Source organism: Paenibacillus pabuli (assembly GCF_039831995.1).
Classification (GTDB): domain Bacteria; phylum Bacillota; class Bacilli; order Paenibacillales; family Paenibacillaceae; genus Paenibacillus; species Paenibacillus pabuli_C.
The window spans coordinates 230,166-460,851 of record NZ_JBDOIO010000004.1 but is presented as its reverse complement, the minus strand read 5'-3'; the positions used below and the strand labels follow the sequence as shown (position 1 = coordinate 460,851).

General features: G+C 48.7%; 201 protein-coding genes, 1 pseudogene, 1 riboswitch and 1 other annotated feature (1 of these 204 running past the window's edge). Of the genes and pseudogenes, 42 read left to right on the top strand and 160 right to left on the bottom strand.

Translation table 11 applies throughout. The annotated features are described in order from the left end of the window. The 7 genes from ABGV42_RS21670 to ABGV42_RS21640 form a co-directional block, all read right to left on the bottom strand. Positions 1-118, bottom strand: the 5' portion of a protein-coding gene (locus tag ABGV42_RS21670; protein ID WP_347383640.1) for an STM4012 family radical SAM protein. 1,277 nt of this gene lie to the left of the window's left edge; only the first 118 of its 1,395 coding nucleotides appear in the window; the start codon lies at positions 116-118; its stop codon lies off the left edge, out of view. Positions 119-180: 62 nt separating this feature from the next. Continuing rightward, on the bottom strand, positions 181-966 hold the full coding sequence (locus ABGV42_RS21665) for an STM4013/SEN3800 family hydrolase (protein WP_347383639.1): 786 nt from the start codon (positions 964-966) through the stop codon (positions 181-183). Beyond that, positions 959-2,242: an STM4014 family protein gene (locus ABGV42_RS21660; RefSeq protein WP_347383638.1), complete on the bottom strand. Its 1,284-nt coding sequence runs from the start codon at positions 2,240-2,242 to the stop codon at positions 959-961. Before ABGV42_RS21660 ends, ABGV42_RS21665 begins: the two co-directional genes overlap by 8 nt. Before the next feature lie 3 nt (positions 2,243-2,245). Beyond that, positions 2,246-3,088 (bottom strand): STM4015 family protein, encoded by an 843-nt coding sequence (locus ABGV42_RS21655; RefSeq protein ID WP_347383637.1) that lies wholly within the window; start codon positions 3,086-3,088, stop codon positions 2,246-2,248. 382 nt (positions 3,089-3,470) lie between these two features. Then, complete coding sequence (locus tag ABGV42_RS21650) at positions 3,471-4,094, bottom strand: XTP/dITP diphosphatase (RefSeq protein ID WP_347383636.1); 624 nt, start codon at positions 4,092-4,094, stop codon at positions 3,471-3,473. Between the two features lies 1 nt (position 4,095). Beyond that, positions 4,096-4,854 carry a ribonuclease PH gene (gene rph / locus ABGV42_RS21645; protein ID WP_095293274.1) on the bottom strand — a complete coding sequence of 253 codons (759 nt, stop codon included), beginning with the start codon at positions 4,852-4,854 and terminating at the stop codon, positions 4,096-4,098. Between the two features lie 141 nt (positions 4,855-4,995). Further along, positions 4,996-6,051, bottom strand: a complete 1,056-nt coding sequence (locus ABGV42_RS21640) for a GerMN domain-containing protein (protein ID WP_347383635.1) — start codon at positions 6,049-6,051, stop codon at positions 4,996-4,998. Between the two features lie 196 nt (positions 6,052-6,247). Here ABGV42_RS21640 and ABGV42_RS21635 point away from each other — a divergent pair, with 196 nt between their 5' ends. Then, complete coding sequence (locus ABGV42_RS21635; protein WP_347383634.1) at positions 6,248-6,814, top strand: phosphatidylglycerophosphatase A family protein; 567 nt, start codon at positions 6,248-6,250, stop codon at positions 6,812-6,814. Positions 6,815-6,921: 107 nt separating this feature from the next. Here the strand turns inward: ABGV42_RS21635 and ABGV42_RS21630 are convergent, their stop codons facing one another. From ABGV42_RS21630 to ABGV42_RS21610, 5 genes are all read right to left on the bottom strand, one after another. Continuing rightward, positions 6,922-7,575, bottom strand: coding sequence for a ferric reductase-like transmembrane domain-containing protein (locus ABGV42_RS21630; RefSeq protein ID WP_347383633.1), 654 nt, complete (start codon positions 7,573-7,575; stop codon positions 6,922-6,924). A 71-nt stretch (positions 7,576-7,646) separates the two neighbouring features. After that, positions 7,647-8,636 (bottom strand): FAD:protein FMN transferase, encoded by a 990-nt coding sequence (locus ABGV42_RS21625; protein WP_347383632.1) that lies wholly within the window; start codon positions 8,634-8,636, stop codon positions 7,647-7,649. 47 nt (positions 8,637-8,683) lie between these two features. Further along, complete coding sequence (locus ABGV42_RS21620; protein WP_347383631.1) at positions 8,684-9,019, bottom strand: hypothetical protein; 336 nt, start codon at positions 9,017-9,019, stop codon at positions 8,684-8,686. A gap of 203 nt (positions 9,020-9,222) precedes the next feature. After that, on the bottom strand, positions 9,223-10,212 hold the full coding sequence (locus ABGV42_RS21615) for an MBL fold metallo-hydrolase (protein WP_347383630.1): 990 nt from the start codon (positions 10,210-10,212) through the stop codon (positions 9,223-9,225). Positions 10,213-10,234: 22 nt separating this feature from the next. Continuing rightward, complete coding sequence (locus ABGV42_RS21610; protein ID WP_347383629.1) at positions 10,235-10,978, bottom strand: class I SAM-dependent methyltransferase; 744 nt, start codon at positions 10,976-10,978, stop codon at positions 10,235-10,237. Between the two features lie 320 nt (positions 10,979-11,298). Here ABGV42_RS21610 and ABGV42_RS21605 point away from each other — a divergent pair, with 320 nt between their 5' ends. After that, positions 11,299-12,174 (top strand): DUF72 domain-containing protein, encoded by an 876-nt coding sequence (locus ABGV42_RS21605; protein ID WP_347383628.1) that lies wholly within the window; start codon positions 11,299-11,301, stop codon positions 12,172-12,174. A 123-nt stretch (positions 12,175-12,297) separates the two neighbouring features. On the opposite strand, the gene ABGV42_RS21600 is transcribed toward ABGV42_RS21605, so the two are convergent. The 9 genes from ABGV42_RS21600 to ABGV42_RS21560 all read right to left on the bottom strand — a co-directional run bounded on the left by ABGV42_RS21600 (position 12,298) and on the right by ABGV42_RS21560 (position 27,891). Further along, a complete protein-coding gene (locus tag ABGV42_RS21600) occupies positions 12,298-12,555 on the bottom strand; it encodes a hypothetical protein (RefSeq protein ID WP_347383627.1) in 258 nt (85 codons plus the stop codon). 879 nt (positions 12,556-13,434) lie between these two features. Further along, complete coding sequence (locus ABGV42_RS21595; protein ID WP_347383626.1) at positions 13,435-15,660, bottom strand: glycoside hydrolase family 88/105 protein; 2,226 nt, start codon at positions 15,658-15,660, stop codon at positions 13,435-13,437. Between the two features lie 10 nt (positions 15,661-15,670). After that, on the bottom strand, positions 15,671-16,492 hold the full coding sequence (locus ABGV42_RS21590; RefSeq protein ID WP_347383625.1) for a polysaccharide deacetylase family protein: 822 nt from the start codon (positions 16,490-16,492) through the stop codon (positions 15,671-15,673). Positions 16,493-16,576: 84 nt separating this feature from the next. Continuing rightward, entirely contained in the window at positions 16,577-18,190 is a 1,614-nt protein-coding gene (locus ABGV42_RS21585) for a glycoside hydrolase family 43 protein (protein ID WP_347383624.1), read from the bottom strand. A gap of 32 nt (positions 18,191-18,222) precedes the next feature. Next, positions 18,223-21,558, bottom strand: a complete 3,336-nt coding sequence (locus tag ABGV42_RS21580) for a glycosyl hydrolase (protein ID WP_347383623.1) — start codon at positions 21,556-21,558, stop codon at positions 18,223-18,225. Positions 21,559-21,766: 208 nt separating this feature from the next. Beyond that, positions 21,767-23,278, bottom strand: coding sequence for an extracellular solute-binding protein (locus ABGV42_RS21575; protein WP_347383622.1), 1,512 nt, complete (start codon positions 23,276-23,278; stop codon positions 21,767-21,769). A gap of 19 nt (positions 23,279-23,297) precedes the next feature. Beyond that, the gene (locus tag ABGV42_RS21570; RefSeq protein ID WP_095293262.1) at positions 23,298-24,185 is read right to left on the bottom strand and encodes a carbohydrate ABC transporter permease; all 888 of its coding nucleotides are present in this window, start codon (positions 24,183-24,185) and stop codon (positions 23,298-23,300) included. Positions 24,186-24,221: 36 nt separating this feature from the next. Further along, entirely contained in the window at positions 24,222-25,151 is a 930-nt protein-coding gene (locus ABGV42_RS21565; RefSeq protein WP_347384454.1) for an ABC transporter permease, read from the bottom strand. A 334-nt stretch (positions 25,152-25,485) separates the two neighbouring features. Beyond that, positions 25,486-27,891, bottom strand: coding sequence for an AraC family transcriptional regulator (locus ABGV42_RS21560; protein WP_347383621.1), 2,406 nt, complete (start codon positions 27,889-27,891; stop codon positions 25,486-25,488). 228 nt (positions 27,892-28,119) lie between these two features. On the opposite strand from ABGV42_RS21560, the gene ABGV42_RS21555 reads away from it, so the two are divergent. After that, positions 28,120-29,475 (top strand): dipeptidase, encoded by a 1,356-nt coding sequence (locus ABGV42_RS21555; RefSeq protein WP_347383620.1) that lies wholly within the window; start codon positions 28,120-28,122, stop codon positions 29,473-29,475. A gap of 574 nt (positions 29,476-30,049) precedes the next feature. Here ABGV42_RS21555 and ABGV42_RS21550 read toward each other — a convergent pair. From ABGV42_RS21550 to ABGV42_RS21535, 4 genes are all read right to left on the bottom strand, one after another. Further along, the gene (locus ABGV42_RS21550) at positions 30,050-30,421 is read right to left on the bottom strand and encodes a hypothetical protein (RefSeq protein WP_347383619.1); all 372 of its coding nucleotides are present in this window, start codon (positions 30,419-30,421) and stop codon (positions 30,050-30,052) included. Positions 30,422-30,530: 109 nt separating this feature from the next. After that, on the bottom strand, positions 30,531-31,745 hold the full coding sequence (nagA, locus tag ABGV42_RS21545; RefSeq protein WP_347383618.1) for an N-acetylglucosamine-6-phosphate deacetylase: 1,215 nt from the start codon (positions 31,743-31,745) through the stop codon (positions 30,531-30,533). Next, positions 31,742-32,470, bottom strand: coding sequence for a glucosamine-6-phosphate deaminase (gene nagB, locus ABGV42_RS21540; protein WP_347383617.1), 729 nt, complete (start codon positions 32,468-32,470; stop codon positions 31,742-31,744). The genes nagA and nagB overlap by 4 nt, the downstream gene beginning before the upstream one ends. A 1-nt stretch (position 32,471) precedes the next feature. Next, entirely contained in the window at positions 32,472-33,335 is an 864-nt protein-coding gene (locus ABGV42_RS21535; protein WP_347383616.1) for a MurR/RpiR family transcriptional regulator, read from the bottom strand. 216 nt (positions 33,336-33,551) lie between these two features. Between ABGV42_RS21535 and ABGV42_RS21530 the strand changes: the two genes are divergently transcribed. After that, on the top strand, positions 33,552-33,899 hold the full coding sequence (locus ABGV42_RS21530) for a hypothetical protein (RefSeq protein ID WP_347383615.1): 348 nt from the start codon (positions 33,552-33,554) through the stop codon (positions 33,897-33,899). A 153-nt stretch (positions 33,900-34,052) separates the two neighbouring features. On the opposite strand, the gene ABGV42_RS21525 is transcribed toward ABGV42_RS21530, so the two are convergent. From ABGV42_RS21525 to ABGV42_RS21495, 7 genes are all read right to left on the bottom strand, one after another. Then, positions 34,053-34,592: a DUF4303 domain-containing protein gene (locus ABGV42_RS21525; RefSeq protein ID WP_347383614.1), complete on the bottom strand. Its 540-nt coding sequence runs from the start codon at positions 34,590-34,592 to the stop codon at positions 34,053-34,055. A 213-nt stretch (positions 34,593-34,805) separates the two neighbouring features. Continuing rightward, the gene (locus ABGV42_RS21520; protein WP_017692532.1) at positions 34,806-35,030 is read right to left on the bottom strand and encodes a helix-turn-helix domain-containing protein; all 225 of its coding nucleotides are present in this window, start codon (positions 35,028-35,030) and stop codon (positions 34,806-34,808) included. Positions 35,031-35,295: 265 nt separating this feature from the next. Then, on the bottom strand, positions 35,296-36,318 hold the full coding sequence (locus ABGV42_RS21515) for a YhcN/YlaJ family sporulation lipoprotein (RefSeq protein WP_347383613.1): 1,023 nt from the start codon (positions 36,316-36,318) through the stop codon (positions 35,296-35,298). Positions 36,319-36,519: 201 nt separating this feature from the next. Beyond that, a complete protein-coding gene (locus tag ABGV42_RS21510; protein ID WP_347383612.1) occupies positions 36,520-37,530 on the bottom strand; it encodes a DUF4340 domain-containing protein in 1,011 nt (336 codons plus the stop codon). Then, positions 37,527-38,921, bottom strand: a complete 1,395-nt coding sequence (locus ABGV42_RS21505; RefSeq protein ID WP_347383611.1) for a GldG family protein — start codon at positions 38,919-38,921, stop codon at positions 37,527-37,529. Before ABGV42_RS21505 ends, ABGV42_RS21510 begins: the two co-directional genes overlap by 4 nt. Positions 38,922-38,925: 4 nt before the next feature. After that, complete coding sequence (locus ABGV42_RS21500; protein ID WP_347383610.1) at positions 38,926-39,642, bottom strand: ABC transporter permease subunit; 717 nt, start codon at positions 39,640-39,642, stop codon at positions 38,926-38,928. Next, entirely contained in the window at positions 39,639-40,670 is a 1,032-nt protein-coding gene (locus ABGV42_RS21495; protein ID WP_347383609.1) for an ABC transporter ATP-binding protein, read from the bottom strand. Before ABGV42_RS21495 ends, ABGV42_RS21500 begins: the two co-directional genes overlap by 4 nt. Before the next feature lie 244 nt (positions 40,671-40,914). Between ABGV42_RS21495 and ABGV42_RS21490 the strand changes: the two genes are divergently transcribed. Next, on the top strand, positions 40,915-41,988 hold the full coding sequence (locus tag ABGV42_RS21490) for a glycosyltransferase family 4 protein (RefSeq protein WP_347383608.1): 1,074 nt from the start codon (positions 40,915-40,917) through the stop codon (positions 41,986-41,988). Between the two features lie 83 nt (positions 41,989-42,071). Here the strand turns inward: ABGV42_RS21490 and ABGV42_RS21485 are convergent, their stop codons facing one another. Together ABGV42_RS21485 and ABGV42_RS21480 are read right to left on the bottom strand one after the other, a co-directional pair. Continuing rightward, positions 42,072-43,556 (bottom strand): DHA2 family efflux MFS transporter permease subunit, encoded by a 1,485-nt coding sequence (locus ABGV42_RS21485; RefSeq protein ID WP_347383607.1) that lies wholly within the window; start codon positions 43,554-43,556, stop codon positions 42,072-42,074. Between the two features lie 254 nt (positions 43,557-43,810). Then, positions 43,811-44,170 (bottom strand): hypothetical protein, encoded by a 360-nt coding sequence (locus ABGV42_RS21480; protein WP_347383606.1) that lies wholly within the window; start codon positions 44,168-44,170, stop codon positions 43,811-43,813. A gap of 180 nt (positions 44,171-44,350) precedes the next feature. Between ABGV42_RS21480 and ABGV42_RS21475 the strand changes: the two genes are divergently transcribed. Both ABGV42_RS21475 and ABGV42_RS21470 read left to right on the top strand, forming a co-directional pair. Next, positions 44,351-45,589, top strand: a complete 1,239-nt coding sequence (locus tag ABGV42_RS21475) for a glycosyltransferase family 4 protein (RefSeq protein WP_347383605.1) — start codon at positions 44,351-44,353, stop codon at positions 45,587-45,589. Continuing rightward, the gene (locus ABGV42_RS21470) at positions 45,586-45,756 is read left to right on the top strand and encodes a hypothetical protein (protein WP_347383604.1); all 171 of its coding nucleotides are present in this window, start codon (positions 45,586-45,588) and stop codon (positions 45,754-45,756) included. Before ABGV42_RS21475 ends, ABGV42_RS21470 begins: the two co-directional genes overlap by 4 nt. 173 nt (positions 45,757-45,929) lie before the next feature. Here the strand turns inward: ABGV42_RS21470 and ABGV42_RS21465 are convergent, their stop codons facing one another. From ABGV42_RS21465 to modA, 20 genes are all read right to left on the bottom strand, one after another. Further along, a complete protein-coding gene (locus ABGV42_RS21465) occupies positions 45,930-46,646 on the bottom strand; it encodes a glycosyltransferase (RefSeq protein ID WP_347383603.1) in 717 nt (238 codons plus the stop codon). 180 nt (positions 46,647-46,826) lie between these two features. Continuing rightward, positions 46,827-47,543, bottom strand: coding sequence for a glycosyltransferase (locus tag ABGV42_RS21460; protein ID WP_347383602.1), 717 nt, complete (start codon positions 47,541-47,543; stop codon positions 46,827-46,829). Beyond that, complete coding sequence (locus tag ABGV42_RS21455; RefSeq protein WP_347383601.1) at positions 47,540-48,481, bottom strand: NAD-dependent epimerase/dehydratase family protein; 942 nt, start codon at positions 48,479-48,481, stop codon at positions 47,540-47,542. The genes ABGV42_RS21460 and ABGV42_RS21455 overlap by 4 nt, the downstream gene beginning before the upstream one ends. Beyond that, a complete protein-coding gene (locus ABGV42_RS21450; RefSeq protein ID WP_347383600.1) occupies positions 48,463-49,290 on the bottom strand; it encodes a dTDP-4-dehydrorhamnose reductase family protein in 828 nt (275 codons plus the stop codon). The genes ABGV42_RS21455 and ABGV42_RS21450 overlap by 19 nt, the downstream gene beginning before the upstream one ends. After that, entirely contained in the window at positions 49,287-50,273 is a 987-nt protein-coding gene (locus ABGV42_RS21445; RefSeq protein WP_347383599.1) for a polysaccharide biosynthesis protein, read from the bottom strand. The genes ABGV42_RS21450 and ABGV42_RS21445 overlap by 4 nt, the downstream gene beginning before the upstream one ends. Then, positions 50,266-51,357 carry a non-hydrolyzing UDP-N-acetylglucosamine 2-epimerase gene (wecB, locus tag ABGV42_RS21440; RefSeq protein WP_347383598.1) on the bottom strand — a complete coding sequence of 364 codons (1,092 nt, stop codon included), beginning with the start codon at positions 51,355-51,357 and terminating at the stop codon, positions 50,266-50,268. Before wecB ends, ABGV42_RS21445 begins: the two co-directional genes overlap by 8 nt. A gap of 13 nt (positions 51,358-51,370) precedes the next feature. Continuing rightward, on the bottom strand, positions 51,371-52,951 hold the full coding sequence (locus tag ABGV42_RS21435; protein WP_347383597.1) for a glycosyltransferase family 4 protein: 1,581 nt from the start codon (positions 52,949-52,951) through the stop codon (positions 51,371-51,373). A gap of 33 nt (positions 52,952-52,984) precedes the next feature. Further along, a complete protein-coding gene (locus tag ABGV42_RS21430) occupies positions 52,985-54,124 on the bottom strand; it encodes a CgeB family protein (protein WP_347383596.1) in 1,140 nt (379 codons plus the stop codon). Between the two features lie 53 nt (positions 54,125-54,177). Then, entirely contained in the window at positions 54,178-55,272 is a 1,095-nt protein-coding gene (locus ABGV42_RS21425; protein ID WP_347383595.1) for a CgeB family protein, read from the bottom strand. Positions 55,273-55,529: 257 nt separating this feature from the next. Further along, a complete protein-coding gene (locus ABGV42_RS21420) occupies positions 55,530-55,871 on the bottom strand; it encodes a hypothetical protein (protein WP_347383594.1) in 342 nt (113 codons plus the stop codon). Position 55,872: 1 nt separating this feature from the next. After that, positions 55,873-56,172, bottom strand: coding sequence for a hypothetical protein (locus ABGV42_RS21415; protein ID WP_347383593.1), 300 nt, complete (start codon positions 56,170-56,172; stop codon positions 55,873-55,875). Continuing rightward, entirely contained in the window at positions 56,169-56,507 is a 339-nt protein-coding gene (locus ABGV42_RS21410; RefSeq protein WP_347383592.1) for a restriction endonuclease subunit S, read from the bottom strand. The genes ABGV42_RS21415 and ABGV42_RS21410 overlap by 4 nt, the downstream gene beginning before the upstream one ends. A gap of 23 nt (positions 56,508-56,530) precedes the next feature. After that, positions 56,531-56,818, bottom strand: a complete 288-nt coding sequence (locus tag ABGV42_RS21405; RefSeq protein WP_095291953.1) for a nucleoside-diphosphate sugar epimerase — start codon at positions 56,816-56,818, stop codon at positions 56,531-56,533. A 121-nt stretch (positions 56,819-56,939) separates the two neighbouring features. Further along, positions 56,940-57,692: an amino acid ABC transporter ATP-binding protein gene (locus ABGV42_RS21400; protein ID WP_347383591.1), complete on the bottom strand. Its 753-nt coding sequence runs from the start codon at positions 57,690-57,692 to the stop codon at positions 56,940-56,942. Beyond that, on the bottom strand, positions 57,689-58,399 hold the full coding sequence (locus ABGV42_RS21395) for an amino acid ABC transporter permease (protein ID WP_347383590.1): 711 nt from the start codon (positions 58,397-58,399) through the stop codon (positions 57,689-57,691). Before ABGV42_RS21395 ends, ABGV42_RS21400 begins: the two co-directional genes overlap by 4 nt. 4 nt (positions 58,400-58,403) lie before the next feature. Beyond that, positions 58,404-59,147 carry an amino acid ABC transporter permease gene (locus tag ABGV42_RS21390; RefSeq protein ID WP_347383589.1) on the bottom strand — a complete coding sequence of 248 codons (744 nt, stop codon included), beginning with the start codon at positions 59,145-59,147 and terminating at the stop codon, positions 58,404-58,406. 23 nt (positions 59,148-59,170) lie between these two features. Then, positions 59,171-60,010, bottom strand: coding sequence for a transporter substrate-binding domain-containing protein (locus ABGV42_RS21385; RefSeq protein WP_347383588.1), 840 nt, complete (start codon positions 60,008-60,010; stop codon positions 59,171-59,173). 273 nt (positions 60,011-60,283) lie between these two features. Next, positions 60,284-60,616: a hypothetical protein gene (locus ABGV42_RS21380; protein ID WP_347383587.1), complete on the bottom strand. Its 333-nt coding sequence runs from the start codon at positions 60,614-60,616 to the stop codon at positions 60,284-60,286. Positions 60,617-60,947: 331 nt separating this feature from the next. Then, positions 60,948-61,631 carry a molybdate ABC transporter permease subunit gene (gene modB, locus ABGV42_RS21375; RefSeq protein WP_347383586.1) on the bottom strand — a complete coding sequence of 228 codons (684 nt, stop codon included), beginning with the start codon at positions 61,629-61,631 and terminating at the stop codon, positions 60,948-60,950. Beyond that, positions 61,628-62,500 carry a molybdate ABC transporter substrate-binding protein gene (gene modA, locus ABGV42_RS21370; protein WP_347383585.1) on the bottom strand — a complete coding sequence of 291 codons (873 nt, stop codon included), beginning with the start codon at positions 62,498-62,500 and terminating at the stop codon, positions 61,628-61,630. Before modA ends, modB begins: the two co-directional genes overlap by 4 nt. 226 nt (positions 62,501-62,726) lie before the next feature. Between modA and ABGV42_RS21365 the strand changes: the two genes are divergently transcribed. Next, the gene (locus ABGV42_RS21365; protein ID WP_347383584.1) at positions 62,727-63,788 is read left to right on the top strand and encodes a helix-turn-helix transcriptional regulator; all 1,062 of its coding nucleotides are present in this window, start codon (positions 62,727-62,729) and stop codon (positions 63,786-63,788) included. Between the two features lie 239 nt (positions 63,789-64,027). On the opposite strand, the gene ABGV42_RS21360 is transcribed toward ABGV42_RS21365, so the two are convergent. Continuing rightward, positions 64,028-64,984, bottom strand: a complete 957-nt coding sequence (locus tag ABGV42_RS21360; RefSeq protein WP_431523666.1) for a hypothetical protein — start codon at positions 64,982-64,984, stop codon at positions 64,028-64,030. A 727-nt stretch (positions 64,985-65,711) separates the two neighbouring features. Continuing rightward, positions 65,712-66,224, bottom strand: a complete 513-nt coding sequence (locus ABGV42_RS21355) for an AAA family ATPase (protein ID WP_347383583.1) — start codon at positions 66,222-66,224, stop codon at positions 65,712-65,714. Positions 66,225-66,656: 432 nt separating this feature from the next. On the opposite strand from ABGV42_RS21355, the gene ABGV42_RS21350 reads away from it, so the two are divergent. Beyond that, positions 66,657-68,303, top strand: coding sequence for an RNA polymerase sigma factor (locus ABGV42_RS21350; RefSeq protein ID WP_347383582.1), 1,647 nt, complete (start codon positions 66,657-66,659; stop codon positions 68,301-68,303). Between the two features lie 590 nt (positions 68,304-68,893). Here the strand turns inward: ABGV42_RS21350 and ABGV42_RS21345 are convergent. From ABGV42_RS21345 to ABGV42_RS21335, 3 genes are all read right to left on the bottom strand, one after another. Further along, entirely contained in the window at positions 68,894-69,322 is a 429-nt protein-coding gene (locus tag ABGV42_RS21345; protein ID WP_347383581.1) for a hypothetical protein, read from the bottom strand. 391 nt (positions 69,323-69,713) lie between these two features. Further along, on the bottom strand, positions 69,714-70,676 hold the full coding sequence (locus ABGV42_RS21340) for a DMT family transporter (protein WP_347383580.1): 963 nt from the start codon (positions 70,674-70,676) through the stop codon (positions 69,714-69,716). Beyond that, complete coding sequence (locus ABGV42_RS21335; protein WP_347383579.1) at positions 70,669-71,283, bottom strand: non-canonical purine NTP pyrophosphatase; 615 nt, start codon at positions 71,281-71,283, stop codon at positions 70,669-70,671. Before ABGV42_RS21335 ends, ABGV42_RS21340 begins: the two co-directional genes overlap by 8 nt. Positions 71,284-71,406: 123 nt before the next feature. Here ABGV42_RS21335 and ABGV42_RS21330 point away from each other — a divergent pair, with 123 nt between their 5' ends. After that, on the top strand, positions 71,407-73,263 hold the full coding sequence (locus tag ABGV42_RS21330) for an ABC transporter substrate-binding protein (protein WP_347383578.1): 1,857 nt from the start codon (positions 71,407-71,409) through the stop codon (positions 73,261-73,263). 1,191 nt (positions 73,264-74,454) lie between these two features. Here the strand turns inward: ABGV42_RS21330 and ABGV42_RS21325 are convergent. After that, complete coding sequence (locus tag ABGV42_RS21325; RefSeq protein ID WP_347383577.1) at positions 74,455-74,766, bottom strand: hypothetical protein; 312 nt, start codon at positions 74,764-74,766, stop codon at positions 74,455-74,457. Between the two features lie 159 nt (positions 74,767-74,925). Here ABGV42_RS21325 and ABGV42_RS21320 point away from each other — a divergent pair, with 159 nt between their 5' ends. Continuing rightward, positions 74,926-75,555, top strand: a complete 630-nt coding sequence (locus ABGV42_RS21320) for a hypothetical protein (protein ID WP_347383576.1) — start codon at positions 74,926-74,928, stop codon at positions 75,553-75,555. A 426-nt stretch (positions 75,556-75,981) separates the two neighbouring features. Here the strand turns inward: ABGV42_RS21320 and ABGV42_RS21315 are convergent. The 34 genes and pseudogenes from ABGV42_RS21315 to ABGV42_RS21150 all read right to left on the bottom strand — a co-directional run. After that, positions 75,982-76,441: pseudogene (locus tag ABGV42_RS21315) on the bottom strand (MFS transporter); the annotation flags it as partial. Positions 76,442-76,823: 382 nt separating this feature from the next. Beyond that, a complete protein-coding gene (locus ABGV42_RS21310; RefSeq protein WP_347383575.1) occupies positions 76,824-77,240 on the bottom strand; it encodes a YjdF family protein in 417 nt (138 codons plus the stop codon). Positions 77,241-77,595: 355 nt separating this feature from the next. Beyond that, positions 77,596-78,357 (bottom strand): kanamycin nucleotidyltransferase C-terminal domain-containing protein, encoded by a 762-nt coding sequence (locus ABGV42_RS21305; RefSeq protein ID WP_347383574.1) that lies wholly within the window; start codon positions 78,355-78,357, stop codon positions 77,596-77,598. A 150-nt stretch (positions 78,358-78,507) separates the two neighbouring features. Beyond that, positions 78,508-79,311 (bottom strand): undecaprenyl-diphosphate phosphatase, encoded by an 804-nt coding sequence (locus ABGV42_RS21300; RefSeq protein WP_347383573.1) that lies wholly within the window; start codon positions 79,309-79,311, stop codon positions 78,508-78,510. 344 nt (positions 79,312-79,655) lie between these two features. Continuing rightward, entirely contained in the window at positions 79,656-79,988 is a 333-nt protein-coding gene (locus ABGV42_RS21295) for a DUF3024 domain-containing protein (protein ID WP_347383572.1), read from the bottom strand. A gap of 42 nt (positions 79,989-80,030) precedes the next feature. After that, positions 80,031-80,300 carry a 30S ribosomal protein S14 gene (gene rpsN, locus ABGV42_RS21290; protein ID WP_347383571.1) on the bottom strand — a complete coding sequence of 90 codons (270 nt, stop codon included), beginning with the start codon at positions 80,298-80,300 and terminating at the stop codon, positions 80,031-80,033. Between the two features lie 72 nt (positions 80,301-80,372). After that, positions 80,373-81,569 carry a GTP-binding protein gene (locus ABGV42_RS21285; protein ID WP_347383570.1) on the bottom strand — a complete coding sequence of 399 codons (1,197 nt, stop codon included), beginning with the start codon at positions 81,567-81,569 and terminating at the stop codon, positions 80,373-80,375. Positions 81,570-81,851: 282 nt separating this feature from the next. Beyond that, positions 81,852-83,078, bottom strand: coding sequence for a staphylopine family metallophore export MFS transporter CntE (gene cntE / locus ABGV42_RS21280; protein ID WP_347383569.1), 1,227 nt, complete (start codon positions 83,076-83,078; stop codon positions 81,852-81,854). 157 nt (positions 83,079-83,235) lie between these two features. Next, entirely contained in the window at positions 83,236-84,444 is a 1,209-nt protein-coding gene (cntE, locus tag ABGV42_RS21275; RefSeq protein ID WP_347383568.1) for a staphylopine family metallophore export MFS transporter CntE, read from the bottom strand. A gap of 13 nt (positions 84,445-84,457) precedes the next feature. After that, a complete protein-coding gene (locus ABGV42_RS21270; RefSeq protein WP_347383567.1) occupies positions 84,458-85,210 on the bottom strand; it encodes an ABC transporter ATP-binding protein in 753 nt (250 codons plus the stop codon). After that, the gene (gene cntD, locus ABGV42_RS21265) at positions 85,197-86,021 is read right to left on the bottom strand and encodes a staphylopine uptake ABC transporter ATP-binding protein CntD (protein ID WP_347383566.1); all 825 of its coding nucleotides are present in this window, start codon (positions 86,019-86,021) and stop codon (positions 85,197-85,199) included. Before cntD ends, ABGV42_RS21270 begins: the two co-directional genes overlap by 14 nt. Then, entirely contained in the window at positions 86,002-86,898 is an 897-nt protein-coding gene (gene cntC, locus ABGV42_RS21260) for a staphylopine uptake ABC transporter permease subunit CntC (protein WP_347383565.1), read from the bottom strand. The genes cntD and cntC overlap by 20 nt, the downstream gene beginning before the upstream one ends. After that, on the bottom strand, positions 86,895-87,830 hold the full coding sequence (gene opp1B / locus ABGV42_RS21255) for a nickel/cobalt ABC transporter permease (RefSeq protein WP_347383564.1): 936 nt from the start codon (positions 87,828-87,830) through the stop codon (positions 86,895-86,897). Before opp1B ends, cntC begins: the two co-directional genes overlap by 4 nt. Before the next feature lie 35 nt (positions 87,831-87,865). After that, positions 87,866-89,464 carry a staphylopine-dependent metal ABC transporter substrate-binding lipoprotein gene (cntA, locus tag ABGV42_RS21250; protein ID WP_347384452.1) on the bottom strand — a complete coding sequence of 533 codons (1,599 nt, stop codon included), beginning with the start codon at positions 89,462-89,464 and terminating at the stop codon, positions 87,866-87,868. A 17-nt stretch (positions 89,465-89,481) separates the two neighbouring features. Further along, positions 89,482-90,795: an opine metallophore biosynthesis dehydrogenase gene (locus ABGV42_RS21245; RefSeq protein ID WP_347383563.1), complete on the bottom strand. Its 1,314-nt coding sequence runs from the start codon at positions 90,793-90,795 to the stop codon at positions 89,482-89,484. Positions 90,796-90,811: 16 nt separating this feature from the next. Next, positions 90,812-91,618 (bottom strand): nicotianamine synthase family protein, encoded by an 807-nt coding sequence (locus ABGV42_RS21240; RefSeq protein ID WP_347383562.1) that lies wholly within the window; start codon positions 91,616-91,618, stop codon positions 90,812-90,814. After that, positions 91,581-92,480: a diaminopimelate epimerase gene (locus tag ABGV42_RS21235; RefSeq protein WP_347383561.1), complete on the bottom strand. Its 900-nt coding sequence runs from the start codon at positions 92,478-92,480 to the stop codon at positions 91,581-91,583. The genes ABGV42_RS21240 and ABGV42_RS21235 overlap by 38 nt, the downstream gene beginning before the upstream one ends. A gap of 334 nt (positions 92,481-92,814) precedes the next feature. Beyond that, a complete protein-coding gene (locus ABGV42_RS21230; protein ID WP_431523665.1) occupies positions 92,815-94,041 on the bottom strand; it encodes an amidohydrolase in 1,227 nt (408 codons plus the stop codon). Between the two features lie 58 nt (positions 94,042-94,099). Beyond that, entirely contained in the window at positions 94,100-95,161 is a 1,062-nt protein-coding gene (locus ABGV42_RS21225) for an LLM class flavin-dependent oxidoreductase (RefSeq protein ID WP_347383560.1), read from the bottom strand. 57 nt (positions 95,162-95,218) lie between these two features. Continuing rightward, positions 95,219-96,091, bottom strand: coding sequence for a LysR family transcriptional regulator (locus tag ABGV42_RS21220; protein WP_347383559.1), 873 nt, complete (start codon positions 96,089-96,091; stop codon positions 95,219-95,221). Between the two features lie 69 nt (positions 96,092-96,160). Continuing rightward, entirely contained in the window at positions 96,161-96,709 is a 549-nt protein-coding gene (gene ssuE, locus ABGV42_RS21215) for an NADPH-dependent FMN reductase (RefSeq protein WP_347384450.1), read from the bottom strand. Positions 96,710-96,735: 26 nt separating this feature from the next. Continuing rightward, positions 96,736-97,653, bottom strand: coding sequence for an ABC transporter permease (locus tag ABGV42_RS21210; RefSeq protein ID WP_347383558.1), 918 nt, complete (start codon positions 97,651-97,653; stop codon positions 96,736-96,738). Positions 97,654-97,699: 46 nt separating this feature from the next. Continuing rightward, entirely contained in the window at positions 97,700-98,632 is a 933-nt protein-coding gene (locus ABGV42_RS21205; protein WP_347383557.1) for an ABC transporter permease, read from the bottom strand. A 42-nt stretch (positions 98,633-98,674) separates the two neighbouring features. Further along, positions 98,675-100,315 carry an ABC transporter substrate-binding protein gene (locus ABGV42_RS21200; protein ID WP_347383556.1) on the bottom strand — a complete coding sequence of 547 codons (1,641 nt, stop codon included), beginning with the start codon at positions 100,313-100,315 and terminating at the stop codon, positions 98,675-98,677. 134 nt (positions 100,316-100,449) lie between these two features. Continuing rightward, on the bottom strand, positions 100,450-101,787 hold the full coding sequence (locus tag ABGV42_RS21195) for an LLM class flavin-dependent oxidoreductase (RefSeq protein WP_347383555.1): 1,338 nt from the start codon (positions 101,785-101,787) through the stop codon (positions 100,450-100,452). 299 nt (positions 101,788-102,086) lie between these two features. Further along, positions 102,087-102,365: a glutaredoxin family protein gene (locus tag ABGV42_RS21190; RefSeq protein ID WP_347383554.1), complete on the bottom strand. Its 279-nt coding sequence runs from the start codon at positions 102,363-102,365 to the stop codon at positions 102,087-102,089. 187 nt (positions 102,366-102,552) lie between these two features. Next, entirely contained in the window at positions 102,553-103,506 is a 954-nt protein-coding gene (locus ABGV42_RS21185; RefSeq protein ID WP_347383553.1) for a phosphotransferase family protein, read from the bottom strand. 212 nt (positions 103,507-103,718) lie between these two features. Next, positions 103,719-105,272, bottom strand: coding sequence for a glycosyltransferase family 2 protein (locus ABGV42_RS21180; RefSeq protein WP_347383552.1), 1,554 nt, complete (start codon positions 105,270-105,272; stop codon positions 103,719-103,721). 59 nt (positions 105,273-105,331) lie between these two features. Next, positions 105,332-105,979, bottom strand: a complete 648-nt coding sequence (locus ABGV42_RS21175; RefSeq protein WP_347383551.1) for a GT-D fold domain-containing glycosyltransferase — start codon at positions 105,977-105,979, stop codon at positions 105,332-105,334. An 808-nt stretch (positions 105,980-106,787) separates the two neighbouring features. Then, positions 106,788-107,519 (bottom strand): sugar phosphate nucleotidyltransferase, encoded by a 732-nt coding sequence (locus tag ABGV42_RS21170; protein WP_347383550.1) that lies wholly within the window; start codon positions 107,517-107,519, stop codon positions 106,788-106,790. Further along, positions 107,516-108,289 (bottom strand): glycosyltransferase family 2 protein, encoded by a 774-nt coding sequence (locus ABGV42_RS21165; RefSeq protein WP_347383549.1) that lies wholly within the window; start codon positions 108,287-108,289, stop codon positions 107,516-107,518. The genes ABGV42_RS21170 and ABGV42_RS21165 overlap by 4 nt, the downstream gene beginning before the upstream one ends. Next, on the bottom strand, positions 108,286-109,374 hold the full coding sequence (locus tag ABGV42_RS21160) for a glycosyltransferase family A protein (RefSeq protein WP_347383548.1): 1,089 nt from the start codon (positions 109,372-109,374) through the stop codon (positions 108,286-108,288). The genes ABGV42_RS21165 and ABGV42_RS21160 overlap by 4 nt, the downstream gene beginning before the upstream one ends. Before the next feature lie 4 nt (positions 109,375-109,378). Continuing rightward, positions 109,379-110,275 carry a glycosyltransferase family 2 protein gene (locus tag ABGV42_RS21155; RefSeq protein ID WP_431523664.1) on the bottom strand — a complete coding sequence of 299 codons (897 nt, stop codon included), beginning with the start codon at positions 110,273-110,275 and terminating at the stop codon, positions 109,379-109,381. A gap of 286 nt (positions 110,276-110,561) precedes the next feature. Beyond that, the gene (locus tag ABGV42_RS21150; RefSeq protein ID WP_347383546.1) at positions 110,562-115,802 is read right to left on the bottom strand and encodes a WIAG-tail domain; all 5,241 of its coding nucleotides are present in this window, start codon (positions 115,800-115,802) and stop codon (positions 110,562-110,564) included. 434 nt (positions 115,803-116,236) lie between these two features. Here ABGV42_RS21150 and ABGV42_RS21145 point away from each other — a divergent pair, with 434 nt between their 5' ends. Then, on the top strand, positions 116,237-117,367 hold the full coding sequence (locus ABGV42_RS21145; protein WP_347383545.1) for a YheC/YheD family protein: 1,131 nt from the start codon (positions 116,237-116,239) through the stop codon (positions 117,365-117,367). Positions 117,368-117,452: 85 nt separating this feature from the next. After that, positions 117,453-118,244: an archaetidylserine decarboxylase gene (gene asd, locus ABGV42_RS21140; protein ID WP_347383544.1), complete on the top strand. Its 792-nt coding sequence runs from the start codon at positions 117,453-117,455 to the stop codon at positions 118,242-118,244. 372 nt (positions 118,245-118,616) lie between these two features. Here asd and ABGV42_RS21135 read toward each other — a convergent pair whose 3' ends face one another. Together ABGV42_RS21135 and ABGV42_RS21130 are read right to left on the bottom strand one after the other, a co-directional pair. Then, positions 118,617-119,402 carry an AraC family transcriptional regulator gene (locus ABGV42_RS21135; RefSeq protein WP_347383543.1) on the bottom strand — a complete coding sequence of 262 codons (786 nt, stop codon included), beginning with the start codon at positions 119,400-119,402 and terminating at the stop codon, positions 118,617-118,619. A gap of 221 nt (positions 119,403-119,623) precedes the next feature. After that, complete coding sequence (locus tag ABGV42_RS21130; RefSeq protein ID WP_347383542.1) at positions 119,624-121,075, bottom strand: PLP-dependent aminotransferase family protein; 1,452 nt, start codon at positions 121,073-121,075, stop codon at positions 119,624-119,626. A gap of 206 nt (positions 121,076-121,281) precedes the next feature. On the opposite strand from ABGV42_RS21130, the gene ABGV42_RS21125 reads away from it, so the two are divergent. From ABGV42_RS21125 to ABGV42_RS21115, 3 genes are all read left to right on the top strand, one after another. Further along, positions 121,282-121,899 carry a pyridoxamine 5'-phosphate oxidase family protein gene (locus tag ABGV42_RS21125; RefSeq protein ID WP_347383541.1) on the top strand — a complete coding sequence of 206 codons (618 nt, stop codon included), beginning with the start codon at positions 121,282-121,284 and terminating at the stop codon, positions 121,897-121,899. A gap of 177 nt (positions 121,900-122,076) precedes the next feature. Beyond that, positions 122,077-123,375, top strand: a complete 1,299-nt coding sequence (locus ABGV42_RS21120; RefSeq protein WP_347383540.1) for an aminotransferase class I/II-fold pyridoxal phosphate-dependent enzyme — start codon at positions 122,077-122,079, stop codon at positions 123,373-123,375. Positions 123,376-123,657: 282 nt separating this feature from the next. Then, positions 123,658-123,783, top strand: coding sequence for a YjcZ family sporulation protein (locus ABGV42_RS21115; RefSeq protein ID WP_212677025.1), 126 nt, complete (start codon positions 123,658-123,660; stop codon positions 123,781-123,783). Positions 123,784-123,954: 171 nt separating this feature from the next. Here ABGV42_RS21115 and ABGV42_RS21110 read toward each other — a convergent pair whose 3' ends face one another. The 5 genes from ABGV42_RS21110 to ABGV42_RS21090 form a co-directional block, all read right to left on the bottom strand. Further along, positions 123,955-125,172: an ABC transporter permease gene (locus tag ABGV42_RS21110; protein ID WP_347383539.1), complete on the bottom strand. Its 1,218-nt coding sequence runs from the start codon at positions 125,170-125,172 to the stop codon at positions 123,955-123,957. Positions 125,173-125,174: 2 nt separating this feature from the next. Beyond that, a complete protein-coding gene (locus ABGV42_RS21105) occupies positions 125,175-125,927 on the bottom strand; it encodes an ABC transporter ATP-binding protein (protein ID WP_347383538.1) in 753 nt (250 codons plus the stop codon). A gap of 27 nt (positions 125,928-125,954) precedes the next feature. Next, positions 125,955-127,328: a DEAD/DEAH box helicase gene (locus ABGV42_RS21100; RefSeq protein ID WP_347383537.1), complete on the bottom strand. Its 1,374-nt coding sequence runs from the start codon at positions 127,326-127,328 to the stop codon at positions 125,955-125,957. 212 nt (positions 127,329-127,540) lie between these two features. Next, the gene (locus ABGV42_RS21095; protein ID WP_347383536.1) at positions 127,541-128,314 is read right to left on the bottom strand and encodes an SDR family NAD(P)-dependent oxidoreductase; all 774 of its coding nucleotides are present in this window, start codon (positions 128,312-128,314) and stop codon (positions 127,541-127,543) included. Between the two features lie 55 nt (positions 128,315-128,369). Beyond that, positions 128,370-128,828, bottom strand: coding sequence for a chemotaxis protein CheX (locus tag ABGV42_RS21090; RefSeq protein WP_347383535.1), 459 nt, complete (start codon positions 128,826-128,828; stop codon positions 128,370-128,372). A gap of 460 nt (positions 128,829-129,288) precedes the next feature. On the opposite strand from ABGV42_RS21090, the gene ABGV42_RS21085 reads away from it, so the two are divergent. Beyond that, entirely contained in the window at positions 129,289-130,191 is a 903-nt protein-coding gene (locus tag ABGV42_RS21085) for a LysR family transcriptional regulator (protein ID WP_127538953.1), read from the top strand. A gap of 31 nt (positions 130,192-130,222) precedes the next feature. After that, positions 130,223-131,032, top strand: a complete 810-nt coding sequence (locus tag ABGV42_RS21080) for a histidinol-phosphatase (RefSeq protein ID WP_347383534.1) — start codon at positions 130,223-130,225, stop codon at positions 131,030-131,032. A gap of 262 nt (positions 131,033-131,294) precedes the next feature. Here the strand turns inward: ABGV42_RS21080 and ABGV42_RS21075 are convergent, their stop codons facing one another. The 6 genes from ABGV42_RS21075 to ABGV42_RS21050 all read right to left on the bottom strand — a co-directional run bounded on the left by ABGV42_RS21075 (position 131,295) and on the right by ABGV42_RS21050 (position 137,583). Further along, positions 131,295-131,906, bottom strand: a complete 612-nt coding sequence (locus ABGV42_RS21075) for a GNAT family N-acetyltransferase (RefSeq protein ID WP_347383533.1) — start codon at positions 131,904-131,906, stop codon at positions 131,295-131,297. A gap of 156 nt (positions 131,907-132,062) precedes the next feature. Beyond that, on the bottom strand, positions 132,063-132,794 hold the full coding sequence (locus ABGV42_RS21070) for a metallophosphoesterase family protein (protein ID WP_347383532.1): 732 nt from the start codon (positions 132,792-132,794) through the stop codon (positions 132,063-132,065). 54 nt (positions 132,795-132,848) lie between these two features. Continuing rightward, positions 132,849-133,796, bottom strand: coding sequence for a metallophosphoesterase (locus tag ABGV42_RS21065; protein ID WP_347383531.1), 948 nt, complete (start codon positions 133,794-133,796; stop codon positions 132,849-132,851). Between the two features lie 176 nt (positions 133,797-133,972). Further along, positions 133,973-134,737, bottom strand: a complete 765-nt coding sequence (gene sdhB, locus ABGV42_RS21060) for a succinate dehydrogenase iron-sulfur subunit (RefSeq protein WP_347383530.1) — start codon at positions 134,735-134,737, stop codon at positions 133,973-133,975. A 393-nt stretch (positions 134,738-135,130) separates the two neighbouring features. Beyond that, on the bottom strand, positions 135,131-136,873 hold the full coding sequence (gene sdhA / locus ABGV42_RS21055) for a succinate dehydrogenase flavoprotein subunit (RefSeq protein WP_127538948.1): 1,743 nt from the start codon (positions 136,871-136,873) through the stop codon (positions 135,131-135,133). Positions 136,874-136,914: 41 nt separating this feature from the next. Further along, positions 136,915-137,583: a succinate dehydrogenase cytochrome b558 subunit gene (locus tag ABGV42_RS21050; RefSeq protein WP_347383529.1), complete on the bottom strand. Its 669-nt coding sequence runs from the start codon at positions 137,581-137,583 to the stop codon at positions 136,915-136,917. A 294-nt stretch (positions 137,584-137,877) separates the two neighbouring features. Here ABGV42_RS21050 and ABGV42_RS21045 point away from each other — a divergent pair, with 294 nt between their 5' ends. Then, complete coding sequence (locus ABGV42_RS21045) at positions 137,878-138,801, top strand: LysR family transcriptional regulator (protein ID WP_347383528.1); 924 nt, start codon at positions 137,878-137,880, stop codon at positions 138,799-138,801. Between the two features lie 54 nt (positions 138,802-138,855). Here the strand turns inward: ABGV42_RS21045 and ABGV42_RS21040 are convergent, their stop codons facing one another. Together ABGV42_RS21040 and ABGV42_RS21035 are read right to left on the bottom strand one after the other, a co-directional pair. Next, entirely contained in the window at positions 138,856-139,527 is a 672-nt protein-coding gene (locus ABGV42_RS21040; RefSeq protein ID WP_347383527.1) for a potassium channel family protein, read from the bottom strand. Positions 139,528-139,543: 16 nt separating this feature from the next. After that, positions 139,544-140,884 (bottom strand): TrkH family potassium uptake protein, encoded by a 1,341-nt coding sequence (locus ABGV42_RS21035; protein ID WP_347384449.1) that lies wholly within the window; start codon positions 140,882-140,884, stop codon positions 139,544-139,546. Positions 140,885-141,347: 463 nt separating this feature from the next. Here ABGV42_RS21035 and ABGV42_RS21030 point away from each other — a divergent pair, with 463 nt between their 5' ends. Further along, a complete protein-coding gene (locus ABGV42_RS21030; RefSeq protein WP_347383526.1) occupies positions 141,348-143,045 on the top strand; it encodes a CPBP family intramembrane glutamic endopeptidase in 1,698 nt (565 codons plus the stop codon). Here ABGV42_RS21030 and uvrC read toward each other — a convergent pair. Together uvrC and trxA are read right to left on the bottom strand one after the other, a co-directional pair. Continuing rightward, entirely contained in the window at positions 143,014-145,107 is a 2,094-nt protein-coding gene (uvrC, locus tag ABGV42_RS21025) for an excinuclease ABC subunit UvrC (protein ID WP_347383525.1), read from the bottom strand. The two genes, ABGV42_RS21030 and uvrC, sit on opposite strands and share 32 nt — an antisense overlap. 316 nt (positions 145,108-145,423) lie before the next feature. After that, complete coding sequence (trxA, locus tag ABGV42_RS21020) at positions 145,424-145,741, bottom strand: thioredoxin (RefSeq protein WP_095292059.1); 318 nt, start codon at positions 145,739-145,741, stop codon at positions 145,424-145,426. A 264-nt stretch (positions 145,742-146,005) separates the two neighbouring features. Here trxA and ABGV42_RS21015 point away from each other — a divergent pair, with 264 nt between their 5' ends. After that, positions 146,006-146,161, top strand: coding sequence for a YqzM family protein (locus ABGV42_RS21015; RefSeq protein ID WP_175399258.1), 156 nt, complete (start codon positions 146,006-146,008; stop codon positions 146,159-146,161). 95 nt (positions 146,162-146,256) lie between these two features. Here ABGV42_RS21015 and dnaI read toward each other — a convergent pair whose 3' ends face one another. The 11 genes from dnaI to ABGV42_RS20960 all read right to left on the bottom strand — a co-directional run bounded on the left by dnaI (position 146,257) and on the right by ABGV42_RS20960 (position 167,505). Then, complete coding sequence (gene dnaI / locus ABGV42_RS21010) at positions 146,257-147,207, bottom strand: primosomal protein DnaI (protein ID WP_347383524.1); 951 nt, start codon at positions 147,205-147,207, stop codon at positions 146,257-146,259. A 228-nt stretch (positions 147,208-147,435) separates the two neighbouring features. After that, a complete protein-coding gene (locus tag ABGV42_RS21005; RefSeq protein WP_347383523.1) occupies positions 147,436-150,219 on the bottom strand; it encodes an alpha-mannosidase in 2,784 nt (927 codons plus the stop codon). 3 nt (positions 150,220-150,222) lie between these two features. Beyond that, positions 150,223-153,393 carry a beta-galactosidase gene (locus ABGV42_RS21000; protein WP_347383522.1) on the bottom strand — a complete coding sequence of 1,057 codons (3,171 nt, stop codon included), beginning with the start codon at positions 153,391-153,393 and terminating at the stop codon, positions 150,223-150,225. Then, the gene (locus ABGV42_RS20995; protein ID WP_347383521.1) at positions 153,390-154,709 is read right to left on the bottom strand and encodes a glycoside hydrolase family 125 protein; all 1,320 of its coding nucleotides are present in this window, start codon (positions 154,707-154,709) and stop codon (positions 153,390-153,392) included. The genes ABGV42_RS21000 and ABGV42_RS20995 overlap by 4 nt, the downstream gene beginning before the upstream one ends. Before the next feature lie 250 nt (positions 154,710-154,959). After that, a complete protein-coding gene (locus tag ABGV42_RS20990; RefSeq protein ID WP_347383520.1) occupies positions 154,960-158,067 on the bottom strand; it encodes an alpha-mannosidase in 3,108 nt (1,035 codons plus the stop codon). Positions 158,068-158,071: 4 nt separating this feature from the next. After that, positions 158,072-160,423: a glycoside hydrolase family 3 N-terminal domain-containing protein gene (locus tag ABGV42_RS20985; RefSeq protein WP_347383519.1), complete on the bottom strand. Its 2,352-nt coding sequence runs from the start codon at positions 160,421-160,423 to the stop codon at positions 158,072-158,074. 33 nt (positions 160,424-160,456) lie between these two features. Then, positions 160,457-161,311: a carbohydrate ABC transporter permease gene (locus tag ABGV42_RS20980; protein ID WP_217506623.1), complete on the bottom strand. Its 855-nt coding sequence runs from the start codon at positions 161,309-161,311 to the stop codon at positions 160,457-160,459. A gap of 84 nt (positions 161,312-161,395) precedes the next feature. After that, a complete protein-coding gene (locus ABGV42_RS20975; protein ID WP_347383518.1) occupies positions 161,396-162,325 on the bottom strand; it encodes an ABC transporter permease in 930 nt (309 codons plus the stop codon). 79 nt (positions 162,326-162,404) lie between these two features. Then, positions 162,405-163,877 (bottom strand): ABC transporter substrate-binding protein, encoded by a 1,473-nt coding sequence (locus ABGV42_RS20970; RefSeq protein ID WP_347383517.1) that lies wholly within the window; start codon positions 163,875-163,877, stop codon positions 162,405-162,407. Positions 163,878-164,159: 282 nt separating this feature from the next. Further along, positions 164,160-165,674: a response regulator transcription factor gene (locus ABGV42_RS20965; protein WP_347383516.1), complete on the bottom strand. Its 1,515-nt coding sequence runs from the start codon at positions 165,672-165,674 to the stop codon at positions 164,160-164,162. A 1-nt stretch (position 165,675) separates the two neighbouring features. Further along, complete coding sequence (locus ABGV42_RS20960) at positions 165,676-167,505, bottom strand: sensor histidine kinase (RefSeq protein ID WP_431523663.1); 1,830 nt, start codon at positions 167,503-167,505, stop codon at positions 165,676-165,678. Between the two features lie 211 nt (positions 167,506-167,716). Here ABGV42_RS20960 and ABGV42_RS20955 point away from each other — a divergent pair, with 211 nt between their 5' ends. Further along, entirely contained in the window at positions 167,717-170,473 is a 2,757-nt protein-coding gene (locus tag ABGV42_RS20955) for an endo-beta-N-acetylglucosaminidase (RefSeq protein ID WP_347383515.1), read from the top strand. Between the two features lie 100 nt (positions 170,474-170,573). On the opposite strand, the gene ABGV42_RS20950 is transcribed toward ABGV42_RS20955, so the two are convergent. Beyond that, the gene (locus ABGV42_RS20950; protein ID WP_347383514.1) at positions 170,574-172,109 is read right to left on the bottom strand and encodes a helicase DnaB; all 1,536 of its coding nucleotides are present in this window, start codon (positions 172,107-172,109) and stop codon (positions 170,574-170,576) included. A 359-nt stretch (positions 172,110-172,468) separates the two neighbouring features. Then, a complete protein-coding gene (locus ABGV42_RS20945) occupies positions 172,469-172,762 on the bottom strand; it encodes a YuiB family protein (protein WP_347383513.1) in 294 nt (97 codons plus the stop codon). 253 nt (positions 172,763-173,015) lie between these two features. Here ABGV42_RS20945 and hemQ point away from each other — a divergent pair, with 253 nt between their 5' ends. Beyond that, entirely contained in the window at positions 173,016-173,762 is a 747-nt protein-coding gene (gene hemQ / locus ABGV42_RS20940) for a hydrogen peroxide-dependent heme synthase (protein WP_347383512.1), read from the top strand. A 93-nt stretch (positions 173,763-173,855) separates the two neighbouring features. Here the strand turns inward: hemQ and ABGV42_RS20935 are convergent, their stop codons facing one another. Further along, positions 173,856-174,113, bottom strand: a complete 258-nt coding sequence (locus tag ABGV42_RS20935; protein WP_095361278.1) for a hypothetical protein — start codon at positions 174,111-174,113, stop codon at positions 173,856-173,858. Beyond that, a complete protein-coding gene (locus ABGV42_RS20930) occupies positions 174,110-175,303 on the bottom strand; it encodes an NAD(P)/FAD-dependent oxidoreductase (RefSeq protein ID WP_095361277.1) in 1,194 nt (397 codons plus the stop codon). The genes ABGV42_RS20935 and ABGV42_RS20930 overlap by 4 nt, the downstream gene beginning before the upstream one ends. A 558-nt stretch (positions 175,304-175,861) precedes the next feature. Between ABGV42_RS20930 and ABGV42_RS20925 the strand changes: the two genes are divergently transcribed. Continuing rightward, entirely contained in the window at positions 175,862-176,836 is a 975-nt protein-coding gene (locus ABGV42_RS20925) for an NAD(P)/FAD-dependent oxidoreductase (protein ID WP_431523685.1), read from the top strand. 74 nt (positions 176,837-176,910) lie between these two features. Continuing rightward, positions 176,911-177,162: a hypothetical protein gene (locus ABGV42_RS20920; RefSeq protein WP_347383510.1), complete on the top strand. Its 252-nt coding sequence runs from the start codon at positions 176,911-176,913 to the stop codon at positions 177,160-177,162. Between the two features lie 21 nt (positions 177,163-177,183). On the opposite strand, the gene ABGV42_RS20915 is transcribed toward ABGV42_RS20920, so the two are convergent. Next, entirely contained in the window at positions 177,184-177,327 is a 144-nt protein-coding gene (locus tag ABGV42_RS20915; protein WP_017692430.1) for a sporulation histidine kinase inhibitor Sda, read from the bottom strand. Between the two features lie 353 nt (positions 177,328-177,680). Beyond that, positions 177,681-178,340 (bottom strand): YheC/YheD family protein, encoded by a 660-nt coding sequence (locus tag ABGV42_RS20910; protein WP_347383509.1) that lies wholly within the window; start codon positions 178,338-178,340, stop codon positions 177,681-177,683. Between the two features lie 236 nt (positions 178,341-178,576). Between ABGV42_RS20910 and ABGV42_RS20905 the strand changes: the two genes are divergently transcribed. Beyond that, entirely contained in the window at positions 178,577-178,831 is a 255-nt protein-coding gene (locus ABGV42_RS20905) for a hypothetical protein (protein WP_347383508.1), read from the top strand. A gap of 25 nt (positions 178,832-178,856) precedes the next feature. Further along, positions 178,857-180,383 (top strand): Ppx/GppA phosphatase family protein, encoded by a 1,527-nt coding sequence (locus ABGV42_RS20900; protein ID WP_347383507.1) that lies wholly within the window; start codon positions 178,857-178,859, stop codon positions 180,381-180,383. On the opposite strand, the gene ppk1 is transcribed toward ABGV42_RS20900, so the two are convergent. Then, positions 180,343-182,424 (bottom strand): polyphosphate kinase 1, encoded by a 2,082-nt coding sequence (gene ppk1 / locus ABGV42_RS20895; protein WP_347383506.1) that lies wholly within the window; start codon positions 182,422-182,424, stop codon positions 180,343-180,345. The two genes, ABGV42_RS20900 and ppk1, sit on opposite strands and share 41 nt — an antisense overlap. Positions 182,425-182,672: 248 nt before the next feature. Between ppk1 and ABGV42_RS20890 the strand changes: the two genes are divergently transcribed. The 4 genes from ABGV42_RS20890 (at position 182,673) to ABGV42_RS20875 (ending at position 186,560) form a co-directional block, all read left to right on the top strand. Next, positions 182,673-182,900, top strand: coding sequence for a hypothetical protein (locus ABGV42_RS20890; protein WP_347383505.1), 228 nt, complete (start codon positions 182,673-182,675; stop codon positions 182,898-182,900). A gap of 483 nt (positions 182,901-183,383) precedes the next feature. Next, positions 183,384-184,421 (top strand): acyltransferase family protein, encoded by a 1,038-nt coding sequence (locus tag ABGV42_RS20885; RefSeq protein WP_347383504.1) that lies wholly within the window; start codon positions 183,384-183,386, stop codon positions 184,419-184,421. Between the two features lie 224 nt (positions 184,422-184,645). After that, positions 184,646-185,695 carry a glycoside hydrolase family 53 protein gene (locus ABGV42_RS20880; RefSeq protein ID WP_431523662.1) on the top strand — a complete coding sequence of 350 codons (1,050 nt, stop codon included), beginning with the start codon at positions 184,646-184,648 and terminating at the stop codon, positions 185,693-185,695. Positions 185,696-186,074: 379 nt separating this feature from the next. Next, positions 186,075-186,560, top strand: a complete 486-nt coding sequence (locus ABGV42_RS20875) for a hypothetical protein (RefSeq protein ID WP_347383503.1) — start codon at positions 186,075-186,077, stop codon at positions 186,558-186,560. A 175-nt stretch (positions 186,561-186,735) separates the two neighbouring features. On the opposite strand, the gene ABGV42_RS20870 is transcribed toward ABGV42_RS20875, so the two are convergent. The 6 genes from ABGV42_RS20870 to ABGV42_RS20845 all read right to left on the bottom strand — a co-directional run bounded on the left by ABGV42_RS20870 (position 186,736) and on the right by ABGV42_RS20845 (position 193,156). Beyond that, positions 186,736-187,377 (bottom strand): NAD(P)-dependent oxidoreductase, encoded by a 642-nt coding sequence (locus ABGV42_RS20870; protein WP_347383502.1) that lies wholly within the window; start codon positions 187,375-187,377, stop codon positions 186,736-186,738. A gap of 225 nt (positions 187,378-187,602) precedes the next feature. Further along, complete coding sequence (locus ABGV42_RS20865; RefSeq protein WP_347383501.1) at positions 187,603-188,592, bottom strand: Gfo/Idh/MocA family protein; 990 nt, start codon at positions 188,590-188,592, stop codon at positions 187,603-187,605. Positions 188,593-188,596: 4 nt separating this feature from the next. Continuing rightward, positions 188,597-189,631: a Gfo/Idh/MocA family protein gene (locus ABGV42_RS20860; RefSeq protein ID WP_347383500.1), complete on the bottom strand. Its 1,035-nt coding sequence runs from the start codon at positions 189,629-189,631 to the stop codon at positions 188,597-188,599. Between the two features lie 48 nt (positions 189,632-189,679). Beyond that, on the bottom strand, positions 189,680-191,293 hold the full coding sequence (locus ABGV42_RS20855) for an extracellular solute-binding protein (RefSeq protein WP_347383499.1): 1,614 nt from the start codon (positions 191,291-191,293) through the stop codon (positions 189,680-189,682). A 44-nt stretch (positions 191,294-191,337) separates the two neighbouring features. Next, positions 191,338-192,219, bottom strand: coding sequence for a carbohydrate ABC transporter permease (locus ABGV42_RS20850; protein WP_347383498.1), 882 nt, complete (start codon positions 192,217-192,219; stop codon positions 191,338-191,340). Positions 192,220-192,232: 13 nt separating this feature from the next. Then, positions 192,233-193,156, bottom strand: a complete 924-nt coding sequence (locus tag ABGV42_RS20845) for an ABC transporter permease (protein WP_347384446.1) — start codon at positions 193,154-193,156, stop codon at positions 192,233-192,235. 335 nt (positions 193,157-193,491) lie between these two features. Here ABGV42_RS20845 and ABGV42_RS20840 point away from each other — a divergent pair, with 335 nt between their 5' ends. Further along, positions 193,492-195,789: a helix-turn-helix domain-containing protein gene (locus ABGV42_RS20840; protein WP_347383497.1), complete on the top strand. Its 2,298-nt coding sequence runs from the start codon at positions 193,492-193,494 to the stop codon at positions 195,787-195,789. Between the two features lie 139 nt (positions 195,790-195,928). On the opposite strand, the gene ABGV42_RS20835 is transcribed toward ABGV42_RS20840, so the two are convergent. Continuing rightward, complete coding sequence (locus tag ABGV42_RS20835; protein WP_095361260.1) at positions 195,929-196,285, bottom strand: HesB/IscA family protein; 357 nt, start codon at positions 196,283-196,285, stop codon at positions 195,929-195,931. Between the two features lie 477 nt (positions 196,286-196,762). Here ABGV42_RS20835 and mqnE point away from each other — a divergent pair, with 477 nt between their 5' ends. Together mqnE and ABGV42_RS20825 are read left to right on the top strand one after the other, a co-directional pair. After that, complete coding sequence (gene mqnE / locus ABGV42_RS20830; RefSeq protein ID WP_347383496.1) at positions 196,763-197,869, top strand: aminofutalosine synthase MqnE; 1,107 nt, start codon at positions 196,763-196,765, stop codon at positions 197,867-197,869. Between the two features lie 222 nt (positions 197,870-198,091). Beyond that, on the top strand, positions 198,092-199,153 hold the full coding sequence (locus tag ABGV42_RS20825; RefSeq protein WP_347383495.1) for an NAD(P)/FAD-dependent oxidoreductase: 1,062 nt from the start codon (positions 198,092-198,094) through the stop codon (positions 199,151-199,153). Here the strand turns inward: ABGV42_RS20825 and ABGV42_RS20820 are convergent. Beyond that, positions 199,150-199,404, bottom strand: coding sequence for a YuzB family protein (locus ABGV42_RS20820; RefSeq protein WP_347383494.1), 255 nt, complete (start codon positions 199,402-199,404; stop codon positions 199,150-199,152). The genes ABGV42_RS20825 and ABGV42_RS20820 overlap by 4 nt on opposite strands. 80 nt (positions 199,405-199,484) lie before the next feature. On the opposite strand from ABGV42_RS20820, the gene ABGV42_RS20815 reads away from it, so the two are divergent. Further along, complete coding sequence (locus ABGV42_RS20815) at positions 199,485-199,730, top strand: NifU family protein (RefSeq protein WP_062324083.1); 246 nt, start codon at positions 199,485-199,487, stop codon at positions 199,728-199,730. A gap of 76 nt (positions 199,731-199,806) precedes the next feature. Here the strand turns inward: ABGV42_RS20815 and ABGV42_RS20810 are convergent, their stop codons facing one another. The 7 genes from ABGV42_RS20810 to ABGV42_RS20780 all read right to left on the bottom strand — a co-directional run bounded on the left by ABGV42_RS20810 (position 199,807) and on the right by ABGV42_RS20780 (position 206,468). Continuing rightward, on the bottom strand, positions 199,807-200,589 hold the full coding sequence (locus tag ABGV42_RS20810) for an SDR family oxidoreductase (RefSeq protein ID WP_347383493.1): 783 nt from the start codon (positions 200,587-200,589) through the stop codon (positions 199,807-199,809). A gap of 360 nt (positions 200,590-200,949) precedes the next feature. Then, positions 200,950-201,786, bottom strand: a complete 837-nt coding sequence (locus tag ABGV42_RS20805; protein ID WP_347383492.1) for a MetQ/NlpA family ABC transporter substrate-binding protein — start codon at positions 201,784-201,786, stop codon at positions 200,950-200,952. Between the two features lie 82 nt (positions 201,787-201,868). Further along, positions 201,869-202,528 (bottom strand): methionine ABC transporter permease, encoded by a 660-nt coding sequence (locus ABGV42_RS20800; protein ID WP_347383491.1) that lies wholly within the window; start codon positions 202,526-202,528, stop codon positions 201,869-201,871. 1 nt (position 202,529) lies between these two features. Beyond that, complete coding sequence (locus ABGV42_RS20795) at positions 202,530-203,564, bottom strand: methionine ABC transporter ATP-binding protein (RefSeq protein ID WP_347383490.1); 1,035 nt, start codon at positions 203,562-203,564, stop codon at positions 202,530-202,532. 125 nt (positions 203,565-203,689) lie between these two features. Further along, positions 203,690-203,830, bottom strand: a riboswitch (SAM riboswitch). 124 nt (positions 203,831-203,954) lie between these two features. Next, positions 203,955-204,683 carry a Cthe_2314 family HEPN domain-containing protein gene (locus ABGV42_RS20790; RefSeq protein WP_347383489.1) on the bottom strand — a complete coding sequence of 243 codons (729 nt, stop codon included), beginning with the start codon at positions 204,681-204,683 and terminating at the stop codon, positions 203,955-203,957. A 213-nt stretch (positions 204,684-204,896) separates the two neighbouring features. After that, a complete protein-coding gene (locus ABGV42_RS20785) occupies positions 204,897-205,835 on the bottom strand; it encodes a COX15/CtaA family protein (RefSeq protein ID WP_347383488.1) in 939 nt (312 codons plus the stop codon). A gap of 288 nt (positions 205,836-206,123) precedes the next feature. Further along, positions 206,124-206,468, bottom strand: a complete 345-nt coding sequence (locus ABGV42_RS20780) for a thioredoxin family protein (protein WP_347383487.1) — start codon at positions 206,466-206,468, stop codon at positions 206,124-206,126. 119 nt (positions 206,469-206,587) lie between these two features. On the opposite strand from ABGV42_RS20780, the gene ABGV42_RS20775 reads away from it, so the two are divergent. Next, positions 206,588-207,859 carry a DUF2515 family protein gene (locus tag ABGV42_RS20775; protein ID WP_347383486.1) on the top strand — a complete coding sequence of 424 codons (1,272 nt, stop codon included), beginning with the start codon at positions 206,588-206,590 and terminating at the stop codon, positions 207,857-207,859. A 121-nt stretch (positions 207,860-207,980) separates the two neighbouring features. Here the strand turns inward: ABGV42_RS20775 and ABGV42_RS20770 are convergent, their stop codons facing one another. The 11 genes from ABGV42_RS20770 to ABGV42_RS20720 all read right to left on the bottom strand — a co-directional run bounded on the left by ABGV42_RS20770 (position 207,981) and on the right by ABGV42_RS20720 (position 221,176). Further along, a complete protein-coding gene (locus ABGV42_RS20770) occupies positions 207,981-209,609 on the bottom strand; it encodes a putative polysaccharide biosynthesis protein (RefSeq protein WP_347383485.1) in 1,629 nt (542 codons plus the stop codon). A gap of 60 nt (positions 209,610-209,669) precedes the next feature. Then, a complete protein-coding gene (locus tag ABGV42_RS20765) occupies positions 209,670-210,110 on the bottom strand; it encodes a DUF456 domain-containing protein (protein WP_347384445.1) in 441 nt (146 codons plus the stop codon). A gap of 54 nt (positions 210,111-210,164) precedes the next feature. After that, positions 210,165-210,914 (bottom strand): Cof-type HAD-IIB family hydrolase, encoded by a 750-nt coding sequence (locus ABGV42_RS20760; protein ID WP_347383484.1) that lies wholly within the window; start codon positions 210,912-210,914, stop codon positions 210,165-210,167. Positions 210,915-211,223: 309 nt separating this feature from the next. Then, a complete protein-coding gene (locus ABGV42_RS20755) occupies positions 211,224-212,096 on the bottom strand; it encodes a metal ABC transporter permease (RefSeq protein ID WP_347383483.1) in 873 nt (290 codons plus the stop codon). After that, a complete protein-coding gene (locus ABGV42_RS20750; RefSeq protein WP_347383482.1) occupies positions 212,096-213,055 on the bottom strand; it encodes a metal ABC transporter permease in 960 nt (319 codons plus the stop codon). Before ABGV42_RS20750 ends, ABGV42_RS20755 begins: the two co-directional genes overlap by 1 nt. Before the next feature lie 2 nt (positions 213,056-213,057). After that, a complete protein-coding gene (locus ABGV42_RS20745; protein WP_347384444.1) occupies positions 213,058-213,825 on the bottom strand; it encodes a metal ABC transporter ATP-binding protein in 768 nt (255 codons plus the stop codon). 84 nt (positions 213,826-213,909) lie between these two features. After that, positions 213,910-214,857 (bottom strand): metal ABC transporter solute-binding protein, Zn/Mn family, encoded by a 948-nt coding sequence (locus tag ABGV42_RS20740; RefSeq protein WP_347384443.1) that lies wholly within the window; start codon positions 214,855-214,857, stop codon positions 213,910-213,912. 270 nt (positions 214,858-215,127) lie between these two features. Then, the gene (locus ABGV42_RS20735) at positions 215,128-217,104 is read right to left on the bottom strand and encodes a peptidoglycan D,D-transpeptidase FtsI family protein (protein ID WP_347383481.1); all 1,977 of its coding nucleotides are present in this window, start codon (positions 217,102-217,104) and stop codon (positions 215,128-215,130) included. Between the two features lie 309 nt (positions 217,105-217,413). Next, a complete protein-coding gene (locus ABGV42_RS20730) occupies positions 217,414-219,447 on the bottom strand; it encodes a peptidoglycan D,D-transpeptidase FtsI family protein (protein ID WP_347383480.1) in 2,034 nt (677 codons plus the stop codon). A gap of 106 nt (positions 219,448-219,553) precedes the next feature. Next, positions 219,554-220,702: a transglutaminase domain-containing protein gene (locus tag ABGV42_RS20725; RefSeq protein ID WP_347383479.1), complete on the bottom strand. Its 1,149-nt coding sequence runs from the start codon at positions 220,700-220,702 to the stop codon at positions 219,554-219,556. An 18-nt stretch (positions 220,703-220,720) separates the two neighbouring features. Then, on the bottom strand, positions 220,721-221,176 hold the full coding sequence (locus tag ABGV42_RS20720) for an ATPase (protein ID WP_347383478.1): 456 nt from the start codon (positions 221,174-221,176) through the stop codon (positions 220,721-220,723). A 216-nt stretch (positions 221,177-221,392) separates the two neighbouring features. Between ABGV42_RS20720 and ABGV42_RS20715 the strand changes: the two genes are divergently transcribed. Together ABGV42_RS20715 and ABGV42_RS20710 are read left to right on the top strand one after the other, a co-directional pair. After that, the gene (locus ABGV42_RS20715; RefSeq protein WP_347383477.1) at positions 221,393-222,574 is read left to right on the top strand and encodes an MFS transporter; all 1,182 of its coding nucleotides are present in this window, start codon (positions 221,393-221,395) and stop codon (positions 222,572-222,574) included. A gap of 168 nt (positions 222,575-222,742) precedes the next feature. Beyond that, the gene (locus ABGV42_RS20710) at positions 222,743-223,090 is read left to right on the top strand and encodes a toprim domain-containing protein (RefSeq protein WP_095292165.1); all 348 of its coding nucleotides are present in this window, start codon (positions 222,743-222,745) and stop codon (positions 223,088-223,090) included. Between the two features lie 91 nt (positions 223,091-223,181). On the opposite strand, the gene ABGV42_RS20705 is transcribed toward ABGV42_RS20710, so the two are convergent. Both ABGV42_RS20705 and cyoE read right to left on the bottom strand, forming a co-directional pair. Further along, a complete protein-coding gene (locus ABGV42_RS20705; protein WP_347383476.1) occupies positions 223,182-223,793 on the bottom strand; it encodes an SCO family protein in 612 nt (203 codons plus the stop codon). Between the two features lie 238 nt (positions 223,794-224,031). Then, the gene (gene cyoE, locus ABGV42_RS20700) at positions 224,032-224,961 is read right to left on the bottom strand and encodes a heme o synthase (protein WP_347383475.1); all 930 of its coding nucleotides are present in this window, start codon (positions 224,959-224,961) and stop codon (positions 224,032-224,034) included. 257 nt (positions 224,962-225,218) lie between these two features. On the opposite strand from cyoE, the gene ABGV42_RS20695 reads away from it, so the two are divergent. Beyond that, positions 225,219-226,199: a metal-dependent hydrolase gene (locus tag ABGV42_RS20695; RefSeq protein ID WP_347383474.1), complete on the top strand. Its 981-nt coding sequence runs from the start codon at positions 225,219-225,221 to the stop codon at positions 226,197-226,199. 107 nt (positions 226,200-226,306) lie between these two features. On the opposite strand, the gene ABGV42_RS20690 is transcribed toward ABGV42_RS20695, so the two are convergent. Continuing rightward, the gene (locus ABGV42_RS20690) at positions 226,307-226,525 is read right to left on the bottom strand and encodes an alpha/beta-type small acid-soluble spore protein (RefSeq protein ID WP_347383473.1); all 219 of its coding nucleotides are present in this window, start codon (positions 226,523-226,525) and stop codon (positions 226,307-226,309) included. A 118-nt stretch (positions 226,526-226,643) separates the two neighbouring features. Between ABGV42_RS20690 and ABGV42_RS20685 the strand changes: the two genes are divergently transcribed. Continuing rightward, positions 226,644-226,841, top strand: a complete 198-nt coding sequence (locus ABGV42_RS20685) for a hypothetical protein (protein WP_175399206.1) — start codon at positions 226,644-226,646, stop codon at positions 226,839-226,841. 115 nt (positions 226,842-226,956) lie between these two features. Here the strand turns inward: ABGV42_RS20685 and trpS are convergent, their stop codons facing one another. Next, positions 226,957-227,949 (bottom strand): tryptophan--tRNA ligase, encoded by a 993-nt coding sequence (gene trpS, locus ABGV42_RS20680; protein ID WP_347383472.1) that lies wholly within the window; start codon positions 227,947-227,949, stop codon positions 226,957-226,959. A gap of 80 nt (positions 227,950-228,029) precedes the next feature. Then, positions 228,030-228,275 (bottom strand) — a binding site (T-box leader). Positions 228,276-228,515: 240 nt separating this feature from the next. Between trpS and ABGV42_RS20675 the strand changes: the two genes are divergently transcribed. Beyond that, complete coding sequence (locus ABGV42_RS20675; RefSeq protein WP_347383471.1) at positions 228,516-229,493, top strand: aldose 1-epimerase; 978 nt, start codon at positions 228,516-228,518, stop codon at positions 229,491-229,493. A 199-nt stretch (positions 229,494-229,692) separates the two neighbouring features. Further along, positions 229,693-229,926, top strand: coding sequence for an alpha/beta-type small acid-soluble spore protein (locus ABGV42_RS20670; RefSeq protein ID WP_095292177.1), 234 nt, complete (start codon positions 229,693-229,695; stop codon positions 229,924-229,926). A gap of 75 nt (positions 229,927-230,001) precedes the next feature. Here the strand turns inward: ABGV42_RS20670 and ABGV42_RS20665 are convergent, their stop codons facing one another. After that, positions 230,002-230,415, bottom strand: a complete 414-nt coding sequence (locus tag ABGV42_RS20665) for an O-methyltransferase (protein WP_347383470.1) — start codon at positions 230,413-230,415, stop codon at positions 230,002-230,004. Positions 230,416-230,686 lie beyond the last annotated feature (271 nt).

The window sequence follows — 230,686 nt, the reverse complement described above, 5'->3', positions numbered from 1 at the left end:
GATAAGAGTATAAATAAGAGCGATAAGGTAAGGTCAGTACTTCCTTAAGACCTGTTGTTGTATGGGATCCGGACGCTGCGGAATGACCTGTTGCTGTGATCTCAGACTGATTATCCATCGGTTTCCTCCCTGTCTCCGGTTGTTTTCGTTAATGAACAATTAAAATGGCTGCACTTCTCTCTATAAAACAAATTCACGATAAGGCACATTCCAGACGACATCATGCGCCAGTCTGTGTCCCTGATACCCATCTTCGCCATACGCCGTTCCATGATCGGAAAATGCAAGGCAGAACGTTGGCCGCGAGCGCTGCCGCATGGCTTCAAACAATGGCCCCAGAGCCTGATCCACATACCGAAGGGCAGCCCGTTGCGTCTGGACAGAGTCCTCCCTTGCCCCTTCCACAAAATAGCGATTGGGGCCATGAATAGCGGACACATTCATAAACAGAAATACCTTTTCATCCTGTGGTATCTGATCAAGCACTTTCAATGCATGCTGGACCTGATGCTCTGTTGAGCGAGGATTCGTTACCCCGAAATTCATTCGCCAATAACTCTGCTGAAAGTAACCAGGCAGCACTTTGGCCAGCGGATTTTTTTTCGTAAAAAAAATGACTCCGCCAATACAGATTGTGCGATAGCCTTCTGCCGCAAAACCGGATACGATATCCGGTGTATCAAACAGCCAGGTATGGGGATGAGTCTTCAATCCGGTATTTCGCGAATGAAACAGCCGAACATGCGAGGCTTTGTCCGTATTCGCAGGCGTAGGCATGAAGCCGCCAAAAAAAGCGTGATGTGCTGCATATGTAAAACTTCCCGGCGTATGGCGTTTCTCCCAGGAACCCGATCCACACAGATGGGGACAATTCGGTTCCTCCAGCTTCGCTACGTCATACCTTAACGTATCCAGGGTAATCATTAACAGATCATGGGAGCCAACAATGGTGTTCATATCAGGCATGTTCGTAGGGCTCCTTTCGCAACATATCCATCTCCCATTCATAGGTTCCAAGTCCGTTGTGCTGTACGTGGTACAACAAATCACCGAACGGATTCACATCCAGAACGTAGGCACGCGGTTGGTCTCCTCCACTGAGCATGACATCAATGCCGGCAGACCATGAATTCGAAAATGCATCCATGGCTCTTTGAGCAGCGGTATGGACCAAACCCAGCCTGTAGTCGTCCACTCCTGCTTCCTCAGGCAGCATCCGCTCGTTGCGTAAATGCAAATTGGTTATGGGAGTCTGGCTCAACCTCACAATCGCATGGCCTGCATGACCGCCAGCTACGAGTTGACGAATATCAAATACGCGTGAGCCATAGGCAGCTTTGGCCATCCAGCGCTCGACTTGAGCCCCTTCAGCACATAACCAGTCCAGCAGAATCTCAATCTCCTCTCTGCGGGTGTACCTCTGCATGCGGCCTTCGTTGTAAAAAATCGGCCTGCCCTCAACCACTGCCATCCCCACGGTGGTAACAGCAATCTCTGCACCCGTTCGCGGGTTGATCTGATAGGCAACAACACCTGATGCCGCTGAGCCACAGGCAAGCTTGACAAATACCCGGTACATGCCGGCATCCTGCATGGCAGCGCGCAGATCCGAATAACTCATAATCCGCCCCGAAGATTGGAGAGCGGGAGGAACATCAATTCCGTGAGCGGATAAATGCTGTTGGCACTTTCTTTTGTCAAACATGGTAGCGATATCTTCCGGATCATTCAGGAATCTGGCAGAAGGCCAGAAATCAGTAACTTCCCTTTTGATTCGCTCCAGACAGCATTTCCAGCCATTAAACCACTGTGCAGGTGCATAGATGCGGCCCCAATCCTGCTGCAGCTTAAGCGCCTCCTCTGCCGCAAACCACTCTCTGCTACATGGTTCAGCGTGGGAATCGCTATCTTTTGCACCAAGCGATAACAGTTCGCGCTCCACATCCCATTGCTCTCCAGGTGCATCGATTCGAATCAAGGGTGCCGCTTCCGCTGTAACCTTACGTTGTAAACTTTGATTGACTACTTCTGCCAAGGATCCGCCCTGTCTCCAAATCTTGAGCAAGTCAGCATATGGCAGTACCTCAGCAGGCTTCAAGCCACATTGCAGCCTTGCCTGCTGCAGGCCTTTGGTTCTGCGGTTATCCGGGTTTCCGATTAACCAAAACGGCCGTTCCTTGTGCCTCTCATTGATCTGGGATTGTAATCCGTGATCTGTCTTGTTCGTTGTAATGCCTGACACCCCTTATTCCGTTAATGACGGATAACGCCAGTCATCTTCATCACTCTGCTGCTGATCGCTGACATCTACAGATACGCCCGAACGTTTCCAGCGAATGAGCATTTCGTCCGTCATGTAATGGTAGCTGAGATCGAGATGCTTCAACTTCTTGATTTTGTCGCTGGCAAGCAGCGCCTCTGCCCCTTCATCCGACAATGTGCCTTGAGACAGGTCCAGCACTTCCAGCTGATCCACAATGGGAGCCTGTGCTACGGCTTTGGCAATTTCATCTTGAATATCGCTGTCTTTCAGGCCAAGGTATACAAGCTTGGGGAATCGTCCCTGTTCCAGCAAGGGAAGCACATCTTCAAGTGAACCGTCGAAGCCATAATCATCTACACCCAGGTACAGTTCAAGTTTGCGCAGTTCAGGCAATTGGGCATTGGTTATAGAAGCAAGCACTTCCTGCGGCAGTCCTCCGCAGATAATGACCAGTTCTTCAAGGTTGGCATGCTGCAAAGGTTCCAGGCTCAATCCACTGCTGCCTTTTACCGCAAAGGACTTCAGTTTTGGAAAAGCCTTCAAAAGCGGAGTCAGATCTGTCTGAATAATCCAGGAGACCTCACATTCCTCGAAGCCCATGTCTCCAATGAACAGCTTTTTCAATGATGGGAAACTCGGCGCTCCCTCAATAAGAGCATTCATGAATTCGTCCGGAGAATTCTCGTAAGCTTGTCCCCAGTCTCCAATGATCAGACTTTCCAGTGAACCCGCTTCGGGTTTGGCAGCCAATTCCTTGATCAAATTCTCCATACGGATATCGTTCTCATAGTCATCATAAGATACCGTAAGCTTCACTTCCTGCATCTGTTAATCCCTCCGATTGAGTTCATTCTTGATTTGTTAACTTGAATGTTACCCCATACCGTACAAGGCTTGCAACTTCTTCCAACTTCAGTCCCAAGTTGATTCTCAAACGCGAAATTGCAATACATTTCCAACTAGGAATAAGAACGCATGTTCTCAATTCATTTGTTTTGAAACGGAGATTCCCTTAGGTATATTGATCGATATAAATACAGCTCACCAATGTGCACCTTGGTCCTGTACACTTCTTGGTGATATGAAAAAAAGCGTTAATAGCGGGAGACCATTCCACAATCCACAGGAATGATGCATCCTTCCATTAACGCCTTCTTCTTTACATATGGTGCTATACCTGATTTATAAGGCTCCTGTTAACCAGGATTCAGCCCTCAAGCCGGGATACAAGCGCTCGAAGTGCATGACCCCGATGACTAATAGCCTGCTTTTGTTCCAGCGTAAGCTCAGCCATCGTCATCTCATATTCAGGTACATAGAACAGAGGATCATATCCAAAGCCACCACCACCGGCAGCCTCACTCGTAATCCAGCCTTCTGCTGTACCTTCCGCTTCAAACTTGTCCCCCGTTGCCGGATCATACAGAACCAGGGCACACACAAAGCGTGCCGGACTGAGCAATGGCTGTTGCGTATCCTCACCGGATTTGATGGATTCCAGCGCTGCAAGCAGCTTGGCATTATTCAGGGCATCCGTTGCTCCTTCGCCAGCATATCTTGCCGAATACACACCCGGCTCCCCATCCAGCAGATCCACACAAAGTCCGGAATCATCAGCCAATACCGGGAGACCAAGCGCATCACCTACGGTCTTTGCTTTCTTCCAGGCATTCTCGGCAAAGGTTACCCCGTCCTCCACGACATCCGGAAGTTCGGGGTAGTCGAACATACTTTTGACCTCTTTGCCAAGCGGCGCAAATGCATGGGCAAACTCTCTTACTTTACCCTGATTCCGGGTTGCAACAATGATAATTGGGCTGTCCAGACGCATCTTAGGCTTCCCCTAATCCACTAGCGCCGATCTTGAGCGCAATCGGTCCAAGCACTTCTTTTTGCCGCTCAATCATCTCCAGGATTCCCTGCTCACCCAGTTCCAGCATGGCATTCAGCTCACGGCGGTCAAATGGGGCTTCTTCACCTGTTCCTTGCAGTTCTACATATTTTCCACCACCTGTCATCACCAGGTTCATATCTACTTTTGCTTTGGAATCCTCATCATAGTTCAGATCCAGAACAGGCTGTTCTCCAACTACACCTACACTTACAGCGGCAATGAAATCCGTGATCGGGAATGTTTGCAGGCGATGCTGCTGGGCAATTTTGTTCACAGCCAGTGCCAGCGCCACAAACGATCCGGTAATGGACGTTGTACGAGTGCCTCCGTCCGCTTGGATGACATCACAGTCCAGGGTGATGGTCCGCTCGCCAAGCGCCTGCAAGTTTACAACAGAGCGAAGTGCACGGCCGATCAGACGCTGGATTTCCATCGTACGTCCAGTCAACTTCCCGCGATTCGCTTCACGCTGATTCCGCGTATGTGTTGCACGAGGAAGCATGGAATATTCTGCGGTAACCCATCCCTTGCCCTGACCTTTCATGAACGGAGGAACGCGTTCCTCCACCGTTGCTGTACAAATAACCTTGGTATCCCCGACTTCAATCAGTACAGAACCTTCGGCGTATTTATTTGTGTTAATTGTTAAATTCATCGGCCGCAGCTGTTCGCTGGTTCGTCCGTTAGATCTCATCATTTCTGCCTCCTACGACTTAAGCATCCTGTAATTGTTGAACTGAGTCACACTTTACTAATCCTTTTTATTTTACCAAAGAGTTCTGTTAAAAGCATCTATCCGCCAAAGACTCTGTTAACTTCCCCAGGTTTTGTCCAAATCCTAGATCGGAATTTCGTTGATATACTCAGGCTTGGAGACCGGCGAACTATAATCCCGATTATCGTCACCCATAACTGTTTTTTGGCCGTTCCACTCAATTTGAACTTTGGCGTCCTTGCTAGCTGTATTTTCGGTAGTGGTCAATACGACTGATTGCAGCAGCTCGCTTGGCACGACATCTCCTTCTACGAACATATCGTCTTTGAGCGCGACCGTAACGGTTCCATCCTCTGACGTTTTGACGGATTGCAGTTCCGTGCCGCCTGTCATAACCTCTTCGAGCTCACCACCCTTGGCCGGCCCTTTAATAAGCTCATTCAGCGCGGCTTGCACCCGATCCGTACCTGGTGTGACCAGGCGTGTAACCGGAACATAATATTGAATGCCTGCCGGCGAAGCAGCCGAGAAATACACCGTGACTGGACTGCTGTTGGTCGTGAACGTGTCTCCCAAATCAAGATTGATACCTACCGCCCGATTTAGCGGTTCAGGAAGCGGTGTGCTGTTTACCGGCATTTGAGTCAGCTTTTTGCCATCCACCCAGATCTGCACGTTCTCCACATCCGGTGTACCTGTCAACGTCCACGTTACGGCTTCCAGCATTTTTCGCTCATCCTTGGCATCGTATTTGGCAAAGTTACCTGAGAACTCTACGACTGCAAGCTTATCTTCCGGATGAACAGTCACATTCTGCACCACCGTGCCTTGTGGAAGGACACCTTGAAATCCTTCAGGCAGCATACCTGCATACGCACCACCTGTTATCAGTGTATCCAGAGCGGTCTTCGGACTGCTAATGTCCGATCCTGCCGGAAGCGTCAGTGATACCGGAGCAAGCAATCCTTGCTGATCCTGTAAATAAACCGTCGTGAGCGGAAGGGTTGCGAGTGTCCCATTGCCCTCGGCTGCCTGAATCATAGCTGCCTCCTGGATGGGCGGTGGTGGATCGATAGCCTCGGATGACTGTGCATTAAACATGCCGCAGCCGGACAACACCATCGGAATGCTCAGCAGCGCTGCTGCTGATGCCGTACGCATATATCGGATCTTACTCATGATCACGTTCCCCCTCATCATTTTTACAGTTTGTACTACCATGTATACGAGCCTTCGTCCAAAAAATAACTACTTTTTAAACAAGCCCTTGATACACCAAGCAAAAATGATATTGAAAGAAAGAAACACAAAACGGGTTAATACGTATTAGGAATCAAGAGTAAGGACATTGCTAACTTCAGAGGAGGAATCGCCCATGGAACATCCAGAACAGGAAAAAATCCCTTACAGCCTAAACAGCCGCAAAGTAGCGGATGCAACAAGGGAATGGCTGCAAAAGCGGGGCGTAACGATCCCTGAGATCGCAGAATTGGTCATGTTATTGCAGAAAAAGTACTATCCGGATCTTACGATGGAAGAATGTATCGATAACGTGGAGAAGGTTCTCCGCAAGCGCGAAGTGCAGAACGCTGTTCTAACAGGCATTCAGCTGGATCTGCTGGCAGAGCAGGGTCAGCTCATTTCGCCTTTGCAGGAGATGATCGAGAATGATGAAGGGCTGTACGGCGTGGATGAGATTCTCGCATTCTCCATCGTCAATGTATACGGCAGCATCGGATTCACGAATTACGGTTATGTAGATAAGCTTAAACCCGGTGTACTTGAACGGCTGAATGATAAAAGCCTGGGACCTGTACATACGTTTCTGGATGATATCGTCGGGGCCATTGCATCGGCAGCAAGCAGCCGAATCGCGCACCGCAAACAGTCGGAGCTTGAAGAAGCATTAGGCCAGAAGCCGGTCAGTGATGATGTCGTATAAGGAACATTTGTTATATGGAAATGAGACATGTCTATAAAGGACGAGCTCATGAAAAAAAGCGGCCCTTGGGCCGCTCTTTTTCGTATATACATCAGGTGTTATTACGCCTATTTCAACCGTTCCGGTCTCCCCGCTCCCGCGAGTCCGTAAGCTTCGCCCCATGCTCGTTCCATGGCAGGCTGTGACTGCGAACGGTTGGATCCAATTGTGATTTGCGGTCCTTTGCGTTCACGCAGAAGCCCCCGCAGCACCGTAATGCCAAGGATGGACAAACCGGTAAAAACGTACATTAAACGCATCAGTACATTCCCTGAATCGGTACCTGTAACCATGCCATGCACCAGTAAACCGATGAACGCAGGATAAGATAGCATGTGGAATATAAACCACCATTTGCGGCCCAGTTTATTACGCAGATCACTGGAGAGCAGCACAATCAGCAAGGCATAAAAGGATAACGTCCCAAGCCCGCTGCCAACCGGATGTACTGAGGCACTAAACGGAATAAGCAGTTCACTCCAGGTAAATGGACTGTAATGGTCGATATACAGGGTTAGTGCATGCACGATACCAAGTCCAAAGGCAAGCCAGGTCGTCCGGGTATGCCACTGGTACATGGCCGCTTTGGGTTTGCCTTTGGCGGCAGGCATCCCTTGGGCGATTCCCAGAAAGACACCAGCAAAGAGCAGCAGATAAGCAGCTACCCCGCTAATACGAATGATATTCCACGTGGGTACATTATCGACAATCCATTGTGCCATAACCAGCTCCCCCATATCTGATAAACTTATCGTTTCAGCATGTTGCATTAAAGTTTTAGCAACATGCTGATTTAAATAAAGCTGAAGCAGTGGTCCGGCTCAAAGCCTGGCCACCGTTCTTCCAGTGCATCCATATCCCCTCTGAACCAGAACTTACCTTCCCGGGTTATCCATAAGACATCATGCCGGTCATAATGCCTGTTTAACCAGCCAATCGCTTCAGCACTCCCCAGGATACAGACGGTCTTCGCGATAATCTCGCATTGCGAGACATGCTGGCCTACAGCGGTACATTGCACCACATCCGTATCAGCAGGCTCCATTGTCCGCGGGTCAATCAAGTGGTGGCAGAGACTGCCGTCGGCCCGCTGCCACTGTCTACGTGCGATCCCTGAAGTCGCCACCGCACCAGTACCTAACTGAATGTTTCCTATCAGATTGCGTTTATCCAGCAAAGGGTCCTTTATATAGACAGTCCATGCAGTAGACGCAGGAGTACCCCACACCTGAATATCTCCTCCCGCATTAATCATGCCTGCAGGAATGTGAAGCGTGCTCTTCAGCCAATCGGCAATGCGTTCCGTTGCCCAGCCTTTCACAATGCCGCCCAGGTCCAGTTCAAGTCCGGGATCCAGATGGACCATCCGACTGCCCTCTCTATGCATCCATCCAGGACAGGTATAATCGCGTTCCTCTACCGGGATTAGTGAGGCAATTGAGGTTGAGGTATGCTGCGAGGACTGCGTCTTGCCTCGCTCATACTGCCCGATCTGTTCGAAGCTGACATCATATCCCTGTTCCCGAAGAGCCCTTGAAATGCCCGGTTGAAAAATCCCTTCTGTCTGACCTATATATCCGTAAGCCAAACTTAATACCTCGTCCATGGCAGCGGAAACGGACATCCATCCCACCGAACGATTCAGACGATTTAATTCGCTATTGGTTATAAACCGACTGAAGCGCTGCTCTTGTGTTTCAAACCAGTTTTTCACGAGTACAGCTGCATGCTCAGCTTCCTCACGTCGGGCGGTTACCAGCTGAACCTCCACATCCGTATTCATTGCACGAAATCTGAACTTAAGCGGACGCGTAGTCTTTGCAGCTAGGCTCATGATGTACCTGTGCGCGACTGGTAACTGCCACTGCCAGTTCCGGAGTCAGATTCCTGATCAGACTGACTGAAATCCCGGCCATAGGATCTGCTCCGATCACGCTGTTCCTCTTCTTGGTTCGGAACAAAGCCACCCGCCCATTCATCCATTACATCGTCACGGGTATTCGACTGACTTACAGATAAGCTATCGGTATCTGTTCCATTTGCTGCTGCATATGCGGCATCAAAGGCATCAGAGGATCTTACATATTGAAAGAGTGCCGCCACCGTTAATGTTGCAATTGCTGAGGCTTGCCATTTTCTCCATTGATTTCGTTTCTTTCTGTTCATCGCTCTCCCTACTTTCTCTGGCGAAGTTCATGCTCCTATCTTAGGGTTCCTGGATTAAAAGCAGATGAATGAACCGTTAAGAACGGCTAAAGCTTTCCATTTCCTATGATTCCGTATACACAAAATAGGCCCTGAACCGGAGATGTTCTCCCATTTCAGAGCCTTTGCCTTATGAATGATTGCTTTCCTATTTTCGTACGAACTCAGTTATACTTTTTGAAAAAAAATGATCCATCTGTTTCCTGTTCCTGCACAATAAGCCCCCGCCGGATCAACTCCTGAAGATGAGCGAGCGTTTCGCTCATGGCAAAGCGCAGCTGATGTGTGCCCAATCGATCACCGAACAAGGAAACACAAACGTCATACCCGTTCGATGGGCGCTGAGCAATATGCTCAGCCATCTTCTGAAGCCGCTCCTCATGGTGAGCCAGCAGATGAGTGGTTCGGTCCGTAAAATGGCTGAACGGATTTCGATGCCCCGGATATGCCTTCTCGACATCCAAACTCCCTAGACGATGCAGCCCCTGAAGATAAGATAACAATGGCTGGGCATCACTTTCCGGCTGCAAGCTGATATTGGGTGAAATCTGTGGCAGTACGGCATCGCCGCACAACATCTCTCTGGATTCTGGTGCATAAAAGGATAGATGCCCTGGGGCATGTCCACCTGTCTCGACGGCTACCCACCTTTTGCCGCCCATAAACAGTTCTTCCCCATCCTCAATGAACGTTACTTCCGGCAAAGGAGTGATCTGAGAGACAAATCCCTTCATATGCTCACGGATCTGTATGGTCTTGTCCTCCGGCATTCCATGTTGACGATAAAATTCAGGCAGTACAGCATTAATGGTTGCACTCGGGCCCCACATGTATTCTGCCTCCTGACGCGACCTGGCAGACATTCGTACAGGTACACCCGACTTCTGCTGCATCCAGCCTGATAAGCCGAGATGATCGGGATGATGGTGGGTCAACACAATTTGGCCAATGTCCTGAAAAGACAATCCCAGACCGGTTAGAGCTTCCTGCCATTCCTGCTCCGTTCCCGGGTTGCGCGGGCCTGGATCAATCACGGTTATTCTTCCATCCGGTTCATAGAGCACATAACTGTTTACCCAGCGCAGCGGGAAAGACATCGTGATCTGGAGCCGATGCATGCCCTCCGGCATGGTGATCGCTTCCGTACGTTTCATTTTCTTCTCCTCCATGCTCTTCTCACTCTACAGGCCGATGACCAACAAAAATCATGCGCGGGGAAGCCTGCTCTTCATATTCCTCTTCATCATAGCCTCCATGAACCTGATCCACCACAAGCCCCGCCTCCTGCAGCAGCTCACTCAGTTGTTCACGGGTGTACAGCTTGACACGCTCCTTATGAATCCGGGGTTTATCACTGGAACCGGAGTCGGTAATGTGAATTTCCTTCTGCACAAATCCGTCCTTGATCTGGCGAAACTCTTCAATACGCTGACCTTCCGTCTCTCGTTTGGAATGCGGAACCAAATGACGGGTTACGTAAGCCGTGTTCATAAAATCAATAATGTAGCTGCCGCCAGGCTTCAGCATGTGACGGATGACACGCAGCACCTTGAGCTGTTCACCGTCCTCACGAAAATAACCAAACGATGTAAACAGGTTGACTACTGCGTCAAATCCACCTTCGAGCGGCAGATTACGCATGTCGGCATGAACCCATTCCACTCGATTCTCGGTGTCCATCTGACGTGCTTCACGCAAAAGCACATCGGACAGGTCAATCCCGGTTACCCGGAAGCCTGCGTCTGCCAGAGCCAAGGAATGCCGTCCCATACCGCAGCATAGATCCAAAACCCGTGCCTGTGGCTCAAGTTTTAACCAATTGATCATTTTATGTACTTCTTCATATGCACCCTGCACATCCCTGTGCTTGTATACGAGAAGGTAGTCTTCTCCAAAACTCTCTTCATACCATTCCGTCATTCGTATCGCCCTCCACTTGGTCAATGGCCCCGTTTTCTCTGTCACGTACTTTTTATAGGGCTGATCATACCTAAGCTTGTAGTAATTGTATCTTCTTTATTCTTCAAACTCAAAGATTTCCAGTGGCTCCCGTTCATTGAACGGCCTGGATTCGCCCTATATAATGTTAAACATAGTCACGTGCGCGCAAACCGGTTAACTATATATAAGCTTTTCAAATGGTTCACCTGACGACGGCTGTACAGTCCTGCTATACGGACAGGTGCACACTTCGATCGTAATAGGACTACCTAGAGACAGAACAGTAGGAGGTGTTATTTATGATTCACATTGGACTCACGGGATGGGGAGATCACGATGATCTGTATCCCGATCGTACCAAAGCCAAGGACAAGCTGTGTTTATATGGACAGTACTTCTCAACCGTAGAGGTCGACAGTTCCTTCTATGCCGTTCAGCCCCGGGACCGGATGGCACGTTGGGCAGCTGAAACGCCGGATGACTTTTCGTTTATCGTCAAAGCGTATCAGGGGATGACTGGGCATCTTCGGGGCAAACCCTATTTCACCAGCATCACAGACATGTACAAGGCTTTTCGGGAGTCACTGGAGCCGGTGATGGAAGCCGGTAAAATGCGAGCTGCCCTGTTTCAATATCCACCATGGTTTGACTGCAATCGTGATAATGTCAACGAGCTGCGTGAGGTGAGACTGCGTATGGAAGGTATTCCGTGTGTGCTTGAATTTCGCCATCGCAGCTGGTACGAGGATGGTATGCGAGAGCGGACGCTTGCCTTTCTGCGGGAACAAGGCTGGATTCACAGTGTCTGTGACGAGCCGCAGGCAGGCTCAGGCTCCATTCCGATTGTGCCGCAGGCGACGGATTCGGAGATGACGCTCGTACGGCTGCACGGACGCAATGTGTCAGGCTGGCACCAGAACGGTGCACCCAATTGGCGGGAGACTCGGTACTTGTATCGATACAACAAGGAAGAATTGATGGAATGGAAAGGTTATCTGGAACAGCTGCACGAGCAAAGTAAGGATGTCTATGTGATTTTCAATAACAACTCGGGTGGCGACGCTGCAGCCAATGCGCAGATGATGATGGAGCTGCTGGAGATGCCTGTCCGGCCATTCCCCGATCGAACAACAGACGAGGATGAGGATGGGCCTGAGCAGCTGGAGCTATTTTAAGAATCTAGGCACGAACATTATTTACATGATATATACGATTGGAGGTGAAGTTTTTAACCTGGATTCAATGATGCAGCATAGTACGTAGTCTAACTATAGGTTTATGCCATACACTTACCCTAGTTAATTAAGAGTACTAAGATCGCCCTTCTCTAAAATATAGGTTCTAACTACTGTATTCCCATCAAAAACATAGATCCTTTCACAACTATTACATCGCCAAACATCATACCGAGGGAATGGTATAGATATAGGATCAATGAAGTCACCTTGATTAATAATGTCGTCCCATTCCTTATCTGTGTATACCGTCAACTCAACATCATTTGGGGCTTTTGAATTGGATAGCGTTACACCACATTTACACTGAAATCTAGCCATATACTATTCCTCCTGAACTTTACACATGTTCTTCGTAAGAAATGGATTCAAGTGATGGGCCAAATACAGGTACTAGTTTAGTCATATACCAGTTTATATCCGTTATTTTGTTGAAACTCTCTACATCTAGGATTCTTCGATTGATATCGGGACTCATTATTATGGTACCGCTCTCTCTAATTAAAATGATCGTTATATGACCAACCGAATGCTTCAAGTTTTTGGAGAATAGTCATTCTCAAGATTGGCTTTGATAAAGCTATCTCAATAGAAGATGAAATAGACATGCGAATCCCTCCAGATGATTGATATGTGCTCCCTAGAACCATTCTCTTTATATTGAGCCCTGGCCTCTTTAGAACTTTCACAAAAATATAAATACGCAGTAAACTACATGTTTATATAGTATTTTAATAGATCATGACGCAATTCATTAACTAGTTGATCTTCACCTAATGAAATAGGATATACTTCACCATCCTCAAACATATTCTTTACTGCGTCATCGTAACTAGTTGCAAATTCCAAGACATAAGAGTTCAGTCCTTTAACAAAGGTTATTTTGTAATAGATACCAGAGTGAAATAACAATGTGTTGCCATTTACCATAGCCTTTTCAAAGTTCAACTCTTGAATTAAAGCCCTGATTTTCTTCTGTAGTTCTATAAATATCCCTCCTTCTAAATTATTTTAATGATTCAAGCTCCTAAGTCCAGGATACTCTGAGTATTTCTGGATATATTCTATAGCTTAAAATCAAATCCCCTTTATTCGTTTCAGAAATTCACATAGCTGAATGTTTAATAAATGTGAAAGAAAAAGACTATTTCAGGCAATCCCTAAAATAGCCTCTATCACTCTGAAGCTTCTGTTAACTCTTCAAGCTTTCTGCATCGTATCTTCTTCTTCAGTAACGTTCATCTGGCTGAGCTGCTGGTTCATTTTATGCGCTTCGATACCTGCCAGGAGTACTATGCCGATCCCATGAGTGTCGTTCAGGATCCAGCCCAGATCGTCCCGATAATAGAGTGCAGTAAAGGAGTAACCTGATCCGCGGCATACGCCATATACATTGCCTTTATGGTCGATGGACAGTCTGGTCATACCTTCCCATCCTTTGCGGACAGCTTCCAGATATGGTGCAGGCTCCTCGAGCCAGCCCTCGCGAATTCCGCGGGCATAGGCGTAGATGAACATTGACGTGCACGAGGTTTCCTCATACGAATCCGAGCGGTTCAGCACCTGATGCCACAGGCCATTTTCTCCTTGCAGCGCCAGATACCCCTGACACAGATCCCGGTAGAAACCCAGCAGTTCCGAACGCCTTGCATGATCCTGAGGCAGAATGCTTAATAGTTCCGTCAGGGATAAGAGGACCCAACCGTTACCGCGCCCCCACGGGATGCCTGTTGCCCGTCCACGCACAAAATCATACACATGCGACATGATCTGCTGCTCAGGAATATAGAGATATTGACGGAACAACAGAAACTGGTTGACTGCATCATCCCAATACGCCGTATTGCCCGTTAGTTGACCATAGCGCATCAGGAATGGCGTGCTCATGTACAGATCATCGCACCACATTGTTTCGTGACGCATCTCTCCGCTTCCGCGAACACGATAAAATGCTCCGTCCTCCAGCCGTTCCTGCTCATCGGTAATGTAACGGGCAATGCGATCTGCCGTATCTCGGCCCCCGCGAATGTCCCCGAGTTCCATCGTTGCCAGCAGCGTTGATCCGAACGAACCGCAATCGTCCAGGCTGTCGATCGCTGACAACTGGTTGTTAATTCCCGCTGCACCATAGGTTTCCCGATCCCATAGACCGTAACGGTCAAACGAAGTACTCAGCTCGATATGATCCCGGACATACTGGATTATATCGTCACGATTCAGCTCCTGTCCGATCCGCAGAAGTCCAAGCAGGGTAACCCCTAGTGGGTAATTCCATTTTCCGTAATGTGTATTCTCCAGATAAGGACGAACGCTTGTATCCGGCTGATCTACATGCCAGTATACACCTTTCGAGCCATCATCAAAAACAGTATCGGTCACGACAATATCCGTAGGTATTGGTTCGGAACCCGGTGCAAATCTTCCGGTATACAGCCATACGTCCGGACTGCCTGCAACAGGATGCGGAGAGCTCAATCTCCAGCCATCTGATCCGGAAATCTCTGCTGAATCCAGCGTAAATCCCCAGCCCTTCTCCCCAGCTTGGGTTTCCCCTCGTGCGACCAGATCGGATAATCCATAGCGGCGCGGCAGCTCCACACGATAATGCCCACTTCTGTCAGCGGAGTATACTTCCTTATCATCGACATACAACTGAAGAGCACCTTCATGCTGACCTTGTAAAACAACAGGAGATGATCCTGGCAATGTGACATCCAACTTCGTCCACGCGTAGGCCACGGCCGGTTGCTCTGTACCAAAGATCCTTGCGAAAGAACCAGCTTCCCGCTCTTCTTCCGTCCATTCTCTTCGTGGATACCAGAAGAGCCCTGTTTCTTCTTCCGTCATCCCGTCACGGGGAATTGAAGTTACAGGTTCATCAAGAGGCTCTGAATATAGCCAGCCTTCCTGACCTTGCCGGTCCACTCCCGGAGTCAGGAAATGAAGTGGGAAATTCTTGAAGGAAGCGGTACCATAAATGCTGCCGAACCCGACCTCTGTTTTGACAAAACAAAGCAAGACGTCATTCCAGCCAACCTTTACGGAGATCGGAATCTGGGTTCTTCGCTCGGGAAATAACTCCTGCAGCAGTTCGGATTTGAAGGCCTCTTCCCCGTTGACATAGATCGTTACCGGACTGTAGCAGTTCAGGCCTGTGTTCAGCGTAGCCTCCTGCTGGCTCCATAACTTGCCCCATACGTATACGTACTGTCCTGCACGCGCTTCTGGCCACTTGTCGTCCAGGTTCAGATCATAACGGTAATCCCCATGTCTGCGGAACCCTCCCCGGTGGTAGGCTCTAAACAGAAACGAATGTTTGGGATGATCACCGATATAACGCTGGGCCACCGTCGTCAAAATATCCGGAATTGAATGATGCACCTTGCCTGCAATCGCCTCGTTTTCATGAAAATAACGAATGATCAACAGCCCCTTCCTATACCTTGATTTCTTCGGTTAAACGCAAGGTCTCCCCTGCACGCACCTCAACCACCTGCTGATCTGCCGTGAACCAGACAGATATGGCTGACGGATTATGGATGATGGATCGGTCTGCTGAACATTCCAGACGTTTGACCGCTTTCCAATAGGAAATGATCTCTATATTCGTCGCATACCATATATCGTCCCTGCCGCCGATCTGCTCGCCAAACTGTTCGATGATCTCCCAATTGTCGTTATCATTAAATTCATAACTGTGTCCCCAAACATAGAGCAGGAGCGGTGTACCTGTTTTGGAATGCTGGATAAAACGCTCGGCATGCGCTGCCAGGTCATTATTGTGATGACAGGTCGGATGCCATTCAAGCGGACGCTCAGGCAGCGTATATCTGCCGTGGGATTCAACCGTTCGGGCATAGTCCAGACCCAGCCACGCCAGTTTGGTGCTAAGAGAACGATCGTACCCTCCATTAGGGTAAGCCATTCCCCTCACCGGATACCCGACAAGCTGTTCCAGCGCTCGCCGATCTTCCATAATTTCTTCGTTCAACAGTTCATCCGGTACATAAGGCAAAGTAGGATGAGTAACCGTGTGTACAGCCACCTCATGCCCAGCGTACAGTTCGGCCACTTCCTCCGGCTCAATTCGCCCCGGTTTCCCGAGCGTGCCAGAGTTCAGATTGAATGTACCTCGTAGTCCATAGCGATTAAAAAGCTCCACCAGCCTGCGGTCGTGGACCACACCGTCGTCATAACTGAGCGTCAGTGCCTTCATCACACCACCAGGATATCGATCAAACTGAATACGCTGTCCCATCTTGGACCTCCTCCTCACCCTGTTCCTCTACCATTTTTCTGTCACAGCCATGTTGATTTTCACACGGTTCAATCCGAGAACAGATTAGACCGTTTCTTTCACCTCAAAATATCGAAAAACGCCTTGGCCTCCACGATTCGCAGATAGAGTGTTTACAGCAAACACCCCCATCTTCGCACCAACCCAGAGTGCGGTTGTCGCTGTAAACGGTGCCCCCATGGGCTGGAAGTCCTCTCCGTCTTTACTCCAGCTAAACTGGCAGCGGGCAGGCTCCTCCAGTGCTAAGCGTAAATGAATGGTCCAACCGGTTTCCGGTGAACCATACTCGCTCCAATCCAGTCCGGTTTCTTCCCATTCATCCGCATGCAAATGATTGTCTGGCTGTTTGGCTCCGCGGAGCAGGGACAACCTGACTGCTCCAGCGTCAGTCTGAGACAGACTCAGGCAAGCATAGTCATCACCAAACACAATGAGCCCCGCTCGGTCACCCTCCTGTTTAGGCAAGAAGTTCAGCTTGGTTGTTGCTTCAAAGGCGGAGGCAGGTAGTTTCTGCATAAGCAGCTGCGGTACGCCGAACAAGGATTGGATGTCTTTCGGGTAAGGATGCATATGTAACACAAGTCCCTTGTCCGGAACAATATCTGCCCATTCGGAACGGGAGTTGGCCTGCCATTGCCATTGAACTCCTAGACGCTCATTTTGGAAATCATCCGAAACATCAGGCACGGTGATCGGGTAGGCAGCGCCCACATCCGGTTTCGTGTACACATCCACGGGCTCACCTGTCCCATTTCCTTCACGGTCTACGCCAATGACAGGCCATCCGTCTTCGTTCCATTTCATCGGCTGGAGATGAACAATTCGCCCGTAAGCATCCCGATCCTGAAAATGAATGAACCATGACTCTCCTGATTCCAGTTCCACGTATCCCCCCTGGTGAGGACCATTAACGTTGGAAACTCCCTGATGCATAACGATCCGGTCCTCATAAGGGCCAAATACCTGCTTGGAACGCAAAACGGTCTGCCATCCCGGCTTCACCCCTCCGGCGGGGGCGAAAATGTAGTAGTACCCGTCCCGCTTATAGAACTTAGGCCCCTCAATCGTAGGATGATGGGCTGTGCCGTCAAAAACAATCTGCCCTTCATCCAGGAGCCTGCTTCCATCCGGAGCCATGCGGCACACCTTAATCTTGCTTTTTATGCCAGCGCGGCTATGGGCAAAGGCATGAACCAAATAGGCTTGACCATCATCATCCCAGAACGGGCAAGGGTCAATCCAGCCCTTCACCTCATGGACCAGATGAAGTGGCGACCATTCACTTTCGGGATGATCTGCTGTTGTCATGAAGATGCCTTCATCCGGCGTGCTGAAGAAAATCCAGTACTTCCCGTCATGATACCGGATGCTTGGTGCCCATACCCCCTTGCCATGAAGCGGTACATCATACCCTGCCAGATCCAGCCGCTGAATGGCGTACTGCACCAGTTTCCAGTTCACCAGATCCTTCGAATGCAGAATGGGCAGTCCGGGGATATGCGAGAAACTCGAAGCGGTCATATAAAAATCTTCGCCGACACGAATGACGTCAGGATCTGAGTAATCGGCATGCAATATGGGGTTACGATATGTCCCGTCCCCCTGATCCGCGACCCAGACGGGAGCCATTTTTTTCTGTCCTGATTGAGTTGTACTCATATTCTCCTCCTCCACATTTCCAAATTTATTCTTCAACCGATCCAATTACCGGTCTCATGCAAGCTATGGCTATCCGAATCAAAATAGGTGCCTTCCAGCAGACCGATTAACGTATTGGTGATGCGCACTTCAATCTCGTTGTCACCTGAACGGAGCCAGGACGTTTCTCCACTCCAGCGATACGGAGACCAGCATCGCACCCCAAGGCTATGACCGTTGACCAAAACCTCGGCCACATCCTGCACCAGCCAATCGCTGAATTCGAGTTCAAAGGAATTGGCATCCGCGCTAGGCGGATCCAGCCAGAAGCTGCGTTTATAACTCATGTCTCCTGCGTAATGCGGGTACAGCGGCTGAGGCTCAGGTGTGATCCGAATGGCCGTATCTGGCTCACGAACCAAGGAGACCATCCCTTCGTGATGAAACGCAACGCCAAACCGTCCCTGCAAATACAGCGGATCGAGGATTCCTTCCTCATCCTTCGTGACCTGTACCGTAATCGTTATTTCGTTCAAGCCTGTGCGGAGCCACTCTGTGATATCGCAGCCAATGTTGGTATAATCCGTGATCTCAATGGGCTCGAATTGATCTGGCCCAATCGTTTTGCCGTTGATCTCCATGATCCACGCCCCTGCAATGGCTGCCCGATCCATAAATATTCTGCACTCCTGCAAAGCCGTTCCCAGCTCAAAAGCAGTAGTGTATTGGCATTGAATCGGATAGGCAATAGACGCTTTCTTCGGCGTGCCAAATACCTGATTAAACTGAACAGGCAAGTGTTGCTGCTCCGACAATTCAGCCGCTTGATCGATAAAAGGCTTAACACCCGCATGCTTGTTTTCCAAAATCACACCATTATCATTCGTTGCTGTAAGACGGAACTGTCCAATCCGGAGGGTGTTGGGCTGAATGGTTTCCAGTCGCCACGGCCCTTCCACAGGTAAAATAATGGGTTCAGATGGCTTATCCGCAGCAGCCGGCGTCAATGGTGCGGTTACTCCCGGCTTACCCATGGCATCGGAAATGCTTTCAGAAGCCTCTACCATCTGTAAAGTAAGCCGTACAGCATGGGCTTCATACCCGGCAAACCTGAGTGAAATACACCATTCCCCACCACTGCTGGTCAGCGGCAAAACTTCCCGCTCTCCTGTCTCCAGATTAAGCCGCTCTGCCAGCAGACGTGTATTTGTTGAGAGATCCACACCGATCCATAACCGCTTGGCAACGACTTTTAATTGTCCCTCCAATTCGCGTTTCTCCTGGTTGGATAGGAACACCATAAACTCTCCATCCGACAATTGACGAGTCTGCATCAGCAAGGAAGCGCTCTCTTCTTCCATGATCCAGCAGATGGGCTCGGGCAGCACCTGATCCAGCAGCAGTGAGATCAGTTCAAGAGTTGAATCATCCCCGCGACCTGTACCAACCGGAAGGAAGTAGGCTTCTCCCTCCCCTTGCTGCCACATTAACTCATTGCTGCCGTGTCTTGTTTCCACGGCATGGCCCCAGTACTCTTCCTCTGGTTTTTCCCCTGCACCGAAGAAGTTTGCTGCTTCATTGCCTACTGGACTTCCTTCCTGGATTGCGATGTATGGAGGAAGCCCGATCGATATGACGGTCCCTCCTTGTTCAGCAAACCGCCTAACCTGCTTCCAGGCATCAGCCTCCAGATTCAGCATTGGTGGAAGGATGAGTACTTCGTACCTGGCAACACCAATCTGAATGGTTCCACCCGCAAGTTCCGCTTCAGCCAGCAGCTCAGGGTCCAGATGATCATAGTCACGTCTGTTCTCCAGTAAATGCACACCGATTCGCATCCAATCATTCGTAAGCCGCTCCAGTCTCGCCCGTTCTGCTTCATCCTCACCGCTGTATTCAAACCCATGCAGCGGATTGCCCATCAGGCTCCAGAAAGTCGTCGTCGGATCAAGAACGGCAATCCGGATATCGGCTGTCCCCGTGCTCATCAGATAACTTATACGTCCCGTATAATCTCCAAGCTGACGGAAATGTGGCCAGTATGGATTCTGCAGAAACTGGGATGGTGGGGCATCATGCTTCGTTAACCCGCCAATCGTATAGAAAAATGCATGAAAATTATAAAAGTTCGTGCCCATGGCCGCCATCCGGTCAATCATCCATTTGGCATCCTGCAGCGTCATCGACCAGCCCACACTATGAAAACACTCGATCAGATTGCGGGTGCGTCCCAGCTGTCTGGCCAGTGAGCTGACCATCTTCGGATTGTCACGCATTCTTTTGCCATACCGTTCCAAAATCCAGGATAAGGGTCGCCCGATCTTCTCATGCGCGGAGTCTCCGCCAGGCATATGACTGAATAACTGAGTCGTCATCCGTACGCCAGGAACTTCTGCTGCATACTGGATCCCAGCAGCCTCGCACCAGTCATGAACCTGTTGGTGATATGACTCCCTGAGAAGCAGATGCAGCGATTGATAATAGTCATACCGGATACGGGCCGAGTCCGGAACATCGCCATATAACAGGGCAGGAAGCGAATCAATAAGACTATATCCGCAGCGTTCGCGAAAATATGCAGGCAGCTGAGGAGACCAGGGAATACGTCCGAGCGGGGCAATTTCATCGGAAAACATGCCTTTGATAACGCTGTCAAAATGAGTTCCAACAGCTGCCGCATATCGGTCATGTGTCAGTTCAATAAAACGGCTCATCGCTTCCCGGTGGCACGGGTCCACGAAATTGCCGTAATATTTGAAATCGCCAATCTCCTCTTCCTGGAACAATAGGACGTCCCAATCTCCTGCTGGTACATCCCACACCAGGCGGAAAGCCGTCCGATATGTAAAAAATCGCTTGCGATTATACGACGTCAGGCCTGTCTCCTGATATACCTGATCGGTCTGGATATTACCGATGTGATGCCGCAATTCGATAGACTCATCCCATAACCGGTTACCCTCTGCGTCTCTCGGAATGGCTTTGGCGACCAAAATTCGTCCCCACGGCAGCTCGTGATTGACAGTCTCTCCGCCCTGCACATGCATCTGGTGGTGCACGAGCTTACGCTGCTTGGCTTCAGGGAAATCAAGAGTGACCTCGCCGCCTGCCATACCGCTAGGATATGGGTATTCGTCATACAGCCATACTTGCATGCCACAGGTCTCGGCAGCTTCCACCGCAATCCGGACCTTGTCAAACCAAGCGTCAGACAGATAGGGAATCTGCAGCCCCTGACGCGGACAGATGAAAAAGCCGCCCACACCCTGTGCTGACATTTCATTCACTTGCCGTTTGATCTGCTCTTCCTCCATATCCCCATTCCAAAACCAGAAGGGATGAATCCGGTACTGCGCGGCGGGATTCGCAAATGCCTCCCCGTTCCACATGTCGCTTTCCTCCCTGTTAAAAAGAGTCTTTTTTTCTTTCCATTATGGTTCATTTGTGTTCAAATACGTTTGTTTGGCTATGATTATACCTCAAAAAGTGGTGCTAGGGAGGCTCTAATTACAAAATGTTTTATAAAATTGATATAGATGGAAATGCCCGGCAGCATCTGTTGTACTCATGTACGGCTGCCGGGCTCTGGAATTCATTCTACTTCAATGCAGCGTACAGTTCGTTGACCTCTTTCACGTAATCATTACCACCGCTGCTCTTCCACAGTGCGACGGCATCCTGGAACCCCTTCTCATCGATCTGTCCCACGATGAATTTGATACGGGCATCGTTAATGATGTTGTCCAGCTGGGGTCCTTTCTGTGCATATACGTCTGAAATCAGCGGTTCACCCGGATTGGGAACAACGATTTCCTCGTTGGCCTTCTGAACTTCGGCTACCTTTTCACGAACCGGCGTCGGTTCAACCCGGAAGGCTCGGTCTTCCGGAAGGAACATCAATATTTGGTTCAGACCCTGTAGATCTCGCAGTGCAAGCTTGTCGGTGGTCGGAACAACATATTCTCCTTTTTTCTCATATTGCTTGCCTTCCAGGCCATTGGACAGCAAAGCCTGGAGCTCCGGCTCGTTCAATTGATCCAGGAATGCCAACACCTTTTTCAGGTCTTCTTCCGTTTTCACACCACTTTTGGAGACGGCGATCATACCGGAGTAACCTGAGGTTGGCATGTCACGCAGCCCTTTGGGTCCTTCCACCGCCTGAAGCACATCCACCCGCCCTGTGGCCGATGGGTCCTTCTCCAGAATTTTCTGCTCCATCCGCTGTGCGTTATCCGCTACATCAATCATGACACCCGCCTGTCCGTTGACAAACGGATCAGGCAGCTTGGTCGCATCCATCACGGCAAAGTCCTTGTTCACCAAACCTTCGCTGTAAATCTGACGGAAAAACTTCAGTGCCTCCATATACTCAGGTGTTTCATGTGCTGGAATCAAATTACCGCTGCCATCATCGCCCCATTTGTTGGGTGCACCAAACCAGATTTGCATGTTGTCCCACGGCCCGTTAAATTTGCTCGCTACCAAACCGTACGTATCATCCTTGCCGTTGCCGTCCGGATCATCTGTAGTGAATGCTTTCAGCACATTATAAAGATCGTCCAGATTTTTGGGTGCTTCCAGACCCAGATTTTCCAGCCAATCCTTCCGGATCGTTATCCCGTTACGTCCCAGCGGCCTTCCCCGGTAGATGCCGTAGGTTTTGCCGTCAATAGAGGCATTGTTCGTAATAATTTCGTTCATCTGGCTCAAGTTCGGGTAGTCTTTCAGATAAGGCCCCAGCTCCCAGAAAGCCCCGGTACGTGCAGCGTTAATGAAGCTCGGGGATTTGCCGAGCACGACCATCACGTCAGGCAGTTTGCCCGAGGCCAGAGTGATGTTGAATTTGTCCTCGTAGGAGCTGCTCGGCACCCACTGCAGATTCACATCCACTTTGGTTAATTCCTCAAGCTTCTGGATGACTGGACTGTTTTCTGGCGGATTCTCGGCTTCAAAGTTCGGCAGCATGATGGTAATTTGATCGGTTCCACCTGCAGCCGCTTCGCCCGTATCGTTGGTTTTGTCCGTGGAGCATGCCCCCAGAACCGTGCTCAATAACAATGTTGCAGAAAGTATAAGTGCTGTTTTTTTGATTCCCGCTTTTTGTCCCATACGTTCTCCCCCTTGGCTTCTAGCCTTTGATTGAGCCTAACATGACACCTTTGGCAAAATGCTTTTGCAAAAACGGATACACCAGCAAAATCGGAATGGTACCTACAACGATGACTGCCATTTTAATGGACTGTTCCGGCGGCTGCACAAAATTGGGGTCCATATTGGCCATATCACCAACGCTTGCCTGCGAGAGCAGAACGATCTGTCTCAGCATGACCTGCAGTGGCCATTTGTCACTGTCCGAAATGTACAGGAGTGCCGAGAAGAAGTTATTCCAATGCCCTACGGCATAAAATAACGCAAACGTAGCGATCACCGGTTTGGATAATGGCAGGACAATTCGCCAGAGTACCCCGAGATCCGAGCATCCGTCGATGCGGGCCGCTTCCTCCAGCCCGGGCGGCATTTGCTGAAAAAAGTTTTTGACAACTATTAAATTAAAAGCGCTAATTGCGCCAGGAAGCATAAGGGCCCAGTATGAATCGAGCAATCCAAGTCCACGAATGACGAGATACGTCGGGATCATTCCTCCGCCAAACAGCATGGAGAAGATCACCATGTTCATCATGACGTTGCGTCCCCAGAAGTCGCTTCTCGATAGCGGATAGGCCATCGTCAGTGTGAAGAACAGATTGACCAGCGTCCCTGCTACCGTCACAAATACGGAGACGCCGATGCTGCGAAAGATGGTGGACGAAGAAAAAATATACTCATACGCGCTGAAGGAGAACACTTTCGGGATAAGAAAGAAACTGCGTTCCGTAATCTCGGCTTCGGTCGCGAACGAATTCCCTATAATATACAGGAAAGGAAGGACAGTCAGTATGCCCAGAATGCCGAGCATGACGTAATTGAAAATATCAAATACTTTGCCGGCAGGGCTGTTGTATAAGCGGCTGTTCATGGGCTTTCCTCCTTATGAATTCATGCAGCATGCTGCTTAATAAATCCCCGGGTGGCCAAATTTTTTGGCAAGTTTATTGCTGCCGAGCACCAGAATGATACCCACGATCGATTTGAATAATCCTACCGCGGTACTGTAGCTGAATGCCCCTTGCGTAATCCCCACCGTATAAACATACGTATCAAATACATCGGCCACGTCCCGGTTGAGTGAGTTGGTCATCAGATAGATCTGTTCAAATCCCGTATCCAAAAAGTTCCCCAGTCGGAGAATGAGCAGAATAACAATGGTTGTGCGTATCGCCGGCAGCGTAATGTGCCACATGCGTCGTAATCGTCCCGCCCCATCCACAATGGAAGCTTCATATTGCTCGGTATCCACGCCTGCAAGTGCTGCCAGAAAAATAATCGTTCCCCAGCCCATTTCCTTCCACATCATCTGAATAATAATGAGCGGACGGAACGAACCCGGACTGGATAATACATCGATGGGCTTTCCCGTTATCCAGGCAATCAGGTCGTACAGTACCCCGCCTTGAGGGGTCAGGAATACGTAAGTGATACTGGCGATAATCACCATGGATACAAAATGGGGTACATACACCAGCGTCTGAATCGTTCTTTTGAAGAATGCTACCCTGATTTCATTTAATAACAGAGCGATAATGATCGGTGCCGGGAAAAAGAATATGAGATCATATATGGCAAGGACCAGCGTGTTGCGCAGTAGCCGGAAAAAGTCCGGATTGGAGAAAAAGGTCGTAAAGTTCTCCATGCCCACCCATTCACTGTTCTTAATACCGAGAAAAGGCTGATAGTCCTGAAAGGCAATGACAATCCCCCACATTGGCAAATATTTAAAGATAACAAAGTACAGAAACCCGGGAAGCACAAGCACGTACAGCCATTTGTTCCGCTTGATCTGCCTCTTCCAGTTGGATTCCCGCTTCAGCGGCATGGTGGCCATTTCCGCCTGGGCTGCCGCTGCGGTATTTCCATTCCATTTGGTCTTCCCGTTCATAATCTCTCCCCTCCCTATTCATGTAAGCGTTATCAATTAAGCTTGTAATTCAGACTATACAGAGCCTCCTTTTCCGGCAACCTTCATTTTTTGCTTACATACTGGACGAGGTCAATAAGCCCGCTATGACGCCATTTTTTCTTCGATTTGGACATTTTGTACAGCACTCCATTGCACATTTTTGCAGCCTTATCCTTCTTTGTTTTTTGTTATTCCCAACAAGAAAAAACCGGAATCCGATGGTGCGGATCCCGGTGAGACAGCAAGGTGGTAAACAGGTTCATTTGCCAAACCACTGATCCCGATACTGGCTTGGCGTTACACCCTCCTGTTTTTTGAAGATGCGATTAAAGTAGCTGTGCTGATAGCCAACCGCAGCGGCGATGTCATTAATTTTCATCGTTGTCTCACGCAGCAGCTGTTTGGCCGCCTCCATTCGGACCTTTGTCAAATAATCAATAAAGTTCATGCCCGATACTTGCTTGAAGGCTTTGCTGAGGGCATAGGGTGTCATCTGTTCTGCATCTGCACAGCTTTCCAGGGAAATTTCGTTACTATAGTGCTCATCCATATACAGCATCGTGCGTTCCACCACCTGCTTCAATGGCTCCTGCGATCGCATCTCAATTTCCTGTACATAGGGCGCCAGTACCTTACTCATCATCCACTGCTTCATCTGAGCAGGTTCCCGGATTGCAGACAATCGTTCGTACATATTGCAGCCTCCGAACAGCTTATAGGGTGTTACACCCGTCTGCAGCATCATATGCTGAACACTTCCCAGCAGCTGCAGCATCATCTGCTGCACCTGGAACTCGGTACTGCCCGTCCGGGCGATTTCGCTCATAAACTGGTCCAACACCCGATCGGCTTCCTCCTGCTTGCCGAGCCTGATCGCCTGAATCATCTCGCGTTCCAAGCCCAGCGGATAGGCTGCTTCTTCCGCTCTGCGAAAACACTGCTCATCTTCCAGATCAAGTATCTGACTTCCTTCCTCTATGCTGCGGTAAGCCACCGCCTGTTCCATCTCAACAAAGATGCCGGGCAGCTCATGCAAGGAATCGGCTGAACGACTAATGATAACCGTGACATTCATTTTAAGTGTCCGCCCAATAACCTCTACCAACTCCTGTCCCCAGAGCAACGTCTGCGGCTTGAGCTGCTCATCCTTCGGTGCAATGACAAGCATGGCTGAAGAGAGGTCATGAAAGTTCATAACGCTAATTTGGCCAAAATAGCTTTTGGCAACCTCTTCAATGATGTTTACGGCTGCAAAGGTCACCAGGCCGGTATCCTGGCTTCCAAATCGTCCCTGCAGCCGGGCATATCCCGTAAAATACATTTGCAGCAACAAAAATTGCTGGCCTTCCACTTCGAATCCAAGATTCTTCATCCGCTTCTGGAGGTCTTCCTCGTTGTAGGCATACAAGTGTCCTTGAATCAGCTGCAAAACAAAACTGTCACGCAAATGCGGAAGCTGCTCCTGCAATTGACGGTGGGCGGTAAGACTCCGGGAAGTCAGCTCATTCCACTGCTGCTCCAGCAGCTGGAATTCATCCAGCTTCGGATTGGCCTGTGTCTCTTGTTTGCCTGGTGTCAGAAGATGGAGCATTCTTGCAACAGGAGAGTAAATCCGGTGTGAAGCAAGCCACGATAACAGGAGCCCCAGCAGCAGGCTGCCTGCGCTCGCTATAACGATAATTTTGGATACCAGCTTCACTGGTGAGGTCACAGATGTCAGCGGTGCAGCCGAGACATAGGTCCAATCCGAATCAATTCGGCTCAAGGAACCGTAGGATACGGAGTAGGTCTGATCTTCATATTTGAACAAAAAGGACGTGCTGTCAGCATGAAGTGCAACCGCTTCCTTAAGCTGCTGTTCAAAAGCCGAATTCTGCTGGCCTCCTCCCGGATTACCAGTAACCAGCGTATTGCCTTCCTGATCCATAAGAAAGGTTAAGCCTTCATCATATGGAGTAAGCGTTTTCAGTAGACTGGCGACTTTCTCGTTATCCAGGGTAATAATGAGTGCACCAAACGGGTTATTATTTTCACCCGGGATTTTATGTACCAGAACCAGCGCGCTGCCTGCATCGGTATGCAGAAGGCTGCTCTTCATGGAAGCTGCTGGTTCACTACTTGCGCTGGATACCCAGTCTGTCCAGTACACTTGATTGCCCATGGATAAGTAACGGTCATAGGCTTGTATTTTCGCATCATCTTTTAATTCGTTATATTCCCGGTTAAACAGGATCGGCTTCGGTTCCTGCAAATACAGCTGTGCAGATTTAATCAGGGGGTGCGACCCTTCCAGCACATAAAGTGTCGTGACGATCTCTTGCGTTTCATTAAAATAATATACAAAGTCCAGTGTTCGCAGTGCATTGCCAAACCGCGGTTCAAAGGCCCAATGTGACAGGGTCAACTCCAGGTAGGCCAGCTGGTCGTCCACATTGCGTGCCCGATTCTCGATCTGGTTTTGATGCATGCGATTGAATTCATTTTCCATTCTGCCAACAACCAGCTGGTACAACACGATACCTGTAATCAATCCGGGAATGCTGGCAATGAGCAAAATAATCATCAGACTGTTCCGGTAAAAACGTCCTTTATGACGTCCAGGAGTAAACCCGGGCAAACGCACCAATCGACCTGGCGGCTTCTCTCTCTTAGTCGTTTCCATCATCACTCACCTGCCTGCTTGCATGTGGTCTGACTGTCATGGGAACTTCCTCAACTCCCCTGCTGAATGGTTTTCATGAGAAAATATGGATGAAATCCGTTTCCTGTATTATACGCTCAATTTCCGGTGGAATGAAACGGTACGCAGCCGATCATTTTTTAACCAATGTTTTATTAAGACGACAAAATGGATTACAATAGGATAAAGCAAAACATGAAGGAGGCTTTTTTAATGAAAGAACAGAATTATTTCCAGGAAAATAGAGAAAAACATCTGGCAGAACTGAACGAATGGTTGTCCATTCCCAGTATCTCGGCCATTTCCGCTCATAAAGAGGATATCAACCGTGCGGCACAGTGGGCGGCAGATGCACTGACCCGTGCAGGCATGGAAAATGTAGAGGTTATTCAAACGGCTGGACATCCCATTGTCTATGCAGACCACCTGCATGCCCCTGGCAAACCAACAGCACTGATCTATGGACACTATGACGTACAACCTGTCGATCCGCTTAACCTGTGGGAAACGCCTCCATTCGAACCTACCGTTCGGGATGGAAAACTGTTCGCACGTGGGGCGACAGATGACAAAGGTCAGATCTTCTTACATATCAAAGCAGTAGAAGCGCTTCTCGCAGAAAACAAAGAGCTTCCGGTTAACGTGAAGTTCTGTATCGAAGGCGAAGAGGAAATCTCCAGCCCGAACCTGCCCATCTATCTGAATGACAATACGGACAAGCTTCGTGCAGACATGGTATTGATCTCTGATACTTCCCTGCTCGAAAAAGGAAAACCGGCAATCTCCACCGGTCTGCGCGGCCTTTGCTCGCTCGAGGTGGATCTGAACACGGCCAACACCGACCTGCACTCCGGCTCCTTCGGCGGTGGTGTACCAAACGCACTGCATGCGCTTGTATCCCTGCTCGCTTCGCTGCATGATGAGCAAGGCCGCGTGAGCGTGGACGGTTTCTATGATGGTGTTCTCCCCCTCTCTCCGGAAATGAGAGAAGAGTTCGTGAAGCAAGGCTTCAATGAAGAGCAGCTTCGCCAGGATCTTGGACTGGAGCAATTGTATGGTGAGGAAGGCTACTCGTTCGTGGAACGTGTTGGCGCACGTCCAACGCTGGAGCTGAACGGTGTGTGGGGCGGCTTCCAGGGTGAAGGTACCAAAACCGTCATTCCAAAAGAGGCTCATGCCAAAATTACATGCCGCCTTGTTGCCGACCAAGACCCACAACAAGTGTTGGACCGCATTGAAGCACACCTGCGTGCACACGTACAGCCAGGTGCCTCGCTGCATGTGAAACAAATCGAGAAAGCCTTTGCGTTCAATACCGATCCGACTGATCCGATCCTGCAAAAAGCGGCTGACGCTTACGAGCAAGTGTATGGCGTTCGCGCCCTGTTTACCAAAGATGGAGGTTCCATTCCGATCGTTGAGAAGCTGTCTCGCGTTCTTGGCATCCCTGCTGTCATGATGGGCTTTGGTTTGCCGGATGAGAACCTGCATGCACCGAATGAACACTTCAACCTGGAGAACTTTGATAAAGGGTTGTTGACGATCGTTCAGTTTTTAAAAAGTTTGTAAAATTGAAGAACTCGTTACACGAAGACACTGCGCAGGGAGAACAAGCTTCCGATCGCTGTTATCCCCGGATTTCTTTGATTCCCTCATAGGGAGAAATCGCGGTGATAAACGCGAACGCTCCGCTTCTTCAGCTTTTTTCTCCCCGCTCCGTTAATCGTGTAAATAGTTATCCAACTTAAATATAGGTAGCGGAATAATAAATAAAAGCGATGGCCCTAACGGCTGTCGCTTTTATTATGGTCGATTTCGTTCCCTTCACTACTGTGCAGCATTTCCCAAACTGATTTTAAGATTGAGCTATCTTTACATGTGGATAGTGGTTAAGTGAAATCCAAAAAGAGTGTCCCATTTTGTTATGACGGGACACTCTTTTTGGCGTAATGAATCAGAGATGCGTTATTCCTGGCTGTGGAGAGATTTTGAATACGTAAACAGTGCGATAACGTGAATGGAGTTCGTTAACTTTTGCATTCTGCGTGCATCCTCGCCATAAGTTGGCTTGGATTCGTTAGGATAGGACTCGTGGAATACAAAAGAAAGACTCCCCTTTGGGAAGTCTCTCCTGTTAAATCACCTATGTTCTAAACGTCGTAAATCTCAGCATGTGCACCATCTGCGTCAGATGGGTGATTTCCTGCTGAACATTGGAGGTATCCGTACCCGCCATCGCCTGATTGGCCCGCAGCGTTCTGCGGGTATTCAGCATGCCATCGATCAATTTAATGACGGTGTTGCGTCCACGATGATCGACAATCATATACTTTTTGCGTGCATCCAGCTCTACCCATACGATATTGCTGAATGAGGTGAACAGGTGTCTGCGGTACTGCTCCATATCGGTTTCATTGTAATGCTCACCATAAAAGGCATAATATCCGTGCACGTGCAGTTTTTCCGCCAGCTCTGTGAGGAATGGATCGAAGTCGAGCATAGCGTTACGTTCCATGTTTCACGCCTCCGTTATGCGTGATCCGCAGATCCCGTCTTTTTTTGAGACTATTTTAACACATTACAAACGCAATTGCCTCTCAGGGGAGCCTTTCCCATCCGCTGGCTTAACGTCCGATCAGTCTGCCCTTCACCCATACACCCTCAATACCCAATTCCTGGTTAAGCAAAACGATATCTGCCTGTTTCCCTGGAACCAGGGAACCTGTGCGATGGTCGATTCCCAGCAGGCGTGCTGGTGTGAGACTGGCTGCGCGAGATGCATTGTTCAGACACATGCCTACTTCCTGTACCAAATAGCGGAAGCCACGAATCATCGTCAGTGTGCTTCCCGCTAGTGCGCCGCCGTCCTTTAATCTGGCTACGCCGTCCTTCACGATTACGGGCAGGTCGCCGATTTTGTATTCTCCGTCTTCCAACCCGGCAGCTGACATGGCATCTGTGATCAGAACGAGCTGATCGTCAGACTGCTTGAGCTGGGCAAGGATAGAGATTGCCGCTGGGTGTACGTGAATGCCATCAGCAATGATTTCGGCGCTGATCCTCGGATCACTCAGCACAGCTCCTGCAGCTCCGGGATTACGATGATGCAGCGGGGTCATTGCATTGAACGTATGTACCGCGTGATGCAGTCCGGCTTCAACTGCCTGCTCCACCTCTTCGTAAGTCGCATCCGTGTGACCGAGCGCGGCCGTAATTCGCTGCTGACGCAGCCATGCAATGACTTCAAGCGCTCCTTCCCGTTCCGGTGCCAGCGTAACTTGGCGAATCAGGCCGGGGTACTCTTTTTCCCACGCTTCCAGCCACGATACATTGGGCAGTACAATATGCTCCGGATTCTGCGCACCAGGCCATTTCGGACTGAAAAATGGTCCTTCCAGATGCACACCCTCAAGCTGGGCGTATGGCATGGGCTCGGAACGATAACGGTTCACTTCAGCGAGCACCTGATCCAGTCTGTCCTTCGGAGCAGTCATGGACGTTGCAAGCATGGCGGTTGTACCCTGCGTGCTGTGAAATGAAGTAATCTTGTCCAGCACTTCTTGGTTCGCATCCATGAAATCCTCTCCATAACCACCGTGGACATGGATATCAATGAACCCGGGGACAATAACGCCCCCATCTGGTACAGGCAAGGATACCGCCTCACCACGAATAGATGCCGGCAGACCTTCCGGTGATCCGGCGTATATGATTTTACCTTCGTTCCAGGCGAGGAGCCCATCCTGCGCCAGACCTTCAGGCAGCACCATTTTACCGCGAAGAAGGTAAATGGGGCTGCCGCTCTCTTTTCCCAAATGGGCTATGCCTGTATTGTTCATTTTACCAACCTCCCGGCGGCGCGATCCAGCAGTACAACTACGTTTGGATGGCATTGCAGCAAGGACGCAGGACACTGGGTTGTGATCGGCCCCATGAAGGCTTCGCGAATGATTTCTGCCTTTTCCTCACCTCGGGCGATCAGCAAAATTTGTTTGGCTTTCAGAATCGTACCTACGCCCATCGTTATGGCCTGAGCAGGCACTTCATCAATACTTGCAAAAAAACGGGCATTGGCCTTGCGGGTCTCTTCTTTCAAATCCACCACATGCGTGCGTCCGGTCAATTCATTCCCCGGTTCGTTGAAGCCAATGTGACCATTGTGTCCGATACCCAGCAGTTGAAGGTCTACAGGCCCGCGATCATCCAGCCACTGTTCATACATGGCACATTCCTCACCCAGATCGGATGCTTTCCCATTCGGTACATGGGTTTTGGCCAGGTCGATATCAATATGATGAAACAGCTGCTCATTCATGAAGCTGCGATAACTCTCCTGATGCTCCACCGGAAGCCCGACGTACTCATCCAGATTGAAGGATGAAGCCTGCGCGAAGCTCACCAGACCCTTCTGATACAAGCTTATGAGCTGTTTATATATGCCCACCGGAGAACTTCCCGTCGCAAGTCCGAGCACAGCCCGTGGTTTCGTTTGCAGCAAGCTGGCAATCAGGCCAGCACCTGTAGCATTCAGATCTTCTTCATTTTCAAAAATACGAATATTCATCTCAGGCACCTCCATGTTGTTGAACTCGGTAGGACTGTACATTGTGATACGATTGCTCCAGTTTGGGGATAAATCGGTCGAAATCGGCACTCATCATGCCTGTGAACAAAATATCTATGACATGCAGCAGTGCAATCCGGGAAGCCATATCTCCCCGTCTCATGCCTTCTTCCAGTGAAGACGTAAATAGCGGAATATCCGATACTGCGGCGAGCTTGTTGTTACCGTAAGACGTTAGCGAGATCGTTGCAGCTCCGGCCTGTTTGGCGCAATGCAGGGCATCGATGGTCTCGGGCGTTTCCCCCGAGTAGGACACGGCCATGGCTACATCCCCTTCACCCAGTGAGGAGGCTGACGTAATCTGCATATGTGAATCCGAGAAAGCGGTACAGCTTTTGCCGATTCGCACAATTTTCTGATAGAAATCCTGCGTCACAATAGACGAAGTGGCAACACCGTACAGGTCGATGCGGCGGGCATGGCATAATAACTGAACCGCATGCTCCAATCTGCCCAAATCCAGTAACCTGGTGGTATCCGCAATGGAGGCAATGTGATTGGCCTCTATGGCCTCCACTATCTTGGACAGCGGATTGCCTGCCACGATATCCTGATAAGCCGTTTTGTCGGTCGAATGAGACAGCTCTGCAGCAAGCTTCATTTTGAAATCCGGGAAGCCCTTGAAGTGAAACGACTTGCAGAAACGGGTGACCGTTGCCGGACTGGTACCACTTTGTTCTGCAAGATGATTAATCGTCCAGCCGGGGATATCTGACGGAGATTGCAAAATGACCTCTGCAATTCGTCGTTCCTGCGATGGAAGTCCATCCAGCTCTTGCTGTAACGCATGTATGATGGCTGCCATGTGCATGCTCCTCTGAAAATAATTTTTATATTTTTATATGAATTAAAGAAAATAATTTTTATAATTTCATTTTAATCAAGCTTCATCTGCAAATCAAGGGGAATTACACCCTTATTGTAATCAAAATTTTACTGCAGCACTCCTTGAAGCAGACAAGACGTAAGGCATATAGTTAAGATGAATGCAGATTATAGATCAACGAAGGAGTACCTCCAAGTGAATCAACGACAACGTCAAAAGATCATTCCTTCCACATGGATTATTGCTGTGAAGCAAAGCGAAGGTCGGGACTATTATGCCCTGTATGCGATCGACTGTAAGCGTGGCCGAAGACTCGGCTGGGAAGGCTGGGACCGTCTTGAGGATTTGTTACAGTTTCACATCCCAACCAGGCGAAAAGCGGGAAGTCAGAAATCCGTTTCTCAACCGGCCGCGAAAATTGCCAAAAAAGCACTCTACCTGCATCTGGATGAAACCCGGTATGAGGCGTTGGAGCAGCTCTTTTATCAACCTTTTTCGAAGAGAAAATGGAGATCATTTATTCGAGAAAGTAACTCTATGTAGGAGGTTCATTTCTTTTCAAAATATAAAAAAAAGCCTTTCCCTGATTCTTGTTCAAGAACAGAGAAAGACTTTGATGAACTCAAATATATAAATTTTCATTTCTATAACTTAATCAAATAAATTCCAGCTCAACTCGTCTAAATCAATCACACTTCACTCCAGACCATCATATCGCTTCAAAAATTCGCTGGCCAGGCTGCTTTCCGTCATCCATACAACCGATCGATTTTCCAGCTCTTCGGCCTCATCATCGTCTGTCATGGATATGAAGAATGTAATGTCTGCCTTGGATTGCCCGTACCGGGCAAAAACTTCATCGGATGTTTCATTCACGACCTTAGCAATAATCTGAATCATCTCATCCTTATAATTCTGAACCTCTTCTGTTGCATACAGCAACCGGCTGATATGGTTAAAATGCGTATCTTCGCCATACTGATATTCAGAGCAGCCCCATCGATAGTAGATTTCGTCCTGCTCGCTTTCACACAGGCCTTCTTCTTCCATTCTGGCAATATGCCTGGCAAGTGACTCCTCCGTATTTGCCGCCATAAACAGCGTAATCCAGTCACTGTCTGTTCCAAACGCACAAGCATATACTTTCTCATGCTGCATCTCTTGCAGCGTGTGCTCCAGATCGGGTAGAAAGCCTGCTCTGAACTGGTCTTCAAATTCCTTTAAAAAGCGGTCCATTCTCCTGTCCTCTCATTTCTTATGTAATGATGTTCTATAAATTCATTATGGTTTATCTTAACATCGGAGACAAGCCAATCCGTTCGGGTTCTCCCTTGTCACTTAGGATTTTTCCCTCGGGTAAAAAAGCAGAAAAGCCTTGCCCCATTCTTCATCATTTAAAGAATAGAGAAAGGCTTTCATGCTGCTTCAACATTCTAACTGTTATTCGCGTCAGATCTTCAGTTCTCCGAGCTTAATCAGCTCTACAACTGCTTGCGAACGACCCTTAACATTGAGTTTCTGCATCACATTCGAAATATGGTTACGCACCGTTTTCTCGCTGATGAATAACTGCCCTGCGATGTCACGCGTCGTTTTGTCCTGAACCAGCAATTCGAATACTTCGCGTTCACGGTGGGTCAACAAAAATTTGCTTTTATGATCGATACCCTTCAATGTTCACCCCTCCTTGCTCGGGTTGTGTTGGTGTAACAAGGTTAAGGGGATACAGTCAACTCATCTTATGTCAGGTCAAGGGCGATGGTTCAGTTTTATGAAAAAAATGGGCAGTCATTTGTTGATGATTCGTAATGGAAGAGAAACACCGTTACGTAAGTTGAGCTTATGTAGTTGAGCATTTCTTTAGGTTTGGCAACAAACCAAACATGCCTTTGCCACGGATGTTACCATCTGCGCAAAGGCATATTGGTTTAGCTGTCTTTTACCGATGATTATTAGGATTCATTATGCCATCATTGTTATTATTGTTGCGGTTCATCAGGCCATCACCGAGAATACCATCACGGCGCTGATCCATGGCATTGGTCGGGAAGATCCGTTCAACCATCGACTGGAACGTATCAATCATGCCGCTAACCGGCTTTCCGTTACGAATATCGTCGGCATACGTCTGCACATGATCAACGAAATCCGGATTGGCCGATACATAGACATTCTCCACGTTTGGAGCAAATTGCTTGATTTTTGCAGCAACTTTGCCTTTGATCTCTTCGGACGTGTTGTCATCCGAGCTATCCTGGCGCTGCCCCGCGTTTTGCCCCTCACTCTGCATACCATAGTGACCATCACTCATGGAGCGCTCTCTGCCCGTGTTCGTCAACCCACGCATCATGCCGAATGATCCGGTACCCATGGTGCCGTAAATGCTGCGGTCGTTACCCATATGGCTGCGATCCGTTGCCGAACCGGTGTTAAGCCCTGGGGCAATGCCACTTGTGGTATATGGAGACATGGTTCCATCTCCAGCATGTACACGCATACCGCCCAGATCTTGGTTCATGCTCTCGGTGCGCATGGTTCCGCTCGCACGATTACGCATGGTACCGTTCATGGTGGTGTTACGACCAGCGTTATCGTTGTGATTCGCTTGGCTATCCATCTTACCGTTGTGGCCGTCTGTCAAACGAACAGCAACATAAGCGTTGCGGTCGGTTAACAGCACATTGGCCGACTTGATCTCTTTCATTTCGGTAATGCGTTTTGCCAGTTCGTCACTGGATTTCAGGTCAGTAACATTGTGCATGCGATAACTCTTGGCACGAATGCCATCCATTCCATTGGTCTCCACACCATAACGGTTCAGTCCTCGAACTTCCTGACCCGCATTATTGGTTTGCATATTGTTGTTATCCCGGCCATCACCACACCCTGTCAGTCCGGCCATTACAAAAATTGCAGTAGACAATGATAAGCTGATTGCTTTCGCCTTTTTGGCTGCTGGCATGTCTCATCCTCCAATGTGTATGGTTTAGGTCACAACGATAGGATGCGCTTCTGGTGTACCCGATATGCTGAAAGGATATGGAACCTGTCCCTAGTCAAAACAAACAAAAAAGCGGCGCTAACACATTATGTGCAGCACCGCTTCTTTCCGGATTAACATAGGGGTTTGGTTTACCTAACTCGTATATCCACATTTCCAATACTACTCAGTGGATGAGGTTGAATCTTCTTCATTTGTGGCTTCCGTTGATGTATCAGACGCCTTCAATGTATCTGGAAAATTCTCCGCATCCTGCAAAGCATCTGCCTGAAGGGAATATGCCCACTGACCATCGGGTGTAATCACATAGATGATATCGGGTTCCGATGCAAGGGTAAGTCCCCGGTACACGTCTGTTATGTTCTCTCCATTTACATTCTGCTCCACAGACAAGGTGAAGCGCGGCACAGCATCCTTAAGCTCGGAAGCTTTGCGGACATCTTCCGCAGTGGAGAGATTTTTAATTTTGCCAATAAGGGAACCGGCATCTGTGGATTCAACCGCTTCACCATTCATCGTCCATGTCCGCTCAGCCGCACCGTCCTCCGAAGCCGACTTCAACATCCAGGTTGCTGCTTCACCTTCCCAGTCCAGAGAAACCACATTTGTTTCATCGAGATTAAACGGTGTCGTATCGAGCAGATCACGCCTTGTCAGCTCCATATTGCCAATCGTCTCCGACTGCACAGCAACGACGGGACCCGAATTCACCTGTACATAACGGGCGTCATCTGCAGGCAGCTGTCCGCCGATCGTCAATGTGATGTCACGGCTGTCCTTGGTTTTGATATCCAGACGGGCAGCACTCGCACCCAATCCATACTTCTCCAGATCGGTCGGCGTCTCTTCCACAATCAATTCCTGTTCTGCTCCGCTTAGTGCTTCCAGCCAGCTGCTGATTGTATAACCGTTGAGCGGGTACGCCTTGGGTTCCACCATGCTCCATACGCCATCTTTCAGCTCCAATTGTGCAGATGAAGAGGAGGAAGCTGGAGCATCCGTCTTGTCTTCACTTGGGTCATGAATGGTAATGGACTGGATATCCTCTGACTGAATGCCCAGCAACTTGGCCTTCACCGCTTCTTCTTCGCGAAAATAATTCTGATTGGCCGCATAAATCCAGCCCACAATCAGTACCAATACGACCAGAATCGTCGGAATCCATTTCTTCATACGCGTCTGCGCCTCCACCATAAGAATACACCTATGATAACAAAGATAAGCGGGAAACCCACAATGGCAACGAAGAAAATCGTTCTGGCCTGCTCACCATTCAGGTAAGCCACTTCATAACCAGCCTGCACACGCGGACGAATGGTTAATCCGTCTTCTTTTTCACTTAAATAATTGACGATATTCAAAATGAAATCACGGTTTCCGCCATTTCCGATCTCCGAATCCTGCATGAAAATGGATGACCCCAGGATCACGGCTTTCGGTTTGCCTTCGGTCGTATCTGCTGCATATCCTAGCTCCACAGGTCCCTGTATATCCTGATCCGGATCATTCGCTGTTTCGTTCTGCAGCAAACCTTCAATATTCGTCTCGCCATAACTGTCATCCGAAGATTGAATCAGAGGTGACAGTGTATATTTCTCCTGTTCCTTGCTCGTCAGGGCAATCGACAGGGATAACATCGGGTACAACTGGCTTGCGGACAGTTTATCTGTAATTGCATGCGTACCGTACTCCGGTACAACCCATAACGGCCCCATCGTACTTGCCTGCTGGTTGTCCACCATTACGGCATGTTCATCGACAACACCATAATCCGCCATGAGTGTGTCAATGTTTTTCCAGCTGGATTTCATATCCTCTACAAAACCGAGGGACAACATCAACTTCCCACCATTGCTCAGATAGGTTCGAATAGCTTTTAATTCAGCATCACTGAGATCACGCTGCGGGCCAATGATCGCGAGTAGATCCGCATCTTCGGGAACCACTCCCGCCTGATTGAGCTGCAGTTCTTCTGTTGTAATATTGTTTTGCTCCAGGGAGGAACGAAGTGTGGTCAACTGATCCAGACCAAGTTCCTCATGTCCTGTCAGGAATACCATTTTCTTCGTTTTGGTGGAAGACAGATTCATCAGAGCCTGTGTTAGTTTTTCCTCCCCCGTAAACTGGTATGACCCATCACTGCCATCCCCGACCGCTGTAAACAGGCTTGCGATATCAATGACTTTATACTGATCTCCCTGCTCCAGTACGATGGAACTGCCTGTGATGCCGTACTTCGAAGCAAGCGTTGGTTCTTGTGTCAGATTATATTGTTCCATCTTCAGCTTGCTGTTTCGTTTGGTATACTCCTGAACCATGTCTGTCACTTCACGATTTAAGACAGTATTATTGGCGTTCTCCACCGTTAATACCTTAATACTCACGTCATCCTTTACATCTTTGATCGCCGTCAGAGACTGATCTGATAACGTGTATTGTTTGTTTGCCGTCAGATCCAGCTGAAATCCGCTAAGTGAATTCAGAAACAGCGTAAGCAAAATAAAAATACCGATGACCGCTACAGACAATACCGTACTATTGGTATGACTTAACCATTTTTTCATCTTCTCACCTCCACCGCTTCCGTTCCACGATTTGAATGCTCAGCAGCAGGAATACGCCCGATAGCGTCACATAATACAAGATATCCGGACCACTGAGTACACCTTTCGTGAAGCTGTCAAAACGGTTCGTCAGTGCAAATGGATCAAGCCATTGCTGCAACGCAGACCCGGTATTGCCTGCGAATGAATCAAGCATCCACAATACGAGCAAAATAATAAAACCGGCCACCGCAGACACCATCTGATGCTGGGATAAGGTTGAAGCAAACAATCCAATCGCCATCATGCTGCCACCCAAGAAGAAGAGCCCCAGCGCTGACAGCCAAACTGAAGTCAGATCCAACGTTCCAAAGAACGACATAAAGAACGGATAGACCAGACTGCACAGAATAAGCACGATCAGAATGACCAGAGAGGCCAGATACTTACCAAATATCACTTCCGTCACCCGAGCCGGAGAGGTCAGCAGCAGCTCATCTGTTCCCTGCCTGAATTCCTCAGCAACCAGTCTCATGGTTAATAAAGGCACCACAAACAGCAGCATGGATAACGTATCACCCAGGACAAGGCGATAATCCACAATACTTGGCTGGTAATAAACGAAACTGGAGTAAAACAATAAACTTGTCATCAGCACATAGACCGCGAAGGCGAAATAGGATGTGGGTGACAAAAAATAGGCCTGAAGTTCCTTATTGCAAATAGCCATCATTCGTCTCATTTGGATTCCTCCTCTGTAGGAGAATCCGCAGATTCTTCCATCACCAGGTCATTCGTACCGGATGACTCAGCGTCTGATTCCGTTGTAGTCAGCTTCAGGAATATCTGCTCCAGGCTGAGATTTTCCTTCTTCATTTCCAGGATGGGCAGTCCCGCTCCAGATAATAGATAGAACAGCTCTTCCCGGAAATCGTCGGGTGACTCTCCGGTAAGCAGCATTTTGACCGTTTCCTGCTGCTCTGTGCCGCCGTTTCCGTCGGAAGGTTGAATGACTTCACTCCTCACCTTCTCCCAAGGTGTCAGCAAGTTTTGTAGTTGCTGCTCCGTTGCCTTAACTTCAATGGATACCTTAAACTGATCCCCCATCGAAGAACCGAAGTGTTGTGGTGAGCCGTCGAGTACAAGCTGTCCCTGATTAATAATCAGCATCCGGTTACATAACGTGCTTACTTCAGGCAAAATATGCGTACTGAGCAGCACGGTATGATTTTCGCCGAGTTCCCGAATCAGATCACGAATCTCAATAATCTGATTCGGGTCCAGGCCCGATGTAGGTTCATCAAGTACGAGCAGATCAGGTTTGTGGATAATGGCTCCTGCCAGTCCCAGGCGCTGTTTATAACCTTTGGATAATCCGCGCACCAGTTGTTTTTCCCGTTCCTGAAGACCCAGCCTGCTGACCATCTCACTGACCCGCAGTTTAATCTCGCGTGCTGGAACATCTCTCAGTTTCGCGACAAATTTCAGATAGGACTGGACCGTCATGTCCGGATATAGCGGCGGAGTTTCCGGAAGATAACCAATCTTGGAACGAACAGCCCTGCCCTGATCATGCACAGATTGGCCATCCACCACAATCGAACCGGCAGTGGGCTGCAGGTAACCGGTAATCATGCGCATCGTTGTGGTTTTGCCGGCACCATTGGGTCCCAGAAAACCAACAATCTCACCGCGCTCCATTGTGAAATCCAGTTGATGCACGCCGCGCCGTCCATCATACTCTTTGCTGACCTGTTTCACTTCGAGCACATTATTCATCCTTTCCCGTTAAAATACCCGTGTTCCATCAAGCATCCAGATGGTCTACACGGGAAGTTCCTTGTATCTTACGGGTTCTATCCTAAACCCAGCTTAATGACACTTAAAAGAAAGATTAAAAAAATGTGTCTAAAGTGTGAACAACTTAGGTTTCACCCACACCCTGTGCATTGGGGCAACGTACCATAGAGTACAGGAGGTTGAGTTCCTGCACAAAAGTCAGAGGGTGAACCGTGTGAAAGTATTATTCACGTTTTTTGTACCAAGCGGTGGCGTGGATACCTTGAACCGATTGCGGACAGCCGTTCTGCAACGTCATGGCATTGAAGCGCATGTATTGTATCTCTACACAGGCTCGGGATTGCAGAACACCAGCGGCACTCCGGTCTTCACCGCGTCCAATGATGAAGAAATCCGTTTTTTGATACACAGTCAGCGTTATGACGCCATTATTGTGACTTCGGATATTTCCATGCCTGGAAGACTGAGAGGGCTCGGATATACGGGACGAATTATATTTGAAGCCCAGGGTCTCGGAACGCGAGATCAGGCACTGGAAACGGTTCAGATGGCGATTCCTTACCTCCAGGCACATTGTAATGCTGCTGTTCTGCCTCCTACCGATCATTTGCTGGATATGTTTATTCATATTTGTCCTTGGCTGCACCGGTTTGTTATCCCCAATATGCTCGACACCGATACGTTTGCTCCCGTTCCCGTAGACTCTCCACCCTACCCCGTTCTGGCTTGGGTCGGGCGGCTGGAACACAACAAAAATTGGCGCGAATACTTGAGCATATCCAGTAAAATCATCAAAAAAATCCCGGAAGCCAGACTATGGCTGTTTCATGATCCCAGCTTGGCCAATCCTGAAGACGAAGCGATGTTTCGTCATATGCTGGCTGAATATGGTTTAGAGGATCGCATCGGCATATTTGTTAATGTTCCTCACTCCCAGATGCCCACATTTTACTCCATGATTGCGGCTTCTGGAGGAATTATGCTCTCAACTTCCCTTCTTGAAGGCTTTGGTTATGCCGTTGCAGAAGCGATCAGCTGCGGCTGCCCGGTACTCAGCACCGATTCGGACGGGGTACGTTCCTTTATCACCCATAACAAAACGGGAAAATTCTATCCTCTGGGCAACGTAAATGCCGCAGTAGATGAAGCGGTCGAACTCATGCATAATCACAAGTTACGTGAATATATCCGTGCACAGGGCAGAGAACACATGGCCGCCTCATTCTCACCGGATCGGTACGCTACCTCCTTCCGGGAAATGATGACAGCCTTGAGCATCTTCTCATGAACCGCAAAAAGGCAGTTCAGAACAGGTTCTGAACTGCCTCCAACACAGAGACTGGAATTAAGTTTATGAAATCAGATGCTCCATTAGTGCCCCATCATCATGGCCGGATCCGGATCATCCCCAGTCTGAAGCGTTTCTTGCTGCATGCGTTTTGGTTTGCGCAGAATAAGACTGAGCAAACAACCAAACAATGCAATGCACGCAGCCAGGAAGAACGTGTCGTTGAATCCAGACACGAGACCCTTAATGACCGATGCACCATCCGTAGCCGTTGTATTGGTCGCAATTCGTGAGGTCAGGAATCCGGTCAAGCCAGCGACTGCAAAAGACACAACCACTTGTTGCGCAGCAGCGGTAAGTGGTGTGACCCGACCAACCAATTTGCGCGGAGCAGCGTTTAGCACATGCGTATTTAGCGGCATCATGGACAGACCCATACCGAGTCCCATCATCACGAGACTAAGAATAATCAGACCCAGGCCCGTCTCAGAAGTAATGGAAGACAAAATGAACAGTGCCCCCGAGATGATACCCAGACCCACGAAAGCGAGTGGTCTCGCCCCGATTTTATCAAACAAACGGCCACCAAGCGGCATGCCTACACCAGATGCCAAAGCTTGTGGCAGTAGGATTAATCCTGTTTCCAAAGCGGTGTAGCCTTTGATCTGTTGCAGATAAAGAGGAATCAAAATCATGGCCCCAAACAAAGCAATTTGTGACACCCATGCCAAAATAATGCCTCGTGTGAAATCGGATGATTTGAATACCCTGAGTTCCAGTAGTGGATTTTGGTGACGCATCTCAACAATGATGAATAGAATCAACGCCACTCCTCCAACGATAACACCTGTCAGTGTTGAAGTGGAGGTCCAACTTGTGCCTCCCTCACTCACACCATAGGCGAGCATAGAGAATGCAATCGGGGCAAGAATCATGCCAAGCAGGTCCAGCGCAGGAGTTCTTCCACGGTCCGTATCAGGCAGAAATTTGATACATAGAATAAAAGCAGCAATTCCAATTGGCAGGTTGATCAGAAAGATCCAATGCCAGCTGAGGGATTGAATAAACCAGCCGGACAATACCGGTCCCAGTGCAGGAGCCAGCAGCATTGGAATTCCGAGCATGCCCATGATCGAGCCTCTTCTTTCGGGCGGAGCCAGACGAAAAACCATAGCCATCCCAATGGGAGCCACCATTCCTCCGCCAAGACCCTGAATAATCCGATACACAATCAATTGTTCGGGGGACTGTGCAATCGAGCATAGTACCGATCCCAGTGTAAACATGGCTATTGTGAACAAAAAGACTCTTTTGGCACCGAAACGGTCCGTGAGCCATCCAGCTAATGGGATAACTGCCGACAGCGCCAAGGTATAGCCCGTTACAGTCCACTGAATTGTCTTCAGATCCGTCTCAAAATACTGCACGAGATTCGGAATGGCGACGTTCACGACAGTACTGTCCAGAATGACCATGATCATACCTACAATAATGGCCAAGAGCGGAAGGATAATCGCTTTGATCGAAAACTCCTCCGGATTCTGGTTGACTGCTGTTTGTTGTTTCATTTGTCCACTCTCTTTTCCGGCTTGGAGGCAACTTTCCCTCGCGAGCAGCCTTATAATCACGACTGATTCAAACATATGTTTTAAACCATCGTTTTAAACTTTTGTTTTAATCATGGTTTTATTTTAATGAAAATACCTTTACTGTCAAGCTATTTTATTATGTAAAATTCAGTATAAAAGAACACCAAAAAAGGGAACAGGCTTATTTCCTGCTCCTTCGATTTGGTTCGTTTTCCAAATTGGGAATCGCTTAACTAGTCCGCCAGCTTAATCATCTGGTGCTCGGAGAGCACACCCAGCGTCTGCCCACAAGCGCTTCTGCAATACACCCGCACCGCCAGATGATAAGGCCTGCTCTTGTTGCTGACAATTCGCAGTTCCCACAAGGAGGATGAAACGTCAAGGTCATGAATAATGTGGTTATGGCTGCTGCCGGTCGACTCTGCTCCAATATGAAAGATATGCCGATACAGTTCTCCACTGGTTGGGCTGATCCCCCCGACATATACATCTGCCCCATCATCCCCTACGAATGCAACCTCCACATCTACGTACTTAACTGGAACAGCCGTTTGAAGCATGCCCTCATGAACTTCCATTACATATGCGCCCACACTTGTGCCTCCTTCTGCTTTGTACGACCTATAAATAGTTTATGCTGCCCTACATCCTATGCCAGTTGTATTCACCCATTTTTGACAGATGTACCGCCTTGCCCGGCCTTTGGCACAGATTATTTCATAGAATACAAGGATAGCAGAACCGCCTGTGCAGGCCGTGATAAGGAGGTACTTATGAAAGTTCTGCTCGTGACCTACTGGGAGCTTACACATATGGGAGGTATCTGGACCTATGTAAAACAGCTCGCTGACAGGTTGATGGCACTTGGCGTCGAAGTCGATATTATGGGAACAAACGGCGCGAAAAATGAGGTTTACATCCGTAACCTGAATCGGACCTTTTCCAAGGATAACGTTTGGCCCATGCTGCAAGCCAAGCTCAATCCAACCGCTCTGCCGCAATTCACAGCCGACTCTCTTTTGGCGTACTACGAACTGAACCGATATGCATTTGAAATGGCTGCTGCCTATCTGGGTGTAGATCAGTACGATATCATTCACGCACAGGATCCCGTTGCAGCGGTGGCGATGAAACGGATTCTGAAGAATAACACCCCCCTGGTTACCAGCTATCACGGTGCACTTGCACGAGAAGCCTTTTATGATGAGCAGAATTCCAATCCGCAGCTCACTCTTCCAGCGTATTTGCAGTCCAGACGCGGACGCTATTTCCTCTCATTGGAGCAGCGCAGCGCCGCACAGTCCGAGCTGATTCTGGTCTCCAGCCGCTGGATCAAGAGTACACTGACATCACTGCAGGTTCCTGAAGAGAAGTTCCGCCTTATTCCTTATGCAGTCGACCTTCCTGCCTACCGTGCCCAGGCCGCGGTCAAGTTCCGTCAGCGCCCACCGTCAGGCAAAAAAGTCATTGCTTTCACAGGCAGACTGGAGTTTATCAAAGGCGTTCATGTGCTGATCAGGGCTTTGGCCAGTCTGAAGCAAGCGCGCTCCGATTGGGTCTGCTGGATTGCGGGAGAAGGAAATTTAATGGAAGACCTGCGTTCCCAAGCCAATGATCTTGGCATCGGAGGAGACATCGTATTTTGGGGCAAATTGGACAACATCCCTTCGTTCCTGCGCCGCGCCGATATTTATGTTCAGCCCAGCCTGCAGGATACGCAGCCCTTCTCGGTTACGGAGGCCCAGCTTGCCGGACTTCCTGTCATCGTAAGCGGCACGGCAGGCATGCCAGAGATGGTTGAGCCTGCTCATACCGGTTGGGTCGTTCCGCCGCAGGATGTGGACTCCCTGAGTGCACTATTGAACGCCCTTTTGCAGGATGATGCCACCCGTCAGCGGGTTGGTGAACAGGCTAAGGCTTGGGCAGAGAAATACCGCTCCCTGGAAGAAATGGGCATGCGTACGCTACAGGTATATCAAGAAGCGATCCAAAAAGGAGGGCATCCGCTATGACCCTGCTCGTACCGAGTGATTTATATAATGGCTGGTTTTCCGTCCCTGTCTCTACGCCGCACATTGAAGTGAACTACGAGATCATGAATGCCTTGGTAGAAAGGCTTCCCAAGGAGTACACTTTGCCTGACCCGGAAGCCATGGCTATTATGTCTTCTAATGATTGATGATATCGGGGATGCTGACCCTCTTGGTACAAGAGGGTTATTTCCGTTGAAGAACAATCTGAATAATGCAAAAAGAGAGCATCCCCACTGGCCCCACAACTGGGGAGATCCAGATGAAATGCTCTCTCTTTTACGTGCTTTTTCACCCTTAAATCGTCGAATCCCCTCCATAATTACTGCCAATAACCGCCGATCTGCAGCAGGTTGAGCAGAATCGGCCGATGTTTGGCCTGAACCAATTCCATCTCGGCTTTTAATGCTTCAAAGTGTTTTTTGGTTCCCATCGAATCATGAACCCGGTAACACATCAAGGGCTCGTTGAAATAGAACAGCTCGTAGACCGGAAATAATCTCAGCCACATCTCATAGTCATGCGTATAGCGGAACTCCGTGTCAAACATGCCGAACTTCCGAAATGCATCCATCTCCAGCATCACGGTGCAGCCGTTAATAGGACAGCCTTCGAGCAGCACCTGCAGCATCTCCAGACGGCTGCCTACCTCTGGCTGTACCGTATCCATCCATTCACTGTTTGCATTGACATAGTGGTAGGCTCCGTGACAAAAAGAGGCTTTTACCTTAAGCATAAATTTTAATTGCTTCTCCACACGGTCCAGCAGCATTACGTCATCCGAGCTGAGCCAGACGAAATAGTCTCCCGACGCCCGTTCAATACCTGCATTCAGGGCTGTTGCGGTCCCACCATTCTTTTTCCGAACATACGTAATGCGATCCATAATTGGTTCCAGCTTCTCCACATGCTGCGTAGATCCGTCATCCACCACAATAACTTCGATATGAGGATATGTCTGGTTCAGAGCACTGTGAACAGCCTGCTCAATATAAGCACAGTTGTAAAACGGGATGACAATTGAAACTTTGGGTTCCATCCGGGCCTCCCCTTTCCTCGCCTGTCTCTGTAAAACATCTACCCTTATCATATGATGGAGCTGTCTTCAGTTCGCGGGCATCTGTGATAGAAAGATCAAGAATTACGCTTGAGCGGATACATAGAAAAGAGGGTATTATGGCACCTCACTCCCATAACCCCTCAATCTCTTACAGACGATTTAGCCACCCATGGCTGCAATTCGCTGAAGCAAAGGTTCACGATATCTGGACCAGACCATGGCGGCCTCCTTGCCAATCGTCTCCGCATGACGTACCGATCCCATCCCCCCGTGCCAACGATATGCCGTAAGGGGTTCATTCAGGTATGGAAAACGATATCCATTCAGCAGGATTCGCAGCCAGAGATCCAGATCATGTGTATAAGGCAGCAGCTCATTGAAGAGACCTACCGCACCGAACAGATCCTTGCGGATCATGACGGTGCAACCATTCACCGGATTGCCGTCCACGAAGCGGCGCAGCCAGTCAATATCGGCCATCGGTTCTGCTCCGCCATGCAGCTTGGTAACCGCGGAATGTTCATTAATATAATGAAAGTTGGTATGGGAGGCCAGCACATTTTCCCGTTGCATGAACTCTACCTGATAACGTATTTTATCCGGATAGAGAACATCATCTGAGCTAAGCCAGACCACATAATCACCCGAAGCATGACGAATGCCGTGATTGAGAGCCGAGGCTGTGCCGCCGTTGCTTTTGCCAAGAATATAGATATGGGGCAGGTAGGGCTGGAGAAGCTCCGCATGTCTTGTGGAGCCATCGTCCACCACAATGATCTCTACGTTGGTATACGTCTGGTTTATCGCGCTTTGGATCGCCTGCGGCACGTAAGGGCAGTTGTAGAATGGAATGACAACCGACACTTTTGGACTCATTTAGCCTCTCCCCCTTGCTGCCTTCGAACATCGCTCAGAATATCCTGAAGGGATTGGGCAAACGGAATCAGAGGCTGCCATCCCAGTTTGCACAGCAAGGATAACTCCTCCTCCTTGCCGGCCCCATCCGGTCCTGAAGAGGCTCCGTCCCAGCGGACAGGCACTTCTGCCTCCGTCATGGAAAGCAATGTATCCGCGATTTCGCCCAGACTGCGCTCCGTCCCGGAAACCACCGGATAGACGGTCCCCGTAGTTCCATGCACAAGAAGTGTGGCATAGGCTCTGACCGCATCCCGTACATCCAGGAAATCCCGTGTATTATCCCGTCCGGATAGACGGAAAGCTTCACGCTTGCCCTCCTGCTCACAGGCAACCACATGCCGCGCAAGCAGTGAACAGATCCCTGTAGAGGGGCCAGCACCGATCAAATTCCCGGGCTCAGCTAGCATGATCTGCTGCCCAAACAGGGACATCCATGACAAAGACACCATTTCTTCCAGCGCTTTGCTGAGACTGTAAGGATGAGGAGGCTCCGGTTTTCGGCCTGGTTCGACCGTATATTTCAACCGGGATCCCACGATGACCGTCCGTGCTGATGGACAGCTTCGAAGAGCATCCAGTAAATACAGGACGGCCATTACATTCGTTTCCAGTACAAGCAGCGGGTCCGACCAGGAGTCGGGCACCGAATTTTTCCCCGCGAGATGCAGCGCGTAATCCGGCTGAACCTCATCAATCAGTTGACGCACTTGCTGTTTATCGTTAAGGTCACAGACGTGTACAGCTACGCCTTCGCCAAATGCATGCACGCCTGCTCGCCGCACCACGGCGGCAACCTTGGCACCGACACTCTTGAAATAGGCCACAGCATGCCGTCCGGTAAAACCGGAGGCACCCGTAATCAGCACGTTTTTGCCCGTTAGTTCTGCTCCATCCATAATGCCAGCTCCTTCAGCATCGTAGAATAATCCGGAAGGTCTGTCTTCACATCCTCGCGTGTGGATACGAGGGTACGATCCTGCACAAGGCTGTCATCAGGCACAATATTCACATCTTGCTTGTTCCAGGTCTGCTGGAAAAGAAGCAGCAGATCGTGCTTGCTAACAGGTGCAGGATGCGCCAGATGAATCAGGCCACTGACGGGTGACGCCAGATAATGATCCACCCATTTTGCCAGCTCCAGTGTAGTTACACCATTCCAGAATACACGCGTATATCCGCCTACTTCACCCGTGCGGGACATAAACCAATGCATCAGGCCAATGCCGCCCTGGCGGATCTCAGGTCCAATTATGGAGGTGCGGATCGTCAGGTGTCCTGGATCATGAACCTCACCCAGTGCTTTGGTAATCGCGTATGCTGATGTCCCATCCGTGACATCATTCTCCGTATATGAGCCACGGTCTCCGCTGAAGACACAGTCCGTGCTGATATGAATCAAACGGGCACCAATGGTATCAGCCACCCTCCGCAAACGATGCGGAAGGAAGCCGTTAATGTGATAAGCGGTAATTTTATCTTCATCTGCGAAGCTGTTCAGCACACCTACAGCGTTAACGATAACATCCGGGTGCACAGCCTCCACCAGACGATCCACCATATAGCTGTCATTCACATCCAGCAGCAGACCGTTCGGGTCGGACACGTCCCGGGTGGTGTAGAAGACACTGTGCACACCTTGACGGCGGAAATAGTCGACCATAACATGGCCCGCCATTCCGTTCCCCCCAAGTATCAGGAGCTTCATGACAGGAATCCTCCGCGTTTCAGAATGTCGCGAATCTCCTCTTTCGTCATCAACTGATGTTCCGAACTAAAGCTGCTGAAGGAAACAGGAGGGCAGTGCGTGTAATGTTCACGCAGTCCCGGTATGCCAAGTGTTGGGAGAATGACTAGGTACTGTTCGTCGTAAACGACGGTTGTCATGCTTTCGAATTCACTCATCAGAATTTCATGAATTTTCTCACCAGGCCGGGTACCGCGCTCCACGATAGCCACGTTCTCCACGCCGGAATCTTCAATCAGCACTTCCGCAAGATCCACAATTTTGCACGTAGGCATCGTCATGACGAAAATCTCACCGCCTACACTCTCGACGGAGGCCTTGAACAGCAGCGTGATGGCATCCTTCAGTGTGAGGAAGAAACGGGTCATGTTCATGTCCGTGATGGACACTTGACCTTTCTGGCGAATCTGATTCTTGAAGAGATGCACAACGCTGCCGTTAGTGCCAAGCACATTGCCGCCACGTACAGTCACAAATCGAGTATTGCTGTGCAGCAGATTCGCATATACGATTAATTTCTCACCGATCGCCTTGGTCATGCCATAGAAGTTGGATGGGTTGGCCGCCTTGTCAGTCGAGATATAAATGACTTTTTCAACATGGTTCTCGATGGCAGCCTCAATTACGTTCTGGGTACCAATTACATTGGTTTTGAGCGCTTCATAAGGCTGATCTTCACATACCGGGACATGTTTGAGCGCCGCCAGATGGAATACATAGTCCACTTGCTGGCAAGCAGCCGTTAATGCTTCCTTGTCACGAATATCCCCAATTCGGAAGTGAAGACGGGGATCCTCGAACTCGCGGCTCATCGCCACCTGGCTTGATTCATTACGGGAGTAAACGATAATTTCCTTAGGCTGCTGGGGCAGCAGTTGGGCCACGAGTTCATACCCCCATGATCCAGTACCGCCTGTCACGAGTATACGTTTATTTTCAAACATGTATTTTCCCTCCAAGCAGAAATTTGACCACTTTACCGGATACATCTGTTGCTTTGTAACCCTGCGGGCACTCCCAGTCACTTGCCATCTCCGTCATGACCTTCACACATCCCGCAATGCGGGCTGCATCCAGACCGGAGACTACGTTGCTGCCGCAGTCCACCGTCTCCGGACGTTCGGTTGTCCGCCGCATGGTCACTGTGGGCACACCCATGATGCAGCATTCTTCCTGAACGGTACCGCTGTCCGTCAGTGCACAGCGCGCATGGCGTTCCAGCATGACGAAGTCAAAAAATCCGAACGGCTCGTGAAATTCCACGAGCGGATTCATCACCAGCTGCAAATGTTCTGCAATTCGGATGGCCGTTCGGGGATGGATGCTGCAGATCACGCGCAGGCCGTGTTCTTCCGCAACCTGGTTCAGACCTTTCATAATCTCCAGCAGATGAGGCGGATGATCTACATTTTCTGCCCGGTGGGCGGTTACCAAAAAGTACTGCCCCGACTTCAGCTTTAGCTTTTTCAGTATTTTGCTGGCGTTCACCTGTGCGTCATAATGACGCATGACTTCATAAATCGGATTGCCCGTGAGCACAATTCGCCGGCTGGGCACACCTTCATTAACCAAGTGCTTCTTGCTCTGTTCGGTATAAGGCATATTAATGGTCGATATGGCATCGATGACCTTTCGATTTTTCTCTTCAGGCACATCCAGATCGAAGCAGCGATTGCCTGCCTCCATGTGAACGACCGGAATCCCCATGCGTTCAGCCAGCACGGCACAGAGTGCGCTGTTGGTATCACCGAGCAGCAGCACTTTATCCGGCCTTTCCTGAAGCAAGAGATCTTCCATTTGAGAGAACATGGAGGATAGCTGGCGGCCCAGCGAGGCCGCTTCGTCCTGAAGGACGTAGTCTGGCGCACGCAGGCCCATTTCCTTGAAAAACTGACCGCTGAGACTTTCCGTGAAGTTCTGTCCTGTGTGCACAAGAATATGCTTGGACGCGTACTGGTCCAGCTTGGAAATGATCAGGCTGAGTCGAATAATCTCCGGTCTCGTGCCCAGCACCGTCATGATCTTCATCGTTATCCCGCCTTCATCGTGTATTGGAACCTTTCCGACGCGCCCGGCGCCTTGACCTGGCAGTCGTACGCTTGCGAGCCGTTGGTTTTGCCCTGTACAGATGCTTTCTCTTTTGCCGAGTTACCTTCCGGTTTCGCTTTTTTGCTCCCGTTTTCCGTTTGTTAATCTTGCTCGCCGGACGCTTCTCAACCACTTCAGCGGAAACAGGATGACCTACGGCAATCGGAGGAAGTGGAGAGAGTGGTAATGCCTGGATAACCGACAGCGGGAACAGAAGTGCTCTAACTGCCCCGGGATCCAGAGCAAGTACTGTACGCAATCCGCCTTCTCCCCAGGTGTACACCGGGCCATTCGGCGCCTGAATGTAAGGGAACCAGCCGGGGTACTGCAGCAACCACTGTGTCACCATCGTATGCATGCCGGCTCTGTAGGTTTCAATTCCATATAATCGTTCCGCTTCTGCCCGGCCCCGCCAGGCGGTATCGGACGCCAGCTCCGAGTCGTCCAGCAGGGTCGTCGCCAAGACGGCAAGCGCATTGCTGTCTCCCGGAGGAGCAAGAAATTGGCCGCTGCCTACCCCTTCCAGCAGCTCCGACAAACCACCCTGGGCAAAAGCGATAACCGGTTTGGCAAAATAAACGCCCTCCAGCGCAGTCATGCCAAAGCCTTCCTTGACCATGCTCGGAATAACCACCATATCCATCGCCGTATAGGCAAGGGAAACATTCTCTTCAAATGTCGTAAAGGTAAATCTGCGGGCATATCCTGACTTCTTCACCCGTGCGACGCATTCGTCATAGTACTTTTTGTCTGCTGGCGCACCAATGATCCAGTACCTGGCTTTCGAGTGGGTTTCACAGAGCTGCAGGGCCATGTCAATAAAAGGTCTCAGCCCTTTGGCATCATATATAAATGAAGAGATATAGCCGATACAGACATGCGAGTTCCTGAAGCCGAGCTCCTTGCGCTTGCGCTCACGCAAGTGAAGCCAGCGGTCCGGTGCAGGCAGCGCCGGGTCCCAGGTTGGGGGAAGGACCGACAGCTTCCCGCTCATGCCCGCATGTTTGAACGGAGCTGCAGCCGTCTCGGATATACCGATAATCCAGTCCGAGTACCGGTCTATCATCTGTACAGCCTCGTCTGTATGATCATTGATCTGAATAATCTCCGTAATCTTCCAGATCACCGGGATCTGCAGAGACTTTGCTGCAACAGCAGGCATCACATTCACACAGGTATTGGTCAACACCAGCGCAGGAGAAGTTTCCCTGATGAGGGAAACCACGTCCTGGTAAGCAGGTGTGTGGCGAAGCTGTTCTGCATCATTTGCTATGCCCTGGTAGGGTGTGTACACACCGTGAAGCATCGGCAGAGAGCATATTTTGACCTGAATGCCGAATCTCCGCGCAAGCCCGGCCAGCTTACCTTCCTGGGGAGCAACAAGCACGCAGTCGAAGATAGAGCCCATTTCCCTCATAAAATGGAGCAGAAGTTTCTCCGCCCCCGTAATACTCCGGGTATTGCATACATGGGAAAATAACATGAGTTTCGGTTTAGTCGCCATGGCTGCACGGACCACTGCATGAACTTGCATGCAGGTCTGTGCACACCTCCTCCCGACCGGAAATTAAGGGAATATGATTGTCAGCATTTCATTAATTCTTCTGCCATACGTGTGTTCCTTGAGCGTCCGTTCCAATCCGCGAAGCGCGATTTCACGGCGCTCTTTCTCGTGAGTAAGATAGTATTCAACCTTGTCGAGCAGCTCTTGGGGCGAAGAATACGTTTCAATCTCCACGCCCGGCTTATAGAATCGCGCCAGGTCATCACGCGCATCCGTCAGCTGCAGTGTAGCGGAAGCCGAGATTTCAAATGTTCTTGGATTCGGCGAAGCTGGTGGTATTTTGAGATGGTTGTTATTGACGGAATCATCTTCGTGGGAACGGTGAAGGTTGATGACAATTTTGGTCCCGTTATATACATCATTGGTTTCCTGTGGACTCATCCAGCGTCCATGCTCAATCTTCTCGCCATAGGCTTCATAGCCAGGCAGACGGTCCCACCAGATGCCATTAAACACGGTATTGTGCGACATGATCTGTGCCATGATTGGATTGAAGAAGTAGACCCGGTTCCAGTAGGCAGATCCGATAAAACTGACGTCCCGGTGCAGAGGGGATGGCGTTGTGATCGGGAAGTAATGATTGGTGAATGCAGCAAATGGCAAGTAATGTACAGATGCACAGCCGCTCTGACGGTACAGTTCTACGCAGTTCAATTCCAGTGTGAAAATATGATCGAAATGATGCACACGCTCCATCGTCATATCCGTGTAGTACGGATCATCCGTCAGCCAGATTGCTGTTGGAATGCCTGCCTGGCGAATCGCATCAATATGCTCAAGTGGAATATCCATGCCATCCAGTACTAGAACCAAATCGGGGCGATTTTGCAGCGCAATCTCGGAAACCGGCTGCCGCGGATCGGTCAGCGTCACCTGAGCAACCATGCCTTGCAGGGTGGCCATAATCGCCTCATCCAGCGGAGAATAGGGAAATCCTTTACCTGATGAGACGTACAGGATGTGGATCTGCCGGAAAGGCAGCGGCTCCTGTGCGCAATTGACAATATAGTTGGCACGCCCGCGCAGGTATCCTTCTTCCTTACCTGCATCATAACCGGCATGCTGCCCGTTTTTGCGGGCCTGCTCAGCCAGGCTGAGCACAGGCGTATGAAAATTCCTCTTTTTACGGTGTTTGATAGACATACCGCCACTCCTTCTGTTTGGGATAACGTTCGCCGTATTGCGGGTTTGCTGTTCTACACATGCTCCAGCAGCTGGGCGATTCGCCGGGCAAACGTATGCTGGTTCAGCGTGGTCAACAGCCCCCGCCAAGCCATTGCCTGCCGTTCTTGCTCATGCTTCAGGTAATATTTGATTTTGCTCTCCAGTTCGGCTGCTGTTGTAAACGTCTCAATGTCGTAACCCGGCTGGTAAAAGCGGGGCAGGTCACCACGCGCATCCGTAATCTGCATCGTGCCGCAGGCACTGATCTCATACGTTCTTGGATTAATGGATCGCCCTTCCAGATGATGCGTATTGCGATTGTCCTCGCCATTCTCGCAAGTCCGGTGAACATTAATGACAATCTTGGCGCCGTTGTAATAATTAACAGTTGAGCTTGGATCGATCCATCCCTCATGGATAAAAGGGCCGAGTAGATCCGACCGTGTCAGCCGGTGCCACTGGCCGCCGGCAATAAATACTTTTTTGTTCGCCAGAAAAGGGGCCAGCTCGTCGAACAAGGCGATCCGGTTCCAGAAGCCTGTGCCGATAAAACAAATATCATATTGGTGCTGAGGCTCGATGCGACGAGGCTGGAACATGCCGGGATTAACCGCGAGTGGCATATAAATGACTCTGCTCGCTCCGTTCCCTCCATAAAACGGAACCGCCGCTTCTTCATGCGTGAACACCAGATCGTAATGCCTGCAGATATTCGCCGTATCTTCGGTAAAATACGGATCATCCACAAACCACACCGCTGTCCGAATACCGAGGGCCCGTATCCCGTCTACCTGCTCCAGGTGATCCGCAGGAAACACGTGCAATCCGTTCATGACCAACACGACATCCGGCCTGTGCTGACTTGCATCCTGCAGCATGGTTGCCGGCGATCCGACAACACATTCACGCACAGATTGCTGCAGTGCTAAGATGACACCTTCATCAATGGCATCAAACCCTTGCGGAATGTACAGTACTTTTATGTCCCGCATGGTCGGCTCAAACATCTGCACTCGCTCCATCATGGCCTGACAGCCGCCAAATCTGCGGCCTTCAGCATATCCGCTGCGGTAAGCTATCTTCGCTTCCGGGAGCGGTCGATGTCGTTTTTTTGCCACATCCTTCACCCTGTCTTCCTTTCAGGAGATTCCATTTTAGTCTCTCCCCGAGATTGGTCTTCCCTCTAAAGGATATGCCCCGGGGTCAGATGCATCATGGACGGGTGTCCTGCAAGGCGCAAAATTGGCGTCTGCCCTCCACATCGGCCTGTACGGGCATGTCCGCTTCTGCGGCCATGCAAATCACCCGGAGGGAAATATCCCCCCGGGTGATCATATGTGCTGGACCTGCAGCGATCCGTTTGCCGCTAACCCGGTCTATTCGGTTATTGTGCTTTGTACGCCAGCTGATGTCCGTCCTCGAAACCCTTGGCGAAACCCGCGTTGAATCCCTCGTTGTACGCCTCGTTGTACCCTTGACTGTATGCAGTGTCCGGGTTCGGATCGGTAGGGGTAGCCGGGACGACTGGATGTACGGGCTTCGGACTCCGGTGCCGCCGTACCGAGCGTTTCTTTTTTTTGAGCCACGCACTACGTCCTTTAAGCGTGCGTTTATGCAGTACACGTTTGCCTTTTATGGCACGCAGCTTGCGGATTTTGCGCAGACGGGCACCCCGAGCAAGCAAAGCTCTTTTCGTTCTAAGCTTCAACTTCTTCTTTCTCAACATATCAACATTCCTCCTGTAAGTCCCGAACGATACGTACCGCATATTCGGGGTCTTTGAGCCACGGCAAGCCAGGCTCCCCTTGCTGGATTCGAGCCAGCCTGATCCCCGTAACCATACGAGACATTTCTTCCTGATACCTGCTCAGCAGACGAATGTTCTCGGCCAGATTGCGGGCAGATACTTCTGAATGAGCGGTTACACTGGCTACACTGTCCAGGATGCGAGCCAGGGCATGCTGGCTGTGTGCAATGGATTCAATGAGAGCCAGTTTAACTTCCTGCTCACGCTGCAGCAGACTCATTTTCCCAAATCTCCAAGATCCATGCCGCCAAACATGCCTCCGTCCATACCGCCTTCTTCAGCACTGTTATCAACCATGACAGCTTTCAAGTTGTTGCAGAGCCCTGTTTCCATCCGGGTTAACCCTTCCAGCATTTCGACCAGTTGATCATGCATTTTCAGTGGTTCTGCCACCTGATCACCGTGGGTTAGAAATGTTTCACCGTTCAGGTGATTCAGCGCCCAATTCCGAACTTTCTCGGCTTCAATCGCCTTGGCCTCCAAGATCAGTGCAATGTTCCATTGCATCTTGGCTGCAGCATCCAGCATCAGTATAAGACTTTGTTCTCTGCTCATGTCCTCTCACCCGCCTTCCGGGCTTATTCTTCCTCTTGACCAGCCATCTCCCGCATCACCTGGGTCAGTGTTTCGGCAACAGCTTCCTCCAGATCCGCTAGGCCCCCCAAATAGGAGATGATGCTTTTGTTGATTTGCCCAGAGCTATCCAGCAGACCCTCAACGCCATCCAGCTCCGGTTCGATATCCGGCAAATGATTAATAATTTCAGACATCCGCACAGCGACTTGGCGTTTGGCATCCAATACTCGTGCAAGCTGCTGGTGTGAGTGTGCAATATGTGTGAGTATTTCATCAACTTTGCTCTGCATGGTCCTCCTCCTTACGGTCACGGCCTGCTTCACCCATAGAAAAACCCGGCCTATCAGCATTTGCCTGCTACAGCATATGCCGGGCCGGGATCGTCAGTTACTCCAGCTTGCGCCTATATCGTCAAATGACATAACTCCAGTCCGAGGAGTATCGGCTTAGGAATTGGCGGGTTCGCTCCTGTTTGGGCCGCAAAAAGATCTCCTCGGGTGTTCCTTGCTCCACCACATTTCCACCATCCATGAACACAACCCGATTCGCCACTTCACGGGCAAAGCCCATTTCATGGGTAACAACGATCATCGTGATGCCCTCCTGGGCAATCGAACGAATGACGGATAATACCTCTCCGACCAGCTCTGGATCCAGAGCTGAGGTCGGTTCATCGAACAGAATGACCTCTGGATTCAGAGCTAGTGCACGTGCAATGCCGACCCGCTGCTGCTGTCCACCAGACAGCATGCTCGGATAGTCATTGATTTTGTCAGAAAGCCCTACTTGTTCAAGTACACGCAGGGCACGTGCACGGGCATCCGCCTTGGACATCTTCTGCGCCACGATTAGCCCTTCGGTGACATTATCCAGCACCGTTTTGTGTTTGAACAAATTATAATGCTGAAAAACCATGGCCGTTTTCCGTCTGATCTGCACGATATCGTGTTTGCGCGCATGTTTGCAGTCTACGCCCAATCCACTGATCTGGACCTTGCCTTCATCCGCACGTTCCAGAAAGTTTACACAGCGCAGCAATGTCGTTTTGCCCGACCCGCTGGGTCCAAGAATGGCGACGACATCCCCCTGCTCTACGGTGAGATCAATGCCTTTCAGCACTTCCTGCTTGCCAAAAGACTTGTGTATATTGCTTAGTGTAATCATGAAACCCCTCCTTTGCGATACAAGGCAACCCGTCGTTCCAGCAGAGCAGTGATCCGTTCGGCGATAACTGTCAGTCCCCAATAGATGACTGCCGCAGCAATGAAGGCCTCCAGAAATTTCAAACTGACGGATGCAACGACATCTGCCTTTCCGAGGATATCCATCTGCGAAACCGTGAAGGCAAGCGTCGAACCATGCAGAAATCCGACAAACATGCTGCACAGATTGGGCAATACAGCACCGATGGCCTGAGGGAGAACGATGCGCCGCAAGGCCTGTGAGGTGCTCATGCCTACGGCATGCGCAGCCTCCATCTGTCCACGGTCCACAGCCAGAATACCCGAACGGATAATCTCAGACATATATGCTCCGGCTGTCAGCGAGAAGGCAATCAATACAAACACCAGAATGGGTATGGAAGCCGATTGAAAGGCCCATCCGTACCTTTCAGAGAGTTTGTCAATAATCATCGGTATACCGTAATAGATCAGAAACAGATGCATTAACATCGGCGTACCACGCAAGAAAGAGACGTAGAAGGCTGCGACCCGGTGAATCCATGGCACCTGATAGATTCGAATCAGCGCAGTGACAAGACCGATCCCGAAGCCTACAATCAGCGGCACAATCGTAATCACGAGTGTCAGTGGCAATGCCGTCAGAATTTTAAAAAAGGACGTATAAATAAACTGGAGATCAATGGACATATGCTCACCCCGCTATTCGTTTCAGTCGTTCGGCTCTGACCGCTGGCTTAGGCACCGTGCTTTTGCGTTCATGACGCTGCAGTCTGCGTTCAGCAAGAGTAAACCCTTTTTCAAGGACAATAACAATGACATAATAAACAACCGACAGGCTGATATACACCTCAAGCGCATGTGACGTAGCCGAGATCAGCGTCTGTCCTCTGCCCACCATATCCATGACACCGATGGAGAAAGCAAGGGACGTGTCCTTGAGCGAACCGATCAGCGTGTTCGCCATATTGGGGAACGCCAAAATAAGTGCTTGGGGAACAACGATCCGCCGAAAAGACTGAAACGTAGTCATCCCTGCTGCATAAGCCGCTTCGGTCTGGCCCTTGTCAACACTGCGAACGGCTCCGCGGAAGATCTCCGCAAAGGATGCAGCATCGCTAAGTGCATAGGTCACGATGACAAATACCAGCGGATCGGTTCTGGACAGGTCAATGCCAATCGGCTTCAGCAATTCGGGCAGGCCGTAATAGACCAGAAACAGCTTGATGAGAATCGGTGTGCCCCGCATGAAAGAGACATACAGGGTGGCGAGCTGACTCAGTACCGGAATCTGGTAGAGTCTTGGAACCGCCAGCAGCAAACCGCCTACCAGACCAAGCACAATGGATCCGCCCAGCACGATCAGAGTTATATGCAGATACCGTAGCAGTTCCGGGATAAAATCCAGAACCAAGGTTATATCGAATGCTTTTCCCATACCGCCTGCACACCTTTCTCCCGCTACTCTTCAACCGTATAATCCGCTCCAAGCCATTCTGTGCTCAGTTTGCTTAATGTCCCGTCTTCCTTGATTGATTTGAGGGCTTCATCCACTTTGGCTTTGAGTTCCTGCTCGTCCTTGTTGAGGATGAAATAGACTTTGGAGTTGGATAGGGCATCTCCCACCGTTTTTAATTGGGCATCCACGGCCTTATTCTGATAGTCGATAGCGAACGGCGTACTGATCGTTGCATCCACCCGGCCGGATTTGATCTGAGTGATCGTGTCTTCACCGGCTCCCGAGTATACAATATCGATGCTGTTGCCATTGTCCGCATTCCACTTCTCAGCCAGCACAGCCGCATTGCTCGTTGCACCTACAATAAGCTTTTTCCCTTTCAGATCGTCGATGGAATTCACATCCTGGTTTTTTTGACTCACGACCACTTTATTCGGGAAAATATTATAAGCTTCATCATTAAACAGGAATTTTGCCTGTCTCTCTTCATTCACTTCCATCTGGTGAGCAATCAGATCGATTTTTTTCGTCTCCAGGCTGAGCAGCAGGTTTTTGAACTCCATGGTACTGAATTCAAACTCATATTCGGGCAGCCGTTTATCAATTTCGCGAATCAATTCCACATCGTATCCTGTCAATTTGCCATTCTCATCAATAAAGCATACATTCGGAAATTGCGTACCTGTGCCTACAATAATCTTCTTCACTGTATCTTGACCGGACGCGGATGTGGTCTCCGCTTCATTTGAAGCATTGCCTGTGCTGCATCCTGCCAGCACCGCGAGCATGGTTACGAACAAGAGCGCTGTCCGAAATTGATGAATCCCCCATTTTTTAGCCATTCCCGATCTCCTCCACGAGGCTGTACCCAGCCGATATGATGTGTGCTCCCTTTCACCGATACTTAACTAACCATTCTTACTTGTATAGTCGGAATTAGGTTGATCAAAGAATATCACCCTGGGTCATCCTGAGGCAATATGAAGCCTAATAGGACATCCTGATAATGTTATAGAACTTCTCTATGTGGACATTCACTTGCAATCCTTAACCCAAAAAAAGCCTCTCCCCAACCGATCTGGCGGAGAAAAGGCTTCTTTGATTCATGATGTTATCTATCTGCGACTGGCCCACTTAATTTTACGTGCGACTTCCAGCCGCTGGGACTGCAGGAGGCCAATTCGTTCTTCAAATTTGTCGCGTTCATCCTGGGTGTGTGCTGCATGCAGCTGGTTGCACAGCCCCGTCAGCTTACTGTTGATATAATCCAGCCGTGTCCACAATTCCTCTTCTGGGGACCGCTGCTGCTCCACTGCCGGCTGAAATATCTTGAGCTGGTGGATAAGGGACTGCTGCCATTCCTGATCCTGAATTTGGATGGCAAAATGCAAAAGATCCAGATAATCGTCGATTTGCAACGATACGCCGCAATCAGGTTTAGTATTCATTGTCGTCTCTCTCCTTATTTCAGTGCTTGGCTGGAATCAGTTACTTCTATTTTACAGGAAAAGGGCTGCTTTAGGCGAGGGTTGAAAGAACGAAATTTGGAAATTTTTTTGGTTTTTTTGTGCATAAAAGTTTTCAGTTATCGTATAGACCGTTTGGATTGGAGCATTCTTTTCCTAAAGTCTGATTTACGATAAAATGACTCCAAAATGAGTTGCTTCAAAGAAGGTTCACTTACACGGCAATATCCACCTATACAGCATAAAACCCGCTTCAAGGCATATTCCTTGGCGGGTCTTCGTCATTTAAACTTCTGCATTAGCTTGCATCTGTTCAAGCCTTCTCATGGGTAGGCTGCCTCGTTAGAAGCAACATGACAAATGAGATAATAATGATGGAACCTGTCCATGCCCATGCCATGGTCTGATTGCCCGAATCCACTGCAACGTAGATTGCGGTAGGTACGGTTTGGGTTTTGCCAGGAATATTTCCAGCGATCATCAGTGTGGCCCCGAATTCCCCCAGTGCCCGAGCAAAACCCAATATGAAGGCTGTCATAAGCGCACGTCCGGCCAGCGGCAGCGAAATGTAACGGAATACCTGCCACTCATTCGCCCCGATCGATCTGCCCGCATCCTCCAGATCCCTATCAATACCACTGAAACCGGATTTCATGGTCTGATAAACCAAGGGGAAGGCCACGACCACTGAAGCAATTACCGCAGCCCACCAGGAGAAGATGACCGGCGCCGAGAAGATCGCTTCAATCCATTGTCCGAGCAGACTTTTGCGTCCCAGCAAAACGAGTAACAGAAAGCCAACCACGGTTGGCGGGAGCACCAGCGGCAGCATAAACACGGTTTCCAGCACAATTTTGCCCCGAAAAGAGCGGCGTGACATCCACCAGGCTACAGCAATGCCGAGCACGGCTGCGATTACGCTGGACAACAGAGCAACCTGAAGTGACAGGCGAACAGGTGACCAGAATGCGGTCCAGTCTATCTCATTACCACTCATTCTGGAACAGAGAATCCGTACTTCGCAAATACATCCAGCACTTCAGGGGTTTGCAAATACGCATAAAATTGTTCTGCTTCTGTCCGGTGTTTCGTGGCTTCAATAATGCCTACCGGATAATTGGCCGGCGTATAGCTGTTCTTGTCCACCTCAAACGCAATTTTTACCTGATCCGAGGTCAGTGCATCCGTTTTGTACACAAATCCCGCGTCTGCATTCCCAGTCTCCACATATTGCAGAACCTGTCTGACATCCTTACCCTGCACAAGCTTGCTTTTAAGCTGATCCCACAGACTTGCATTGGTCAGCGCTTCCTTCGCATAGGTTCCTGCCGGCACACTTTCCGGAATCCCGATGGCTACGGTTTTAACGGAATCCGCTGTCAGATCCTGCTCGTTTGATACCGCATTTTCACTACCTGCTGGAATGATTGCGACAAGTGAGTTCTGCAGCAAATTCTTCTGGTCAGCAGATGCAATCAGGTTCTCGTCTACCAGAGCATTCATATTTTTCGTTGCCGCCGATACAAAAATATCAGCAGGTGCACCCTGTTCAATCTGCTGCTGAAGTGCTCCCGATGCCCCGAAGTTAAAGTTAAGTTCGATATAAGGGTGGGCAAGCTCATAATTGGTTTCGATTTCTTTCATTGCATCGGTCAGACTGGCTGCTGCGGAGATCGTTAATTCTACGGTTTCCTGCGGCTCGGTATTCGCTGCTGAATTCGTTTCTCCCGATGTCGCTGGTGCCGAGGACACCGGCTCAATGGCTGTAGAAGAATCCGTGCTGTCCGTACCTGCACCACACCCTGCGAACACAAGTGCCATTCCGAGAGACATGCTCCCCAGTATGTATCCTATTCTTTTTCTCATCTCTTCTCCCCCTGACCCTCCTACATGTTATGTTTAGATATAACTAGTTATAATTAATTATATTTTATTATACATAAGATCGGTCAAATGGGAAGCTTGTTTATGCACTCCTGCAGTTAATGGTATAGTACAAGGGACTGTATCAAGCAACTTCAGCAAACTTACACATGATGTTGATGAACTTAATCATATATGCTTTTGCCATCCTGAAGGAGGATCTTCACACATGACAGAGGAGCAATCCTATACGACCGAAGAAATATCCAAGCTGCTCAAAATATCCAAACTAACCGTGTATGACCTGATTAAAAAGGGAGACCTCGTCGCTTATCGCGTCGGCAAACAAATGAGGATTGATGCCACCGATCTGGAGGCATACAAGCGGCGTTCCAAGCAGCTGCAGTCCCCAACCGGCCAGCTCACCACTTCCGCCCATCCCGCAGCAACGGCTCCGGTGACCGAACGCAGTGATTCCGATAAACCTTTGGCTGCACCTCTACATGACCAATCTAATGCCCCATCCAGACCGGCATCCGAGGCTTCCAGCTTGGTACAGGGAGAATCTGCTGTCCCTCATGCAGCTCGGCATATCGTCATTACAGGGCAGGACGTGAGCTTGGATATTCTCATGCGCCATATGGAGAAACAAACGCGTAACATTCGTCCACTGCGCTCTTTCATGGGCAGCCTGGATGGGCTCATCTCTATGTACCGCGGCGAGTCCGACCTGGTCAGCACTCATCTGCTCGATGGAGATACGGGCGAGTATAATCTGCCCTACATCCGGAAAATTCTGATTGGCTGGTCGTATGTCGTCGTAAACCTGCTCTCAAGACCCGCAGGATTGTATGTAAAGCGCGGTAACCCGCGCGGCTTACAAGGCTGGGCAGACCTGGATCAGCCTGATCTGCGACTCGCCAACCGCGAGAGGGGTTCCGGGGCGCGTGTCCTGCTCGATGAGCAGCTTCGTTTGCATGGCATTCCTTCTTCCCGCCTGATCGGTTATAACCTCGAAGAGACCAGTCATATGGGTGTTGCCGCCAAAGTCAGCTCCGGTGAAGCCGATGTCGGCATTGGCATTGAGAAGGCTGCACGTCTTGTTGGTCAGGTTGATTTCATTCCACTGACTCAGGAGCGCTATGATCTGGTTATGTTAAAGAAACCGGGCAATGAGATGTGGACCGATTCGGTCCTGCGCATCCTTCAATCTTCGGAGTTCAGACAGGAGCTGCAATCCTTTGAAGGTTATGACGTATCCCGTACTGGTGAGATTTTGTATGAAGTATAGTGTGACTTAATCTAGACGTTTGCCAAAATACACACTTATGCTTCCAGTACGTTACACTGTAGGGCCCGTGAGTTAAAGAAAGCAGCTGATCACATGATCAGCTGCTTTCTTAGATTTATTGAGCTATCGTTTCCCGTTAGCTTAACGCCTGCCAGTGCAGATGTACAAAATCCTTTATTTTATGAAGATGTAAAAGGAGCTACCGCTGCAGCTCCCTCATTCTAGTTAGCGTATACGCCTCAATCCGAAATGTCGCGCAGAGCGCGCCGGCGGTCATGCAGCACTAGCAGGATGATCATCCCCATCATCACACCCAAGACGATGCCGGCCTCTGTAGTCAAAATTCGTGCCAAGGGGTACTCCGGGGAGTACTGTGAATCGGGGCGAATGGCGGAAAAGAGGTTATAAGAGAACAGCATTCCCGACGAAATCCATACCGCCACCATAGGGGGTAGAAATCTCCGAGTGCCACGGCGGGAGGTTATCGCCATCAGGCCCAACGCCCCCGCGATGGCCCACACGCCAGTACTCAAAGTCAGGAGGCGCCACCATAGATCACGGTGATTCAGCATGGCCGGGTCGATGCCGAGGGTGCCACCCGCCGCCCAGAACACCTTGATGACGCCGAGCAGGATACAGCCGGCAGCGACGAGCCTAGCCGAGGAAACTTGCAGCTGTCGGGTGTGTCCCGGCAGCTCTGCGTAGTCGATCGGTCCGCCCATCGCCTCGGGCCACCGCGCCTTGGCGTAACCTGCCAAGGCAAGTGGCAGGCAAATGCCGACCCCGGCCAGCGAGATCATAACGAAGATCTGCTCGTATGCCCAGAAGTCGGCGGCGCCAGCCTCCTTATCCCGGGTCATAGCGGCCGGGCCGAGCACTGGTGCCAACAACAGCATGGGTACGAGCAGACCGGTGCCCATCCATACGGGAAAAGCAACCAGCCCCGCTGGCAGCCGTTCGCCCCACGGCCTGCAGAACGCCATCGCCAGCAGGATACCCACCGCAGCAATCACCGCGGTTGCTGCGTTGATCGCTCGCCAACTGGGGTCGCCCATTTGCTCGGTCGGAAGAAAGAGACCAAAAGTCCAGACAATTTTTATAAGCAGATATGGTGTCACCGCTATGGCGGCGCCATATCCGCAGATTTTACGCATCTTCCCTAATCGTGAGGCCGGCGGCTCTGTCATTGCTTTCATGTCGTCATCACCTGCTTTCTTGTAACTTCGTCAATTGGTAAAACCAACATGAAAATACATGTATGCGGATGAGTGGTATCGAATGAATAATGTTATTTTGTATCTTTCCCTTGCGCTTCGACCACCTTAATTAACCGACTTAGCTCATCTCTAAGTAATTGAATCTCTTCTTCAATTTCTCGAACGAATTTCAAAAACGCGTAGCCAATAAACGGTTAATATCCAACTTTGACATAATCACACTATCTGGCGTTTGAGATGAAAATGACTTCGGCATGTATTGCCACAGGCCAAAGATAATCAACAACACTCCGATTGCAATTAAGAAAAAGAAATACGTTTAGTTATGCTTTAAGACAAGTGATACCACCTCCATAAAGTCATTTTTAATCCTTGTATTTACTACGATTCTAGAAGGTGGGAGTTGCGCTAAACTGTCCGTTAGTTGAACAAAAGCAGCTGATCAATGCGATCAGCTGTTTTTTTTGGTTTTATTGAGCTATCGTTTCCCGTTAGTGGAATACCCTGAGTAATAATTTACAATTGTAATACCATCAAACTGTGCTTCTTCTTTATATTGAATCAGTACGTTCTCTATGCTACTTACCTTGTTTAATTGTACATTCAAACGGTAACTCTAACTTCTCAACCTGTTCTCCAGACCGGTTCAGTGCAATTCAGCATTCTTATCTTATAGATTTGTTCCATGCAAAACCAGACTACACATTCAATTAGTTGGTATTGAGAACCGCTGAATAATAAAGTCTGCTGCTTGCTCGGCGGTGATGTTCGAGACATCCACTTTAGTTGTATTCAGTTGTTCGTATAGAGGAATGCGCTCTAGGCTTCTTAATAATATATCTTCCGTACGATTTCCGACATCTACATCCTTAATCAGTCGTTCTTTCAATGCCTCTATACTGCATACCAAGGATATGAGATGCACTTTGCAACCTTGTGTATCAAGACGTGTAATAATCTCATCAACAATAGCTTGCTGATGCATTACCCAGCAAAAGACAATATTTTCATAAACAGTACACTTGATAAAATTATTCAAAAGGAAGCATATATTTTGCATAACCATCTCTTTGGTTTCCTCGGTCACTTGAAATGGACGCATGTCCCAGCACCAGTCCCCATCAAGAAATACGCTGTTGCTCAATTTATCCTTCATAATTTGGCAAGTTGTTGTTTTTCCTACGCCCATTGTACCGCCAATCAGAAAAATGTTTTTCATACCAAGCCCCTCTAAAATTCTTATTAGATTAACTATAGTTTCCCGTTAGTTTAATGAACCTCTATTATGCATTTGAATAATTAATCGAGACCACTCCTGGTTAACTACGGAACGAAGGAGTACCCCAAGTACCCGAAGTAGAACTTCGTCTCGTGCTCCTAGTTTGTATACTCCCATAGTTGAACGGAAAAGAAGTATCTTTATATACTAAAAGTGAGACCTTTACATCTAAAGCAAACTTCAACTTGTTTAACAAAAAGTTTATAACATCTCTTTAACCATTTAAATGACCTACTCATGATGTTTGTAATTATACATGTATGAAGTGATCCGGTAGGACGCCCAAATTTTTTTGAAATAATCCCAACCTTTATTTCGCCTGGCACACTATATAATTGTCAGGAATTACAGATGCAACTATGGAGGCAAAAAATGGATTCAATTAGTAAAAACGGAAAAGAAGCGGCGGAAGCGATTCGGAGCTATGTCAAACCGATTTTCGGTTTTGCCTTAAACCGGGTCAAGCAGCGGGCCGAGGCGGAGGATCTGGCTCAGGAGATTATGCTGCAGTTGTTGAAATCCTTCTCTGGGGTGCGGGACATTAGAAGCCTTGACGCTTACGTCTGGACGGTTGCCCGATACACTTGGGTGAATTGGTTGAAAAAGCGTGCGCACGCTCCCCAAGCGATCGAAATCAACGGCATGTCCGAACTGTCGGCCGCCCCTTCTCGGGAGCCGCTTGACCGGCTGTTGGTAACCGAAGCTTACCGCGATCTCCGCCGAGAAGTCGCGTTTCTGTCCGACATCCATCGCCGAATCGTGGTCATGCATTACTACGACGAGCTTAAAATCGGCGATATAGCGATTGCTCTGAACATTCCTGTAGGCACGGTGAAGTGGCATTTGAGCGAGGCTAAAAAGAAGTTACGGAAAGGGATGAAACGTATGCGTGCAACAGGAACTTTAAGTGTCAATCCGGTCAGCATGGGGGAAATGGGCCATTCCGGTTCGGCCGGCAGACTGGGCGAAACCAACGATTTTCTTGGACGCGCCTTGGCGCAAAATATCGTTTACGCGGCTTATCACAAGGCGCGTACCGTACATCAAATTGCGGAGGAGCTCGGAATGCCGCCGTCTTTGCTGGAAGGCGAAGTTCGGCACCTGGCCGATTACAATTTCCTCATCCAAACCTCTCCCGGCAAATATCAAAGCAATACCATCGTCTGGGACCTCTTCGAGTTGGCCGTAGCCGGTCATCAATTTTGGCAAGATTGCGCCGCCGAAGTGGCCGATGTTCATTTTGACGCGTTAATGGAAGTTCGCCGGCAAGTCGAGGATAGCGGAGTGTACGTTCCGGACGGCGACTATAACTTCCTGCTCTGGACCTTGCTGCCCAAGAACGTCGAGGAGCAATCTTGGCGGAGCATGCCGGCGGGCGAAACCTTCGAAGTGGTCGCACCAATGCGAAAGGACGGAGGTCAGTATATTGCCTATGCGGCGTTAAACCGGAGCCACAATGCCGATCCGGGTTTTGATTTGAGTAGTTACGTCACCTTCGGTCCGTCGCTCCGCTACGTCGAAGACACTCCCTTATACTTGTGGCAATTCAATACTTACTGGAGCGACCGCCAGATGGATTGGCGTTTCCTGGAATACCGGAATGTCGAGATTTGTCATGCGTTCCAACAAGGGGAACTGCCCGACAACGAAGAGAACGCCGAGCAATATTCGTTCCTGCTGGAGAAGGGGTACATCCGCAAGACGGAGGAGGGGTACAAGTTCAATGCGGTTTGGATCGACTCCCCGCAAACGTTGGATCGGTTAAACAAGGCAATGCCGGATTTGTCCGCTCTGTATGCGCCTGCTGTCGGCAAGCTCTACGACAAAATGCTCAACCTGTTCCTACAAAATCAGCCGAAGCATTTGGAGCCGCAGCTTGCTTACATGGTGAGAGGCAACACCGGCGGAGGCCGGCTTGTCGCTTATATTTTGAAGCATTTGGTCGATAACGGGAAGTTGAAACCGCCGTTGCCGCACCAGCAGAAGACGATCTCAACCTGGATGGGGCCGGTCAAGTAAGTCAGTTCGGAAATGTATATGAAGAAAAGCCGTTCCCGGACGGTGGCCATTTTTACACATAACTCTGTCTGTCCAACGAAGTGATTAGGACATCGCTATTTCACACGGCCCCCTCCTGAACGTATGGAAATGATCAAAAACTACCCATGATGGACATGCGTCATGGGTAGTTTTTGATCGCAATCGTATCTGCCGGATTTCTCCTTACCTTACTATTTTTAATCTTCTTGTCCGCAACCAACCGTGAGAGGCTAGATGCTCCACTACTCAGCAGATCTATTCAGCAAAATTGCCCGTTAGCTTAATGTAGCTTCGTCTTTCTAATATAAATTCCTCCGTCTCTACTGTCCCTAAAGGTATATGTTTATCGTATGAGTATTTAAATCACGAAAAAGGGCTTTCCCCAGACCAGGAGCGCCCCAAATTTTTAATGATATTAAAATCCCAGTTGGGAAACTAACCAGGTTTGTATGAGAGTGCAGAAGGCGAAGAGTAATTGGAACGGGAGTGTCGGCAGTTGATCTTGGGAAAACCAAAATACAAATAACCGGAATGGAAATAAGGTAGCGCCTCCATCTACAGGCGCTACCTTATTTTATAGCATCGTAAAGCTCTGTCATCCGGTATGCTAATTCCGATTGCGGCTCCATCCGCTGATGATTCATATCAGTAGGCGTCATATATAACATTTCTTTCTCCTGCTCAAACATAGTGACATGAAACAAAACCCCTGTTGTATCTTCTTGCCCCGGATCAAGTGCGATTTTTAAGTGCCGTACCTTTTCAATCCATTCTTGAATTAGTGCTTGATCTGTAGTCGTTTTTTTTGTGCCATCACTGCCACTCATTATTTCAATAGAATCAACTTGTGTAATGTCGCCAGGATAGAAGGTTTCTAATCCCTTTGGTTCCTTACTTACTCCCGACTGATCCGACTGATTAGAAATTTGGCAGCTGCTAAGAATCAAGGTCAACAATGAAGCACACATTAAGGTGTAAAGTGAATATTTTTTCATCATAATCCCCCACTTAATCCTTAAACGATATTTACATTTGAATTGTTCCATCTTGTTTAACAAAAAAACGCTGGGTATAACCAGCCCCTGGAGCAATTTTTCTAGAATATACTCCGTAGTCTCCGTAAAGGTATACCAAAAAGGATCGTCAGCATTTCTGCAACAATACCGGTTGCCGTTGATCACATTTCATTTGGGCTATCGTTTCCCGTTAGTTCAATATGTTCTTACTTTTTGAAAAAAAAGATCGCAATGTTAAACCTTGTAAGTTATCTGATATTGCCTTCCAGTTCTTTAAGCAATCATCATCTCGCTGGTTAATAGGCAGTCTAAAAAGATGCTTTATTCACGGAGGCCACAGAAGTTATGAAAGAAATTTTAACTAAGAAGCTTACTAAGTAGGTCTTTTTAAATGAGAGTATATTTGTACGAATAATATAGCTAATCCTACAATCAGTAGTCCCAACAGTTCAGCAACCGACAGATTGCGGTGGAAAATGAGAATATCCAATACAGCTACCTCTAGCAGCATTAAATTGTTGATTAGACTGTTCTCATAGGCCCGCAAGTGCTTTTGACTCCAAGTCCATAAAGAGAATGCAAATGAACCATTAATAATTCCTAGCCACAGTATGATCCCCACAAGTGGCCATGAGAACCTTGGTAAACCTTCAAAGATCAGCCCAATAACTAACATCCCAAAAGCACCAATTGCCATGGGCATTAGAACGAGATCACCTGAACTTGCTTTTCCGTTCTTTAGTAAGTGCCTCGTTAGTGCAAGATGGATAGCATATCCAGCACATGAAGCGAGGATTAGTAAAATCCCACTAATATGCCCTCCCCTAAAATCCCAAGGGAAATAGAAAACGACAACTCCAGCGAGTGCTGCTACGATCCCTAAAAATGATATGCGACCACGTAACTCTCTAAGCCAGGAAACGTCTAATACAATTAAAGCTGCAGTGTTACCAACGGAGAGAATCATGCTCGTTTGTGTGGGTGTAATCAGCATCTGCCCCGCGTATTGTAACCCCTGTGCCATTAGATATCCAGTTACTCCAAGTACAACGATATAATACGGTCGTAATTGAATACGTACTTTTCCCTTTTGAACATGCTTTTTTGGTACTATACTACTTCGATTTAGCAGAATCAACCGAACGAGCACTAATGTGATTGCTGAAACGCTGTAACGTAAACCAGCTAGCGTAAAAGGCCCAATATGATGTTGAAACGCCATCTTGTTTAAAATGTACGAGGTCGACCAAAGTATGGTGACTAATAGGGCTGCACCCATGGCGAGGATATATTGATCTTTGACTGTACTAAAACGACTTGCATCATCCTTAGTCAAGAGAGTCACCTCTTGATTCGTGAGCAATGATCCACTCTCTAATACGCTCGGTTACCATTGCTAAAGCCTGTAAGTGATGATCATTGACTTTAACAGTAGGTAATCCATTTTCAGCAATGGTTAGCCCCCTTGGTAGCTCAAAGATACGAGAATAACCACTCGCTAGTCTGCCACGTGGACTGAATGAAATTCTCCCTTCTAACTCTCCATATGTATAGGAACTACTACCATCCGGAAACCGGATTGCGACTACACTCTTAATTCGTGCTGTACGAAGTGCTGGGTTGGTTACATGTTTTAGTTCCTCAAGCAATTTAACACTTCGATCATCATCCGTACCGGGAGCCCACCGGGCAGTACAAACACCTGGATTTCCGTCTAAAACATTTACACATAACCCTGAGTCTTCCGCAACGATAATCCTATTTGATGTAATCTGAACTGCGTTGGCTTTCAAAAGCGCGTTTTCCTCGAAGGTATTTCCACTCTCATCAACTTCGTCCACTTCATTTTCAAATAACGCCCTCATTGGGATCGGTAATTTAAGCAGTCCTTCCTTTATCCATTGGGCTTTCCTTGGACTCCAAGTGGCTAAAACAATTTCCATAATAAGCTCCTCCTTTTCAGCTACGCATATAGTTCGTATGCTATGATTGTAGTTGAAATAAGGGATATAAAAAGAGTATACTTTTCGATCTGAAACTTCCCCTTTTATTTGGAGGTGAATATTTTGCAGTTATCAGAACATTTCTTCAATCTTAAGAAATTATTTGGTAAGCTGGAATCGCAGATTTCACAGAAGACGACTTTACAAGAGCTGGGAACAATATGGAACTGTACACCACGTAATGTGAAGTGGATCATACGTCGTTTGTGTACGGCTGGGTGGATCACTTGGTCCCCAGGACGTGGAAGAGGTAATCACTCCACGCTGACGATATTAACTTCCGAAGCGGAGGTGGTGCTTACACTCGCCCAGGAAGCAACGACTAAAGGAAAGTTTCATGATGGAATACGATTACTTGAAAAGCATCACTTAGATGATGTAATGCGCGGTCGTTTTGCACATTGGCTAGAGGGACAGTATGGTTACCGCGTCGATAAGAATGAGAATTATCAACTAGATACACTGCGCCTCCCTTTTTATCGAAATATGCCTAATTTAGATCCTGTATTTACCCTACGGCGCACGGAGTGGCATATGGCTCGCCAACTCTTTGACACGCTTGTTACGAAGAGCGATGAGGACGAAGAAATCATTCCTCATGTGGCCTATTATTGGGAAACGAATAACAAGGGAACCACTTGGACTTTTTACATAAGAAAAGGGATCCTTTTCCACGATAATACCGAATTGAACGCCAAGGATGTTGTCTATACTCTTAAGCGTTTAACGTCTACAAATTTTGGAAGAACGGAATGGACTGAGCTTCCTTTGGATTGTATTCAAGCATTAGGCCTTTACTGTGTTGAGATTAGACTTAGACGACCTTACCATCTTCTTCCCCAACTGCTTGCTTCTCCGCGTGCTTCAATCCTTCCCCTTTCTTCCTCAATACTTTCGCCTGGGGAATTTGCACGTTTTCCTATTGGAAGTGGGCCGTTCCGGGTGATCGAGAACAATAACGTCCAAATTGTTCTCGAGGCCTTCCCTGCATATTTTTGGGGGCGAGCTCAGCTGGACCGGGTGGAACTCTGGATCATACCGGAAACTCGTTATCGTCCATTACCGTTACAGGAAATGGCAGGCGATTCACTCCCTTATATTCATCCTTTTCAACTCCACACACGAAACAATCGACCACCTGACATCGAAAAAGTTGAAGCTGGGTGCACATATATGACATTTCAGCTCAACAAGCCGGGACCTCTACAATCTAGCGATTTTCGTCGCTGGCTTTGTCATGCAGCTAATCCGCTACATATGAATGATGGTTCAAGCGATCATACCTATAGCGAAGCGTACAGCTTTTTTCCCGAATGGAGTATAACAGCGGACCGAATATCAGAAAATGAATATAGGAATGATGATCGCAGTTATTTAAAAACAGAATCTACCTTTTTAGCACCACCTCCCTATCACCCAGAACAATCACTATCGTTGCTGACATATCATATATTGGATGATTCCTTGGAGAGAAATGCACGCTGGTTTAGCGAACAATGCGCTAAACATGGGATAAAAATCAATGTAGAAGTTCGAGAATATGAAGATTTTATACGTCCAGAGATAATTGATGCCGCAGATCTTGTACTAGCTAACGCTGTTGTTGATGATTATCCGGTCATTTCTTTCTTACGTCTTATGCTTGATGATCGTCATGTTGTACGTAGGCATCTTTCCGCTGAGATATATCAGCATCTAAGTGCTCGATTGCGTAAGATCGAGAACGAGCCTGAACTACACAAACGGATTCAAATGACCCGGGAAACGGAACAGTGGCTTAGAAATACACGTGCTGTATTCTTTTTGTACCATCTAAACCAGGCCACGTACTACGATAATCGTTTAATAGGAATGCAAACCAACGCTTATGGTTGGGCAGATTTTTATAGACTTGCATTACGACCGTCGAATCACTCATGAATGCCTTTATTGCAATAGGAACTTATTCAAATAAACAAACAAATGAGATTGCTCCTATCTACAATACTCTTTCGCTTCTACAACCAAAAACCCACGAATCCAAACATTAGGGATCAGTACAGAGATTTAGATTATATTATAATTACGCTTGAACTTCCTGGTAATCAACTTATCTGCCCGTTAAGTGAACAAAGGCAGCCGACCATAATCTCCTGCTGCCTCTTTTGTTTTTCTTGAGCTATTGTTTCCCGTTAAGTGAACAAAAAGCAGCCGATCACAATGAATCAGCTGCTTTCTTTATTGTATAGAGTTAACATTTCCCTTTAGCTTAACAAGAAAAGCACGTCACTTCTATTGAAGTTCAAGAAGATCTAAATTATCGCGAACAAGGATCGTTTTGTCTTTATAGTCCCAATGTCCGATCAAGTTAGGAAGCTTCGTCAAATTGTAATCTTTATTCCATGCCAACAAGTCGTGGGTGCCTTCGAGCGTCGCAGGATTTCATGGTTAATTCCTAAGGATTTCGCAATGCTTTTAATCCCTTCATTTCCTGATAAGTATTGATGAATAGCCTCTATCTTCAAGTCTAAATTAAATTTTGACAAAAAAACTGCACCTCCGATTGTTAGCTGCTTTCTTAGTTTATTGAGTTATCGTTACCCGTTAGCAGAATACTTAATTTTTAATCCAATCATTGAAATGATCTGCTACAAATCGAGTCTCGTTCTCATAGTGAGCCAAGTGTCCTTCATCCACCATCTTTTGAAAGGCCAAATTTCCTTCCGCAGCACCATTCCTCAACGTATCACACATCGTTGTCAATCATTGAATAATCCACTGATACAGCTCATTAGGGACGTGAATTCCATATGATTCAAGAAAACAAACGGATTTCGTCGGCTACGCTCTCTAGAGTGCAAATTCGATTGGTATACTACCGTTTTTTCCGAGGTATGGTCAGGCTGGAAGCAGGCAAGTGGAACCAATGTATAAACTATGAATAGACTCTATGGAAGCATACAACTGAACAACACAAAAAGGAAACCCTTAGCACTGTTGAGCCAATCATCAACCCCGAAGGCAACATTCACTTCCTGCCCATAACAAAAAAAGAAATAAATCCACAAAAAAAGAGCTACCCGTGGATCAAGTGTGGGTAACTCTAAACTAGTTGAAACCGATCCAATTTTCTTAAAAAACTATAGATAGTATTACTGGTAATAGAGCAAGAACTATTGAAACTGAAATTATAATTTTTTTTGTACGTTGCTTTAAATTCATCTTTCTTGAATGAAACCATTCGCCGAAGTAATAAAATCTAGAGTGGATAAGAAAAGTAATTAAACAATTCATCGCAAAGAATATCAATATATAATTCTTAGGGTTCACTTTTACCATAGGATAAAGTTGTAATTCTAAATTCCATAGAGCCGTTACCCCAAAGAAATAAAGAATACCACAAACAATAATATCAAATAGAAAACCAGTTGTCTTTTTAAGCACTAATATCCTCCTTTCACATAATATTAAAAAAGGTAAATAATTAATATACACTTTATACCATAAAAGATAAAATAATAAAATTAACTTCCATTTATTACTTTATTATTGTATAATAATGGAACGTAGACGTAAATATTAGTTATATGGAGGATTAAATAATTGAAAAAGGCTATTTTATTGTTACTAACTTTGGCTTTAACAATGCTACCAGTTCTTTCTGCAAGTGCTGAATCTAATGATGAACAGCTAGATAGTCAAGCAATTGCTCAAAGATTTGAGGAAATTAACTCAAAATATAAAATTAACGAGAGATTCAGTGATGAAGATGCAGAATTTGTTAAAAAATATGCAATTCCAGCACAACCATCAGAACAACCAGAAGTATCAATTCAAAGTTTCTGGGATGGAAACACAAAGTTCTCTTTGAGCGGTTCCGGGGCAGTAGGACAAAATAGTACAGTTCAAACTGTAGGATACATTGAAGTTCAACTTGGTTTGGTGAGCGAAAGTATTAACTTTAGTATGACTTCTAACGACATAAACAAGAAATACCATAGCAAATTTGATAACGAAATTAAATTTGCTGGTTATGGCCTTCTTGGAAGTGATGGAATCGGAATTACAGTGGATAGAACGTATACAAATCCTAAAAGTAACGTGAACTATAATAAATATCAAGATAACGATAGTGTTCTAGGTAACTTAATGTATTACCAGGTTAGTGCTAAAGTATTCGTTTCTGATCCTGGATTAAATAAAAGTATACCAGTAACCTTGACAAAATATTAAAAGTACCTTGATGCAAAGTCCATATTTTAAGAAATCAGAGAAACTAGTATACTCCTTTCTTTTTATTTGTTTAAAAATCCATTGCTTACAAAGCAATGGATTTTTAAATTTATTTACATCAAAGAATCTTGGCTAAGGAATAATGGTTGATATGTAACATTTTATTATCATACCTTTGAATACAATCTATTTCATAGTTTTTTTATCTGCTTCCATTCGCGGCCGTACTGATCTTGTTCGTCAAGAAACTTCGGCGCAACGGACGTGACATTCTTTTACTCATGGTGGTTACTAGCGTTGTGTTCAGCGTTGTGGGAGCCATCCTCTTCGCTAGAGTATTGCCCTCAGGACAGGTTTTAACTACATCGCTTCTTATTAAGATGTCAGTTTAATCGGCAATCGTTACAAGTTCTTGTCCCTCGACAGAACCCCAAGTGCAAGTGCCAAAGGCGTGCCTACCATAGCGACAGCCACGGCCTTTCCTTTTAACGACTCTGGCACCATGCAGCGTGCATAACCTGCAGTAATTGCCCATAACACCCCGCCGCTACTCCCCACTGAAACGTGCGAATAGCGTTATCGCATACATAGAAGATAAGGCAGTCAACATGTTAAATACCAGAAAACCTATGATACAGATGATACAGAGCAGCAAAGGCGGATGCGTTTACACCTTGTGTCGCCGTGGTCAGCGGAATGGTTGCCAGCAGGGAACCAACTGCATATAACGTAACCAGTTGTCCGGCCAGCGCCTGCGTATCGATAAGACCACTCGCAATCTGTGGTAGTAGGCCAGCAGGAAAACTTTCCATAAGTGTGCAATAAATCCCGCCACCGCTAACACCAGCAGCCCCGCCGAAGAAAGGCTTTCTTTCCTGACCTCCATGTCATCTGCGGTGTTATATTTCGTTTGAGATCACAAATCATGCTCCTTTGTGCTGTATGGGATAGCTTAGATGCCCAATTGCTATTTTTGATAAGCTTACAGAATTAAGCTCTCATTGTGCATACAGCGTTAAAGGTAGTAGAACATTTTCACCGAGAAGATCCATTTATTTTTGCATATTTACTTTTAGTTGCACCCTGCCCGTTAGTTAAACAAAAGTAGCCGATCACATGGATCAGCTGCTTTCTTGGTACTGTTGAGCTATCGTTTTCCGTTAGTTAAATGAACGATCAAATTCGCAGCCTGGCTTTTAGAGCAGTAAGAAAAAAAGAAGCAAGTCTATAAAGACGTGCTTCCTCTGAGACGCTAGTTAGTTTCTTGACTATTTGCCTCTGTGCTTCTTCTTAGCTTTTTGAACCCTAAGTTGATATTTTCTTTCATTCTCTTCAAGAATTTGTTGTCGTTCATGCACTTTTCGTTGGAGTTTCCTAGACTCGAGGTCCAGCTTTATTGCCTCCTGAGCATGGCTACTTAAACCTCTCTGGGCAATCTCCTTAGACGCCTGGCGAGCTAGTCTTTTCGGATTTACTCGAGTGTTTTTACTTCGTTTAGCATTCGTCCCTACCTTCGTGAGGCTCATCAATTCCATCATTTTCTCGCTAACGAACTCTAAAACTTCCGAATCCTTCGGTTCGTTACCAAAAATATGACGACAAGCTTTTAGACGTCCCCGCTCTTCCTGCTCAATCACACCGATCCAGTACTTACAACTTTCATCAAACAATACGGTAAGCTTCACACTTACTCCCCCTCTGTTTTATACTGGAGTGATGGACATCCCGAGGGGGGAAGGTCACTGACACGAGGGCTAACCCTGTGCGACCGGACTACCAACCGATCTGTGTTTTTACACTCCTATAAGGTTATATCACATAATTTACAATTGTTAAACCGCTCTACTAACCTGCCCGTTAGTTTAATAAAAAGCAGCTGATCAAAGCGATCAGCTGCTTGCTTGGTATTAATGAGCTATCGTTTCCCGTTAGTTCAATAAAACAGCCAATCAAGTTGATCGGCTGGCTGCGTTCTTTGCATTATTACTCTGTCAACTCACGGTATTTCTACGCTTTAAGTAATTTTTGTATATTAGACTTTCACAATTCTAGAATATCACTACGATATTCTATTCTTAAGTCCTCAAGCAATTTATTCAAACCAAACCATAAGTTCTCACACAATAGATAAAGCTCATCCTTATCAGTCAGCTCACCACATATTACTTTTGTTGCTAACTCAACATATCCTTCTGGCTTGATAGGTTGTTCTATAGATTCTTCCAGAGTTACGGATCTACTAGTATAATATTGTTTGTTCAACAATCCAATCAATTTAGCAAGTTGCCATGTGAAATCAAACACAGCACGGGGAAGATAAGAGAGGTTATTCGAAACTTTGGCATTTCGGATCTTGCCCATCGTTTCATATGGCTCCCAAATCATAAATTCTGCAATTACTTCTCTAAACTTTTCGTCAGGTACTGAGAGCGCAATCTCCTTAGCCTTATAAAATATGCCATTTGGATCGTAAAGGGAGGTAATATGTACGAAGCTCCCTGTTCTAATCGCCCATCCGTCGTCCACCATGCTAGCCTGATGAAACCATTCGGATTTCTGTTTTGTAGAAATCTCTAGTTTGTAAGGATGAAAAATTAATTCACGGTTAGGTATATTCGCTCCATCTCTACTAATGATGTGCAATTCTATATCTGAATAAGGCCCCTCTTTTGCTAGAGCAATTGAACCATAAATACCAATAGCCTCGATGTCCTTATCGTATTTTTCTAATAACTTGTTCTTTATCTCATTTATAAAATCTAATTTTTCTTTACGACTAGTTTCAGCTGGAAAAGGCAACATGTGTATCCTCCTGGTATCTGGGTTTCCTTTATACTATCATCCATTCAACTAACCTGCCCGTTAGCTTAACGAAAAATGAAGCAGCTGCCAACCGGCAACTGCTCCTTTCTTTTTTGGACTAACGTTTCCCGGTTAGATTGAAGTTTACAGTTACAGTATGACGATAAAATAGAAAAGAGCTGCTAATACAAAACGGTATAGAGCAAACCACTCCAATCGAAGTCGCTTGATCAATCTAATAAACGTTACTACCGCAATCATAGCCACAAGGAAGGATGTCATAAATCCAATTAACATCAGATATAAATCGTCTAAACGAATTAAATCGATGCTATCGTATAAGTCCAACAAGGTAGCACCAAACATAACAGGTACAGAAATAATGAACGTAAAATCTGCGGCAGCTTTTTGGCTAGTACCAAGCAAAAGGCCACCTGAAATCGTCGAACCTGATCTCGAAAAACCTGGCCACAAGGCCAGACATTGGAATAAGCCAATCCCAAAAGCTTGTTTGTAACTAATCCTATCCATTGTATCTACGCTGGTAGTTCTCTTACTCCTTGCGGCGATGATCATTAACAAACCACCTGCAATTAAACCAAATAAGACAGGTTTAGGGCCGAATAATTGGCTTTTTATAGTGTCCTTTAGTAGAAGATATACGATTAATGCTGGTAACATAGCCAAAATCATATGTATTACGTTTAATCCTTTACTTGTTGAAAAATCCATTTTAATTAAGTTTGACCCAATCTCCATATACCTTTTCCAATAAAGAATTAGAACGGCCATCACTGCACCCAACTGTATAACAATTTTAAAGGTTATTGCCGCGTCTCCCTCAAAGTCAAGTAAATTTCCTGCTAAAATAAGATGTCCAGTAGACGATACGGGTAAGAATTCAGTTAACCCTTCTATTATCCCAAGTATGATTGCTTTTATTGGATCAGTCATTAGAAGATGCCCCCTTTACGAAATAAACTCGCTTAGCAAGTTCAAGTATAAGGGTGAATGACTATATATTCCCATCGATTAACATAACAATGTTCATTTCAGTGTGACATTATCGTCACATCATACACCTTGATAAGCCCATTAACGGAAAATTACAGGTCACTTTATGTATTAAGTCACATATCACTTTGTTCATGCGATCCCCAAAGCAAAAGACGCCGCTACATCTGCACGACGCCTTTTCTATTTACTACATCTATAATAGAGCCTGCTTCTCCACCATCAATCCAGAGTCATCTCGTAAAACCAGAAGTAGGCTACTTCAGCTCTGCGTTCGGTTGGACTCAGCGCCAGAATATGCCGGTCTCATCCCGTTCAACTTGTTCGAGCAAATCTTCAAAGTCGGGACAAGGCTCAATAACGTCTACGGCATGCCAACTGCTGTGTTCATCCCGGGCATATACCTTCCATTGTTCACCTTCCCATTGAAACCGGGCGATCGGCATCACGTCCCACCGATACCTTACTTCGGCTGGCCTTTCCTCTGTTAGAATGAGCTCGTCACCATTCATCACATAAGTCAGCTTAACCATCGTGCGGAGCGGTGCAGGCACCTTCTCGTGGATATACCCATTCATGAGCGATTGAATTCTTCGAATGGTAAATGAGTCCAGCATATCATCCACAGCCTTTCATTGCCAAAATGAACGTCCTCTGTCTTACCAGCTGGACTTGGTTACGCCCGGAATCTGTCCCTGATGGGCCAGTTCGCGGAAGACGATCCGTGAAACCTTGAATTTGCGCAAATATCCTCTTGGACGCCCTGTCAGTTCGCAGCGATTTTTCAGCCTTGTTGGGGAGGCGTTACGCGGCAATCTCTGCAGTGCTTCGTAATCTCCTTTTTCCTTCAATTCCCGGCGCAGCTCTGCGTACTTGGCTACCGTTGCCTGACGCTGTTTTTCACGAACAACTTTTGATTTTTTGGCCATCATTTACAGCTCCTTTACGATTTTTTTGAACATGTTACACCTTATAATTCCAAATACAGAACCTTCTTCCGATCAGACGGTTTCAACAGGCCACGGCAGAGGATTCTCAAATCGTCCCCAGTCGGCTTGCATCTCCTCATCACTGAGCAGGCACTGGTCCAGCTCATCCTCAATCATGTCACGCTCCATCTCGATCCCAATCATCACCAGCTCGGTCTGACGGTCTCCCCACTGGGCGTCCCAATTTTCCAGGACACCCGGCTCGGTGCGAAAAATCAATTCCTTGTCCGCTTCCGGCAAGGCCGCGACCCAATGTCCGGCAGGTCCAAACTGAATGGAAGGCCCCGCCTGGCTCAGGCTTGCTGCTACATCTCCTTCAGCCGCCAGCCAAACCAGGCCTTTGGCACGAACGACCTCTTCCGGCCAGTAGCTCATGAACTCAGCCAGACGTGCGGGATGGAATGGCTTCCTGCGACGGTACACGAAGGAGCCAATTCCGTACTCTTCCGTCTCGGGGGTGTGTGATTCTTTTTCCAGCTCCTGAATCCATCCGGCTGACATGCTTGCTTTTTCAAAATCAAAGAGACCTGTATTTAAAATCTCAGCAGGATTCACCTGCCCCTTCACGGTCCGAATCATCTTGGCATGGGGCTGAAGTTTACGGATGATGCCTTCAAGCTTGTTCAGCTCCACTTCATCGACCAGATCACATTTGTTCAGCAGCAGGACATCACACGTCTCAATCTGGTCAATCAGCAAATCCACCACGTCACGGGTATCTTCCTCTCCTGCTGCCTGACTCCGATCCAAAAGGCTCTGTCCTGAGGCAAAATCATGCCAGAACCGGTTGGCATCCACCACCGTTACCAGGCAGTCCAGCTTCGCCAGACGGGTCAGATCAATACCCGATTCTTCATCGGCGTATGTAAAGGTCTGCGCTACCGGGACAGGTTCACTGATGCCCGTGGATTCAATCAGGATATAATCGAACCGGCCTTCGTTCGCCAGTTTCTCGATCTCCTGCATCAGATCATCCCGCAGCGTGCAGCAGATGCAGCCATTGGACAGCTCAACCAGCTTCTCTTCGGTTCGGGACAACGTAGCTTCTCCCTTAACCAGCGCTGCATCAATGTTCACCTCACTCATGTCATTTACAATGACAGCGACCTTAAGGCCCTGCCGATTGTGCAGTACATGATTAAGCACCGTCGTTTTACCTGAACCAAGGTAACCGCTGAGGACCGTTACCGGAACTTGCTTTTGTGTCATTTGTATCTACTCCTTATAGTGACAGCCAATATATTATTGGCCTTATTAGTAATTATTACGATTAACAACAATGACTATAATCCTGTTGGCTCCTGTTGTCAAATCATTTCTGTAAAAAAAAGACCTACGGTCTGGTTCCGGTTGTTCACATCATCATGATACGTCCCGGAAATTCAGTCCGTAAGCCTATTAACTTTTGCATCTAAATAGCAATCTAAGGTCAGCCAGCACGAGTCGTTAAAACCAGCACACAACAACACATTGCCTATACAGAGAGCTTCCTCAGTTTGCAGTAGAGAGCCTTTCTCTATTGCCTGATTCCATCCGTTTTCTACATATGACGACCAGCACCATGGCCGCCACGGAAAGAAATGTACAGATCGTAAACATCGTGGAATAGGAGCTGTTCTGAATAATCAGCCCCATGGCAAGTCCGCCCAAGGAGAAACCCAGATCGTAGGAGGACATGAACATGCCCATCAGCACATACCTGGAATCAGCAGGGAGCACGAAGGACAGGTATGTCGTCAACGTCGGGTACATGAGAGCCAGGGCAAAACCACTAAACACCGCGGACAAGTACACCAGTGGTCCAATGAACTCCAGCAGCGCGAGCATCTGGGTTCCCAGTGCCGCGCACAGCAGCAATCCTGCGATCAGCCAGGTATTCCAGCTGCCGTCGGACGGTATTTTTTTGCGCAACATAAATCGGCATAGAATCACAACCAGTCCCTGAATCGTTAAAAACACCCCGGCACTCGCAAGTCCCGTCGATACCATATAGAGCGGAAGAAACGTCGCCGTGGCTCCAAAAACGCAGGAAGCAAACAGCATGACTACACTGCTGATCAACAGGGGCGTGCTGCGCCAAATACCACGAAAAGAGCGGATCATATCCCTTAGCGTATATGACTTATTTTGTACTGTATGCTTGGGCAGATCCACGCGGTATCCGATCAGAAGTGGCAGTGCCGCCAAACCAATCAGGAGTACCGTAAACCAAATATCACTGGCACTTTCCCAAATTTGTATCGCCAGAATGGGAACGATGAGAGAGGGAACCATCGTAAAGAGCGTATACATGGACAGCCCCTGTGCCCGGTCCTTGTCTTCGAGCTTTTCCACTATACCCGCCTGCATGGTCATGGAGAAAAACGCAGTCGCCACACCTTGCAATGCTCGCAGCCAGAGGTATGCTTCCACATCACCGATCATGAAGAGCACCAGTGTTGCGGCATGCAGAAGCAGCAGCCATTGCATGACGCGAAGAGGACCATATTTCCCCAGAAGCTGTGCAGCCAGCGGCCTCAAAAGCATACACGTGAGCATGTAAGCTCCCATCATGAGGCCAATTTCGGCCTGACTCAATCCTGCCGCTTCACTTCTCAGTGGAAGAATAATCGTTAAGGCCGAATTTGCGGCAAAAAATAAAAAAGCCAGCATATAAAACCGGATAAAGGAAAAAGAGACCGGATTTAATTTGCCATGATTGTTTGCAGAAGCATCCATTAATTTGTACCCACTTTCTCACTATTGCCGGAGCAGATATGTCGAATAATCGTAATCATTATGATTAAAAGGACAATTTATCGTATACTGCTTGTATTGTCAATGAATTTGTAGGTGTACAATGACCAACAGAACAAAAAAGCTGACGCATTCCGCATCAGCCTTCCTTCGATCTCATCACTGACAATAGTCCCCTACGGTCATACGCAAAAATAATCATCAGCGCTCCAAGTACTGCACAGATCATATACATCCATGAAAAGGAAGACAGATCCGCAACCGGTCCCATAACGACACCTCCAAGCGAGACGCCCAGATCTGCCGTTGCAATGAATAAACCAATCAGCACATTGCGGTTCGTCTGTGGCAGGACAAAGGACAGATAAGTCGTCAGCGTCGGATATACGATTGCCTGCGCAATTCCCATGAGTCCAGCGCCCAGATACAACAGGATGGCACCTGCCTGAATGGACAATCCCACGCACGCAGCAGCGAGTGTCAGAAGCAGCATCGTACCCATCATAAACGAAGAGTGCCATGTTCCGTCCGATGGAATTTTTTTTCTAAGCATTATACGGGCAACCACGACGACCGCCGCCTGAATCATCAGAAACACTCCTGCATTCCCGTGATTCAATTGTGGAGCATACAACGGAATAAACGCCGTTATGGCGCCAAATACAATCGACGAGATGAGCATAATGACACTGCATTTGAACAAAAACGGATTTCGGATCAGCTCCCCGAAGGAATCCAGCATTCGGAGCTTCTGTCCTGTCTCATCCTGTGTTGTGTCAGTTTCTCGTTCCTTCGTCTTGTCCATCCTGACACTGTAACCAAACAGTCCTGTTACCATGGCAATCACAATCATGAAGATCGAGAAATAATCCATCCCGCCCGCATTCCACAGTCCCAGAGCAAGCACAGGTCCGGCAATACCCGGGATATAGGAAAAGAGGGAGTAGTATGAGATCCCCTGTGAACGATCCTTCTCGGGCAATGCATCAATGATGCCAATCTGAAGCGCCATGGAGAAAAAGGCGGTAGACACGCCTTGCAGTGCACGGGCTACGAAATAGCCCCCCAATCCGGTAAAGGTATACAGGATCAGCGCCAGCCCGTTCAGAATCAGTATGATGCGAAGGATCCTGATCGGTCCATGCTTTTGGATAATCTGACCTGCCCATGGCCTGAAAAACATCGTTGTGAACATGTACGCTCCCATGACGAGACCAATGACTGTGCTGCTTGCCCCCAGTGATTCACCTCTTAGAGGGATAATGACATTGAGGATGGCGTTAGCACTGAAGTAAAAGAGCGTCAATAGATATAAACGCAGAAATGGCCATGACAATGCTCCGCTCACGGTGTGTTCTCCTTTAGAAAGTAATTAAATGATCCAGCAGCTTTCTCGCATACTCGGATTTCACGGTTTTCAGCTGTTCGATAGGCACCATTTCTTCCATGCGGCCCTCTCTGAAAATGATCACTCTGTCACAAATATAAGCAGCTGCCTGTATATCGTGGGTAATGAAAATATAAGTCATCTGATAGATTTCCTTCAGCTCTTTCAGCACGTGGAGCACCTGAGTCTGAACCGATACATCCAGCGAACTGATCGCTTCGTCCAGCACAATGCACTGAGGCTCTGTTGAAATTGCCCTGGCGATGCAGACCCGTTGAACTTCTCCCCCTGACAATTCATGCGGATACTTGGATCGGTATGATTTGTCCAGTCCAACCTGGCTAAGCAGAACATCAATTTTGAGCGAATGGGCATTGCCTTCTGGGTTCTTTTTTTGCAGGCGTAGTGGCTCCATGATGGCTTCCTCCACGGTAAAAAACGGATTGATCGATGACTTGTAATCCTGAAAAACGGCACTGATCCTGCCCCTTCTTGCCTTTCTGTCCAGTACGGATCTGCCTTCGATCGAAATCGTCCCTTGATCCGGGCGCTCCATCCCCAAAATCAGTCTGCCCAAGGTGGATTTTCCGCTCCCGCTCTCCCCGATGATACCCAGGCATTCCCCGCGATAACATTCAAAACTGACATCGTGCAGAACGGATTGCCTGCCTCCCGTAAACAAGCCGCCTTGCGGATAGGATTTATGAACATGGTCAACGTTTAGCAATATGCTGTTCCTCCTGCATCAATTGCCTGAAATGATTACTTAGCTCCCGGCGGGTGGATACCAAAAACTGTGTGTACGGATGCTGCGGTTTTGTAAAGACGGAGCGAATGCTGCCCGACTCCACAATATGCCCATCCTTCATGACCAGAACATCATCCGCGATCTTCCGTACAACTCCCAGATCATGCGAGATAAAGATCATGGAGCATCCCATTCGTTCCCGCAGTTGGATCAGCTGCTCGACCACTTCGTATTGAGAAATCGTATCCAGTGCCGTTGTAGGTTCATCCGCAATGATCACATCTGGTTCCAAAACGAGAGCAAGAGCAATCATGATCCGCTGCAGCATGCCTCCTGACAGCTGGTGAGGGTATTGATTCATGATGTCCACCGGATTTCTCAGCATCACCCGTTCCATGGCGGATTTCATGTTCTTCTCCACTTCCTTGGCATTCCATCCGTAATGTGCTTGAAGGGTCTCCCTCAGATGAACGCCGATCACACAGGAGGGATCAAATGCACCCATTCCGTTCTGGAGAATCATACACAGATTCCGCCCTCTTCTTTTGCGCATTTCCTGTTCCGTGAGCTTGTTCAGATCTTCCCCTTGAAACAGAATCCGGCCGGACTGCCGGATGGCCGGTTTATTCAGACGCATGATGGACCTGCATGTCATCGACTTGCCGCTTCCACTTTCTCCTACAATGGCGAGGCACTGGCCTTGCTTCAGCTGGAATGAACTGTTGTGCACAATGACCTCTTCCGTAAGTGCATCCCATATCCGCAGTTGCTCAACTTCCAATATATTCATAAGCGACCTGCTCACCTCTCTTCCTTCCGCGAAGCTTGCTGCCCGGTTTGGACGTCATCAATTTGGGGTCAAGTGCCACTTGCAGCGCATCGGACAGAAAATTAAATGCCGATACGACCAAAACGATCGCAAGACCTGGCGCAAGCATCAGCTCCGGCCTGGAGAACATGACTTCTCTGGCCTCATTCAGCATCATGCCCCACTCGGCTTGCGGTGCCTGAACGCCCAATCCGAGAAATGACAGCCCGGATATTTGCAGGATCATGGAACAGATGGAACTGCTCGAAATGACAGCAATATCGGAAAAGGTGACGGGCACAATGTGCTTGTGAATGATGCGCAGGTGGCTGATTCCGGAAGCCCTGGCGAACTTCACATAATCCATCTCGGAATATTGCATGACCGATGTACGAATGACCCGGGCAAACCATGCCCATTTCATGACTACAAAGGCGATCAGAATATTTTCAAGACCGGCGCCCAAAATGCCAACCACAGCGAGCGTCATCACGTATCCCGGAAACGAAAGCATAATATCACAGACCCTCATGAGAATCGCATCGGTTTTCCCTTTGAAGTAACCGGAAATGAACCCCACGATGGCCCCCAGGAGAACAGAGGCGAGCAGAGCAACCAAAACCCACAGTACACTTGGCCGAATGCCATAGATCAGCCGCGACAACACACATCTGCCCAGATGATCATTGCCGAGAAGATACGACCAGGATGCTGACGCATACCTGAGCTTCATGTTCACTTCTTCGGGATCATGCGGTGCAAACAAGGGAGCAAGAACGCCAGCAGCGATCATCACAACGATAAAGGCAAGGGACGCCATGGCTAGCTTATCCTGGCTTAAATTACGAAGGTTTCTCATTCGAATTCCTTTCTGAGTTTGGGATTCATTGCTGCGTTCACGATATCGGAAAGCGTATTGAACAGCACAAAAGTGACAGCCAGAATAAGCACGTATGCCTGGATAATCGGATAGTCCCTGCTCAGTATGGATCTGACGCTTAGCCGCCCGAGACCTGGCCAGGCAAACACATTCTCAATCACAACGGTGCTTCCAAGTACAATGGGTATGGCCATACAGAAGATGGAAACGGACACCTGCAGTGAATTTCTCAAAATATGCAGTGTTACCCTTCTCTCGGGAATTCCGCTGGCTCGCGCGTAAAGGACATAATCTTCATTCAAATTGTTCAGCATGGAGCTTCTGACGCTCCTGAAGTAGATACCTACATAACTTACCGTAATGACGATGACCGGAAGAATATAGCTCTGCGGCGAATCCATTCCGCTGGTGGGCAGCAGATCAAGCTTGACGGAGAAGTACCAGATCAGCATAGCTGCAAGCCAGTAGGAAGGTATCGCCGTCAGCAGGAAGGAGAAGCCCCGTACGGACTTATCCATCATTTTCCCTTCCCTCATCGCACAGACAACACCTAACAGGATCGAGAAGAGAATAATGAACACGGAAGATATCAGCGTTAATTTGAGCGTGTTCACAAATGCCGGGCCAATCATGGACCAGACGGAATTCCCGGTCACATAGGACTCGCCAAAGTCCAGCTTCAGGCAAGCCAGCAGCCAGTTCCCGTATTGAATCAAAAACGGCTGATCCATGCCAAGCTCCGCCTTGGTTTGGGCAACCAGCTCATCCGTAATCTGCGGAACTTCCTGCGCCTGTAACACCACAACGGCAGGATCCAGCGGTGAAAGATTGATCAGAACAAAGGTTATAAACGAAATAATCAACAGCAGGGGTATTGCGAGCAGAATTCGTTTGACGATAAAACTCCCCATATCCTTCTCCTTTTCAACACGAAATCCAATGTGCCCTATTGAAATTTCATTCGCTCGAATGGCAGCTCAAATTGGGTCTGCTTAAATGCAATGCCATCCAGGTTCTTTGGTGCAACGATGGTCATGCTTCCGTTCGTAATAGGGATAAACACGGCTTCCTCGTGAACCATGGTCATGATGTCGGCGTATAGTGATTTCCTTGTATTCTCATCGGTGGATACCATCACGTCTTCAATCTTGGCGTACATTTCCTCGGCGTCAGGCATTCCGCTTGTCGTATGCAGATAGGCTGAGCTTGAGGCAAATGCGGAAATGGTGCTCTGAGGATCATAAGCCAGTCCCCAGGTTTGATTGAACAGCAGATCGTACTCTCCCGTAGATCTTCTGTTTGCGATGGAAGAAGATTCTTCCCCGATAATGGATAGCTGGATACCGATGTTTTTCAATTCATTTTGAATGTATTCAGCCTGTGTTTTCTGCGTAGAGGAATTGCTGTCATAATATAAATCCATCTTCAGCTCTTGCCCTTCTTTGGTTCGTACAGCAGCACCACTAGCTAAAGTCCAGCCCGCTTCGTCCAGCAGCTTCTCTGCAGCACTTACATCATAAAGTCGTGTCTTCAATTCCACGTCGGCGTAATTCACATTGGAAGAGAATAGGGTCTGGGCAGGTGTCTGTGTCCCCTCAAAAATGTCGTTGCTGATCGTATCCCGATCGATGGCATGCCAGATGGCTTCCCGAACGGCTGTTTCACTGACCGGGTTATCCTTTTTGCTGCTATTGGCCGCAATGATGCTCGTGTTCATCGGCTCACTTCGTACGACCTGATACTCTCCTGATTCCGCCAGTTGATTCATGGCATGGACATCAATACTGTCGGCACCCCGGTCATCCGTGAACACGAAGTCAATTTCACCCTTTTGCAAGGCCAGAAACGTTGTCTCTCCTGCCGGGAGAACTTTGGCTACGATTTTTTGAATTTCGGGTTTGCCTCCCCAATAGTTTTCATTTGCAACAAACGTCGCGTTTTCATCCACATTGTGCTCTGTAAGCAGGTATGGCCCTGTTCCATGGTAACCATTCACACCATCTTTGGTCCCGCCATTGATCATGTCTTTCGGGGAAATGAACACATAGGGTCTGGTCATGGACAATTCCACCAATGTCGGATAATAGGTACTAGACAGCACCAATTCAACGGTATGTTCATCAATGACATTTGTACTCACAATTTTGGTGGACAGCTTAATCCACGCATGTTTCTCACTATTGGCCTGAACCGCATCAAAGTTCGCCTTGACCGCCTCGGCGTTGAAAGGTTCTCCGTCCTGAAATTTCACGTCTTTTCGCAAATGAAAGGTATACACCTTACCGTCCTCGGAAATATCCCATGATTCCGCAAGCAAGGGCTGAATGCCATCGGCCGTGTTCTCTACCAATGACTCATATACCATCCCTTGAGCAGGCATGGAACCTGTATACAAATGGGGATTCATATCATTAATATCCTTGGCGGAGGCATAGATCAGATCCGTCTTCTTCTCCCCATCTGCTGCCCCCGTCTGTGCAGTTCCCTTCTCGCCGCAACCGGCCAATACGACCAAAACCAGCGCGAATACAATACTTAAGCCCATACTGGATCTTCCCTTTTTCACAACATGTCCTCCTGATGATAGTTTTCAAGTCCTTCACAGATCATGTTCAGATCACCAGCAAACGTCTGGATCTGAAATGCGCTGGATAACGGCAGTTCTCTCTGTTCCTGTACCACTTGATGTAGTTTGTTCTCATAGGTAGCGATGAATTTGTCTATAGTGGGGCAGTCCACCCGGAGATGCCTTGCAATGCCCTGAATGATTTTGATGCGGTAATAATCTTCCTGGGGCATCCTTGGGATCTCAAGCTGTCCTTCCCGATTGATGAACATCTTCCGAAATGGTACGGCTGAAAAGTCAAAATATCTCCCTTGTTCGTCCGGCTGCGAGAAAGGATCAATCAGTAACGAGGTATACCGTATGTACAGCAAATACTCCTGATGTATGTCCTGCAACCCTGTGAATTCTTCGATATCACGGCGAGATAAACTCTGCAAATGAACCGGATAATTATCGTCTGTCATGAATTGAAGCAGATTAAGTGGGCGGATGTTCAACCGGTCTGTAATCCTCATGATTTCTTTCCATCCTGCGAGCATATTCCGAATGAGATCTTGGTTGATAGGCCCTTCCGGGTAGATCTTGTAAACATACGTCTGGACATCAGCGTTACCAAAAATCGCGTTCAAAGAAAAGTCATTCATGAACAATGCCGGATGCACATACAGCGAGATGTTTCGTGTCTCCGCTTCCAACGGGGAGGCCATCACTTCCATCACCACACCGAGCTGCTCAACCATTTTGCATAATTCGTTCATTCGTTCTGAAGGGGTTTGCGTGGAACCGATATATAGTTTTTTCTTCACGCCGGTTGTCACGACATGATTCGAGGGCTGACGATCCGCCCATCGCGTATCCCCACAATAGGTGGAGAAACTGATCACTTCGGGATTGTACCCTAACTCATTTACATACTGATGAACCAGGCGATTCGATCCAAATGTGGGAGAGATCAGCACGATGCACTGCACTTGCTTCAGGACATCCGGATTCACCTGACTTAATACCTGAACATAAGCATCCGTCGTCACAGCAAGAATCAGCGTATCCCAGCTGCCATCAATCCGACTGTACCCGGTAAAAATCCGATCCACTCTACACTCGCCTGCCACACTCCGATGCTTCTCATTCTGAACGCTTACCTGAATGTGCTGGTCATGACGTTTCAAGGAGCCGAAGAATTCATTGGATCGAAGCGATTCCCTTCCTGCCAAGCCAATGGTTGAGCCTCGTTGTTTCTTGAATAATACAGCTAGTTGAACGGATGCAGGCCCTGTTCCCATGATTAAGACTCGTTCAAAACCAATCATATGTGCCTCCTTCTCCTTATCCGACATACGAAGGTTTCTGATACAGTGCAATGTCAAACACATCGTGCGGTCGCAAAATATTGTCAACGAGTCGCCATTTTAGCGGGTCTGTCTCCTGCTGAGGGTAATTGAACAAGGACTTCAATCCATTGCCATATCGCATTGCGACAACAACGTCTTCATTCGTGAGTGAATGAAGCTGATCCAGGATGTCATACTTTATAGCGACCGTGGAACTGAAAATGATATGCGTGGCTTCTTTCGTAAAATCGAGTTCCTGAACAGCCGCCTTCTGCAAATGGATGCGGAGACCAGCCCCCAATGTATTCACCACAGTCTGACCTAATCCGATTGCCTCTTCATCAATATCAATGCCTACCACCTGTGCCCCCGTCCTTCTGGCGATAAGCAGGGGAGTCATTGGAAATGCACCCGAGCCGATCAGAAGCACCTTGGACTCTGAAGTGACATGAAAGCTGCCGAATTCCTTCTCAATGCATTCCTCAATATTTCTGAAATAATCCGCGATCTCCCCATCTCCGTGCTGCAGCTTCAATGCCCGATATTTCTCCATGATCGCTACACAGCGGGAAGATTGACACCTTAAATCCAGTACAAGCTGTTCAAAATCGGCGCTTCCCTCAAGTTCCTTCTCTGCCCAGAATGACTCGTGATGCTTATCGGTGATCCAGTGGGAATAGGCATTGATGGCAAGCTCCATCTGTTCCGCATGATGAACGGAATGATCGTATTTCCGGGCAAGTTGTTCAAAGCTACTCAGAAAATCATTCAACTGTCTGGTAAAATCCACGACCGTATTCATGTGCTTCCCCCTTATTCATGTCCAACTGTTGTGCATCAATAAATGCTTTCCCCTGTGCCACAATGCCGACAGAACCTTCAATGTGAATGCTCCCCAGCCCATGTTCATCGATCTGGGCTACAACTTTGATCGAACCTCCGGGCTGTTTAATTCGGGCAGCAATTTCTCTTCCTGTCTTCCAGGCCAGATAGGCGCCCAGCGAAGCCGTGCCTGAACCGCATCCCCGTTCCCATATCAGGCTATCCAGTCCCGGAACATAAATCAGCGGAGCCAACTCTTTGGAACGTGGATTGAACAACAAAATGCCAATCAGTTTGTCTCCCAGGGTTAGTCCAAGCAGACGCGCGAGGTTTTGTGCTCTTTTTCGGATCCCATCATCGAACCCGTCCACCTCCACCACGATATGAATGAACTCCTCATACCGGACAATAATCATATCCAGATCGATGCCTTCGTACGTTATGGTCTGCCGTCCAATCTGTCTGGGAATCGGCATGGTCACCTGACAAAAGTATTCATTCAGCTCCTTCCTCACTTGGCAGGTGATCAACTGATCTGTACCCGAGACCTCAAGCAGCAATTCAGTGTAATCTTGAGAATCCATCTCCTGTTCAGATGCAAGGTAGGCTGCCAGAGCCATACAGGCATTACCACAAAACTCTCCTCCGGCCATATGCAACCGTGCTGCAGCTCCGCGCTGAAGCGATGGCACAATAAATCCGACCTGCTCCGCATATACATGATCGTAGGACATGATGGTTGAAGCGATATGTTGGTACTCCTCTGCTGGATGACTTGTTTTCACCAAAACCGTCATGTTCTGTGTTGGATTAAACTTGATAAATTCGATCTCCTGTTTCATCCCAGCTACCTCTATTCCTGTTCATTCAGATTCGGATGAGTTTCACCTGTGCACGGCCCGCTTCTGTTAATAGTAATTTTTACGATTAATAATCGAGAAAAATATAGCATACAAAATTGAGGTCGTCAACAATATTTTTCCATTTCAAGAGAACTTCATCTCCCTCCTGTACCAGAGTGCAGATGTCTTAATGTACTGGAGATGTTGATGCTTCTTTGTTTTGAATCCATCTATTTATTTTGCATTCATTCTCTGCCTACTAGACAAAAAACGGTCACCCCAGGAGGGTAACCGTCTTTTTGAAAGCATACTATTTGGTTTTTACGCCATCACATCAATCACGCTGCAGCTGCAGGTTGTGCAGCGCTTGCTCCGCCAAAGCAGCGAGCAGATGCGCTCCCAGCGGCAGCGCCCGTTCATCAAGATCAAAAGCAGGATGATGCCACTCATGCGGTCCGGATGTACCCAGGAAGAGGAAGAGGCCCGGAACCTCCTTCTGATAAAAGGAAAAATCCTCACCTGCCGGGGAAGGCAGCGGTCGGACACTGTTCAATCCCACTTCAACCGCCACCTGTTCTGCCGCGGAGGCCAGCGAAGCATCGTTAACCACCGCAGGCGGTCCCTGAATCCAGCGCACCGTCGCACGTGTACCGTATGCTGCCGCTACACCAGCCACGACCTGGTTAAATCGTTCACGAATACGTGCACGGACTTTCTCGTCAAAGGTTCGCACCGTGCCATCCAATATGGCCTGATCCGGAATGACATTCCAGGCTGTACCGCTGTGTATCTTAGTCACGCTGATCACGGCGCTCTCCTGTGCACCTACATTGCGGCTCACAATCGCCTGCAAAGCCGTTACAATATGCGAGGCAACAACAATCGGATCGATTCCCGCTTCCGGTACCGCAGCATGTGTGCCCACCCCTTCGACGTTTACTACAAAACCATCTGCCGCTGCCAGAAGTGCTCCTTCCCGGATACCGACTGTGCCGACCTGAAGATCCGGTTTGTTATGCAGACCAAACACGGCACGGACGTCAGACAGCGCTCCGCTCTGAATAACCTGCCGCGCGCCTGTGGCTTTTTCCTCCGAAGGCTGGAACAGCAGCCTTACTTTGCCCGGCAGCCCGGACTCCCGCTGTTTCAACAATCGTGCAGCACCAATCAATATCGCCGTATGTGCATCATGCCCGCAAGCATGCATTTTGCCTGCAACCTGTGAGGCGAATTCCAGCTTCGTCTCTTCCTGAATGGGCAGAGCATCAATGTCTGCTCTTAGGGCGACAACTGGGCCGTCGCCCTGACCAATCTCGGCAATAAGGCCCGTACGAAGTGAATATTCGTCTGCAATACGTACCCCTTCCTCCTCCAGCCAACCACGAATAGCAGCCGTTGTTTCCCTTTCCTCGCCTGACAATTCCGGATGGCGGTGCAGATGTCGCCGAATCGCAATTAACCGCTCTGCAAATGCTTCATCCGTTACAATAGGGATGATCTGCGTGCGTCTCTCTTCTTCTTGCTCTGCCTGCGGCTTGGTCTGTTCCAGCTCACTCTTCACAACGTTGCCTCCTTCATCGTCATTCATGTACAGAAAACATGCAGGTCTGAATCCTCTTCTAACCAATAGCGGCTTTCGCAGGTTCGGATTCACTCCAGAATTCACCCAGTCCCTGTTCATCCAGTGCCTCGCGCAGCAATTCAAAAGAGCGAATGCGTTTCGCGAAATCACGCGTGGCTGTCGTGACAATCAGTTCATCCATGGCAAAATCATCCTGAAATTTCTGCAGAGCCTGACCTACCGTTTCCTTCGTTCCGCGAGTTACACTTGGCTCCAGAACCTCAATGCGATATTTCTCGTTCGATTGCCGTCCGAATTCTTCTGCCTGCTCCACCGAACCAACCGTCAGCACTTTGCCATTCTCCAGGTGGATCTTGACCAGCATGTGCTCACTCGCCAGCCCTTCAGCCTCCTCCTCACTCTCTGCCACAATTAATGATATGGCAAGAACGGCGTAAGGCTCCCGGCCCGCTGAACGGTTGAACTGCTCGCGATAGACACGGAGGGCTTCTTGTGCCACTTCAATATTGCTGTTAATAAACAAGGAAAATACATAGGGGAGTCCGAGTTCGGCCGCCATGCCAGCGCTATCGACACTTGCTCCGAGTACATACAGCTCTGCAGGTATCTCGGATACAGGTGCAGCACTTAAGCCGGCAAGTGGATGGGATTCATCTGCATGCGGTTCATTATGAATAAACTGCTTCACTTGCCGTATTTTCTCCTTCAGTGAGGCTGCCTCCTGGATTCCTTGCTGAAGAGCCTGCGTTGAACGGGGCAGTCCTCCTGGCGCACGTCCTATACCCAGATCGATCCTTCCCGGTCCGAGCGCTGCGAGCACATTAAAATTCTCAGCAACCTTGTAAGGACTGTAATGCTGGAGCATCACCCCGCCGGAACCCAAACGAATCCGCTCTGTATGTGCCAGCAAATGAGAAATCAGCACTTCTGGCGAAGAACCTGCCACATGCCCTGAATCGTGATGCTCCGATACCCAGAACCGGTGAAATCCAAGCTGCTCTGCACGCTGCACCAGCTCAATGGTATGCCGGAATGCATCCACCGGCGTCTCCCCTTCATAGATTGGGGTCTGATCCAATATGCCAAGACGAATCCCCATACGTTTCTCCTCCTCCAATTGTGCTGCCGTATTCGGCTGCCAAGCCCGTTCTTGCTTCTATAACTGCCGCAGCAGCTCCCCAAAGGGCTCTGCAAACGGTGAATGTTCTTCTTTTAGCGTCACGACACTAATCTGCAACGATACACCAGCAACTTCATGGACCTGAATGGGAAACAGTTCCTGGTCCTGCACTTCCTTCTGCACGGTCAGTCCTGGCAGAAAGGCAATACCTGCTCCCTGCAGAACCAGTTTCTTCGCCGTTTCCGAATGATCCACATGGTATGTAATATCCGGCGGATGGTCCAGGGAGTCGAACGCACGGTGAATACGCAGCCAGTCCAGGGAACCGCATTCGAAGAAGACCAGCCGCTCATGGCGAATCGCCTCCATGCTGACGTGTCCGCGTTCAATAAATGGATGTCCCTTGTAAACATACAGTTGGATCGGGTCCTCATAAAAAGCAATGGTACGAATGGCCGGGTGCATGACCTTGCGTACAAACGCCAGATCAATCTCCTGATTAAGCAGCTTCGCGATCAACTGATCTGTCGTAGCGGTGGTGAGCTTGATGCTGACCTCAGGATAGGCTTCCTTGATTTTGGGCAGGAAGTCTGGAATGACATAATTGGATACCGATACAGTACTGCCGAGACGCAGCGCGTCCGGTGTAGTCCGGCGCTGCTGAATCTTCTGTCTGCCCTTTTGGATGACCTGCAGCACCTGCTGGGCGTACGGAAGGAACTTTCTCCCCTCATCCGTGAGCACAATCTGTTTGCCCAGCCGATCAAACAGCTTGCAGCCGAGCTCACGTTCCAGCGATTGAATACGAGCCGTTACAGATGGTTGGGACAAAAAGAGTACTTCGGCAGCCTTATTGAAGCTTCCGTAATGATTGATATATACAAACGCTTCAATGTTCTCAATATTCATAAGCGCCTCCGCATCCACGTCCACAGACGTTTGACCTTATATCAATTTAACCAATCAACTTACTCGGTTTTAAGCAATCGTAATACCATCCTTTTCCAGTGTCAATATCAATTCATCCAGCGAACGGTCCAACCGGGTTGTAATGTCCGCCGAGAGCGCATATTTCCCGTCTTCCAGACGCTCTACCCCTTGATCAATCGCGTAAACACCGCCCAGAATATGTCTTCCTCCAAGTGCAGTGATTACAGGCTTCAATGCATAGTCGATAGCCAGCAGATGGGCAATGGAGCCACCAATGACAAGCGGGAGAGACACTTTACCGCGAAGCCCCTCCTGTGGAATCAGATCCAGGAACAGCTTCAGTACACCGGAGTAAGATGCTTTATAAACAGGCGTAGCCACAATGACCGCGTCTGCTGCTTCAACTACGGCTAGCGCATCTCGCACATGCGAACTGTCGAACCGGGCCTGCACGAGGTCTTCAGCTGGCAGATCCGCTACATGTATCACCTCAACAGTAATACCTGCTTCGGTTAATTTATTGCTGCTATAATCGGTTAGGCCGGTCAAACGCGAACGTTTGGAAGGTGCTCCGGCAATAATAACGACATGAGACATCATTAATCTCCTCCTTGGAATAGCGGTCAAGCCGCTCCTTTTACTCTTGGATCAAGCCGGTCACGGATATCGTCTCCAATCAGATTCACTGCGAGTACAAACATAGTAATGGCAAGACCAGGGAAGGTACAGATCCACCAGGCTACGGTCAGGTAACCGCGTCCCTGCGAGAGCAGTGCTCCCCAATCCGGAATTTCCTTCAATACCCCAAGTCCAAGAAAACTGAGACCGGAACCCGTCAGGATGGAAGTACCCACCCCCAATGTTGCCATCACAAGCAGAGGAGACAGGGAATGCGGCAGGACATGCCGCCAGAAAATACGTCCGTTCGAGCCGCCAAGCGATCGTGTCGCTGTGATAAATGGCAGGCTTTTGACAGACATCACCTGCCCGCGCATAACCCGTGCATATCCCGGAATGGAGGCTACCGCAACGGCCAGTGCAATGTTAAGCAGTCCGGGACCCAGTGCCGCGGCTACGGACAGGGCCAGCAGTACGCCCGGGACAGCCATCAGAATATCGACGGTACGCATGATAGCTGTATCCACCATTCCGCCTACATACCCGGAGACAATCCCCAAGGCACTTCCCACCAGGCCACCGACAAGCACCGAGGCGAATCCAATCAGCAGTGAATCCCTGCTGCCATGCACGACGACGCTGAAAATATCCCTTCCGAAATAATCGGTCCCGAACCAATGCACAGCAGAAGGTGCCTGCAGGATTGCATCCGTCATCATCTGAGTTGGATCATAAGGAGCAATCCAGCCCGGAACAATGGCACAGGTAATGGTGAATAACACGACCAGCAGCGCTGCATAAAAGAATAACCGGGAAACCGCGAACGAGAAGCGGTAACCTCCCAAGCGGCGATTCCACAAGCGTAAACGCCCTTTGCTGCCGGTCCATGCCTTTTTGTCACCCACCAATGGTTTCATGCTCATAAGAATCCTCCTTCCTCATCCCTCAAGTACAGACGGTCCTCGCAGATCATGTGCGGACTGCACGTCTGACCCTTGGATCGATGTAGGCATACGATATATCCACCAGCAAATTCAGCACAACATAGATAATCGCCGTAAAAAAGACAACACCCTGTACAACAGGCAGGTCTTTCGCCATCAAGGCATCGGCAATAATTCGCCCGATTCCCTGTCTGGAGAAGACGGTCTCTACCACGACGGTTCCCGCGAGAAGATCCCCAACCAACATGCCAATGACCGTTACAGCCGGAATCAGTGCATTGCGGAGTGCGTGAACGTACATGATCGTTCGCTCCGTGAGCCCTTTGGCGCGCAATGCGACGATAAACGGTTCATTAATGATTTCGAGCATACTGTTACGTACCATCCGTACGATGAAACCTGCACCAACCAGACCAAGGGTGGCTGCAGGAAGCACCAATGAACCAAAGCCCTCCGAGCCCATGGCCGGGAACCAGCCGAGCTGAACCGAGAACAGCAGGATCAACAGAATGCCGGTCCAGAACGTTGGCATGGAGATGCCAAACAGTCCAACAAGACGGGCAATAAAATCAATCACGCCATTTCGGTGGATGGCGGACAGCACGCCAAGCGTGATACCGATGGTAATCGCAATGATGGAACTCAGTGCCGTCAGTGCCAGGGTGGCCGGGAAATGTTCCAGAATTTTGGGAAGCACTGGATCCGAGTTAATCATGGACTTGCCAAAATCGCCGCGCAGCATATCTCCGAAATAGTTCGCAAATTGAATGTAAAACGGCTGATCCAGACCAAGCTGCGCCCGCAAATTCTCGATCATCTCCGGTGTAGCCGAGGATGGATCCAGCATGAGCAGGACCGGATCACCCGGCAGAAGATACATGATGCAGTACACCAGCACCGAAGCTCCGAATATTACAAATAGTGATGTTGCAAGCCGAGTCAGTATCGTTTGAACCATACCGGGTCGTCTCCTTCCTGAATGCGTGATGGGCTGCTCATGTTATGGCTGAATTCGCACGTCGTTGAACAAGGGGTACCCAAGCGAATCAAACTTGACTCCCTGAACGGATTTGGATGCTGCTACCGTATAAGGGAATACATAGATCGGTAGAATGACCGCCTGATCAATCAGAAATTGCTGAATCTCGTTATAGATCTTCACGCGTTTTTCGGGATCCGTCTCCACCGCTCCCTGTTCCAGCAGCTCGTCGATCTTCGGATCGGACAACCCGGACAACGTCGGACGCTCCCCTTCTGCGCTCGTATGATAGAAGGCGTATAGGGCATTCGGATCGGAATTGACCTGGCTGTTGCCATACAGATCATAGTCCCAATTCTGATAAATGACGGTGGCAATGTCTTTCGTGATTTCAACTTCAACCGCGATGCCAACCTGTTTCAGCTGCTGCTGAATGATGGCAGCGATATCATTGCGCTTTTCCCGGTTTGGGGAACCATCAACATAACGCAGCGTCAGTTTCTGACCATCCTTTTCACGTAAGCCATCCGCACCCTTGACCCAGCCCTGCTCATCCAGCAGCTGATTGGCTTTGTTGATGTCCGGGTTGATGCTTCCTTCCAGCGAGGCATCGTAACCCAAAATGCCAGGAGACAATGCAGACCACGCTCGTTCGTAGTTGCCCAGATACAACGTTTTGACGATAGATTCCACGTCTACAGCGGATTGTACCGCCTGTCTGACCTTCACATCATCCCAAGGTGCTTTGCGCAGATTGAAGAAGAGTGTATATGGCAGTCCCACCGTATTGGCCTGCAGCAATTGCTGGTTCGGATCATTCTTCAGAGCTGCAACATTTTGCGGTGGGACGGTCTCTGCAGCGAGTACCTGACCGCTCTGTACGCTTCCGATCCGTGTCGCTTCCTCTGGTACAATTTTGAACGTGATTGTATCCAGATGAGGTGCAGCTTTGTTTTCGACTGTCTCTGGGGCCCATTTATAATCCTTGTTTTTGGTGACAACGATATCCGCATTTTCATCCCATTTCACGAAGGTATACGGCCCAGTGCCTACCGGATTTTTGCCCAGTTGATCGCCATATTTCTTGGCAGCCGTAGGTGACACGATACCCAGCAGAGCCTGGCTTAAGTTACCCAGGAAGGCCTGTGATGGTGATTCCAGATTCACCTTGATGGTGTATTCATCAATGACCTCGGAAGATTGATAGGGTCTGATCAACGCAAGGGAATTGGCAGCTTTGGTGGCAGGATCGATGACACGATCCAGGTTGTACTTTACGGCTTCAGCGTTAAACGGCGTGCCATCGTGAAACTTCACGTCTTCACGCAGCTTGAACGTGTAACTCTTGCCATCCTCTGATACGCTCCATTCGGTGGCGAGCCACGGTTTAATGGAACCATCAGGCAGCTGGACCACCAGATTGTCGTAAATGGTCCGGATGGCACGTACCGTGACGGCAAGGCCGCTCCGGTGAGGGTCCAGCGTATCCGGTGAAGTCGCAAGAGCGAACGTCAGATTCCCGCCCTCCGCTTCATTGGCCTGCCCACCACCTGATGCCTGAGCCGCACCGCTGGAGCTGCCGCCCGCTCCGCAACCGGACAATACCAGTACCAATACTGCTGCCAATGCCATAAATTTCATCCATGCGATAGACCTGTTCATATCATTTCCCCCTCTGTGTATACAGGTGTCATTTTTATTTTGTATATAACCTATGAGATAAGTCGGTTTTAAGATGCGCGACTATCAAATTTTAGTGTGATTACGTAATGTTCGTTTCCAAGCGCTCTTGATTCTTATGCCTGCTGCACTTGCTCCCGGGCTGCCGTATAACGATTCACTGGAATCTGCACACCGAGATTGCCACGAAGTGTATCGTGCTCATACTCCGTACGATAAATGCCGCGCTCCTGCAGAATCGGAACGACCAGTTCTACGAAATCAGACAGGCCACTTGGCAATTCCGAATGAATGATGAAGCCGTCGGCGGCCTCTGCTTCAAACCACTCCTGGATTTTGTCAGCTACCTGTTCCGGTGTACCCAGGAATTTGCTCTTCGGCGTAGCCGCACGCAATGCCACTTCGCGCAGCGTCAATCCCTGCTCCTTGGCATCCTTCTTGATTTTATCTGTGCCGCTGCGGAAGCTGTTGCTGCCAATGCCGTTCAGTTCAGGGAACGGTTCATCCAGCGGATATTGGGAGAAGTCATGGTGCTCGAAGAAACGACCCAGATAATCCAGCGCTTTATCAATCGTAACGAGACTGGCAATCTCCTCGTATTTACGCTCGGCTTCTTCTTCGGTCCGTCCTACGATTGGGCTAATGCCTGGGAGAATGACGATATCCTGAGAGGAACGTCCATAGGAAGCGGCACGCGTTTTGACATCCTTGTAAAAGGCTTGTGCATCCTCGATCGTATCATGTCCCGTAAACACTGCATCGGCTTCTTTCGCTGCAAGGGTTTTGCCATCGTCGGAAGAGCCTGCCTGGAAGATAACGGGCTGACCTTGACGGGAACGGGCAATGTTCAGTGGTCCTTGTACGGAGAAGAACTCCCCTTCGTGGTTGAGTGTATGCAGTTTGGATGGATCGAAGAAAACACCGCTTTCCTTGTCTCGGACAAATGCATCATCTTCCCACGAATCCCACAGGCCTTTGGTCACCTGCAAATATTCGGTTGCAATGCGATATCGTTCCGGATGGGTAGGGTGGTTGCTTCTGCTGTAGTTTTTGGCTGATCCTTCAAGCGGAGAGGTCACCACGTTCCAGCCTGCGCGGCCGTCGCTGATCAGATCAAGCGAACCAAACTGTCTGGCAACCGTAAACGGATCGCTATAGGACGTGGAGAGGGTTCCCACCAGGCCGATCCGGGATGTAATGGCAGCCAAGGCGGACAACAGGCTGATCGGTTCAAACCGATTCAGGAAGTGGGGAATGGATTTTTCGGTGATGTACAGACCGTCGGCAATAAAAACGAGATCGAACTTGCCTTCTTCCGCTTTCAGCGTCTGCCGCTTGTAGAACTCAAAATTCACACTCGCATCCGGTTGAATCTCCGGGTGTCTCCATGTGGTCATGCTGCCTCCGACACCGTGAACAATGGCTCCAAATTTCAAACTGCGTTTTGCTGTCATATACATTCCGCCTTCCCTCATATTGGATTTAGGATGATACATCAAGGTCCAAGACACGAAGTTTACAATTCCGAAACTCAAAAGTAACTATTCCTATGAGTTTGGTCAGTTTTATGATTTCACAAATCTTAACATTGCCCTGTGAAAGGGTCAACGGGGGGACTAATAGAACTTTTCTATATATAAATCAGAGATCTGAATAAGAGAAAATAAGTCGTGCGTTCCCGGATCCGGTCCACTGCCTCGGCAGCTTTCTACAGCCGGAAACGACGAATTCAATCCGATTGTGTAAAGGACAATCAGACAGCTGCTGCCTCGTCCGGCTGCTCCAGAAGCGCAGCAAGCTTCTCCAGATCCGGTTCCAGCAAAGCCTCATACTTGCCTTCCCCTCCAACCTCAATGACAGGAACATGCCGTATGCCGTATTTTGCTTCAAGCACATCCCTCAGCACATCATTGCCTTCCACTTCAATGTTTTCAAAAGGCTGATTCCGGGACGTCAAAAACGCTTTGACCTCTCCACAGAAATGACAGCCTGTTTTGCTCCATAGCACTACTTTTTTGGGTGACGTAGACATCGATAACCCTCCTGATTGAATTCTAGGATAAGCCGAGGCACGCCTCAGACCTTTTAATTCCTACCTGTTAAATAAGAATTATGGCTATTAATGTACTCTTCGCATCTTCAAGCGTCAATGGAGCTGCTAATAGAATAAACCTATAGCAACATAGAAAGATTAAATTTAATTTTTTTTTAAAAGGTAACTAGATCAATCCATCTCCGCTTGCCTCTTGGACCAAAGCAAAGACTTTCCGGGCCATTCCAACGTAATCATCAACCTCATCCGGACTTTGATCGATCGCCCATCTGAGGTTATCAAAGGTCTTCAGGACCATCACAAGTCTCATCTGATCCAGCTCTTGCTCATTCAGCCCGTAACTTTCTATAAAGGCTTCCAGTTGTACATGATCTGGCCCTTCTCCGTGGATCTGGCATCGTATCATATGGATGATATCGCCATACGGCACCACAGTGACTTCTGCATTTCCCCAATCCAGCAACGTAATTTGGCCTGTTGGAGCCACCATCGTGTTCTTCAATGAGAGATCGCCATGGCACAGGCCAAAACGGAATGTTTCCATTTTCAGACGCTCGAACCATTGTCTTACCCTTCTCGACTCTGCTTTCGTTAATACGCCAAGCTCAATCAAGGGGTCGTGCTCCGTCAAGCTATTGATATTGTACTGAACATATCCCTGCCAACTGCCATCTGATCCCGCATGTGGTGGGGAATAGAATGTACCCGAGACAGGGTCCATCCGTTCTCCAAAACCAGTCACCGGGATGGAATGAATCCGTTTTGCGTACTCGCCGAGTTTTCTCCAGACTTCAATCGTGCCTGTCGCTGCATCCAGTCCGTTATCTCCTTGGACAACCGTTTGAATCATATAAGCTGTTTCATCCGTAATTCCAACGGATAACGTCTCTGGACCAGGAATCCCCACGGCTGCTGCTTGCTCAATGCACCATTTTTCCTTCATAAAAATCGGATAATTGTCTTTATGGTTCATGCGCACAATAACGTTATGACGGTCTGTTTCGACTAGGCAAACCTGATTAACGAAACCCTTCCCCATGATCTGATGTGCTGCTTTGACCTTTTCCTGCAGAAAATGACTAGCTATTCGTTCGGCCAGTACGATGACTTCATCCTTCATTATGCACCATCCCTATATCGCTGCTTAAGTTAGCTCTGCGATGATTCAATTGGTCATAGTGTAAAATGAAATCGCTTACGTTTCAATCATTCTCTAAAAATAGATTGCCTTTTATGTAACGCATGGAAAGCCTGGATGCGAAATGAAATGGAGCCGTGCGCTGCACATTACATCTCGCATCATGCCGAACCGGTTCACAGCAAGCTTCATCTTTACAGATCTTCGTTTAAGAGCTGAGGCGGGGCGATGATGGGCAAGCCTTCTTGAATCGCATGCAGTTGTTCCGGAGACACGCTCATGACATGACCGGAATGTACGCCCCATCGTTCTGCTGTATAGACCGTTGCGAACTTTCTTCGTCTGCCCTCGCTGATCTGATACCGGACCTCTGGCGCATCAGCTGCAGCTAGGATACAGCCTTCCGTCCAACCGGTAGCCGAATCATGAATCGATGGAACATGCACATGCCTGACTTCAAGCGGCCAGCCCCGAATCTCGCCTGCTGACACCACAGCATCTCCGGCAGGGATCCCAAGCAGATCCGGTTTGGCTACCTGAACAGGAGATATCCCTCGCGGTACAGGAATATTCAGTTTGCGCCGCAGTCCTCCCGCCAGACGGTATACATCCCCTTTGGCATCAGACACGAAGCAGCCTTCCGGATAAAAGTCGCTGCTGCGTCTTGGTTTCGGTCCCCCGTCCTGACTGCCCTTCGTGGACATTTGCTGCCGCGGATCGGTTTTGCCCGAATGGGCGGAATCCTGCGCTGCCGATGAATTCGCCTGTGCCGTATGGTGCGCCAGCTGCAATGTTTTCGCGACCAGCGCGTGAGGATCTCCCCACTTCTTGGAATGAAACTGTTCGTTCCCCTTGTTCACTGCCGCAAAATCCTGTTCACCCAGCGCCTTCATGCTGACGCTGCCAAAGTGATGAATGAAGGCATCTCCTGCGACCGCAAGCTTATATCCTGCCAGCTTCACCCGAATCATCCAGTCATCGTCTTCAAAGTTGCCCACCGCATATCCTTCATCCAGATATCCCACCCGCTCCAGCAGTTCCCGTGAGAACAGCCAGCAAAATCCGACGAGCCGTTCGGTCACCCGGTGTTTTCCAGGGTCAGGCCGATTGTGTCTGGCAGCAAAGGACCACATATCCTGTACCTCGGAATACGGAACATCGATCTGCTGATCGCCTCCTATATAGTTGGTGACTGGACCGACCAGACCGATCTCCGGATCACTGTCCAGGCAGGCCATCATGTTATCAAGCCAGCCTGGAGTGACCAGCGTATCGTTATTCAGCACCACAATATGACGGCCTCTTGCCATCATTAGACCCTGATTGACACCTCCGGCGAATCCGCGATTGACGTCCAGTGCAGCCACTCTCACCATGCCGCCTTTACGCAGCATCGCTTCTGCCGTGCCGTCCTTCGAAGCATTATCCACTACGATGATTTCATATGGAGCAGGCGTATGTTTCTCGATACTGGATACACACTTAAGGACATACTCCCGCTGATTATAGGTCGGAATAATGATGCTGACCCCTTCAAATAACAGTCCAAATGAACTCTGTCCCTGTCTTACACCTTCATCGTATCCCCTGCTGTACCCTTGTTTGTACAGTTTGGCCGCTCTGGCCCCCCGCTTGCCTTTCCCTCTGCGTCCCGTCTTCCGCACAGAGCTCTTTCCAGCGGAATGCAGTTTAACTTCAACGGGGCCGGAAGCACCCCGATGCTTGGATATGATACCTGGTTTGCTCATGTTGCTTCCTCCATTTCCCCTCGTCCGGATGCGTCACGTGAACCACCCGCCAGACTCCATTAGAGATGAAGCTCTCCTGTGACCAATTTATCAGCCAAATGCCCAAAATCCAGAGCAACCTTGCCAAGTTCGCCGGCAATGCGCCGACATAGAATCACCGCCGGAATGCCTGCAGCTACCAGAGCGATATCGAAGGAATGCGCTGCCGTTTCCTGCACCACCCTGGGAACATCCATAACCCCGGCAACCGAATCAATAATGCCCGTCACATGTATCCCGCGGCTGAGAAGCAGTGCACCGAGCCCACTCGCCTGACTGCCGATCACCAGTACGCGGCGGCCTTGCAGGATAGGCAGCAGCAGTCCTGATTGATGCAGACTGTAATTAATTGTGGAACTGGTCAGCTTCAACCGGGACCAGTCAATCCCGAAGTGACGCATAACCGGGAACAACAAGCCTTGAAATGTGGGTGCCCGCGAGATCGGAACGCCTACCCAATCCGCCCCCTGTATGGCTTCGGCCAGCGCAGCCCGAATCTCGGGAACGGAGCGTGGCACCCCTGCGTAAGGCAGGAACGGGGCAAGCTCCTGCACCTGCTCGCCGGGCAGCACCGTATCGGCTGCCAGCGTCAGCAGTTCGCCATCTCCGAGGCGAACGACCGACAGGGGGCGCTGCGCATCCAGCGCCCCCCGGATCTGGCCCGCCACTTCGTGGGGGCTGGCCAGACGGGTGAGGCTGGGCGTGTATTGGCGGAACCCCGCCGCGATCAGATCTGCCGCCGCTACGGCAGGCAGAATGTGGTCCGGCGGGATGTGCTGCGCCACCAGCGCCTCACCGCCCGCGAATACGCCGTCGCGGTAGCCTTCGGCGTAGCCGCCGGGTGCGCCTGCCGGCTCTGCAGGCGGCAGGGCCTTGGCGCTGCCCGCGTGTGCAGCAGCGCCGGCTTGCCCCGCGGGGGCGACACCACCGTGCGGGTGGTGTTTCGCCTGGAGCGGGGCCGTGCCAGTACCGCGGGCAGGCATCGCCTGCGGCGTGCTGGCTTGCGGTACTGGCGCTGGCGCCGGCGCACGCCGCGCAGCCGGACGCGGCGTGCGCTTGGCTGCTGCGCCGCTGCGGCGGCCGTGAGCGGCGGCATGCCCGCGCCTGCCAGCAGTACGTCGGCGTGCGGCGGCCTTCCTGCCGACAGGCTTACGCGGCACGCCAGCACGCGCACCCGCCTTGGCCCGCGCAGTGCGATGCCCAGGCTTGACGGCAGCCCGCCGGGTCCCGGTCTCTGGGGTTCCCGTAACCATCAGAACGCCTTGCCCTTGAAATGCTGCCGGGTGAGTACCCCGCGGCTTACCTGTCACCTTGGCTTCCGTGTGCCCGGTCCGTTTCGCTACTCTCATGGCATTCCCTCCCTCGGCATGCACGGGAGCGCCGCTGAACAAAGCGCCGGAGCCTCCTTCCAGCTCCGGCGCAGGTTATATCGGGTCCCATGGGGCACCGCACAGCGGCAGCATCAGGCGCATGATGTTATGGCAGTTGTCCCTTCATGCGGACTGCAGCCTCCTGCAGCGATTCGAAGGTACCTGCATCGCTCCAGTATTTTTGCAAAATATCATACTCCAGGCCTCCAGCAGAGGCGTAGTGGTTATTGACATCCGTAATTTCAAGTTCTCCGCGTGCAGAAGGCGTAATGCCGTCAATCAGATTGAATACATGATCATCGTACATATAAATACCGGTTACGCAGTAAGAGGTTTTCGGCTGGCTTGGTTTTTCCTCAATGTACGATATGCGCTCCGGATGGTTCACGTCAAAGACCGGCACACCGTAACGTCTGGCATCATCCACCTCTTTCAGCAGCACCCGTGCTGTTCCCGCAGGCTGCTGCACATAGCGGTCAACATATGGCTTCAGATCATCACTGAACAGGTTGTCACCCAGCAGTACGACAAACTTTTCGCCAGGAAGAATAAAGGACTTTGCCAGATCCAGTGCTTCAGCAATGCCTCCCGCCTGCTCCTGAATCCGGTATGTCAACCGAACCCCAAGATCAGCTCCGCCGCCCAGATACTCCGTATACAGTCCTGCCGAATGTTTGCCCATCACAATCAGAATATCTTCAATCCCCGCCTGACGGAGTCTGTCGATGCCATACACTATCATCGGATGTTTACCGACCGGAAGCAGATGTTTGTTAATCAGCCGCGTCAGAGGATACAGCCGTGTTCCCGTTCCGCCAGCAAGAATTACACCTTTCATTCCACATTCCCTCCCTCATCGGATGTCTCAATATATTCAAGAGGATCGACATGCCATTTATGCATAAAAATCGAGCGATTACGTTCAAGCAATTGTTTCCATGCAGCCGGGTCCGTCTTCTGAAAACTCGCGCTGCCACGATGATGCACAAGCACATCCCTGCATACAAGCAGGCGATACCCTTGCATGCGAGCCCGATAACAATAATCATCATCCTCATAATGTCCAGGAGAATAGGCTTCGTCAAGCAAGCCGATGGACGCCATGACCTCTCGCCGAAACAACATGCACAGTCCAACGATGCGGCTGACTTCCTTCCACCTGGTTGGATCCGAGACATTGTTGGCTTCCGCTAATTGCAGGAACTGCTCCATGCTCCCGAAGTCCAGGTCAACCTGCTGAATCCCGCTTGCATAATTGGTCACCGGACCGGTGATCCCGATATTTGCTTCACTGTAGAGTCCGATACGAAGATTCTCGAGCCAGCGCGGGGTTACCGTGACATCGTTGTTGAGCAGCAGCAGCTCATCACCGCAAGCCGCACGCAGCCCGGCATTACAGGCTGCGGGGAAGCCCCGGTTCTTCGGTAATCGAACAAATCGAACCCGTTCACGTGCACAATAGGCTGCCGTACCATCGACGGAGCCATTATCCACAACTACAATCTCGTAAGGTGTTCCAACTCCGGTATACTCCCGGATGGCAGCAATGCACGGCTTCAGCAGGTCCAGTCCGTTATACGTCGGAATAACGATACTCGTCAGTGTCATCGGGCGTTCCTCCTGTAAGCCACTTCGGCCCGGGTTAACATCCGCGAATCCGTCTCATGCTCTGCTGTTGCCATCCAGGCTGCAATCGCCTCCAAGTGGTCCCCAATGATCAATCCCGCAACTTCATTGCCGCTGCCTGTATTCGTGGGACGCAGACGATTGGAGCGAATCACGTCCACCTGGCAAGGGGCCGTTACGCTCAGACCGTGCCGGATCGCCAGGGCTTGCGCCTTCGGCGGGACAGCCAGAGATTCCGGCTTAACGGTCAGGACCATTTTGCGGGAAAGAGCGTGCGGGACGGCGGTCAGGGAATTAGACCCCAGATCAGATCTTCCGAGTGTACGGTTGAGATAAGCCTTAATTCGGCTCACATCATCCTGCCGGGCAAACGGTGGCAGCAATGAGTTCAGATCATTCAAGGCCACATCGCTTCCCCGGTCCACAGCGTATAGAAAAGGGGCCAGCTGTTCTGCAGGAAGCACCATGTCCCCATCCACAAAAAGAATCGCTTCCGCTTCGGTCAATTTGGCTCCAAGTGCACGGCCTACATCATGTCCTGCACGATCCGGTTCATACACAAGAGTTATACCGGACTCAGCCAGCACCAGATCCAGACTGTCGTCCGTTGTTCCATTCAACACAACTATGATGTCCTTCAGTGGCAGCCGTTTTAACTGTGCCATTACTTTTCCCAGTGTCCGTTCTTCATTGCATGCACAGACAACAGCGGCAGCGGAATGATGGAGAGGGAGCGGGACGATATCCACTGGATATCCGGCACCCTGCACGTATCCTTGCATATATGCTTTCCCTGCCTGCATGGCAGCTTCATAACTTCCGATATTTCCCGAGATGGACTGCCAGTGCTCACGCCAGGCAAGACGTGCATGTTGGGGAGCCATCGCTCTATCTTCAGGTGCATGAAGTCCTGCCTGATGCCCTGACTTCCATACGGCATTCAGACTGGGTTCTGGAGCTTTGGCTATCGAACCCTTCTTCCGCCTTCTCCCGGGAATGTTCCGCCTGGACGCCAGTTGTCTTTTCATCGTCCGACGATGGCGGACAGCTCTCGTACGTTCCTTCATCTTCTCACCTCGTCAGACAGCGAACACGCTGCAGGTCGGAATATCCTCCGCGTGGACCAAGCTTGTCGGTGATCCACCTGATCGCTGTCAGATGATCATTCAGCACCACTTGGCTCAGCGGATCTGGCCCGCTTCGCCGTTTCACACGAACCGCATTCATTTTACCAACAGGCACATGGTGAACGGCGCGTACCTCTAATCCACCCGACACGGCTTTGGCCAATGCAAGCGGAGGAACCTCCAGCGAAGGAACGCCTATAACATCAAGTGCCCTGCGGCTTAACGCATGCGGAATGGCTGTCATGGAAGCTCCTTGCAGGTCCGGCCGGGACAGGATGCTGTTCAGGACATGCTTGGCCTCCACCACTGGATGTACAGGGATTCGTTTAACGGGACCGTCATAATCGTTAAGCGCAACATCTGTCCCATCCAATATGGCCTGCACATAGGGAGCGAGCTGCTCTGCAGGTATGGGTATATCTGCGTCTGTAAAGAGGAGGACCCTCCCGCGAGCAGCCGCTGCACCCATTCGTCTTCCTGCATCGTGACCCAATGCCTCCGTATACAAAAGCACTCTTGCACCTGCAGCCTGTGCCGCTGCTGCCGTGCCATCCGTTGAGCCGTTGACAACGGCAATCACTTCCGAATCCCTGCAGATGCGAAGCGCCTGCCTGATGACTCTGCTAATCGTCTTTTCTTCATTCATTGCCGGTATAATCACCGAAAGCATGGGTATGTGTGGGTTGATTTCCTCCCGTGTTGGAGGCATGACGTATCTGCGGATTCCAGCACCCTTTTTACTCACAGACTTTACACGTCGTTTGTTCAACTGCTTCCTCTTTCGGGTCACCAGTTTGGCAGCTGAATGAACAGTACGACGACGATGTTGCAATACGGTCACCTCCCACCCTCATAAATACTCAACATGCCAAGGGAGTACACGTTATTCTATGTAATTAGGGAATAGTGGAAACGGCGTTTGTCCTTACATTCCACAAGCTTCTGGCAGGAAAAGATTTTTCAGCCTCGTCTTTTAGTCCATATTCGTCAAAATAAGACTCGTACGTCTCCTCCTTCCCTTTTTAGAGGACCGACCGGCTTATATAGGAACAAAAGCGGTGTCCCGGACAATTCCAGGAACCGCTTTTGTGCATTTACTCCGTGGCTTGACGGCTTGACGCATCCTATTAATTCAAAGGACCTGCTGCAATCCAGGATAACAAACCATAGGTGTGCTTGCATCCAGCCGTACGGAACACTTCCAATACCGCTTCATCCTCACTCTGGGACAGCAGTGACACCTGGAATCCGCGATCATTACTCATTCCTACGATCACATAATGTTCTGATGCAAATGATTGCTCAAATGCTACGGTTACCTCAACGCATTCTTCATCTTCGGGCAGGATAAAGGCTTCCATGCCGAACTGCTGAACGACCGGCTGACGACTGACACTGCGAACCGGCTGGAATGACAGGTGTTCAGGACCGACTGCTCCATGCTGCAGCTGGCTGCTTCCAACAGCACCTTCTCCCAGATGCTCCTGCTTCACCGCTTGCTCGCTCAGTTTAAACTCCGCAATTTTATCGATTTCCTGCGGAAGTTCAGGTTGTGGCTGCTGTAACTGTGGCTGGACCACATCTGCTGCCATCAAGGAATCCGTCACGGTCTCTCCAAGCTGGTTGACTTGCGATGGCTGTTCCTGTTCTTGTTGTCCCAGCTCCTGACCCAAAGTCTGGAATGTCGGAGTTTCCTTCAGATCCGTACTCGGCAGCTCCTCGAGAGCTGCCGGTTGTGCTGGCTGTACAGCCTCACGTTCACCCTGAAGCAGCGCTTCCTGCCGTTTGATCGCTGCCAGCTGCTCCAGCGTTTCTCCACTAAACTGACGAATTGCATTCCAGATCTCTTCGCTCAGATGCGCCGGGCCTACAATGCCTGCGTTCAAGTGATTAGAGGTGATGCTTTGTTCAGCCAATTTGCTTCCGTTTACGCTGCCGTCGGCCAGTTTAGCACTCGTTACGGATCCATTTTGCAGATGAATCCCGCTGACCAATTCTTCTTCCAAATGAGCAGTGCGGATACTGCGTTCCTGAATATGATCAGCCAGAATCGTTCCATCCTGGATATGCCGGGATTGCACGCTTTTGTCTGACAGATGGATAGCCGCTACTGCACCTTCAAGCAATTTGTTGCTGTTTACACTGCCATCGGCGAGTTTCGCACTGGTGATCGAACCATTGTGCAGATGAATCGCACTTACCGATTCGGCTTTCAGATGGGAAATTCCAATGCTCCGCTCCTGAATATGATCGGCATGGATGGCTTTCTCCTGGATATGCCGGGATTGCACAGTACCGTCTGCGATATGAACATCGGATACGGCATTTTCAAGCAATTTGCTGCTGCTCACGCTGCCATCAGCCAGTTTGGCACTTGTTACAGACCCATTTTGCAGATGGACCGCATTTATGGCTTCTTCTTGCAGGTGGACTGTGCCGATACTATTCTCCTGGACATGACCAGCGAGGATGGTTCCATCCTGAATGTGGTGGGACTGCACACTTCCTGATGCAAGATGAACTCCCGATACGGCATCTTCAAGCAATTTGCTGCCGCTCACGCTGCCGTCGGCCAGTTTGGCACTCGTCACGGACCCATTTTGCAGGTGAACCGCACTTACGGCTTCCTCATCCAGATGGACCGTGCCAATGCTCCGCTCCTGAAGGTGATCTGCACGGATGGCACCTGCCTGAATATGCACGGATTGCACACTTTCCGATGCGATATGAACTCCGGATATCGTTCCATCCAGCAGCTTGCTGCCGCTCACGCTGCTGTCGGCCAGTTTGGCACTTGTTACAGATCCATTTTGCAAATGGATTGCACTCACCGACTCCTCATCCAGATGGGTTGTTCCAATGCTGCACTCTTGAATGTGGCTGGCTTGGATGGCCCCCTCCTGGATATGGCGGGATTGCACACTATGATCAGCAATGTGAAGATCCGATACCGCTCCTTCGAGCAGCTTGCTTCCGTTTACACTGCCGTCGGCCAGCTTGGTGCTGATTACAGATCCATTTTGCAAATGAATCGCACTTACCGCTTCCTCTTCCAGATGAGGTGTACCAATGCTCCGCTCCTGGATATGATCAGCAAGGATCGCTCCTTCCTGAATATGACGGGACTGTATACTTTCGGAGGTGATATGGATACCGGATACCGCATCTTCAAGCAGTTTACTTCCACTCACGCTGCCGTCGGCCAGTTTGGCACTCGTCACAGACCCATTTTGCAGGTGAATTGCACTTACGGCTTCTTCTTCCAGATGGACTGTGCCGATGCTGCGCTCCTGAATATGATCTGCATGGATCGCATCTGCCTGAATATGCTCCGATTGCACACTTTCCGTTGCGATATGAGCTGCAGTGATCGTACCTTCCAGCAATTTGCTGCCGCTTATGCTGCCGTCCGCCAGCTTGGCACTCGTTACCGACCCATCTTGCAAATGAACCGCACTTACCGACTCCTCTTCCAGATGAGTTGTGCCAATACTGCTCTCCTGAATATGATTCGCGAGGATGGCTCCCTCCTGGATATGACGGGACTGCACACTTTCGTCTGCAATGTGAGTGGCCTCTATCGTTCCTGCGACCAATTTGCTGCCATCGACACTGCCACTTGCCAGTTTGGAGCCTGTTACGGATCCTTCCTGGAGTATAATTGTACTTACCGCTTCTTCCTCCAGATGAGACGTTCCGATGCTGCGTTCATGGATATGATGTGGAAGAATTTCACCATCTTGAATATGGCGGGAATGTACAGCCCCCTGCTGCAGATGAACCGCACTTGTCGACTCTGCCTGAAGGTGTAACCCACTGATCAAGCCGGGTTGAAGGTGAGCCGCTGTGATGGATAAAGGTGCCAGATGGTCTGTTTCGACAGACCCCGGAGCCAGGTGATGGGAGGTAATGACCTGTTCAGCAATATGCTCCGCATGAATAATGTCTGGCTTCAGATGCTGTGAGTTCACGACATGATGATCCAGATGGTCAGACTTCACACTGCCGTCTGCCAGATGCTCGGAAAGCACAATGGATGGCTGCAGATGTTCACTGCCTATGGCACCCTCTTGTAATTCTGTCCCCGATACCGAGTCTGCGGTTAAATGGTCTGCAGTGATGGACCCATGACGCAGTTTGCTGCCTGTGATACTGCCATCGGCAAACAACTCCGGCGAACGTATTTCCTCCGATAAATGTTCCAGTGAGACAGCATGCTGCTTCAAATGATAACCACGTATGGTTCCGGCGGGAATATGCTTGGCGTTAATGCTTTCTGCCATGATCTTGGAAGAAGTCACGCTGCCATCTGCCAGTTTGGCTGAAGTGACAGCAAAGTCCGCCAATTTATCCGTAGCAACACTCTCTGGTGAGAGCTTCGGGGAGGTAACCGAATGATCTGTCAGATGCGGCGGAAAAATGGACCCTCCAGCCAGCTGGGCCGAAGTTATGCTGCCAGGAGCCAATTTGTCCGTTGTGACTGCCGCACGTGCAATGGCATCCGTTTCAACACTGCCCGGCTGAAGGTGAGGGACACCTACGGCATGTTCTGTCAGATGCTCCGCTTTCACGGCATAAGGTCTCAGGGCCTCGGACCCCACACTTCCTGGAGCCAGATGTGTACCCGTAACACTACCACCTGCAAGATGCGAGGATGCGACGCTTCCCGGAGCGAGCGCTCTGCTGCTAACCGATGCCGTTCCCAATTTTTCTGTTGTCACACTTCCATCCGCAAGCTTCACGTCTGTCACTGCAGCATCCTGTAATTCATACGTACCCACCGCAGCCTCAGCCAGATGCCGCTCGGATACCGCGCCATCTGCAAGAGCTTCCCCGGACACACTTCCGGTAGACAGATGAGGTGCCTCAATGCTTCCACTTGCAATGTGAATGGAGTGAATTGCAGCATTATCCACATGGACCGGTGTAATTCCCCGATTAACAATATGTTCTGCACGAATGGAGCCTTTGGCAAGATGTTTGGCCTGTATAGCTTCATCCGCAATTTTGGACGCAATGACACTTTGGTCTGAGATCTTGGAAGCCGTAATCGACTGCTCTAGCAATTTCGCGGTTCCAACTGACTGGTCTGCCAGTTTGCTGCTGGTTACGGCTCCCTCTGCCAAGTGTTCACTGCCGACTTCCCCTCTGCCCAGCTGATCCTTGCCCACCGCCTGAGCACGAATCTGGTTCGAACCGATGGAACCATCCAGCAAATGCTTTCCACTGAGCGAACCCTCAGCCAAGTGTCTGGTTTGTATGGATCCATCCTCGATCTGGTCACTTCCAATACTTCCAATAGACAATTGTGAACGACCGACCGCTCCTTCTGCCAGATGTGTTTGTTTAATTGCACCATCCTGAATATGGTGAGACTCGATGGATTGTTCTTCGATCTTGCTGCCTGTGACAGCACCTTCACGAATTTTGGATGTAGTCACTGCATCGTCAGCCAATTTGGACGTATGCACGGCGCCACCCGTGAGATGCCGGGTATCCACGCCACTGATGGCGATCTTATCTCCAGTTACGGCATGATTCTTGATCAAGTCTTCCGTAACCAGCATGCGGCTGAGATGCCTTGTGCCGATGGAACCATCGGCGATCTTGGACGAATCGATGACCTGATTGCCAAGCTTCTGCGAAGTAATGCTGCCGTCTTTGATTTTCTCGCCGGCAATGGACGCATTGCGTATTTTGTGACCGGACACAGAGCCATCAATCAGATGTTCCTCGGAAACCGAAGCCTCTGCAAGTTTGGCGGAGACAATCGCCCCATCAGCAATATGAATGCTCGTCACTGCATAATCCTGCAATGCTTCACTGCCGACTGCACCTGCTTTCAACTTGGAAGCATCCACGGAGAATGGAGACAGCTTGCTCTCCGTAACCGCAAAATCACTCAGATCATCCGTGTAGATATAGTGTCCGGTATGGCCCGGCATCTGGTTCTGGTTCAGAATCTCCAACCGGTCTTTGCCTGTGGTCTCCTGCTGGATGATATTTTGCTCCTCCAGAGCAAGCGAAGCCACACTGCTAACCTGAATCTGCTTTTCCGGGCTATCTTGCATCTGGATATCCTCGCTATCCGATGCTACGGGTTCCGGCTCCTTCGTTTCGTTTGCGATATCCAGGTCTTCCAGCTCGTTCGTAGAAGCAGGGAATTCCGTTGATTCATATATGGATTCTTCCGATGCCTGACTCGCTCTCGAATCCAGTTTATTCGTATTCAAGCGCTCTTCCCTATTCTGGGTTAGACCTGAATTCATGGTGCCTGCACGGCGTTCGGTCAGTTCCAGTTCTTTAAATTTGGGACTCACATGCCGCAGTTTCGGCGTAGGAACCTTCTTATTGCCTTTTTTACTCATGCAGCTTGCTCCTTCCTCTAACGTTCATCTCCGGCATCATATGCTCCGATATGGGCATCTGCCACTTCATATCACGACTTTTAAAGGCAAGATTGAATGAAGGAGCGAGTCAAACTGCAAGTGATGTACCTGTCCATGGTGAAATAGGCTGTGCTCGGCTATAGATGAAAGGCGGCTGTCCACGCCCCTGCTGCGACAATGTCATACGATACTACATAAGCCTTCCGTATACATCCGTAAAACGGCTTCCAATGCTCTCTTTTAGTCTTCCCTTATCCGAGTTCAATGGATGTAGAGCTAATAACAACACGCCGGTGCATGAAGGTGCATCATGATTCCGGTCTGCGTGATCGTGATGTCCAATCATGCGTTGACAGGCCGGCATCCCATATATGGACGATCCATGTCGCGATAATATTGAAGGAGGAACGGTCATGCCCCCAGAAACGATCGGCATTATGTTCGATTCACGCATGTACCGGGGGATACCGGCCGGAAGGACCGGTCAGGAATCGCTCGCGAATTATGAGCAGGCAGCAGCCTGTTATGGATTAATTCCTTGCTTTTTGCGGCTTGAAGATGTGGATTCGGAGACGAAGACCTGTCTGGCATATGTCAAAAAGGATGGAGTATACGTTCGTCAAAAAATGCCTTTACCTCCCGTTATCCATAATCGTGCGCTCCAGCTTCGCCGGGCAGATCAGCATGAGGTGACCAAGCTGCTGCTGCAGGGCATTCAGGTATTTAACGTTCGGAATCGGTATCGCAAGGATCATATTCATGACATGCTTCACCAGGACCCTGTATTGAAGAAACATCTGCCTCATGCAGCCAAAGCTGCACCGGAGTCTCTGGCTTATATGATGGAACATTATAATGATCTGATCATCAAACCGTGCAGCGGCAGTATCGGACACGGTATCATGCGTTTGTATAAACGAGACGGGGACTGGAAATTGACTTGCCAGACCAAGGCTTCCCGCAAAGGCTGGGCCACATTCCGGCTCAGCAGGGGGCAACTGCCCTCAGCCACTTTGAGACGTATTTTTCGCCATGCGTATCTCATCGAGGAACGGATTCCGCTGGTTCGTTACGAAGGAAAACCCGTAGATCTGCGTGTATCTGTACAGCGGGGGATTGACGGACTATGGGGCATCACGGGCATGTTCGCCAAGGCAGCACCAGCCCACACCTTTGTCACCAATATTGCCCAAGGGGGCAAAGTCATGACCCTGGCAGAAGCCTTGGATGAAGAAGAACTGGGCCTCAGCATTGCAGAGCTCGAAGCCCAGATCAGTGCAGTCGGACTGCGAGTCGCCCGCACACTGGCTTCCAGCCTGCCGCATCTTGCCGACCTCGGTCTTGATCTGGGCATTGCCAGGAACGGACAGATTTACTTCATAGAATGCAATGGACGGGACCAGCGCTACGGTTTTCGCAAGGCGGGAATGCCTGAACACTGGAAAGCCAGCTACCGTGAGCCCATGGCATATGGACGTCTGCTGACGGAGCAAAATTCGCAGATTCCGCGTCAGCCGCAAACCTACCGTAAGTACCCGTATTGATTTCGCTGGCATTCTGTGTCAATATTATGCAGAACGGCCGGTCCTGCCGGCCTTGAAGTTCGCACTAACCCTAAGGGGGATATTCATGGCAAAAACGCTGTTGCGGTTAATGACCGAGCTTTCTTCTCGCAAATGGATCTCCCGGACTGTGGGAGCCTTCTCCAAGAGCAGAGGAAGCAAGGCATTTATCCCTTATTTTGTCCGGACCTACAACATCCCTGTTCAGGAAGCCGAGAAAGACTGGAAGGAATATCGTTCATTGAATGATTTCTTCACCCGCAAACTAAAGCCGGGCATGCGCCCGCTGGATCTTTCGGAACATGCACTCATCAGCCCTGTTGATGCCAAAATTACGGCAGCCGGGCCGGTATCTGCAGGCACCATCCTGAATGTTAAGGGACAAAATTATACACTTGCTGAACTATTAAACCACTCACCGCATCTGGAGAAGTACAAGCACGGCTATGCATTCGTCTTGTACCTCAGCCCTCGTGATTATCACCGGATTCATGCACCCGTCAGCGGGCGCAGAATCGAAAGTGAGCATATCAAGGGCAAGGTTTACCCTGTTAATGATTTTGGTCTGACCCATATGAAATCGGTGCTAAGTCGAAATGAGCGTCTGATTACGTATATCGGTCATGCTTATGGAGAAGTGGCTGTCGTCAAAGTCGGTGCCATGAATGTAAGCAGCATTCAGTACGCGGATACGGCCGCAAGTACTTGGGCACAAGGCGATGATCTGGCTTATTTTGAATTCGGTTCCACCGTGGTACTGCTGACGCAGAGCGGCACATTTGAGCCTGACCCCAGACTGCAGCCGGGGGATTCCGTCAAAATGGGTACACTGCTCGGCCGCCTGAAGCCAAATCGCTGAATACTCCGGATCCAAATAAAGAGGATGGCGCAAGACCTGATTGCAGGTGCTTGCGCCATCCTCTTTAGGTTTGAAACCTTATCGTTTTACAGTAGTCACTGGAGATTCCTTATATACATTCAATACGAAACATCGCTCCGTATGTATAAGCCCTCTGACTTTTCTTCAAAACCACACGTCCTGCAGTTCCTCCGCCGGTTTGAAGCGACGCAGACGGTTCCGGAAAATAGTGCATCCCTTCATAGAGCATCCCCGGTTGCGGATCCGCCGTTTTCCGTTCATCACAAGTTCCCCCTTTCGTTTCGTCTGGAATGCTACTTACTTACCCCTGGCCCCCAGACTTGAAACGTTACCTGATCTCCGGCTCCATACCTAACGAATCTCGGAAGGACTTTTGCCGGTGTATTGCTTGAACTGACGACTGAAGAAAAAGATATCCCGATACCCAAGGGCATCCGCGACCTCGGTTACATTCATGCCAGTGTGTACCAGCAAATGCTCTGCGCGCTCAATGCGCATGCGAATGATGTACGATTGGACAGAAGAACCGATCAATTCCTTGAATTTGATGGAGAAGTACCGGGGCGACAAGCCCGCACGTGCAGCCAGATCCTCTACCCGATGGGTAATCCCCGGATGCTGGCGTACATAATTCGCCACTTCCTGAATCACATCCGACAGCTGGTTGCTGACCCTTTTCTCCACAGGTGCTTCCGTATCCGCACGCAGCAAATGAATCATCAGCTGTTTCAAAATAAGTCGGCTCTCTTCATCCCGCCCATATACATCGGATAGGAACAGTCTTACATACCGGGCCAGCAAATGCTCAAATTCCACCGTTTCCAGTACCTCACGATAAGACTGGGGTACGTCATTAACGGGTATATCTACATCAAAATGAATATACGTAAGTACCAACGGTTTTTGCTTGTTATGCGTTGCAGTAGGATGGTCGCCTGGTCTGAACAGGAAACAGCTGCCCTTCCCAACTTCATACGACCGGTCATTCAGCACAACGGTCCCTTCACCACTCCATACATAAAATAAATCATAGTTCTGCATCGGTTTTTCCCGCTTCTGCCACTTCCATCCCGGTTCGCAGACAATTTTGGCGACGGCGGGCAAAATAACAAAAGATGACGGCGATGCCTGCAGCATGTCGCCACTCCCCCTTGAAAGTTAATCTCTCCGCATGTTGCATCATTGAATTCCAATCGCCGATAGATCGCTTACGGTTAACAGGCCGTAGAATTAGAACACAATCCTTCGGTTCAGCCTGTCCCTAAACTCAGTACGCTTCCTGGATCTGATGCAAATTGCTTGTATGTGATTTTTGCTCCTCCCGGAGCGAAATGTCTTCATCCATTATACAGCGAATTTCAGTGAAACGAAAATGTACTCTTCTCCCATGCCAGCCGCAGTCTCCTGATCCCTTCCGTAATTTCCTCCTTCTCCAGATGTGCAAAACCAAAACAGACGGCAGGAGGACTGGGGATAAGTTGATAACGCGCGGCATCCCGAAATAACACGCCTTCTTCCTGTGCAATCGATTTGAATTTCAGGAAACTGTCCGGACTGTCATTCCAGGTGGCATAGATGTGAAGTCCTGCATCCCCTGGCTGCATGGTGAATGCCTCTGGTAACTGATGCAGCATCTCCTGAACAAAAAAAGCATGTCGCTCCCCATATAGCCGGGTTAACCGTCTCAAATGCCGCAGGTATCCTCCCCTGCTCATCCATTTAGCCAGGGCTCGCTGTTCCAATAATGCAGGAGGGACCGGTTCGTACAGGGCTTTCGCTGCCAGTAGCGGCAACACCAGACTTGGTGGCAAGACAGCATAGCCCAGCCGGAAGGAAGCAATCATCGTCTGTGAGAATGATCCAACGTAGATTACCCGCTGCTCGCGATCCAATACTTTGAGCGGTTCAATCGGTCTGCCGCCCCAGCGGAATTCACTGTCATAGTCATCTTCAATAATGACGGCATTACGCTTGGAAGCCCATGCAAGCAGTGTCTTGCGTCTGTCGAGTCCTAACACGGCACCAGTCGGGAACTGCCGGGTTGGAGTGACGAACAACGTCTGTGCGTTCCAATCTTCAGGGATGATGCCCTGCGAGTCCACACTTGCCGGGACGATACAGCCCCCACAGGCATTCACCGCATGCGCGATTCCCTGGTAGCCCGGATTTTCCAATATGACTTGCGCCCCTTCCGGAATAAGCAGCTGCGCCAGCAATGTAATGCCTTGCATCGAACCGCTGAACAGCACGATCTGGGATGCTTCCGCCTGAATCCCCCGCGTCCATCTCAGATGTGAAGCGATGGCCTCACGCAGCTCAGGGTCCCCTGCTGCACCGCTCTGCTCCCGCCAATCACTCCGATGTACGGCGGCGAGTGCACTTTTCCACTCCGATGTGGGGAAGTGGCCTGCGGGCATTCGATGGACATGAAAATCGATGACGTGCTGATCCTGGACAGAGACAGATCCCACAGCTTTTTGAGTATCCAGTGTGCTCACGCGTTCCCCCCATGGAGACAGGTGAATAACTGCTTCCTGCTCCCCTTTTTCCTCTGCCGTAAACGTGCCTGTAACGAATGTACCTCTGCCCCGATGTGCCTCTACGTAACCATCCGCAAGCAGCATGTCGTATACCTGTGCTACAGAACCGCGTGACATGGCATACTGGCTCGCAAGTTCTCGGGTGGAAGGGAGACGTGTTCCGCCAACGAGTGTTCCCGCGTGAATGGCATCGCGCAAGGCATGGTAAAGTGCCATGTATTTATAACGATGCTGGTGCTCATAGGAATCCAAGGGTAGCCACAGTTCCATGTCTCTCGCTCCTTTATTTTTAAATCGTGCGTCTCGATGCCTCTTACTCCAGGTTCATTGAATCTTTAACTTTCCAAGTATGCAATTGGCCTATAAAAATGAATGTAAATTGGATCTATTTTTATGTCAATGCATGTTTTATCGTTAGGTCAACGGTGCAGCTTGCCATTCAAGTTCATGACCAATCACAACCAAGGGGGAAATATATGAGACGCAAAGAATTTACGGTAGATGAAGAAAAAGAAATTACTGCATTTCTGGATCAGTGCTCCTTCGGATTTCTGGGAACTGTCAGTCCGGATGGGCAACCACGGGTAACCCCGCTCAATTTCGTATATATGGACGGATGCTTTTATTTCCATGGCAGTCTTGCCGGGGAGAAAATGAAACAGATCAAGCATAATTCCTCGGTCAGCTTTACGGTGGCTGAAGAGTTTTCTCTGATCCCCTCTTACTTCAGTGATCCCGAACTGGCTTGTCCCGCAACCTCCTTTTTCAAAAGTGTCATGGCATCCGGACAGGCAGAGCCTGTTCAGGATCTGGAAATCAAGGGCAAGGTACTGCAGCGGTTCATGGAAAAGCTTCAGCCGCAAGGTGGATATGTCCCCATTGACGCTGCCGATTCCCGGTATACGGGTAGATTAAAGGCTGTTGCTGTCGTTCGAATCGTGCCGGAACATCTCAGTGCCAAGTTCAAATTCGGACAGAATCTCTCCACCGAACGTTTCGAGCATATCAGCGGGCAGCTGAAACAGCGCAATGAGGGAAGAGATGCAGAAACAGCCGAAATGATGCGGAAATATTGCCCTTTTCATCAGCAATAAAATTTTACTCTTCTTGTGATACCATGGGAGAACGTGCCCGAATTCCATCTGATGACCTCATGCAACAACGCGGTAAAGTGATATAACTGTCATATTGCGTAATTTCCGTGACGGGGGGATGTCAAGGTGATATAATGTTAGGCAGTTGAATCCCAAAGACTTGGAAGGATGAAAAGAATGAATCCACTGGCTGAACAGTTGAACGAAAGTATTCAGGCAGGCAGCAGTCACGTCTACTCCATGCTGTCGCAGCTCGGCAAAGAGATCTATTTCCCAAAAGAAGGTATCCTGAGTCAGTCTGCTGAAGCAGCAAGCCTGGCCAAGACCTATAATGCTACGATTGGTATTGCTCTGGAGGGCGGTGTGCCGATGCATCTTCCGGTTATTCAGGAGAAGCTGTCTGCATTCCAACCGAAGGACCTCTATCCTTACGCTCCGCCTGCGGGTAAGCCCGAACTGCGGACGGTATGGAGAGACAAGATGCTGAAGGAGACCCCTTCACTTGAAGGCAAAACGTTTGGCAACCCCATTGTGACCAATGCATTGACTCATGGACTCAGTATTGTAGCCGATCTCTTCGTTGAAGAAGGGGACGCTGTTATATATCCGGATAAAAACTGGGAAAACTACGAGCTGACTTTCGGAATTCGTCGTCATGGCCAGCTGGTTCATTATCCCCTGTTTGATGACCAACTGAACTTTAATAGTCGCGGACTGCTCGAAGCACTTCTTGCACAGAAGGGCAAAGGCAAAGCCATCGTGCTGCTCAACTTCCCGAACAATCCAACAGGCTACACGCCTGGAGGTAAAGAAGCCGATGCGATCGTGGACACGATTCGTCAGGCTGCGGAAGCAGGTGTAGACGTGGTTGCCGTGACAGACGATGCTTACTTTGGTCTGTTCTTCGAGGATTCCATTCACGAATCGTTGTTTGGCAAATTGGCCAATATTCATCCACGCGTGCTCACTGTCAAAGTGGATGGTGCGACGAAGGAAGAGTTCGTATGGGGCTTCCGTGTTGGTTTCATCACTTATGCACATGAAAATGCTGCGGTTCTGCATGCGCTGGAGCAAAAAACACTTGGTATTATTCGGGCTACTATCTCCAGTGGTCCGCATCCATCACAGACCTTTGTCCTGGATGCACTGAAAGCACCGGAGTTTGAAGCACAGAAACAGGAGAAGTTTGAGATCATGAAAGGCCGTGCGAACAAGGTGAAAGCCATTCTCGATAGCGGTAAATACGGAGATGGCTGGGATTACTATCCGTTCAACTCCGGCTACTTCATGTGTCTGAAGCTAAAAGACGTTGATGCAGAAACACTTCGTTCCCACTTGCTGCACAAGTACGGGGTAGGCACCATTGCACTGGGTGAAGCTGACCTGCGCATCGCCTTCTCCTGTATTGAAGAGTCCGGACTGGAAGATCTGTTTGATACCATCTACCGTGGCATCACCGATCTGAAGACGAACTGATTCCAATCAGGCTTCGCTCTTGTAAAAAATGAATAACTCAGGACGTTCTCAGGCTTCTGCCATGTCCTGCAATATAAACAGCCCTCAATGGGAAGTATGTACACTCACTTCCCATTGAGGGCTGTTTGGTATGATTTCTTTTTCAGCGTTAGAGCTTGCTTCACCTGAAATCCATTTATTTCTCAATGATCCCGGGCAGTGGCCCAATCAGCATAAACCCAAGGCACATAATATACGATGTACGCAAGAGCGTGCCAAACACCACTCGAAAGGGGAATGACCATGTCTGGAGTTGAAGATACAAGAGGCGGTTATGGATGCGGCGGATTCGGAGGATTTACAAATACAGGCGCGATTCTCGTTCTGTTCATTTTGCTCGTAATCATCACTAAATCGTTCCTCTGTTAGTTCCAACCTCCGCTATGCGGGAGAGACAGTTGGTCTGACCACAACAAAAAGACGGTTATTTGGGGACTCAGCCCCAACATAACCGTCTTCTTTCGGCACTCATATATTAGCAACACCCTCGCTACTGGGTCAAACTTCTTCCAGTTCGCGTTTGCATCAACAAGGTCAAGCTCACTCGTCCTCTTCTTCCTTCAACCATTTATTGCCCTGTGAACGCCTCATGACGTAGATCACCAGCGCACCGAGCACCAGCGCTATGCCTGTAACGCTCAAACCACTCATTCCGGCAGCCCACATCGGAAGCCACATCAATAGAGCAGCAATGGCATGCAGATTGAAGATGAACCCGAGCACCTGAGAACGGCGGCTCTCTGCAGAGATGGGATAGATCATGATCCAGAAGGATTCACCAAGACTGCGGCGTAATGCGCCGAGCTGAACACCAACCAGCAGAAGGAAGAACAGATACACACCCACGCCAAAGTAACTTCCCGCTGTCCACCAGCTGAGCAGTATGCCCATTACAATCAGTCGCAAAACAATGGAGAACACTTCGGTTCGTATGAATGTTTTGGTAATGAGATAACGATAGGCTTTTCCTGCATTCCAGGGTAGTCCGCTTCCCCATTTGCTGAGCCAGCGGCGAGCACTTACTTTCTGGCCAGATGACGGCACATCCACGAACCAGCCTAATGTCCGCATGACCCGGCCGGCCTGGCCCCGCTCCACCTGAATCAGTCGTTCCCAGGCAATCCGGTGCTTCACCGGGAAGCGCAATGCGACCATATAGAGGACCGCCAGTAACAACAGGAACCAGACACTACGCAGTGGAGGCTGCCACAACCATGCGGCAATCGCCAGTATAGTCAGCGCCCAGCGCAGTAAACGATAACCCCTGGCTGCCCCGGTCTGAACCATCCGCAGCTCCTGCCAGGCACCGTAGCTCGCCAGTCCTTTCCAGAGGAGCAAAAGCACGATAAACCAGCCAAATGGCCGTGCATCCTGATCTGCCCGAACATAGAGAGGCCACAGCGTAATAAATACGAGCAGCATGCCCAGACTTTTGTAGATAATTCCCCGGGCAAAACTGTTCTTCAGATACTCCTGCATCCGGTACTCCTGGGGTCTCAGAAATACGATATCGGCAGGATGCAGGTATGTACGATAACTGCTGAACAGGACCAGCGGTGCCAGCAGCAGCAAGGCAATCCAGCGAATCGGAAACCCTGCAGGAATGTTTTGTACAAATGAGGTATACCAGGCAGAGAATGCAATGACGAGAAATAGAAAGACCATGGCCACGCCGCTCTGTATGACATAGCCCAGATAAGGAAGAATTCCGTTCCAGAATCCCGTGCGTCTTTGCTTCCATAACAGCTTGAGATCCATGCTTAATCCCTGCCCTGCACGAGAGAGTAGAACATGTGCTCCAGCGCTGCATCCGAGTCTCCGAACTGGGTACGCAGCTCATTCAATGTCCCATGAGCGATAACCTGTCCGCGATGCAATACAATAAAGCGATCGCAGTAATTTTCAATCGTGGACAGAATGTGCGAACTTAACAAAATGGATGATCCGGATGCCTTCATTTCCAGCATGAAATCAAGCAAAGAACGAATCCCGAGCGGGTCCAGCCCCAGGAACGGTTCATCGATAATGTATAGCGGGGGTCCTGCAACAAAAGCACACATGATCATCACCTTCTGCCGCATCCCTTTGGATAGGTGGGTCGACAGACTTGTGCTTTTCTCCCTCATGCGGAACAAGTCCAGCAATTTCTCCGTGCGGTGTTTAAAATCCGCTTCGGATACGCCATATGCCCTGGCCGTGAACTCCAGATGCTCCATTACGGTCATCTCGTCATACAATTCGGGTGACTCCGGGACAAATGCCATCGCCGATTGATAAATCTGCGCGTCCTCGTCCCGCTTCTTACCCATGACCCGAACCTCCCCTTGCTGGGGAGTCATCAAGCCTAAAATATGTTTCATTGTGGTACTTTTTCCGGCACCGTTTAATCCGATCAGTCCGACCATCTCTCCGCGTCCAACTTCGAGATCGATACCGTGGAGGACCGGCCGTTTGGCACTGTATCCTCCGCTTAGCCCGCTGATTTTAAGCACGGGCGATTGTCCGTTATCCATCAATCCCTGCACCTCTTTCGTCAGGTTTTATTCTTCGGAACGCGGTGTATTTCCCTTGCTCCATTTGGGTGCACCCTTATTTTTGCGATCCTGATCCCGCTCCGTTCTTCCAGCATTGTGAGCAGGCTTGCTGCTCGCTCCTCGCTGGTTCGACACAGCTGCTCTTGCGCCGCCGTTACGGCTTGTCTGACCTGGCTTGCGGTCTCGGGACTGTCCCGGTTTTCTCGAGAAAGAATGACCTTCAGGCCGGGTGTCCGGACGCGGTTCAGCCTCAAGTACTTTACCGCCGAACAAGACGCGTTCCGGCAATTCGATGCCAAGTTCACGCGCGAATTTGCGCATGATGAAGATTTGCGTTTCATCCACGATCGATAACACAATCCCACTGCGTCCCATTCGTCCGGTGCGTCCCGCACGGTGAACATAGTGCTCCGAGTCAAAAGCAGGGTCATAGTTGATGACCATTGGCAAACCTTCAATATCCAATCCTCTTGCCGCGACTTCGCTGGCAATCAGCAATTTGATTTTGCCATTGCGAAAAGCAGAAAGTACGTTGCTCCGGGTTACCTTATCCGCATCACCATATAATGCAGCTGCAGAAAGACCCAAATGATTCATTTTCGCTTCAACCTCGCCGATGTCTTCCGTAGCATTCACAAAGACGATGGCCCGATCAGGGTTATACTGTCTGACCAGACGGCGCAGCATATCGATTTTGTTTCGGGTCTCTTCCACAAAATAATAATGCTCCAATCCCGCCGCGGTTGCCCGGTCCGGTTCGATTCCAATCTGGACAGGTTCCTTCATCTCACGCTTGGCAAGTCCCGAGGTATGCTCATCAATGGTCGCAGACAGGAAGATCAGCTGACGGTCCCGAAGGGCACTGCGCAGCACAAAATCCACATCACTCACACCCCCCAGTTGGAATACCTGGTCAGCCTCATCAATGACAATCGTGGACACGTTGTGCATTTTCAGCTTTTTCAGCGTAATCAGTTCCTTCAGTCGTCCCGGTGTACCCACAACCAGTTCGGGATGCTCACGCAGTTTCTCAATCTGGCGTTTGACAGCTGCACCACCAATAAGACCAAGTACGCCGATACCGCGTTCCTCCCCATACCGCTGAGCTTCGCGCACAATCTGCATCGCAAGTTCTTGCGTAGGGGCTATTATAAGCTTTTGTGTACCTTTGACATCACTTTTGATGGATTGCAGCAATGGCAGAAGATAAGCAAGCGTTTTGCCTGTACCTGTCTGGGATTTGGCAACCACATCGCGGCCTTCCAAAATAATGGGTATGGTCTGAGCCTGTACCGGAGAAGGTTCGTTAATCCCGTGCGAAGCGAGAAGGGCCTCCAGATCCTGTGCCACTCCAATTGAAGCAAATGTTTGATTCGTCATGTATGTCCATCCTTTAAATTTATTCTTACGATGCTATTTCCTGCTTGTACTTCTGAAGCATAAGCCTGTCATCACATTATCTTTCATTATATGCGAAAAAAGGCTGTGGACCAAATCTTATTCGGCAGCTCTAATCTTGCGCGCAAAAAAAGAAAAGCCCCTCGGCGGAGCTTTTCTCTCATTCCCTATATAATGCCTCGATTGCTGCATTTCTACTTCTGGTTCATGACTCCATGCGACAGCCGGTCAGCGAGCCGCGGGAACAGCTGATACAGCCATATGCCTGCCGAAGCGAGTCGTGGCAGATTCACTTCTTCCGTGCGTTTCTTCATCGCCCGGATCATATGCCCTGCAACGTCTTCCGGCTTCAGCATCATCCAGCGCACATTGTTAACGTAATTCCCGGAAGGATCTGCGCGATTGAAAAACGGTGTATCAATGGGACCCGGGTTAATGGTCGTAACCGTCACTCCGGTCTTGCGTAGCTCCTGACGCAAGGCATTGCTGAATCCAAGTACGGCATGTTTGGTTGCTGTATAGGAAGCCGATTTTGCCGTCCCGATTTTGCCAGCCATGGAGGCCACATTCACGATCTGTCCGTTGCCACGTTCCAGCATGTGCGGCAGCACTGCCTTCGTACAGCGAACAATTCCCATGTAGTTGACGTCCATCATATCTTCGAATTCCTGCACCGTCATCTCCGTCATTGCGGCAAATTTGCCGTAACCTGCATTGTTCAGCAAAATATCGATTCGCCCGTATTTTTCCAGCATCATGTTAAATGCTGTCTGGACCTGCTCATCATCGGTTACATCCAGCGTAAGCAGCTCATGCGGCCCTTTTAGCGAAGCACCAATTTCTTCGAGCTTGTCCCGAGATCGGGCAGCGAGAATGGGAATAGCTCCTTCTTCAATCAACATCTGTGCACAGAGCGCACCAATTCCGCTCGACGCACCTGTGATGAATACAACCTGATCTTTCAGCATACCCGAAGTTCCTCCCGTATTGAACACAATCGCCTGTTCAGGCTATGGTTCTATTTTACGAGATCATTACCTGAATATCCATCTCACCAATTCCGTCCATCAACAGTGGAATACTCAGTGCCTTCGTTGCATTAAATCCGGTCAAATGTTCGGACTTCAACACTTGCGGAGGCGTGATGTCCACCACGACACCCTGGTTTGACAGGATCGTGCTCGCGTTGCCGCTAATCATGTTGCCCAGTTCCGAGATGGCACTTTTACTCATTTCATCCATTTCGGTAATTACAAAACCACCCATCATGGCAGAGACAATTCGCAGTGCAACTTGTTCCTGAATTCCGAAAACAATGTTTCCGCTCAGTTGGCCCGTCATTCCGATCACGATCCAGACATGGTCTGCTATGTACTCTACATTCTTCACGCCAAGACTTCCGGTGGAAGGCGAAACCTGGATGAGTTGTTCGAATACGTTGCGTGCGGATTCCAGGAAAGGATTAATCACTTCCGCTTTCACTGTCTAATGTCCCCCTTACACTGGGTTATTGGTCACATACCAAAAGTCCCATATTCAATAATTTTATTATACTTTATCACGTACAAGAATTCACCATGAATTCGGTAAGACATGTGTACTATAATTTATCGTCATACGCGGGGCAATAGTTTATAGCTGTTTTTGACGAAATAACAGAGCTCTGCACTCCTTTTGTAGGAAGACTTTTGATTCAGTTAGGTACCCATTGATATTTAGGACTTTTTTACTGAATTTTAACGGATGTTAAATTTTTAAAAATCTTGATATTAAGTTTAATTTACGCTTATTTATTCTTCTAAAACTCCCCGCGTCTCCTTCATTGCCCTGCCGTCTCGAATCACCTATAATTTAAGATAACAAAACAAAAAAATAGTTACGGGATTCCATTTCATACAGGAACACTCCATGACACGACATCTTATCCGCAAGGAGGCCATACATGAATATCAGCCAACTGGAGACGCTGATTACGATCTCGAAAACGATGAGTTTCCGCAAAGCGGGAGAACTTCTGAACCTAACCCAGCCTGCCGTCTCGGCCCAGATTAAAAGTCTGGAGGATGAATTCAACACCGTTCTTGTAGATCGCAACCAACCCGTTACATTAACCGATCGCGGACAGGTGTTTTTGGAGCATGCCGAGCGCATGCTAGATATCGTAGACGAGCTGAAACAGAAGCTGTCCGATCTCGATGAAACACCTCAAGGACATATCGTACTGGGCACGACAACCTCCATTGCGATTCAGATTTTACCTCGGGTACTATCCTACTTCCAGGATCAGTTTCCATTGATCAAAACCAGTATCCAGTCCCTGCCTTCCTCGCAGATCTACACGCAGGTCGAAAATGGGTTGATTGACGTGGGTATCGGTTATCTTACCGAGCGCAATCCTAATCTGAACACCTCCGTGCTCTATTACGACACTTTTGAACTTGTTGTTTCTCCTGCCCATCCCCTTGCGAAGCAGAAGCATGCCGCGGTGGATGTACTGCGCAGCACCCCACTGATTATGCTGTCGCCAGATACGGTCGGCAGACGGTTTACAGAAGGCATTTTCAAAAAACATGGCATTGAGCCCAATATCGTGATGGAATTGTCAAGCAGTGAGGAAGTCAAACGGATGGTCGAGATTAATCTCGGAGCGGCAGTGATATCCAAGCAATCCGTCGCACATGAACTGCGTCAGGGCACACTTCGGATGATTCCGCTAAGTGAACTTGAGGTTAGTCATCCTGTAGGCGTCATTTACAAATCCAGTCGTTATCTTAATTCGGCCATGCATCAATTCCTGAGTGACCTCAAAGGCATGCCGGAAACCCAATTTATCAGTTCAGAATGACAAACAAGGCAGGAGAAAGGAAGGATCTTTCATGAAATTCGATCTTCATACACATCATTTCCGCTGTGGTCATGCGGATGGCAACATTCGGGAATACATCGAAGCTGGCATTCAGGCTGGTCTTCAGGCCATTGGAATCTCCGATCACACCCCTTATTTCGCCAGTGGGGAAGAGCAAGCATTCCCCCGCATTGCGATGGCCAAGTCCGAATTGCGCCATTATGTGGATGAGGTGCTTGCACTGAAAGCGGAATATGCAGGGAAAATTGACGTGCTGCTTGGCATCGAATCCGATTATTTCCCTCTCCATGCCGAATTGTATCGCAGTACGCTGGGACAGCATCCTTTTGACTATATTATTGGTTCGGTTCACCACACGGAAGATGTCAGTATTTTCAATAAAACCCGGTGGAAAGGACTGAGTGAAGCACGGAAGATCGAAGTGAAGGAACGCTACTATTCACTGATTTCACAGTCTGCCCGGAGTGGCATATTCCAGATCCTTGGACACATTGATGCGATGAAAGGCAATTATCCTGCATTCTCCGAGATTGTTGCCGATCATGCCATAGATGAAACCTTGCAGGTTATTGGGGAGGCGGGCGTGGCTATTGAGATCAACACCTCCGGCAAAACGAAGCTAAGCGGTGGCTGGTATCCCTCTGATGCCATTTTGGAGAGAGCCAATCATTACGGGGTAAAGGTGACCTTTGGATCCGATGCCCACAAACCGTCTCGCGTAGCGGACGAATTGGAAGACGTTCGGACACGCCTGAAAGAGATCGGGTTTACGGAATGGGTATATTTCAAACAAAAACAGATGCAGATCGTTCCCTTGTAACGAAAACAGAATATCAAGCCTGAAACCCTACTGTCTGCGGGATGATCCGTATCGTAGGGTTTTTCTCTTGGACAAAAAAATGAACCCGCTCGCGGCGGGTCCCAACAGCATATCTATTTATCAAAAAGGGGGTCATGAGATAAGTTTACCCGCTGTCTGTTAGAGTTCAATTGCAGCTATATTTCAATTGTGTAACAAATGATTGAAGATCGATTCAATGGGTTTACGATCTTATTCTATGTTACGTTTGCTGATTGGATACCTAGGTTTGCAGGCTTTTGCCCTCTTGTGATCGTATATGCTCTTCCCGATATAACGCATAAACTTTGACGTCCAGTAGAGTGTCTGGTGTTAGACCATCCTCCTGACTCAAGCCAAATGAAGGAAGAGTGCGTTCGTAAGCCATCCCGCTTTTGCGAAGCACCCGTTCGGATGGTACATTCGCTTCGTAGCAGCGTGCTTCCACTTTCCGAAGATTCAGCTCCGTAAAACCAAAATCCAGTAAACGCTGTACAGCTTCAGTCGCTACACCCATGCCCCAGCAGGATCTGTTCAGAATATAGCCAATCTGGGCTGTGCCACTCTGCTCATTCCAGTGCTGAAAAGACGTGATGCCGATGATCTGCTCCCTGCCTTTCCAACAGATTCCATAATGCAGCGAGTCCAGCTTCGCACTACTGTTCCGGATCTGATTCAGTAGTCGCCGGGCTCGAATCGGCGTTGGCTGGCCTCCCCTGTTCACATATTGAATGACCTGCGGATCGGAGAACAGTTCCGATAATGTGCTAAAATCACTCTGACGCAAAGATCGAAGTAACAGTCGCTCTGTCCATAACACAGGAAGTCCTTGGTCCAGCATTTTACGGGTCAGCATAGTAATCGCTCCTTTTGTCTATCGGGATCTGGTCCGGTAAGACAAGCAAGCTCTGGGATGATCCGGCTCAAGTGATAATGATGGATAACATTCCGGTTTTGGTATTTGAACGTTAGTATGTCGATTCATTGCCAATATTTATTCCTCTGCCGAGCTTTATTCTTGCAGTCCGCGGTAGATCCCCGTACGAATCTCCCGGATGTAAAAATCCAATGAAGGTACATTCGCCTGCTGTGCAGCCAGCACTTCACGTTCGATATCGTAGGGAACCCGGACAAATTGAAGGTTTAATGCCTTGTTTCGATCACTGCCACTCTCTCCCTCAAGAATGCAGTAAGAGGCTTGCGTCATATCGAGTGGATTACCTACGCTTCCGGCATTAAACAACATTTTCCCATGAAAATGCTGCAAGTAAGCGTTATGCACATCGCCGTATCCCACGATATCAGCTTCACCAAAATCCGGATCATCTGCCGGAGCATCAAACATGGCTATTCTCTTCTCCATCTCGTCCCATGGCTGCACCCGGTGATACACACTCTGCGGCGAGGCGTGCACCAAACGAATCGTTCGCCCACTAAGTTCAAATTGGTGGCTAAAGGGAAGGCCCTTCAAGTATGTGAGCCGTTCCGCTCCCAGTCTTTCGGCCTGCCAAGTAAAATTCTCATTATCCTGATTGACCGCAACCAGCTCATCCCAATTGCCCCGGATCACGTATTCGCACGTTTCTCTCACCCGATCAACCACCTGCACCGGATCCGGACCTTTGCCCACGAGGTCGCCCAGACAAAAGATACGCTCAATCCCGCGACTCCGGATATCTCTAAGTACGGCTTCCCAAGCTGTCATGTTGCCATGAATATCGGATACAATCGCAATTCGTTCCATCTGGCCAACCTCCTCGTTTAATCCTTAAATGCTTAAATTCATCCTGCACAAACGCTATGTTCGTGTTCCCTTTAATTCAAACACGGTTAATTCCGGTCTGCACAAAAAACGAATTGGCAGCTGGGTCATGCCAAAACCGCGGTTCACATAGACAGGCATACGTGCCTTGCCTGCATAATATAACCCCTGAATATACTTGCGTGAACCCCGCGGTGTCGTGACAGCTCCAATCCATGGAAAACGAACCTGCCCACCATGGCTATGACCAGATAGCTGTAGTCCAAATCCGAACTGCTCAGCCATATCGGCATAATCCGGCTCATGCATTAGCAACAGTTTCCAGATGTTTGTGTCCAAGCCTTCGATTGCTTCCAAGGGATTCGGCTGGCTTGTAAGGGCATCATCCAGACCTGTCACCGCGATCTGTTCGTTCCCTTGTTTAATGACAGCATGACTGTTGCGAAGCAGCGTGAAGCCGGCTTCCTTGAACATGGCTTCCACTTCTTTCTGCTGCCTGCCCCGATAATCATGATTCCCTAATACGGCAAATTTGCCATACTTCGCCTGCATGGATGCCAGCACAGGTATACACTCCCGCATCGGTTCGGCTTCCCGTTCGACCATATCTCCGGTAAAACAAATCAGATCCGGGGCCTGCTCCCGTATGGTCTCGGCCAGCTTCTCCATTTCCTTCAATCCGGTATGAAAGCCGAGATGTGCATCGCTAAACTGTACAACACGCAGCCCTTCGAATGACTTCGGAAATCCTGGCAGTTCCAATTGAACTGGCTTCACTTCCAGGCGGCGCGGTTCCCAGAGCCACGCATATCCCCCTGTGAAAAGAGCTGCTCCTGCTGTCATCAAGACCATTCGCAGCAAGAAACTGCGCCGGGAGGGATCATGGTCCTTCTCCTCACCGGGAAAAACGGACCCTTGATCCGGTCCAGAGTCTGAGCGCCGGGGCGGTGGCCATGAGCTGCCCTTACGCGGTGTCTCTGCCATGTCTTCCCCTCCTTCTCCGCTCTACATGCATCTCTATAGTATACCATATTCTGCATGACGAGCCCGGTTCCTTCGCAGCCTAAGAAAAAGAAGCCATGATCTTCAGCAGCAAGCTGCCGAAGGTCACGACTTCTCCTAATGTCGCAAATTTCACATCTGCAACGGATATGACGAGATTATACGCCCAACCAGCGTTTGAACATATGCTTGGTTGTTTGTTTGTTCATTTCCGCAATGGAGGTTGTCAGCGGAATGCCTTTTGGACAAGAGCGCACACAGTTCTGCGAGTTACCGCAGCCCTCGATTCCTCCATCTTCCATAAGGGCTTCCAAACGATCCTCGGCGTTCATCTCTCCTGTTGGGTGAGCATTGAACAGGCGGACTTGGGAAAGTGCTGCCGGGCCGATAAAGTCTGTTTTCTCATTAACATTCGGACAAGCTTCCAGACACACGCCACATGTCATGCATTTGGAGAGCTCATATGCCCACTGACGCTTCTTCTCCGGCATCCGCGGACCTGGACCGAGGTCATAGGTACCATCGATCGGAATCCAGGCTTTTACCCGTTTCAGGGCATTAAACATCCGGTTACGGTCGATGACCAGGTCACGTACAACCGGGAAGGTTTTCATCGGTTCGATTCGAACCGGCTGTTCCAGCTTATCGATTAGGGCTGCACACGCTTGACGTGGCTTACCGTTGATCACCATGGAGCATGCTCCACAGACTTCTTCGAGACAGTTTGATTCCCAGCAGACAGGGGCAATGGACTTGCCGTCTTTGTTGACCGGGTTCCGCTGAATCTCCATAAGGGCACTAATAACGTTCATGCCGGGACGGTACGGAAGTTCAAATTCTTCGTTGTATGAAGACGACTCCGGACTGTCCTGACGGGTGATGATAAACTTGACGGTTTTGTTCGCTGTAGCTTGTTCCGCCATATCGTTGTCCCCTCCTTTGGTGACGATGATTGATTGCTGATGCGTAAAGAGACGTTGTATGCACGGTAGGCTCTCCGTCAGCGGAATGTCCTTCCGACCGCTGTTGCTCCCCCATTTTACTGAATGAATTATTTATCGGTTAAAATGGAGTATCAAAGGCGGACGCTACGCTTCTTAAGGTCATTTCCGCTTCCTCCGCTACGTCGTGCTACTGAATCACTTTACTGAAAGTAGCAATATTTCATTCTGGATTGCCTTAGTCAACCTCTGAAGCTTCGCGATGCTTTGCTTCTTCAGTATCTTTCTGGCTTTTCAGTTCGGATGTTAACTTTTAATCTTAATAAATATAAAATAAATCCTCTTCGTGCTAGACAGCAAAAGCAGGCGCTTTACTTAATCCTTCGAATAGTCCCGGATCCGTGGTGGGATCAGGGAAACGTCAACAGGCTCGTACGAGATTTGCGGGCCTTCCTTCGACCAGCTGGCGATGGTCGTTTTCAGGAACTCTTCATCGTTACGCTCCGTGAATTCCGGTTTGTAGTGTGCCCCGCGGCTTTCGTTACGCAGCAGTGCGCCGAGTGTCATCGCTTCAGCAAGTTCAAGCATGTTCCACAGCTGACGTGTGAAGGCTGCACCCGGGTTATTCCAACCGGATGTATCGTACATGTTGATTTTGCCGTAACGCTCTTTCAATTCCTTGATTTTGCCAATAGTGGCTTCAAGTTTATCGTTATAACGTACAACCGTCATATTGGCTGTCATCCACTCGCCAAGCTCTTTATGAATGACATAGGCATTTTCGTTGCCCTGCATTTTTAGGATTCCTTCGTATTTATCCGTTTGGCGTTTGGTATAGCCATCGAATACGGAAGAATTCACATCAGCAGACGATTTTTTGAGTCCTTTGATGTATTCAACCGCTTTTGGACCAGCCACCATACCGCCATAAATGGCCGATACCAGCGAGTTCGCGCCCAGACGGTTTGCACCATGGTATTGATATTCACATTCACCAGCGGCAAACAAGCCTGGAATGTTGGTCATTTGGTTGTAGTCCACCCACATGCCGCCCATGGAATAGTGAACTGCCGGGAAGATTTTCATCGGGATTTTACGCGGATCATCACCCATGAACTTCTCGTAAATTTCAATGATACCGCCGAGCTTAACATCCAGCTCCTTCGGATCCTTGTGAGACAGATCAAGGTAAACCATGTTCTCACCGTTGACTCCAAGTCCCATATCCACACAAACACTGAAGATTTCCCGCGTTGCGATATCACGAGGAACGAGGTTACCGTAGGATGGATACTTCTCTTCAAGGAAGTACCATGGCTTGCCGTCTTTGTACGTCCAGATCCGGCCGCCCTCACCACGTGCCGATTCGGACATCAAACGAAGCTTGTCATCCCCTGGAATGGCTGTCGGGTGAATCTGAATGAATTCCCCGTTGGCATAGTTAACGCCTTGCTGGTACACCGCACTTGCTGCTGTACCTGTATTGATAACGGAGTTCGTTGTTTTACCGAAAATGATACCAGGGCCGCCGCTTGCGAGAATAACGGCTTCGGCAGGGAACGTCTGCACCTTCATCGTTTTCAGATCCTGTGCCACGATTCCGCGACAGATGCCTTCATCATCAATAACTGCCTGCAGGAACTCCCAGTTCTCATATTTCGTAACCAGACCCGCTGCTTCCCAGCGACGAACCTGCTCATCCAATGCATAGAGCAATTGTTGTCCTGTCGTTGCTCCGGCAAATGCTGTACGGTGATGCTTGGTTCCCCCGAAACGGCGGAAATCAAGCAATCCTTCCGGTGTCCGGTTGAACATAACGCCCATCCGGTCCATCAGGTGGATAATACCAGGTGCAGCTTCACACATGGCTTTAACGGGTGGCTGGTTCGCAAGGAAGTCGCCGCCATACACGGTGTCGTCAAAGTGAACCCACGGGGAGTCGCCCTCCCCCTTGGTATTTACCGCACCGTTAATGCCGCCCTGGGCACATACGGAGTGGGATCTTTTGACAGGAACCAGTGAAAATAAATGAACATGGACTCCGGCCTCAGCCGATTTGATCGCCGCCATCAAGCCCGCGAGACCTCCGCCCACAATAATTACATTAGATGATGCCATTGCTGTTCACTCCCTTATAAGTCAGCATTTATCGCAAATGCTTAAATCAGAACTGCCTTAATCGTATCCATCATCGTTGTTGCCGTCTGGAAGTCAATGCTCCGGAAAGCAAACAACGAAGCGATGAACATAATAGCCACAATACCGAACAGACTCATGCACACATAAGAGGATACACGCTGCGCACGCGGTCCAACGGTAATCCCCCAGCTAACCAGGAACGACCATAAGCCGTTAGCAAAGTGGTAGGAGGCCGCAACCACACTGATCAGATATAAAATAAACGTTACCGGGTTCATCACGACGTCATGAATGACACCGCCAAGTTCTTCATGCGTTACATTACCCAATGCAACCTGCACCCGAGTTTCCCAAACGTGCCAGATTACGAAAACAAACGTAATGACCCCACTGATCCGCTGCAATGTGTAGCGCCAGTTGCGTTCATTGCCGTAACGTCCGACATTAGGCTTGGCCTGATAAGCAATGTACAGACCGTATACACCGTGATAGAACAACGGCAACCAGATGAGAAACGTTTCCAAGACAATAACAAGAGGCAGACTGTTCAGGAAGGCAACAGCACCGTCAAAACCTTCTTTGCCGCCTTCAACTGCCGAGAAGTTCGTCACCAGGTGCTCAAGAAAAAACAAACTGAGCGGGATGACGCCAAGCAAGGAGTGCAGCTTTCTGGAGTAAAACCCTTTCATAAAATGTCGTTCCCCTTTCGCTAAATACAACGTTTTCATAAAATAATTCGCTTATCATGACACAAACCTTTCCCATGGAAAGGTTCGACAAATTGTTCCGTTTTCATCAGGTGTGAACAACTTGTGTCACAATTCATGTTACTCCTTTTTTTCTTATAATGGAATTGCAATATAATTATTAAATGTTATAACCTATAGGTATAAGAGCTGAAACATCAGATGGGCAGGCATATCGCATTGAAAACGATTTATCAAGGACAACAATCACACCCCATGGAAAAGAGGTTAGTGTTTATGTTCGAGGATTTAAATGCATTTGCGGCAGTCGTGGAGCAATCGAGCCTGAATCGTGCATCCAAATTGCTGAATCTGTCTCAGCCTGCCCTCTCGCGCAAAATCGCGAAATTGGAGGATGAACTGGGGGTGGCGCTTTTTCACCGCCGTGGCAAACGTCTTGAATTGACCAGTGTCGGCCAGCTTGCCTACACGTTTGCGGTGGAACAAAAGCAGCAGCAGCAAAAGTTTCTGACCATGCTTGCCCAGTATAAGGACGAGGAGCAGAGTGCCATTACGCTTGGAGCATCCCTTACTACACTCCAAACCACATTACCGCCTTTGGTTAATGCTTTCATGGAGAAACATCCCAACGCCGAGATCAAGCTCGTGACTGGGAAAACACATGAGATCGTCTCCTCTGTACGGGACAAAAAAGCGGACGTTGGCATTGTTGCCTCCTCCATTAATGAAGCCGGGCTGAACTGTGTGCCTCTCTTCGATGATCATCTGGAGCTGGTAGTGCCGCTTACGCACCCTTTGTCCGGCAAAGAGGCCGGAATGGAGCACTTGCAGGATCTGCCTATGATTACCTTCTCCAAAGGCACCTGGTATCGCAAACTGACAGACGATCTGTTTCAGCGCTGTGCCGTCATGCCGGATATTCGGATGGAGATTGATTCGTTTGAAGCCATCGTCCGCCTCCTGCCCACTTGTAAGGCCGCTGCTCTGCTGCCCAAGTCTTATCTCCGTCCTCAGCTGCTTGCAGACAATGATCTGGTCTCCGTGTATCTCCCTCAGCTGCAGCAGACCCGCCGAACAACCTGCATGATCTACGGGGAAAAGGAAGATCTCAGCGAAACGTCCAGACAGTGGGTCAAAGAAACGGCAGCGCTCTTTACAGCAAAGGCGCCACTGCCCTCCAGGAGGACTACGACGCCTTAATGAATAGAAATGAACTTTATCTTCGCCTACCCTTGCCTGAACGCCAGGATTGGATTAGCCCTCCTGGCTGATTACCTCTTGTTCGAACCGGTCGATATCATCATTCATTCCGATAATGACCATGATGTCGCCCATCTGAAGCGAGTCCAGTGCAGTCGGAGCGATAATGACTCCGGTCTCCTTCTGCAGCGCTACAATACTGCAGCCGAAGCGTACACGCGCATTCAGGCTGGACAGCGTTGTATTATGCAGACATGCCGGTACTTTCATTTCCACAATGCTGTAATCATTGGAAAGTTCAATGTAGTCCAGCAGATTCGGTGTGACGAGCTGATGGGCAACCCGAATGCCCATATCCCGTTCCGGATAAACGACGCGATCAATGCCCAGCTTATCCAGAGCTCGCCCGTGCAAGACGGAGATCGCCTTGGCAACGACCGTTTTCACGCCAAGTTCCTTCAACAGGATTGCGGTAAGAACGCTGGTCTGAATATCGTCTCCGATGGCCACAATGCCGCAGTCGAAATTACGGATACCCAGTGAGCGCAGCACTTCCTCATCCGTAGCATCCGCCACAACCGCATGAGTGACCAGTTCACTCATGTCTTCAACGACCTCTTCATTTTTGTCAATGCCAAGCACCTCGTAGCCAAGTTCCATTAATTCCTGTGCCAGACTCGAGCCGAAGCGACCCAGCCCAATCACCGCAAACTGCTGTCTTTTCATTGTTCTTCACGAACCCCTATCCAATAATCATTTTTCCTTCAGGATACTTATACAGTTCTTTACCCTTTTTCTGCCCAAGTGCATACGCCAGCGTAATCGGTCCAAGCCGTCCCGCAAACATCATGAAACAGATCATGAGCTTCCCGAATGTAGTCAGTTTCAACGTCAACCCCATCGATAACCCAACGGTAGAAAAGGCGGATGTCGTCTCAAATAAAATCACAAGAAAACCGCTATCTTCCGTCATGGTGAGCAGCATAGTAACTGCAATGATCAGCAACAGCGCAAGGAGCGTAACCGTCAACGCCTTGAAGATACGTTCCTGTTGAAGCCGATATCTGAAAAAAACAATATCCTCCCTGCCGCGCATCATCGCGATGACAGCTCCGATCATAATGATAAATGTTGTTGTTTTGATCCCGCCTCCGGTGGAACCTGGAGAAGCCCCAATAAACATTAAAATAATGATGAAAAACTGCGTTGCCTGTCTGAGACCGGCAATATCCAGCGTATTAGCTCCTGCCGTTCGCGGGGTTACCGATTGAAAGAACGAACCGAGAATCTTACCGCCCCAGTTCAAACTGCCCAATGTCTGCGGATTGCTGTATTCAAACACAAAAATGACCAACGCACCGAATCCAATCAACAAGCCTGTGGTTAGCAGCACCACCTTGGAGTGAAGCGAAAGTTTGCGTGTTTTACGATAATCCACCAGATCGGATAATACGACAAAGCCAACGCCCCCAGCCACAATCAAAAACATGGCCGTAAAGTTCACCAGTGGATCATAGACATACCCGGTCAGACTGCGGAAGTCTCCAAACATATCAAATCCTGCATTATTAAACATGGAGATCGCATGCCAGTATCCGTAATAGATGGCCTGCCAAACAGGCATATCAAATGACCAGCGGATGGCGAATAGCGTACCGCATACGGCTTCCAGAATGAGAGAATAGGCCACAACCTTACGGATAAGCCGCACAATGCCTTCCATCGTGTTCTGGTTCATCGCTTCCTGCAAAATCAATCGCTCCCGCAGGGAAATCCGCCGCTTGAACGCAATCGCCACCAGCGTGGACATGGTCATGAAGCCAAGTCCGCCGATCTGAATCAGAACGGCAATGATCACCTGGCCCAGCACAGAGTAATGAGTACCCGTGTCCACAACAACCAAACCGGTAACACAGACTGCCGATGTAGCGGTAAATAAGGCATCAATAAAAGGAAGACTATCCCCGCTGCGACTGGAAACCGGAAGCATGAGGAGCAAGGTTCCGAGCAGGATAATTCCCGCAAACCCCAGTACAAGAATTCGTGGAGGCGATAGCCGCACCCATTGAACATTCAGTTTCACTTCTGTATCATCCACCTCTGCCAAAAAGAAAATGACTCCACGATGTGGAGCCTTTCTCCGAATCACTCATCCATGGCACAAGGGCCTCACGCGCTGAACCTTGGATAAGCACCGATCGGAGCATATAAACATGTATGATTTTAGTCATAACCACATATGCATTAAGGTTGGAATCCTCTTATTCGTTCCCTTGCAAGGCTAAAGACATGCAATTATTGCACATTTGTTTCAAAATTATAAGCGCTGCAGCTTTTACAGACAAAACGATTTTTGTGTAAATCGGATCGAATTCCGGCAAAAAGGGAAAAACTCAGATATATCGATGAACGGATCAGAGTCTTTCGATCATTTTCATTCATTTTCAGGGATTTGCACGCCTTTTCGTTTCATCATTGGCATTCCGGGTTCGGCCTGTGCTATCTTTACTTTAATATCCAAATTAATAAAGGAGGAACACCATTACATGAACCCCTTAGGGCAGCCTTTGGAACTCAAAGCTAACTTCAAGCGTTTAGGGTTGCTGGCGGCGATTGGCCTGATTTTGTTTTTTGTTTTTCAGATCTTCCCTGCTACTTCTTCACAAACCACAGATATTCAGTCTACATCTTTTATAAGCAAGGAACAGGCAGCCCAATCCGCACGATCATTTGCAGCTTCCATGGCCGATTACACCCTTCCTTCGGATAACGGCAGGACGCTGGTCACTTACCAAACCCATTCCGATATCTATGGATACATGGCCAAAACCAAACAGCTTGATACGTATAATCAAAAATGGGAAGCAACCTATCCCTACGATGTGTTCCGCGTTCGTTTGCCTGATGAGGACAACGGCGGTTATTTGAATGTGGACGTACATATGAGAACAGGCAAAGTCGTCGGTTTCAAACGGGAACTACCTTCTTCCCTGTATGCATCCGCTGAGGTTGAGCAGGACAAGAACAAACGCAATGCAACGATCCAGCTCGCCGAGGGCAATATACCATTAGACGAAAAGGTGCAGCTAGCATCCGGAATTCTTGGTGAATTCGGCTATGACGCCCCAAAACTTCAGCTGGATACCCGAGAAGGTGAAGGTGGATTAACCTACACGGATGCGGATAAGCAGATCGGCAATTCCAAGCTTGAACTGAATTTCACCTTTGAAAACGGAGCGGTCCGCTCCTTCGAATCTGTCTTCTCGGTTCCAGACGAGCATATCAACTATGTACAGGATCAGACCCGTCAGGCCAACTGGATGACCTATGGAGGGTATGCATTCCTGACGTTTGTACTTGGTGTGCTGGCGATTATCTACAGCATTCTCACCCGGGCCCATACATCATTTAAACGCGGAATTATTCTGTCACTGGTGTACTTTGCAGCATCCGTAATCGGGACGCTAAACATGATTCCGCTGTTTGAGGCACAAGGCCTGTCCAGCTTCATGCTCGCCTTCCTCATGCTCATGCAGACCGGGATCACCTTGGTCATGAGTGCCACGATCTACCTCTCACTTGTTGCAGGAGACGGGATGTGGCGCAAAATCGGACTAAATCCTTGGCCGCGCGCAAAAGAGCCTGGATACGGCAAGTATGTCCTTCACAGCATGTATTCAGGGTACCTGTGGGCGTTCATTTTGCTTGGCGTTCAATCCATCCTGTTCTTCATTCTGGAACGAAGCATAGGTAGCTGGTCCACCACCTCGGCAGACCAATCGACATACAACATGTCATACGCCTGGATCTTTCCCATCTTGGCCTGGATGGCCGGCATTGGAGAGGAAACGGTGTACCGGCTGTTCGGCATTCGCATGATGCAGAAAATCGTGCGCAATACCTTCATCGCCTGTCTCATTCCAACGTTGATCTGGGCGCTTGGACATACACTTTATCCAATCTACCCGGTCATCACGCGTCCCATTGAGCTCATGGTCATCGGATTGCTGTTCAGTCTAATCATGCTGCGCCACGGCTTTATCGCCGTTGTGTTCAGCCATGTCATCTTCGACAGCCTGCTGATGGGACTCAGCCTGATCTTTATGGGTGATATTCTGAATGTCTCCGCAGGGATCTTCTGGATTGTGCTTCCAGCCATCGTTGGATATGTCATTTACCGATGGAATCCACAAAAAAAAGAGAAGCCGTATGTTACGACTCCTCATCCCGAAGTGCTGCAATAATTTGTTTTGCCAATTTGTCACCAATCGATAGAGGCCGGAAGTCTTCGACACTGGCCTCTTTTATTTTGCGCAAAGAACCAAAATGCTTGAGCAGCAGTTTACGACGCTTCTCGCCGATGCCAGGAATGGAATCGAGACGTGAAGTGACCATGGACTTGCCGCGCTGTTCCCGGTGGAATGAGATGGCAAAGCGGTGAACCTCTTCCTGAATGCGTTGAAGCAGATAAAATTCCTGGCTGTCCCGCGGCAGTGAAATCACTTCCGGCGGATTGCCAATCATGAGCTGGGACGTTTTATGTTTGGCATCCTTCACCAGACCACATACCGGAATAAACAATCCCAGTTCATTCTCCAATATATCCACAGCCGCCGAAATCTGCCCTTTCCCGCCATCCACAACAATCAGGTCAGGCTGGGGCAGGTTTTCCTTCAGTACCCGCTCGTAGCGTCTGCGAATGACTTCCCGCATCGTTTCATAATCATCGGGTCCTTCTACGGAACGAACCTTATATTTACGGTATTCTTTCTTGTCCGGCTTGCCATCGGTAAATACAATCATCGCCGATACCGGGTTGGTTCCCTGAATGTTCGAGTTATCGAACGCTTCGATCCGGCGCAGTTGATCCAGACCGATCCACCGTCCAAGACCTTCGGATGCTTTGGATGTGCGTTCCTCATTACGCTCAATCAGACGGAACTTCTCTTCCAGCGCCACACGTGCGTTATCCACAGCCATGGTGATCATTTGGCGTTTCAACCCGCGCTGCGGGATGTGAACCTTGATCTCCAGCCACTCCTGCAGGGCCGCTGCAGCCTGGAACGGGTCTTCCAGTCCTGCTCGGTTTGTATCCGCAACAGCACTCTCCTGTTGATCAGAAATACCATCAGTTATTGCCGTTTCTGCTTGGGCTGCAGCCCCTTCTGGAACATCGTTTTCCCCATAAGCCGCACGGGACTCGGCAACCAATGGTTCAGCAGAAACATCATCCGACGCTGACGACAATGGATCCGACTCCGATGTCACAGCAGCCGGCACATCAGCAGGGATAACTTCAGCGTTATCCGCCTGTTCCCCAGCGATCAGTTCTTTCGGAACCTCAGGCAGTAAGATCTCCTGCGGCAATGCCGGATTATCGCTATAATACTGTGTCACGTAGGATATAAAGTCACTGTACGCTTCGCCATAAAACGGAAACGTCGAGACATGGCGCTCGATCATTTTACCCTGACGCATATATAGAATCTGGACACACATCCAGCCCTTATCAATGGCGAACCCAAACACATCACGGTCTCTGGCGTCCGCCATCGTAATTTTCTGTTTTTCCATCATGGCATCGATTGCTATGACCTGGTCCCGCAGTTCCTTGGCACGTTCAAAATAAAGATCCTCTGCCGCTTCCTGCATTTTGCGCTGCAGATCTTTCTTAATTTCTTCGTGTCCACCGCTCAGGAATGAACCTATTTCTTGCGAAATCTGATCATATTGCTCCTTGCCTACTTCTTTCACACAAGGAGCAAGACATTGTCCCATATGATAATACAGGCAGACTTCCTTCGGCATCACGCCGCATTTACGGAGCGGATACATCCGGTCGAGCAGCTTTTTCGTTTGGTGTGCCGCATAAGAGTTCGGATAGGGTCCGAAGTACTTGGCTTTATCTTTCAGCACGCGCCGGGTCACTTCGAGCCGGGGATGCTTTTCATTCGTAATTTTGAGATAAGGAAAGGTTTTGTCGTCCTTAAGCAAAACGTTATAACGCGGCATATGTTTTTTGATCAGGTTACACTCCAGAATGAGTGCTTCCATATTACTGCCCGTCACAATGTATTCAAAATCGCGGATTTCGGATACCAAACGCTGTGTCTTTCCGTTATGACTACCAATAAAGTAAGAGCGTACGCGGTTTTTCAGCACTTTTGCCTTACCTACATAGATAATGGTACCTTCACTGTTTTTCATCAAATAACAGCCAGGCATATCGGGCAGCAGCGCCAGCTTGTGCCGAATCTGCTCCAGTGCCTGCTCCTGTTCTTGCAGAACATTTATGAATTCATCCATAATTCGGTGGTCCCTCCCTCCCGATTAATTCTGAGAAAGTTGAAAGCTTCACCTTACATGTGCCACTCCGATGCCAGAATGATCTTCCGATCGCTGTTACCCCCAGATTTCTTAGATTGCACTTTTAAAAGGTATAAATCCGGTGATAAAGGCGACCACTTCGTTTCTTCAGATCATTTCTGTCCTCTCCGTTAAACATGTAAATTTTCAGTACCAACTTATAATAATCGTATACCTCTATATTGTCCTATAAAAAGATAATCGACGCAAAACGCCCCCGGCGCATAACCGGAGGCGTATTTGTTAGCCTAGTGAATTATTGGTGTTTCTCAATGATTCCTTTGAGTGCTTCTTTCGAGTTCAATCCAACCACTTTATCAACCGGTTGGCCGTCTTTGAAGAAGATCAATGTCGGAATGCTCATTACGCCGAAGCGGGAAGCGGATTCCGGATTTTCGTCAACGTTGACTTTGGCAATTTTCACTGCATCGCCAACTTCGGTGGACAGCTCTTCCAGGATTGGAGCGAGCATTTTGCAAGGACCGCACCAAGGCGCCCAGAAATCAACAAGAACCGTTCCTTCTCCTTCGACTTCAGCGTTAAAGGATTGATCGGATACGTTAACAATAGCCATGAAATTGTCCTCCTTATATATACTTACGGTTTATTTTAACCTGTAACGTCGTGAACGACACTTCCAGTATAACACAGGACATCTAAACTTGTGAAATGAACGTGCAATGTTCATCTCTCCACCATCAAATCTTCACAATTGGTGACCTTGACACGATTGCTGCTAAATCTTTACAAACGCTTTCTTTTCCAAGTATACTAAAATTACTCCGGGCTTCAGCTCCCTGGAAGGGCGAGCTGTTGATCCACATAAGGAGGCAATAACATGGACGCAAATGTGCGGATCAACGACCCGCGTGAACATGTGAACGAGGAGCCCCGTAACGATCTATTCGATCTGATTGCGGGTGTTGCCGGCATGGGTGGCCTGATGACAGTCATCTTCTTCGGCATGGTCATCTTCAAATTCCTGACCGAATAGGATGTCAGGCCCGAGCAGGACCAAAAAAGCCCGGTTTCCGCGACCACCGCGAAAAACCAGGCTTTTTTGTGGACTACTTGATATAAATAGATGAATTATCGCTTACCCCGCTGATTCTCGCCTCGAACGGAAACCACGTCGACAAACGGACGAATGCGGTCCATCAGACGCTGACCCTTATTCATTTCCTCGCCATCCTTGCTCGTAAAGCTGAGATGCTTCTCCAGCCCATCCAGGTTGTAGTTGGACGTATAGAACGTTGGTTTGCGATTCATGCGGTAGTTCAAAATGGAGCCCATGACATGATCCCGAACCCAAGGATTCAGATTCTCTGCACCAATATCATCAAAGATGAGGAGGTCACAGCTTTTGAGGATATCAGTCGTTTCCTTCAGCTTCTGCCCTTCCGTGATCATGGATTTCAGATCTTCCACAAAGTCAGGCATGTAGATAATGACGCCTGTATATCCCGCAACGGCTAACTCGTGTAATAGATAGCACATCAGAAAAGTCTTGCCTGTTCCAAATGACCCCTCCAAAAACAGTCCTTGCGGAGATAATCCGTTTTCCTTCGTATCATTAATATAACGCAGAACCTGGTTTACCGCCGGAGCACGCATCCGGTCCTTGCCCATGATTTCAACATCGTTATATCCCGCACTAAGCGCACGCTCGTCCACATAGAAGCTGCGGATTCTCTTCTTGATCACATGCTCATTTTGCCTTGCAATATGCTTGGAACACGGAGCTTTTTTATCTATAATTTCGGGTTTACCGTTAAAATGCTCTACTTCCAGTTTGCAAAAGTGACCCTGGAAATCGTTAGGACAGTTATCCAGCCCCGGACAATTCGCACAGTTTTTCGAATCTCGGGCATACTGATACAGCTTGCTCAGATCGGTCATGAGCTGTGCATCTTTTAGTTCCGGGTGACCTGCTCGGAATTCGCGTACGTACGGATCTTCCATCAACTCCGCCGCAATTCGCCGCGACTGCTCACGAAAGGAAGGATTAAGCTGCTGAAGCAGTCCTCCCAAGGATTCCATGGCTTCAAGCCCCCTTAATATATTCGATATAGAATGAACCACTGAATTTTACCAATAACCATTGATGATGGCAAAGGTTCCTTCGATCGATTGCAATTCTATTGTTCATTCTATAGAAACTTGGGGCATAACTCAACATGTTCCGACTGGAAAAACGATCTTCTACGTGACATATCGTATCGCGAATTCTGTGGATGACAGTGCCTGCCTGCTCCCAGGTTGCTTACTTTAGCGACCGAGCCCTAAGGTAACAATCTCGCAAGGGCCTATCTGGATGGACCATTCCTTGCCGCTAGATCGATTAGTAGAAACATCTGAAGAGGCTGCCAGTTTCTCGCCCTTCTCCTCCAGAATATTGCTCTTGTATGCTTCAACATTCGTATTTAATTCGTTCGCATCCAGACTGAGCAGGGATGTGCCCGGCTTCATATTATACCAACGCATCATCAGATCCCCTGATTCCTCATTCACTTTCAATGAGGAGAATGCCAAGCCTTCCCCCTGCCAGGCAAATGGTGTATGCGTTGAAGACAGCGTACCGGAGTGAACATCCGTTTGAACCAGCGTCCATGGAACCTGGAACTGGTAAGCCTCGATGTATGCATCGGATGATGCACCGCTTCCATCATGCGGAATGATCTCCATTTGGAACGAATGCTCTCCCAGACATTGTGCTTCCGGCGTTGGGAACAACCCCCAGTCCCCAAGCTCCCCTACGGCACGGAGCAGCGTTACGGCTATCGTATTGCGCCCATCCTGAAGGACTTCATATTCATTCAGTCCCAGATTGGCTACGACCAGTCCGGCCTGATCTTCGCTCACATCCACAAAACTTTGCTGATGCTGCGTATTGCTTGGATTTTGCCACTCTGGTGCGGGCACATTATCACGAGTCGCAATTTCGAACATGGAATCCACGTGGTGTACAGCAGTCGCCAGATCGGTTGGGAACAGGGCACGTACACGATGATCCTTCGCCTGATTGTTGAACGTGGTTTGCAAACGTACTCCTTTTCCGCTGCGACTTAACGACAGGATCGTACGAATACGCAGTGTGGTGGTTTGTTTGGAACGCTGCGCCTTGCGATACGGGTAATAGATGAGCTCCCGTTGTTCACGATCCAGCATCTCATCCGCCGAAGCAGGGATTTCCCAATGATGTGCGATTTCGTAGGAGGTACGGTACGGCGTATCTTCAAGGATCTGAATTTCAGCTGTTAGTTCTCTTGTAGTCAGAGCAACTTCGTTCTCCGGCTGCTTGAACATGTACTCGTTACCGATATCCCCAACATTTTCGTAAACGCCAAGATCTTGGTACGTCCGTCCTGTCCGTTTATCCTTCAGTGTAAAGGAACCGTTATCTGCGATCGTTACTGCCACATACTCATTTTCCATGCTTCGTTCGCCAAGGCGCAGCTCAGAGCCATTCGTAACAGCTTCAACCATAGCTTCACTGCGAACCCAGGCATACGCCTTCAAGCCAAGCGCTGGCACGTTCCCAGCTTCAAATGTAATTCTGACCCGACGGCAGCTGTACGGCTGACGGAATCGGTCATCCGGCAGATCGTATCCGAATTGCAGCCCCAGATCTTCAACTGTACACGGAACGAGCAATCCATTTTCATCAACGAGGACACGACCAGACAGATCTACGTTGTTCATTTGGGCAGCCATATCCTCTAATGAAATTCCATCACGGAAGTAGATACGAGCAGCATCCAGTTCGATCTGAACAACGCCGCTGCGCTCCCACCCTGTCGTATTGAACGTGATCAGTGGTCGCGGATCTTCACCATAACTGGCAAAAATTGAGGTATCCACCGAAGCAGCAATCTGACTTGTGCTCTCTTCAATCATCGCTTCAGCGACGTGACGACTCTTCTCGAATCGTGTGACCATCTCGCAGTGGACCTCATCCACACTGCAGCCGCAAATACTGTCATGCGGATGGTTCTGCATCAGCGTTTTCCAGGCATAGGTCAGTTGATCATGCGGATAAGCATGTCCAAGGAGATGGGCATAGGATGCCAGTGGCTCAGCCACCTTTTCCAGCATGGCTTGACCAAGCTGGTTCATCTGTTTCAGATAAACCCGTGCAGAAGCGGTGTTCACCAGGGTACCCCAGCCATCGGTACGCTGGCTGCGCAGCTCTCCTTTTACCGTGGACAACTCATGTTCCGCTGATTCTTTCAGAGCAGTCAGATAATCTGGAAAGTTGGAGTGAACGAACTCAATGTCGGGATGTAATTGCTCGGCCATTCGGATTGCCTCAGGCAGATCCCGCTGAATAGGCTGGTGATCACATCCGTTCATGTACAGCAGCTCATTGGTCGAGGCATATTTCTCGGCATCTGCCAGCTTCGTTTCCCAGAATTTGCGGGCTGAAGCCTCGTCTACCGGAATTTCATTACCATTGGAATACCAATTGGCAAATAGCACACCCAGCACTTTCGATCCATCCGGACCTTCCCACATCAGCTCCGAGAAGCTGGATTCGTAACCTGCATCCGATACTGTATTATTGAAACCTGTAGGTTTCACGCCTCTTCCAAAAAAGACGTTATCGATGCCAGATTGCAGCATGAGCTGCGGCGTCTGTCCAACCAGCCCGAACGTATCGGGAAAATAACCGATCTTAGAAGGCGTGCCGTAACGCTTCGCATCCCGATGTCCAACCTGCATATTGCGCACATTGGCTTCACCACTGGTAAGGAACGCATCCTGCAAGATATACCAAGGCCCGATCACGATCCGGCCATTCCGGATATGCTTCTCCAGCCGCTCCTTTTGCTCCGGGCGAACCTGGAGATAATCGTCGATGATGATCGTTTGTCCATCCAGGTAGAAGCTTTTGTAGTCCGCTCCCTCATCGAGCTCATCTAACAGTGAATCCACCAGTTGAACGAGCCGCATATGATGCTTCTCATAGGGCAGGTACCATTCCCGATCCCAGTGGGTGTGCGAAATGATATGGGCTCTTTTGGTTTTTGGTTTATTCTTTTGTTCCGTCATGAGTTAGCCCACCTCTCCATCTTGTTGTACAATCTCAACATCTTCAGGGCGATACACCGTATGCAGTTTTCCTGCAGCATCTGTGGCAAACAGCACGGAGCGATTTTTCTCCAATTGGAATTCATAGGATACGCCAGTGCGGGTATCTCTTACATGAACCTTATGATTGAGTGAAGACTCTGACACAAATACATATAGATTTCCTTTTGGAAAACTCAGCTTCCGGCCATAAATCCCTACGATTTCTCCGCCAGATATCCATTCCAGCTCCTGATAGATACCAGCCGTTTCGGCCGCATAACGATACAGGTCCGCGAGCGGCTCATCCCGTCCGTTAAGCTCGAGGGGCAGCGGGGTCCACATGATTTTCCCTTTTCCCCATGGCACAATAGTCACTTCATCTGGTGTAACCTTATCCCCATGAAGCAAATTCTCCTTTGCCACTTCCGCAATACGGCGTCTTCCATAGGTTACTCGGTGATTCACTCCATTAATATTTAGCAGTTCCTCACGCTGCACGTTACCCAAACTGCGTTTACCCACGATATGATCTGCCCGATCACTTGCCTTCCAGTACGCGTCCAGTCCCAGCGGTCCAGTGATCAGCAGGCATGCACCCTGCTTCTCCGTGAATGCAAGAAGCTGAAGCAATGCCTCCGTATCCATATTATGCGGACTCGGTACGATAATCAGCTTCGGTGGCTGCTGCTCCAGTGCTTCCAAATGATATTCGGATACGGCACGGAACGGCAGTTTCAGATCATAGGACATCACACGCGTAAGCTTGGTTGTTGCATCGTAAGCAAGGGAACGGTTGGAGAAGTCATTGGAGTACGGGAACACCACCGCAATATCCTCCAGCTCGCGATCCTCGAAGAGATCACGCACCTTGTGCATGAATCGGCCAAAATCATAGGATACATCCGCTTCCGGCTTCTCTGTACCATCTGCACGAAGTGCCCCGATATGAGACTCATTGGCATTATCCATATAAAAGTTGGTATTCCAGATCCATTGCACCGCTCCGGCACCACCTGTGGCGAAAGCATAGGCATACTTTCGTTCAAGGATGCTGCGAAGCTCTGCTTCCGTACGCTTGGCACGTCCATCCGGAGTTTCCACATACATGATGCCCGTTTCCTGAATGAGATTCGGTTTATACGGCGTTTTGGTGAAAATGCCGTCCCAGATCAGATCATCGTTTAACCACCAGGAGTGCACGGTTGTATAATCCACTTCGCGTTCATAGAAAAACGGCGAAGGACGCTGTGCACCCAGGGCCTCGTCCTGACCTACGGTAACCAGATGATCCGGCACCAGATCCTTAATCGTACCTACTAGCTCTCTTGCCCAAACATTGTGCATCTCCATCGAGAAGAGACAATAATCGAGCCAGCGGGTTCCTTTTTTCGCTTTGTGCATGTCCTGTACATCAAAGTTAATCTCTTCCGGCTCCGGAATAACTGCAGCTGCAAAGTTTGGAAGCTGCTTCGGTGACATGTTCCATGCTTCTTGCAGCGCTTCAATGGTCTCATGCCGCTGCTGCAGCCAATCGACAAATGCCTGCTGTTCATGCGAATCCCTGGCCGAGCGTGGGCCAGCCGAGAAGATGCGCACCGGATCAAACATGGATGGCTCGTTAATCAGATCCCAATCCACATGGGTGGTATGCGTATGCCGGCTGACAATGCTGCGGATGAAACGCTTCTGTGCCTCGACGCTTTGCGGGTCCAGATAGGGATTCGTGCCTTCCCACGTCTCAGGTGTAAAGGAAAAGAACGTAAACGTGACCTGCAGGCCGTGGCGCTTCGCCGTTAACAGGAAGGCATCAATCGCGCGAAGCACGTCCTCTGCCATATGTCCGTCCACCTGCATCATATTGCGGTAGGCCGTCCAGATCCCGGTCCGAATCCAGTTAATACCGGCCTTCGCCATCTGTGCCATGTCCCGATCCCATACGTCGGCGTTCGGCAGAAACAGGAATTTCCGGGCTACATCGGAGGTCATGTACGTCATGCCTACAACAGGCAGAGGTCGTCCGTCTTTTACAAAATAGTCTCTGCTCCGGGTAATCACTTCCCCTTCAGCAAGCAATGCGTCATCCTGACCCCAGAAACCTTGGCGCAAAATTCGAACTTCCCCGTCAGGTGCTTGCGCACGGCATACGATTCGGTACAGCCCACTTTCTACTGAAGCCGGGAGTGTAAGACGCGCAAACTGCTGCTCTCCCGAAAGCTCCATCTCCAGCTGGTGGCTCCATACCTTCTCAGTCGTAGCGGTTGTCCGATCCTCCCTTTCAACGGTCAGGTCGAACGTCCACAGCTCGGACACCGCACGTCTGTCGCCAGTACGCTGTAAAATCTGACCCTGAAGCGTAAGTACAGCCCGTTCACCTGGTTCATACGTCGCATAGTTGGGTTTCAGGGACAGCTCGGTTACCCCTTTGGCACAGAATTGGGCCCACTTCACAATCTCGTTAGCACCGTCCTGCTCCCAGAATGAGGCGGTCAGCGGCAGATTCACAAACATCCATCGTGAACCGGCAAATGTACTGCGGGAGTTCTCCCACAGGACGGCCGGAGCGGCGATGCTGCGCCCATCCTTGCTCACGCCGCAAAGTAGCGGATAGATCTGCGTGCTCATCGGTCCAGCCGAACCCATCTGGTGAGGCAGATCACTTGATTTGGTGGTATGCGGCACCAGATTCCACGTATCTGCGATTTCAAACAAGTCCTCTTTGCCAGCAAGTAGTGAAATTTGTTCAGATGAAGCGTACGTTTGTACACTCGCTGAAGATACATTTAACGCCTCATGAATATAAAGCTCCTGATGGTATGCGGTCTGCTCTGACTCTACAACCCAAGCTCCGTCCTCATCCCGGACAGGACGCTTGAAGGGAGAACCACCCACACTGATCAGGCTTCCTCCCTGATGCAGGTAGGCTGCAATTGCAGTCCAGGCGAATTTTGGAAAGTAGGGTGCGTGCAGATTCACCAAACAACCCTCACCTGCTGCTGCATTCAACACCTCAGCCAGTTCGCCTGCGCTTGCAACGATGATCTCATTGGACCCTTGCCAAGTATCCAGAGCCTGGTGTGATGGCCGCTGGCTTTCTACTGGAAAATCGGGATCAGCGAAGATAATCAGCTTGTTTCCCTTCACATGTGTGCTCATAACAGGCCATCCTTCATGGATTTATAGACCAACTGGGAGAACAGGCTGTTGGACCATGCAAACCATTTTCTCGTAAAAATCGTTGGATCATCCGCATGGAAACCTTCATGCATATAACCTGTATCCGCATCTGTTGCTTCCAGCATACGAATGATTTCCAGCTTCTCCTCGGCGGATTGTGCCGTCAGTCCCTGCATGGATAAGCCCATATGCCAGATGTAATCCTGTGGCGTGTGCGGGCTGCCGATGCCTTTCGCAACCTTGCCCTCATAATAGAACGGGTTCTCTTTGCTCAGGGCAAATCGGCGGGTATTTTGATAGATCGGATCATCTGCAGTAACGTAACCCAGATATGGAATTGACATCAGTCCCGGTGTACCGGCATCATCCATGAGACAGTAGTTACCGTACCCATCCGTCTCGTACGCATAGATAGGGCCAAATTCCGGATGACGATAGATGCCGTACAACTGAATGCCGTGATCCACGTCCTGCTCCAGATCCTTAAGCTCCTGCAGCAGTGCCATATCCCGGAACACCCACTCGGCAAACTCCTGCATCTGGCGCAAAGCGACAACTGCAAACATGTTGCCTGGGATGTTGTAGTGAAAATCGCACACATCGTCGCTGGAACGGAAGCCGGACCAGATCATGCCTGTATAATTGACCGGCATGCCTTTCCCATGATTACGCAGAGAATCTGTAGGAATGCCGTTATTGCGCGTGAAGCGATATGGAGATTGTTCCATGTGATGCTGTTCCACTTTGAACAGATCCACGATTTTGCGCATGGCTGCCTTGAAGCTGGAATCAAAAATGTCGGTCAGCTCCGTTTCCTTCCAATATAAGTAGGCGAGCCGCACAACAAAGCACAGCGAATCAATCTCAAATTTGCGTTCCCATACCCAAGGCGACATGTCGGTCTCATCCGTTGTGTTCCAATGCCAGTCATTGGCTGTCTCATTGAAGGCATTGGCATACGGATCAATATGAACATACTGGATATGGCGCTTGATCAGCCCGCCGATGATCCGCTGCAGGTCCTCATCTTCCTTCGCAAACGGAATGTAGTGCACCACCTGCTCCACGGAATCACGCAGCCATGAGGCCGGAATGTCTCCGGTGATGACAAAAGTCGTGCCATCGTCCATCAGTTTCGTTGTCGTTTCGATCGTATTGGGGAAACAGTTCTTGAATAACTGAAGCAGCTTCGGTCTGTGAGCCAGCTTCTGTTCCGCTTCTTCGAGCACTGCCTGAATGGATTGCGGCACAGCAACAGGCGGCATTGGTATTTTGGGTAATCTGAATTGTTCCATGGATGAGTGCAACTCCTTAAACGTATTGAATGGTGTAGCTATTTAGGATAAAACATCAATTTTACACTGGACCACTGCGCGTCAGAAATATCCTCCGATCGCTGTTATCCCCAGATTTTTTGAATTCCCTTCTTCAAAGGGAAAACCCGGGGATAAAGGCGAACGCTTCGCTTCTTCGGATCCTTTCTGCCTCTCCGTTATCGTGTAAATACGTTACTCCTATATAGCTCAAGGAATATATCAAAAAGGTTTACCGCAGCAGCACGGTTTTGATTTCGTAAGGTTTAAAAGATAATGTAATCTGACCATTGCTGCTGTCCAGAGGCTCTCCCGCTTCTTCCAACGCATTGGAGAGGTACGCCTGTTCAAATGCATGCGGCCATTGCAGGGTTACCTGTTCGCGCTTGCCTGAAGATTCATAGAAACGAAGTATCGTGCCGTGTCCGTCTTCGGCCGGCTTAACCGTATCCAGTACAACATGGCTGCTATCAAAATTGATCCATGCCCCTGTTGCCGGACGTCTGCCTGCGCTTTGCTCCGCATGCTGCACGGTTACCTCATGATTCAGCTCTGCAGCATGACGTACCGTGTGTGCTTTACGCCAGTCCCCTTCATGCGGATACAGGGAATACGTGAATTCATGTTCGCCCAGATCAGCCGTACGGTCCGGCCATTTCGGTGCACGAAGCAGGGATAAACGGATGGTGCTTCCCTGTACGTCATAGCCGTATTTGCAGTCATTGAGCAAGCTCACGCCGTATCCGTATTCGGATACATCCGCGAACCGGTGACCACAGACTTCATACTGGGCCTGTTCCCAACTGGTGTTACGGTGCGTTGGCCGCTCCAATGCGCCAAAGGGAATTTCGTAGGTCGCTTTGGAAGTCACGACATCGATTGGAAAACCGACTTTTAGAAGCTTGTGATTTTCGTTCCAGCTCACCTGTGTCTGGAAGTCGATCCGCCGTGACTCATGGTAGAAGACGATATCTTGTGTAATTACCGATTGGTGGAGTTTCCAGCGGAAACGCAGTACATCCTTCGTTGTACCAGCCAGCACCAGTTTTTTCTCCAATAGCTCCACTTCCCCGGCAACCTGCTCTTCATAACGGCTGTCGATATCCCATGCATCCCAGAGCGTTGGACGGTCGTGGAAAAAGTGGAATTGGTTGCCCCGTTCACCCGGCTTCAGCATTTCCCGCTCTGCTGCCTTATCCCACAGACGAGTAATCTCACCTCGTTCGTTAAACTCTGCATGATAGAACGCGGTATCCCATGTATCGTTAAAGGCTGGTTGACCGGTAAAGCTGATCACTTCTCGTACATTCGTTTCCCTCATGTTTTCAGGTACCAGCCAAATCGTCTTATACCCTAATGCCGGAATGTCGTTCACAAGAATCGAAATCGTGTGATCCTCCCGATCCAGTCTCAGGCGCTGACCCTCTTCATCTATCGCGTAACGCTCCAAGCCATCGTGCACGGGGAGCTGAACGACAGTACTACGCTTCCAGCCGAGGCTGTTGAACACCACATAGGCCTCTGAACCCTCGGGCCCCTGTGTATTAATGCCCGCCGTCAATGCCTCAACGCCTTGGTTCAGCCCTGCTCTACCTAACTCGAAAACCCGTACATATTCCTCATCCGAAGTCACGTAGGACTCCGTAATCGCAGATCCTGGAATAATATCGTGGAATTGATTCAGCAAAATCAGCTTCCAGCCCTCATGCAGTGCGGAACGCACTTCCTTTTCCGCCTGAGTCTCCATGTCCGGCAGAGCGAGAGTGTTCCACAGCTCGGCTTCACGATACAGAACCTCTGCTTTGCGATTATTCCGCTTGTTGCGTGCATGTGTCGTATATGTGCCTCGATGCAGTTCCAGGTACAGATCACCGTGCCATTCAGGAAGTTTAGGTTGCTCTGCTTCAATGCCTGCAAAAAAAGCTGCTGCTGTACTGTAGCGACTAGCAGGCTGTCCTACCATCAGGTCTGCGCGATCCACATATTCCAGCATCTCGCGGGTTACCCCGCCGCCGCCATCACCATGTCCATACAGGAGCATGTGCTCGGGGTGTGCTGCTTTCTCACGGTAGGACTGCCAGTGATCATGAATATCCTTCGGTAAGGTGTGTTCGTTGACACCATGGTTGAGGTAGGACAGGATCGGTGTACCGTCAATGCCAACCCAGTGAAAGAGATCGTATGGGAATACATTGGTATCGTTCCATCCCAGCTTCGTCGTCATGAAATATTCTACATTACCATGCTTCAAAATCTGGGGCAGGGAGGCACAGTACCCGAATGTATCCGGCAGCCATTCAATCTGGGATGTCTTACCGAACTCCTCCATGTAAAAACGCTGGCCATATAACATTTGGCGAATCAGGGACTCCCCGCTCGGAATGTTCAGATCCGGCTCAACCCACATGCCGCCAACCAGTTCCCAGCGTCCTTCTGCAATGCGCTGCTTCACCCGTGCATACAATTCGGGATCATGTTCCTTCAGAAAGGCATACAGCAAAGGTTGGCTCTGGGAGTACACATAATCGGGATATTCGTTCATTAGTGCATCCACGGTTGAGAATGTACGACTTGTCTTGCGAACCGTCTCCCGTACAGGCCACAGCCAGGCAATATCGATGTGGGACTGTCCCACCATATGTTCAAGACCTTCGGCGTTACCACCAATCTCCCGTACTTGATTCGCTAAACTCTCTTCAATCTGGCGAATGCCTTCCCCCTGCTTAATCTCTTCATCTGTGAGGCCGACAAATTGATCCATTGCACGATAGATGGCTTCCAGCAGGCGTACACGTCGGAAGTCGCTTTCGGGCAGCAGTACAGCCGAATCCCGTACAATGATGAGCGTATACATCAGGCTGCGAACCGCCTCGTTCGGTCTCACCAACAAACTAGTGATTGATGTGATTGGCGGCTGAATTACGGCCTGCTGGTTCAACGGATCAACAGGCTCAGGTACCGGATCGAACAGTTCGATTTCAAGTTCAGGATGGATTCCAATGCTGGATGGGTCAAGCGTAACGTACGTATGATTGCGATCCAGACCCTGATAGGAACGGCCATTCACCCGCAGCAATCCTTCTCCTCCCGATTGAAACAACAGTCCGAATGGCGCATGCTGCCAGGAAGAGGGGACCTCCAGACGGGTCCGAAAGAAGTATGTGGTTCCCTGCGTGCTTGGAAAACGATCCAGGCCTTCTCCCTCCGGATAAGGCCCTTGAGTCTCATATTTTCCCGGCACGTCATAATAAGCACGGGTGATGTTCCAGCTGCGAAGCTCCATTTGCTCCAGCCACTGATGTTCGGACAATTCGCGAATAAATCGTCTAATACGTTCCAATGTTTTACGCCTCCCTTACTGTCAGCTCGGCCACTTGCGTATCGTTCACGCTGCCACCGATATGAATACGGAATAGTCCCGGTTCAACAACAGGCTTCAGATGCCGTCCGATATATTGCAGCTGCTCCGCACCAACCCGGAATTCAATCGTTTGTGTCTCACCAGGCTCCAAGTTTACTTTCGTAAATCCCTTCAGTTCCTTGGCAGGACGAGTCATTTGGCTAACCACGTCGGTGACATACATCTGCACTACTTCCGCGCCCTTACAAGGGCCCGTATTAGTTACATTGACCGATACCGTAACTGATTCGCCAGCGGTCATGGATGCCCTGCTGAGTTCCGGCTCGCTATATTCAAAAGTGGTGTAGCTAAGTCCGTATCCGAATGAATAACGAGGCTCCAGATCCTCTTCGAGATAACGCTTGCCCCGGGAACGTTTGCCGTTGTAGTAGATGGGTAACTGACCGACATGCTTCGGAATGGAGATCGTCAATTTGCCTGATGGATTCACATCGCCAAACAGAATGTCTGCAATGGCATGCCCGCCCTCTTGACCCGGGTACCATGCCTCCAGAATGGCATCGGCATGTTCATCCACCCAAGGTTCAGTGATGGGGCGGCCGTTGATGTAGACAACGATCAGCTTTTTGCCAAGCTTGTGGATTTCCTGAATGAGTTCCAGCTGTACTCCTGCAAGCCCTAATGTCATACGGTCGATGCCTTCTCCGCACTCCATATCGTTCCAGGAATGATCCGACACATTGGATGCGCCTGTCTTCAGATCGATTGTTCCTTCCCCAAAATCACGGGCACTTGAGCCGCCAACCACCATGATGATCGTATCTGCCTTGCCGGCAATCTCGATGGCATGCTCGAAGCCTTCTCTGGAATCGCCTTTAATTCGGCAACCTGGCGCGTAGAGTACCTGTTCCGGTTGACTGGACGGATTGGCTCCAGATGTTCCATCCACACGTACAGCTTCGATGCTTGCAAGCTTACAGCGGATACCATCCAGTACCGTTGCCACTTTGGATTTGGGTTGCGGTGACGTGTAATCCCCCAGCTGATTGTAGGCATGATCCGCATTCGGTCCGATTACGGCAATTCGCCCAGCCCCTGCTTTGGATAGCGGGAGCGCGGCTGCCTCATTTTTGAGCAAAACTACTCCTTCTGCGGCCAATTGACGCGCCAGCTGGATATGCTGCTCACTGCCAATCACTTCTGCTGCCCGGTCGGGATCCACGTAAGGCTGCTCAAACAGTCCCAGTTTAAATTTCAATGCCAGTACGCGGCTGACAGCCCGGTCCAAAACCTGCACATCGAGCTTTCCCTCTGAAACAGCCTGCACCAGATACTGTCCAAACATCTCACCGGACATTTCCATATCGATGCCTGCCTGAATGGCCTGGATGGATGCATCCAGCCCATCTGCTGCGACATCATGTCCGCCTGCCAGCATGTTGATTGCGCCACAGTCCGTAATGACCAGACCCTCAAAGCCCCAGTCCTGGCGTAAAACATGATCCAGCAATTCCGTATTCACCGTACAAGGCGTGCCATCAATCTCGTTATACGCCGGCATGATGGATGCTGCCCCCGCTTCCACCGCTTTTCGGAATGGATACAGATCCACTTCCATCAGTTCACGCCAGCCCATGTGTACAGGTCCTGCATTGCGTCCGCCTTCCGAGCTGCCGTAACCGACAAAATGCTTCAGCGTCGCAGCTACCGTATCCTCCCGGTCAAAGCGATCCCCCTGAAGTCCCTCGACAGAAGCCACCGCCAGTTCCCCAATGAGATACGGATCCTCGCCAAAACATTCCTCGGTACGTCCCCAGCGCGGATCACGCACGACATCCAGTACCGGAGAATACGTAACCGCTCCACCTTGGGCACGCGTTTCCCTGGCTACGGCCCGGCACATCTCCCGGTATAGGTCCACATTCCAGGTGCTGCCGAGCAACAGCGGTACCGGATATACCGTTCCGTCAATGGCCATATGGCCGTGAGAGCACTCCTCCCCAATCAGGATCGGAATCCCCAGTCGGGAATGCTCCACTGCATGACGCTGAATCAGGTTAACGGCTTCCGCACCTTCTCTCGCGGATAGACCATTTTCAAGTGTAACGCCAGTCCAGGGATCGGCCCGAAGCGCACCATAGAGAGAGCCGACGCCGCCATTCTCCACCTGCTCTTTGAAGGAATCACTCAGCGTGATGTTTCCCTCGTCATTCGTATAGGTCTGCCAGCCAAATGGCTGAATGAGTTGGCCTACTTTTTCTTCCGTAGTCATCAGGCTCAGCAACTGCTGAACCCGTTCCTCTACGGGTTTGTTCTTGTCCTTGTACGTCATCATCCTGAAACTCTCCCATCCTATAGAGTGATCCGGCTACTCTTTCACCGCTCCCACCGTCAGACCTTGTACGAAATAGCGTTGGAAGAACGGATAAGCAAATATAATCGGCAGCGTTGCAAGCACGACCATCGCCATCCGGGAAGTATCCTGCGGAATGGACTGCATGGCTGCCAGACTCATGGAACTGTTGGCGGAGTTCTGCTGAATAAACTGGATGCTGGACTCGATCCGCATCAGCATGGATTGCAGCGGTACCAGGTTGGGATTATCAATGTATAAGAGTGCGTTGAACCAGTCGTTCCAGTAACCGAGCGTACTGAACAATCCGATGGTTGCGAGCCCCGGCAGGGACAATGGAATTACGATTTTCATAAAGGTATAAAACTCTCCGGCGCCATCAATTCTCGCGGATTCGATGACCGCATCCGGCACACTGGTGGAATAGAACGTACGCAGAATCATAATATAGAAGGCATTCATCGCCAGCGGCAGAATCAGTGCCCATACGGTATCTTTCAATCCAAGCAGCTGGGATACGACCATATAGGTCGGGATCATCCCGCCGTTGAACAACATGGTCAAAATGGCAAACACGGAGAAAAATCTTCGATATCGGAAGCTCTTGCGGGAAATGGCATATGCATACAGGGACATGAGGATCAAACTGATGATCGTCCCGAGTACCGTAACCAGAATAGTAACTCCATACGCACGCAGCAGGGTGTCTCCGCTCTGCCAGACAAATTGATATGCTGCAAGACTCCATTCCGCGGGAATCAGGCGGTACCCATCACGGGCCAATGCCTTTTCGTCCGTAAACGAGATGATGACGACAAATATAAATGGAAATACACAGATCAGAGCGAATAGACCGGCCATGATATTCATGATGATGTTCCAGCCGCTGGATACATGATGGAAATCGCGTTTTTTTACGAGTTGAGCCACAGTGGTTCACTCCTTTCCCTTGTCCTAGAATAAGCTGCTATCTTTATCGATCTTGCGTACTACATAGTTGGAGATGATAACCAGTACAAAGCCCACGACCGATTGATACAATCCGGCAGCGGTACTCATGCCAATCTCACCGCTCGTTTTCAAGCCGCGATAGACATACGTGTCAATGACATTCGTAACGGAATAGAGCGTCCCCGAATCCCTCGGTACCTGATAGAAGAGACCAAAGTCAGCATAGAAGATCCGGCCCACAGCCAGAAGTGTCATAATCGTGATGATTGGTGATAGCAATGGGATCGTAATGTTGCGGATTTGCTGCCATTTGCTCGCACCGTCAATCATGGCCGCTTCATAGAGCGAACGGTCAATGCCCAGAATGGATGCCAGATAGACGATACTGTTGTAACCAATCGTTTTCCAGAGTGCAACGAATATCAGAATGTACGGCCAATACTTGGCTTCCGAATACCACTGAATGGGTTCCATCCCGAACCAGCCGATGATCTGATTCAACATTCCCCGGTCCATGCTCAGGAAACTGAACACAAAGTAACCTACAATGACCCAGGAGAGGAAGTACGGGAGAAACATCCCCGTTTGATATAGTTTAGCGAGCCGTTTATTAATAAGCTCTGAGAGTAAAATGGCCAAACCTACGGCGAACACGAGCCCCAGGAAAATGATGGCGATGTTGTATAGAAGCGTATTTCGGGTAATCAGCAGCGCGTCATTGGTGCTGAACAGGAATTTGAAATTGTCCCAGCCCACCCACTCGCTCTTCGCAAGACTGGCCCAGAATCCTTCACGGCTAAAGCGATATTCCTTGAATGCCGCTACAGTGCCCACCAGAGGCAGATAAGAGAAGAAGAAAAACCAAATGGCGCCAGGCAGCACCATGAACAGCATGACTCGGTTTTTTATCAGATTTTTCAAAAATGCAGTCATTGGGATATCCTCCTTCAGGCTTGAATGAAAAAAAAGAATCGGACGCTACATGCAGCCGCCCGATCCTACGAATGTAACCTTACTTATTTTCCGCTCTCCAGGCATCAAGCTGGCTTTGGGCTTCAGCCATTACCTTCTCAAGACCGGCTTGATTGAACTTCTCAATGACCTGATCCAAGTTGGTCGCCGGGTCCAGCGTACCAGTCATCAATGCGGCCCAGTATTGTTCTTTCACGTTTTGTACAGCTGTCAATTCAGCAGAAACGTTGCTTGCATCAAAGTTGAAGCTGAGGATTGGAGAATTCACGCCTTCAGCATTAAATTTCTTGAACTCATCCCATTTGTTATCCGGATCGTTGTTGTTCAGATAGAGCAGCATGTTGTTACCGAGGGAATACGATGGCATATCGTAGTTCTTCGATTCCGGCAAGTTTTCCATGTGTGTGTCGTCCACTTTTTTGTAGTGCGTGCCCTCGATACCGGAGTCCACCATGTTGCGCAGCACCGGATCGGTATTGAGCAGGTTTAGGAATTCCATAGCTTTTTCCGGATACTCGGAGTTGGCAGAGATCGCCATGATGGATCCTTGTACGGAAGTGTTTGTGATGATGGCATCACTTGCCGGTGTAGAAACGACAGGGTATCCATAACTTGCAGACCATTGATTGTCAGCCAGTGGTTGTGTCTGTGCACGATCCAGGAACCAGTTGCCCGATGTCGTCAGGTCATTGGTTGATCCCGTTGTTGCCGCCTCAGCAGACACATAGCCAGCTTTGTAATATTTGTTCATCGTTGTGAGCGCTTCCTTCATTTCAGGAGTCTCCAGGATGTTCACGAGTTTGTAATCCGTTGTGTCAAGTTTGATTGCCATGGGCAAATTTTGAATGACATAGTCATAAGGAACGTAAGGAACATAGTTTTTATCCATTGCAAATGGCGTCACGCTTGGCTCATTTTCCTTGATTGTTTTGAGCAAAGGTTCGAGGCTATCCAAGGTGCGGATATTGGAGATGTCCAGCTTGTATTTATCGAGCAGCGTTTTGTTGAAACGCCATACCTCCTGCTGCGGCAGCTCCTTGTTGGCTGGAATACCGTAGTTATGACCATCCACTTTGGAACCGCTGAGGAATGCCGGATCGATTGTTTCGCTTAGCTCCTTGCCGTATTCCGGAAGCAGTTCATCCAGCTCCATAAATGCGCCTTTTCTGGCATTCTGTACATAGTCGAATCCGCCCGAAGAAGTGAACAGAATATCCATGGGCTCACCTGAAGCCACATTGACCTGCATCTTTTGAGGGTAGTCACCCCAATCGACCATTTTCATCGTTACGGTTGCATTGATTTTTTCCTTGGTATACTTGCTGACTTCTTCCATGACCTTGTTCACATCTTTTTGCGGGGTACCGATGGTGTACCAGATCAATTCGACTGAATCATCTCCAGCCCCGCCGGATTCCGAAGCACTCTCGCTTCCACCACAGGCACTCAATACAAGTGTAACGGCCATTAATAATGCCAGGACGAGAGAAAAACTTTTTCTTTTTTTAAGCATTGTTAGATCCTCCCTTTTCGTTTTCCCTTAAGCACTAACGAACTAACTGCTATAACCTTATCGAATGAAAGCATTTTCAAAAAGAAGATAAACTTAAGTTTTCGAGGTACAAATTAAAGAGATATTCTCCCTGACTCTTGTTTTTGTCACTGATTTAATAAATCGCTTACATGAAAGAGACATACCGGGTAACATCTGGCACCGAACTCTTCGCATGCCAATGCTGTTCCCGATATGTCTCTTATACGTTGAGGCAGCAGATCGAATTTCCCAGTTACCGAATTAACTATAAACCTTGAAATCGGTCGGTGAAATGCCTACATATTTGCGGAATTGTTTATAAAAATACCCCGTCTCCCAATATCCAACGTTTCTTGCGATCTCATGCACCTTCAGATTGGAGCTGCGCAGCAGTTCCTTGGCGCGCTCGATCCGGTATTTATTGATGTACTCGGCAAAAGTCTCTCCCGTCTCCTTGTGGAACAGTTGTCCAAGATACACGGGATGCAGATGATAATGTGCCCCAAGCAGCTTCAGGGAAAGCTCTTCTGCGTAATGCTTGTCGATATGCTGAAGCACTTGGCTCACGATCGGATTTTTCAGATCCTGCAGCAGAGATTCAATCGTCTCGCTCCCCACTTGCTGAAGGGCCTGCACCAGTTCCGCAAAGGTACTGCTGCCCAGTACCCGCCTTAGTCCCTTTTGGTAAATGACAGACTCGTCCGTATGCTTGATGCTCTCCAGTTCCATCTTGAAGCGAATTACCAATTCGAGTGCCGTATGCTGCAGTTCCACAGGGGTCATTCCGTCGCGATACTGTTCAAAATCCGTTTGGATTCGCTCCGCAAGCTGTTCGGTATTGCGAGATAACATCAGCTTGGCGTATTCCTTCCAGTCGAAGGAAAAACGACTGCCAGCACTGCTTCCCGTTTCAAGAATCGCATGATCGATCACCTTCAGATCAGGGTAGATCATCACATACTGCAGAGCCCGCTTGGCTTCTTTGTAACTCGCGGGAGCCTTATGGATCCCCTGGGCCATGCTCCCCACACCAATATAAACCGACGGGTGCGCTTCTGCGGTCTGCCTGGATAAAGATGTAACGCAATCCATGAACATCTGTCTATCCACCTGCTGCTCGTCCAAACTCGCAATCATAACGATATCGCCATCCAAATCATGGAAAGTACTCACATAAGGCTTGTCTACAAGTAAACGCTGCACTTGTTCAAATATGCCCGGCTCTTCTCCTTTCGTACGAAGAATGGCAATGCCATAGCAAGGCCCATCCAGTGTAAGATTCATGAACAGAGAACGCTCCTCGAATTCTGCCGTTGCGATCTGCCCCGTCAACCATCGATGGAGAATGTTGTCCTTCAGAATTTGAATACCGTAGGCATCATAACTTGTTTTGGCTGGCACTTGATCCAGCTTGGAGGCCGTGTTGCGCAGCGTTGATTCCAGCTCCTCCACATTGATCGGCTTGAGCAGATAATTTTCGATCCCCAGCTGCATGGCTTCTTTCAAGTATTCGAACTCATTGAATCCGCTGAGAATAATCACTTTAAGGTCAGGCTGGACACGCCTTGCTTCCCGAATCAGATCCAATCCATTCATAATGGGCATTGAAATATCCGTGATCAGAATGTCGACAGGTTGGGCAGACAGAGCTCGGAGCGCCGCCTGGCCATTGCCGGCATGGTTTACAATTTCCATTCCAAACGAGGACCAATCCACAATCTCGTATAACCCTTCAATGATGAACGGCTCATCGTCCACAATAAATACGTTGTACATGCTAAACACCTGTCCCTTCCGTATGAGGATAACGCACCCTGATCAGCGTTCCTTCTCCAAGCGTACTCTCTATCGTTATTCCAAACTCCGGTCCATACAGGTAGCGCAGACGACTGTGCACACTGCGCAGCCCAAACATTTGTCCCGATTCCTCCGGACGCTCGAGCTCTTCACGAATTTCAGTCAATCTGGCAGGAGCAATGCCTTTGCCATTATCTCTGACTTCCACCTGCAGCACATCACCAAGCTCTTCCACCACAATGGACAACTTGTTATCCGAGCGTTCCGTCTGGATTCCGTGCACGACATAGTTTTCAATGATCGGCTGCAGTGACAGCTTGACCACAGGATGTTGATTGTGCACAGGATCCAATTGAATGGTATAGGTGAAGATATCCTTGTAACGGATTCGAAAGAGCTCCAGATATAGACGACAAGCCTCCATCTCATCCTTCAATGTATAGTTTTTCTTCTGCTGAACAAGGCTCTTGAACAGCACGGATAAACTGTAGATCATCTCACCAACATCCCTTGCCCCCTGGGAAATGGCTCTCATTCGTATCACTTCAAGCGTGTTATAGAGAAAATGAGGATTGATTCTGGCCTGAAGAGCAACCAGCTCTGTCTCCTTTTGTTTGATCTCGGCTTTGTACACCCGCTCAATATACAAATTCAGTTCATCCAGCATATCGTTAAAGCTGTGCGAGATCTGTCCAAGCTCATCGTCACGGGTGTCTTCAATACGCGCACTGAGATTGCCATACTTCACCTTCTGGGTGAATCGGATAATTCTCCGGGTTCGCTTGGCAAAGTTAATGATAAAAAACGCCGGAACAAGCACGGCAAACAGGGTACATACGGTGCTGATCGTAATAATCGTATTCCGAATACCCGAATAAGCCTCAGCCATCTCCTTCACAGGAACCGTGGCTACAATCACATAACCCTGGTCTGCCGAGACAAACTTGTTTACATACATGTTCTTTTCCATTTTCATCGAGTCCATGTCGGTCTGGTCGAACAGCGAGTCCGCCACTTCAACATAAGGATATTTCTTGCCGTAATAGTTGCTGCTGGAGTCGAATAAAACGGTACCTTTTGCCGACAGTACCACAATCTCTCCTTTAAAGTTACTCTCATAACTATCCAGCGCGTTACCAATGCCTGCAGAGTCAAAAAATACGAGGAATTGGCCCAGATTCCGCAGCGTCTGTGTATTGTTGATGGGAACACGAATCGCGTACAGGTCCGGGCTCCATTCATTAATCTCTTTGCGAATCCAGTAGTTGGGTGCACTGATATTAGGTGTCTCCATGGCCATCACGTCAGGAATATAGGAATGGGCAGCATTGGTGTCCAGCTTCTTGAATTGCCTATTGGGGCTGAACATGGACATGTCCTGGCGCTCTGCACTATATAACATCAACTGATGGATATCCGCATTTCGATCCATAATGTTCTGGAAATGTTTCAGTACATCGGCGGAATAGTCATCCTGATTGGCATAATATCCGTTCGTCAGATGCTGGACATAATCCGCATAGGTATGGCTCATCAGATAGGAGATATTGGCCGACAGTGCCTCATTTTGATGCATATCTCTCACCATATTTTGCACCGACTCATACTGCTGATGAATATATCGGTCCACGCTTTCCATCGCTGCCTTTTGGATAGCCAGTTCACGGCGGATCGTGGAGTCGGACACCGATAAGAAAATGATATACGACAATGTAATAATCGTCACAATCGAAATCATCGAGAAAATAAGCAGCATTTTCATAAACATATTATTTTTGAAGAAATTATTGTAAACGCTAACAATTTTCAAATCGCAAGTTCCCCCCGATGCGGTTGTCCTATCTGAATTATATCATTTGCCCTCTGACATTAACTTCTCACCTCGAACTTTTCTTTAGTTTATACCTGCCTTTCTTTAATTTCGCCCTATTTGAAAATGCTTTCATGCTCTATCGTTAACCATAAGTTTATATTTGTGTAAACGAATACCTTACATTCAGTCCACTTGAAGGAGGAACAGCATGACACGCAAACTCAAACCGAAAGGCATCATTCCCAAGGTAACTGCACTGGCCATTACGTCAGCCCTGCTCGGACAATTGGTCGCCTCATCTGTCTATGCGGGAGATACACTCCCCTACACAGGTGACAGTGCCAAAGGCGTTAATCAGCCCTATCAGCATGGCTACACCTCTGCCCAGATTCTGAACTGGACACCCGAGAGTGATATCTATGGAGAACTGCTTCGTGCACATGTCCCATTGCAGCCGCGTAATGACGCCTTTGCCGCCACACAGGCCTACCCCGAACTTAGTCCGGACACCCAGCTGTTTACGATGAGTGGTGATTACGGCAATGCGTTCTTCGACAGTACCCCTTATACCAACGAGTTTAGCCAGTATCTGTTCAATTATTGGCAATATACAGACTATTACAGCTATTGGCATGGTATGGCTTCTGCCGGAGTGCCGGAAGAGCTGTACGACCCGAACAAGGAGTGGACAGAGCGATATTTCGAGTTTGGCATTCTGAACATTCCAAACCCGGCTTACACCAATGCCGCGCACAAAAACGGCGTTCGTTCCATCGCTAACATTTTCTTCTCCGACAATGACCGTGGTCCTCAAACGTACAAGCAGATGCTCGTACAGGATGAAGACGGCAATTTCCCGGTCGCTGTCAAATTGGCGGAGATGGCCAAGTATTATAATTATGATGGATACTTCTTCAATCAGGAAGAGGTAGCGAAGGGCGTTGCTCCTGAAGACATTCCATCCTACAAAAAATTCATGCAATATTTAAGAGATCAGGGCCTCTATGTCCAGTGGTATGATTCTACCATTAATACGACAGGACAGATTCAATACCAGAATGAGTTCAACGAACTCAATAGCCCCTTCGTACAGGACACGGCCTTGGGCAGAGTTTCGGATTCCATTTTCCTGAACTATGTCTGGAACCATGAGATGCTGCAGGATTCACGTGATCATGCCGTTAGCCTTGGACTTGATCCGCTGGAAACAGTCTTCGCCGGAGTTGAAGGCGGCCATGACCGGTTTGGACGCTGGAAACAGCTCTATGACCTGCGCAACAATCTGGATGAGAACGGCCAGCCGATGAACAGCATAGCAACGCTGGGTGCAGACTTTACCCATAATGCCCTTGATGAAGAGATGGGCGATGGCAGCACTAATCACAGGGCTGAAGACGAATATCAGTGGATGACCTTTGTACGCGATCGTGCCTGGTGGTCAGGACCGAATCAGGACCCTAGCGAAGCCCGCCGCAATGCATCGGTTGATCTGTCGGATGTCTATGCTTCCGGCGCCAATTGGGACGGCATAGCTGCCTACCTTACGGAACGTTCGGTCATTAATGGTTCAAACTTTACTACGAATTTCAATACAGGACATGGTCTGCAATATTATGAAAACGGGAAGGTATCCAATGATACCGAATGGTCCAACATCAACATCCAGGATATCCCTGTCACCTGGCAGTGGTGGATGGATAGCGAAGGTGATAAGCTGAGTGTTGATTTTGACTATGGTCCAACTTATGAAAAAGGTGCCCGTTACGAATACGATTCCATTGGTGCCTTCAACGGTGGCAGTTCTCTCGTCGTTAACGGTGATCTGAACGCGGAGAACTTCCTGCGTCTGTACAAAACTGATCTATCGGTTAATGCGAAGTCTACATTGGAACTCACTTATAACAAACCATCGAAGAGCGATACGTCCACCCTGCAAGTCGGTTTAATTCTGGAAGATGATCCATCCCATGTGGTCAAAGTCAATATTCCGAATTCAGGCAAACAAACGAAAGGCTGGACAACAGCTTCCCTGGATTTGAGTGCCTTTGCGGGCCAAAAAATTGCGGCTTTCGGACTGGTATTTGACCCAAATGGGATAACGGTTGAAAATTATCAGATGAACATCGGTGAAATCCGTATCTTCGATGGATCTGCGGCCAAACCAGATGCCCCTACAGGTTTCCACATCGCCAAGTCTTTGACCAATACAGATGAACTCGTTGTGGAATGGGATATCGAAGATTATTCGAAGGTTAAACAATACAATTTATATGAAAATGGGTCCTATGTTGGCGGAATTTATGATTCCACCTATTACATTAAATCTTTGAAAAATCGCTCTGGTGAGCTATCTATTCGTGCCGTAGGCGCAGATGGCCGTGAGAGCGAGCCTGCCACCCTGTCCTATAATTTGGATGCAGCCGTTCAGGACATTCAAGTGAAATTCAACAAACAGGGCGACGCTACCGTCAGCTGGAAATATCCTAAGAAAACCAAAGGCAAAGAAGCGATCGAGCTCACGCTGCAAACCGAATATACGACTGAACCCTTCACGAAGACCATTCAGGTCAAAAAAGGGAAATCTTCTGCTGTCCTGACGGGATTGCCAACGAATGGTGAACATTACGAGCTCAACATTGCCATTGGTAACCAAAAACCGGTCACGTATACTGGACAACTGGCTGATCATCAGATTACACCATACGCTAAGGAAAAGGTGACGGTAAATGATGGAAAATACACACTTGCCCTGCCTGATCTGGAGGACTGGTACAAGATCTATGTTTATGAAAATGAAGTGCCTCGCGAATTCGGGGTGACTTACGTTACTCAAAAATTCCCGTATATCATTCGGGGAAGAACAAAGTTGAGCGAGATGACCTTCACACCTGCATCCAGCAGCAGCTCGCTGAAGCTCGTTATTGAAGATTATGCAGGCAATAAGGCAACCACCATTTTGAGATAGACGATTTCAGCATATTTGCAATGCAGATCGTCTTACATGCAAAAAGGCGGGCCTCCTTTTAATAAGGAGACTCGCCTTTTGTTTTTAATCCATAATATTATTAGGAAGTTCCTTTTTGCTTGCTCGCCTGCATCTGCTGGGCGAATCTCATCATCTCTTCGAACTCTTCCTCGGATACGCCATCGCTTTCAGCTGCAACATCTTGCACAATCGGGATTTCGGGCTTGGCTTTGGCTCCTTTGCCGTATGTACGGGTACGGGTTCCGGCTGCACCAGCAGCCTGCTTGCCTTTTACCTTGGCCTGGTCACGAATATATTGGACTGCCTTCTCATATGAATTGACCTGCTTGAGCAGCATATTGGAAGCAATCGCTTCAACGAAGTTGCGGTTAATCCGCTGTTCTCCGCCCGACACAAGGAGCTGCATCAAGTAATGGATAAGAACATTAATGACTTCACCAGGCAGCTTATAGCTCAGATCAATTTTCTCAAAGATATCGACCAGATTATCCGGCACGGCACCTGGGAAAAAGGTCTGTAACAGTCGTGTATATGGCTCATTGCGAAGCATCATGTTGTATTGATGAATATCGCATTTGGTTGCAAACTGCGGCGGAACCTCTACATAGTATTCCATCTGCACCACATGTTCCACTGGCGGTTCCCCGGAATCATTCTGCTGCTCAGGCTCCTCCAGATGCTGCCTTAGCGCTACCACTTTAGCTGCCTGTACAGTCTGCTGCTCCAGACGCTTCTTCGTCTGACGGAACTGCAAGCTTGCCTTGTGCTGAAGATCGTCCAACATGAGCTGGCCTTGCGGGCTGAAGATATCATCCTCATCCAGTAAACGGCACACGTCCTGCACACTGAGATTGAACTTGTTCACCACATAATTCACAATGCCCAGCTGCTCGTGATCAAACCGGAGCTTTTCCACATGACGACGGTTCACCGACTCGCGCGGAAAACGCAAAATAATGTCGGCATAATTCAACGTAAGCTCTTCCGCCGCGACACTTGTCCCATTCCGCTGAGCGGATGTGGATACTTCCGAGAGCGCCTGCTCCAGCTCGTAATCTATAACATGCGTATTCAGTTCGAATATATCGTAAAAAGGAACCGAGATATTTTCTTTGCTCGCTGCTGGATAAGGTGCGTCCCCGTTCTCCACTGCCGAAAATCCGGAACGAAGAGAGAGAACAGCAAACTTGCCGATCTTGTCACGAAGCAGCAGTGTCAAGTGCTGTGTACGGAAGAATTCAGCCGGAGACAGCGGTGGCTGCAGCTCATATTCGTAGATGTAATCATCATTTTCCGGAATGTAAAGGCGTGACGTCTGAAGCAATCCGACCGCTTCCAGCTTGGAAGCCTGCTCCACCAAATACTTGCGGCCCTTCTCACTTGGCTCGAGTCCAAGTGTCATGAACAGTTTACGTTGCTGTTCAAGGGGCGAGTAACCGACCTGTTCACCGGGAAGATGCTGAAACAACAGCCGATACAAGCCAATCGCGAAAGCACCTACCATGGGCTGATATGCTCCGGTAAGCATACGGTCGTCCAGAGCACTAAGTCCAAACTCCCTGTATACGCAGTAGCGATGATGTTCAGTATAATGCAGCAAATTCTTCATGCGCATGGCTTGATCTCCTTCTCCCCAAAAGTGTGTTTATCTATTCTATCATAAATGCCTGATCTTCAAATGTTCAAAAACAGGTAAAAAAACGGCCTGTTCTCGCTCCGTTTCGTCCTAGGTCGACAGCATTCACGTTTTCGCAGAGTTGCTAGATTACTATAAAAGCTCCAGCCCTATAAAACAAGTGAAACTATTTAGAAAATGTTATCCACATGTATATGCAGCTCAGCGGTTCGCTTATGCTCTTTTTCATCACAATGACAAAAAGCCCTCCCTTTGCTCGCGTAAGCGGTTACGAGAAAGGCAAGGCTCTTTGTTCAATTAGCCGTGGCAGTCAGGCCATGATACGAAGCTCCGGCCTGTTAAAACATTTTATACCCGCCCAGTCGAAGTTTGCGGATGGTCCAACCACTGATGATGGCTCCTGCGAGCCCGGCCACGCCGGTCAGATAATCCACGATCTGGAACGAGCCCAGATGGGACATCAGTGAAGCCGTGTGATCCCACAAGGAATACACCACGACAGGCAGGATCACAATGATGAACAGGTAAGACGGAAACCAGGTGGTCTTCATCAACATGTTCAGAATGAAACCGATCCCAAACATCATTACGAAAAATAACACCATCAATACCAGCACCGGTATAAACTGCATCGGGTGACATTCACCTCTTCTTATGAACTCAGGGCTTATTTTGCATAACTTACTGTATTTTCTTCTCTGGCTAGTAGTTAGTGTACCGCAAAAAATGTGGCGAAGCAACGAACTTTCTGGATAAATCCTCCTATATTCATGTTCTCTTCATTTGCCCTTGTGGTTGATGTTGGGATACAATGTAAACGATATAGTTTTTCTTAACCGTCCCTCATGGGATTTGGAAATATAAACTGCAGGAGGAACAGAACCAATGAACGAAGCCGCATCAACATTGGAGGGCTGGTATGCCCTGCATGACTTCCGCTCGATTAACTGGGCCGCTTGGAAAGCAGCCGATGACGAGGAACGTGCCGTAGCACTGGACGAGCTTCAGGAGTTTTGGAAAGAATGGAAGGGTGTCGAGGATTCCTCAAAAGGAAGCACTGTGGTCTACACCGTAGTCGGCCAAAAAGCTGACCTTGTCATGATGCACCTGCGTGAAACACTAGAGGATCTCAAGGCAGTCGAGAACGCGTTCAACAAAACGATGTTTGCACAATACACCACCAAATCGTATTCCTACGTCAGCGTTGTGGAACTGAGCAACTATCTTGGCAAAGAAGGCGAAGATCCGATGCAAAACCCGGAAATCGTTGCACGTCTCAAGCCGATTTTGCCACAGCGCCAGTATATCTGCTTCTACCCAATGAACAAAAAACGCGAATTGGCCGACAACTGGTACATGCTGTCCATGGACGAACGCCGCAGCATGATGCGCAGCCACGGCATGATTGGTCGCAGCTATGCGGGTAAAGTTAAACAGATCATTACCGGATCCGTTGGTTTCGACGATTGGGAATGGGGCGTTACCCTGTTTGCAGACGATGCACTCCAGTTCAAAAAACTGGTTTACGAAATGCGGTTTGATGAAGTTAGCGCACGTTATGGCGAATTCGGTTCGTTCTATGTGGGAAGCCTGCTGGGCGAAGGTTCGCTGGAAGACATGCTGAAACTGTAAGTAAAACACAAAGCACCGATGACACTCCCAAGGGGAAAGTCACCGGTGCTTTTTTATGGTATTCATTTTATCCAGAAATGTTCAAAACCCGAATTAATCCCGGTCCTCTTCTTCCTCCATTGCCTTGAGCGATTCCAGGAACTCGGCCGTGGCCCGGTCACGATCCCGTCCCTTTTCCTTCAGCCGTTCAATTGCAGGCAGGATGAGGATATCGACTTCCTTTTGCACAATATAAGCGAGGTCATACTGGTTCTGCTCCTCCAGATAACCGCCGACCTGCATCAGGGCGTTATAACGATCCAGCTCATCACGCGTAAGCAGGCCGCGGACTTGAACACTGCAATGTCTCATCCAAAGAACCGCCCCTTCTTCAGCACGAGCGGAATTCCACCGATAATGAACAAATACCGGAGATCCACCAGTTTCTTCAGCTGGGCTGCTTTCCAGCCCTTGTATTTTTTGCCGCCAACCACGGCAATGGCTTCCCCTTTACCAAGCGAAGCAACCGTTCCCTTGCTGGTAAACACAAAAGGCTGTGGCTGTTTTTTGCGAATGGCAGCGACAACGTTTTTGGCACAGTTCACACCTTGCTGCATGGCAATCTGGGCTGTTGGTGGATATGGACGCCCTTCCCCATTAAATACGAGTGAATTGTCGCCAATAACATAGACATGCTCATGTCCCGGAGCTCGTAGATATTCATCCACTTTTACCCGGCCGCGCATCACTTCAAGGCCAGCCTGTTCAAGCAGCGCGTTACCGCGAATTCCACCGGTCCATACGACCGTAGCTGCATCAATTTTTTCCCCTTCACCAACGATGACGCCATCCGGCAAGCATTGCTTGATCGGAACGCCGATTTTGAAGGTCACGCCTTTTTTCTTGAGCACATTCATTGCATGCTCTACCAGCTCCGGATCGAAGCCAGGCAGGGCTGAAGGTGCTGCCTCTACGTTGTAGATATGCACATTTTTCGGGTTTACGTCGAATTCCTTGCACAGCTGCGGAATGCGGTCAGCAAGCTCCGCCACAAACTCGACTCCACTAAAACCTGCCCCACCCACGACAAACCGAATGCGGTTACGTTTATTATCGTTTTTGTACATGGCAAACTGATACTCAATATGCTCACGAATGAGTCGTACCGAGTTGATGCTGCGAATCGTCATGGCATGATCCAGCATGCCCGGAATACCAAAGGTCTCCGGTTCACCGCCAAGTCCAATGATCAGGTAATCATAGGATAATGTTCCATCTTCCAGAATGACCTTGCGATCCTGCAGACGAATCTCCTTCACCGACGACTTGACCAAATCAATCTTAAATTCATCAATCAGCTTGGAAATCGGCACCCTCGCATGCTCAATCGAATCCGTGCCGGCTGCTGGCATATGTAGGTGTGTTGTAATATAGTGATAATCATGCCGATTCACCAATGTGACGTCGGCTTCATTATAGTTTAATTCCTTCTGCAGCCGCTGGGCTGTTAAAATCCCGCCATAGCCCGCGCCGAGAATGACGATTTTGGGAATGCTGCTCATGTCTTAACCCCTTCCGGTTTCAATCACATCATCTACTTTTACAACGTTTTGCATCATCATTCGGGTAGCATACCTTCAGCTGTACTTACTACAAAATATGGATGAGGTCTTATCCATTATGACGACAAATGTTAACTTCACGAATTTATTTGAATATTTTGCATGTCGATGTCCAATTAAAGTTGTGAAATTATACACAAGAATCAACAAAATGCAGGTCTTGTCTTCGTTTTACAAATTGGCTTTTATTTAGACAAAAAAACACATAGTACAGGTCAAGAATATCTGTATTTCTGGTAAATATCAAGGTTTTTTTTGTTATCTTTCATAACCTTTCATTTCCAATTTCATCCTATTCTCACCTGATCTTCATCAATTGTTCCCAAGTTAGTCCAGTTACCAACTTTGCAACCCAGTTTACACCGTTTATAATGAGAAAGACAGTTCAGCAACAAACGCTGGCTACATGATGTGTCCGGCTATATTATTTCTGTTAACTACCTATTAAAATAAGAAAGGTGTTGTTGATTCTTGACTGCACAAACTGCCGGTCATGATATGACCGATTTGCTTATTATTGGTGGAGGCCCTGCGGGTCTGTTCGCCGCATTTTACGGAGGGATGCGTCAGGCATCCGTTACTCTGGTTGAAAGCATGCCACAACTTGGCGGACAATTGGCTGCCCTTTATCCTGAAAAATACATTTATGACGTTGCAGGGTTTCCCAAAGTAACGGCTCAGGAACTGGTAAACAACCTGATTGAGCAAATGAGCCACTTTAACCCGAATATCCGTCTTGAAGAAAAAGTAGTATCCGTTGAAAAACTGGACGAGCGTCATTTCATCGTCAAAACCGATGTGAACGAATATCATGCCAAAGCTGTAATTATCACTGCAGGTGTTGGCGCATTTGAACCGCGTCGTCTGGAGCTTGAAGGTGCAGCCAAGTTCGAGAAATCGAACCTGCATTACTTCATCAGTGATCTGAACGCCTTTGCGGGCAAAAAGGTGCTGATCAGTGGTGGCGGTGACTCTGCTGTAGACTGGGCACTTATGCTGGAACCGATCGCAGAACAGGTAACGCTGATTCATCGCCGTGACAAATTCCGTGCTCATGAGCACAGTGTGGAAAACCTGATGAATTCCAAGGTTAACGTGGTTACACCTACCGAAATCACGGAGCTCCATGGGGAAGAGACCATAACCAAAGTCACGCTGTCACACGTCAAAACCAAAGAAACACAAGAAATTGACGTGGATGCCGTTATCGTCAACTTTGGATTCGTATCATCGCTTGGACCGATTGCGGAGTGGGGCATCGAAATTGACAGCAACTCCATCGTCGTTGACTCACGTATGGAAACGTCCATTCCAGGCATCTTCGCTGCCGGGGATATCACCACTTACCCAGGCAAACTGAAGCTGATCGCTGTTGGATTCGGCGAAGCACCAACCGCAGTTAACAATGCGAAGGTTTACTTCGATCCGGATGCGAAGTTGTCCCCAGGACACAGCAGTAATATGAAACGATAGTTTTGTTCCAATCACATAAATGACACAAAAAAGGGTATCTTACTCCTGAACATTTAATATCAGGAGGGATACCCTTGTCTTATATATGCCCGCTGTGTAACGGTCTGGTTGTACCGGAGCAGGCTTGTCCCCACTGCCTTCAGGGACTGTCAGAATGCGGCAAATTGGACGATTACACCGGACCGTACAGCCCCTATTCGTTACAGACTTCCATGTTAGAAGAAGACGGAAACGAAAACGGTTGCATTCATATGTTGTACTGTCACCATTGCCACACAAGCACCCTTTGGTCTGTAGCACAATGGGACATGTCCGGAAACCTGTAGAATTGCCTGCAATGAGGATCTCTAGTGAAGAATGGCAGATACGTCGGTACCCAGTTTGCGCTTATGGATTTCTGCCAATAGCAGCGCGATGAAATCTCTCTCGAGATTTAGCTCAATCGCCTTATGGTAGGAATCCAATAACATCTCATCGGATAACATAGCCATTTCCCGCCACAACCTTTCCTTTTTTTTCCTCAAAACTATCATATCAGAGATTTATAAAGAGAACAAGCGTTCTGTTATCCACAAGGTTTTGTGGAAATCCTGTGCATAGGTTGTTGATAAATGGTAAAAATGTTGATTAAGCAGCGTGGATAATGTGGACATTAGTTATGCACAGGATCGTAACGTTTCTATTAGAACGCATGTCAGAGAATTTTTTTTAGCTTCAATTCATAGTTTTAAGATGTATTGCGAGTAAATTACCCAGTTTCATTTCATTTCAAACGTTTTCCAAAAGGTTTTCTCTATATGTTTATCGGTGTAATCTTGGTTTTTTTTATATTTTTTCACTATTTTTATTGGGGTCTGGTGTTCACTTCCAGAATCCATATCTTCCCGGAGTGATCCAGCCCATAATCGAATCCGAGCTGTCCGACTCCTGGAAACTGCCTTTCCATAATCTGCGTGCACGTCAACGTCAAAGAACGCATCTCCCGGCGTTTGTGTCTGCTGGATATATGAGGAAGAGATAGACCAAGGGCCCTTCTGCCTTGCAGCATCGTTCCCCCTTTGCTCAGATTGGTTACGCATAATCCGGGACGAGCCCACCGCCCTACCATGGACCGGAAAACCCAGCCTCGCTCGGTTTTGACGACTTTTACTCTGTAATCCACAGGCCTGCCCTGTATGGTCGCCAAATGGATTCCCTGTTGGATCAGGTATCTTCGTTTGACTTTAACCCGTACCAGAGAGCGATACATCTGACCGTAGTTGGTAAATGTACGTGTAACTTTCATATGCGTATAGCGGTAGCTTCCCCCGCTTGCCGATACCCTGATAACACCATAACCTCCGCCACCGACTACAGGTTTGATATACACCATTCCATATCGGCTGAGCATGAGCAGCAGATTTCTCGAATTAAATGCCATCGTCTGCGGGATATGGACGGCTGCTACCGGATATTTCATCAGTGCCGCCGTCTTCAGCCATTTGCTTGCAAGCTGTCTTGACATGGGTTAATCTCCTCTCCTGAACAATGGTCCTTTCATATACATACTCAACAGAAGCCGTCCTCTCTTGGATGTCTGTCCAAGGCGGTTGCCCCTTTTCCGTTGGAAGCGTCCATAGGCTTGTTTAAGTAAAAGCACACACGCCCGGTTTACTTTTCAAACGCATCAATCTGTCGTATGCTACTAAGGAATGTAATGGAAAGGCTTAAATATGAGGATCTAAGGAGCGTTCAGAAAATATGGAAGCATTTTTCAAATCACTGTATGGCATAGCCTATGTCGCCATGTCCATCGTGCTGGTCGCCGTCACAGTACTTCTTTTCGTTACAGGTATTCGGCTGTTTATGAAGAAACGCAATCGCGGTTTTGCCGTAAGCTGCATACTGTTTGCCTGTTTCATTGTCTTCATTATTGTGGTAATGCTGACCACGCCCTTCTCCTCCACCCCTCCAGGTTCACCGGAAGCCATGGCTGCACTGCTGCAACTTGGGTAGAATACCTGTCTAGAAGGAGATGCATATGAACTCAAAAGGAACTCTCGGCATTATCGATATTGGCTCCAACTCCATTCGTCTCGTCATTTACGAACTGGATCAGGAAGGAGCTTACCGGATCATTCATGAAGATAAATATGCTGCCCGCCTCAGCAACGTTGTTGAAGAGGATGGACAGATTCTGCGTCATTCGCTGGAACAAGCCATCACGGTCTTGCAGCAGTTCAAGGCTACTTGCGACGCATTCCAAACGAAAGTGATCCGTGCAGCGGCAACAGCTGCCATTCGCAATGCACGCAACGCTGCACAGATCATTGGCTGGCTTGAAGAGGAAACTGGACTTGAGATTGAATGTGCGTCCGGAGATCAGGAAGCGTATTACGGCTTTCTTGGGGTTATTCAATCCATTGATCTGCAGGATGGATATGTCGTGGATATCGGTGGCGGCAGTACCGAAGTCACCATATTTCGGGATCGCAAAAGACTTCACAGCATCTCTCTGCCTATCGGTGCCGTGAACTCGCATGCAAGGTATGGCAGGGAGGATTCCTGGTCTGAAGCCAATGTTGCTGCGCTGTGCAATAATGTCATTCAGGCACTAAAAGATCAGGATTGGGTCCGTCAGTATCCGGGTCTTCCGCTCATCGGTCTTGGTGGTACCATGCGTACTCTGGCCAAAATTGAGCAAAAAAGAACACAATACTCGTTACCGGTGACCCACCACTACGAGATCAGTGCTTCAGCCATGGAGAACCTGTCCAAATCACTGCCTTATCTGACATCGGGTCAGCGCAAAAAAGTGCCTGGTCTGGCGAAGGACCGTGCTGACATCATTGTGCCCGGTGTTCTGATTCTCAAAACGGTCTTCGAGATCATTCAAGGAGATCGTTATGTCGTAAGCGGAGCGGGACTACGAGACGGAATTCTGCGTGATCTGATGATTCCCTATCGCCCAGCCGCGCCTAGCGCACTGGAGGACAGCATCCGTAACTTCATTCATTTTGGCCCACCAGTCCCGGAGAAGAAGCTGAAACAAATACACCAGGATGCAGCTGTGCTCTATGAGATATTGGATGGGGACACACCCAAACCAGCAGATGCACGAATCCTGTATACCGCCTGCATGCTTCATGGAGCAGGAAAACAGATCAATTACTTCCGTTATCCCCAGCACTCGGCTTATTGGATCATGAATGCGGGCATATACGGACTTTCACACCGGGAGACCGTGCTGACAGCTATCGCAGCCGATTATCATCCCAAAAAAAGAACGCCCCAGCTGCTGAATAAGCACCGGGACATTCTGAAGGATTCGGATGAACGACACGCCCACCGATTGGGCTCCATTTTGCGCATAGCCGAAGCCATTCATCGTTCAGAGCGAATCGCTGCGATACGTGTAACCAAAGAAAACGGCTCGCTGCAGATCAAACTCATCTGTTCAGCCGAGCCGTTACTGGAAATGCATGGCCTCGAAGAGGCCACCAAGGATCTGGAAGAAGCCTGGGACGTTAAGTTAATATACTCCACTCTGCCGGCTTCCAAGGAATAATGCCCATTGCCTCCGTCTGACTTCTCAGCGGGGGCTTTTCGTTTTCCACAAATACATAATTGCCGCCAGGCATCAATTCCCTTGCCTTCACATTGTCATTCAGGGACAGATTCAGGATGTCGACAAGCATCTTCTTGAGTGACGGATCGAATACCGGGCACATCAGTTCAATTCTTCGTTTCAGATTCCGGGTCATCCAGTCTGCGCTGGAGATATACACATCCGGGTCCCCACTGTTCTCAAAGTAAAACAGACGAGAGTGCTCCAAAAATCGATCCACAATACTGATCACGCGAATATTTTCACTGAGCCCCTCAACACCTGGACGCAAGCAGCACACCCCGCGAACAATCAGATCGATCTGTACGCCAGCCTGGGAAGCAACATATAGTTCATCAATCATATCCTGGTGAGATAACGAGTTGATTTTGGCAATAATGCGGGCCCGTTTACCCTTAAGCGCATGCTCTGTCTCTCTCCGTATGAGTGAAAACAGTTCATCCTTCATGCCATCCGGAGCAACACGGAAAGCCTGCATCGCCTTCGGTCCGGAATAACCGGTTATCTCATTAAAGAGTTCGGACGCATCCTCACCGATAATCGGATTGGAGGTGAACAGTCCTACGTCTGTATACACCTTGGCCGTACTTTCGTTATAGTTGCCTGTTCCAACATGTACGTAACGTCTGAGACCACTCTGCTCCCTGCGCACGACAAGAATGATCTTTGCATGGGTCTTCAATCCAACCAAACCATATACAACGTGGCAGCCCGCCTTTTCCAGCTTACGGGCCCACGCAATGTTGCGTTCTTCATCAAAGCGTGCTTTCAACTCCACCACGACGGTCACTTGTTTGCCACTCTCTGCTGCATGAGCCAGTGCCGGAATGAGACGTGAATCCCCGTTTACCCGGTATAGCGTCATTTTGATGGCCATGACCCGCGGATCTTCCGAAGCTTCCAATATAAAATCAGTGACAGGTTCAAACGACTCATAGGGATGATGAACGAGTACATCCTGTTTGCGCAGCAGTTCGAAATGGCTCTCCCGCGGTAAAAATTCCGGCGGATATACCGGCTTCACTGGGCTATATTTCAAATGGGTAAAGCCATCAAGGCTGTCCACGAATCCAGCCAGGAAACTCAAATCCAATGGACCGTCAATTTCATATACCGGGTCCTGAATCTCGAATTCTTCCTGCAATTCATTCAGGGCATCCGAACGGAAATCCTTGCAGACTTCAAGCCGAACAGGAGCTCCCCGGCGCCGGCGCCGCAGTTCTTTCTCAATGGCTTCCAGCAAATCTTCCGCTTCCTCTTCATTAATGAAAAGATCCGCGTTACGGGTCAGCCGGAATTCCTGGACAGCCAGCGGGATATAACCGCTAAACAGAGTATGTGTATGATGTTTAATCAAATCTTCTATTAAAATGAATGTTTTCTTTTTGCTGTTCGCACGCAGAGGGACGGGAACGACACGCGGCAGATTGGATGGTACCTGAACAATCGCAAAAAATGGCTCATCCTCCTGCTCTTCTTCCTTCTGAAGCATCACGGCAAGGTAGACCGATTTATTATGCACCAGTGGAAATGGGCGGCTCTGATCCACGGCCATGGGGGTTAATACCGGGAAAATAATATCATGAAAATATTGATCCATTGCCCGTTGCTGTGTTCCATTAAGCTCGTTATACTCTTGTAGAACAATTCCCTTTTTGGCGAGCAGACGAATCAATTCCCGATACGTTTTATATTGCTCTGCCACCATAGCCCCTGTTCGTTTGATTAATCTCCGGTATAAACCGGACGGGGTGTATCCTGTGAAATCCTTTTGGGTAAATCCTGCTTTAATTTTCTCTTTCGTCTCCGCTACCCTTACACTCATGAACTCGTCCAGATTACTGGCTACAATTCCGAGGAATCTCAACCGTTCCAGCAGAGGTGTGGTAGGATCCTGAGCCTCCTGAAGCACACGACGATTAAATTCAACCCAGCTTAAATCACGGTTAACATAATTGCCTGTTTTAATATCTCTATGCATGTATGGCCTCCGAATGTGTTGCATATCAATCCTGTTTAGTTGGTTCTACTATAATTGTACTATCCGTGAATGCTTACAAGCGTCATCGCAGTGTAAAAGTAGTGTAAAATTTATGTAAATGATACCGCATGACGATAACTTTTTCCATCCCTTTACAAAGTGCAATAGACAGAGTAAAGTGAGGTACAGTGCGATTTGGTCCGGTTGCTGTCCTTATTCCAAATACGTCGTTATTAAAGGAGTATATAATGAAATCGAATAAACCTAGAACGTTACAAAAAAATATAGAATTTTTCACAGCTGCCCTGTCCCAATGTGTCGTAACGGCATGGCAAGAGGACCCGGCTGGTGTATATTGTGAAGTGGGTCGCGGGATTGTCGAGCGGATCAGCGAAGATAGCGTGCGTATTCATAACGAGAACGGAACGAAGAGTCATTACGCACGGGATATCACGATGTTCCAGACCGAAAAATAATTTGCATTAACACGAAAAAAAGACTAGCTTTCCGAAATCAGATGTTGTATACTCTTGCCACAAGGAAAGGAGGTGCGTCAACATTTCTAATCACATGTTGAACGTGTCCCTTACCCGATCCACTAGCTCAAATTAAATGAGACTGGTGGAGGCGCGGGATACGGATCAAGGTTTCAAAAAGCGCCACGGGTAGAAAAGCCGTCTTCGGACGGCTTTTTTTATTTGTCTTTTTTTTGCGTACGACCGAAATAGAATGAAAAGAAAATGAAATTTTCAAATTTTTCTTATCATATTGTCAATTAATTTATCAAGTGTTATGATTCAAATATCACGATGATACATTTTGTATCATAAATCGGAACACACTGGCTGTTAACCCTTGGTTTCATTTCAAAGGCTGTAACGAAAGGTGGGTTGTGAATACATACATGATACTCTTACCTCAATAGACAAATAATCATTTAAATTGGAGATGGTGTAGACGTGAGTAAGAACCATACGATTCACGGACTGCGTGGATTATGTGCACTAATGGTTTTTGTCGGACATGTTATATCCATGTCGATTAATGGCGGTTATCTTACTTTAAACGAGCACGCTACCTTGGTCTTGGCAGAAATCGGTGTTGATGTTTTTTTCATGATTAGTGGTTATCTCATTGTTCAAAGTTTAGTGAAACACGGGAAGATCGGACAGTTTGTCTATAATCGCATCATACGAATTTATCCTGTCTACCTCCCCTTGCTTGTCATTATGTTTGTGGCAGGGCCTGTCATTCAATTTGATTGGTTGGCCAATTTGACGGCTTCCGAATACATTTTGAATTTCATTTACGGATTGTTCATGCTTCCAGGTGTTTTTCCACTTGAAGAAGCTGTCCGAAATGCGAGAACACTCAGCTATGAATTTGCTTTTTATTTGGTCAGCGTCATTTTCTTCGTATCACTCCGGCCCCTTAACAACAAATACATGAAGTGGTTTCTGATTATACTGGGTCTTGTCATCAGCTTGGCAGTCGTCATTCGCATGCCGCGAGCACTGTTCTTTCTCACAGGAGTTTTGGCCTACTACGCTAGTGAAAAGTTTAATTTTCTCCCCTCCAAGTTACACTCGCTTTTAGCCTTAATCATCATTTATCTGGCTACGTACTTCGGGGATATTTATTTTTCCATCATTTTCGGCGTGTATTTCTTCTACCTGATCATCAAGGAGCACGGGGTTTTATCGAATGTAATGAGAACTGGCTTTTTCCAGTACTTCGGGACGATAAGCTACAGCTTTTATCTCCTGCATCCCTTTGCCCTATTTCCCTTCCAGCGTGTAATGGCACGTTTCAATCTGCCTGATTATGTATCGGTATCCATCACATTTGTGGCCGGTCTGATTATCGCAACCTTAATCTCTCATATTTCTTATGAGGTTATAGAAAATCGCTTCACCAATCGCTACCTCAAACGTAAAAAACGTCCTATCACACCTCATGTACCAACTCCAGCACCACAAACGACGCCGGTTAGTTGAAAACGAAAACTCTGCCTATGAACAAATGTGGTTCCTTACGATCGCAGAAAACATACCAGAAGCTGTCCCAATGCGGGGCGGCTTCCTTTCATATTACTGTTAAACCAATCAGCGGAGTGGTTTGAAAAACAACCAAAATATTGGAAATAAACCCTGTAGGGCACGGCACCTTCCACCTATAATTAGATTGCAACTCATTCTAATATTCAGGGAGGAATATTTTAATGTCCAGATTTGTAAGGGGTTACAAAACATCCATTGCACTTGTTCTCGTTCTATTGTTTACTTCCATTATGCTGCCTGCAGGTCAGCACGCAGGAGCAGCACCCAGCTTCGCCAAAGGGGCAGATATCAGTTGGGTACCGGGCATGGAAGCCCAAGGTTACAAATGGAAAGACAAAAATGGTGTACAGCGTGACATTATTGATATTTTGAAAAACGATTATCAGATCAATTCGGTTCGTATTCGGGTGTTCGTTAATCCTTCCAATGATTACGGCAACGGATATATGAATAAGGATCGCGCCGCTGCTTTGGCACAGCGGGCCAAAAATGCGGGCATGAGCGTCATGTTGACTTTGCACTACAGTGATTCATGGGCAGACCCTGGTCAACAAACCAAACCGGCAGCCTGGAAAAATTACACCTTCCAGCAGCTGATGGACGCAGTATGGAATCATACACGCGATGTGATGACGGCCATGCAGAGCAAAGGGGTGACGCCTGACTGGGTACAGATCGGAAACGAAACCAGCAACGGCATGTTATGGGAGGATGGTAAAGCTTCCACGAACATGAAAAATTACGCATGGCTGGTGAACACGGGGCATAATGCCGTGAAGTCCATGAGCACAGGAACCAAAACTATTGTCCATCTGGCAGGCGGAGACGACAATGCGCTGTATGTATGGAATATCGGCGGATTAATCAATAACGGTGCCAACTTCGATATGATTGCCATGTCCCTCTATCCTTCGGCTTCCGGATGGAACACAGCGGTGACGAACACGGTGAACAATGCGAAAGACCTGATCAATCGCTACGGCAAAGAAATCATCATCTCCGAGATTGGCATGGACAATAACCAAGCTGCTGCAGGCAAAAGCTTCGTAGCCGCCATGAAAAATCAAATCCGAAACCTGCCAAACGGCAAAGGTAAAGGCGTATTTTACTGGGAGCCGCAAGCCACTCCAGGGTATAACGGTGGTTACGGCAAAGGCGCTTGGCAGACGAATATGATGCCGACGGTGGTCATGGAAGGATTTATCGACTAGGCACTTTGAGTTGAAGTGAGCTTGGGCCGCGGTAGACGCTCCGGGAGCGGATCGTCTTCCGATCGCTGGTTGTCCCCTGATTTGTTTGAATTCCTCCTTTATCGGGGGAAATCCGGGGACAAACGCAAACGCTTCGCTTCAACAGAATCGATTCCTTCCCCTCCACTACATGCTGCTCCTGATGCGGCCTACTTCGAAAGTGTGGCCTAATCAAGTACGTATGGTCGAGCAAGGCAGAAAGGCGCTGATTCCTGTTGGGCAGCGCCTTTTTGCAATGCTTGGGCTGACGCAGTTGGTCTTTTGGCTTACATATGAATATAATAAGTTACAAAGATAAGCATCTAGTGTTCACTTTAGGTTTTTAGAGGAGGGATTAGGGATGAGTTTCTTAAAAGGACTGGGTGAGTTTGCCGGGGAAGTTACCGGAAAAGTGCTGGGCGGTAGTGTGAGGGTTGTCGGTGAGATCGCAGGCAGTCCCTTTATCAAGGAAGTGGGCAATGGTGTAGAGAAAGCTACAATAAATACAGGGAAAACGGTAGGGCAATTAGCAAGTGGTACATATGATCTTGCCAGTGGTGCAATTCGAAAGGATGATGCCGCGGTCGAGGCAGGACTTGCTGATTTGGGAGATGCTGTAACCAACACGGCAAAAGGCGTCGCCGTTTCAGCCAAATATGTGTATAACAGTGGCAAAGACGTTGTCGTAGGCATGAAAGAAGAAGATATGGACCGAGTTAAGCTTGGCGCCAAGCATCTTCTGGCTGCTGCTGCAGTGACTACACTCGCCGTGGGTGTCATCGATGCAGTTGATGGTGCTGAGGATATGAATACGGCGGCCATTGTAGAGCCCACTGATGTGACCTAACCCGCTGTATATTTGTTAAGAATACACGAAGTTCATTCGCTGTAATAAATCTTGATATAACATGATAATCCATACGTCTTGTAACCACCTTGCCGAAAAACTCCATATATACGAAACGGACGCTGATCTATTAAATGATCGGCGTCCGTTTTGGTTTCATGCTTCTTAAACAGGCTTACTTCGCTTCGCCTACAACAGTGAAGCGTTCATTTTTGTGCTTTGCATTTTCAATTTCATCCACGAGGGCAATGGCATAGTCTGCATAGCTGATGTAACTTTTGCCTTCACTGTTCAGAATGATATGATCCTTACCCGTTTGATATTTCCCAGTGCGTGCACCTTCGGGATTGAAGAAGCTTGCCGGGCTAAGGAATGTCCATTGAATTCCGGAGGATGCTTGCAGATCCTGCAGGTTTTCCCCTTGGTTTGTTGCTGTTGGTTTGTATGCATCAGGGAATCCTGGCGCATCAACGACACGCAGGGAGTGCGTCTCATCAGTGAACAAGCTGCCTGCCCCACCGATTACGATCAGGCGAGTTTGAGGAGCATCTTTCAGAATGCTGATCAGAGCCTCTCCCACTTCCACATGCAGATGTTCTTTCCCGGCTGGTGCGCCGAATGCATTAACAATAACATCGAACGCCTGAGCGTCCTGCGCAGTAAGATCGAATACATCCTTTTCCAACACGTTCAAGCTTTTATCTTCCACTTTGGATGCGTTACGTACAATTGCAGTTACTTCATGGCCTCTGTCCACCGCTTCTTTCAGGATTAGATTGCCTGCTTTGCCTGTTGCGCCAATAATTCCGATTTTCATTATAATCTCTCCTCTGAGGTTGAACGATTTTGGGATAACTTATATTGTAACTATATTAGTTACAACTAATTTTGTCAACTATCCCTCGCTGTAAAAAATGATCATTTCGTCAAAACAAAAAGACCCTGATAGGTTATCCATTACAGACGTTCCTCATCATTACGGGTCTAAAATTTAGGTTTCACCAATATATTATTGCCTGTGCCGATCTCCTTGTCCGTTCTCTTACTTCATCGTTACTTTGCCTTCTTTCCGGATCGACTCATATGCAGCCAGAGCAATTGATGCGGCCTGTAAACCATCTTCCCCGGGGACGGGGACACTTTTCCCAGCTATGAGTGAGTCCACAAAATCCTGCAGCATATAATAATTCATACGCTCTCCCCAATAGCTCCACCTCGCTTTACCCTCTAGATCGCTGTATACCTCATTCGTCTGCGCAAAAGCATCCATATGTATGACGCCTTCTGTACCGATGATATCCAGCTTCACGTCTCCCCAGAACGGATAGCTCCGGTTTCTTGACCAGCTTGTATCAATGAACGCAATTATTCCCTGATCGAATTCGATATGCACCATCCCCGAATCTTCCACTTCCAGATCATGAAACAGGTGCCCTTGCTCCGCATATACCGCTAGCGGTTCCCGCTTAAATAACCACCGAAGCAGATCAGCTACATGCACCGTATGATCCAGAATCGCGCCTCCGCCAGATAGAGAAGACTCCACAAACCACCCCTCTGGTGCTGTCCCGCGATTGTATCCCTTAACCGCAATCACTTGCCCAATTTCCCCTCGTTCCAGCGCCCTCTTCGTCTCCAATACGGCAGGCAAATACCTGCATGGGAATGCAGTCATCAGTTGTACCCCGTATTTGGAACAGATTTCGATCATAATCTTCATTTCATCCATGCCCACTCCAAGCGGTTTTTCACATAAAATATGCTTGCCCGCGCGGGCACTTTCCATAACCATACTCGCATGATTCACGTTTTCTGAGCATATAATTACGGCTTCTATCTCAGGAAGCTGCAGCATGCTGCGATAATCTTCATAATACGAGATGCCCTCATGTTCAAGAAGCTTCTGAACACGCTCCCTGTTATCATCAGCGATGGCAACGACCTCCGCATTCTCAATCGCGATAAGCTCCCGATAATAGCTGAAGGCATGAGAATGAGCGAAGCTAATCATGCCAATACGCAGCTTTTTCATCCGATTAATCCCCCTTTACCTCAAAACCCAACATGTTTACAGGCTGCCCGCTATGAGCAGATTCGAGTGCAGCCCGCACAATTTTGGACGCAATACACGCATCCTGGAACGTGACCTCGGGCTGAGATCCGGACTGGATACTTTGGATGAAATGAGACAATTCACGGTCATAGGCAGTTTCAAATTCTGGACTTTTCCGTGAAACGATAGGTGAATGTGTCCCTCTCTCATCTGTGCCTGTCGTTAATATTGGTTCCGTTGCTGCCCCAACCTGACGGATCATCACGGATTTGGACTCCTCGGAGTTTACATGAACGATTCCCTGATCCCCTGCGAATTCGATCGCTGTCTGGAAAGGCCCCGGATACCCCCACATTCCTTCCAGATTGGCGATGGCTCCCTGTTCAAATCTCAAAGTCACCCAAGCATAGTCCAGATGAGTCAGGGTTCTGCGCTGTGCATACACGGAACGCACCTCTCCAAGCACACTGCGCATATAATCGATGTCATGGATCATCAGATCCATAATGACACCACCGCTGTCCCTCTCATTGTTGTACCAGTTCTTTATCAGCCCTGGATGGGGCCCGATACGTCTGGCATGGGCGACCCCGGGTTTTCCTATTACACCAGCCACAATCTGACGGGCTGCATCAGCATAGGCAGGGAAAAAGCGGCCCACATGCGCAACCAACAACTGCACTTTATTCGAACGACAAATGACATCCATCATTTCAGCTTCTTTGGCTGTTGAACTAACCGGTTTCTCACAGATCACATGCACACCCGCTTCCGCGGCCATAACCGTATACGTACAGTGCAGAGTGGTAGGTAGACAGATGCTCACCACATCCGGGCGCCCTTCATTCAACAGATCCTCGAATCGATTGTACGCCCTCGTTCCGCATGCAGCGGCCAGTCTGTCTGCATCGTCTTTCTCCACATCACAGACACCAACGAGTTCAACCTCTTTCAATTTGGCATAACTTTTGGCATGAACGGTTCCCATTGTTCCACATCCCAGTACAGCAACTCTCACGTATCTCCCTCCTCAAGACAATCCTTTGTTCAAACCCTCGTTTCGTGCCTATTCTGTCTTATATCTGTCATAAGCTGCTTGATATACCTTCATATACTCTTCCAGCCCCATCTTGTTTAGGGTATTCACATACTCTTCCCACTGATCAAAACTTGCACTACCATTCACAAACTTCGCTTCCATTTCGGTCACGTAATCCTGTATGTCTTTGCCGACAGAGGACATGAACTCAGATTCTTCCTGTGTGAAGTTAAAGTTGTACCAGATGTCTTCCACGGCATGATCTTTTGCCTTCTCGGCTGCCTCTAGGGAGCTTGGCAGTGTTTCCGAACCTTTGAAATAATCTTCCTTGACCAAGCCTGGATAGCTTCCGCCGAGCCAAGTGAAATATTGGGCCAGAGCCTGATCTTGGGTCAGGCCATCCGGATTTGCGGTGATATCCTGCGTATACTGCAGATTTCCGTCTGCATCCTTTTCATAGGTTTCTCCCTCTTTACCCATAAAGTAGAGCAGGGCTCCTTCATCACTGTAGAAATGATCCATCCAGCGGATGGTTGCTTCCGGATTCTCATTTTTGTCCGTTATAGCGAAGGCTCCCACATGTACCATAGGCACTTTTACATGGGAATACAGCTGTTCGCCATCCGGGCCTTTGAGGGCACCAAGACCGATGAAATTCTTCTGTCCCATAACCGTTTCCGGATTGGGTACCGTTGTCGCGCCAAGCGTTCCGGCCTGACCTTTGGCATTCAGGGCTCCACCATCCAGTGTGAATATTTCCGGATCCAGCAGTCCTTCCTGATGAAGCTTGTTCACATATTGCAGTACTTCCTTGTACTGAGGCAATGTTTTGGTGAAGCGAAGCTCACCTGTTCCGGGTTCCACATCAACCAGCTTGTGTCCAAGACCACGGTTACCAAGGCCCCATGCTCCTTTGACATGATCAATAATGCCCGTGATGCCTGTTGCGCTAAAAGGAATCTCATCGTTTTTGCCGTTACCGTTGAGATCTGTCGTTTTGACGGCTTTCAGATATTCATAAAAACTCTCGGTTGAATCCGGTTCTTCCATGTTCAGCTGCTTCAACCAATCTTCATTAATCCAGAGCGGTGCACCAATCAGCATGGATAGCAGAGCTGGATCATAAAAGGACGGCATTGAATAGATGTTTCCATCAGGCATCGTCAACCCTTTCTGAATATCGGGGTACTGCTCCATTAATCTTTTAAAATTCGGGGCATACTCATCAATCAAATCATTGAGTGGAAGAAAAACACCCTGGGCACCATAACGGGTCAATTCATCTGAAGTCACACGGGCAGAGTAAAATACATCCGGATAATCCCCGCCTGCCAGAGCGAGGTTCCGCTTCTCGGTCAGTGTCTCAAAAGGAACAAGGTTGAAGTTTACCTTAACGTTCGACATCTCACTATATGTTTTCCAGATCAGCGTTTCTTCGAATTTGCTCCCGTTGGTGGTCGATTTCCCGGTGAAAAAATCCAGTTCTATTGGCTCCTTTACGACCGGCATGCCTGTAGCGTTCAGATTGGCCTGTCTTTCCTGACCCTGCTCTGCAGGCGTCTCTTCTGAACTACATCCAGCCAGTAACCCCGCTGTAATCACGATGGATAAGGTCAAGCTGCCCCATTTTTTAAACAACATCCTTCATGCACTCCCTTATAATAAAATGAATTATGAACTATGGTTTAGCCTTTCACCGCACCAATCATGACCCCTTTAATGAAGTACTTTTGCAAAAAGGGATACAGAATCAGCATAGGTAAATTCGTAATGATTACAGCAGCATATTTGATGGCTTCCGCATCCATCATGCTTCTCGCCAGGGAATCGTCACTGATATCCACCATCTCCTGCATCTGCCCCTGAACCAGGATTTCGCGTAAAAACAACTGCAGCGGATACTTGTCCCGGTCTGACAAATAGATCAGGGCATTAAAATAACTGTTCCAGTGGCCCACGGCGTAAAAGAGAACCATTACGGCCAGTACGGGCCCTGACAGAGGCAAGACAATACGAGTGAGTACCTTCATGTTCGAACAGCCGTCCATAAAGGCCGCTTCCTGAATTTCCTTTGGTATGGAATTCTGAAAGAATGTCTTCATGATCAGCATGTTCCATACGGACAATGCCGACGGAATAATCATGACCCAAAAAGTGTCCAGCATACCCAGGTCTTTGATCAGCAGATAGGTTGGAATCATGCCTCCACTGAAAAACATGGTAAACACAATTAAAATGGTAAACACCGTTCTCCCTTTAAAATCTGTTCTGGATAGCGGGTATGCTGCCGCAATGGTCATCACCAGATTAAGCATGGTTCCGGCGACCGTGTACAACAAGGTGTTCCCATAGCCCTTCATCAGTTCGCTATTCGCAAACAGACGTTCATAACCAACCAGCGAGATGTTCTTGGGCCAGAGCCACACTTCACCGCGCATCACGTTTTCCGGATTACTAATCGATGCAATTCCCACAAAAAACACGGGATACAACACCACTACAGATACCAGCACAAGAGCAGCATAGATCATCCATTCGACTGCCCGGTCACCACGACTTTGCGCCATCCCCTCACCTCCCTTACCATAGACTGCTCGAACTGACTTTGCGGGCGATCCGGTTCACCGTCAGCAGCAGTATAAAATTGATAACTGAGTTAAACAAACCAACAGCTGCAGAATAACTGTACTGCGCACCCAAAATACCGCTGCGGTATACATTGGTTGCGATAACATCGGATGCCTCCATATTCAACGCGTTTTGCATAAGGAATACCTTTTCAAACCCGACGCCCATGATGGATCCTACATTTAGAATCAAAAGCACAACCATAGTCGGGGCAATCCCCGGAATGTTCACATGCCAGATTCGCTCAAGCCTGGTTGCGCCATCCACCTTAGCTGCATCATGCAGCTGCGGATCTACTCCGGCAAGTGCCGCCAAATAGATGATCGAGCTCCACCCCATCGTCTGCCATACACCTGACCACACAAATATACTCTTGAACCAACCCGGTTCCGTCATGAAGGAAATGGTTTCTCCGCCAAGAGCCGTGATTGCCAGATTAATTAATCCACTGACAGGAGACAAAAACATCATAATCATGCCCACCATGACGACAGTAGATAAAAAATGAGGCATATAGGTCACTGTTTGCACAAATCTTCTGAACTTCCCGGATCTAATTTCATGGATCATTAACGCCAGGAGAATGGGAATAGGGAAACCAACAATTAATTCGTACAAACCAATACCAAGCGTGTTTTTCATGATTCGCCAAAAATAAAAGCTGTCAAAGAACCGTTCAAAGTGTTTGAATCCCACCCATGGACTTCCGGTAATGCCTTTATTCGCGATAAAGTCCTTAAACGCAATCTGCACACCATACATGGGTACATAATGAAACACAACAAAGTAGATGATGACAGGCGAGAATAATAGATACAAATCCCAATTTCTACGAAACGAATGGAAACGGTATTTCTTCGCACGGCTTCCACTCACTCGACTCCCGCGTGCCTGCTCGTTAACGGATGTCGTCTGTTTCAAAATCAGCAATCCCCCTTTTTGCCTGCCTCATCACGATGGGCTCGGCTGCAAATCGAATGTTACAGCCCTTCGATGCGATTGGGTATAAACCGTTTTTGGGATTCTGGTCTATCCTTGCGAAATTTACCTAATTCGTGATTTTTCCTGAAAAAACAGCCATTTTCGCAAAAAAAGTATAGCCCCTTTTTACAGTGCGTTCATATTTTGCTCCCTGCGTTTTAACAGTTCACGCGTAGAATGGGCCAGATAATCTTGTTCTCTCTAGAAGAATGAAAATGAGGGGTTGTCTTATGAACTGGATCATGAATAAAAAACGAACCCTGTTTTTCAAAATATTTGTCAGCTTTTTGGCGATTATCTCGCTGTTCTGCCTATTCTATATTCTGATTTATTATGTATTCAAAACGAGCCTGCAGGAGGAAATCGTTCAAAGCAGTCTCAATGAAACGAACAACACCGCGGAACGATTCTCTAATCATATGGAACAAATTCAGATTATGCTGTTCCACGTGTACAACAATCAGGATCTGGTATCTTTTAATAGGCAATTGCAGAGAGTTGGCTTTCAAGAGGCAGACTATCTAAAGGCCAAAAATGTAATGAAGGACATTCGGGGATATGTATACAATTCGTTGTTTTTGCTGGAAGATGTTATCGTCCACTTTCCTAAGGAACACTTTGCATTTGGTAAATCAGGCAGCGGCAGCTCGGATTACATGTTCAACACATCCTATCGAAGCAATATCTATCCATTGGAACATTGGGAGACACTCACCACGGAGCCCCATACATTTCTGATCTCGCCTGCAGCATCCTTTCAAATGAACGCAGGTTCTCCCGAGAGCAGGCATCTGCTGCCGTATACGTTTAAGAGCCCCGGCAGTCCTTATCAGATCATTGCAATGATAGATATCCAGAAAGCAGTTCAGTCCTTTTTCGGCACCACGGACGGACACACCTTGATCATTACGGACCATCAGAGCCACATCCTTTATCGCTCGGGTTCAACGCCAGGGGAAGAAGCGATACCCGTTTTCCAAGATGGAGAAACGACACGCAAGGAGAATGGGAGATATTATTTCAAGGCAGAAGGTGCTGACGGGCTCATGTATATCACATCACTGGAAGATACACGCATTGCAGACCAGCTGCAGCGATTGACCGGTTACATGGTTCTTATCTTTGTTTTTTCACTTTTGGCAGCAACGTTGGTATCCCTCTATCTAAGCCGACGCCTACATACGCCGGTTAAGCATATGCTATCCTCGCTGCTGGACCGTACTTCACTGAATAAAGCCGATGAAGTCGGGCAGGAAGAGAGTCACATTTTAGAATATGATCTCATTCAGAGCAGGATTGGGGAGCTAAAAAAAGAGAAAGATACGATCGTGGCCAAACTTAATCGCCAGAACGCCATTCTAACCAACTACTCCTATATGAACCAGTTGAAGAACATCAATACTGATCTTAGCGAGTGGAACGATTTTCTTGCGGATGGAGGAAGTTATCAGCTTGTTTATTACGACATTCGTTTTCGGATTTCGGAAAATGGAAGTATGCCTCTTGATCGGGAGCGAGCGGTGCGTCACTTGTTGGATTACATTCATCTGCTAACGAAAGAACGGTTCCATGCCAATCATACGTTCCAGATGGAAAAAAACGAGATTGTCTCCGTATTGAAGGAACCCTCTCCCTTCCAGCTTCAAGCACTGCTTGAACAGCTCAAAGCAAGTCTTGATGAGGAAAAACATTATTATGTCGTGACCATTTGTACCCTTCCGGCTATGAATCAACCGACTAAATTCAGTGAAACCTATCAGCAATTACGGGATCTGGCTTCATCGGCTCGCTTGCTAGAGGAAACCCAACTAATCAGCGGAGCCCGTCCCCTGCCCAATGTGGACCAGCCTCTGGTGAAACGGGGACGCGAGCTTGATCAGGCACTTCAGGCACTGGAAGAAGACAACTGTATGGATTGGATACGTCAGGCATTCGCATACTTCGTCAAAAAAGATGCCAGTGTACTTCAATTCAGACAATTAGCTCTCGATATAACGAGTCATATCGTTGAATTTTTGGATCAACAGCTCTCTTATAAAGCCACGGGCGTACCCCTGAGTGAATGGGAAAATGCTCTTCAGGACTGCCATTCACAGGATGATTATGAGACTGTTTTCAAGCACATCGTTAGCTCTGTCCTTGCCATCATGCGAGACAGCAAACTTCCCGCAACGGAAGAACCAACCATCGCCATGTTTTACGAAATCATAAACTCCCATTACATGGAGGATATTTCACTTGAGTATTTGTCAGCGAAACTGAATCTGTCAACGACGTATCTGTCCGTGTATATCAAAGATAAAACCGGCATCAATTTTAGCGAGCATCTGCAAACAATCCGCATGCGCAAAGCATGTGAACTGCTGGCTACGACAAATTGGACCATCAATGAAATCAGTGTCCGCGTGGGATACCAGAACATTACTTCCTTTAATCGCATTTTCAAAAAGACAACTGGCATCTCGCCTGGTACCTATCGGAAACAGCATCTTATGGAAATTCACCAGCAGCAGAAGCATGTAGATTGAGAAATTAGGCATTAAAGCAGTTGAATTTGATTTTGTCTTGTGGTGAGGAATGGGTTTATCTGCCCGTTAGGAAAACATAAAAAAGCGCAGTCCCAACGATTAATCCGCTGGAACTGCGCATGTTTTATTTTGTATAGTCTTAACAATCTTTATCCGGTACCCCAGCTTCTTCTCTCGTGCGGAAAGAAGATCCGCAGCCGCATGTCGCGACCGCATTCGGGTTATGGATGGTGAAACCGCCGGACATGCCGGATTCTTCAAAATCAATTTCAAGACCATTCAGATATTTCAGGTTCTCCTTCTCGACTACAACCTTCATATCGTGAATATCCATATAAATATCCTCATCGGATTCTTTATCATCAAAGCCCATGGCGTACGAAAATCCGGTACAACCACCCGGTGCTACGCCCAGACGCAGGAACATGTCAGGTGTCTCTTGCTGTGAAAGCATCTCTTTCAATCGCTCGGCAGCTGTCTCGCTGATGTTAATCATGCCAGGTCACTCTCCTTTTCATTAACTCTTCCTTAAATTATACTCCACCCCGTCAAGAGGCTCAAGCCATGTTTATCCCGATTTCCGTGTCCCTCCTCAGCTCCTTTTTCTTCCCAGTGTATTGAACCCCCGGGACACGAGGTTTATAATGGTTAGGTGATCGCTCTGAAATGTCGGTATTTTGTCATGACTTCTTTAAGATGATGATCATATATGGAGTTGTAATTTTTTTCACATTTCGAGACTGCCACGCAGTCCCCAATGCATATAGAGTCATCAGACTCAATTTTAGATTTTACATCCATGATGCAAAAACCTTAAAAGAAAAATTCAGCTTTACACATGCAGCATATGCTGCACCGGGTAATGGAGAGTTAGTCCGATAAAGAGGCGGCAGATGACCGCATCTTTTTTATGTAGTTCTGCAAGCAAGTCCTACATTCAACTCAAATCCGGTTAAGAACAGGAGGAAACAAAATGTCTACATTGGTAACACCGTTCACAGACAAAAGAATGGCGGAAATCGTTGAGAAAGTGCAGAACGGCGTAAGGTTGAGTGTAGAAGACGGCGTATATCTGTATCAAACGGATGATTTGCTGACTCTCGGCCAACTGGCCAATGAGGTCAACCTGCGGAAGAACGGCAAGAAAGTGTATTTTATTGAAAACATGAGTCTGTACTTCACTAACGTTTGTGAAGCACACTGTGCTTTTTGTAATTTCCGCAAAGACCAGGGTGAAGAAGGCTCCTACACTTTGTCGGGAGAGGAAATGATTGAGTACGTAGAACAGCATATTCATCCAGGCGTACGCGAGTTCCATATTGTAGGCGGACATAACAACCATGTTCCCTTTCAATATTATGTCGATTCCCTGCGGGCTTTAAACGAGAAATATCCGGATGTTACACTTAAGGCCTACACGGCAGCAGAGATCGATTTCTTCACCCGCATCAGCGGGCTTAGCATCAAGGAAGTGCTGCAGGAATTGCAAAAAGCAGGTCTTAAATCACTGACTGGCGGCGGTGCCGAGATTCTGTCAGACGAATACCGCAAAAAAATGCGTGTCGACAAAGCAAACGTGGATCGCTATCTTGAGGTACACCGTACTGCTCATCTTCTGGGCATGCGTACACATACGACAATGCTGTACGGATCGATTGAATCGTACGAAGATCGTGTTAATCACATGGCTCAAATTCGTGAGCTGCAGGATGAAACCAACGGTTTCATGGTATTTATCCCGCTCTCCATGCAGCCTAAGAGCAAAAATGCCAGCATTATGCGCCGCAACTCGGCGTACGAGGATCTTAAAACGATTGCGATTAGCCGCCTTATGCTGGATAATATTGACCACATTAAAGCATACTTCATTAACATCGGCCCACAATTGACCCAAGTTGCCCTTGGATTCGGTGCTTCGGATGCACATGGCACCATCGTTCGCGAACGAATTAGTCATGCCGCAGGTGCGTTAACACCTGAGGGCCTCACCCGCAAAGAGCTCATATGGCTCATTAAGGGCGCTGGACGCATTCCGGTGGAACGCGATACCTTCTACAACGAAATTCAAGTATATGAATAAACCTGCTGCATCGTCTCGATAGCATCTTTCATCCATACAAAGGAGAATGGCCCTTCGAATCGATGCATCACGTTGGTATAATACCTCTAATTTTAAACTCCAAAATTTTCGATATAATAATTAAAATAAAATAAAACAGAAGGAGCAGCTATGTGAATGCATAGCTGCTCCACAGGTTACAGCCCCGATCATACGGGACTGATGCAGAAAGGAAGCCGAGTCATGAAAAATTTCGTCATTCTCGGGGGCGGCTATGGCGGCCTCACGATCATCAAGGAACTTCTGGAAGGCAAAATTCCGTCAGATACACAAATTGTGTTGGTGGACCGGAGCCCCTTCCAGGGATTGAAGACTGAATATTACGCACTCGCAGCAGGAACCGTATCCGACTATGACCTGCGCATCCAATTTCCAGTCCATGAGAAAGTCACTTACCGTTATGGAGAAGTCACTTCGATTGATCTGGAACAGCGTCAGATAGAATTTGAAGGCCAGGATCCTTTGGAGTATGACAAGCTCGTCATCGGACTCGGCTGTACAGACCGTTTCCACAATACGCCAGGAGCTGAAGAATACAGCTGTACCATTCAAAGTTTTAGCAAAACGCGGGAAACCTACCTCCGCCTGAACGAAGTTAAAGCTTACGGGCACGTGCATATTGTTGGCGGTGGATTGAGCGGTGTCGAGATCGCTGCCGAACTTAGAGAGAGCAGACCTGACCTGAACATTAGTATTCTGGACCGTGGTGAGCGAGTATTATCGGCTTTCCCGCAGCGATTGTCTGCTTACGTGCATGAGTGGTTTAACGAACATCAAGTGGAGACACGTGGACATGTCGCAATTTCTCGTCTTGAGGGGAACGCCATCTTTAACCGGGATGAAGAAATTTTGACGGATGCTGTAGTATGGACAGCCGGTATTCAGCCAGTCAAAGTCGTACAGGATCTTGACGTTACAAAGGACCCTCAGGGCCGGGTTGTACTGAATGATTATTATCAAATTCCTGAATATACAGATGTTTATGTTGTCGGTGACTGTGCCAGTGTACCTTATGCACCAAGCGGTCAGGCTGCAGAAGTACAGGGTGAACAGATCGCTCATATTCAGCATGCCCTCTGGAAAGGCGAAAAGCCCAACCCGCAGCCGCTCAAGCTTCGTGGCACGCTCGGTGCACTCGGCAAGAAGGCTGGGTTTGGGCTGATGGGCAAAACGTCCATGATGGGACGTGTGCCTCGTATATTGAAAAGCGGCGTGCTCTGGATGTCCAAGCGCCATCTCGGTTAGTCGAGATCGAGCTCGTCCCAGGCATCGGCTTCGGCAATTTTGGCCAGAATGGCGTTATATAAATCCTCTACTTTGTCTGTGATGACAATTTCACCATTGACTAGCGCAAAAGGAGTCATATAACATTGGCCACAGTTGCTGAGGCAGCCGTATTCAATCACATCATAGTCTGGATTCTCTTCGAGTTGCTCCATGACTTCATCTGTGCCAAAATGCATATTGTTAGCACAAAATTCAATAATCGGTCTCATGTAGGTTCACCTGCTTTGTTTGACCATTTTATTTTACGGCCATTTGTAATATAATATATAGAGGAAAGGAGTTGAAAAATATGAGCGAAAACGCACAAAGCACCATGTATGATGAGGTATCTGACGTGCTTGACAAACTTCGTCCGTTCCTGCAACGCGATGGCGGTGACGTGGAACTGGTCGACGTGGAGGACGGCATCGTTAAGCTGAAACTGGTCGGTGCCTGCGGCAGCTGCCCAAGCTCCACCATTACCCTAAAAGCCGGGATTGAACGCGCCCTTCTTGAAGAAGTTGACGGTGTCGAAGAAGTCGTACAAGTATTCTAATCAATCCTTCACGAAATAAACCTCAAGAGCCTTTCGCTTCATTTGAAGCGGAGGGCTCTTTTTTTGTGCGTCTCCTCTATTGTCCCTCTTCACGCTGGATAGTTGGACGTATGGGATCGAGCCCGCCCGAAACATCCATAATGTTGCCTGTTATAAAATCGGAGTGATCCAGACACAAGTACGTAATCACCCGCGCAATATCTTCACCGCTGCCGGGACGTCCCCGTGGCGTTTCCTGATCGGTTATGCCAGCTATTTCATCAATGGTTTTTTCTTTATTGGCTCCCCGGATATCACCCGGACACACCATATTCACCGTAATGCCGTAAGGAGCCTCCTCCACAGCAAGCGTCTTCGTAAAGGATACCAGACCTACCTTCGCAGCAGCGTAAACTGCACGATGAGGCCAGGATCGCGCCTCTCCCGCATGGCTGAAACCAAAATGAATAATTCGGCCCCACTTTTTGCGTCTCATCTCTGGAAGCACTCGTTGATCCAGAAGCATCGGGCCCAGCAAATTCCCCTGTACCAGCATCTGAATTTCACCCTCGGTATACTCTGCAAACAATCGGCGTTCGCGGACAAAAGGCCCTGCGTTATTCACCAAAATATCTATACTGCCCAGTTCGGCTTCAACCTGTTCTACCAACATGGCGATGTCTTCCGTTTTGGAAATGTCCGCTTGAATGGCAATGCACTGTACACCCTTCGCCGTGATCTGGGCCTGAAGTGCTTCGGCTTCGGTACGGCTGTGCACATAATTCAAGGCAATATGGCATCCCTGATCTGCCAGACGGAGAGCCGTCATTTTTCCAAGACCTTTGGCACTTCCCGTTATGAGGGCAATCTTCCCCTTCACGTCCATCCCCCTCTTCAAAGAGCAGTCACTCATTCAGTATAAAAGATTTATCATCCCCTCACAACTCGCTTATTCTTTCAGGGAATAAAACCCTTTTAAACCTAAAAAACCTTGATCGGAATCCGTCTCTTATGTTAATGTCGATTAGTCTCAAGAAGCAGATGAGCGGCAATACACCGATCAGAATGAATTATCCTACTATCGTAAGTCGGAAAAAACATCTTCTGAGAACAAACCGTAGCGATTGAATGGATGACACGACCAATTCAAATACAAAAAAACGAGCAACTCTTCATTAGAGATGCTCGGCTTTTTTCGTACATTACTCAACTCGAAATTAAGTAATATTGAATGGGCAATTTAGAACGCAGGCTCAACTGCACCTTGGTAACGTTCCTTAATGAATGTTTTAACCGCTTCGGAATTCAGGGCAGCAGCCAACTTCTTGATGGCATCTGCATCCTTGTTGTCTTCACGGGCAACGAGAATGTTAGCGTAAGGGTTACCTTGCAGCTCCTCGATAAGCAAAGAATCTTTCTCCGGGTTCAGGTTAGCTTCAAGTGCATAGTTGGCATTAATGAATACCAGATCTGCTTCATCCAGCTGACGAGGCATCATGGCTGCATCGAGCTCAATAATATCCAGGTTCTTCGGATTAGCTGTAATATCCTGAATTGTGGATGCAATGTTCGCATTGTCTTTCAGCGTAATGATCCCTTCTTTTGCAAGCAGCAGCAGTGCACGACCACCGTTGGACGGGTCATTTGGAATGGCTACTTTGGCGCCGTCCTGCAGCTCATCCAATGATTTGATCTTTTTGGAATAACCTGCAAAAGGTTCAACATGGACAGGTGCTACAGTAACGAGGTTAAAACCACGTTCTTTGTTTTCTGTATCCAGGTAAGGCTGGTGTTGGAAAAAGTTTGCATCCAACTGTTTGTCCGCCAGTTGCTGGTTCGGTTGAACATAGTCATTGAACGTTACAACCTGCAAACGAATACCTTGAGCCTCCAGCTCAGGCTTGATGCTCTCCAGAATTTCAGCGTGCGGCGTAGGTGAAGCTCCAACTTTCAGTTCCACCGTACGCGGTGCGCCCGCTTCATTATCTGCGCCGCTATCCGAATCTTTGTTGTTTCCGCAGGCAGCAAGTACCGCAATCAGCATCAAGCTAAGCAGTGCAAAAGACCATTTTTTCATGTGTAAAACCCCTTCTCCAATAAATTTTGTTGCATCTTCGCATTCATTCCGTAATGAATGGATGCAAAATGCTATCTATGTGTTATTTCCGGGTGAACAGCTTAACCAGTTGATCGCCAAACATTTGCAGAACTTGTACGAGAATAACCATGAATGCAACGGAAATAATCATGATTTCATATTGGTAACGGAAGTATCCATAGTTAATTGCGAGTGTTCCAAGTCCGCCGCCGCCGACCATGCCGGCCATGGCAGTATAAGATACCAGCGTGACAATGGTAATCGTAATTCCCGCGAGAAGACCGGGTAGCGCCTCGGGAAGCAGTACGCGTCTTACAATCTGCCCGGTGGATGCTCCCATGGCCTGAGCCGCTTCGATAACGCCACGGTCTACTTCACGCAGGGTAGTCTCAACCAACCTTGCGAAGTAAGGCGCTGCCGCGATCACGAGCGGCGGTATGACTCCAAGTACGCCAGTGGCTGTACCAACCAGTGAACGTGTAAATGGAATGAGGGCAACAATCAAAATGATAAATGGTACTGACCTCAGAATATTAACAACGATGGATAACACGGTGTAAATCGTTCGTGACTGGATGGAAGCCGATCTTGCAGTCATAAATAGCAGAACACCCAGCGGCAATCCGATGATGATGGTGAACAAACCGGACGCTCCCAGAATTTGCAATGTTTCAATGGAGGCCTTGCCGATCTCTTCCCAGCGTACAGATGAAAAATCCATATTAACGAAGCACCTCCACATCAAGCCCTTGCTCTTTCAATTCATGCACAGTCCGGTGAATCGCGTCAGAATCGCCTTCAAAGCGAACGGTCAATTGTCCGTATGGAATCTGTTTGATCCTTGAGATGGTTCCTTGCAAAATGGCAAAGTCCACTCCGGTCTGACGAACGGTTCTGGACAGAATAGCTTCATACGTCTTCTCACCCAAAAATGAAATTTTGACCAATTGAGAACGACCATCCTGCTGCACGGTTCCACCCGCATGTATCAGGGCTTCTTCTTCCAATAAAAGCTCAGACTCCTGATCACGCTGCATGAAGTCACGCGTGATGGCATGCTGCGGTTTAAGGAAAACATCCGTTACAGGGCCTTGTTCCACAATTCCTCCCTGATGAATGACAGCAACTTGATCACAAATGCTCTGAATGACATGCATTTCATGCGTGATCAAAACAATCGTCAGATTGTATTTCTGATTGATATCCAGCAGCAACTTCAGGATCGAAGCTGTCGTCTGTGGATCAAGGGCCGATGTGGCTTCGTCACATAGCAGAACGGCTGGATCACTGGCAAGTGCACGGGCGATACCAACTCTTTGTTTCTGTCCGCCTGATAGCTGTGCTGGATACTTGCTGCTGTGATGCTCCAAACCAACAAGAGTCAACATTTCCTTCACCTTGCGATCAATTTCAGCCTTAGGCGTATTCACCAGCTTCAGCGGAAAAGCAACATTGTCATATACCGTAGCGGAGGATAACAGATTAAAATGCTGAAATATCATGCCAATCTTGCGTCTTTGCTGCTGCAGATCTGTTTTGCTGAGACTGGTCAGGTTCACGCCGTCCACCCATACCTCACCAGCTGTTGGTCTTTCGAGCAGGTTGATACACCGGATCAACGTACTTTTCCCTGCTCCGGAGTGTCCGATTACTCCGAATATTTCACCTTTGCCGATCTTCAGATCCAAATCGGCTAGTGCTGTCGTTTGTTTTGAACCTCTGCCATACGTCTTGGTTAATCCTTTTAATTCGATCAATATGACTTCTCCTTCCCACCGCCTACATGTATCTTTACCCGAATGAAAGGAAAACTCCCCTCTGACATATAAAAAAGAGCCCCTTTGCAGAAACAAAAAGGGCTCTTCACACGAAAGAATATACCTTCTCATCTGCCAAAATCGTGCTTTGCACCATTTTGTAGGAATTAGCACCTAACATCTATAAAGTATGACTTGTTGTCATGTCATTATAAATCGGTTGCCGGGCTTCATCGGGCCTGTCCCTCCGCCGCTCTCGATAAGAAATATTAAATTTATAAGTTCAGTGGTAAAATGTAAATGGTTATGCATGTTAATGTCATGTAACGCTTAATTAGAAACTCAGTATAATCCAAGTATTCCGCTTTGTCAAAGGTAAATATTTCACAATTACTTTGCCAGCTCGGACATGCCCTGCTTGTGCCACATCCTGTTGATGTAACCATATGCCGCTTTTAGCGTTTCGCAAACCATATCGACGCCCTGACGCATTTCCTCCAGGTGCTGATCCAGATCTTCGAGCTTCACTTTCCCCTGCAAGGTCTGATGGAGCTGCCACAGATCATCCTGCATCTCGGAGTTCATGTAGTGAATCTCCATATTCCGCCGTTTGCGCAGTTTGCTCATCGGTTCCCGGTAAGCATCCTTGATTTTGATTAATTCAACAGCAAGATCATTATGCATTTTGGCATAGCCAAACTGTCTCAGTACGGTAAAATACGAAAAATGGGATTTTACATTAGACGTGTTCAAATTAAATATTTCATTCAATACCGTGCCCGTCTTGTCGAGAATCGCAAAACAACGAATGAATCCATCTTTGTAAAAGTACACGTAACGGGCATACTCTGCCTTCTCTTCAATGGTCATATCATCGGTGGAGCCAGCCCTGACCTTCTGGCGAAAGTGGGAAGCAGCGAAACAGGCCTGCTCCAGCTCATCCAGTGAGGAGATCAATCCCTGCGTCCATACGTAAAGTTTGCGATAATCGTGAGTCGGGTCCTGATTCAAATCCAGCTGTCGTTGTAAAAGTCCCAGCGTCTCCACCATGGACTCGATCGCTTCTTCCAATACTCCCTCATTCTGGCGCGGCAATTCACCCAGCAACGTTCGCAGCATATACAGCCTCCTCTTTCCACTCTGCTGATCAATATGATGATTTATAATATTAAACCTAATCGGAATCAGAGTAAACGTATGGTCGCTGCTTGACATTAGGGTGCCCTGACCCGCCTGACATCAAACAAAGTCCACCTGTCCAATGATGTACATCATTGGATGGTGGACTTTGCATTTGGAAACCGCATGAACGGCTGAACATTCAATAAAATGTTAGAAACGATCAGCTGGCCGATGAAGCTTGTACACCAGAAAACTCATATAGGTTAGTATACCGAACAGTATGGCGATATCAAGCATGTGAGCCAGAGCCACGAACATGTACACTTCCGGACGGTTGATGGTAAGCATCATGCCAAAACCAATCAGTACTTGAAGCAGAATGAGCACCACAGACACTACGCCCAACGCCCGAAGTTCCGTGTTATCCGGATGTTTACGATATGCATAATGTCCCAGGATCGCAATCACAATAACAAGGGAGGCAGCGGCTGCTCGGTGAGCAAAGGCTACGGCCACGCCACCGGACAGTTCAGGTATGATCTGGCCATTACAGAGCGGGAAGCCAGAGCAGCCCCCAGCGGAGTCGGTATGACTCACAAAGGCCCCTGTGTATACCACAAGATATGTGTAGATGGTTGAGAACCACACCAGGTTGCGGAAGTTTTTGCTAACCCGTGGGTACTTGTTTAACCTTTCGAGGCCACCATGACGTGCCTCCTGCCTAATACCGAGAGCCATCATCAGGGAACTGGCAAAGGCAATCAGGGCAAAACCGAAATGCAGCGCCATGACCGCCGATGATTGGGAGAAGACGACGGCAAAGGCCCCCATGATTCCCTGGATAATAACGAAGATTAACGTTAAGAATGAAAACAATTGCAGATCACGACGTGATTTGCCATATCGTAGGAATGCAACAAAAGAGGCAATGGAGAGCAATCCTGCCAATGCGCTGACCGCGCGATGCGAATATTCAATCAGTGAGGCTACAGTATGTGCAGGAACGAGTTTACCATTACATAAAGGCCACTCCGTGCCACACCCTAGTCCCGATTCCGTTTTGGTAACGACCCCACCGCCGAACGTAGCCAAGAACATAACAAGACAAGTTAATACGGTTAACCATTTAAACAAGGTTAAGTGCTTCAATTTTTTCTCACCCGCTGTTGGTTTAAGATGGCGAAGAACGATCTCTCCGCTTGTTTCGATACTTTGACACTTATTTCACAACTAAATTCATTATACCGGATAAATGTGTCATTGACGCCTCGCTTTGTGACAAAATGTTAACGTCTGTCGATAGATTGACCAGCAAGTCATCCCTTTCATATGTACCTTTTTATTGTCCCCCGAAAATGCAAAAATAAAAACGCCATTTCCTCTTTTCTAGAGAAACGGCGCTCATTGGAATTCACAGATGAATTCACTCGTCTGCCTTTATTTATGAATCGTGTTGTACACTTCAACTGCACGCTGCAGAAATTGCTCAATCTCTTCTCTCGACTTGCGAAGTTTGTTCACGTAGCGAACCAGTTCGCGGCCATCGGTGTATGCAACAAAGCTTGGAATACCCAAAATATTTTGTTCCTCACTAACGGTACCCACCTGGTCCACATCCACCTCAACCAGCGTTAAAACGCGAGCAAATTTTTCCTCTACTTCAGGCATAAATGGATCAATGTACTTGCAATCCCCGCACCAATCTGCCTTAAATACCGCTACGGTAAGCCGAGGGGATTGAATGGCCACATCAAACGCAGGTTTGGATGTAATCTGTTCCATGACAACATCTTCCTTTCTGTACCTTGTCTTATCCTTAGTGAAGCAAATTGCCGAGTGGAAGTCAAATATTCAGCACATACTTAGTTTAAAACCAACCATGATGAAAGGATGGCAAGCGTATGACTCCCACCAGAAACGCTGCTCTATCCCGTGATTCGCTCTTCCGTATTGTTCGTTCCATTCCTGGAGCCGCCAGAGAAGTATGGCGTGGCAAACAGGCTGCATGGCAGGCTTCTGGCCAGCTTCGTCATCCTTCGCGTGATTTGGCTTGGGATGCTGAAATGGCTGAGACGCTGAAGGGGGAAGTTGAACGTCTGTTACCCGGTACGGAGACAGCTTCGGCCCGCCATGCCAAAAGTGCCCCAGTATGTGAAGAGGATTGCATCATTCTGGAAGAAATTAAAACCCTGACGATCGAAAATAATCGGAGCAACATCACGCGTACGGCAGCCTATCTGGCGTGTTATGACCAATATCCCGAGCTGCATTGGGCCCTGCTTGCCCATTTGGTCTCCCGCAATGGCGGTTATCATATGACCGATCTGCAGAGCAACCTGATGCATAACCTGCAAAACCAGACGGATAGAGAACATATGTATCGGTTGCTTGAGCGCTGTAATGCGCTCATTTTCCAAGATGCCTATCCTCAGCTTCTGCTCTACATGAACAGCAGGCGAATCGGGCGCAGCTGCTTCCACCTGCTGTCCCATTTTCATGTATCGGCGTTCATGACACCGATCTGGGAGCGGTTCTGGTTGGACCGGTGCAGTTCCCTGCTTAGTGTGGCATTAATTATTAATGAGCAAAACTATATTGAGAGCCGGGTTGTACAGCATCCTTATTTTCAAAAGGAAGTATTGTCCAAGCCTGCATTTCACTTGCACAATCTCGCCGGGCTTAATCATATTGTGTTTCCACTTGGCCGCGGGAAAGGACTCGCCGGTAGGGTGATCGAACATTTCGGCAGGCTGGACGAGCGGATCATGTTTGGCAAAAGCCTGTACGCTATGCTATTTGGCATTGAGCAGGTGTACACACAAGTGTTGGAGTTTGCCCGTTCCGTTCCCCATAGAGGTTCGCGGGCTGAATATTGGCCGGGTTTATTCACAACGAGCTTGGAGGGAGCAGCAGATTCGAAATTCTACAGTCAGGAACTGCTGGAACGTGAATGGATGTCTGAAGGTGGGCGATTATACAGCCCAGAGCTGCTCACCGTATGGAAAGACACGCCATATGAACCGATTACGAGAAAGGACTGGCTGCAGAATCGGGATAGTCTTGGACACCTCAGCGCACCGCGTCGTCCCTGGTTATTTGAAATGAGCCATGAACATCGATATGGGATGCTCAAAACGGCCGTTGCCCATGATGCCAAGGCTTTACTGCATTAAGTGTCCTAGGATATCCCTTTGATCGAATTCGGTTGTTTTTACAATAAAAATTAAAAAAGCCCTGTCCGCTTATGCAGCAGACAGAGCTTGTACTCATTTTACAAAATTTTCAGCTTATAACCTATGCTCTCTGACCCGTACCACGCTGGAGACGCATAAGCGGCCGCAGTATCTTTTGCAGAATACGCGGGTAGCTGCCAAGTTCATCTCTGCGCAATACGCGAAGGATGACAAGCATCACCAGGTATACTGCTACAACAAGCACACCGACAACCAAACATGTCATGAGGAAGGAAACTCGTGCTGGCAGAAATAAGCCAAAGATCCAATTACCAGCCCAGTTGGCGCCAAAACCGATACCTGCAGCAAGCAGGACGGTCACGACGAACCCGATCCAGCGATCACCCATGATCGAGAAGTTTACGATTTTTCTCAGTACTCGCAGATTCAGATACGTAATCACCAGGAAACATAACGCTGTTCCGATGATGATCCCATAGATGCCAAACATCGGAGCCAGGATTAGACTTGCCACAAATTTTACGATAATTCCTGCAGCTACACTGATCATCGTAATCCGTGGTTTACCAACACCAAGCAAAATGGAGTTTGTGGTCATCATGGTAATTTGGAAAATGGTGCCAAAAGTCAACAACGTAATGATCGGTGTTCCATCCAGCGTACTGAACAGCAAACCATTCACCGAATAGGCTGCTGCACACAGGGCAATGACAATCGGCATGCCTGTCAGAATCGAAATGCGCATCGCAAGCGTAATTTGATTTTGCAGATGGGCCTCATCTTTGCGTGCAAAAGCTGCCGAAATGACGGGAACGAGCGATTGGCTTAACGCAATGGCCAGAATGGGCGGAATCCCTGCAATACTTTGAGCTTTCGCACCAAGAATGGCGAGCACCCCTGTGGCCTCTTCCAGCCCAATGCGGCCGCTGAGTAGCGGGACCACAAGCGATGAATCGATAAAGTTAATCGCCGGAACCGCAAGAGACGATAACACAATGGGAATTGATAGTTTAAAGATATCACTGTAAATCCCTCGCATCGGCAGTTGCTCTGCACGCACAACGTTCAATTGTGCGGCACGGTCACTGCGGCGCAGCTTCAAGGTGAAGTAGAGCATCACGGCAAAGGCACCGATGCTACCTAGTACACCACCGAATGAAGCTCCTGCAGCGATCGTTCTATCATCATAATTCCATTGCAGCATGACATACGCCACGATAATGGCTGTACCTACGCGGGCAAACTGCTCCACAATCTGTGAAATGCCGCCTGCCGTCATATTGCCGCGTCCCTGGAAGTAACCACGCATCATGGCAATAGCCGGGAAGAGCAGCAGCGCCGGAGCAAGAGCCCGAATCGCGCTAACCGCTTCCGGTACCTTGGATACATACGTTGCATAATAAGGTGCTGCAAACCACAGTAAGGCTGACATAACAACCCCGGCTACCGCAGCAAAGATCAAGGCAGCCTTATAGATTTGCTGTGCTTCTCCCGCACGTCCAAGCGCGTAACGTTCAGACACCATCTTGCTGAGCGTGCTTGGAATTCCCGCAGTAGCGACAGTTAACAGCATTAAGTATACCGTATTGGAGATGGTAAACGATGCGTTACCGATATCGCCAAGGATATGCTCCAGCGGCACGCGCTGCACGAGACCAAGTACTCTGGCAATGAGTGCAGCTGCCGCCAGAATGAGCGTACCCTTAATGAATGTTTCCTTCTTAGACAAACTAATTCCCCTTCTTTCCCCCACACGGACGTGCATCCGGTTGAAGCCAATCCCGAACGTCTATGCGAATCTTGCCACCCAGATAACAAACAGAACAATCATTACGATTTGCAAAATAATTTTCATTACCGTACTGGTAAACAAACCGACGACAGAACCGAACCCTACCTTCGTAGCCTTGGAAGGTGAAGATCCGCCGATCAATTCCCCGATAAATGCACCGATAAATGGTCCAAGTACCAACCCGAATGCCGGAATGACAAATGGACCAATAATGACACCAATCGTACTCAGGGTTGTGGATAGCTTGGAGCCTCCAAACTTCTTAACCCCCCATGCACTAACCACATAATCAGCTACGAACAATACCACCACGATTAGAATCTGGAAAATCCAGAACCATACGCCGAACGGATCGAAACTGAAGAACCAGCCATAGACCAGAAAGGCGAAAAAGATCGCTATAGCTCCAGGCAGTATCGGGTATACCGTTCCGGCCATCCCTACTGCAAACAAAAGCACAATTAAAATCCAGCCAACGGTTGCAAGCAAAGGTTATTCCCCCTTCAAAATGTGCTCACGAATAACTTCCACAATTCCATCTTCGTTGTTGCTCGCCACAATCAGGTCAGCGGCTTCCTTCACTTGTTCCTGTGCGTTCCCCATGGCAACGCCCAAACCTACCGCCTCGATCACGGCCAGATCGTTCAGACTATCTCCGACTGCGACGACTTCGGACATTTCTATCCCCAGCAGTTTGCAGACTTCAGCCACGCCACTCGCTTTCGAAATGCCAGCCGGGTTAATCTCAATATTAACAGGTGAGGAATTCGTCATTTGAAGGCCTCCCAGCTGCTGCAATTCCATCATGATCTGATGACGGACTTCATCAACTTCGGTGTTGAAACCAAATTTCAACCATTCCAGTCCCTCAATATTGTCCGTCCAACGATCTCTGTTGAACAGTTCCTCTACGGAATATGCCCAGTACCAGCTGTTATATTTCTCACCAATCTCCTGCATGGTACGGATTAAGGCCGGGTCCATCAGATGACGAATGTGCAGGTCATGCGGAGCTTTCCAGACTTCACTGCCATTCACCGTAACCATCGGCGTTTCCAGTCCAAGCTGTACCGCATACGGCATCGCATGGAATACGGCTCTTCCTGTGGACAGACACACGTGCACCCCGCGCCGAATGGCAATCTGTATCCACTTGGCGGTTTCCTGGGTTATTTCATGGTTATCGTTGAGCAATGTTCCGTCCATGTCCAGCGCCAGCAATTTGTATTTAAGTTCACTCATGCAGTATTCCTCCTCAGTTGTCTCTCTCTCTAAATATCCCTATCCAAACTCTCACAAAAAGACCGCCCGGTATCCGCAGGAGGCGGACGCTCCGGACGTCACAGCTAACGACATTTTACCACAGATCATCCAGATGCAACAAAATAACGATCAATCCAAACAACGATTTAAAGGGAGACCAGATCATATGCACTCAACTGCTTGACCAAAACGAGGAAAATCCTCGTCCATATGAATGTCATACCCGATATCCTACTCATCCTAAACGTCAAAAACCGCCTGCGTATGCAGACGGTTTGTATATAGTTCTTAACGTGTGGCGAATTTACGACGAGCGTAGCGGAGTATTATACCATGCTTCGGAGACAGCAAGAGTGCCAAAACAAATAGGATTCCAGCTACCGCCACCATGCAGCCTGCTATGGAAGCATCCATTGCATAAGCCATCATGTAGCCTCCAACCGAGGAAGCAGCACCTACCAGTACGCTGTACAGAATCATTCTACCGAGACGATCCGTGAGCAGATAAGCTGTCGCCGCTGGAACAATCAACATGCCCACCACGAGTATGGACCCCACACTTTCAAATGAAGCCACGGACGTCATGGAAACAAGCCCCATGAGCAGGTAGTGAAACAATACGACCGGAATACCGCAGGCAGCTGCCAGCGCCGGATCGAAGGCACACAGTTTGAACTGTTTATAGAACAGTCCGATGACAACCAGGATGACCAGCAGCGTAATACCCAGCATCCAAACCGCCCTTGGCCCGACATCGGTGCCCCCAAGAGTTAATGTATCCCACTGTACGTAGGCGATCTCACCAAAAAGCACACAGTCCAGATCCAGATCAATATGCTGGGCATTGAGACTGATCAGAATGACACCAACGGCAAAGAGTGCCGTGAATACAATGCCAATGGATGCATCGGAAGACAGCCCTCCGGCCTGCAGGCTTTGAATGAAGAACACCGTTAACAGGCCGAAAATTGTGGCCCCGAGCAGCATCCATAAGGAATCCCTGGAACCGCTCCACAGAAAAGCAATGGCAATCCCGGGAAGCACGGCATGGCTGATGGCATCCCCAACCAGCGCCATTCGCCGCAGGATAAGGAAACAGCCGAGAATAGCACATGCAGACGAAACCAGTACCGCCGTTAATATGATCCAAAATGTAGCCATTACAACTCCCCCCGTTCCTGCTGTGTTCCTTGGGCGGAAAGTGTCTGCAGCGTAGCACGCTCTTCTCGAAGATAAGCCGATTTGGCCTGCATGCTTCGCAAACGGCGAGCCAGTAATCCCCGACGCGGTGCAAGCAGCGCCGAACCGGCAAATAATATCGTAGCTGCAAGAACTGTCACAGGTCCTGTTGGCAGATTAGGAACGAACGTACTGAAAATGGTGCCTGTGGCACCACTCAGAGCACCGAATATGCCTGCAAGCACCACCATAAGTGCAAGTGAATCGGTCCAGCAGCGCGCTGCTGCCGCGGGTGTTACGAGCAAGGCAGCGACGAGAACGACTCCGACTGCCTGAATTCCCGCTACAACCGCGATGACTGTCAGCAGCAAGATCAGCTGTTCCAGCATCGCTACAGGCAACCCCATGCCCCGGGCAAATCCAGGGTCAAAGCTTACGAGCTTAAATTCCTTGAACCATACTAGACAGGCAATGAGTAAAACGAGACAGACACCGCCCATGACGTATACATCCGTCATCACCATGGAGGCTGCCTGACCAAACAAATATTTATCAAGCCCGCTTTGGCTTCCGCTGGCCCCGTGCTGGATGCGGGTCAGCATGACTACACCGATGCCAAAGAATACCGTCAGCACAATCCCCATCGCTGCATCCTGCTTAATTCGTGAATACCGGGTGATCCATGATATCCCGAAGGTAGCAATGATTCCTGCAACGAGTGCACCAAACAGAAAGAGACCTACGGACTTGGTTTCCGTCAACATAAAAGCAATACAGATCCCTGGCAATGCCGCATGTGCCAGTGTATCGCCCATCAAACTTTGGCGGCGCAAAAAAGTAAATGAGCCAATAATGCCACTACTGAACCCGAGCAACAAACAGCCAAGCAAAATCCAGCGTGTGTTGGGGTCAGACAGAATGGAAAGGATCCAGTTCCCCATCGTTACACCTGGCCCTTCTCCGTCCGGCTTCCGATCATCGCAATCCGGCCTCCGTAGGTTTCCTGCAGCGTATCCGGTACAAACACTTCGCTTGTCGGCCCGCCGGCAACCAGTCGCCCGTTGAGCAGCAGCACATAGTCGAAATATTCCTCCACCGTTGCCAGATCGTGATGAACAACGAGTACCGTCTTCCCTTGCTTTTTCAGCTGTTCCAAAAGGGAAATGATGGCCTTTTCCGTTGTGGCATCCACCCCTGCAAACGGCTCATCCATGAAATACAGGTCCGCATCCTGAACCAGTGCACGGGCCAGAAAGACTCGCTGCTGCTGTCCGCCGGACAGCTGGCTGATCTGACGGTACATATAGTCGCCCATTCCCACTTGTTCGAGGCAATGTGCAGCCAGATCCCGTTCTTTCTTGCCTGGACGACGGAACCAGCCCAGATGACCGTACCTGCCCATCATCACCACATCCAGCGCATGGGTTGGAAAATCCCAATCGACTGATTCCCGCTGGGGAACGTAGCCGATCCGGCGCCGCTGCTCACGATAGGACTGACCAAAAATCCGCACCTCACCGTGCATTTTCGGTACCAGTCCGAGTACAGCCTTGATCAGGGTAGACTTCCCGGCCCCGTTCGGACCGAGAATGCCAATCAGCTGGCCTTCCGGTATATCAAAGGAGACCCCGCTGAGAACTGGCTTTTTATGATAGGCCACAGCCAGATCCCGGACACTAAGAGGAGCTGTTATAGGCTGCGCTCCCTGCATGTGATTTGGATTCTTAGATGTAATCATATTCTCAGATAACGTTGTCTTGCTCATGCTGTTTCCACTCCTCTCTGAATAAAATCATTATTTCAGTGCTTCAACAATCGTCTCGGTATTGTGGCGGATCATGCCAATGTAAGTACCTTCTTCTGTTCCTTCAGCACCCATGGCATCCGAGAACAGTTCGCCGCCAATGCTGACCGTATGTCCTTTCTCGGCAGCTCCGGCAATAATCGCTTCCATCGCTTTAGCCGGCACACTGGATTCCACAAATACCGCCTTAATATTGTTATCCACGAGATAATCCCGCAGCTCACTAACATCCTTCGCTCCATACTCGGCTGCTGTACTGATTCCTTGAAGTCCCATCACTTTCATGCCGTAGGCTTCTCCAAAATATCCAAAAGCATCATGGGCTGTAACTAGTACCCGGCTCGCTTCAGGGATCTCCTGGATCTTCTCCCTCACTTCATTGTCTAGTTCCTCAAGTTTCGCCAAATATGCTTCTGCCTGGGTTTTGTAGGCCTCAGCATGATCCGGATCCGCCTCCACAAGCGTATCGCGCACGGCTTCGGCCGCATGCATCCAGTGACTTACATCAAACCAGACGTGTGGATCATATTCCGTACCGCCTGTTTCCTGACCCGAATGCAATTCGTCTACTGGAATGCCGTCTGTTACGGCGGTTACCGTTTTGCTCTTGGACATCTTCTCCAAAATGTCAGTCATTTTGCCTTCCAGATGCAGCCCGTTATATAAAATGACTTCGGCTTGCTCCAGTTTGCGGATATCTCCTTGCGATGCCTTGTACAAGTGGGGGTCAACGCCTGGACCCATTAGCCCGGTAACGTCAACATATTCCCCTCCGATCTCACGTGCTACATCTGCAATCATGCCTGTGGTTGCCGTGACCTGCATCTTCCCTTCAGTGCTTCCCGTGTCTGCCGAACTGGAGCAAGCTGTCAATACAACAACCAAAACCATGGCCGTGAGCGTCATGAACCCTCTTTGAATACTCCTCATTTTCACCATTAACAACTCCAATCTCTCCTTTCCCTCTCCTAACATAATTGTCCATACCTAATTTTGTTGTACAAGGTATTAAGTTTTATACTAAGCTAATAATGTTTCCCTTGTGCAAATTTTAGCCGATGCAAAATAAAAAGGCAAGGGATAATTTCCCTTGCCTGTCCGGTTCCGTATATCAGCCTTTTCACTGGCTGTTTTGCAGGATCATGATATGGAATAACCCACTGCACGTGTTAATCTCCGTTACTTTGGTACCTCTCCTCAAATCTTGCTTTACTCTTTGTCCTTCTCCTGATCCTTTTTCCCTTTTGGTGTCCCGTCCAGACCGTACACCTCATCGTATGCATCGAAGATTTTGCGTGCAATCGGGGACGCACTGACAGACCCGAATCCGCCTTCCGGTACAACAACCGCGATGGCCAGTTTTGGATTCTCACGCGGTGCAAATGCGATAAACACACCGTTCTCCTTTTTATTCGGTCCGGTTCCCTGCTCGGACGTACCTGTTTTACGGGCATAGTCGTAAGGGAATCCGTCAAACGAGCTTACTTTTGTGACCATGCCGCGATGTACTTCATTCCAGTATGCATCCGCAAAATCCACTTCGTTTAAAACTTTAGGTTTAATTTTTTTAACGACATTGCCTTCTGCGTCACGGATTTCTTTCACCAAATGAGGCTCCATCCGTTTGCCCTTATTGGCAAGCATCGTGGTATATTGTGCGAGCTGAAGTGTCGTGTACTTCGCTTGTTGACCAAACGAGGCAAACGCCAGACGTGTCAAGGCAGATTCATCTTTATCTTTATATTCCAGTGTGCCCAGGTACTCTCCTGGCAGATCCACGCCTGTAGAGACCCCCAAGCCGAAATCTTTCATGTATTCGTCCCACTTATCAATCCCTTTGTCTGAGCCATATTTATTCAGCAAACGTTTGCCTACCATATCAATCATAAATGCATTGGAAGACTTCTCAATGGCGCGTCTTGCAGTGATATGACCATTAAAGGCTGAGTGGGAGTTTCTCACCTGTCGTCCGTCTTTCCCCAGAATGGCATATCCCTGATCGTAATAGGTCTGGCCTGCTGTAAATAAGCCCTCTTTCAGACCGATAAGTACACTAAGAGGCTTGATGACAGAACCAAGCAGGACCACGGATTCGGCATGTCTGGGCTTGGAATCATTCGGCGGGAAGGAAGCAATCGTCCCATTACGGTACACGTATTTGATCTTGTCATAATCCCAATCATTCGGATCATAGTCCGGCATGCTGGCCATGGCAACAACATTCCCGGTATCCACTTCCATGGCAACTGCATACCCGGTGATCGCTTTGGGCAGCTTGCGCAGTTCATCTGTAATCGCTTGCTGAGCTGCCAGCTGGATTTCCTTATTAATCGTTGATACCAAGCTGTACCCTTTTTCGGGCGGTGTCTGCACCATGGTCCCTTCCGGCAAATTTCTTGCATTAATATCAATGGATTGGTAGCCACTACGTCCACGGAGCTCCTCTTGATATTGAAATTCCAGTCCACCTACTCCAACCATTTCCTGCTGAGTATAGCGGAGACCTGGATCCCGTTCCGTTGCCAGTGATTTACTTATTTCTTTATACTTATCCAGATTATTCTGTTGACCCTTGAACTCTCTTGTGTAGCCAATCACCTGAACAGCAACCCTGTCAGGATCGTATTTTCTTATATTCTCTTCCAGTACCATAGCCCCTGGATAGTCAGCCTTTTTCTCCATAAAATAAGCGATTTCTTTCGTATTCAGATCGGATTTAACCAACCTTGGTGTGTACCCGTGTGTCTTTTGGTAATCCAGATCAAGTCGCTTCATAATTTCCTCAGCGTCCGGCTGTTCCTTGTCACCAGGGTTAAACTCCTTGAACACCGCAGCCAGATCATCTGCCAGTTTCTGAGCTTCTTCCTGCCGGGAACCATTACTGTAGTCTTCATACAACAATACATACAGAGACTGCACAGGCTCGGAGTACGCTAACGCCACTTCCCCCGTGGCATCATAGATCGGTCCACGCACAGGTGCAAGAGGAATGTCTTTTGTATTACGGGACGTTTCCATGTACGTCAATTCAGGTCCCTCGACAAACTGCACAAAAGCTAATCGGAAAATAAGAATACTGAAGATGACAAATGCAGCGAAAAAAAACAGGTTTATTCTTGCCGCAGACGGTTTGTTGACAGCTGCATCCTCATCGGATGCTTTCTTGCTCCTCCATCGGTTAAACATGTAAGCCTCTCCGTTCTATATCAAATAGTTATTAACAGTCTGAATAAATGCACAACTCTAAAAATTCTCCACTATAAGTCTATCAAAGGTTGATTAACACGTCTTCCTAATTTTGGTTACATTTTCGTAAACTAGAGACAACCCCTTCTCCATTGTTGACCTGGAATATTGTGTATCTATCCACTCAATTTATTAAACGTATTACGTACCCCTGAAGTTACACTGAATTATGTAAATGTCTGTTCCATTTCTTAACTCCATTAAGCAAAAGAAGAGGACCCATAAGGGCCCTCTTCTTAACGATATGAATTACTGCGTTGCTGTCTCATCTGTTTCTTCGGTTTTATCTTTCTTCGGTACACCGTCCAGACCGAACTCCTCGTCATACGCATCGAAGATCGCACGTGCAACCGGAGCCGCACTGTTGGAACCGAATCCCCCTTCAGGGATGACCACGGCTACAGCCAGCTTTGGATTTTCCCGCGGCGCATAAGCGATAAATACCCCGTTGTCGACCAATTTTCCGCCGACTAGCTGCGTCGATGTTCCTGTTTTTCTGGCAAAATCATAAGGGAAGCCGCTAAATGCCGTAACCTCCGTAGCCATGCCTCGTTGTACCTCATTCCAATAAGCGTCATTGAAATCGACCGTACTTAGCACTTTTGGTTTCACTTTCTCAACAACATTACCCTCGGAATCTCGGATCTCATCCACCAGTTGCGGTTGCATCCGTTTACCCTTGTTGGCCAGCATTGTGGTGTACTGTGCTAACTGCATGGTTGTATATTTCCCTTGCTGACCAAAGGAAGCATATACCAACTTGGTCAAGGAACTCTCGGAGCTTTCCCTGTATTCTTTGAGACCAGGCCGCTCATTAGGCAAATCTACCTCTGTAGGTACACCAAGGCCGAATTGCTCCATGTATTCATCCCATACATCAACGCCCTTTGCACCATACGTCGAGTATAACTTCTTACCGATTTCATCAATCATAAACACGTTTGAGGAATGACGAATCGCATCATGTGGAGTCAACGGACCGTATACGTGACCGGAAGAGTTCTGTACTCTGCGGTTATCCCCACCGAAAGTTGTAGAACCCCTGTCTGGATATACGGTATTAGTAGTGAAGAAACCTTCCTTTAGACCGATCAATACACTCAGAGGTTTGATGGTGGAACCAAGCAATACAACTGATTCTGCCCGTTTACCGGAGTCATCTGGCGGGAAACCACGAATCGTACCATTCTGGTAAATATATTTGATTCTATCGTAATCTTCGGTGCTTATCCCACCCGTTTTCCAAACATTGGTGTCATAATCTGGCATACTGGCTGATGCAACAATTTTTCCTGTGTCCACTTCCATCGCTACCGCAAAACCTGTCTTGGCATTGGGGTGCAGTCTGCCGGAAACCGGATGCGTATGCAGCCAGCTCAGTTGATCCAGGATCGCCTGCTCGGTCTTCACCTGCACGTTTTTGTTAATGTTTGTAATCAGGTCATAGCCCTTCTCAGGTGGAGTAGATCCTGCGACGCCCTCAGGCAAATTCCGTAAATCCACGTCGACGGAGTTATAACCGCTTTTTCCGCGCAGAATGTCCTGGTATTGCAGTTCAAGTCCGTCAAATCCGACAAACTCGTTTTCCGTATACACCAGTCCAGGATCCGTTTGCGTTTTGTTCGCTTCATCAACCTCTTTATATTTATCCAGTGTTTTGGAGCTTTTGAATTTTTTCAAATATCCGATCGTCTGAACAGCCACGGTGTCCGGATCATAGTAACGCACACTTTCTTCCACAATCTGAATTCCTGTGAATTCATCCTTATGCTGAAGGAAGTATGCCACTTCTTCCTCAGACAGATCACTCTTGATAAGTCGAGGCATAAAACCATTCGCCTTGCGGGAATTCAGGTCCATCGCTTCAATAATCTGATCAACGGTAAGGGACTCCGATTCCTTGGTTTTGTACTGTTCAAACACATCATGCAGCCTTGTTGCAATATCCTGAGCTTCCGGGAAGTTTGGACTTGGTTGTCCGTTCACATCCCCATAGTTTTTATAAAGCGTCAGGTATAGGGACTGAATCGGCTTGGAATACGCCAGCTTCACCTCACCGGTTGAATCATAGATGGTTCCTCTCACCGGAGCGAGCGGTACGTCTTTGGTAATGTTACTGGCTTCTTCCTGACTGAGCTCAGGCCCTTCCACGAATTGCAGAAACGCCAGTCGTACGATAATAACGCTAAAAATAACAAAGGAAGCGAAGAAAAATACGTTCATCCGGTAACTGAAACGCCTTTTGTCCGTAAGTTCATCCTTCTCTTTTGAATGATTGTTCATTCATCCTACCTCTTTCATGACTTGATGCATACCGCTCTTAGAAGTTCAGCCGCGGCATGATAACCTGGCAACGTCGTCATAATCCGGAACCCTGTCCGGTGTAATGTTATGCTGTCTGATCTTTCAGATGGGTATCGGCAAAATTCGGAGGATTGAACCAGTCACCGCTCACCGCCCATGTCGGATCAAGCGGAATCCAGCTCTGGGAATCACTCAAATAAATTTCATTCCATGCATGTGGACCATATCCGCCCTGACCGTTGTACCCAAGACCTGTAACGACCTTAACATCCAGCCCTTGTGAACGAGCCATGACCGCATACAGACGAGCGTAATCAATGCATACGCCTTTACGGGTATCAAACGTGTTCTGCGGCGTCTGTTCATGCCATATGCCCTTTTGCTCATAATCATCCACTTTCCCGTAATCATATTGAATGCGGGAACCAACCCAATCATACAAGGCGCGCGCTTTTGCTTCATCCGTCGTATGACCTTTTACAATCTCGCTAGCGGCAGATTCAATATCTGCCGGAATATTGTGGTCAATGACCTCATACTTCCGCTGCAAAATTCCGCCCAGTTCCTTTTGCACTGCCTGTGTAAATACAGGCAGCTTGTCCTTGATCAAATTGCCGGATAACGGTTCAATGACGGACTTTGCTCCCTGCATATAGATCGGCGAAGCCTCTACATACCGGCTGAACATGCTTCCGGGATACAGGCTGACAATCATGAAAAGAACGGCAATGACAATCATCCCGCGGGCCGAACCAATGAATGCACCTATTACTGCACCCATAAAACGGCTAATAATGCCTTTGGGACTGCTCTCTTGTTCTGCCGAGTGATATCTCCTTCTGAAGAAAAGGGAAGAGAACAAGCCAAGAATCAGACGAATAAATCCATAGCTAAGCACAAACAACACGGCAAACCGCATCAATGGAAAATCGGCAATCGCCGTAACCAACGTATAATACATCTGCTCCCATCGGTTCAGATCCCGATTCGGCATGGCTGAAGCATGTGCAGATAACCACTGCTGCACATACGGCGCCAGCCAAAGGGTCAAACCGATGGACAGCAAAATGCCAATGACCGCCATAATGCCATCCATCAGGAAGCCAAAAAGTCTTCCTGCAGAACGCGAAGCCCCTCTGGACCAACCCTGAAGCAATGAAGCTGCCACAATCAATAACAGCATAATCGTGATGCCATTGAACTCCTTCAGGCTGTCCAGCCAACTCTGCAACACGTATCCATTCCCCCTTTGCTAAGAAGCTGGTGCTGTTACATTTCCTCTGGCCTGATCGACAAAAGTACGTATCGTTTCATTGTCGAGATTCCATTCACCCAGTGAAATTCCGCGAAAAGTCACATTGACCTTGTTCGATCCGGCTGTACCTTTAATTTCCACATTGGGACTCGTAATGGTGAACTGTCCATCCTGTCCTTTGGCATAGGTGGCCTTGGAGGCTTCCTTCACCATCATATTGGTCGCTTCCTTTTTCAATGTGTCCATCGTACTGGTCTGCACATCCGAAACCGTCTGTTTAATCTGATCGATGGAGATGCCGCTGTATATCAACAGAGCCGCAATAATGATGATGGCAATCGCCCATTTCAATACGGTTTTGACCACATTCAGAACAAAGAACAAAATGATCAGCGCTACGACGATCACCAGCCAGTTCTGCATCACAAACTCTTTGATTACTTCTATGTTCATGATTACACCTTCCGTATTAGAGTTAAGAAATCACACTTCCCGAATATTATACATGATTTCCGAACCCGCTGTCAGCTAAGCACTCTCTCGTAAAAATAAAGGGTCTAAGTTCGTCCAGATGAACGTACAAGTAGTACCATGAGGTTTTGCATGAAGAACGGGAACGTTTTTGACGACCTGACACGAGCATGCATCGTTTAACAAGGAGGGGCTTTTGTGAAAACGGCCATCTGGCTCTATCTATTTTTGTTTCTTGCTGTTTTTGACCTGCACGCCCAGTATCCCATCCTGACCCCTTTTGCCATCTCGCTCGGGGCTGCACCCACGTTCATTGGGTGGATGATGGGTATCTACTCCTTGACTCATCTTCCCGGCAATTTGATTGCCGGCACCCAAATCGATAAACACGGCAGCCGGCGTTATATCGTGTTCAGTCTGCTTGGGGCCGGCATTATTCTGCTGCTCCAAGCCCATATTCACACACCATGGCAGCTGCTTGCGCTTCGTTCCATCAGTGGATTTGTGCTCGCTTTTCTGTCTCCGGCCTGTCTGGCCCTGCTTGCACAGCTGTCGACCAACCCGGTCACTCAGGGCAAATATATGTCCGGCCATGGTGTCGTGCATACGCTGGCGTCTGTCGTATCTCCGGCTGCCGGAGCACTGATTGTAGGGGCTTTGGGGTTCTCAGCTACATTTTCGAGTCTTGGATACCTTCTCATTCTGTCAGGCATGATTGCCTGGCTGTCCATGCCCAAGGGGCTGGTCGATGTTCAGCGAGAGAAAGAAACCGTGCCGCCCAAGCCTGCTAATCTCGGAGGCAGCTCTAGTACCTTTATTCCTGTCTCCTGGCGTTATTTTGCATTGCCGCTGGTCATTGCGTGTGCGCAGGGGATTCTGTTTTTTGAATTGCCTCTTCGGGGCGGTGGGCATTCATCCATGATGTCTACGGGATTATTGTTTTCGGTCATTAGTATCGGGGCACTTCTGACCCTCAGCATGCTGTTTCTTAACCGCTATTCGCCCAAGCTGCGTTTAACTGCGGGTGTCCTGCTGATGTCTCTCTGCTTCTTCACGCTGGCAGCCTTTCCGGACATTCCTCTGGCGGCTGTGCTCTTTGTACTCGGCATGTCCAAAGGGATTACTTTCCCGGCCATGGCCACCCTGTTCATTCGTTTAAGCGGCGGAAGCAAGCTGGGACGCATTTTTTCATTGCAGTCCATCGCGACCTCCATCGGGTCCTTCATTGGCCCAATCACCGCAGGTCAGCTGCGTGCAGGTGTCTCGCCGTATTTCATCGCGTTTATTCTATTAATGGTGGGTATTCTGCTCCTTCCATACTTCACCAGCAGACGTGAAGCATCCCTGTCCTCAACCGATCCGAATAGCGTGCTGGGTTAGCGTGATCCAATCCGTATGTAAGTCCCCTTTTTATTGAAATGGCTTAAATTCACCTTTGCTTTGCATCATTCCCCCATTTACCGCTACACTATATATAATCCAGTCGATTTTCGCTGCAACATTTCCCGGGGAATGTCGACACTAGCTCTCGAACAAGAGGTGAATATCATGCCTATTCATGTCATTGTGGAAGGTAAGAATGATCGCAGCAAGCTGAAGCGTCTCGTAGGGCCGGAAATCAACATTTTATGTACATTCGGCACACTGAATTCGCTCAAACTGGAGTCGCTGCGCAAACAGGTTGGTTATGATGAAGTATATCTGTTTATGGATAATGACAGTTCGGGCAAAAAAATAAGAGGTGTGCTGCGGGACGCTTTCCCTGATGCAGTGCAGATGTATACGAGGCGTGGTTATGCTGGTGTAGAAGGAACACCTGATGAATACATCATTGCCCAGTTGGAGAAGGCCGGATTGGAAGAGTACATTCAATACCCCGAGTACCCGTCATTCTAAAAGTCAAAACGACGACATAAGGCTGCTTACCGGTTATTTTACCAACCCGGCCAGCAGCCTTTGCTATGATACGAATATGATTAAAACAGCTTTATTCGTTGATTAGGTTGCGGATATCCTCAGCAATCACTGCAGGCTCGACATCCTCTGTATTAAATGCATTATACACCTTGCGCAGCTTGTTGTTCTGATCGACCAGACCAATCATGTTCATATGGGCAAAATCTTCCTTGCTCTCGCCTTCAATCAGAATCTGAAATGAATCCTTGGCGAGCTGCTTCGTTTTATCCATATCCCCTCGCAGGAAATACCACCCGTCATAATCCGCGTGAAAGCGGTCCGCGAATTCCTTGATTTTCTCCTTGGTATCGACTTCCGGATCAAATGAAATCGAAACAAAGGAAGCATCCTTGCCGAATGTGCCATCTTCCTTCAACAAATCCTGCACCTGAGACAACGTAAACGTCGTAATTGGGCATACGTCAGGACAACTGGTGAAATAAAAATAGAATAGACGCACCTTGCCCTTGGTATCATCAAGCGAAACGGTCTTTCCATCCACATTTTCCATGGAGAAGGATTGGATCTCCCGAATCTCGGGTAATTTCTCCTTGCTGGCAAACACGGTGCCCCACATGAGGTAAACAGCCATAATCAGTGCGAGACCCAGCAGCATCCAGGTCCATTTGTACTTTTTCAGCATCGTCCTCGTCCTTTCTCTGATCTGTCCATATGAATACGCATACATAACTTACTTGAGCTTAGATGAATATCGTTTCATGCGGGGATGTCACGTTATGAAGAACTAAGGTAGCTTCTTTTTCTTGGAATTGCATATGTATACGAAGAACCCCGCTCTTGGTGGGACCCTTCCTTATTGTAACCGTTCTTGATGCAGATGCCCAAGCATTTATTTTGCCTAGTTCCAGTACTTCATCCGGTTATTTATGAACTGTATCCAGGATCATCAGTATGAAGCTTAGAGACAGATAATTAATGGAGTAAAGGAATACCTTTTTGGCCCAGGCGTCTGTATTCTGTGCACGAAAACCTTTGAGTGCGTAATAGAGCCACAGTACCGACAGAACCAGTGATACCGTCAGATAGAAAATCCCGGCATAACCGTATGCATACATCAGAATGGGAACAAAAATCTGCAACACCAGATAAGGAATCATTTGAATCTTGGTGCGCTCGATGCCCTTCACCACTGGCAGCAGCGGGAATCCACCTGCCCGGTAATCTTCTACCCGGCGGATGGCGAGCGCCCAGAAATGCGGAGGTTGCCACAGGAACAACATGGCAAGAAGAAGCCATGCCCCCAGGTCTAGACGTCCCGTCACAGCGACATAACCGATAACTGGCGGCATTGCACCAGACAAACCACCAATGGATGTGCTCCATGTCGAAGATCGTTTTAACCAGAGTGTGTATATAACAACATAGACAAACATGCCAAAAATGCCGCATAATCCGGCAAGCATACCCGAGAAAGCAAAAAGAACGGATAAGCCAAGCACGCCCAACATAATGGCATACGACAGAACCACCTTTGGTGTTAGCCTTCCTGTCGGCAAGGACCGGTTGCGGGTACGTTCCATTTTCAAATCAAGCTCACGATCAAAATAATTGTTAAACACGCAGGAAGAAGCCATAACAAGTGCTGTTCCAAGTAAGGTCAGCAGCAGCTTCACCATGTTGATATCCCACTGGGATGCCAGCCAAAAGCCTCCAAAAACGGCAATGAGATTGGTCCGGAGTATTCCTGGTTTGGTGATGTGAATAAAGTCTTTCCACGATCCCGGCTTGGTCGGAGGCGAGTTCAATGTTGCAGAATCGGAAGAAGCCTGGTATCCCAACTGATTGTCCACGCTTGGTTAATCCCCCTTAATTCTCGGTTTGGAGGTTTCTCTCTTTGTCTCCGATATAAAGTTTATCATAGGAAAATGACCAAGAGTATGACAATGCTCGTACAAATGCTGGGCGAAATGGGCTTCTTATGACATCTTTTTCGGGATTTGGCTGTTTTGCGTCAAGGCAGGCGGATAATATACACTATATATGGGTATCACCTAGATAGAGAATCAATAATATGATGAAATCGAGCTACACTACAAAGGAGACGTTTATGGATACTTCTACACATTTTGTCATGGGTATCGGTTTGGCAGGCCTGGCTTATGTCGATCCTGTCGTGGCTTCCAGCCCCATGCTCGCGGCTGCGGTGATGGTGGGTACCATTGCAGGCTCCCAGGCACCTGACATTGATACGGCGCTGCGTCTCAAAAGCAACTCATTGTACATTCGAAATCATCGGGGCATGTCTCACTCGCCACCTTTTCTACTGCTATGGGTTTTGCTCATCACGGGCGTTATTGCACTGATCTTCCCCGATGTTCCTATTGGACACGTCGCTGCTTGGACAGCTGTAGCCGTGGGCGTTCACGTTTTTACGGATCTGTTCAACACCTATGGAACCCAGGCAGCAAGGCCATTCTCAGAACGTTGGATTGCCTGGAACATCATTCATATTTTTGATCCGTTTCTCTTTGCCTCGCATGTGGTGGCGATCCTGCTGTGGGCCTTTGACCTGATAGCCCCTGCTCCGTTATTTGTCACACTGTATATCGTTATAGGCCTCTACTATGTATGGCGAATTATTGCTCATGCCCAGGCCGTAGCCAAAGTGAAAAGGCTGGACAACAAGAAACCGGCGCTTCGTTATATCGTCATTCCAACGATATCCTGGAACCGCTGGCATGTGGTGAAGCATTTTGCAGATGACAGTTATGAAATTGGGAAAATGGATGGAGCAGAGCTGACCTGGCATCTGCATGCCTCGTCTTCCACTCATGCGGCTGTAGCTGCCTCACGTAAATCACCAGAGGTAAATGCCTTTCTCTACTTCACCTCCTATGCGGTTGCAGAGGTAGAGGAGCTACCTGCGGGATATAAAGTGCGATGGGCAGATGTACGGTATCGACACCGGAAGCAGTATCCGTTTGTCGCTGTGGTCGTGATGGACCGCAATTTTGAAACGATTGATACGTACGTGGGCTGGTTAAGCGATGAAAAAATGGATAAAAAACTTTTATCTGCACGGTCTTGACGAGAAGGACTGGGGAAGGCACAATCAAGTAAGGAACTGTTGCGCGACTAAAAGCCCGGAGCGTTTCCGCTCCGGGCCTTTATTTTGTTGCTTTCTTTTATGATGAATTATTTGCCAGACCCAGACAATTGTTGCTCAGCAAGTTGTACCAGACGTTTGGTGATGTAACCACCCAGAGAACCTGTCTCACGGGAAGTGTAGTTACCGTAGTAACCGTCTTGCGGGATTGTTACACCCAGTTCCTGTGCAGCTTCCATTTTCAATTGTTGCAGTGCTGCAGTTGCTTGAGGTACCACCAAGTTGTTAGAACGAGATCCTTGAGCCATATTTAAAATCTCCTTTCAATCTGTGTCTGTAATGTATTGCAAGCTTGCAAGATTATTATGGCTCGCACGCTTCAAGTTATACGGAGATTCATTAAATTTGTGATGGAGGTTTTTCCCAATGAGTAAAGGTTTGTCCTTATGGTTCGCATTCTCCTCGATTGTTTTGTTAACGGTTTCAGCGATTTCGATTTCTTATAACGGCTGGTTAGCCTCGCTGCTGTTTATTCTATCCATTGCCAATATCGGCTGGGGATTCGTCATTCGTGCCAAGAAGGAACGTCAGGAAGTACGCTCCACGTCCGAATCAACATCCTGACCAGGAAGAGTCCATTTTCCTAATTTAGAGCAAAAAAGAGAGGAGCCACTGGCTCCTCTCTTTTTGCAACCATTAACCTTGTGAAGCTTACATGGAGTCATTTTATCTCCGATGCCTATACCGTACGTCTAGGAACAAACCCCATGCGATCTTTCACATCATGAAGCGTTTTGGCAGCCACTGTTTCAGCACGGCGTGCCGATGTGTCCAGAATCTCGGCCAATTCGCCGGATTCGCGAATTTCACGATAACGTTCCTGCAGCGGTTCAATAACGGAGACAACCACTTCGGCCAATTCTTTCTTGAACGGACCATACATTTTACCCTCGTAACGTTCTGCTACTTCATTTAGCGTAATGCCTGCACATTCTGCATAGATGCTCATCAGATTGCTGACCTCTGGCTTGTTGGCCGGGTCATAAATCACTTCGCGACCGGAATCCGTCGTGGCACGGCTGATTTTCTTGCGGATTACATCTGGCGCATCCAACAGGGCAATGTAGCTGCCCGCATTCGGATTACTTTTACTCATTTTCGAGGAAGCATCGTCCAGGGACATCACGCGTGCGCCCACCTGCGGAATATACGGGTCCGGAATTGTAAAGTATTCTCCATAACGGTGATTGAAACGGCCTGCCAGATCACGGGTGAGTTCCAAATGCTGCTTCTGATCCTCGCCTACAGGTACGAGGTCCGCATTGTACAGCAAAATGTCAGCTGCCATCAATGAAGGATATACGAACAAACCCGCACCAACAGAGTCCTTGCCTGAAGATTTATCCTTGAACTGGGTCATCCGCTCCAGTTCACCCATCGATGTCAGTGTCGTCATCAACCATCCAAGCTCAGCATGCTGAGGAACATGGGATTGCAGGAACACATTTGATTTGGTTGGATCAATCCCCGCTGCTAGAAACAGTGCAGCGACAGCTTCAGATTGTTCACGCAGTGCAGCCGGCTCCTGAGCCACGGTTACTGCGTGGAGATCTACCACCATAAAATGGCATTGGTAATCATGCTGCAGCTTCACAAAGTTCTTGATTGCACCAATATAGTTGCCCAGGGTAAGTTTACCGCTCGGCTGGATTCCAGATAATACAGTTTTCATAAGTCACTTGCGCCTCCTCATTTGTCGATCTAATTACCCGATCCTTCAACGCTCTACGGACGCAAAAAAGCCTCACATCCGCAAGGGACGTGAGACCGTGGTGCCACCCTTATTCGTGTTTTTCAGCCATGCGAAAAACACCTTCATTTTCCGTAACGTGGAAGAGACGTCCAACTCTACTGGGGTATGGTTTCTTTCTACAAACCTCACCTGTTCCAATCGGCACTCAAGGGGCCATTCGGTAAAGAGTTCACACCGGTTCGCATCACCCACCGGCTTTCTGAAGAGCTTTCTCTTGACTTACTTGTCCCTGTCATCGTTTTAATTCAATTCATATGTTATTGCCGTCTGAATTCCATCTTAATCCGCTTCACGCAGATTGTCAAAAATGGAATCAGCTTTTTTTACCCGCCAAGCCGAAATCTGTTATGATGGAATTGCTTATCCTGTTTTAGCACTCCCTCGGAAGGCTGCATAGGATTGCTGGCATGTACTCAATGACACGCCTGCAGCGGAGCATGATAGCCGCTTGCAGACAGATTTCAAGTGGGAAAAGGAGCATCGATATGAAACAAGTGACCAAAGGCCAATGGAATGGTTACGACACGTATATCCTACATAGCCGTGAATTGGAGATCACCCTGCTGCCGCGTCTAGGAAACAATATCATCTCGATTCGTGATCTGGTGCAGGATCGTGATGTCGTCCGCAGTCCAGAAGAAGATGATTTAGCTTTTTATTTACAGAAACCTTATCATTTTGGGGTTCCGCTTCTGGTACCACCAGGACGCATACATCGTGGACGCTTTGAATACGAAGGGGTTCAGTACCAGTTCGATCAGAATACGGCAAATGACAACCATATTCACGGTCTCCATCGCACCCAATCCTGGTGTGTCAGTGACATTGAAGAAGATGAAGATGGCTGTGCCATTACAACCGAATTACTGACTGCAAATGAAGAGCATTGGATGGAACAGTTCCCGATACCACTGAAGCTCGAAATGACGTTCAGACTGCAAAACTCCGTGCTGAGCCAGCGTCTTCGTGTCACCAATCTGGGTTCCACTCCCGCTCCATTTGGAATGGGATATCATACATGGTTCCTGCTAGACGGCAAGCCTGCCGAGTGGACACTCCAACTGCCCGTCTCCGGCGTATATGCCCAGAACGAGGAACAGCTGCCCACGGGCGAGCTTGAGCCTCTTGGTGAATGGGACACCTTAAACCAAGGCGTAAATATGCAGGGACGCAACTGGGATACGATTCTCAAAGCAGCGGAGGGTCAGGCGGCGACTGCCCAGCTCCGTCGTCAAGATGGATATATGCTGAACTACTCAGCGGATGAACAATATTTTAAACACTGGGTTCTGTTTACTAAGGGTGAATCCGATCAGTTTCTGTGCATCGAGCCCTACACTTGGCTCTCCGATGCCCCGAACCTCTCCCTGACGGATGAACAAACCGGGTTAATTCGTTTGGAACCAGAACAGCCCGTTGAACTTCTCACCCGAATTGAGGTTATTCCGCCTACCAAGGAGTAATCACTTTCAATCTTGTTTGTGCGAGTAGTACAATCCCACACATAATATTCCTTATAGCAATGTAGCCGATCCTGTCTGGATCGGCTTTTTCATGTGTTTTTCTAAATTTAAATCCCAATTTTTCCCTTACGCCATATCACGTATATTTCCGTATTCTCTAACCATACTAACATCACCAAGCCATAAGGAGGTGACACACATGTACGGAGGTCAAAACAGAGGTAGCGGAAGCCGTTCCAACAATCTGGTTGTTCCTCAAGCAAACGCAGCTTTGCAACAATTGAAAATGGAAGCTGCGCAAGAGCTGGGTGTAACAATTCCACAAGACGGTTACTATGGTAACTACACTTCCCGTGAGACAGGTTCCCTGGGTGGATACATTACTAAACGTCTGGTACAAATCGCTGAGCAACAATTGTCTGGTCGTTCTTAAGTCGGACTAATGCTTGGGTGATTAGCCAAAAAGCGGCCTTCTCCGGAAGTGCCGCTTTTGTGCATGTCTGCACAATTAAGATGTCGATTCCATTCCTGAATCCTTGTATGTATTTGTTCTAGGGTAACGAATCATAAGGTTAGCCATGTTGTAATTGGATTCCATGGTGGCGTCGACCAAAATCACACCTTGTCTTACGGTGAAATCATACGAAATTTCTCCATGCGTCCAGTTCTGCTTAAATTTTAAAGTCTCCAGTGCCATGGCGCGGAATGAGGAGCGCTGACTTTCCGTTAACCCCTGATCCTCCGCTTCCATTTGTCCATTTCGTCCAGTTATCGGATTATGTCGAATACCGAACTTCCCAATTACATTATTGCGTATTTGCACAAAAACTACACCTGAGTCCAACCCTGACAGTTCCTTATCAAGCTCTTTAAACACCAGATCCAACTGTCGCGCTAATGAAAGCTGGTTAATATTTACCATTAACGTTCCTCCTTTATGCACTTCATCCTTCAAAACAAGGACTTACGACTCATTATATGACAACATATATACTCATTCAACAAAATGAAACAAACTTGGGTATTTATGACTATAAATTGCACAATTAATTGCCAATCCGTCGTTTTAAAACGAGCTAATTCTTGATAAAACGACAAATTACACAAATCTGGCCCCTACTAAAATAACCAAAGAGAGCTGCATCCACATATCGGTTAACATGTGGTGCAGCTCTCTTATTTCATCTATGAGT

What these genes read in the sequence shown, in the direction of transcription:
- ABGV42_RS21555 (WP_347383620.1), top strand. Translation starts at nt 28,120, where the DNA reads ATGAAAGAACAGAATTATTTCCAGGAAAATAGAGAAAAACATCTGGCA.
- uvrC (WP_347383525.1), bottom strand. Translation starts at nt 145,107, where the DNA reads ATGGATGAATTCATAAATGTTCTGCAAGAACAGGAGCAGGCACTGGAG.
- ABGV42_RS20870 (WP_347383502.1), bottom strand. Translation starts at nt 187,377, where the DNA reads ATGAAAATCGGAATTATTGGCGCAACAGGCAAAGCAGGCAATCTAATC.
- cntC (WP_347383565.1), bottom strand. Translation starts at nt 86,898, where the DNA reads ATGAGAAACCTTCGTAATTTAAGCCAGGATAAGCTAGCCATGGCGTCC.
- ABGV42_RS21600 (WP_347383627.1), bottom strand. Translation starts at nt 12,555, where the DNA reads ATGGCTAGATTTCAGTGTAAATGTGGTGTAACGCTATCCAATTCAAAA.
- ABGV42_RS20835 (WP_095361260.1), bottom strand. Translation starts at nt 196,285, where the DNA reads ATGATTAACATCAGCGAGACAGCTGCCGAGCGATTGAAAGAGATGCTT.
- ABGV42_RS21435 (WP_347383597.1), bottom strand. Translation starts at nt 52,951, where the DNA reads ATGCAAGTTCATGCAGTGGTCCGTGCAGCCATGGCGACTAAACCGAAA.
- modA (WP_347383585.1), bottom strand. Translation starts at nt 62,500, where the DNA reads ATGAGAAAAAGAATAGGATACATACTGGGGAGCATGTCTCTCGGAATG.
- ABGV42_RS20930 (WP_095361277.1), bottom strand. Translation starts at nt 175,303, where the DNA reads ATGAGCAGCATTCCCAAAATCGTCATTCTCGGCGCGGGCTATGGCGGG.
- ABGV42_RS21095 (WP_347383536.1), bottom strand. Translation starts at nt 128,314, where the DNA reads ATGCTGAAAGATCAGGTTGTATTCATCACAGGTGCGTCGAGCGGAATT.
- ABGV42_RS20815 (WP_062324083.1), top strand. Translation starts at nt 199,485, where the DNA reads ATGAGCGAAAACGCACAAAGCACCATGTATGATGAGGTATCTGACGTG.
- ABGV42_RS21560 (WP_347383621.1), bottom strand. Translation starts at nt 27,891, where the DNA reads ATGATGGAAACGACTAAGAGAGAGAAGCCGCCAGGTCGATTGGTGCGT.
- ABGV42_RS20900 (WP_347383507.1), top strand. Translation starts at nt 178,857, where the DNA reads ATGAACTCAAAAGGAACTCTCGGCATTATCGATATTGGCTCCAACTCC.
- asd (WP_347383544.1), top strand. Translation starts at nt 117,453, where the DNA reads ATGGCAAAAACGCTGTTGCGGTTAATGACCGAGCTTTCTTCTCGCAAA.
- ABGV42_RS20710 (WP_095292165.1), top strand. Translation starts at nt 222,743, where the DNA reads ATGCCTATTCATGTCATTGTGGAAGGTAAGAATGATCGCAGCAAGCTG.
- ABGV42_RS21445 (WP_347383599.1), bottom strand. Translation starts at nt 50,273, where the DNA reads ATGTTTGAAAATAAACGTATACTCGTGACAGGCGGTACTGGATCATGG.
- ABGV42_RS21525 (WP_347383614.1), bottom strand. Translation starts at nt 34,592, where the DNA reads ATGGACCGCTTTTTAAAGGAATTTGAAGACCAGTTCAGAGCAGGCTTT.
- ABGV42_RS21515 (WP_347383613.1), bottom strand. Translation starts at nt 36,318, where the DNA reads ATGCCAGCAGCCAAAAAGGCGAAAGCAATCAGCTTATCATTGTCTACT.
- ABGV42_RS20850 (WP_347383498.1), bottom strand. Translation starts at nt 192,219, where the DNA reads ATGGCGCAAAGTCGTGGTGACCGGGCAGTCGAATGGATGATCTATGCT.
- ABGV42_RS21245 (WP_347383563.1), bottom strand. Translation starts at nt 90,795, where the DNA reads ATGATTGGTTTTGAACGAGTCTTAATCATGGGAACAGGGCCTGCATCC.
- ABGV42_RS21150 (WP_347383546.1), bottom strand. Translation starts at nt 115,802, where the DNA reads ATGAGTAAAAAAGGCAATAAGAAGGTTCCTACGCCGAAACTGCGGCAT.
- ABGV42_RS21575 (WP_347383622.1), bottom strand. Translation starts at nt 23,278, where the DNA reads ATGGGACAAAAAGCGGGAATCAAAAAAACAGCACTTATACTTTCTGCA.
- nagB (WP_347383617.1), bottom strand. Translation starts at nt 32,470, where the DNA reads ATGAATATTCGTATTTTTGAAAATGAAGAAGATCTGAATGCTACAGGT.
- ABGV42_RS21045 (WP_347383528.1), top strand. Translation starts at nt 137,878, where the DNA reads ATGTTCGAGGATTTAAATGCATTTGCGGCAGTCGTGGAGCAATCGAGC.
- ABGV42_RS21085 (WP_127538953.1), top strand. Translation starts at nt 129,289, where the DNA reads ATGAATATCAGCCAACTGGAGACGCTGATTACGATCTCGAAAACGATG.
- ABGV42_RS20955 (WP_347383515.1), top strand. Translation starts at nt 167,717, where the DNA reads ATGACACGCAAACTCAAACCGAAAGGCATCATTCCCAAGGTAACTGCA.
- ABGV42_RS21130 (WP_347383542.1), bottom strand. Translation starts at nt 121,075, where the DNA reads ATGGAACTGTGGCTACCCTTGGATTCCTATGAGCACCAGCATCGTTAT.
- ABGV42_RS21380 (WP_347383587.1), bottom strand. Translation starts at nt 60,616, where the DNA reads ATGAATACTAAACCTGATTGCGGCGTATCGTTGCAAATCGACGATTAT.
- ABGV42_RS21220 (WP_347383559.1), bottom strand. Translation starts at nt 96,091, where the DNA reads ATGAATATTGAGAACATTGAAGCGTTTGTATATATCAATCATTACGGA.
- ABGV42_RS21485 (WP_347383607.1), bottom strand. Translation starts at nt 43,556, where the DNA reads ATGAAACAACAAACAGCAGTCAACCAGAATCCGGAGGAGTTTTCGATC.
- ABGV42_RS21165 (WP_347383549.1), bottom strand. Translation starts at nt 108,289, where the DNA reads ATGACACTGACGAGTATCGTTATTCCGACGTATAACGGACTGGACCTG.
- ABGV42_RS21200 (WP_347383556.1), bottom strand. Translation starts at nt 100,315, where the DNA reads ATGAACAGGTCTATCGCATGGATGAAATTTATGGCATTGGCAGCAGTA.
- ABGV42_RS21665 (WP_347383639.1), bottom strand. Translation starts at nt 966, where the DNA reads ATGCCTGATATGAACACCATTGTTGGCTCCCATGATCTGTTAATGATT.
- ABGV42_RS21470 (WP_347383604.1), top strand. Translation starts at nt 45,586, where the DNA reads ATGACCCTGCTCGTACCGAGTGATTTATATAATGGCTGGTTTTCCGTC.
- wecB (WP_347383598.1), bottom strand. Translation starts at nt 51,357, where the DNA reads ATGAAGATCATGACGGTGCTGGGCACGAGACCGGAGATTATTCGACTC.
- ABGV42_RS20855 (WP_347383499.1), bottom strand. Translation starts at nt 191,293, where the DNA reads ATGTTGTTTAAAAAATGGGGCAGCTTGACCTTATCCATCGTGATTACA.
- ABGV42_RS21655 (WP_347383637.1), bottom strand. Translation starts at nt 3,088, where the DNA reads ATGCAGGAAGTGAAGCTTACGGTATCTTATGATGACTATGAGAACGAT.
- ABGV42_RS20665 (WP_347383470.1), bottom strand. Translation starts at nt 230,415, where the DNA reads ATGGTAAATATTAACCAGCTTTCATTAGCGCGACAGTTGGATCTGGTG.
- mqnE (WP_347383496.1), top strand. Translation starts at nt 196,763, where the DNA reads ATGTCTACATTGGTAACACCGTTCACAGACAAAAGAATGGCGGAAATC.
- ABGV42_RS21180 (WP_347383552.1), bottom strand. Translation starts at nt 105,272, where the DNA reads ATGAGCAAACCAGGTATCATATCCAAGCATCGGGGTGCTTCCGGCCCC.
- ABGV42_RS21630 (WP_347383633.1), bottom strand. Translation starts at nt 7,575, where the DNA reads ATGGCACAATGGATTGTCGATAATGTACCCACGTGGAATATCATTCGT.
- ABGV42_RS21105 (WP_347383538.1), bottom strand. Translation starts at nt 125,927, where the DNA reads ATGGATAACGGACAATCGCCCGTGCTTAAAATCAGCGGGCTAAGCGGA.
- hemQ (WP_347383512.1), top strand. Translation starts at nt 173,016, where the DNA reads ATGAACGAAGCCGCATCAACATTGGAGGGCTGGTATGCCCTGCATGAC.
- ABGV42_RS21000 (WP_347383522.1), bottom strand. Translation starts at nt 153,393, where the DNA reads ATGAGCACACATGTGAAGGGAAACAAGCTGATTATCTTCGCTGATCCC.
- trxA (WP_095292059.1), bottom strand. Translation starts at nt 145,741, where the DNA reads ATGGCTATTGTTAACGTATCCGATCAATCCTTTAACGCTGAAGTCGAA.
- ABGV42_RS21125 (WP_347383541.1), top strand. Translation starts at nt 121,282, where the DNA reads ATGAGACGCAAAGAATTTACGGTAGATGAAGAAAAAGAAATTACTGCA.
- ABGV42_RS21570 (WP_095293262.1), bottom strand. Translation starts at nt 24,185, where the DNA reads ATGAACAGCCGCTTATACAACAGCCCTGCCGGCAAAGTATTTGATATT.
- ABGV42_RS20925 (WP_431523685.1), top strand. Translation starts at nt 175,862, where the DNA reads ATGACCGATTTGCTTATTATTGGTGGAGGCCCTGCGGGTCTGTTCGCC.
- ABGV42_RS20755 (WP_347383483.1), bottom strand. Translation starts at nt 212,096, where the DNA reads ATGGCTACATTTTGGATCATATTAACGGCGGTACTGGTTTCGTCTGCA.
- ABGV42_RS20760 (WP_347383484.1), bottom strand. Translation starts at nt 210,914, where the DNA reads ATGAGTGAACTTAAATACAAATTGCTGGCGCTGGACATGGACGGAACA.
- ABGV42_RS21135 (WP_347383543.1), bottom strand. Translation starts at nt 119,402, where the DNA reads ATGCTGCAGGCATCGCCGTCATCTTTTGTTATTTTGCCCGCCGTCGCC.
- sdhB (WP_347383530.1), bottom strand. Translation starts at nt 134,737, where the DNA reads ATGGCGGAACAAGCTACAGCGAACAAAACCGTCAAGTTTATCATCACC.
- ABGV42_RS21100 (WP_347383537.1), bottom strand. Translation starts at nt 127,328, where the DNA reads ATGACGAATCAAACATTTGCTTCAATTGGAGTGGCACAGGATCTGGAG.
- rpsN (WP_347383571.1), bottom strand. Translation starts at nt 80,300, where the DNA reads ATGGCCAAAAAATCAAAAGTTGTTCGTGAAAAACAGCGTCAGGCAACG.
- cntE (WP_347383569.1), bottom strand. Translation starts at nt 83,078, where the DNA reads ATGGATGCTTCTGCAAACAATCATGGCAAATTAAATCCGGTCTCTTTT.
- ABGV42_RS20965 (WP_347383516.1), bottom strand. Translation starts at nt 165,674, where the DNA reads ATGTACAACGTATTTATTGTGGACGATGAGCCGTTCATCATTGAAGGG.
- ABGV42_RS21450 (WP_347383600.1), bottom strand. Translation starts at nt 49,290, where the DNA reads ATGAAGCTCCTGATACTTGGGGGGAACGGAATGGCGGGCCATGTTATG.
- ABGV42_RS21050 (WP_347383529.1), bottom strand. Translation starts at nt 137,583, where the DNA reads ATGAAAGGGTTTTACTCCAGAAAGCTGCACTCCTTGCTTGGCGTCATC.
- ssuE (WP_347384450.1), bottom strand. Translation starts at nt 96,709, where the DNA reads ATGTCTCATGTCGTTATTATTGCCGGAGCACCTTCCAAACGTTCGCGT.
- ABGV42_RS20800 (WP_347383491.1), bottom strand. Translation starts at nt 202,528, where the DNA reads ATGGATTTTTCATCTGTACGCTGGGAAGAGATCGGCAAGGCCTCCATT.
- ABGV42_RS20730 (WP_347383480.1), bottom strand. Translation starts at nt 219,447, where the DNA reads ATGAACAATCATTCAAAAGAGAAGGATGAACTTACGGACAAAAGGCGT.
- ABGV42_RS20685 (WP_175399206.1), top strand. Translation starts at nt 226,644, where the DNA reads ATGAGTAAAGGTTTGTCCTTATGGTTCGCATTCTCCTCGATTGTTTTG.
- ABGV42_RS21385 (WP_347383588.1), bottom strand. Translation starts at nt 60,010, where the DNA reads ATGGCTAAAAAATGGGGGATTCATCAATTTCGGACAGCGCTCTTGTTC.
- ABGV42_RS21620 (WP_347383631.1), bottom strand. Translation starts at nt 9,019, where the DNA reads ATGAACAGAAAGAAACGAAATCAATGGAGAAAATGGCAAGCCTCAGCA.
- ABGV42_RS21550 (WP_347383619.1), bottom strand. Translation starts at nt 30,421, where the DNA reads ATGGAACGTAACGCTATGCTCGACTTCGATCCATTCCTCACAGAGCTG.
- ABGV42_RS20820 (WP_347383494.1), bottom strand. Translation starts at nt 199,404, where the DNA reads ATGAGACCGATTATTGAATTTTGTGCTAACAATATGCATTTTGGCACA.
- opp1B (WP_347383564.1), bottom strand. Translation starts at nt 87,830, where the DNA reads ATGGGGAGTTTTATCGTCAAACGAATTCTGCTCGCAATACCCCTGCTG.
- ABGV42_RS21145 (WP_347383545.1), top strand. Translation starts at nt 116,237, where the DNA reads ATGCCCCCAGAAACGATCGGCATTATGTTCGATTCACGCATGTACCGG.
- ABGV42_RS21205 (WP_347383557.1), bottom strand. Translation starts at nt 98,632, where the DNA reads ATGGTTCAAACGATACTGACTCGGCTTGCAACATCACTATTTGTAATA.
- trpS (WP_347383472.1), bottom strand. Translation starts at nt 227,949, where the DNA reads ATGAAAACTGTATTATCTGGAATCCAGCCGAGCGGTAAACTTACCCTG.
- ABGV42_RS20935 (WP_095361278.1), bottom strand. Translation starts at nt 174,113, where the DNA reads ATGAGACATTGCAGTGTTCAAGTCCGCGGCCTGCTTACGCGTGATGAG.
- ABGV42_RS21345 (WP_347383581.1), bottom strand. Translation starts at nt 69,322, where the DNA reads ATGATGAAAAAATATTCACTTTACACCTTAATGTGTGCTTCATTGTTG.
- ABGV42_RS20840 (WP_347383497.1), top strand. Translation starts at nt 193,492, where the DNA reads ATGAACTGGATCATGAATAAAAAACGAACCCTGTTTTTCAAAATATTT.
- ABGV42_RS21365 (WP_347383584.1), top strand. Translation starts at nt 62,727, where the DNA reads ATGACAGAGGAGCAATCCTATACGACCGAAGAAATATCCAAGCTGCTC.
- ABGV42_RS20690 (WP_347383473.1), bottom strand. Translation starts at nt 226,525, where the DNA reads ATGGCTCAAGGATCTCGTTCTAACAACTTGGTGGTACCTCAAGCAACT.
- ABGV42_RS20915 (WP_017692430.1), bottom strand. Translation starts at nt 177,327, where the DNA reads ATGGCTATGTTATCCGATGAGATGTTATTGGATTCCTACCATAAGGCG.
- ABGV42_RS21015 (WP_175399258.1), top strand. Translation starts at nt 146,006, where the DNA reads ATGGACGCAAATGTGCGGATCAACGACCCGCGTGAACATGTGAACGAG.
- ABGV42_RS21395 (WP_347383590.1), bottom strand. Translation starts at nt 58,399, where the DNA reads ATGTCCATTGATCTCCAGTTTATTTATACGTCCTTTTTTAAAATTCTG.
- cntD (WP_347383566.1), bottom strand. Translation starts at nt 86,021, where the DNA reads ATGAATATATTGGAAGTTGAGCAACTGCGGATATGGGATGCACTTACG.
- ABGV42_RS21510 (WP_347383612.1), bottom strand. Translation starts at nt 37,530, where the DNA reads ATGAAGAAATGGATTCCGACGATTCTGGTCGTATTGGTACTGATTGTG.
- ABGV42_RS20875 (WP_347383503.1), top strand. Translation starts at nt 186,075, where the DNA reads ATGAGTTTCTTAAAAGGACTGGGTGAGTTTGCCGGGGAAGTTACCGGA.
- dnaI (WP_347383524.1), bottom strand. Translation starts at nt 147,207, where the DNA reads ATGGAATCCTTGGGAGGACTGCTTCAGCAGCTTAATCCTTCCTTTCGT.
- ABGV42_RS21615 (WP_347383630.1), bottom strand. Translation starts at nt 10,212, where the DNA reads ATGAAACGTACGGAAGCGATCACCATGCCGGAGGGCATGCATCGGCTC.
- ABGV42_RS21590 (WP_347383625.1), bottom strand. Translation starts at nt 16,492, where the DNA reads ATGGGACAGCGTATTCAGTTTGATCGATATCCTGGTGGTGTGATGAAG.
- ABGV42_RS20740 (WP_347384443.1), bottom strand. Translation starts at nt 214,857, where the DNA reads ATGGTGAAAATGAGGAGTATTCAAAGAGGGTTCATGACGCTCACGGCC.
- ABGV42_RS21505 (WP_347383611.1), bottom strand. Translation starts at nt 38,921, where the DNA reads ATGAAAAAATGGTTAAGTCATACCAATAGTACGGTATTGTCTGTAGCG.
- ABGV42_RS21030 (WP_347383526.1), top strand. Translation starts at nt 141,348, where the DNA reads ATGAACCCCTTAGGGCAGCCTTTGGAACTCAAAGCTAACTTCAAGCGT.
- ABGV42_RS20945 (WP_347383513.1), bottom strand. Translation starts at nt 172,762, where the DNA reads ATGCAGTTTATACCGGTGCTGGTATTGATGGTGTTATTTTTCGTAATG.
- ABGV42_RS20775 (WP_347383486.1), top strand. Translation starts at nt 206,588, where the DNA reads ATGACTCCCACCAGAAACGCTGCTCTATCCCGTGATTCGCTCTTCCGT.
- ABGV42_RS20705 (WP_347383476.1), bottom strand. Translation starts at nt 223,793, where the DNA reads ATGCTGAAAAAGTACAAATGGACCTGGATGCTGCTGGGTCTCGCACTG.
- ABGV42_RS21430 (WP_347383596.1), bottom strand. Translation starts at nt 54,124, where the DNA reads ATGTCTATCAAACACCGTAAAAAGAGGAATTTTCATACGCCTGTGCTC.
- ABGV42_RS21415 (WP_347383593.1), bottom strand. Translation starts at nt 56,172, where the DNA reads ATGAGTCTGCTGCAGCGTGAGCAGGAAGTTAAACTGGCTCTCATTGAA.
- ABGV42_RS21455 (WP_347383601.1), bottom strand. Translation starts at nt 48,481, where the DNA reads ATGGATGGAGCAGAACTAACGGGCAAAAACGTGCTGATTACGGGTGCC.
- ABGV42_RS21535 (WP_347383616.1), bottom strand. Translation starts at nt 33,335, where the DNA reads ATGGCAGCCATCATACATGCGTTACAGCAAGAGCTGGATGGACTTCCA.
- ABGV42_RS21115 (WP_212677025.1), top strand. Translation starts at nt 123,658, where the DNA reads ATGTCTGGAGTTGAAGATACAAGAGGCGGTTATGGATGCGGCGGATTC.
- ABGV42_RS21390 (WP_347383589.1), bottom strand. Translation starts at nt 59,147, where the DNA reads ATGGGAAAAGCATTCGATATAACCTTGGTTCTGGATTTTATCCCGGAA.
- ABGV42_RS21605 (WP_347383628.1), top strand. Translation starts at nt 11,299, where the DNA reads ATGATTCACATTGGACTCACGGGATGGGGAGATCACGATGATCTGTAT.
- ABGV42_RS21005 (WP_347383523.1), bottom strand. Translation starts at nt 150,219, where the DNA reads ATGACGGAACAAAAGAATAAACCAAAAACCAAAAGAGCCCATATCATT.
- ABGV42_RS21465 (WP_347383603.1), bottom strand. Translation starts at nt 46,646, where the DNA reads ATGGAACCCAAAGTTTCAATTGTCATCCCGTTTTACAACTGTGCTTAT.
- ABGV42_RS21225 (WP_347383560.1), bottom strand. Translation starts at nt 95,161, where the DNA reads ATGGGGATTCGTCTTGGCATATTGGATCAGACCCCAATCTATGAAGGG.
- ABGV42_RS21475 (WP_347383605.1), top strand. Translation starts at nt 44,351, where the DNA reads ATGAAAGTTCTGCTCGTGACCTACTGGGAGCTTACACATATGGGAGGT.
- ABGV42_RS21585 (WP_347383624.1), bottom strand. Translation starts at nt 18,190, where the DNA reads ATGAGTACAACTCAATCAGGACAGAAAAAAATGGCTCCCGTCTGGGTC.
- ABGV42_RS20995 (WP_347383521.1), bottom strand. Translation starts at nt 154,709, where the DNA reads ATGGAACAATTCAGATTACCCAAAATACCAATGCCGCCTGTTGCTGTG.
- ABGV42_RS21460 (WP_347383602.1), bottom strand. Translation starts at nt 47,543, where the DNA reads ATGAGTCCAAAAGTGTCGGTTGTCATTCCATTCTACAACTGCCCTTAC.
- ABGV42_RS20790 (WP_347383489.1), bottom strand. Translation starts at nt 204,683, where the DNA reads ATGCTGCGAACGTTGCTGGGTGAATTGCCGCGCCAGAATGAGGGAGTA.
- ABGV42_RS20825 (WP_347383495.1), top strand. Translation starts at nt 198,092, where the DNA reads ATGAAAAATTTCGTCATTCTCGGGGGCGGCTATGGCGGCCTCACGATC.
- ABGV42_RS21065 (WP_347383531.1), bottom strand. Translation starts at nt 133,796, where the DNA reads ATGGCAGAGACACCGCGTAAGGGCAGCTCATGGCCACCGCCCCGGCGC.
- ABGV42_RS21080 (WP_347383534.1), top strand. Translation starts at nt 130,223, where the DNA reads ATGAAATTCGATCTTCATACACATCATTTCCGCTGTGGTCATGCGGAT.
- ABGV42_RS21635 (WP_347383634.1), top strand. Translation starts at nt 6,248, where the DNA reads ATGGAACATCCAGAACAGGAAAAAATCCCTTACAGCCTAAACAGCCGC.
- ABGV42_RS20735 (WP_347383481.1), bottom strand. Translation starts at nt 217,104, where the DNA reads ATGTTTAACCGATGGAGGAGCAAGAAAGCATCCGATGAGGATGCAGCT.
- ABGV42_RS21640 (WP_347383635.1), bottom strand. Translation starts at nt 6,051, where the DNA reads ATGAGTAAGATCCGATATATGCGTACGGCATCAGCAGCAGCGCTGCTG.
- nagA (WP_347383618.1), bottom strand. Translation starts at nt 31,745, where the DNA reads ATGAACAATACAGGCATAGCCCATTTGGGAAAAGAGAGCGGCAGCCCC.
- ABGV42_RS21610 (WP_347383629.1), bottom strand. Translation starts at nt 10,978, where the DNA reads ATGACGGAATGGTATGAAGAGAGTTTTGGAGAAGACTACCTTCTCGTA.
- ABGV42_RS21120 (WP_347383540.1), top strand. Translation starts at nt 122,077, where the DNA reads ATGAATCCACTGGCTGAACAGTTGAACGAAAGTATTCAGGCAGGCAGC.
- ABGV42_RS20670 (WP_095292177.1), top strand. Translation starts at nt 229,693, where the DNA reads ATGTACGGAGGTCAAAACAGAGGTAGCGGAAGCCGTTCCAACAATCTG.
- ABGV42_RS21400 (WP_347383591.1), bottom strand. Translation starts at nt 57,692, where the DNA reads ATGATTACACTAAGCAATATACACAAGTCTTTTGGCAAGCAGGAAGTG.
- ABGV42_RS21110 (WP_347383539.1), bottom strand. Translation starts at nt 125,172, where the DNA reads ATGGATCTCAAGCTGTTATGGAAGCAAAGACGCACGGGATTCTGGAAC.
- ppk1 (WP_347383506.1), bottom strand. Translation starts at nt 182,424, where the DNA reads ATGCATAGAGATATTAAAACAGGCAATTATGTTAACCGTGATTTAAGC.
- ABGV42_RS20720 (WP_347383478.1), bottom strand. Translation starts at nt 221,176, where the DNA reads ATGAACATAGAAGTAATCAAAGAGTTTGTGATGCAGAACTGGCTGGTG.
- ABGV42_RS21185 (WP_347383553.1), bottom strand. Translation starts at nt 103,506, where the DNA reads ATGAAGGATGAAGTCATCGTACTGGCCGAACGAATAGCTAGTCATTTT.
- ABGV42_RS21160 (WP_347383548.1), bottom strand. Translation starts at nt 109,374, where the DNA reads ATGAAGGAACGTACGAGAGCTGTCCGCCATCGTCGGACGATGAAAAGA.
- ABGV42_RS21500 (WP_347383610.1), bottom strand. Translation starts at nt 39,642, where the DNA reads ATGAGACGAATGATGGCTATTTGCAATAAGGAACTTCAGGCCTATTTT.
- ABGV42_RS20950 (WP_347383514.1), bottom strand. Translation starts at nt 172,109, where the DNA reads ATGCGCATGAAGAATTTGCTGCATTATACTGAACATCATCGCTACTGC.
- modB (WP_347383586.1), bottom strand. Translation starts at nt 61,631, where the DNA reads ATGAGTGGTAATGAGATAGACTGGACCGCATTCTGGTCACCTGTTCGC.
- ABGV42_RS21170 (WP_347383550.1), bottom strand. Translation starts at nt 107,519, where the DNA reads ATGAAAGGTGTAATTCTTGCTGGCGGAACGGGAACACGGCTGTATCCT.
- ABGV42_RS21420 (WP_347383594.1), bottom strand. Translation starts at nt 55,871, where the DNA reads ATGTTGAGAAAGAAGAAGTTGAAGCTTAGAACGAAAAGAGCTTTGCTT.
- ABGV42_RS20675 (WP_347383471.1), top strand. Translation starts at nt 228,516, where the DNA reads ATGAAACAAGTGACCAAAGGCCAATGGAATGGTTACGACACGTATATC.
- ABGV42_RS20905 (WP_347383508.1), top strand. Translation starts at nt 178,577, where the DNA reads ATGGAAGCATTTTTCAAATCACTGTATGGCATAGCCTATGTCGCCATG.
- ABGV42_RS21350 (WP_347383582.1), top strand. Translation starts at nt 66,657, where the DNA reads ATGGATTCAATTAGTAAAAACGGAAAAGAAGCGGCGGAAGCGATTCGG.
- ABGV42_RS21360 (WP_431523666.1), bottom strand. Translation starts at nt 64,984, where the DNA reads ATGAAAGCAATGACAGAGCCGCCGGCCTCACGATTAGGGAAGATGCGT.
- ABGV42_RS21295 (WP_347383572.1), bottom strand. Translation starts at nt 79,988, where the DNA reads ATGCTGGACTCATTTACCATTCGAAGAATTCAATCGCTCATGAATGGG.
- ABGV42_RS20975 (WP_347383518.1), bottom strand. Translation starts at nt 162,325, where the DNA reads ATGACTGCATTTTTGAAAAATCTGATAAAAAACCGAGTCATGCTGTTC.
- ABGV42_RS21190 (WP_347383554.1), bottom strand. Translation starts at nt 102,365, where the DNA reads ATGTCTACGTCACCCAAAAAAGTAGTGCTATGGAGCAAAACAGGCTGT.
- ABGV42_RS20890 (WP_347383505.1), top strand. Translation starts at nt 182,673, where the DNA reads ATGAAATCGAATAAACCTAGAACGTTACAAAAAAATATAGAATTTTTC.
- ABGV42_RS20865 (WP_347383501.1), bottom strand. Translation starts at nt 188,592, where the DNA reads ATGAAAAAGCTGCGTATTGGCATGATTAGCTTCGCTCATTCTCATGCC.
- ABGV42_RS21650 (WP_347383636.1), bottom strand. Translation starts at nt 4,094, where the DNA reads ATGCGTCTGGACAGCCCAATTATCATTGTTGCAACCCGGAATCAGGGT.
- ABGV42_RS21625 (WP_347383632.1), bottom strand. Translation starts at nt 8,636, where the DNA reads ATGAATACGGATGTGGAGGTTCAGCTGGTAACCGCCCGACGTGAGGAA.
- ABGV42_RS21410 (WP_347383592.1), bottom strand. Translation starts at nt 56,507, where the DNA reads ATGAGCAGAGAACAAAGTCTTATACTGATGCTGGATGCTGCAGCCAAG.
- ABGV42_RS21305 (WP_347383574.1), bottom strand. Translation starts at nt 78,357, where the DNA reads ATGTTGCCTTTTCCAGCTGAAACTAGTCGTAAAGAAAAATTAGATTTT.
- ABGV42_RS21335 (WP_347383579.1), bottom strand. Translation starts at nt 71,283, where the DNA reads ATGGAAATTGTTTTAGCCACTTGGAGTCCAAGGAAAGCCCAATGGATA.
- ABGV42_RS20880 (WP_431523662.1), top strand. Translation starts at nt 184,646, where the DNA reads ATGTCCAGATTTGTAAGGGGTTACAAAACATCCATTGCACTTGTTCTC.
- ABGV42_RS21580 (WP_347383623.1), bottom strand. Translation starts at nt 21,558, where the DNA reads ATGTGGAACGGGGAGGCATTTGCGAATCCCGCCGCGCAGTACCGGATT.
- ABGV42_RS21355 (WP_347383583.1), bottom strand. Translation starts at nt 66,224, where the DNA reads ATGAAAAACATTTTTCTGATTGGCGGTACAATGGGCGTAGGAAAAACA.
- ABGV42_RS21075 (WP_347383533.1), bottom strand. Translation starts at nt 131,906, where the DNA reads ATGCTGACCCGTAAAATGCTGGACCAAGGACTTCCTGTGTTATGGACA.
- ABGV42_RS20780 (WP_347383487.1), bottom strand. Translation starts at nt 206,468, where the DNA reads ATGGAACAGATTACATCCAAACCTGCGTTTGATGTGGCCATTCAATCC.
- ABGV42_RS21405 (WP_095291953.1), bottom strand. Translation starts at nt 56,818, where the DNA reads ATGCAGAGCAAAGTTGATGAAATACTCACACATATTGCACACTCACAC.
- ABGV42_RS21235 (WP_347383561.1), bottom strand. Translation starts at nt 92,480, where the DNA reads ATGAAACAGGAGATCGAATTTATCAAGTTTAATCCAACACAGAACATG.
- ABGV42_RS21300 (WP_347383573.1), bottom strand. Translation starts at nt 79,311, where the DNA reads ATGACTGATCCAATAAAAGCAATCATACTTGGGATAATAGAAGGGTTA.
- ABGV42_RS20765 (WP_347384445.1), bottom strand. Translation starts at nt 210,110, where the DNA reads ATGGCCGGAACGGTATACCCGATACTGCCTGGAGCTATAGCGATCTTT.
- ABGV42_RS20980 (WP_217506623.1), bottom strand. Translation starts at nt 161,311, where the DNA reads ATGAATATCATGGCCGGTCTATTCGCTCTGATCTGTGTATTTCCATTT.
- ABGV42_RS21210 (WP_347383558.1), bottom strand. Translation starts at nt 97,653, where the DNA reads ATGAGCATGAAACCATTGGTGGGTGACAAAAAGGCATGGACCGGCAGC.
- ABGV42_RS21565 (WP_347384454.1), bottom strand. Translation starts at nt 25,151, where the DNA reads ATGGCCACCATGCCGCTGAAGCGGGAATCCAACTGGAAGAGGCAGATC.
- ABGV42_RS21240 (WP_347383562.1), bottom strand. Translation starts at nt 91,618, where the DNA reads ATGAATACGGTCGTGGATTTTACCAGACAGTTGAATGATTTTCTGAGT.
- ABGV42_RS20985 (WP_347383519.1), bottom strand. Translation starts at nt 160,423, where the DNA reads ATGATGACGTACAAGGACAAGAACAAACCCGTAGAGGAACGGGTTCAG.
- ABGV42_RS21285 (WP_347383570.1), bottom strand. Translation starts at nt 81,569, where the DNA reads ATGACACAAAAGCAAGTTCCGGTAACGGTCCTCAGCGGTTACCTTGGT.
- ABGV42_RS20970 (WP_347383517.1), bottom strand. Translation starts at nt 163,877, where the DNA reads ATGCTTAAAAAAAGAAAAAGTTTTTCTCTCGTCCTGGCATTATTAATG.
- cntA (WP_347384452.1), bottom strand. Translation starts at nt 89,464, where the DNA reads ATGGGCTTAAGTATTGTATTCGCGCTGGTTTTGGTCGTATTGGCCGGT.
- sdhA (WP_127538948.1), bottom strand. Translation starts at nt 136,873, where the DNA reads ATGGCATCATCTAATGTAATTATTGTGGGCGGAGGTCTCGCGGGCTTG.
- ABGV42_RS20745 (WP_347384444.1), bottom strand. Translation starts at nt 213,825, where the DNA reads ATGCAGGGAGCGCAGCCTATAACAGCTCCTCTTAGTGTCCGGGATCTG.
- ABGV42_RS20805 (WP_347383492.1), bottom strand. Translation starts at nt 201,786, where the DNA reads ATGAAAAAATGGTCTTTTGCACTGCTTAGCTTGATGCTGATTGCGGTA.
- ABGV42_RS21070 (WP_347383532.1), bottom strand. Translation starts at nt 132,794, where the DNA reads ATGGAACGAATTGCGATTGTATCCGATATTCATGGCAACATGACAGCT.
- ABGV42_RS20910 (WP_347383509.1), bottom strand. Translation starts at nt 178,340, where the DNA reads ATGTCAAGACAGCTTGCAAGCAAATGGCTGAAGACGGCGGCACTGATG.
- ABGV42_RS21195 (WP_347383555.1), bottom strand. Translation starts at nt 101,787, where the DNA reads ATGACAGCAAAACGCAGTTTGAAATTTGGAGCCATTGTTCACGGTGTC.
- rph (WP_095293274.1), bottom strand. Translation starts at nt 4,854, where the DNA reads ATGATGAGATCTAACGGACGAACCAGCGAACAGCTGCGGCCGATGAAT.
- ABGV42_RS20750 (WP_347383482.1), bottom strand. Translation starts at nt 213,055, where the DNA reads ATGGGGAACTGGATCCTTTCCATTCTGTCTGACCCCAACACACGCTGG.
- ABGV42_RS20695 (WP_347383474.1), top strand. Translation starts at nt 225,219, where the DNA reads ATGGATACTTCTACACATTTTGTCATGGGTATCGGTTTGGCAGGCCTG.
- ABGV42_RS21040 (WP_347383527.1), bottom strand. Translation starts at nt 139,527, where the DNA reads ATGAAAAGACAGCAGTTTGCGGTGATTGGGCTGGGTCGCTTCGGCTCG.